Below are 172,314 nucleotides of genomic sequence, written 5' to 3'. Positions count from 1 at the left end.
GTCCCATGATCCTTCGCCGCCCGCGCGATCTCCCGCACCTGATCGTCGAACTTCTTGATGTTCCCCGGATTCACCCGCACCGCCGCACACCCCGCCTCGATCGCGGCGAACACATACTTCGGCTGGAAATGAATGTCCGCGATCACCGGAATCTGCGACTTCCGCGCGATCACCGCCAACGCATCCGCATCATCCTGCGTCGGACACGCCACCCGCACGATCTGACACCCCGACGCCGTCAACTCCGCGATCTGCTGCAACGTCGCACCGATGTCCGACGTACGCGTCGTCGTCATCGACTGCACCGACACCGGCGCGTCTCCGCCGACCGCCACGGACCCGACCTGGATCTGCCGGCTCCGGCGGCGCTCGGCGAGCTTGGTCGGAACGGACGGCATGCCGAGAGAAATCGCAGTCATCTGCTGTGCAACCCCAAGTCGTGGATCAAGGTCCGGCCCCGTTCAGCGGCGGGCTCCAGGCTTCGAGATTACGGCACCGCCCCGATCATCGGCACATCCCACCCGGCAAACCCACTCGATGGAAGGCGGCCGGACAGGGTGCCCGTCCGGCCGCCTCGAACAATCGGTGGCTAGGTGATTTTGACGGGGTTAACGACGTCGGCGATCAGCACCAGGATCGTGAAGCAGATGAAGACGCTGGCCACCACGTAGGCGACCGGCATCAGCTTCGCCACGTCGAACGGGCCCGGGTCCGGGCGGCGCAGCACCCTGGCGAGGTTGCGGCGCAGCGACTCCCACAGGGCACCGGCGATATGGCCGCCGTCCAGCGGGAGCAGCGGGAGCATGTTGAAGAGGAACAGGGAGAGGTTGAACCCGGCGACCAGCATCATGGCCATGGCCAGCTGCTGGGTGGGCGGGATGTCCAGGGTGAAGATGTCGCCGCCGACGCGGGCGGCGCCGACCACGCCCATGGGCGAGTCGGGCTGGCGGGGCGCGCCGTCGAAGGCGGCGTCCCACAGGGCGGGGATCTTGCCGGGCAGGCTCGCGATGGAGTCGACGGCCTCGCCGAGCCGGTCGCCCATCCAGCTCACGGACTCGCCGAAGTCCTGGCGGACGATGCCGGTGGCGGCGCTGAAGCCGAGGAAGCCCGCGGTGACGTACTTGCCCTGGACGATCTGGCCGTGCGCGTCCTTCTCGGCGACCTGGTTGCTGGCGATCTTCGCGTGCAGGGTGAGGTCCCGGCCGTCGCGGTGGACGACGATCGGCACGTCCTTGCCGGGGGTGGCGCGGATCAGGTCGGAGAGCCGGTCCCAGTCGTCGGTCTTCACGCCGTCGAAGGAGACGATCCGGTCACCGGCCCGCAGGCCCGCCGCCGCGGCCGGGGAGGGGGCGTCGGCCTTGGTGCAGGTGTCGCGGTTCTCGCTCTGCGCGATGACGCACTGCGAGACCGAGCTGACGGCGGTGGTCTGCTGCGAGATGCCGAAGCCCATCAGCACGACGAGGAACAGCGCGACCGCCAGGACGAGGTTCATGAAGGGGCCGGCGAACATGACGATGACCCGCTTCCACGGGGCGCGCGTGTAGAACATGCGCTTCTCGTCGCCGGGCTCCAGTTCCTCGAAGGCGGCCGAGCGGGCGTCCTCGATCATGCCGCGCCAGGGCGAGGTCGAGCGGGCGGTGACCCGGCCGTCGTCGCCCGGCGGGAACATGCCGATCATGCGGATGTAGCCGCCGAACGGGATGGCCTTGATGCCGTACTCCGTCTCGCCCTTCTTGCGCGAGAAGATCGTCGGTCCGAAGCCGACCATGTACTGCGGCACCCGGATGCCGAAGAGCTTGGCCGTGGACAGATGCCCCAGCTCGTGCCATGCGATGGAGACCAGCAGGCCGATCACGAAGACGACTATGCCGAGGATCATCATCAGGGACGTCATGCACGCGCCTCCGCGGTCGCCGATTGCGCTGTCAGTTCCCGGGCGCGGGAGCGGGCCCAGGTCTCCGCTTCGAGGACGTCCGGCACGGTCAGAGTAGTTCCCGTGGCGGGTGTGCCGTGTTCCTCGACCACCTGTGTCACGGTCTCCATGATCCCGTTGAACGGCAGCGCGCCGCGCAGGAACGCGTCGACGCACTCCTCGTTGGCCGCATTGAACACGGCCGGGGCGGTGCCCGCGAGCCGGCCGACGTGCCGGGCGAGGCCGACCGAGGGGAAGGCTTCGGTGTCGAGCGGGAAGAACTCCCAGGTGGAAGCCTTGCTCCAGTCGAAGGCGGGCGCCGCGTCGGGCACCCGTTCGGGCCAGCCGAGGCCGATGGCGATGGGCCCGCGCATGTCGGGGGGCGTCGCCTGGGCGAGCGTGGAGCCGTCGGTGAACTCGACCATCGAGTGGACGTACGACTGCGGGTGCACGACGACCTCGATGTGTTCGAAGGGGATGTCGTACAGCAGATGGGCCTCGATGACCTCCAGGCCCTTGTTGACGAGGGTGGCGGAGTTCACCGTGATCACCGGGCCCATCGCCCAGGTGGGGTGGGCGAGGGCGTCCTCGACGGTGACGTGGGCCAGATCCTCCTTGGTGCGGCCGCGGAAGGGGCCGCCGGACGCGGTGACCACGAGCTTGCGCACCTCGGCCCTGGTACCGGCCGCGAGGGCCTGGAAGAGGGCGGCGTGCTCGGAGTCCACCGGGATGATCTGCCCCGGCGCGGCGAGCGCCTTGACCAGCGGGCCGCCGACGATGAGCGACTCCTTGTTGGCGAGCGCGAGGGTGCGGCCCGCCGTCAGAGCGGCGAGGGTCGGAGCGAGGCCGATGGAGCCGGTGATGCCGTTGAGGACGGTGTGGCAGTCGGAGGCGGCGAGCTGGGTGGCCGCGTCGGGCCCGGCGAGGATCTCGGGAAGCGGTTCGCCGCCGCCGTACTGCGCGGCCAGCGCCTCGCGCAGGGCCGGTACGACGTCCTCGCGGGCCACGGCCACGGTCCGCGCCCGCAGCCGGAACGCCTGCTCGGCGAGGAGACCGACCCGGCCGCCGTTGGCGGACAGGGCGGTGACCCGGAAGCGGTCCGGGTGGCGCAGCACGAGGTCGATGGCCTGGGTACCGATGGATCCGGTGGACCCGAGGACGACCACGTCCCTGGGTCCGTCGCCGCCTGCGGGGTCGAAGACGAGATGCGGATCGGCGAGAGGGGCTGGACTGTCGCTCATCCCCCCATTGTGGCCGCAACGGCTCCGGCTCAGGACAGCGCGGTCCCGGACACGGCCGGGAGCGGCCGGGGATGGCCGGGAGTGGCCCAGGACGGCCGGGGAGGGATGGGGACGGCCGGGGACGGTCGGGAGAGTGCGGACCGGTGGGGCGGGCCGAGCCGGGTCGGGGCGGGGCCGCCCCGGCGGTACGGCCGGTGGTGCTAGCGGATCGGCCGGTGGACGTTCTCCCGTCCGCCGGGGCCGGGTTCCGGCTCCGCGATCCAGGGGCCGTCGTCCGAGGGGTCGACGATGCCCTGCTCCAGCCACGTGTAGACGCCGCCGAGGACGCCCCTGACGACCGTGCGGTCGATGTCGTCGGTGTTGGTCCACAGCCGGTCGAAGAGTTCGCCGACGCGGACACGGGACTGGCGGCAGAAGGCGTCGGCGAGCTGGTACGCCTCGCGGCCGTGCTCGCCGCGGGTGCGCAGGAGTTCGGCGCGTACGCAGGCGGCGCTCATCGCGAACAGTTCGGCGCCGATGTCGACGACCCGGCCGAGGAAGCCCTGCTTGCTCTCCATCCGGCCCTGCCAGCGGGTCATGGCGTAGAAGGTGGCGCGGGCGAGCTTGCGGGCGTGGCGCTCGACGTAGCGCAGATGGCCGGAGAGGTCGGCGTGCCCGCGCGGATGGAACTCCGCGTACGAGAGCGGCAGTTGGCCGGGGCCCGCGACGAGCTTCGGCAGCCACCTGGCGTAGAAGACACCGGCGCGCCCGCCCGCGCGCGCCTTGTCCGGCAGGGACTTGGCGGGGTCGATGAGGTCCCCGGCGACCGCGAGGTGCGCGTCGACGGCCTCGCGTGCGATCAGCAGGTGCATGATCTCGGTGGAGCCCTCGAAGATGCGGTTGATGCGCAGGTCGCGCAGCATCTGCTCGGCAGGGACGGCGCGTTCGCCGCGGGCGGCGAGGGAGTCGGCCGTCTCGAAGCCGCGGCCGCCGCGGATCTGCACCAGTTCGTCGGCCATCCGCCAGGCCATCTCGGAGCCGTAGAGCTTGGCGAGGGCGGCCTCGATGCGGATGTCGTTGCGGTCCTCGTCGGCCATCTGGGACGACAGTTCGAGGACCGCCTCCAGGGCGAAGGTGGTGGCGGCGATGAAGGAGATCTTGGAGCCGACCGCCTCGTGCAGCGCGACCGGCTTGCCCCACTGCTCACGGACCCCCGACCACTCGCGGGCGATCTTCAGGCACCACTTGCCCGCGCCCGCGCACATCGCGGGCAGGGAGAGCCGCCCGGTGTTGAGGGTGGTCAGGGCGATCTTCAGGCCCTGGCCCTCCTCGCCGATGCGGTGGGCGGCCGGGACGCGGACCCGGTGGAAGCGGGTGACGCCGTTCTCGATGCCGCGCAGGCCCATGAACGCGTTGCGGTGCTCGACCGTGACGCCCTCGGCGGCGGCCTCGACGACGAAGGCGGTGATGCCGCCGCGGTGGCCCTCGGACCTCGGCACGCGCGCCATGACGACGAGGAGGTCGGCGACGACCCCGTTGGTCGTCCACAGCTTCACGCCGTCCAGCACGTACGCGTCCCCGTCCGGCACGGCCGTGGTCGCCAGCCGGGCCGGGTCGGAGCCGACGTCCGGCTCGGTGAGCAGGAAGGCGGAGATGTCGGTGCGGGCGCAGCGCGGCAGGAAGGTGTCCTTCTGCTCCTGGGTGCCGAAGAGTTTCAGCGGCTGCGGTACGCCGATCGACTGGTGCGCGGACAGCAGCGCGCCGAGTGCGGGGCTGGCGGAACCGGCCAGGGCGAGCGCCCGGTTGTAGTACACCTGGGTGAGGCCGAGGCCGCCGTACCTGGTGTCGATCTTCATGCCGAGGGCGCCCAGTTCCTTGAGCCCGGTGACGACCTCGTCGGGGATGCGTGCCTCGCGCTCGATGCGGGCGGAGTCGACCCGGGTCTCGCAGAAGTCGCGGAGCCGGGCCAGGAACGCCTCGCCGCGCCGGACGTCGTCGGCGGCCGGGAGCGGGTGCGGGTGGACGAGGTCGAGCCGCAGGCGGCCGAGGAAGAGTTCCTTGGCGAAGCTGGGCTTGCGCCAGTGCTGCTCCCGGGCGGCCTCCGCCACCTGCCGGGCCTCGCGCTCGCTCACGGTGGGGCTGCTGGTCGCTGGTGCGGTCATGGGGCTCACCTCACCGCGAGGACGGGCCTCGCGAACAGGGATCTCGGGGGCGTTCGCCACCGACCGGTACTCCTGGTTCGTATGTACCCGATGGCGGGCGGGGCCACCACCTCGTGCGGCTGTTCGCGGGGGTCGGCGGGCGGGCGGCTGTTCGCGGGGGCGGGCGGGGTGCCGGGCGTCCCGGTACAGGACGACGACGGCCGGAGCCCCCGCACAGTGGGCTCCGGCCGTCGTCGCCGGTGACCGGCCCGGACGGTGTGACCGGTCCGGCCGGTTCGATCTGTTCGACCGCTCCTGACAGGTCCTAGAGGGCCAGGCCGGTCAGGACGAGGACGCGCTCGTAGGTGTAGTCGTCCATGGCGTAGCGCACGCCCTCGCGGCCGACGCCGGACTGCTTGGCGCCGCCGTAGGGCATCTGGTCGGCGCGGTAGGACGGCACGTCGCCGACGACCACGCCGCCCACCTCCAGGGCGCGGTGGGCGCGGAAGGCGGTCTGCACGTCGTGCGTGAACACACCTGCCTGGAGGCCGTACTTGGAGTCGTTGACCGCGGCGAACGCCTCCGCCTCGCCGTTCACCTTCTGCACGGTCAGGACCGGGCCGAAGACCTCCTCACGGGCGAGGGTGGTGTCGGCGGGCACGTCGGTGAGCACGGTCGGCGCGTAGGAGGCGCCGTCGCGCTTGCCGCCGGTGAGCACGGTGGCGCCGGCGTCGGCGGCCTCCCGCACCCAGGACTCGACGCGGCGCGCGGCGTCCTCGCTGACCAGCGGGCCGACGTCCGTCTTCGGGTCGGACGGGTCGCCGGTGACCTGGGCCTCGACGGCGGCGACGACGCGCGGCAGCAGCCGGTCGTAGACGGCGGCGTCGGCGATCACGCGCTGCACCGAGATGCAGGACTGGCCGCCCTGGTAGTTGGAGAAGGTGGCGATGCGGGTCGCCGCCCAGTCCAGGTCCTCGTCGCTCGCCCAGTCGGCGAGGACGACGGCCGCGCCGTTGCCGCCCAGCTCCAGGGTGCAGTGCTTGCGCGGCACCGAGTCCATGATCGCGTAGCCGACCTTCTCGGAACCCGTGAAGGAGATGACCGGCAGCCGCTCGTCCTGGACCAGGGCGGGCATCCGGTCGTTGGAGACCGGCAGGATGGACCAGGAACCGGCGGGCAGCTCGGTCTCGGCCAGCAGCTCACCGAGGATCAGACCGGACAGCGGGGTGGCCGGGGCCGGCTTGAGGATGATCGGGACACCGGCGGCGATCGCGGGGGCGACCTTGTGGGCGCACAGGTTCAGCGGGAAGTTGAACGGCGCGATGCCGAGGACGACGCCCTTGGGGAAGCGGCGGGTGAGCGCGAGGCGGCCCTGACCGCCGCCGTCGGTGTCCAGGCGCTGGGCCTCCCCGCCGTTGAACCGGCGGGCCTCCTCCGCGGCGAACCGGAACACCGACACCGCACGCCCGACCTCGCCGCGCGCCCACTTGACCGGCTTGCCGTTCTCGGCGGAGATCAGCTGCGCGATCTCCTCGGTGCGCTCGGTCAGCCGCTTGCCGACGTGGTCGAGCGCGGCGGCGCGTACGTGGGCCGGGGTGCCGGCGAACTCCTCCAGCACGGCGTGCGCGGCGGCCACGGCCTCCTCGACCTGGGCGTCGGTCGGCACGCTGACCTGCCCGACGGTCCGGCCGTCCCACGGGGAGGTGACGTCGAAGGTGTCCTCGCCGGTGGCCTGGCGGCCGGCGAGCCAGAAGGCGGTGGTGGATGTCATTGAACGAATCCCGGCCCTTCCGCGTAGGAGGTGAGTGGTGATGACTGCTTGCGACGACAACGGTAGGGCGGCACCGGCCCGGCGGCGCTTGTCCGGGGTGGAGCAGTATGCGGGGGGTCTACGCCGGTTTGGCGCAGGTGGGGGCGGGGTGTGGGTGGGTGGGGGCGGGGTGGCGGTGAGGCACGGTGGGTGCGGGGTCAGGAGCGGGCGCCGGGCGCCGGGCGCCGGGAGCGGCAGGGCGGGTGCCGGGCCCCGGGAGCGGCAGGGCGGGTGCCGGGCCAAGGGCCGGGACCCGGCGTCGGGCACCGGGCCCGGGACGGGGTGCAGGGCGGAGACCGCGTCGCGGACAAGCGCTGCGGGCGGGCAGGCGCACCGCACCGCACCGCACCGCACCGACGAGGCGGCCGGGATGCGGGCTCGGGGGTCGCGCCGAGGCCAGTACGGAGCCTCGGGGCGGACATCGCGCCACGGGCAGGCGCCGTGCCCAGGCACATACGGCCGGGTCGCCCGGGAGGCGGACCGGGCTCGGCGCCGGCCCCGGGGCGGGGTTCGAGGACCGGCACCCAGCCGTGGGCGAGCGACGGGCTCAGGGGCCTGCGTCCGGCTCAGGGGCCGTCGAGGTTCCGGAACAGTGGCCTCCGGGCAGGTGACGGGCTCGGGGCGGGGCTATTCCGGGGCTGTGGCCTTGAGGGCGAGCCAGAGTTCCATGCGGACGTCCGGGTCGTCCAGGGAGCGGCCGAGGATCTCCTCGACGCGGCGCATGCGATAGCGCAGGGTGTGCCGGTGGACGCCGAGGTCGGCGGCGGCCGCGTCCCACTGGCCGTGCCGGGAGAGCCAGGCGCGCAGGCTGGCCACCAGGTCGCCGCGGCCGGTCGCGTCGTGCTCGTACAGCGCGCGCAGCAGCCCGTCCGCGAACGCCCGTACGGCGTCGTCGGCGAGCAGCGGCAGCACCGAACCCGAGGCCAGTTGCTCGTGCTCGACCAGGACCCGGCCGCGCCGCCGCGCGACGGACAGGGCCTGCTCGGCCTGTTTGAAGGCGGCGGCCGCGGCGATCGGTCCGGCGGGGGCGGACAGGCCCACGACCAGTTCGGCCGCCTCGCCGGCCGGCTGCTCGGGGACGGCGGCGGCCCGAGCCGCCTCCAGCACGCCCGCGTACTCCCCGCAGGCGGTGACGGCCGCGCCGCCGTCACCGGCCAGCACCACCAGCCGCTCCCCGTCGGGCACCACGAGCACCGCCTCGCCGGAGCGCGCGGCGGCGGCCTCCACCACCTCGGCGAGGCCCGCGAGCGGGTCGCCGCCGGTACCCACGGCGGCGGGCACGGCGGCCGGGGCGGGCTTGGCGGCCTGCACGCGCGCGTGCGCGTCGGCGTGTGCCCGCGCGGCGGACGCCGACGCCACCTCGGCGACGATCGCCCGGAACGGCGCGTCCAGCAGGTCGCCGTACAGGTCACCGGCGACGGCCCGCGCGTGGTCGGGCTGCCCGGCGAGCAGCATCCGCAGCACGGCCCCGCCGACGCGCTGCTCGGCCGCGTGCAGGGAGCGGGAGCGTTCCGTGGTGAGGGTCAGCAGGGCGATGGCGGAGTGCACGGCGTAGCGCTCGGCGGTGCCCAGGGTGGCGGCGGTGCCCACGGCGAGGGCGGCGCGCGGGCGTCGGCCGGTGCCCAGGGAGTGCAGTTCCACGCGGTCCTCGGTCTCGGGCACACCGGCCACGGCGGAGGCGGGCGCGGGTCTGTCGCGCAGCCGTTCGACGTCGGCGGTGAGCCGGGCGGCGCGGCGGACCGCCCACTCGGGTGCGGCGGCGACGACGGCGCCCGAGGCGTCGTAGAGCGCCGCCCAGCCGTCGACCTGGGCGGCCAGCGCGGTGAGCAGCCCCTCGGGCCCGGAGCCGAGCGCCTGCCGCGTCAGTTCGCGCTGGGCGGCGAAGCCCGCCGTGACCGCGCGGTACTGGTCGGCGGCGATGGCCGCGGAGACCGCCTTGCTGATCGCGAGGAAGGGCGTGCGCCGGGGCACCTCCAGCAGGGGCAGCCCCTCCTCCTCGGCGGCGGTCACGAGCGCCTCGGGCACCTCCTCGTAGTTCACCCCGACGGCGAAGCCGAGCCCGACCACCCCCGCCTGCACGAGCCGCTTCACGTAGCGGCGCATGGCCTCCGGGTTCTCCGCGTCCAGCTTGAGCGCGGTGATCAGCAGCAGCTCGCCGCCCTCCATGTACGGCACGGGGTCGGCCAGCTCGCTGACGTGCGCCCAGCGGACCGGCACGTCCAGACCGTCCCCGCCCGCGCGCACGGTCAGCTTGAGCGCGGAGTGGTGGACGAGCGAGGCGAGCGTGGGAGGCATGGGACCGACCTTCAGGTCTGCGGGGATCCGGTGAGCGGGAGCGGGACGGCCCAGGGACCGTCGCCCATGACCTTTTGGCCGCCGCGTATGAACGGCCACTGTCGATTCTGCCTCACCGTACGAGCCGCGTCAGCCGCGCAGGTCCACCAGGAGCGGCGGCGCGTGCTCGCCGGACACCCCGGTCAGCGACAGCACCGCGTGGCCCGGCGGCACCTCGTGGGCCAGCTGCGAGGCGGACCAGCGTTCCCGCTCGACCTGCTTGGTGGTGACGGCGTCGGTGGTCACCGCCCGCCCGGTGACCAGTTTGCGCAGGGCGTGGATGGCCCGGGTCATCGGCTGGTCGGCGAAGACGGTGTGCTTGGCGACCTCCTTCGTCTCCACCCACTCGGTGCCCCAGGCGTGCGCGAACCGGGTGCCGTCCCAGGTGGTGACCCCGGACAGCGCCATCCGGCAGCCGACCGCGCCCAGCAGCGGCCCGTGCAGGGCCTCGGGCACGTCCGCGACCGAGCGCAGCGCGAGGACGACCCCGGCGTTCTGCGAGCGCAGCCTGCCGACGCGGCGCACCGACTCGGGGGTCACGGCGCCGGTGGCGTCGTCGAGGACCAGGCAGGCGAAGTGGGGGCGCCGGGTGTCCCGTACGAGCGTGTGGAACTGGGCCAGGACCAGTCGGGTGATGATCCGGGACGCCTCCTCGTGCCCGCGTTCGGGCAGGTCGATGCGGACCCGCAGCGGATGGTGGGCGACGGCGCGCAGCGAGAACGGCCGGGCTCCGGCGCCCGCTCCGCCGTGGCCGCCGCCGAAGAAGTCGGCGAAGACCGGCCGGTCGAGCAGGGCCAGCCGGTCGGCGAGGGCCGGGCCCGCGTCCGCAGCGCCGCCCGACTGCCGCATCCGGGCGTCCAGCTCGCGGCGCATCACCGCGTGCCGGTCGTCGGCGGCGAGTCCCGCCCGCAGGGCGGCCAGCGCCCCCGGGTCGCCCTCCAGCAGTTCGCGCAGCACCGGCAGGGAGGGGAAACGGCCGTGCACCGCGCGGTAGGGGCCGAGGAGCTGGGCGAGCGCGGTGGCGGCGCTCTGGGTGCCCACGGCGGCCACGTCGCCGACCAGGGCCTCGGCGAGGAGGGCGGCGGCCTCGTCGGGGTCGTCGGACTCGGCGTACGGGTCGAGGTCGTGCGCGGAGGCGGGGTCGCCGATCCGGACCACCACGTCGTACGCGCCGTCCCGGCCGAGCGGCGTACCGGCCGCGCAGACGGCGACGACCGCGCACCGGCCGGTCAGTGCCCGCAGCGCCAGCCCCTCGGTGAGCGGCTCGACGACATGCCGGGTCTTGCCGGAGCCGGACGGTCCCACGAGCAGCAGCGAGGTGGCGAGCTGCTCGGCTCCGACGGCGGCACCGGCCCCGTGGTAGGCGCGCGGGGTCCGCTCCCCGGGCACCCACCGGCCGAGCCGCACCTGTCCCGTGAGCAGGTCGTGGGCGGCGGCGCGGCCCGGCAGGTCGCGCGCGCCGGACGGGTGGGTCCAGGCGGCGGCGCCCTGCCGCAGCACGGTGTCGGTGAAGGCCGCGAGCCCCGCCGCGCGCCGCGCCTCGCCCCAGGCACTCTCCACCCGGACGCAGTCGACGTCGTTCATCCGGTCAGCGGCCACCTCGGCGGTGAGCAGTTCGGCGGCCTGGTGCTGGCCCGCGTGGCGCAGTTCGGGCCACTGCGAGCGGGGCAGGTCGGCGGGCGGCGGCGCGGTGGGGTCGGCCGCGGCCCGTCGGCGCGCGAGCAGCTCCCGGCCGTACGGCAGCCAGCCGCCGAGGCGGGCGAAGGGCCAGAGGACGAACAGGGTGATCAGTGTGTAGAGGGCATCGGTGAAGAGCCGCGAGCCGAACAGGTCGTAGCTGCCCGAGATCAACGCCACCAGGGAGAACAGCGGATCGACGATCGGCACCGGGTCCCAACCGGCCAGTGGGACCGCCTCCGGAAAGACCAGGCTGAGGGCGCCGAGCGCGCCGACGGCGGCGAACAGGGCGCGGGCGGGCTGCGGGCGACGGCCCACGAAGTGCCGCGCGACCTCCGGCCAGCTGCCCAGGTGTCCCACGGCGTAGACGAGGACGGCGAAGAAGATTCCGTCGTAGACGACCCTGGCCTCCTGCCCCTGCCACCCCTTCGGGGAGACCGTGCCCCCCCACCACCAGTCTTCGGGGGTGAAGAGCTTCAGCGGCGCCGACTCGTAGGGCACCGCGCCCTGCCGCCACAGCGACCACACGAGCAGGGCCACGACCAGGGGGATCAGCAGTCCCACGGCGGTGATCGCGGGAAGCCGGCCCGCGGCGGGCTCGCTGCCCTTGGGCGGCCGGTGGCCGAACCGCCAGATGCCGGGCGCGGCGGCGGGCCGGGGGGTGTCGAGCCAGGCGGCGACCGCGGAGCGGGGACCGGTACCGGAGGCCGCCGCCGCACTCACCGCGCCCGCCGCACCCTCCGTACCCGGCGCGTACGCCCCCTGCGCGCCCTGCCCCGTCCGCGCGCCCGGCGCCGCCGGTGGCCGGGACGGCATCGGCGGGGCCTGCCGGGGCATGGCCGGGCGCGGTACCGCGCCGGGGTGCCGCTGGGGTGCCGGGGCGCCCGGCCCGGGTACCGGGTCCGACCGCTTCGGATGCGTGCCCCGCGCGTCCTGCGTCCCGCCGTCGTCCATCGCCGTCGCTCCCCGGCCAGCCGTTCCGTGCACCGTCACATCAGCGAGTCAATCTAACCCCCGGACAAGGGAGTTCACCGTCCGCACGGCGCGACGCGCGCATCCGGCGCCGACGCCCGCTCCGACACCCCCGTCGGCCCCTTCCCTCCCCGCTCCCCTCTTCTATGTCCACTTCTATGTCCACGACGGACAACCGCGACCGCCGACAACGCCCACATGGAGCATGCCCGCCCCTCTTCTGCCGTCTTAACCTGCGAGAAAAGAGGGAAAGGCGTCCACGGAACGCCACCCTCGGCCAAGCCCCGAAGCACAGCACCGAGCAGAGCTTCGAGCACAGCCCAAGCCCCCAACGCATGATCTCTTCAGGGAGCCCTCTATGACCGCACTTGAGCAGGAGCGCCGCGTCGTCACCGCCATCCCCGGCCCGAAGTCGCAGGAGTTGCAGGCCCGCCGTACCGCCGCGGTCGCGCAGGGCGTGGGCTCCACGCTGCCGGTCTTCGTCACGCGCGCCGGCGGCGGCATCATCGAGGACGTCGACGGCAACCGCATCATCGACTTCGGCTCCGGTATCGCCGTGACCAGCGTCGGCGCCTCCGCCGAGGCCGTCGTACGCCGGGCCTCCGCGCAGCTCGCCGACTTCACCCACACCTGTTTCATGGTCACGCCGTACGAGAGCTACGTGGCCGTGGCCGAGGCGCTGGCCGAGCTGACGCCGGGCGACCACGCGAAGAAGTCGGCCCTGTTCAACAGCGGCGCCGAGGCCGTCGAGAACGCGGTGAAGATCGCCCGCGCGTACACCAAGCGCCAGGCGGTCGTCGTGTTCGACCACGGCTACCACGGCCGGACCAACCTGACCATGGCGCTGACCGCGAAGAACATGCCGTACAAGCACGGCTTCGGTCCCTTCGCGCCCGAGGTCTACCGCGTCCCGGTCGCCTACGGCTACCGCTGGCCGACCGGCCCGGAGAACGCGGGCCCGGAGGCCGCCGCGCAGGCCATCGACCAGATCAGCAAGCAGGTCGGCGCGGACAACGTGGCCGCGATCATCATCGAGCCGGTGCTCGGTGAGGGCGGCTTCATCGAACCGGCCAAGGGCTTCCTCCCGGCGATCCGCGAGTTCGCCGCCGCCAACGGCATCGTGTTCGTCGCGGACGAGATCCAGTCCGGCTTCTGCCGCACCGGCCAGTGGTTCGCGTGCGAGGACGAGGGCATCGTGCCGGACCTGATCACGACCGCGAAGGGCATCGCGGGCGGCCTTCCGCTGGCCGCCGTCACCGGCCGCGCCGAGATCATGGACGCCGCGCACGCGGGCGGCCTGGGCGGCACCTACGGCGGCAACCCGGTGGCCTGCGCCGGTGCGCTCGGCGCGATCGAGACGATGAAGGAGCTGGACCTCAACGCGCGCGCGAAGCGCATCGAGGAGGTCATGAAGGCCCGTCTCGGCGCCATGCAGGAGAAGTTCGACGTGATCGGCGACGTCCGCGGCCGCGGCGCCATGATCGCCGTCGAGCTGGTCAAGGACCGCGCCACCAAGGAGCCCGCGGCGGAGGTGGCCGCGGCCGTCGCCAAGGCCTGCCACGCCGAGGGCCTGCTGGTCCTGACCTGTGGCACCTACGGCAACGTGCTGCGCTTCCTGCCCCCGCTGGTGATCGGCGAGGACCTGCTGAACGAGGGCCTCGACATCATCGAGCAGGCGTTCGCGCGCATCTGAGCGGCGCATCCGCACCGGTGGGACGACGGGCGGCAGACCGTGTGAAGAAGGTGTGCGAGGTGGATGGCAGCTCATCGATCCGGCTGTCCCCGGTCCCCGCGCTGCCGTAGGTTCTCTTCCAGATGAGAGATACACCCCGCCCACAGGGGACTGTGGGCGACATCAGGCCGTAGCCTCCCCAGCTTCGACCTGGTTCGTGCCTCGCGCACACCACCGGGGCCCTCGGGCTCCGGGTCTCCTCACCGGTCGGACGGTCGCTCGCCCCAAACCCCCCGGGGCGCGCGACGTTCCGGCCGGACGGCCGCACTCGCATGGACGGCCGTCTTCGAAGGGCCGACGCGGAACCCCCCCTCCGCGCCGGCCCTTCGGCATGTCGCGGGTCTGGGAGGCTGTCCCCGTGAGTACGGGTCGAAGAGGTCGGGTGAGTCGGGCGGTCGGAGTGCCGGTCGCCTGGCGCACGGTGCTCGCAGTGTTCGCGGTGCCGGCGATGTTCGTGGTGATCACCTGGCAGGTCGTGGCGCACGGGCCGCTGCTGCGGGCGGACCGGTGGGCCAGCCGGGGCCTGGTGCACCCGGACCGGGCCTCGGAGCTGCTCTCGGACCTCGGGAACGTGCAGGTGGCGGTGCCGGTGCTGCTGGTGGTCGCCGGGTACGCGGCGTGGCGGGGACGCGCCGCCGGGCTGGGGCGCTGGTGGTGGGCGCCGCTGCTGGCGCTGCTGGCGATGGCCGCGGTCCCGGCGCTGCTGGTGCCGCTCAAGGAGTGGACCGCGCGGCCGGGCACCCCCGCCGTGCCGCCGGGGACGGGGTACTTCCCCTCGGGGCACACGGCGACGGCGGTCGTCGCCTACGGGGGTGCGGTGGTGGTGCTGCGGCCGTGGCTGCGAAGCGCGCGGGCCCGGCGACTGGCGGTCGCCGGGGGCGTCGTGCTGGTGCTCGCCGTCTCCTACGGACTGGTCAGGCGCGGCTACCACTGGCCGCTGGACGTGGTGGCCGCCTGGTGCCTGGGGACGGTGCTGCTGGCGGTGCTCAGCCGAAGTACGCGTCGAAGTTCTTCTGGAACTGATAGCCGTTGAAGCGGTCCCAGTTGATCGACCAGGTCATCAGGCCGCGCAGGGCGGGCCAGGTGCCGTGGGTGGCGTAGGAGCCGCAGTTGGTCTTCTTGGTCAGGCAGTCGAGGGTCTTGGTGACCTCGGCGGGGGCGACGTAGCCGTTGCCCGCCTGGGTGGAGGCCGGCATGCCGATGCCGATCTGGTCGGGGCGCAGCGCCGGGAACATGTTGCCGGTGTCGCCGGCGACCGGGAAGCCGGTGAGCAGCATGTCGGTCATGGCGATGTGGAAGTCGGCGCCGCCCATGGAGTGGTACTGGTTGTCCAGGCCCATGATGGAGCCGGAGTTGTAGTCCTGGACGTGCAGCAGGGTCAGGTCGTTGCGCAGGGCGTAGATCACCGGGAGGTAGGCGCCGCAGCGCGGGTCCTGGCCGCCCCACTTGCCGGTGCCGTAGTACTGGTAGCCCATCTGCACGAAGAAGGTCTCCGGGGCCATGGTGAGGACGAACTTGGCGCCGTACTTGGCCTTCAGGGTCTTCACCGCGGAGATCAGGTTGACGATGACCGGCGTCGTCGGGTTCTTGAAGTCGGTGTCACCCGTGTTCAGGGACAGGGAGTGGCCCTCGAAGTCGATGTCGAGGCCGTCGAGGCCGTACTCGTCGATGATCTTCGAGACGGAGGAGACGAAGGTGTCCCGGGCGGCGGCGGTGGTCAGCTGGACCTGGCCGTTCTGGCCGCCGATGGAGATGAGGACCTTCTTGCCGGCGGCCTGCTTGGCCTTGATGGCGGCCTTGAAGTCGGCGTCGCTCTCGACGCCGGGGCACTCGGTGACCGGGCAGCGGTTGAAGCGGATGTCGCCGGAGGTGACCGAGGTGGGTTCGCCGAAGGCCAGGTCGATGATGTCCCAGCTGTCGGGGACGTCGGCCATGCGGGTGTAGCCGGAGCCGTTGGCGAAGCTGGCGTGCAGATAGCCGACGAGGGCGTGGGTGGGCAGGCCGGGGTCGCCGTTGCCGGGGCCGCCCGGGTCGGCGGCGGTGGTCGCGGCGACCGCGGCCGACTTCGCGGACTCGCCCGCGTCGTTCACGGCCGCGACCTGGAAGCTGTACGCGGTGGACGGGTTCAGGCCGGTGACGGTCGCCGTGGTGCCGGTGGCCGTCTGGACCTTGGTGCCGTCGCGGTAGACGGCGTAGCCCGTCGCGCCCGTGGCGGGTGACCAGGACAGGGCCACGCTGGTGGCGGTGACGGCGGTGGCCTTCAGGCCCGCGGGGGTGGCGGGCGGCTGCTGGCCGGGGGTGCCGCCGGGCCCGGTGAGGGAGATGTCGTCGGCGTTGTAGGCGCCGGTGCCGTACCAGCCGTGGGTGTAGATGGTGACCTTGGTGGTGTCGGCGCCGGTGCGGAAGCTCGTGGTGAGCTGCTGCCAGTCGGCGGCGGACTGGGTCCAGGCGTAGGTGTCGGTGGTGCCGGTGCCGCTCGCGCCGAGGTAGACGTAGGAGCCCCGGACGTAACCGGACAGCGTGTACTGGGAGTTCGGCTGGACGGACACCGTCTGGGCGCACTGGGCGTTGTCGCTGCCGGCCGGGGTCGCCTGCAACGCGGCCGTGCCGCTGTGGACGGGGGTGGCCACCGTCTTGCCGGTGGCCGTACAGGTCCAGCCGTCGAGGCCGGACTCGAAGCCGCCGTTGCGCGCGAGGTCCGCGTCGGCCGCACGGGCGGCCGACGAGAGCGCGGTGACGCCGGGCACGGCCAGGAGTGTGGCCGTGAGTCCGGCGAGCAGCCGGCGCGTCGCTGGTCGGTGTCGTCTGTCGCGTTCCACAAGTGCCTCCGGGCAGGGGGAGTTTGGAGGGTGGAGGAGCGCGCCCAATTTGGTCCAGACCAATTGGGTTGTCAAGACCTCTGACGGCCCGCGGCACTCCGGCGCGCGTCCGCGGGCCCGCCGCGCACCGCTCGCGGCACCGCGCCGGACCCGGCCGCGCCCGCGCCGCGGCGCCTCACCGGGTGTCGTCCCCCGTCGCCAGATACGCGGCGGCCTCGTGCATCGCCAGCTCCAGCAGCGCCGGGTCGGTGAGGGTGCCCGAGCCGTCCGGCGGGACCAGCCAGCGCAGCGTCCCGGCGGTCCGGCCGGGGTACGGCACGACGATCCAGGTGCCGGCCCCGGCGCTGCGGACGCCGGTGCCGAGCCAGCGCGCCGCGGTGCCGGGCGGCACGAGGAAGCCCAGGCGCTGGTCGCCGAAGTCGGCCAGCACCGGGCCGAGCTGGTCGAGCACCCGGCTCAGCACGTCGAGCGTCGGATAGCCGAGTTCGCCGGGCAGGAACAGCACGTCCCACGCCTTGCCCGCGGGCAGCAGCGCGACGCCGCGCGGGTTGCGCTCCCACTCCCTGCGGCAGGCCCGGGGGTCCGGTGCGACCGATGCCAGCCACTCGACCGCCGTCTTCGTCCCGGTCATGGAAAGACCTCCCTCTTCGCCGTGGACGCGGGAAGTCGCGTCCACAAGGGAGAGGGAGGTCCCCATCAGGCATTACGCGGGTTCGGGTCCCTCGTTGGAGTGAACCGGGTCACATTCCCGGAAGGGGGTCCCGCGGCCGGTGCGTCAGCTGTCGAAGCCGAGGCCCAGCCGGTCCATCGTGCGCAGCCACAGATTGCGGCGGCCGTCGTGGGCGTCCGCGCGCGCCAGCGACCACTTGGTGAGCGCGATACCGGTCCAGGCCAGCGGTTCGGGCGGGAACGGCAGCGGCTTCCTGCGGACCATCTCCAGCGCGGTGCGCTCGGTGCGCTCGCCGGAGAGCAGGTCGAGCATCACCTCGGCGCCGAACCGGGTCGCGCCCACGCCCAGGCCGGTGTACCCGGCCGCGTACGCCACCTTGCCCTGGTGGGCGGTGCCGAAGAACGCCGAGAAGCGCGAGCAGGTGTCGATGGCCCCGCCCCAGGCGTGGGTGAAGCGGACGCCCTCCAGCTGCGGGAAGCAGGTGAAGAAATGCCCGGCGAGGCGCGCGTAGGTCTCCGGCCGGTCGTCGTACTCGGCGCGCACCCGGCCGCCGTAGGGGTAGACGGCGTCGTAGCCGCCCCACAGGATCCGGTTGTCGGCGGAGAGCCGGAAGTAGTGGAACTGGTTGGCGGAGTCGCCGAGGCCCTGGCGGTTCTTCCAGCCGAGGGAGTCGAGCCGCTCGGCGCTCAGCGGCTCGGTCATCAGGGCGTAGTCGTAGACCGGGACGGTGTAGGGGCGCACCCGCCGGACCAGGCTGGGGAAGACGTTGGTGCCGAGGGCCACCCGGCGGGCCCGGATCCGGCCGTAGGGGGTGGTGACGCTCATGCCGGTGCCGTACGGCCTGAGGGTGAGCGCCGGGGTGTGCTCGTGGACGCGGACGCCGAGCCGCAGGCACGCCTGCTTCAGGCCCCAGGCCAGCTTGGCGGGGTGCAGCATGGCGACGCCCCGGCGGTCCCACAGGCCCGCCTCGAAGGTGGGCGAGGCGACCTCGGCGCGCACCGCGTCCCGGTCGAGCAGTTCGATGCCCTCGGCGAGGCCCTTGTCGGTCAGCTCCGCGTGCCAGTCGCGCAGTTCGCGGGCCTGGTACGGCTCGGTGGCCACGTCGATCTCGCCGGTGCGCTCGAACTCGCAGTCGATGCCGTGGCGGGCGATCGTCTCCTCGATGGCGTCGAGGTTGCGGGCGCCCAGCCGCTCCAGCTCGTGGATCTCGTCCGGCCAGCGGGCGAGGCCGTTGGACAGGCCGTGGGTGAGGGAGGCGGCGCAGAAGCCGCCGTTGCGGCCGGAGGCGGCCCAGCCCACCTCGCGGCCTTCCACGAGCACCACGTCGGCGCCGGGGTCGCGCTCCTTGGCGATCAGCGCGGTCCACAGTCCGCTGTAGCCGCCGCCGACGACCAGCAGGTCGCAGGTGGCCGTGCCGGTCAGGGCGGGCTCGGGGCGGGGGCGGCCGGGGTCGTCCAGCCAGTACGGCGCGGGCTGCGCCTCACGGAGCGAATCGGTCCAGCGGGTCATGGCGCTCGGGGCCATGATTTCAACTCCCTACAGAGTCGTTCGGTGGTGCGGGAAAAGCGGGTGGTGCGGTTCTCCCGGGGAATTCAGGAGAGACGGAGAAGCAGAGAACTCCGGGCGGATGTCATGCCTTGCTCCGGGCGCGGCGGTTTCCGATGACCATGGAGACCAGCACGAACAGTACGGCGAGGACGAACATGGCCGTGCCGATGACATTGATCTGAACGGGTGTGCCGCGCTGTGCCGAGCCCCAGACGAACATGGGGAAGGTGACGGTGGAGCCCGCGTTGAAATTGGTGATGATGAAATCGTCGAAGGAGAGCGCGAAGGCGAGCAGCGCGCCCGCGGCGATTCCGGGTGCCGCGATGGGCAGGGTGACCCGCCAGAACGTCTGGAACGGGCCGGCGTAGAGGTCCTGCGCGGCCTGCTCCAGTCTCGGGTCCATCGACATCACACGGGCCTTGACGGCGGTGACGACGAAGCTGAGGCAGAACATGATGTGGGCGATCAGAATGGTCCAGAAGCCCAGCTGGGCGCCCATGTTGAGGAAGAGGGTGAGCAGCGAGGCGGCCATGACGACCTCGGGCATCGCCATCGGCAGGAAGATCAGCGAGTTGACGGCGCCGCGGGCGCGGAAGCGGTAGCGGACCAGGGCGAAGGCGATCATCGTGCCGAGCGCGGTGGCGCCCAGGGTGGCCCAGACGGCGATCTGGAGGCTGAGCGAGAGCGAGCCGCACATTCCGGCGACGCCGCACGGGTCCTTCCAGGCGTCGGTGGAGAAATGCTGCCATTCGTAGTTGAAGCGGCCCTTGGGTTTGTTGAAGGAGAAGACCGTGACGACGACGTTCGGCAGCAGCAGATAGCCGAGGGTCAGCAGTCCGGCGATGACGACGAGATGGCGCTTGAGCCAGGTGACGAAGGGCATTTAGACGAGATCCTCCGTCCCGGACCTGCGGATGTAGACGGTGACCATGACGAGAATCGCGGCCATGAGGATGAAGGAGAGCGCGGCGGCCGTCGGATAGTCCAGGATCCGCAGGAACTGCGACTGGATGACATTGCCGACCATCCGGGTGTCGGTCGAGCCGAGCAGGTCGGCGTTGACGTAGTCGCCCGCCGCCGGGATGAAGGTCAGCAGGGTGCCGGAGACCACGCCGGGCATGGACAGCGGGAAGGTGACCTTGCGGAAGGTGGTGAAGGGCCGCGCGTACAGGTCGCCGGCCGCCTCGTGCAGCCGTCCGTCGATCCGCTCCAGCGAGGTGTACAGCGGCAGGATCATGAACGGCAGGAAGTTGTACGTCAGTCCGCACACCACCGCGAGCGGGGTGGCGAGCACCCGGTCGCCCGAGGTCCAGCCGAGCCAGTTGGTGACGTCCAGGACGTGCAGCGCGTTGAGGGCGCCGACCACCGGGCCGCCGTCGGCGAGGATGGTCTTCCAGGCCAGGGTGCGGATCAGGAAGCTGGTGAAGAACGGCGCGATCACCAGGATCATGATCAGATTGCGCCAGCGGCCCGCGCGGAACGCGATCAGATAGGCCAGCGGATAGCCGAGCAGCAGGCACAGGACGGTCGCGGCGGCCGCGTAGAGGACCGAGCGCAGGAACTGCGGCCAGTACTCGGACAGGGCGTCCCAGTAGGTCACGAAGTGCCAGGTGACCTTGTAGCCGTGCTCCAGGGAGCCGGTCTGCACCGAGGTGGACGCCTGGTAGATCATCGGCAGGGCGAAGAAGACGACCAGCCACAGGATGCCGGGCAGCAGCAGCCAGTACGGGGTGAGGCGGCCCCTTCTGCGCGGCGGCTTCGCCTCGGGGGCAGTGGGCGCGAGCGGGGGCGGCGCCTCGGTGACGGCGGTCATCAGGCGGCCTCCTCCTCGACCGGTCCGGCGCCCGCGTCGATGTCCTGGGCGGCGTCGAGACCGAAGGTGTGCGCCGGGTTCCAGTGCAGGACGACCTCGGCGCCGGGAGTCAGGCGCGGGTCGCGGTCGATGTTCTGGGCGTAGACCTCGAAGCCGGAGCAGACCGGGCTGTCGATCACGTACTGGGTGGAGACGCCGATGAAGCTGGAGTCGGCTATGCGGCCGGTGATGCGGTTGCGGCCCGCGGGCACGGCGTCCGCGTCGTCGGCGTGGGTGAGGGAGATCTTCTCGGGGCGGACGCCGGCCAGCACCTTGCCGCCGGGGGCGGTCTGGGCCGGACAGCGCGCGCCGGGCAGGGTGAGCCGCCCGCCGCCCGCCCGGAGGACGATCTCGTCGCCGCTCCTGGAGTCGATCTCGGCCTCGATGAAGTTGGAGGTGCCCAGGAAGTTGGCGACGAACGTGGTGCGCGGGTTCTCGTAGAGGTCGGCGGGCGAGCCGAGCTGTTCGACGCGTCCGGCGTTCATCACGGCGACCGTGTCGGCCATGGTCATGGCCTCCTCCTGGTCGTGGGTGACGTGCACGAACGTGATGCCGACCTCGGTCTGGATGCGCTTGAGCTCCAGCTGCATCTGGCGGCGCAGCTTCAGGTCGAGGGCGCCGAGCGGTTCGTCGAGCAGCAGCACCTTGGGGTGGTTGATCAGCGCGCGGGCCACGGCGACGCGCTGCTGCTGGCCGCCGGAGAGCTGGTGCGGCTTCTTGCGGGCCTGCTCGCCGAGCTGGACCAGGTCGAGCATCTCCTCGACCTGCTTCTTGACGCTCTTGATGCCGCGCCGGCGCAGTCCGAAGGCGACGTTCTCGAAGATGTCCAGGTGCGGGAAGAGGGCGTAGGACTGGAAGACCGTGTTCACCGGGCGTTTGTAGGGCGGCAGATGCGTGACGTCCTGGTCGCCGAGGTGGACGGTGCCCCCGGTGGGCTCCTCCAGGCCGGCGATCATGCGCAGGGTGGTGGTCTTGCCGCAGCCCGAGGCGCCGAGCAGGGCGAAGAAGGAGCCCTGCGGGACGGTCAGGTCGAGCGGGTGCACGGCGGTGAAGGAGCCGTAGCGCTTGCTGATCCGGGTCAGCCGGACGTCCCCGCTGGGGTCCGTCGTCTCTGGTGTCGTCTTCATGGTGGTCACGCCCCTGTGAGCTTCGCGAACTTCTCTTCGTAGGCCGCCTCTTCCTTCTCGCCGAGCGCGCGGAAGGCGTGGGACCGGGCCGCCGTGGCCTTGTCGGGAATGATCAGCGGGTTGTCCGCCGCCGCCTCGTCGATCTTGGCGAGGTAGGGCTTCACGCCGTCGACCGGAGTGACGTAGTTGGCGTAGGCGGCGAGCGCGGCGGCCTGTTCGGGCTCGTAGAAGAAGTCGATCAGGCGCTCGGCGTTGGTCTTGTGGCGGGCCTTGTTGGGAATCAGCATGCAGTCGGTGGAGACCATGTAGCCGGCCTCGGGGATGAGGTAGCCGACGTCGGGGTTGTCCGCCTTGAGCTGGACGACGTCGCCGCCCCAGGCGAGGCAGGCGGCGAGGTCGCCCTTGGTGAGGTCGGAGGTGTAGTCGTTGCCGGTGAAGCGGCGGATCTGGCCCTTGTCTACGGCCTTCTGGAGGCGGGCGACGGCCGCGTCGTAGTCGTCGGCGGTGACCTTGGCCGGGTCCTTGCCCATGTCCAGCAGCGTCATGCCCATGCTGTCGCGCATCTCGGACAGGAGGCCGACCCGCCCCTTGAGCCTGGCGTTGTCGAGCAGGTCGGAGACCGAGCGGACCTCGATGCCGTCCAGGGCCTTCTTGTTGTAGGCGATGACGGTGGACACGCCCTGCCAGGGGTAGGAGTAGGCGTGCCCCGGGTCCCACTCCGGGCTGCGGAACTGCTCGGCGAGGCGGGCGAAGGCGTGCGGCAGGTTGGCCGGGTCCAGCTTCTGCACCCAGCCGAGCCGGATCACCCGGGCGGCCAGCCAGTCGGTGAGCACGATGATGTCCCGGCCGGTGTCCTGGCCCGCGGCGAGCTGCGGTTTGATCTTGCCGAAGAACTCGTTGTTGTCGTTGATGTCCTCGGTGTACTTGACCTGGATGCCGGTCCGCCGGGTGAACGCCTCCAGCGTCGGGTGGTGCTTGCCGCTGTCGTCGACGTCGATGTACTCGGGCCAGTTGGAGAAGTTCACGGTCTTCTCCTGCGCCGAGTGGTCCTCGGTCGCGGTGCCGCCCTGGGTCTTGCCGGCCGCGGGGATCCCGCAGGCGCTCAGCGCCCCGAGTGCGCCGGCCGCGAACACACCGCCCGCACCGGCGCGCAGCAGCGAACGGCGGCCGAGGACGGCCCCGCCGCCCCGCCGGCCGCGCCCCGCGGGCTCCGGCCGGGCCGGTGTCGGGCGGTCGGGCTCGTACTGCTCCATGCGCGTGTGCCCTTTCCGGAGGATCCGGCCCGCTGGCGGGCCGGGATTTCGGCTATCGGTCCCCGAACACGGTGCGGTGCCAGTCCTTGCGGACCACCGCGGTGTTGTCGAACATGACGTGCTTGAGCTGGGTGTACTCCTCGAAGGAGTAGGCGGACATGTCCTTGCCGAAGCCGGAGGACTTGTAGCCGCCGTGCGGCATCTCGCTGATGATCGGGATGTGGTCGTTGACCCACACACAGCCCGCCTTGATCTCGCGGGTGGCGCGGTTGGCGCGGTAGACGTCCCGGCTCCAGGCGGAGGCCGCCAGGCCGTACGGGGTGTCGTTGGCCAGCGCGATGCCCTCGTCGTCGGTGTCGAAGGGCAGTACGGCCAGGACCGGGCCGAAGATCTCCGACTGGACGATCTCGCTGTCCTGCGGGGCGTCCGCGATCAGCGTGGGCCGGTAGTAGGCGCCGTCCTTCAGCTCGCCCTGCGGTGCCTCGCCGCCGGTGACCACGCGCGCGTAGGCACGTGCCCGGTCGACGAAACCGGCGACGCGGTCGCGCTGGGCGTGCGAGATCAGCGGGCCCAGGTCGGTCCCGGCGGCGAACGGGTCGCCGAGCCGTACGGTCTCCATGAGGGCGGCCGTGCGCGCCACGAACTCCTCGTAGTGGGCGCGCTGCACGTACGCGCGCGTGGCGGCCGTGCAGTCCTGGCCGGTGTTGATGAGCGCACCGGCGACGGCGCCGTTGACCGCGGCGTCCAGGTCGGCGTCGTCGAAGACGACGAAGGGGGCCTTGCCGCCCAGTTCCAGGTGGAGGCGCTTGACGGTGGCGGTGGCGATCTCGGCGACCCGCCTGCCGACGCCCGTGGAGCCGGTGAAGGAGGTCATGACCACGTCGGGGTGGCCGACCAGGTGCTCGCCGGCCTCCCTGCCGGTGCCGGTGACGATGTTGATCACCCCGTCCGGGATGCCCGCGTCGGTGGCGGCCCGCGCGAACATCAGTGAGGTCAGCGGGGTCAGCTCGGCGGGCTTCAGGACGATGGTGTTGCCCGCGGCGATCGCCGGGAGGATCTTCCAGGCGGCCATCTGGAGGGGGTAGTTCCAGGGCGCGATGGAGCCGACGACGCCGATGGGCTCGCGGCGCACGTAGGAGGTGTGGTCGCCGGAGTACTCGCCCGCCGACCGGCCCTCCAGGTGCCGGGCGGCGCCCGCGAAGAACGCGGTGTTGTCGATGGTGCCCGGCACGTCGAACTCGCGGGTCAGCTTCAGCGGCTTGCCGCACTGGAGGGACTCGGCGCGGGCGAAGTCCTCGGCGCGCTCGGCGAGCACGGCCGCGAAGCGGTGCAGCGCGTCCGCGCGCTCGCCGGGTGCGGCGCCCGCCCAGCCGGGGAAGGCGTCGCGGGCGGCGGCGACCGCGGCGTCGACGTCCTCGGTCCCGGCCAGCGCGTAGGTGAGGACCGCGCCGCCGGTGGCCGGATCCAGCACGGTGTGGGTGTGGCCGGACGTGCCGTGCGCCGGCCGTCCGGCGATGTACTGGGCGCCGTCGGCGAAACGGTCCTGAGCAGGGAATCTGTCCTGCGTGGCGGTGTCCGGGTGGTGCATGTCGCTCTCCTCCGCCGGCGCCGCTGTTCAGCGACGGACGGCGTAGCTCCGGCTCGATTTGAGTGCCGATCCTGACAGAGCACCGGGTCGCCAACAAGTGATTCCGTAGTTGCCTTTTGGTTACGCGACGGAATCTGTCGACCAGGTGTCGAGTCGGCACGGAAAAGGCGGGACGGAGTGTCAGTGGTGCGTGCCACACTCGCGTGCATGGTGGAGATCGGTTCGCGGGAAGCCCTGGTCAGCGCGGTCCGGACGGGGGCGGGAATCAAGTACCTGCACTTCTGGGGACACAGCCCGCGCCCGGACGGCCGGGTCGGTGCGAGCTGCCTCAGCCAGTGGTGGCCGTCGCCGTTCACCGTGGACGGCGTGGCGTACGCGACCGCCGAGCACTGGATGATGGCGGGCAAGGCCCGGCTCTTCGGTGACGCGGAGGGCGAGCGGCGGGTGCTGGCCGCCGGGCATCCCGCGCAGGCGAAGAAGGCCGGGCGGCTGGTGCGCGGCTTCGACGACGCGATATGGGCGCGGGAGCGCTTCGGGATCGTGGTGGAGGGCAGCGTCCACAAGTTCGCCGCCCATCCCGCGCTGCGGGACTTCCTGCTCGCGACGGGCGACCGGGTGCTGGTGGAGGCGTCCCCGGTGGACCGGGTGTGGGGCATCGGTCTCGCCGCGGCCGACGAGGCGGCGTCCGACCCGGAGCGCTGGCGGGGGCCGAACCTGCTGGGCTTCGCACTGATGGAGGCGCGGGAGAGGCTGCGGGCGGGGGCCGGAGCTTAGGTGCCGGGGGGGCTGGACCGGGGCGCCTGGCCGGGCCGGGGCGGAGGCCGGTATCCGGAGCGGGGCGGGCGCGGGTGCGGCCAGCCGGGGCGAGCGTGCGGCGGGCGAGCGCGGGCCCGGTGAGGCGCGGGTGCCGGGCGGGGACGCGGGTGCCGGGGCGGGACCCGGGTGCCGGGGCGGGGCCGGCCGGTCGTGGTGGCCGGCCCGCGCCGTGCGGCGGATGCCGTCAGAAGGTGCTGGCGCCGCCCATGATGCTGGCGAAGATCAGCAGACCCAGCAGCGGCAGGACCACCGTGGCGATGATGCCGCAGACCAGGCCGCCCGTGGCGGCGCCCTTGTTGGTGGCCTCCCCGCGGTTGGCCTTGCCCCGCCCGATGGCGCCGAAGATGATCCCGAGGATGCCCAGGACGATCCCGAAGAACCACAGGAAGAACGTCAGGCTGCACACCACGCCGATGATGCCCAGGACCAGGCCCGTGGTGCCCATGCCGTTGCTCGGCTGCATGGGCATGCCATAACCGGGGGCCTGCGGATAGGCCTGCGGGTAGCCCACCGGCGGCGCGGCCGGGTAGCCCGGGGCCGACTGCGGGTAGCCGTAGTCCGGGTTCGACTGCGGGTAGCCGTATCCCGGCGCGGGCTGCTGCGGGGGCTGGGGCGGCACCACCGGCTGCTGCGGGGGCTGCGGGGGCTGCTGCGGCGGCCCGAAACCATCTGGTGCGGGCTGGGTGTTGGACATGGCTGGATTCCCCTCCGTTGACAGTCAAGGCATCGTAATGCCCTTGATCCACGCGGTGGGCGGGGTCGGCGAAGACCGTCCCGCGACCGAGCCGGACCGGGCCGGGCGCCCCGCCGCGCACCCGGGACCGGATCGCGTCGGGGCCGGGGATCAGCGGTCGGCGAGGACCGTGGCGGTCGGCCGGAGGGCGCCGTCGTAGTAGTACGGGTCCGAGTCGTCGGAGTCGTGGACGGCGACCGAGATGCCGATGATCAGCAGGACGATCACCGCGACGCCGAGGACGATGCCGATGACGCCGGTGACGAACCCGGCCTGGGCCTGGCCGCGGTTGTTCGCCTCGCCCCGGTCGGCCCGGCGGCGCCCCTTGACACCGAAGACCACGGCGAGGATGCCGAGCACCAGCGAGACCACGCCGTAGAGGCAGAACAGGCAGCAGGACAGGATGCCGAGCACCAGCGCGGCGACCCCCAGGCCGTTCTGCGGGGCCGGGTGCACACCGGGCCAGCCGTAGCCCGGGTAGCCGGGGTAGGCGGGCTGGGCCGGGTAGCCGGGGTAGCCGTAGCCGCCGGGGCCGGCGGCGGGCGCGGGACCGGTGGGCGCGACGGGCGGCGGCGGCACGGGGAAGTCACCGGCGGGCGCGGGCGGCACGTCCGCCGGGCCGCCCTGGCCGGGCGGCGGGAAGGCGGGCGGCACGGCGTCCGCCGGAGCGGGCGGCGCGGGCGGCGGGAATCCGGGCGGCGGCATCGCCGCCACGGTGGCCTGGTCGTGCACGGGCGGCGCGGGCGCCGGGGGCTGCTCGGCCTCGGGCGGCCGCTTCTCCAGGGAAGGGCCGCTCTCGGGCGGCGCCCACGGGTTGTCGCCGGATCCGGCGTCGCCGCCCGCCCGTGTCGCGTCCGTCATGCTGTCGAGTCCCCCTCGGTCGATCGTCCCGCCATGCTACGGCCTGCCACCGACAGCCGGTCCGGCGGATCATGCCCGCCCCCGCGCGGCACGCACCACGCGGCTCCGCACGGTCCGGTCCCCGCGCCGCGCCCCGGACCCCACGCCCCGCGCCCCGCGCTCGCCCCGCTCCCCGTCCGGGTCCGCAGGGCACGCCGTCCGCGCGTCCGCCTACGATGGCCGTGCTCATCGATCAGCCGATCACCCGCACCGCGCCCCGCACCGGAGGCCGCCGGTGCCGTTCCCGGGGAGGGACACCTTGACCGACCAGCGCGCACCCCGCGATCCGCACGCGTTCATCGCCGGACTGCCCAAGGCCGAACTGCATGTGCACCACGTCGGCTCCGCCTCCCCGCGGATCGTCTCGGAACTGGCCGCCCGCCACCCCGACTCCGAGGTGCCCACCGACCCCGAGGCGCTGGCCGACTACTTCACGTTCACGGACTTCGCCCACTTCATCCAGGTCTATCTGTCGGTCGTCGACCTGATCCGCACTCCGGAGGACGTCCGGCTGCTCACCTACGAGGTGGCCCGGGACATGGCCCGCCAGCAGGTGCGGTACGCGGAACTGACCATCACGCCGTTCTCGTCCACCCGGCGCGGCATCGACGAGCGGGCCTTCATGGACGCGATCGAGGACGCCCGCAAGGCGGCCGAGGCCGACTTCGGGACCGTGCTGCGCTGGTGCTTCGACATTCCCGGCGAGGCCGGCCTGGTCTCGGCCGACGAGACGCTGCGCCTGGCCACCGACGACCGGCTGCGGCCCGAGGGACTGGTGTCGTTCGGACTCGGCGGGCCCGAGATCGGGGTGCCGCGGCCGCAGTTCAAGCCGTACTTCGACCGGGCCGTCGCCGCCGGGCTGCACTCGGTGCCGCACGCCGGGGAGACCACCGGGCCCGGGACGGTGTGGGACGCCCTGACCGAGCTGCAAGCCGAGCGGATCGGCCACGGCACCAGCGCGGCCCAGGACCCGAAGCTGCTCGCGCACCTGGCCGAGCACCGGATCCCGCTGGAGGTGTGCCCGACCTCCAACATCGCCACCCGGGCGGTGCGCACCCTGGACGAGCACCCGATCAAGGAGTTCGTGCGGGCCGGTGTCCTGGTCACGGTCAACTCCGACGACCCGCCGATGTTCGGCACCGACCTCAACTCCGAGTACGCGGTGGCGGCCCGGCTCCTCGGCCTGGACGAGCGCGGCATCGCGGAGCTGGCCAAGAACGCGGTGCACGCCTCCTTCCTCGACGAGGCGGGCAAGACGCGGATCGCCGAGGAGATCGACGCCTACACCGCGCGGTGGCTCGCGCCCTGACCGGGGACAATGGGGCCATGCAGACCGTGACCGCCGTGGCGCACCGCGGCGACCCCTATCGCTTCCGTGAGAACACCCTCGACTCGCTCCGCTCCGCGCTCGCCCGGGGCGCGGACGCGGTCGAGATCGACGTGCGGCTGACCCGGGACGGCGTGCCCGTGCTGCTGCACGACGAGACGCTGGGTCGGCTGTGGGGGCACGACCGGCCGCTGCGGTCGCTGACCGCGGACGAGGTGCGCGAGCTGACCGGCGGCGGGGTGCCGCCGCTCGCCGACGCGCTCGCGGCGACGGAGGGCGGCCGGGTGATGATCGACCTGCCGGGCGGCCCGAGCGCGCGGGCGGTGGCGCGGATCGTCGGTGCGGTCCGCGACTGCGGGGCCGAGGACCGGGTGTACTACTGCGCGGGCGCCGAGGCGATGCTCGCGGTGCGCGCGGCGGACCCGTCCGCCGAGATCGCCCTGACCTGGACGTCGCTCGCCCCGCCGCGGGCCGGGGTGCTGGAGGCGGTGCGGCCCAGGTGGCTGAACTACCGCTTCGGTCTGGTGGACCGCGAGCTGGTGGAGCGGGTGCACCGCGACGGCCGCCTGGTGTCCGTGTGGACCCCCGACACCCGCCGCAGCCAGCGCAGGCTGCTCGGCATCGGCGTCGACTCGATCACGACCAACCGCGTCGACCTGCTGCGCGGGCCGCGCCGCCGGTGACGGGCGCGGCCCCTGCCGCGGGGGTCAGGACGGCTTGACCAGGCGTACGTCCGCCACGCCCAGCAGTCCCAGCAGCGGTACGTGGCCGGTGTGCTGGGCGGGGTCGACGACGAGGCCGGCGCCGCGCACGAGGTCCAGGAGGAGTTCGGCGAGCGGCATGACCATGTGCCGCCCCCAGCAGCGTTCGGAGGAGTGGCCGAAGGGCAGGTAGCCCGGTGCGGTGTCCGGGTCGAGGGTGTCCCAGCGCTCCGGGCGGAAGGCGTCGGGCTCGTCCCACAGGGCGGGGTCGCGGTGGGAGAGCAGCGGCAGCAGCAGGACGTCGTCGCCCGCGCCGATCCGGTCGTCCAGGGCGGGGTACTCCGGTGAGGCGTTGCGCAGGATGTTCCACGAGGGCGGCAGCAGGCGCAGGGACTCGTGGATGATGTTGCGGTTGGACATGCCCTCGGCGAAGGGGTGGCCGAGCCAGAGGGCGTTGGCCACCAGCGTGGAGATGGTGAAGCACACCGGGGCGGCGGCCCTGCGGTACATGCCCATCGCGTACCGGCGTTCCTGGTAGCCGGTGGCACTCGCGGCCCGCTCCCCCAGCGCGGTGAGCCGGCCGGTGCCGGGGCGCGGCCAGCCGGGGAGCGCGGCGCCGAGCGCGATGACGGACCAGGTGAGCTTGGTGGTCAGTTCGAGGTTGCGGCTCATCAACAGGCGCAGCCGGTAGGGGTCCTGACCGAGGATCAGGTCGCGCAGGAAGAGATGGCCGGTCAGGGGCCAGGGGCCGGTCAGGTCGACGTGTTCGGGCAGCGGCCGCTTCAGGGCCTCGCGGACGTCGCTGCCGATGGTGCGGGTCACCGAGGACGCCTCGGTGCGGGAGATCGACCGGCCGTGCAGCGGCTTGAACGTGGGGCGTTCGGTCTCCGTGGCGCGCCGGGCCGCGAGGATCCGGTCCGCGACCTCGGGTCCGGCGACCCCGACCGTGTCGGGTTCGAGCCGGAAGACGTCCTGGCCCAGGTGGTCGTCGAGGAGGGCGGCCAGCCGGGGGGCGAAGACGGTGGTGCGGGTGCGCGGCACGGACGACAGGGGCATGGGGTTTCTCCGGCGGGAGGGGCGCGGCGGCGGTGCGGACGAAGCCGAAGCGAAGGGGCAGCGAAAGGGCAGCGGAAGGGATGCGGGGGGGCGAAGGGAGGCGAAGAGAGGCGAAGGGGAAACGAAGGAGGCCGGCCGGAGGCCGGGGTCGCCCCCGCCGGGCGGTGGGGCAGCGCGGTCCGGGCGCGCGGGCACAGGCCGCGCGCAGGACAACGATGTCCCGGTTCCGCCCGGCGGGGGCGGGCGGGGCCGGTCAGTACCAGATGTACCAGGCGCTCGCCTTGAGGCTCTTGCGGGCCGAGACCTTGTTGCGGACGGCGAAGAGCAGCTTCATGGCTGACTCCTTCCTGTTGGGCGTGGCACGTGATGCTCCGTGGCCGGGATCCGGAGAGCCCGTGAAGATCACACGCGATGGCTTGGAGAGCATTGCCCAGGATCAGTTACGGATAATCGCTCCTCTGGCCACAGGTTCTTCCGCCGTCCCGCCGACGGGCCGTCAGATGGCCGCTGTTACCGGTGGGTTCACGCTCAGCGACTCCAGGCGCCGGATGCGCCGGCGCACGTCGTACAGCGGGAGGATCCCGAACACGCCGAAGGACATGTCGATCACCGACCACCACAGCGGGATGCCGCGCAGCGGCCCGCAGACCAGGGCCAGCGGGACGATGCCCACGCACGCGATCATCCCGAACTCCACGACCCAGATGTTGCGCACCGGGTCGCGGTAGGGGCCGTAGAAGGCGACCGCGATGACCAGGTGCGCGAAGGCCAGCCAGTCCGTGCCGTACAGCAGGAACGGGTAGTCGGCGTCGGCGGTGTCGAGCCCGCGCCGCACCCGCTCGATCCACTCCATGAGGGCGGGCAGGTGCTCGGGCACGGACAGCGCGCGCAACAGGCTCTCCAGCCCGTGCAGTTCGTGGACGAGCGGGAAGGCCGTGGCCCCGCTGAGGACCAGGCAGACGACGAAGAGAACCAGCCGGACGCGGATGCCCTTGAGCAGGGCGGCTCTGTCGCTCATGGCAGGAGCGTACGCCGCTGTTGAACGCGTTCAAAAAGAGGGTCGCGCACAGCCCGGACGCGGCTTGCGGGACGTCCGTCCCCGGGCCGCGGCGCGGGACCGCGGCCCGGGGGTCACTCCCCCGCCATCGCCTCCCGCAGCTGGCCGCGCCGCCTGATGCCCAGCTTCTTGTAGGTGCTGGTCAGATGGGTCTCCACGGTGCGCCGGGCCAGATGCAGCAGGGCCGCGATCTCCGTGTTCGTCCGTCCGTCGGCGGCCAGTTGGGCGATGCGGCGCTCGCTGCCGGTGAGCGAACCGGAGCCGGTGCGGGCCCCGGCGGTGCGGCGCGCGCCGCCCGCGCGCAGCGCCTGCTCGGTGAGCGTCCACAGCCGGGGCGCGCCCAGGCGTTCGGCGCGTTCGGCGGCCTCGCGCAGACAGGCGCGGGCGCGGACGAGTTCCCCGGCGGCGGTGAGCTGCCGCCCCTGGGCGAGGAGCGCGGAGACCAGTTCCGGCGCGGCCCCGGGCGGCGCCTGCCGCAGCAGATGTACGGCCTCCTCGGCCAGCTCCAGGCCCCGGCGCCCGCCGGTGACCGCGCCCAGCACCCGCAGCGACCGGCCGATCGTGCGCGGGGTGCCCCAGACGCGGGCCAACCGCAGTTCCTCCTCAGCCAGTTCGAGCGCCTCCAGCGGGCTGCCGAGGGCCAGCCTGCACTCGGCGGCGGCCGAGCGCCACGGGGTGACGACGGGGCTGATCACCTCGCGGGCCGACTGGCGGCGGCCGCACTCCAGGAAGTCGTGCAGCGCCCCGGCGGTGTCCCCGGCGGCGGCGCGCTGCACGCCCCGGGCGTACAGGAACCGGTTCAGCTCCCAGGAGCCGGGCACGGTCCGCAGGTCGAAGCCGTCCGCCAGGCGGCGTGCCTCGGCCGTGCGGCCCTGCTCGACCAGGGCGAGCAGGATGTGCGCGTGGATGTTGCCGGGCCCGGTGACATGCACGCCGGGCGGCTCGGCCGGGAGCCGCCCGTGGGTGCCGCGCGCCGCCGCGACGTCGGCGCGGGTGTTGAGCAGCGCCTCGTGCATGGGATGCAGCAGTCCGGGCCGCTGCCCGGCCAGGCCGCGGTCCACCAGCCGGTCCGCCTCGTCGAGTTCGTCGGCCCACTGGGCGACCGCGGCGGTCGTGCCCAGCAGGAACGGCTCGGTCAGCGGATCGGCGGGCTCGGCCAGCAGTTCGCGCACCCGCCGCATGGCGTCGGCGGCCGAGGTGCGTCCGGCGGTGGCCGCGTGCCGCACGAACAGCGCCCGTACGACGGTGCCGACCGGCTCGGACGAGCGCTCGGCGGTGTCGCGCAGCAGCCGGTACACCTCGCGGCGGACCGTCTGGTCCCGGTCGGACAGCAGCGCGGAGGCGCTGTGCAGGGCGGCCACCAGCTCCGGCCGGTCCGGGAGCTGCCCGACCGCCGTGCACAGCACCTCCACGGCGGCCCGGGGACGGCCGCTCCCGGCGAGCGCGGTGCCCAGGGCGACGGCGGCGCGCACCCGGTCCTGCGGGCCGCCCGGCAGGCCGAACGCCTCGGTGAGCCGGGGGATCCCGGCGGCCGACTCGTGCGCGGCGCACTCCAGGGAGCCCAGCTCGGTCAGCAGCCGCTGCCGGCGCGCGCCGGGCAGCGGCTCGTCCAGGGCCCGGCGCAGGTACGCCATGGCGTCCTGCGGCCGGCCCTCGCGCAGCGCCAGCGACGCCGCGTCCTGGAGCACGCCCGCCGTCCAGGAGGCGCCGACCGGCCCGGCCAGGAGCAGATGCCGGGCCACCGTCTCGGCGGACGCGCCGCGGTGCAGCATCGCCTGGGCCGCCGCCAGGTGCGTGGCCCGCCGCCGGGACTCGGGCACGCCGGTGAGCACCGCGTCCCGCAGCAGGGGGTGGGCGTAGCGGGGCCGCCCGCCGGGGCCGGTGCGCAGCAGTCCGAGGCCGGTCATGGCGGTGAGCCAGCCCGTCACCCGGACCGGGTCGGCGCCGGACAGTTCGGCGAGCAGCACGGCCGGGCCGTCGGCGGCCCGCGGTCCGGGCACCGCGGCGGGCCGGACGCCGGGTGCGTCGGCGGCCCCCGGGCCCCGCCGGTCCGCGCCGCCCGCCGCCCCCGGGCGACTCCAGCCGTCGTCGAGGACGGCGAGGATGCGCGCCACCTCGGCGGTGCCGGACCCGGCGCTGTCCAGCCACCACGAGACGGCCGCCTGGTAGGCGCCCGGGTAGAGCGCCGCCGCCGTCTCGGGCACGATCGGGTGCCGTGCCGGGTCGCCGAGGTCGTCCAGGAGGGCGCGCAGCAGCAGCGGGCTGCCCGCGCCCGCCCGTACGCAGTTCTCGGCCCAGGTGCGGGTGGCCGCCGGGAACCTGGCACGCACCAGCGCACCCGCCGCCCCCGGGGTGAGCGGGGCGAGGGTGTGGGTGCGGGTCAGCGCGGGCGAGAGGGTGTGCGTGAAGCCCGGCCGGGGTGTGTCGACGTCGTACTGGCTGCGTTCGGTGACGGCCAGCAGGACCGGCAGGGCTAACCGGTCCAGGTGCCGGGCGGTCTCCACCAGCCAGCGGTGGGAGTGGCCGTCCGCGAGGTGGACGTCGTCCACGGCGATCAGCACCGGCGACCGGGCGGCGTACGCGTGCAGGGCGCGGCGCAGCAGTTCGGCCGGCTCGCGCTCGTCCCCGGCCGCGCCGGAGCCGCCGGGCGCCCCCGGTTCGCCGGGACCGCCGAGTCCGGGTACGGGGCCCAGGAGCTGGAGCGCGGTGGCGTACGGAACGGTGCCGTCCCCGGGGGCGCAGCGGGCGCGCAGCACCCGCATGCCGTGCGCGGCCGCGTCCCGGGCGGCGGCCTCCAGGACGGTGGTGCGGCCGGTGCCGGTGGCGCCGCGCAGCAGCACCAGGCCGCCCACGCCGGACCGGGCCCGCTCGGCGCCGTCGGCCAGCAGCGCGGCGGCCTCCCGGTGCTCCGGCGGCAGTTCGCACCCCGGCCGGACGGGCTGATCGGGGAAGACGTGCCCCGAGGGCCGGACGGCCGGGCCGCCGACGGGCCGGTCGGCCGGGTGCCCGGAGGGCGCGGCGCACGGGTGCTCCCCGCCCCGGTCGCCGCCCCGGTCCCCGGTGCGGGCGGCGGGAGACCGCTCGGCCCCGCGGCCGGAGGAGACCCGGCCGGGCACCCGCGCCGAGAGCAGCGCGAACAGGTGCTCCGCCGACTGCGCCGCCACCCGGTCGGCGGGCCGTCCCGGCGCGGGACCGGAGGCCGGATCGGACGCGGGCCCGGCAGGGCGGCCCGAGGCACGGCCAAAGACGGGACCCGACGCATCGTCAGCCGCCCGGTACCGCACGTCGTCACCGGACGTCTGCTCGGGTACGCGGTCGACGGCGCGGCCGGGCGACGGGGCCGGGGACCGGCCGGGCAGCTCCGTGAGGGGACGGCCGGGCAGCTCGGCCGGGGGGTGGCCGGGCAGATTTCCCAGGGGCTGTTCGGGCAGATGCGCGGGGGGCTGTTCGGGCAGCCGGGCGGCCGGACGGTCAGCGGCCCGCGCGGCCGTCCGGTCGGCCGGAGCCGCGCCGCCGCCACCGGTCGCGGGGTCCGCCGGAAGGCCGGCGGGGCGGTCGCGCTCCACGAGGTGATCGGTCGGGCGTGCGCGCAGCCGGCCGCACGGACGGTCCCGCCCCGGTCCCGGCACCCCTGCCATCCCTGTCATTCCTGCCTCCTCGCTCGGACATGACGACCTCCGCACACGAGGACGGTCCCCAGGGGCCCTCGGTGACGTGACAAGTCCCACCAAGGCCGTCCGGCGGGCCGACGGAACCGGACGGACGGTCACCCTCGTGGTGTACATAAGGCTGTTCTCGTGGTCCGGCTCGTGGTGCTCCACGATTGCGCGGGGCACTCCCCCGGCAGGAGTGTGAACAGCACACGCCCGCCACCGCCCCCACAGAGGTGACGGGCCCGTGCACATAGGGGAAACCGTTGCTCAGCTCATCGCGGACCACGCGCCCCGGCTCGGCCGGTACCGCAGACCGCATCCCGGTCGCCGTGCACGCCACGGACCCGATCCTGCGCGAGGGGGTGCTGAGCCAGCTGCGCCGGTTCCCCGAGGTCGAGTTGCGGGACGAGGCCGGTTCGGGTCCCGGCACGGTGGCGCTGCTCGTGGACGACATGCTCGACGAGGCCGCGCTGACCCGGCTGCGCCGGGTGGTGCGCAGCGAGGGCGCGCGGGCGGTGCTCGTCGTCAGCACGCTGCGCGAGGCCGAACTGCTCGATGTGATCGAGTGCGGGGTGGGCGCCATCGTCTGGCGCCACGAGGCCGGTGCGCACCGCCTGGTGCAGGCCGTGCTGGCCGCCGCCCGCGGCGAGGGCGACCTGCCCGCCGATCTGCTCGGCCGGCTCATCGACCAGGTGGGCACCTTGCACCGCAACGCGGCCGGCCGGCCGGGTGCGCCCGGCTCCGGGCTCACACCGCGCGAGGTCGACGTACTGCGTCTGGTCGCCGAGGGGCTCGACACCGGGGAGATCGCCGGCAAGTTGTCCTACTCCGAACGGACCGTCAAGAACGTCATCCACGGGCTGACCACCCGGTTGCATCTGCGCAATCGCGCGCATGCCGTGGCCCATGCCCTGCGGGAAGGCTACATCTGACCGAACAGGCATCCCGGACCGGCCCCCGGGGCAGCGCGCTCTGCCCCGGCCCCGGCCCCGGCACGCCTGCGCCGCGGCCCGGGGCGCAGGGCAGGATCGGACCCCGGCGGCCGCCGGGCGGGCCGGACCGGACAACGGCCTCCCGGGCGGGACCCGGGCACGGGTCACGCGCGACCGAGCACGAGCGAGCACGGCAGGGCAGGAGCACGACGGTGATCCACGAGGTGGACGAGGTCCTCAAATCCCTGCTCGGAGGCGGCGCGCTGGCCGGTTCCGGCATCGACGTGGTGCTCGACGCGCCCACCCGGGACTGGGCCGCCCGGCGCAACGCGCCCACGATCAACGCGTATCTGTACGACATCCGGGAGGACGTGAACCGCCGTCAGCGCGGCCATGTCCCCGTGTACGACGAGAGGGACGTGGTCGTCAAACGGCGTCAGCCGCCGCGCTGGTTCCGGCTGTCGTACCTGGTGACCGCGTGGACCCGGCAGCCGCAGGACGAACACCGGCTGCTGTCCGCGGCGCTGGCCACCCTGATCCCGCGCGAGGTGCTCGCGCCCGGCGAACTCCCCGGCGCGCTGGGCGCCCTGGGCATGTCCGTCCCCGTGTCGGTGGCCGGCACCCAGACCGAGTCCCGCTCGCTGGCCGAGATCTGGTCCGCGCTCGGCGGTGAGCTCAAGCCGTCCCTGGACGTGGTGATCACCGCGCCGTTCCCCGCGTACCCCGAGTACGACGCCGGGCCGCCGGTCACCGAGGGCGCCGCGGTCCGTGTCCGCACCCTGGACGACACCCCGACCGGGCCCGAGGAACGCGCCCACCGGCCGCGCCAGGTCGCCGCCGTCCGTGACGCGCGCCGGGCCGCCCGGCGCGGCCGCGGGACGGGCGGCGCGCTGTGACCGTGACGGACCCGGCGGACACGCTCACGGCGGTGGCTCCCGCCGACGCGCTCCTCACCCGGCTGGCCGCGCTGCGCGACCGGGTCGCCCTGCTGGTGGGCCGGCGCTCCGCCGACGACCCCACGGCCGACGACCCGCTGCGCGGCCTGTACCTGTCGCAGGACGCGGTACGGCACCTGCTGCACCCGGCCCCTCCGGCGCCGGAGCCCGCGGACACCCACGGCGACGGCTCCGCCCCGGCGCTCACGGACGGCGGCCCGGACAGCCCCCACAGCCCGGAGGTCCCCGGCGGCCCCGGCGGCTGGGACGGCCCCCGGGACCGGAACGACCGGCTGGCCCGGCTGGCCGCGCGGCTCGGGCTCGGCGAGCTGGACACCGCGCTGCTCCTCGTCGCCCTCGCCCCCGACCTGGACCGCTCCTTCGAACCGCTCTACGGCTACCTCAACGACGACGTCAGCCGCCGCCGCGCCACCGTCGCGCTCGCCCTCGACCTGTGCGGTGTCCCCGTCCACTCGGCGTCCGCGCGGGCCCGGCTGCACCCCGGGGCCCCGCTGTCCGCGCTCGGCCTGCTCACCGTGGAGGAGCCCGAACGCCCCTTCCTCAGCCGGTCGTTGCGCGTCCCGGACCGGCTGGTGTCCCATCTCCTGGGCGACGACACCCCGGACGCCGCGCTCGCCGGCCAGTTGCGCGCGCTGCCCCCGGCGGCACCGGCCGCCGCCGACGGGGACGACCGGGACGGCAACTCCGAAGAGGGCAGCGAGGGCCGTGAGGGCACGGAGTTCACCGGCTTCGCCCGGCGGCTGGCCGCCCGGCTGAGCGCCGGAGCGCCGCCCACCGTGTATCTGCGCGAGGGCCGCGAGGGCGAGGCGCTCACCTGCGCCGCCACCGCCCTGCACACGGCGGGCCTGGCCGCCCTGCACTTCGCCGGGCCCGAGGACCTGGTGCCCGCCCTGCTGCGCGAGGCCCGGCTCAGCGGCTCCGCGGTCGTGGTCTCCGCGCTGCCCGAGCACCCCGCCCACCTGGTACGGGAACTGACCTCGGCCGCCGACGTACCCGTACTGATCACCGGCGCCCAGCCCTACGACCCACACTGGTCGGAGCACGGCGCCGCCGACCCGCTCGTCCTGGACGTGCCCGGACACCGGGCCGGGGCGGTGCGCGCCTGGGCGGCGGCGCTGGGCGAGGAGCCGGGCTTCGACCTGGCCGCGACCGTGGCGCCGTACCACCTGGCGGCCGACCGGATCGCCCGCGCGGCCCGCGCGGCGAAGGCCCTCGCCGTCTTCGACGGTACGCCGCTGACCGCAGCGCATCTGCGGGTCGCCGCGCGCCGCCAGTCGGCGTCCGGTCTGGAGCGGCACGCCCGCCGGATCCGGCCCGCCGTCGACTGGACCGACCTGGTGCTGCCCGAGCGCCCGCTGACCCAGCTGCACGAACTGGCCCTGCGCGCCCGGCACCGCGACCGGGTCCTCGGGGACTGGCGGCTCAGCGCGGGCGGCGGGCGCGGGCGGGGCGTGCTCGGTCTGTTCGCGGGCGAGTCCGGCACCGGCAAGACGCTCTCGGCCGAGGTGGTCGCCGCCGAACTGGGCCTGGACCTCTATGTCGTGCAGTTGTCCTCGGTGGTCGACAAGTTCGTCGGCGAGACGGAGAAGAACCTGGAGCGGATCTTCGCCGAGGCCGACCGCACCGACGCGGTGCTGCTCTTCGACGAGGCCGACGCGGTGTTCGGCAAGCGGTCCGAGGTGAAGGACTCGCACGACCGGTACGCCAACATGGAGAGCGCCTATCTGCTCCAGCGGCTGGAGTCCTTCGACGGGATCGCCCTGCTCACCACGAACCTGCGCGCCAACATCGACGAGGCGTTCACCCGCCGCCTGGACCTGGTCGTCGACTTCCCGTTCCCCGACCCGCGCCAGCGTCTGGCCCTGTGGCGGCACAGCCTGTCCCACGTGCCGTGCGCCGAGGGCGTCGAACTCGACCGGGTGGCGGGCGACTTCGAGCTGGCGGGCGGCTCGATCCGCAGCGCGGTGGTGACCGCCGCCTATCTCGCCGCCGGCCGGGACGGCCAGGTCACCTCGGCCGACGTGCTGGAGGGCGCCCGCCGCGAGTACCGCAAGGCGGGCCGGCTGCTGCCGGACGAGGGCTCCTGGTAGCTCCGCACACGGGGAAGGGGGGTGGACCCGCGGGTCCACCCCCCTTCCCCGTGTGCGGCTGCCTCTTCGTCACTCGCCGTCCGGCTTCTGCGGCTTGATCAGCCACAGGTGGTCGTCGGTCAGGGAGCAGCGGAAGATCGAGAGCGGGGTGTCGTCGCCGCCGTCACCGCTGCCGAACACGTCGAGACACATGTTCTCGCTGGCGAAGTTGCGGATCCAGTAGGCCCCGTTGTCCTGCTTGTCCAGCCAGAACAGCTGGTTGTCGGACGTGGTGCCGTCGCAGGTGTACTCCATCATCGGGGACCGCTCCTCGGCGGGCCCGTAACCGGTCAGGTCCATGCAGAACCTGTCCTTGACGTTGCGGATCTGGTAGAGGGGCACACCGCCGGGACCGCCCTTGGGGTACCGCATCTCGAAGTCCCACAGCTGGTTGTCGTTCGAGGTCCCGTCGCAGCTGTACTCGCGCACCGGGCCGGCCGACTCGCCCTTGTCGTAGCCGGGGATGTCCGCGCACTTCTTCGTCGTGATGTTGTACAGCAGGACGTTCTTGAGGACCGGGCCCTTCGGCTTCTTCTTCTGCGGCGCGCCGCCGCCACCGCCGCTGTCGCCGCCCTTGGCGCCACCGGTCTCCTGGGGCTGCGTCGGCTGCTGCGGCACCGAGGGCTGCGGGGGCGGCGGCGCGGGCGACAGGGCCGGGGCCGTCGACGGGCTGGGCGCCAGGGTGGTGCCCGCCTCGGCGACCTTCTCCGTGGCCCCGCTGCGCACCGCCGGCTTGTAGGCGATCCAGAGCATCACGAAGGTGACGCTCAGCGCGAGCAGCACCCCGAAGAAGGTGGCGAGCCAGCGGGGCAGGAAGCCGCGCTGGAGGTAGGTGCCCTCCACGGGCACCGGCGTCGCCCCGGACCGCTGCACGGCCAGGGTGTAGGGCCGCCGCTCCTTGGGCCCGAACCAGATGATCTTCCGCGGCTTGAGGGTGGCCTTGACGAACGCGGCCCGGCCCGGCTCGATCTGCACATTGCTCGGGTGCAGGTCGTAGGAGAGCTGGTCGCCGGTGTCGCTGCCGCTGACGGAGGCGGTGACCTTGGTGTTGCCGAGGTTGTCGACGGCGAGGCGGGGGCGGCCGCGGAAGCGGCCCTTGACGGTGGCCGGGACCAGTTCGGCCCGCACCTCCGTGAAGGGCGTGATGGTCAGATTGCCCTCGGGGACGGTGACCGCCTCGGGGTGCTCGGTGGGCGTGATGCGCACCGCGTACGGGTTCGGTCCCGCGGTGGCGTCGGGGGTGCGGGGCGGCGAGAAGGTCAGCTCCACCGTGCCCGTCGTGCCCGGGTAGAGCCGGAGCGTCTGCGGCTCCACGACCGTCCAGGGCGAGAGGTCGCCGACGGGCTCGAAGCGGTACTCGTCGACGACGTCACCGGTGTTGCGCAGCCGCAGCCGCACGCGTGTGCTGCCACCCGGGTCGACGGTCGCGGAGGCGGGTTCCAGAGAGGTCCAAAGGCTCATCTGTCAGGTCACTGCTCCGGGATCTCGGTGGCGTGGTACTCGACGAGGGCGCCGTCGGCGGACGGCACGGCTGCCGGTCTGCGGAAGGCCCGGTGGTCCGGTGGTCCGGTGACCCGGTGGGTTCCGGATTCCGTGTTCCGGGAGAGGCGGTCCCGGCGGTCCGCCCCGCCGTCGTGTCCTGCCGTACGTCCCGCGCCCGTACGGCACATGCCGTACTCGCGCGTCCCGTACGTCACGCACGCGCACCGCGCGCTCCCCTCCGCCGTCGGCGGACACCAGCGTCGCCCGCGCGCGCGGGAGGCCGGAAGGGACATGGGGGCAGTCGCGCGGGCAGCGGGCCGGGCCGTGCGGGCACGCGGGGAAGCCGGGCTGCCCGTCGGGGCAACCGGGGTGCCCGCGAAGAGGTACCCCAGGACGTTTCGGCCGCCGCGCTTCGCGCGTGAGGCTGGATCCCGTTCCTGTCTCGTACCCCGAGGAGAGCAGAGCATGCCGTCCTACCTGTCGCCCGGCGTCTACGTCGAGGAGGTGGCCAGCGGTTCCCGTCCGATCGAAGGGGTGGGCACCTCGGTGGCGGCCTTCGTGGGCCTCGCGCCGGCCGGGCCGCTGAACGAGCCGACCCTGGTGACCAACTGGAGTCAGTACGTCGCGTCCTTCGGCGAGTTCACCGACGGGTACTACCTCGCCCACTCGGTCTACGGGTTCTTCCAGAACGGCGGCACCGCCGCCTATGTCGTGCGGGTCGGCGGTTCCGCCGAGGACGCCTCCGGCGGTGCCGTGGCCCGCAACGGCGCGGTGCCCGCCGCGGTGAGCGGTTCCGCCGCTCCGGCCGCGCTGACCGCCGGTGAGCCGCGCCAGCTCGGCACGTTCACCGTGACCGCTCTCGCCTCCGGCGGCAAGGGCGGCCTGAGCGTCGAGGTCGCCGACCCCGAGGGCGAGGGCCCCGCCGAGCGCTTCCGGCTCGTCGTCAAGGACGGCGACAAGGCCGTGGAGACCTTCGACGTGACCGCCAAGAAGGGCGGCCGCAACTACGTGGTCACCCAGGTGAAGGAGCGCTCCAAGCTCATCACCGTGGCCGAGGCCGCGCCGGCCGCGCAGCTGGTCCGCCCGGAGAACCAGACGGTGGCCCTCCCGGCCCCGCCGGCCGCTCCGGCTCCCGTCGTGCCCGAGGCCCAGGAGGCCGTCGCGCCCCACCCGGGCCCGGCCCAGTACCTCGGCGACTCGGCCGACCGCACCGGCTTCGGCGGCCTGGAGGCGGTCGACGAGATCTCCATGGTCGCGGTGCCCGACCTGATGGCCGCCTACCAGCGCGGCGCGATCGACCTGGAGGCCGTCAAGGCGGTCCAGCTCGGTCTGATCGCGCACTGCGAGCTGATGGGCGACCGCGTCGCCGTCATCGACCCGCCGCCCGGCCTGAATGCCCGTCAGATCCGGGTGTGGCGCCAGGAGACGGCCGGTTACGACTCCAAGTACGCGGCCCTGTACTACCCGTGGATCAAGACGTTCGACCCGGCCAGCGGCCAGACCCGGCTGATCCCGCCGAGCGGCCACGTCTCCGGTGTCTGGGCCCGCAACGACTCCGAGCGCGGTGTGCACAAGGCGCCCGCCAACGAGGTCGTGCGCGGTGCGGTGGACCTGGAGACCCAGATCACCCGCGGTGAGCAGGACCTGCTCAACCCGATCGGCGTCAACTGCATCCGCGCGTTCCCCGGCCGGGGCATCCGCGTCTGGGGTGCCCGCACCCTCTCCTCCGACCCGGCGTGGCGCTACCTCAACATCCGCAGGTACTTCAACTACCTGGAGGAGTCCATCCTCATCGGCACCCAGTGGGTGGTGTTCGAACCGAACGACCACGCCCTGTGGGCCCGGATCCGGCGGAACATCTCGGCGTTCCTGGTCAACGAGTGGCGCAACGGCGCCCTGTTCGGCCAGCGCCCCGAGGAGGCCTACTACGTCAAGTGTGACGAGGAGACCAACCCTCCGGAGTCGGTGGACATCGGCCGCGTCATCTGCGAGATCGGCATCGCGCCGGTCAAGCCCGCCGAGTTCGTGATCTTCCGGCTGGCCCAGTTCTCCAGCGGCAGCGGGGAGCTGGAGGAGTAGGACGCGGCACCGCCCGCGCCCCGCCGCCAGCCCGTCTTCCACACCCTTCCAAGGACAGCGAACACATGAGTCTCCAGCCGGGTGACGCCCTCACCTCACATAATTTCGGCCTCCAGATCGACGGCGTCATGGTCGAGTACCTGGCCGAGGTCAGCGGCCTGAGCATCGAGCAGGACGTCATCACCTACCAGCAGAACACCCCCAACGGCCAGAACGTGGTCAAGAACCTGCCGGGTGTGAAGAAGAACGGCACCTGCACGGTCATCCGCGGTATGACCCAGTCGGCCTCGTTCACCCAGTGGATCAACGAGTCCATCAACGGCCAGATGACCACGGCACGCAAGAACGCCTCGATCATCATGATGGACTTCCAGAACAACCCGGTGAAGCGCTACCACCTGCGCAACGCCTGGTGCAGCAAGATCGACGCGAGCACGGTCAAGGCGGGCGAGGCCGCCGCGCTGACCGAGACCGTGACGATCGCGTTCGAAGAACTGGTCATCGAATAATGCGGCGTACGGCCGGCCGGACCGGCGGTGCCGTCGCGTGGGCCGGCCAGGACGCGGCGGAGCCCGCGCCGGAACCGGCGGACCGGCAGCCGCCGGACCAGCAGCCCGCCCCGCAGCAGTCCGCGCCCCAGCAGCCCCTGCTCCAGGAGCCGCTGCGCACCGAGTTCCCCTTCCAGCTGCCCCGCGGGTACGTCGACGAGTCGGGCACCGTCCACCGCGACGGTGTGATGCGGCTGTCGACGGCCCGGGACGAACTCGTCCCGCTGCGGGACGTGCGCGTGCAGGAGAACCCGGCGTATCTGTCGGTGGTGCTGCTGGGCCGGGTCATCACCCGGCTCGGCACGCTGCCGCTGGTGCACGACGGGATCGTGGAGAACATGTTCGCCTCGGACCTGGCGTTCCTCCAGGACTTCTACCGGCAGATCAACGCCGAGGGCCACACCAGGGCGGGCGTGCGGTGCCCGCACTGCTCGGAGCCCTTCGAGGTGGAACTCGGCGGGAGCCGCCTGGGGGAATCGTGACGTACGCGACCGACCGGCTTCAGGAGGAGATCGCGTACGTGGCCTACCACTTCCACTGGAGCCTGGAGGAGATCCTGGATCTGGAACACCACGACCGCCGCCGGTACACGGAGGCCATCGCGTCCCTGGTGACGCGGGCCGGAGCGGAGGGCTGACACGTGGGATTCCTGGACCGCCTCGACCGGCGGGACCGGCTGCGCGGCCGGCGTTCCGCCGCGGACGGCGACGGCGCGGGCAAGGGCGTGCCGAGCGTCACCGCCGCGGCGGACACGGCGGCGCAGGCGGCACCGTCCGCGCCACCGCCGGACGACAAGGCCCCGGCCGCGCCGGACGCGCGGCCGGCGGTGGCGCCCTCCTGGATCGGACTGCCTGCGATCCAGCGAGCCCTTGGCCCGAACCCGGGCGGCGTGGCCGACTCCGGGTTCGGCGGGCGGCTGCCCACCTGGCAGAACCCGTCGTTCACGGCGACGGTGTCCCACGCCGTCCTGGACGGCCGCACCAGCGCCGTCCTCGGCGGCGGCCCGGCGGCGCACCCGGTCCCGGCCTCTCCGGTGACCGGCCTGGAACGCCCCGCGCCCGCCCTGCCGTCCGCCTCCGCCCCGGGTTCGTCACCCGTGGCGCAGCGGGCGCCCGCGGTACCGCTGCGGTTCCTTCCGCCGCGTACGCCGGGCGGGCTGCGCGGGCCGGGCAGACCGGGTGGGCCCGGTACGACCGGTACGACCGGTGCGTCCGTCGCTTCGCCGGTCGTGGCCGGTGGTGCGGTGCGTACGGCGGCCGGTTCGCCCGCGCGCGCCACGCCGGGGGGCGTGGCGCGCGGCGGGTCCATGACGGGCGGTGCGGGGCGGTCGGCGGGGGTGCCCGTCGCTGCCTCGCCTTCTCCTTCTTCGTCTGCGTCTGCGTCTTCTCCGTCGTCCGCGGCCGGTGCTTCGGTCGTCTCGCCGGTCGTGCCGCCGGTGAGTGCTCCGGGCGCTGCTCCGGGCGGCAACTCGGCCGGTACACCGGCCGGTTCCCCGCCGGGGGCGCCCGGCACGTCTCCCCGTACGGCTTCGGCCGTCCGGGGCGCTCCTGTGCCGGGGCGACCCGGCAGCTCCGCTTCCCCCTCGGCCGGGGCCTCCGCGCCGGGGGGCTCCGCTGCGTCCGCCTCCGGCCCGGCTTCTTCCGCCGCCGTGCCCGCGCCCGCGACTCCCGCCGCCCCGGCGCCCGCTGTGCAGCGGGCTGGTCCTGGCCGACGGCGGCGGCGCGGCGCGGGGTCCGGTCCGGCCGCCGCGAAGACACCGACGGCTTCCGCCGCTTCTGCTGCTGCCTCCGGCTCCGCTTCCGCTTCCGCGTCCTCCGGTACGTCCCGGGTGCCGTCGGCCGACGGTGCTACGGCGGTGCGGCGGGCGGGCGACGAGGGACGACCGGCGGCCACCGACCCGGCCGAGGCCGCAGCCTCGGTTCCGGCATCCGCACCCGCCGCCGCCCCCGTGCCCGTGGTGTCCCCGCAGCCCCCGTCCTCCGGACCCGCCACGGCGCCGCCTCCCCTGCCCGTCTCCGGTCCCCGGCTGCGTCCCGTCTCCTCGAACGCACCGGCCGGGCCGGGATCGCTGACCCGGGCGCAGCGGAGCGGCCCTGCGGTCCAGCGGCGCTCGCTCCCCGTCGCCCGGCAGGACACCGCCCCTTCGGGCAGCGGCGCCCCCGAGGCCCGGAGGGCGCCCGCCGGGAACGGTTCGCCGGTGTCCGCCCCGAACCCGACCGCACCCGCCGCAGCGCCGAGCCAGCACGGCGACACGGCACCGGCTGCCGTGCGGCGTTCCGTGTCCTCGTCCTCCCCCGGCGGTACGTCCTCCAGCGCCACCGCCCGTGACACGGCCGGGGCTCCCGCACCGGCGGCCGGACACGCCCCCGTGGTGCAGAAGTCGGCCGCCTCCCCCGCGCTCCCGCCCGTCACCAGCAGCACAGCGGCCTCCGCAGCGGCCCCGGACGGGCCGAGCCGGACAGCGGCGAACGCGGCGCCGAGCAGCGCGAACACCCCGGCCCCGGCCCCGGCCCCGGCCTCGTCGACGGGGGCGGTCCGGACACCGGGCCCGGCTCCGTCCTCGGGCCCCGGTCCGGTCTCGGTCGCGCGCTCGGCCACGGCTCCGGGCCGGACCTCGACGCCTACGCCTACGCCTACACCGACTCCGAGCCCGACTCCGAGCCCGGCACCGGCTCCCGGCCCGGCATCCGCGCCGACTCCGGGTCCGGCAGCGGCTTCTGGTCCCCCTTCCTCTTCCGCTTCACCCTCCGTCACGGGTTCCGCTTCACCCTCCGCCACGGGCCCGCGAGCGGCGTCCGGCCCGGCATCGGGCTCGTCCTCACCCGCACCCCCTGCCCCTGCCCCTGCCCCTGCCCCTGCCCAGCAGTCGGCCACCTCCTCGGCGCCGGCCACCCGCGCGGCCACTCCCCCGCGCCAGGGCGGAACTCAGGGCGTTCAGGGCGCCGTACAGCGCCGGACGTCGCCGTCCCAGAGCGGCCGTACGCCACTGCCGGGCGCCCCCGCGACGACACCCACCGCCCCGCAGCGCCCCGCCACCTCGTCCGCCACCTCGCCCGCCACCTCGCCCGCGACCGCGTCCGCACCGGCGCCCACCCGGGCCGCCGACACCCCTGTGCCGCCCCGGGCGAACGAGACCCGCGCCGCCACCGCACCCACCCGGGACAGCACCCCGCACGCCCCGGCCGCCGACGCCCCCGTACAGCGGACCGCGGCGAGTGCGACGCCACCCGCCGCCACCGGCTCCACGGCCGCCGCACAGCCCACCGCGTCCGTGACCGCCCCGCGCCCTGCGGACGCCTCGGGCGGGAGTGCCCCGGCGCCCGCGCCGGTCGTCCAGCGGCGCGGTGACAACCGTCGTGCGGCCCGCCCGGGTCTGGGCGCGCCCGTGTCCTCACGGTCCGCCGCTCCGCCGAGCCCGCGGCCCCGGACGGACGCTCCGGGAGGTCCCGAGGCAACGGCCCCGGCTCCCCAGGCCCCGGCCGCACCGGCACGGCGTTCGCCCCTCGGCGCGCCCATGAGCGCGCTCCCCACGGACTCCGCGCCCGTCAGCAGCGCCCCGAGCACCCCGCGCGCCCCGCGCACTCCCGCACCGCCCGCGGCCGCCCTTCCCTTCCCGCCCGTACCGCTGCCGACGACGGAATCGCCCCTCCCCGGCTCCGTGCCGCCCTCCGTCCAGCGCAGCGTCCGGCCCCCGGCCCCGGCACCGGCCGCGCCGCCGACACCACCGGCCGCCCTCATGCCCGTAGCCACGCCCGCGCCCGCGGCCCCCGCGAGTGTCCCCACCGACCGCCCCCTCCCGGTGGCACGCCTCGCCTCCCGTCCCTTCCCGCCTCCGGTACCGGCGCCCGGCGCCACACCTCCCGCCCCGGCGTTCGGTCCCGTACCCGCACCGGCACCCGCACCGGCACCGACCCCCGGGCCGATGTCCGCACCGATGCCCACCACCGCGTCCGACCCCGCCCTCGCCCCGCTGCCCGTCGTCCAGCGCTTCTGGAAGAAGCCTTCGAAGGCGTCGAAGCCGTCGAAGCCGTCGGCCCCCGCCAGCTCGGTCACGAGCGGGCATTCCGCCCCGGCGGCGGCCGCCGCCGTCGCGAACACGCTGCCGCACAGGCCGCCGCCGCACCGCGTCGAAGGCCCGCCGCCCCCGTACACGCCCCCGGCCACCACCGCGGCCGCCGCCTCCGCACCGGAACCGGTGTCGCAGTCGGCGCCCCCGGAGTACAGCGGGGTCCCGGCGGGCGCGTTCGACCCGAGGGAGCTGACGGACTTCCAGCTGGACGAGCTGGTGCACCGGATCATCGGCCGGATCACCCGGCTGATCCGCACCGAACTCCGCATGGACCGCGAGCGGATCGGCAGACTCCGCGACCCCCGCCACTGACCGGCGACCGGCGCGTCTCGCGCGGCCACCGGCCGGGACCGTCCGGCACGACAGCAACGAAAGAAAGGCCCACCCTCGATGTCCCGCCAGGACCCGGGCTCCACCATCTGGTTCACCCTCAGCATCGACGGCGAGAGCCTCGGCTACTTCAACGGCTGCGAGGGGCTGTCGTCCCAGGTGGAGGTCGAGCACCGCCAGGAGGGCGGCAACAACGGCTTCGTCTGGCAGCTGCCGACCCGTGTCACGTTCTCCACGATCCGGCTGACCCGTCCGCTCACCTCCGACACCACCAAGGTCGCCAAGTGGATCTCGTCCGTGCAGACGGGGATCAAGCGGCCCACCGCGCACATCGCGGCGCTGCGCGCGGACGGTTCGGTGGTGGCGCGCTGGGGGCTGCTGGAGGTGCTGCCGGTGAGCTGGACCGGTCCGACGCTCGACCCGGCGAGCCCGTCCGTGGCGACGGAGGTCCTGGAGATCGCCCACCACGGATTCACGGACTGAACGGACTGAAGGGCACAGGACGACATGGCCAAAGGCAAGAGCGGCGCGGGCAAGAGCCTGGTGCGGGCCACGCTCGCGATCCACGAGCCCCCCGTGGGTGACAGCACGTCACCCGGTGGCATCATCAAGACGTTCGACTTCGACTTCAACCCCGCGCAACTGTCGCTGACCCGGCGCGCCGAGTGGAAGGCCACCCCCGCGCAGATCGAACGGGACGGCCCGCTCCCGGAGTTCATGGGCGCGCTGCCGCGGGAGATGCATGTGGAGATCTTCCTGGACTCCTCCGACGAGCCGACGAGCAACACGGTGCTGAAGAAGGTGGAGTCACTGCTGGACTGCTGCGAGGTGACCAGCGCCAGCCGGGCCGCGAAGAAGCCGTCGCCGCCGTGGGTGGTGTTCGGCTGGGGGTCGTTCTCGACGGCCCGGTTCGCGGCGTACGTCAGCTCGGTGGAGGCCAACTACACGCTGTTCGGGACGACCGGTGTGCCCATCCGGGCCACCTGCCGGCTGCATCTGCACGAGATCCCGAACGCGACGATGGGGCAGAACCCGACCTCCGGCGCGCTCACCGCGCAGCGCGTGCACCGGGTCGTGGCGGGCGACTCGCTCCAGTCGCTGGCCTGGCGCGAGTACGGCAACGCGTCCGCCTGGCGGGCCATCGCCGAGGCCAACGGCATCGACGACCCGGGCACGCTGCCCAACGGCGTGGAACTCGTGCTGCCCGCCGCCGAGGAGGTGCGTTCCTGATGGTGCGTCCCGCGCTCTCCAGCGTCGTCGACGTCAAGATCGGCGGCGCCAAACTGCCCATCGAGTTCTCCCGTGCCCTGGTGGACTGCTCGGTCGACCAGGGCGTCGGGGTGCCGGCCGCGTTCCGGCTGACCTTCCGCGACCCGTACCGCAAGCTGCTCGGCAAGCTGGGCATCACCTTCGGCACCACGGTGGTGCTGGCGCCGGTCTCCGACGGCAAGGGCGCCGGGGATCCGCTGCTGACCGGCGAGGTCACCGGCCTGGAGGCCGACTACGACGGCACCGGCACCTTCACCGTGATCCGCGGCTACGACCTCGGGCACCGTCTGCTGCGCCAGCGCCGGGTGGCCGCGTACCGCAACCAGAGCGCCTCCGACATCGCCCGCAAACTGGCCGCCCAGGACGGCGTGCCCGTCGGGCGGATCGAGTCGACGCGGACGGTGTACGAGTTCATCAGCCAGTCCAACGTCACCGACTGGGACTTCCTCGCCCGGCTGGCCGACGAGAACGAGATGGTGATGTCGGTCGACGCGGACGGGAAGTTCCAGTTCGCCAAGCCGAAGCCGTCCTCGGGGGCGCCCTCGCCGCACACGGAGGGCGACAAGAGCCCGTTCGTGCTCCAGGCGGGCCACGACATCCTGCGGCTGCGGGCCGCGGTGACCGCCGCCGACCAGGTCGGCAAGGTCGAGTCGCGCGGCTGGGACGTGACGACGAAGAAGAAGCTCACCTCGACCGCGCCCGCGGTCGACAACCCGGGCGTCAGCATCGGCACCACCCCGGGCGCGGCCGCCGGGAAGTTCAAGACGGCCAAGCTGGTCGAGACGGGCACGCCCTACGACAAGCAGAACGAGGTGAAGTTCGCGGCCGACGCGCTGGCCGACGACGTGACCGGGGCGTTCGCCGAGCTGGAGGTCGTCGCGCGCGGAAATCCCAAGCTGCGGCCGGGAGTTCCGGTGGCGCTCTCCGACGTCGGGGTGCCCTTCGAGGGCAAGTACACGGTGACGTCGGTGCGGCACGTCTTCGGCGACGGCAAGCACTACGAGGTGTGGGTGACGGTCAGCGGGCGGCAGTGGCGGTCGCTGTACGGGCTCGCCTCGGGCGGCACGGAGACCGCGCCCCGGCTGCCCGGTGTGGCCAACGCGCTGGTCACCGACGTCAACGACCCGCTGAAGCAGGGCCGGGTGCGGTTGCAGTTCCCGTGGCTCGACGACAGCTATGTCAGCGACTGGACGCGTACGGTGCAGATGGGCGGCCTCGGCGGCGGCGGGGTGTTCCCGATGGACGTCAACGACGAGGTGCTGGTCGCCTTCGACCGGGGCGCGCTGGACCATCCGTTCGTCATCGGCGGGCTCTACAACGGGCGGGACAAGCCGACGACGGTCGGTGACGTGCCGCTGCACGACACCGTGCGCAAGAAGGCCAGCCGGCACACCGTCTCCGACCGGGACGGCAACCGCATGGACCTGCTCAGCCAGAAGACGAGCGGGCGCAAGCAGGGCGTGCGGCTGGTGACCGGCGACAAGCAGCTCACCGTGAACCTGGACCGGACGAACACCGAGATCATCGTGGACAGCAAGGGCTCGGTCAGCATCAAGGGCAGCCGCTCGGTGAGCGTGGAGGCGGGCACCGATCTGAAGCTGAGCGCCCGGCGCAATCTGTCCATCCACAGCGGCGGCACCCTCGACATCCGCGGCGGCGCCGTGGTCGGCATCAAGGCGGCGGGCGTGCTGTCGGTGGACGCGGGCGCCGCCCTGAACATGAAGGCCGCGGCCGCCGTGAACCTGAGCGCGCTCGCCAGTGTGCAGATCAACGCCGTGGCCAACGTGGGCATCCGGGCCGTCACCGTGCCCATCATGGGTGTCCTGACCTCCAACGGCATGCCGGTGATGGTGATTCCGGCGTGAGCGGTGTGAGCGGTGCGGACGGCATGAGCGATACGGACGGCGCGGGCCGTGCGCGGGGAACGCGGGGGTGGTGGTGATGGCGGAGCAGTTCGTCGGGTCCGGCTGGTCGTTCCCGTTGCGCATCGGGCCCACCGGCGGGATCGCGCTGGTCAGCGGGGAACGCGAGATCGAGGAGGCGATCCGCCTGGTGCTGTCCACGTCACCGGGCGAGCGGCCGATGCGCCCCGACTTCGGCTGCGCCATCCACGACCTGGTGTTCGCTCCGGTCAACGAGCAGACCGCGGGCCGCATCCAGCACGAGGTGTACATCAGCCTGGACCGCTGGGAGCCGCGGATCGAGGTCACCGACGTCGAGGTGACCGCGGGCGGCGACCAGGGCGTCCTCTACATCGACGTGCGCTACGCGATCCGCGGCACCAACAACCCGCGCAGCCTCGTCTTCCCGTTCTACGTCATTCCGTCCCACGACGAGCCGGGGGACACCGCCCCGGCTCCGGAAAGCGATCGCTGATGGCCCTGCCCTCCCCCAACCTCGACGACCGCCGCTTCCAGCAGTTCGTCGACGACGCCAAGCGCTACATCCAGCAGCGCGCCCCGGAGTGGACCGACCACAACGTCTCCGACCCGGGCGTCACCCTGGTCGAGACGGTCGCCCACATGGCCGACCAGATCGTCTACCGGCTCAACCGGGTGCCGGAGAAGAACCACCTGGCCTTCCTCGACCTGGTCGGGATCACGCTGTTCCCGCCGTCGGCGGCCCGTACGGACGTCACGTTCTGGCTGTCCGCGCCGCAGGAGGAGCCGGTGGCGGTGCCCATCGGCACCGAGGTGGCGACCGTGCGCACCGAGAGCGAGGAGGCGGTGGTCTTCGCCACCGAGCGCGAACTGTCCGTGGTGCCCTGCTCGTTGCGGCACATCCTGGTGCAGCACCAGGGCGAGGCGGCGGTCGACCGCACCCATGACCTCGCCGCCGAGGACAAGGACCTGCTCTGCTTCGCGGAGTCCCCGGACCCGGGCGACTGCATGCTGCTCGGCCTGTCGGCCGCGGTGCCGCACAACGCGCTCGCCCTGGACCTGGACAGCCGGGTCGACGGTGTCGGCGTGGACCCGCGGCAGCCGCCGCTGGTGTGGGAGGCGTGGACGGCGGACGGCTGGCAGCTGTGCGAGGTCGACCGGGACGGCACCGGTGGTCTGAACCGGCCCGGTGAGGTGGTGCTGCACATCCCCGGCGGGCACGTGCTGTCCCGCAACGCCGGTCAGGAGGCGGGCTGGCTGCGCTGCCGGGTCACCGAGCCGCAGCCCGGCCAGCCCTTCTACACCACGTCCCCCACGGTGCGCGCCGCCGAGGCGTTCACCATCGGCGGGACCACCGCAACCGTGCACGCCGAGACGGTCTACGACGAGGCGCTCGGCGAGTCCACCGGGCTGCCCGGACAGCGGCTGCGGCTCGCGCACGCGCCGGTCGTCGGGGACGATCCGCCGGTGCTGCTCCAGACCGCCGAGCACGACGGCTGGACGGACTGGCGGGTGGTGCCGAACTTCGCTGCCTCCGGCCCCGGCGACCGGCACATCACCCTGGACGCCGCGACCGGCGAGATCTCCTTCGGCCCGGCGGTGCGCGAGCCGGACGGCTCGCTGCGCCAGTACGGGACGGTCGCGCCCAAGGGCTCCCCGATCCGGGCCCGCCGCTACCGCACCGGCGGCGGCCGGGCGGGCAATGTGGCGCGCGGCGCCGTGCAGATCCTGCGCACCTCCATCCCGTACGTCTCCGAGGTCGTCAACCGCGAGGCGGCGCGCGGCGGTGTGGACGGGGAGACCGTGGAGGAGGCGAAGGTCAGGGCGCCGATCACGCTGCGCGCCCAGGAGCGCGCGGTGACGCTGCGGGACTACGAGGAGCTGGCCCGCCGCGCCGCTCCGGAGACGGCGCGGATCACCTGTCTGGAGGGCGAGGAGGGCGAGCACGGGGCGTACGCGGTACGGGTGCTGGTGGTGCCGCAGGCGGTGCCCGACCCGGGCGGCCGGCTGCGCTTCGAGCAGCTCGTGCCCGGCGACGCGCTGCTGGACCGCATCACCCGGCACCTGGACGAACGGCGCCTGATCGGGACCCGGCTGGCGGTCGGTCCGCCGTACTACCAGGGGGTGACCGTGGTGGCGACGGTGCACGCGTTCCGTGGGGTGGACACCGACCGGGTGCGGCGCGAGACGCACGACGCCCTGTACCGGCACCTGGATCCGCTGACCGGCGGGGCGAACGGCACGGGCTGGCCGTTCGGGCGTCCCGTGCAGTCCGGCGAGGTGTTCGCCGTGCTCCAGCGGGTGCCGGGCGTGGAGCTGGTCGACCAGGTGGTCCTGCACGCGGCCGACCCGCTGACCGGCAAGCGCGGCGAGGCCACCGACCGCATCGACCTGTCCGCGCCGTCCCTCGTCTTCTCCTTCGACCACCGGGTGCGTGTGATCGGGGACGGTGCCTGATGCGCGGTTCCATCGACGGTCTGGGGTCGTCGGCGCCGATCGGCATGATGCTGCCCGCGGTGTTCGCCGACGACGATCTCGCGCAGCGGTTCGTCGGCGGTCTCGACGAGGTGATCGCGCCGATCCTGAGCGTCCTCGACTGCCTGGACTCCTACTTCCGGCCGTCGCTCGCCCCGCAGGACTTCACCCAGTGGCTGGGCGGCTGGGTGGGCGCGGAGACGGACGGCACCGAAGCCGAGCCGCTGCTGCGGGCCGCGGTGGCCGCCGCCGCGCATCTGCACCGCATCCGCGGCACCCGGCGCGGTCTCGCCCAGGCGGTGCGGCTCGCCTTCGGCGTGGAACCGGAGATCACCGAGAGCGGGGCCGCCGACTGGAGCGCCCGCCCGCTGGGCCCGGTCCCCGGCGAGCCGCGCCCCCGGCTGCACGTGCACGTGCGGCTGCCCGACCCGACCCCCGCGGACCGGCACCGCCTGGACTCCCTGGTCGCCGCCGCCCGCCCCGCCCACATGCCGTACACGGTCCAGGTGTCCGCGGCCGAGTCCGCCGTACCCGCCGAACCCGCCGAAAGGATCCCCGAGAGATGACGACCCCCCAGAACTGCGCCGAATGCGGCACCCGCGCGGAGCCGGGCCAGTCGTTCTGCGACGCCTGCGGGGCGGTCCTGAGCTGGACGGGTCCCGGGGCGTCCCGCGTGCCCGCGCCCGCCGGGTCGGCGGAGACGCGGCGGGGCCGCGCCGAGGACGCGCCCGACGCGGCACCGGCGGCACCGGCGGCGTCCTCCGGCGGCTCCGGGCACGCTCCGGCGGACACCTCCGTCCGCGACCCCGCTCCGTCCGGACCGTCCGCGGCCCCTGCCGCAGCCGCCCCTGCCACCGCGGCCCCCACCCCGGAGGGTGCCGTGGGCACCGCGCCGGAGCCGCGGCCGCTGCCCGCCCAGGGCGCCGCTCCCGGTCCCGACCGGTCCGAGGAGGACGACACGCTCCCGGGCCTGCGCATCATCCCGGACCCGGCGGCCGCGCCGCCCCCGCACGACCCGTACCGCCAGGCCGCCGCGCCCTACGCACCCCAGGGCGCCCCCTTCGCGGGCGATCCGGAGGCGACCGTCCCGCAGCCGCCCGCCGCGCAGTTCCCCGACGGCGCCCCCGAGGACCCGGCGGAGCGGGCCCGCCGCCTGCTCATCCCGGTCTCCGACCCGCAGGCCCCGGCCGCCCCGGAGCCCGCCGTGGCGCCGGTGCTGCCCGGCCGCCCCGCCCCGCAGCGCCCGCAGGCCGTCCGCGCCCCGGGCGAGGACCTCGGCCTGGGCGGCGGTCTCCCCTGCCCCTGGTGCGGCACCCGGAACCGGCCCGAACGGCACTACTGCACGCGCTGCGCGATGCCCATGGCCGGTGACCGGCAGGCCCCGGGGCGGCTGCCCTGGTGGCGGCGGCTGGCGCGGGCCGGCGACCGCGAGGCGCCGTGGGCGGGCGACCGTCCCCGGCTGCGCCGCGCCTTCGACCGCGTACTGGCCTGGGTGGGCGCGGCGATCGTGGTGACCCTGCTGATCGTGGCGGCCGTGAACATCCCCAGCGGTGTCCAGGCGACCCGCGACCACTTCGCCAAGCGCGCCCCGGTCGCCCCCGACAGCTACCGTGCCTCCCGCTCGTACCCGGGCCACAAGCCCGAGCTGGTCTTCGACAAGATCAACAACACCTGGTGGGGTCCGGGCGTCGCCGACTCGGGCCAGGGCCAGTGGGTCGAGGCCCGCTTCAACGAGCCGACGCGGCTGCTGAACATCATCATCACGCCGGGCCAGTCCACCCGCGCCGACCAGCTCTCCCAGTCGGCGCTCCCGCACCGCGTCCAGGCCCTGATCACCACGGCCGACGGCAAGACCACCACCCGCGACCTCGTCCTCGACCAGGGTCCGGGCCCCCAGCCCCGCGCCTTCCGCTTCGGCAAGGTCATCGCCGTCCGCTTCACCATCGAGTCCGCCTACCAGCCCGGCCCCAAGAAGCAGGTCTCCATCGCCGAGATCGAGTTCCTGGGCCCGTCCCACTCGAACGGAACCTGACCCGCGCCTCGGCTGCGCCCACACGGCAGAACACCACAGACACCGGACCGCCGCCTCCTCCGGGGGCGGCGGTCCTTCCGTGTCCGGTCGCCGTCCGGACGTCAGATCGCCGTGCAGCCGGTCCGCCGGTGCTCCTTGCGGTGCCGCATCCACAGGACCACGTCACAGACCCGCAGCACACTGATGTGTTCCGGCAGTCCGGCGCGCTGCCGCAGCTCCACCAATGCGTGGTGCAGCGCCCGTTCGTCGGCCTGGAGCGCGGCGCACAGCCCGAGCCAGACGGACTCGGGCCCGCCCAGGACGCACCGCACGACCTGGTCGTACACGGGCAGGAGCCGGGGGCGCTTGCGGGCGAGGAGCTTGCCCGCGGTCACCCAGCCGATCCGGGGCTGCTCGCGGAGCAGCTTCCAGGCCGCGTCCGCCGGTGAGCCCTCGGCCAGGTGGGTGGTCCCGGCGTCGGCCATGTCGAGGCCGGCGGGGATCGCACGCAGCAGTTCGGACATCCGCACGCCCAGCTCGCCCTCCAGCAGATCGAGGGCGACCGGTGCCGGGACCCGGACCGACAGGGTCTGCACCGCGATCAGATCCTCGGCGGTCACGGTGTCCGCCGTCTCCGGACGGTCACCCCCGCCGCCGAGGCTCTCGAAACGGCTCCCGGTGTACCGGACGGCTCCGGGTGCTCCGCCGACACCGAAGTAGTCGCGCAGGTCCCGTACCGCTCGGTCCGGGTCCATCAGGCCGCGCAGCCGAAGGTGCAGATCGTCCGAGGCCATAGGTGTGCTCCGAGGGTGTCCGGCGGGCATCGGTCAGGTGGTGGGGCGCGCGGGCCGGTCATGCCCGCCGCGCCGGTTCACGGGCGGAGCCAGGCGGCGAAGGCGTCGACGAGTCCGGAGTAGAAGTGCTCGTCGGGCAGCGATCCCGGGTTCTTGCCCGCGTCGAAGAAGGCGACGTTGGGGAATGCGGCCGAGGCGGAGGTGTCGAGGTTCTTGTAGAAGGCGAGTTTCCCGCGGCCGAATCCGACGAACAGCCAGAACACCCCCAGTGCCGCGCTGTTGCGGAGCAGGGCGCGGACCTCGGCCTTGTCCCAGGGCTCGTCGCCCACCTGGGTCACCACGAAGGCCGGGTCGGTGGCCCCGGACTCCTGGTAGTGCCGCACCGCGCGCCGCATGGCGTCGGCGACATTGCCCCAGCCCCAGTCCACCCGGGTGTGCAGCTGACCGATACGGCCCCGGTAGTTGTCCAGGCCGATCTCCTGGAGGAACGGCCGGTCCCCGCCGGTGAAGATCACGGGCACCGTGCCGTCGTCGTCCAGGTTCGCCGACAGCGCCAGCACCCGTTCGGCGAAGGCCTGCACGGCGAACGACTCGTACAGCTCCTCCATGTACCAGTCGTGGTCGAGGATCAGGTACACGGCGGCGGACCGGTGCGCGAGCCCCCGTTCCGCGAGGGCCTCGGCCGCCCGGCGTGCCGTGGACATCAGACCCGGTGCCACTCGCTCGACGGTCGACAGGCCGCCTGCGGCCCCCGTGTGCCGGTGTCCTCGCGCGGGCACCGGGGCCATGGGCGCCTCCGGCTCGGGATCGACGTCGACCCCGTAGTCGGTGGCGAGCCCGGCCAGGCCCGAGGCGTAGCCCTGGCCGACGGCGCGCACCTTCCATCCGCCGTCCCGCCGGTACAGCTCGGCCAGCACCACGACCGTCTCCCCGGACGTGAAGTCCGGTGCGGTGAAGGACAGGACAGGTGTCCTGGGCTGTGTGATCACCAGGCGCGGGGCCCGGGTGAAGACCGCCCCGGGCTGCAACGGGTCGGCGCTGGCCACGACCAGCACACGGTCGACGTCCGCGGGTGTCCGCCCCAGGTCGGCGGTGACCACGGGCCCGTCGACCGACACACCGTCCTGCACGGGATGGTTGTAGAAGACCAGGTCGTCGTCGGACCGTACGGTGCCGCCCGCGCCGAGCAGCAGCGCCGAGACGTCCGCGGCGAGCCCCGCCACCGCCACCGTCAGCACCACCGGCTCCGCCGACAGCACCGTGTTCTCACCCTTGCGCAACGCCATCGTCCGCATTCCGGCGCCCCCTCTGATCACTGAGGGAGAACGCTAGACCCCGCGCGCCCGGCCGTCCCGGATTCGGACGGAATCCGTCTCGCGCGCTACAACCCCACCAGCGTGTTCCACCGCTTGGCGAACTCGACGCGTTCCGTGGAGGTGATGTCGCGGGCGATGGCGAGGCGGCGGCGCATGGTGGCGTCGGGGAAGATGAGGGGGTTCTCGGCGAGGGCGGCGGTGTCCTCGTCGTCGGAGGCGGCGAGGATCTCCTGGGCGGCGGGGACCGGGCAGACGTAGTTCACCCAGGCGGCCAGCTCGGCGGCGACCTCGGGCTGGTAGTAGTAGTCGATCAGGCGCTCGGCGTTGGCCTTGTGGTCGGCCAGGTTGGGGATCATCAGGGAGTCCGACCAGAGTTCGGCGCCCTCCTCGGGGACGACGAAGCGGATGTCGGGGTTGTCGGCCTGGAGCTGGATCACGTCGCCGGAGTACGCCTGGCAGGCCAGGACGTCGCCGCTGACCAGGTCCTTGGTGTAGTCGTTGCCGGTGAAGCGGCGTATCTGGCCGCGGGCGAGCTGCCGCTCCACCTGGTCGCAGACCCGGTGGAAGTCGCCCGCCGTCCACGTGCGGATGTCGACGCCGTCGGCCTGCATCAGCAGGGCGAACGCCTCGTCGAGGCCGGAGAGCAGGGTCACCCGGCCCTTGAGGTCGCTCGCCCACAGGTCGGCGACGCGGTGGATGTCCCGGCCGAGCTTGCGGCGGTTGTAGGCGATGCCGGTGATGCCCGACTGGTAGGGCACGGTGAACTTGCGCCCGGGGTCGAAGGCGGGTGAGCGCAGCAGCGGGTCGAGGTGGCGGGCGACGTTCGGCTGCCGGGCGCGGTCCATCTCCTGCACCCAGCCCAGGCGCACGAAGCGCGCGCACATCCAGTCGCTGATGACGACGAGGTCGCGGCCGGGCTTCTGGTGGTTCATCAGGGACGGGCTGATCTTGCCGAAGAACTCGTCGTTGTCGTTGATGTCCTCGGCGTAGTGGACGGAGATCCCGGTGCGCTTCTGGAAGGCGTCGAGGGTGGGCCGCCGGTTGGGGTGCTTGTCGTCGGTGTCGATGTAGAGCGGCCAGTTCGACCAGCTCAGCCGCTTGTCGGTGGCGGAGGTGTCGGTGGCGGCGCGGTCGCCGGGGCTGACGTAGGCGGCGGGGACCCCGCATCCGGCGAGCGCCCCGAGCACGGCGGTGCCGCCGAGGGCGCGCAGCAGCGAGCGGCGGGAGGGCGGGGCCGGTGTGCGCGGCGGGGTGCGGAACGGGGGCGTCAGCGGTGTCCGGGGCATCCCCGCAGCATGCCGCCCGCTTCCCCGCCGGACAATCGACGCTCCGTCGAGCCCGGCGGGGGCTTCCCGACACCTTGTCGATCCCGGCGGCCTGCGGGAGCGCGGCGACGCCAGGAACGTACGGCCGCATCCCCCTCCCGCACGACAGCGCACCGCGGCCCCGGACGGTCCGTCCTCCGTCCGGGGCCGCGGTGCGGGCCAGGGGTGCCGCTGTACGGGTGTACGGCTGTACGGGCTTGTGCAGGCTGTACGGGCTTGTACGCGGGCTACAGCCGTACGGGCTCAGCCGTCCAGCGACGTCATCACGTGCTTGATGCGCGTGTAGTCCTCGAAGCCGTACGCGGACAGGTCCTTGCCGTAGCCGGACTTCTTGAAGCCGCCGTGCGGCATCTCGGCGACCAGCGGGATGTGGGTGTTGATCCACACGCAGCCGAAGTCGAGCCTCTTGGACATCCGCATGGCGCGGCCGTGGTCCTTGGTCCACACGGAGGAGGCGAGCGCGTACTCGACGCCGTTGGCCCACTCGACGGCCTGGTCCTCGTCGGTGAAGGACTGGACGGTGATGACCGGGCCGAAGACCTCCTTCTGGATGATCTCGTCGTCCTGCTTGAGGCCGGAGACGACGGTCGGGGCGTAGAAGTAGCCCTTGTCGCCGACCTGGTGGCCGCCGGCCTCGACCTTGGCGTGGGCGGGCAGCCGCTCGATGAAGCCGGCCACCTGCTGGAGCTGGTTGGGGTTGTTCAGCGGGCCGTACGCCACGTCCTCGTCGTCGGGCTGCCCCGTCTTCGTGTCCTCGGCGGCCTTGGCGAGCGCGGCGACGAACGCGTCGTGGACCGACTCCTGGACCAGCACGCGGGTGGCGGCCGTGCAGTCCTGGCCGGCGTTGAAGTAGCCGGCCTCCGAGATCCCCGCGACGGCCTTGTCGATGTCGACGTCCTCGAAGACCACGACGGGGGCCTTGCCGCCCAGCTCCAGGTGGACGCGCTTGAGGTCCTTGGAGGCGGACTCGGCGACCGACATCCCGGCCCGCACGGAGCCGGTGATGGAGGCCATCGCCGGGGTGTCGTGCTCGACCATGAGGCGGCCGGTGTCGCGGTCGCCGCAGACGACGTTGAAGACGCCCTCGGGCAGGACCGAGCCGATGATGTCGGCCATCAGGACCGTGGAGGCGGGGGTGGTGTCCGAGGGCTTGAGCACGACGGTGTTGCCGGCCGCGAGGGCGGGGGCGAACTTCCAGACGGCCATCATCATCGGGTAGTTCCACGGCGCGACCTGCGCGCAGACGCCGATCGGCTCGCGCCGGACGATGGAGGTCAGCCCCTCCATGTACTCACCGGCCGAGCGGCCCTCCAGCATCCGCGCCGCGCCCGCGAAGAAGCGGATCTGGTCGACCATCGGCGGGATCTCCTCGGAGCGGGTCAGCCCGATGGGCTTGCCCGTGTTCTCCACCTCGGCCGCGATCAGTTCCTCGGCGCGCTCCTCGAAGGCGTCCGCGATCTTCAGCAGCGCCCGCTGCCGCTCGGCCGGGGTGGTGTCGCGCCAGGCCGGGAAGGCCGCGGCGGCGGCCGCCATGGCGGCGTCGACGTCCGCCCGACCGGAGAGCGGCGCGGTCGCGTACGCCTCTCCGGTCGCGGGGTTGACCACCTCGGTGGTCCGTCCGTCGGCGGCGTCCCGGAACTCACCGTCGATGTAGTTGCGCAGACGACGCAGCTCGGTGCTCACTGCCGGCCCTCCTGGTGGGGTCAAGGTGTCCATTGGCTGAGACACCCACCCTAGTCCGCCTGCCGACGTTTTCAACACCCCCAGCCGGAGGACTTCTGCGAAATCCGCATGTCTCGACGTCTCAAACAACGAATTTCATCGCTTTGGGCTTGCGGAACGGTCGAGACGTCGTGCACAGTGAGGACGTGGCCAGTCGAAGCGCAGAGCAGAGGGACTCGTCCCGCGAGTCCCGCACCGGGAACGGCACCCCCCAGCTGGACGCCGTCTCCCTCGCCATCATCCAGCAGCTCCAGGAGGACGGCCGCCGTCCCTACGCGGCGATCGGCAAGGCCGTCGGCCTCTCCGAGGCGGCCGTGCGCCAGCGCGTGCAGAAGCTGCTGGACCAGGGCGTCATGCAGATCGTCGCCGTCACGGACCCGCTCACCGTGGGCTTCCGCCGGCAGGCGATGGTCGGTGTCAACGTCGAGGGTGATGTCGAGGCCATCGCGGACGCGCTGACTGACATGTCGGAAGTCGAGTACGTGGTGATGACCGCGGGCTCGTTCGACATCCTCGCCGAGATCGTCTGCGAGGACGACGACCACCTGCTGGACGTCATCAACAAACGCATCCGGGCGCTGCCCGGGGTGCGCTCCACCGAGAGCTTCGTTTACCTGAAGCTCAAGAAGCAGACCTACATGTGGGGAACCCGATAACCGTGAGCAAGGACCTCAGCCGAACCGCGTACGACCACCTGTGGATGCACTTCACCCGCATGTCCTCGTACGAGAACGCCCCCGTGCCGACCATCGTGCGCGGTGAGGGCACCTACATCTACGACGACCAGGGCAAGCGCTACCTGGACGGCCTCGCGGGCCTGTTCGTGGTCCAGGCCGGACACGGCCGCACCGAGCTGGCCGAGACCGCGTTCAAGCAGGCGCAGGAGCTGGCCTTCTTCCCCGTGTGGTCGTACGCCCACCCCAAGGCCGTGGAGCTGGCCGAGCGGCTGGCCGACTACGCGCCGGGCGACCTGAACAAGGTCTTCTTCACCACCGGCGGCGGTGAGGCCGTGGAGACCGCCTGGAAGCTCGCCAAGCAGTACTTCAAGCTGACCGGCAAGCCCACCAAGTACAAGGTCATCTCCCGCGCGGTCGCCTACCACGGCACCCCGCAGGGCGCCCTGTCCATCACCGGCCTGCCGGGCCTGAAGGCCCCCTTCGAGCCGCTGGTGCCGGGCGCGCACAAGGTCCCCAACACCAACATCTACCGCGCCCCGATCTTCGGTGACGACCCGGAGGCCTTCGGCCGCTGGGCCGCCGACCAGATCGAGCAGCAGATCCTCTTCGAGGGCCCGGAGACGGTCGCCGCCGTCTTCCTGGAGCCGGTGCAGAACGCGGGCGGCTGCTTCCCGCCGCCGCCCGGGTACTTCCAGCGGGTGCGCGAGATCTGCGACCAGTACGACGTGCTGCTCGTCTCCGACGAGGTCATCTGCGCCTTCGGCCGCCTCGGCACGATGTTCGCCTGCGACAAGTTCGGCTACGTCCCGGACATCATCACCTGCGCCAAGGGCATGACCTCGGGCTACTCGCCGATCGGCGCCTGCATCATCTCCGACCGCCTGGCCGAGCCGTTCTACAAGGGCGACAACACCTTCCTGCACGGCTACACCTTCGGCGGCCACCCGGTCTCCGCCGCGGTCGGCCTCGCCAACCTCGACCTGTTCGAGCGCGAGGGCCTCAACCAGCACGTGCTGGACAACGAGGGCGCGTTCCTGTCCACCCTCCAGAAGCTGCACGACCTGCCGATCGTCGGCGACGTCCGCGGCAACGGCTTCTTCTACGGCATCGAGCTGGTGAAGGACAAGAACACCAAGGAGTCCTTCAACGACGAGGAGACCGAGCGCGTCCTGTACGGCTTCCTCTCCAAGGCGCTGTACGACAACGGCCTGTACTGCCGGGCCGACGACCGCGGCGACCCGGTCGTCCAGCTCGCCCCGCCGCTGATCTCCGACCAGGGGACCTTCGACGAGATCGAGCAGATCCTGCGCGCGGTGCTGACGGAGGCATGGACCAAGCTGTGACCCACGGGTCACGGTCACGGTGAGCGCCCGCTGAGGCGCGTACCTCCGATCAGATGATCATCACAGGCCCCGGTGCCGTCCGTTCGAGTGGGAAACGGCGGCCCGGGGCCGTGTGCTGTCCGGCCTCCCGGCCTCGGCTGCCTAGCGTGACGTGACCGATCGGCTCCGCCTTCGTTCCCCCGTACGAGGGATTCGTACGGAGAACGGGCACGAGGGATCCCCGGACCCGCACGGCACCCCGCGCGGCATTCCTGATCCGAACCGAGGTGTACGCCATGGTGGCCCCGCCGGACAACGACGTGCTCTGGGCACGCGCCCTGCACTACACCCACAAGGACGGCTCCCCCGCCCTCTGCGGCGTCTCGCTCGGCGTGCGCCAGGGCGAGATCCTCGCGGTCGCCGGACCGAGCGGCAGCGGCAAGACCACCCTGCTGCGCTGTCTGTCCGGCACGGTGCGGGTCCGCGAGGGCGAGGTCTGGTTCAACAGCGCCCCCGTGCACACCCTCGGGCCGCTCGCCCGCGAACGGCTGCGCCGCGACCGGTTCGGCTGGGTCGACCCCGCCCCGGCCCTCGTCCCCGAGCTGAACGTCTGGGAGAACACCGCGCTGCCGCTGATGCTGCGCGGCGGCGGGCGGCGCCGCGCCAAGGTGGCCGCCCTGGAGTGGCTGGAACGCCTGGACGTCGGCGAGCTGGCCCGGCGGCGCCCGCACCAGCTCCGCCAGGCCGAACGCCAGCGCGTCTGCATCGCCCGCGCCCTCGCCACCGCGCCCACCGTGCTCTTCGCCGACGAGCCGACCGCCCCGCTGCACCGCGCCGACCGCGCCCATGTGCTGCGCACCCTCACCACGGCGGCCCGCTCGCACGGCATCACCGTGGTGCTGGCCACCCACGACGCGGAGACCGCCGCCCTCGCCGACCGCACGGTGGCCCTGCTCGACGGGCGGTGCGTGAAGAGCGTGCACCTGCCTCCCGCGGGCGACGCGACGGAAGGCCGGGCGGCGTGCTCGCTCTCCGTCTGACCCGAGTCGCCCGGCCCGCCGTCCAGCTGCGCCGCCTGGCGGTGGTGGCCGCGTCGGCGGGCACCGGCTTCCTGCTGCTGTCGAGCCTGGCCTACGCGCTGGCCCACCCGGAGCACTCCGGCGCCGCGCTGCTGCGGCTCTCCTGGTGCGCGGCGCCGCTGGCCGCCACCGTCTACCTGACCGTCGCCGTGGCCCGCACCGACCCGGGCACGCGGCCGCGCACCGCGCTGTCCGCGCTGGGTCTGGGGCCGGGCCGCCTGATGGCCGTCTCGGCGGTCACCAGCGCCGTGTGCTGCACGGCCGGCTGCCTGCTCGCGCTGCTGGCCTTCCTGCATCTGCGCGGCGACCTGACCGGCCTGCCCCTGGACGGCGCCGCCTCCCACTTCCTGGCCGCGCGCAAGCGGCTGCCGGTGCCGGGGACGCTGACGCTGCTGGCGACCGTCCCGGCCCTGGCGTCGGCGGCGGTGGCCTGGTCCCTGCGCCCGCGCGAACCCCGGCCCGCGCCGCGCCCGGAGCGGCCCTCGGCCGGTGACACCACGGCCGGCGGTCCCACGGCCGACAGCGCCACGGACACCGGTTCCACGGCCACGGGTTCCACGGTCACCGGTTCCACGGCCGACGGTTCCGCGGCCGGGGGCGCCGCGCCCGCCGGGGCGGCGGCTGACGGTTCCGCGTCCGGCGGGCCGGCGGCCGCTGGTCACGCGTCCGGTACGGAGCCCGGAGCGGCCCCCGCCCCGGACGCGCCCGAGGACGACAACGACCCGCACCGGCCGCTCCCGCCGCACCGGCCCCCCACCGGCCTGCCCTGGGGCATCGCCGTCCTGGCCGTGGGCCTGACGGTCGAGGCCTACGCCGGCCGGACCCCCGCCTCCCGCACGGCGCTGCCCGGCGGGCTGAGCGCCGACTCCGCGCCCGTCCTCGTCGGCTGGCTGCTGACCGCGCTCGGCCTCGCCCTGGCCGGACCCGCCCTCACCCATCTGTGCGGGCTGCTCCTCCAGGCGGTGCGCCCCGGCGCCGTACGCCTGCTCGCCGGGCGGGTGCTGATGGAGGAGGCGGGGCGCATCGGGCGCCCGCTGGGCGTCGTGTGCGCGGTGGCCTCCGGCGCGTACGCCGTGAGCGCGCTGTCCGGCGGCGCCGCGCCCTCCCCCGGGCCGCTGACCGCCCTCGGCGGTGCCCTCGTGGCCGGCTGCGCGGTGGCCGTGCTGCTCACCGCCGCCGTGGAGGCCCGGCAGTCCCGGGCCGCCACCATCGCGGCCCTGCGCAGGCTCGGCGCCCCCGGCGCCACGCTCCGCTCCGCCGCCGCGCTGCGCGCCGGGGCGCTGCTGGCCCTGTTCGTGCCCCTGACCCTGCTGATCGCCGTGCTCGCCGCCCTGCCGCTGACCCGCTGACCGGCGGGCGGCAGCGGGCGGGCGGCGGGTCCGGACGGTTCCACCGATGAGTTCTGCGGCGCGCCCCGGTCCACCCTTCCGAACGGCTCACGCACAGCGCACACACCCGAGCGGGGAGAGACCCACCATGTCGCACGCCTACCAGCAGATGATCTTCGTGAACCTGGCGACCGAGGACGTGGCCGCGTCGCGGACGTTCTTCACCGAGCTGGGCTACACCATCAACCCGCAGTTCTCCGGCGACGACTGCGCCTGCGTCGTCATCAGCGACACCATCATCGCCATGCTGCTCGGCAAGAAGCGGTACGCGGACTTCACCGGGAAGGAGATCGCGGACTCCACCCGGACCAGCGAGGTGCTGCTCTGTCTGAGCGCCGAGAGCCGCGAGAAGGTCGACGAGATGATCGACAGGGCGGTCGCCGCCGGCGGCACGGTGAGCGGCGAGACGCAGGACCACGGGTACATGTACGGCCGTTCCTTCGACGACCTCGACGGCCACTCCTGGGAGATCGTGTGGATGGACCCGGCGGCGGTGGAGAGCTGAACCCGCCCGAGGGACAACGGAGTTAAGGAACAAGCAAAGTAAACATCCTTCCTCCGCTTATCCGTTGACACCCCCAGCGGGGCACTTGTAGACCTGTGCCCCCTGGGGGTGCCGGGGCGCTCCTCGCCTCTCTCGGCCGCCCCAACCCCCCTTCCGCTTCCCGCACTTGTGCAACCGTGAAGGGCACCGTGGCTATTTTGTCCCCCTCTTCTCCCTCGTTCCCCTCTTCTCCCTCCCGTCCCCGCCGTACCGCGCGTTCCGTGCGCTCCGGGCGTGCCCTCGGGGTCGCCGCCGCGTCCGCCGCGCTCGCTCTCGGCGCCGCCGGGCACGCGTTCGCCTGCGACATCAGCGAGTTCTCCGCCGAGGCCCGCTGCACCGGCGGCCAGGGCGTCATCGTCGTCACCGACAAGGACCGGTCCGGCACCCCCGCCGTCGTCACCGTGTACCGGCAGGACAGCGGCGCCGGTGCGCAGAAGATCGGCGAGCAGTCGGTCAAGGGCTCGGCGCGGGGCACCGAGATCACGTTCACCGAGGACTGGCGGCCCGGCGCCGTCTACCGCGTCCACGTCAAGGCCGGCGGCACCCTGGTCGACCAGGACATCCGGCCGGACCTGACCGCGCCCTCCACCGCCTGCTCCCCGGCCTCCCCGAGCGCCACGGCGTCCCCGAGCACCCCCGCCACTCCGTCGCAGCCGGGCACCACCGCCCCGGCGCCCACGCCGAGCGCGACGACGACGGCGCCGACGCCCCCGCAGACGCAGTCCACCGCACCGGCCCCGGCACCGACCGCCTCGCTGAGCGCCGCCGCTCCCGCGGGCGCCGGGAGCAGTGCCCCCTCGCCCGCGGCCGGGGACTCCGACCTCGCCGAGACCGGGGCGAACTCGAACACCGGCCTGATCGTCGGCATCGCGGCCGCCCTGGTCGCCGTCGGTGGCGGCGCGGTGTTCTACGGGCTGCGCCGACGGGGCGCGCACAGCGAGCGCTGAGCGCCGCACGCTCCCGTACGCCGACGCACCGGAGGGGGAAGGCGTCGGCGTACGGTCGTCAGCCCAGCACCACCACGTCGTCCGGGTCGAACGCCACGCCCGTCTCCTCCCCGGTCCCGGGGGCCGCGCGCAGCGGGCAGGCGGCTTCCAGCGGCGGCGCGTCGCGCGGCTGGAGGCGCAGGGCGACATGGGTGCCCTTGAAGGTGCGGGCGGCCACCGTGCAGCGCAGGCCCTCCTCCGCCGGGACGAGGCGGACACCGGCGGGGCGTACGAGGAGGGTCCGGGTGCCCTGGGGCGCGTCCTCGGGGACCGGGACCTTGCCCCAGGGGGTGAGGGCAGCCGTGCCGTCGACCTTCGCCTCGATCACGTTCTCGAAGCCGAGGAAGCGGGCGACGAAGGCGTCCGCGGGACGCTGCCACACCTCGAGCGGCGTACCGGACTGGGCGATCCGGCCGTCCCGCATCACCACCACCCGGTCGGCGAGCGCGAACGCCTCGCCCTGGTCATGGGTGACGGCGAGCACGGTGGTGCCCAACCGCCCGAACAGTTCCCGCAGTTCGACGACGAGCCGTTCGCGCAGCGAGCGGTCGAGCTGGCCGAGGGGTTCGTCGAGCATGAGCAGCCGGGGCCGGGGCGCAAGGGCGCGGGCGAGGGCCACGCGCTGCTGCTCGCCGCCGGACAGGGCGGCCACCGGACGCGCGCCCGCGCCCGGCAGGCCGACGAGTTCGAGGAGTTCGGCCACCCGCGCGGCCTGCTCCGGCCGGGTCGCGCCGTGCATCCGCGGCCCGAAGGCGACGTTCTGGGCCACGTCCCGCTGCGGGAAGAGCTGGTGGTCCTGGAACATCAGGCCGACCTCGCGCCGGTGCACCGGCACCCGCGCCTGGTCGCGGCCGTCGAGCAGCACCTGCCCCGAGTCCAGCGCCTGGAGTCCGGCCACCGCCCGCAGCAGTGTCGACTTGCCGCTGCCGCTGGGGCCGAGCACGCACACGGTCTCGTGCTCGGCGACCGCCAGGTCGACGGCGTCCAGGGCGGCCCGGCCGCCGAAGCGCACGGTGGCACCGCGCAGGTCGAGCAGCATCAGAACTCCCCCGTCCGCTCGCCGCCGCGCAGTCTCTCCAGTACCAGCAACGCCACCGCGCACACCACCATGAGGATCGTCGACAGGGCCATGGCCTGGCCGTAGTTGAGGTCGCCGGGCCGGGAGAGCAGCCGGGCCACGGCCACCGGCAGGGTCGGGTTGTCGGGACGGGCGATGAACACGGTCGCCCCGAACTCCCCGAGGGAGACCGCGAAGGCGAACCCGGCGGCGATCAGCAGTGCCCGCCGCACCAGCGGGAGGTCCACCTCGCGCCACACCCGCCACGGCGACGCCCCGAGCACGGCCGCCGCCTCACGCAGCCGTACGTCGACCGCGCGCAGCACCGGCAGCATGGTCCGTACGACGAAGGGCACGCCGACCAGGGCCTGTGCGAGCGGGACCAGGATCCAGGACTGCCTGAGGTCCAGCGGGGGCTTGTCCAGGGCGATCAGGAAACCGAAGCCCACGGTCACCGCCGACACGCCGAGCGGCACCATCAGCAGTGCGTCGAAGCCGCGGACGAGGCGTCCGGCGTCCCGCCGGGTGAGCGCGGCGGCGGCGAGGGAGCCGACGGCGACGGCGATGGCGGTCGCGGCGGCGGCGTAGGACAGGGAGGCGCCGACCGCGTGGAGCGGCGCGACCAGGAAGGTGCCGCCGTCCGGGTCGGTCAGCGCGCGGTAGTAGCCGAAGCCGGGTGCGGTGAGCGAGCGCTGCACCAGCACGGCGAGCGGCAGCAGCACGAGCAGCGCGATGCTCGCGAGGACGGCGGCCAGCAGCGTCCACTGTCCGGCGCCGCGCGGGCGGCGGGCGGTGCGGGCGGCGTCCACCAGCCGCAGCGCGCTCTCCCGGCGCCGTACGGTCCAGGCGTGCACGGCGAGGATCGCGCCCACGGCGGCGAACTGCACGAGGGTGAGGACGGCGGCCGTGGACAGGTCGAACATCTGCGAGGTCTGCCGGTAGATCTCCACTTCGAGGGTGGAGAAGCCGGGGCCGCCGAGGATCTGCACCACGCCGAAGGAGGTGAAGGTGAACAGGAAGACCATCAGCGCGGCGGCGGCGACGGCGGGTGCCAGGGCGGGCAGGGTGACCTTGCGCCAGGCCGTCAGCGGCGAGGCGCCGAGCATCCGCGCGGCCTCCTCCTGCCGCGGGTCGAGCTGGGCCCACAGGCCGCCCACGGTCCGTACGACGACGGCGTAGTTGAAGAAGACATGGGCGAGGAGGATCGCCCACACGGTGGTGTCCAGGCGCACCCCCCACAGGTCGTCGAGGAGGCCGCCGCGTCCGACGAGGGCGAGGAAGGCGGTGCCGACGACGACCGTGGGCAGCACGAACGGCACGGTGACCACGGCCCGCAGTACATTCCGTCCCGGGAAGTCGTAGCGGGCGAACACATAGGCGCCGGGCAGGGCGATCAGCAGGGTGAGCGCGGTGGAGGCCAGCGCCTGCCAGGTGGTGAACCACAGCACGTGCCGGATGTCGGCCCGGCCCAGCACCTCGCCGAACGGGCCCCACTGCCAGGCGCCGCCGGAGTACAGGCCGCGCCGGACGATCGCGGCCACCGGGTAGGCGAAGAACAGCGCGAAGAACGCGACGGGCGCGGCCATCAGGCCGAGCCGCGCCGCGTTCGCCCGGCGGCGCCGCGCCCGGTCCCCCGCGGCGGGGCCTGCCGCGGGGGCTACTTCACTACGAGGGAGGACCACGTCTTGACCCACTGGTCGCGGTTGGCGGCGATGCGGTCGGGGGCCATGGTCCGGGGGTCCTTGGCCTGCGGGCCGTACGCCGTGAAGTCGGCGGGCACGGCGGCGCCCGCGCGCACCGGGTAGACGAACATGTTCAGCGGCATGTCCTGCTGGAACTCCTTGCTGAGCAGGAAGTCGAGGAACGCCTTGCCGCCCTTGGTGTTCCCGGCGTTGCTGAGCAGCCCGGCGTACTCGACCTGCCGGAAGCAGGTGGCGTCCACGACGCCGGTCGGCGCGGTCTTCGGCCTGGGGTCGGCATAGATGACCTCGGCGGGCGGCGAGGAGGCGTAGGAGACGGCGAGCGGCCGGTCGCCCTTGGCCTTCCGGCCGCCCGCGGAGCCGGAGAACTCCTGGTTGTACGCCTGCTCCCAGCCGTCGACGACCTTGACGCCGTTGTCCTTCAGCTTCTTCCAGTAGTCCTGCCAGCCCTTCTCGCCGTACTGGGCGGCGGTGCCGAGCAGGAAGCCGAGGCCGGGCGAGGAGGTCGCCGCGTTCTCGGTGACCAGGAGGTTCCTGTACTGCGGCTTCAGGAGGTCGTCGAAGGAGGCGGGCGGGGCCAGCTTGTGGTCGGCGAAGTACTTCTTGTCGTAGTTGACGCAGATGTCGCCGGTGTCGACGGGCGTGACGCGGTGCTTGGCCTGGTCGACGCGGTAGCGCCGGTCGACCGTGCCGGAGTCCTTCGCCTCGTACGGCTGGAAGAGGCCGTTGTCGAGGGCGCGGGAGAGCAGCGTGTTGTCGACGCCGAAGAAGACGTCGCCCTGCGGGTTGTCCTTGGTGAGGATGGCCTTGTTGACGGCCTGTCCGGCGTCGCCGTCCTTGAGGATGCGGACCTTGTATCCGGAGCGCTTCTCGAAGTCCGCGACGACACTCTTGGACGCGGCCCACGAGTCGTGGCTGACCACGGTCACGGTCGTGGAGTTGTCCGCCTCGCCCCCGGAGGACCCGCACGCGGAGAGGGCGACGAGGCCGAGGCCGGCCGCCGCGGCGGCGAACGTCTTGTGGTGCACTGGATTTTCCTCCTGGATGGTGGCCAGGAAGAGACGCGGCCCTGCCCGGTGACCGCGCGGGACGCGGGACGCCGGGCAGGGCGCAACAGCTCGAGTGATGACCGAACTTCCTACCCAGAATGACCTGGGCGAGGTTCAGAGGGTCTGCGGCCGGTGCCGCACTCTCAGCGCTGTGGCGCTCCCCTGTCGGAATATGAAGATGTGTTGTACGGCCCTCAGACTACCGCCCGGCTGTCGCTGGGCCACCGCTCGGCTACCGCTCCGTGGCGGCCAGCTGTCCGCACGCCCCGTCGATCTCCTGGCCGCGGGTGTCCCGGACCGTCACCGGCACTCCGTGCGCGGCGATCGCCTCGACGAACGCCTTCTCGTCCTCGGGCCGCGAGGCGGTCCACTGGGAGCCCGGCGTCGGGTTGAGCGGGATGAGGTTGACGTGCACCGGCTTGCCCCGGAGGAGGCGGCCGAGCCGGTCGCCGCGCCACGCCTGGTCGTTGATGTCCCGGATCAGCGCGTACTCGATGGACAACCGCCGCCCGGACCGGGCGGTGTACTCGAACCCGGCGTCCAGCACCTCCCGCACCTTCCACCGCGTGTTGACCGGCACGAGGGTGTCGCGCAGCTCGTCGTCGGGGGCGTGCAGGGAGATCGCGAGCCGGCACTTGAGGCCCTCGTCGGTGAACCGGTTGATCGCCGGGACCAGGCCGACCGTGGACACGGTGATGCCGCGCTGCGACAGCCCGACCCCGTCCGGCTCCGGGTCGGTCAGGGCACGGATGGCGCCGATCACCCGCTTGTAGTTGGCCAGCGGCTCGCCCATGCCCATGAACACGATGTTGGACAGCCGCGCCGGTCCGCCCGGCACCTCGCCGTCGCGCAGCGCGCGCATGCCGTCCACGATCTGGTGCACGATCTCGGCGGTCGACAGATTGCGGTCGAGTCCGGCCTGCCCGGTCGCGCAGAACGGGCAGTTCATCCCGCACCCGGCCTGCGAGCTGATGCACATGGTCACCCGGTCCGGGTAGCGCATCAGCACCGACTCGACGAGCGTCCCGTCGAACATCCGCCACAGCGTCTTGCGCGTCGTCCCCTCGTCGGTCGACAGATGCCGTACGACCGTCATCAGCTCCGGCAGCAGCGCCTCGCGCAGCTTCTCCCGCGAGCCGGCCGGGATGTCCGTCCACTGCTCGGGGTCGTGCGCGTACCGCGCGAAGTAGTGCTGCGAGAGCTGCTTGGCACGGAACGGCTTCTCACCGATCGCGGCCACAGCCTCCTTGCGCTCGGCGGGCGAGAGATCGGCAAGATGCCGCGGCGGCTTCTGGGCTCCGCGCGGCGCGACGAAAGTGAGTTCTCCGGGCTTGGGCATGGTGGTACCAGTGTCGCAGATCGACTTGGGTGACCTGCGGGTCACGGCCTGGACGCCTGTCACTGGCGGTCGCCATCTGTCGTCGCCGATCCACCTCGGACGGCCCACAGACGGCCCCGGCGATCGTCCGTCCCTCGTGCGCGGCTCGCACAGTACGGCGTCACACCAAGCAACCGTCTTACACCAATGATCAACAGCAATTCGAACGCTTAGCTACAGCTTTCAACGAACTTCGAGCTTCACGTTGACTCATGGGGCGTTTGTTCGATGCGGCTAGTCCAAAAGATTTGCCCGGATTGCTACGCTATGCGGCTTTGATTGGCTACATTCCAAGGTCAAGAGGTGCCCAAGTTAGGCAATCCTTGGCTGAGCCCCACGTTGCGCGTTCAGAAATTGCCACGCGTTCGTCGCGTTCAGATGTGCTAACCTTCGGGATCATGGCAGAGGACCAAGCACTTCGGGACGCATTGGGGGTGGCGCAGCGGCAACTCCTGGAGGCGGAGGCTGAACTCCGTGAGGTACAGGAGCGCGTGCGCAACCTGCGGTCCGTCGTGTACGGACTCAAGCAGATCTTTGAGCCAGGAGACGCGGGACGTGTAATCGACTCCGTCGGCGCCGGTTCAAGCGAACCCCGCGCCAAGCGCAGCCGGGGCCACGTAGCGGAGGGGGCGGTAACCGCCTCGGTGCGACGGGCCGTACAACTCCTGACAGACGCCGGCCGTCCGATGCGGATGTCCGAGATCACCGAAGAGTGGCAGAACCGGGGATGGGTCAACCCGGACTGGAAGGCGCCAAAATCCGCCATCAACATGATCTTCCAGCGGGCCCTGAAGGTAGGGCTTGTGGGCCGTATGCCCGACCGCTCGTGGGTCCTACGAGCGGACGTGACACCGACTGACGGCCCCACCGATGATCAGGCCCCACTTCGCCAAGGGGGCGAGGACCATTAAGTGGCTCCGTCCGGTCCCGCTACCGGGGCACCCACACAGCTCCGCACTCCATGCAGTGAGGTCGGCCCGCATATCCGGAAATGGTGCCGTCCTGGCGAAGGCACACGGCTCCCTGCTGCGAGCTGTTCGGCACTCGCAATTCGAACCAGCCACTGCCGCACGGACAGGTAGCGGAGCCGTTGTCGGCTTGGGACGCGGCCCTCCGTGCACTCAGGTCAACGACGCTCATAAGTCAACTCACAGAGAGGAGACCTTCGCATGACGCGAAGGCACGGGCCGATCGGCCCGAACGGAGAGTGGAAGACCGGTCAGCGAGTCCCGGCGAACGGCGACTACACGGACCAGTACGGAGTGACAACGACGCACGACGCGGGGGCCACATTTCCGCCGTGCATCGGCCGTAAGGGCGAGTGCGCCTACCGGACGCTCAGCCGGGCGCGTACTGCCTAGCCGAGACGCTTGATGGTTGCCGCCATCTAGCGTCAGTTTTTCCCTTGAGGGGTGTAGGGCCACTGGCCTTGCACCCCTCTCCCTTTGCTCTTACGGCCGTGCACCAAGCCGTCCGGAGGAAGTGCTATTGGAACCGATCGCGGCGCCTCTGTCCAGAGGGCCAGCCCCGCCTCATCCGAACGAACAGCGGTAGACACACGGTCAGCGTACGACGTGACCTCAAGCGATTGCGACTCGGCCCCCCTTTCTTCACAGGCGAAGAGCATTCCTTGTCACCCGACCCAGTGACGGCCGGAACAGAAGCCCACGTACCTCAACCGCCCCCAGCTCCCATCCCGTCTGCCGTCGGCCCACACACCGTGGAGCGGGCGTGGTTCATGGCGTCCAGGTGGAGCGCGCCACTGTACGAACGACCTGGACGCCATGGGCCGCGTCTGCTCGGCTCCGCCTGGGTCGATGGCAGGCGGGATGGGAGCACCCCGCGCACGCCACTGACTCGCTGGCACCCGCGAACGGCGCCCCCGCCATCTCGGAGCCTGAGCGCCCCCGCCGGAGGCTGGCTGTGGCCGGTGGCCGCTCTCCACGGTGATCGACTCCCAACCCGGCTTGCCCCTGTGGGCGCGCGTCGGCGCAGCGCGGGCGGAGCGGGCCGAAGGCAGGAGCGGCGCCTGCGGCGGAGCCGGGAGCGCGCCCGGCGGAGCGGAGCGCAGCCGGCTTGATGAGGTAGAGAAATCTGTAACAGCGCTGCTCAGTTGGTTGGGGCAACGTAGCAGACGGCCGGACTGGTCTTGCCGTTGCCGAAGGGGTGCAGGGTCTCGCCGATCTTCCGCCAGCCGAGTCGCTCGTAGAGGTGGATGGCGGCTGCATCCTTCGTCATGACATCGAGTACGAGGCGAAGTCCATGAGCGCGAGCGTAGGCGACTGCGGAATCCATGAGGCGTCGGCCGGCGGCTTGCTTCCTGGCGGGCTGAACCACAAACAGCCGGGCCAGCACCCCCACGCGGTCCTCACTGTCGCCGCTCTGCTTGATCCACAGGTTCACGGCGGCTTCCCCCTGGGGTTTCATCACCGCCACGTGCCCCACGATTCTGCCGTTACTCTCTGCAACCCACGAGGCGAGAACAACGTCTGACTTGATCCAAGCCCCCGGATCCTCAACTCCCTCCACCGGGTAGCCGTCCGTATGGTGGACCTCAACAAGCGCCGCTGCGGTGCCGACCAGGTCATCATCAGCAAATGGGCGAATGATCACGGGCTCCAAGGTCACATCTCCTGCTCGACGGGGAGTTCATAGAGCAATCCGGTCTGGTCGGCACGGTGGACGTACCGGGACACCTCGAAGGGAATGCCATGCTGGTCGAGGCTGGTGTGTAGCACTTCCAGAACTGGCACTCCAGGCAGCAGGCCCAAGACTGCGGCCTCCTTCGGGGTTGGCATTCGAGCGCTGATCTCGTCACGGATGCTCGTCATGACGTGTCCGAGGTCTTCGAGCCGTCCGTAGATGCCGTCCTTACCGGTCTTACGTTGCATGAGAAGGGTCCCCTGGGCTTCGTCCCATCGCAGGTACGTCGACACGATTTGTACCGGCTCGTCATCGGCGAAGTAGTGGTTCTCGCGGTGTACGACGCTCTCCTCGTCCGCCGGTACGCGCAGGCGCTCGGCGACGTCGGCCGGCGGCTTCTCTCGCATGATCGACGGCACCGCGATCCTTGCGACCTTGCCCTGGCGCTTCGCCTCCAGACGGAAGGGGGTCAGCCCCGTTTCCCGGTTCTTCAGCGAGTAGCGATCACTGCCGAAGCGAAACAGCCGCTGGGGCGTTCGGACGAACACGCCGCTGCCGTGTTTGGCGGTGACGAGACCTTGTTCCGCGAGTAGTCGGACTGCCTCGCGTGCCGTGTTGCGCGCTGCTCCGTACTTCTCGGCGAGCGCTCGTTCAGAGGGCAGTTTGGCGCCGCTGCGGAGTTCTCCAGTCTCGATCTGGCGGCGTAGATCTTCTGCAATGCGCCTGCTGGGCGGCTGTTGAGCCGGGGCGCCGGACGGGGTCATGCGACCACCTTAGCAACTGGCTCAAGCCAGACGCTTGACCCAGGTTGGTCGCCCATGCTCAACTGGCTTAAGCCAGTATGTGGCTCAAGCCAGTTGGGTGCGCGGTGCGCGTGCCCTCGACTGAGGAGTGACGCATGCCGTCCTTCAAGATCGACCTTTCGACCGCTGTGGTGTTCGTGGCGACCGCGCCCGAGCCGAAGATGGCGAACAAGAAGACCGGTGAGCGGGCCATGGACCGGGACAACCCGAACCTGGCGCTGTCGACGGTGGGCCTGCTGGTCTCGGACGAGGGTGAGGGCAACCTCTACCAGGTGACCGTGCCGGAGACCGGCTACCCCGAGGACCTCGTGCCGGGTACGCCCGTCAAGGTCGTGGGCCTGAAGGCGCGGGACTGGGAGAACGAGTTCAACGGGCAGAAGCGGCACGGGATCTCGTTCCGTGCGGTCGCGATCACCCCGGCGGCCTGACATGAGCGACCTGTCCGTGATGCTGGAGACGACGGGTGTCCTGGCGGGCGCCGGCGGTCTCGGCTACGCGAAGGTCCGGGCGCCGGGGGTGTACTGGTCGCTGGTGGGTCTGCCGGTCACGTGGGGCCGGTTCACGGTCACCTACCGGTCCACGATGGACGTGTGCGGGCTGACGGTCCAGCCGTCCCGGCTGCGGGCCTTCCTCGCCCGGAACGTGGCACGCCGTGAGGTGCTGCCGGTCCCGCCGCAGGTCCGCCGGGTGCGGGGGACGTCGACGGGGCTGCGGGTGACGCTGCGGCTTCCCGCCGGTCTGGAGCCCGCCGACCTGATGGCCGCCTCGGAACGGCTGCGGCACGCCTGGGGCGTCCACTCGGTCACCGTCGCCGAGACCAAGCCCGGCTACGTCGAGCTGCGCATGACCGGCTATGACGTGCTGCGCCGGGTGCGGATGCCCCGCCGCGCTCGGCCTGCTGGTCTGGCGGTGCCGGTGGCGCTTCGGGAGGACGGGACCGCGTTCGTCCGCGACTACCGCAAGGTCCCCATGGCCCTCACCCTGGGCGCGAACAACTCGGGCAAGTCCGTGTACCAGCGCAACCTGATCAAGGGCCTGGCCGGGCTGCCGGTGGCCCTGGTCGGCATCGACTGCAAACGCGGCGTCGAGCAGTCCGCCTACGCCCCCCGCCTGTCCGCCCTGGTCACCACCCCCGACGAAGCCGCCGCGCTGCTGCACGCGCTGGTGACGGAGATGGGTGAGCGCTTCGACCTGCTGAGCAGGCACGGGGTGTCGGACATGTGGGAGCTGCCCGAACGCTTACGGCCGGTGCCGGTCGTGGTCCTGGTGGACGAGGTGGCGGAACTGTTCCTGATCTCCTCCAAGAAGGACGAGGAACGCCGCGAGCGGATCGTCACCGCCCTGATCCGGCTCGCGCAGATGGCACGCGCGGTCGGCATATACCTGGAAGTCTGCGGCCAGCGCTTCGGCTCCGAGCTGGGCAGGGGCGCGACCATGCTGCGCGCCCAGCTCACCGGCCGAGTCGTACACCGGGTCAACGACAAGCAGACCGCCGAGATGGGCCTCGCGGACGTCGCCCCGGACGCGGTCATGGCCGCCGGTCTGATCCCGGCCGAACGCCCCGGCACGGCGGTCGCCGCCGACTCCTCAGGGGGCTGGGCGAAGATCCGCACCCCGCACACCTCCCGCGAGGAAGTGACGGCAGTCTGCCGCCGGTTCGCCCACCTGGTCCCCGCCCTTCCCGCCCTTGCCCCGTTCCGGCCGCACGTCCCGGCCGTCGCCCCGGTCGCCGGTCCGCCGCTGGTCAAGCCGTTCCCGGCCACGGACTGAGAGGGGAAACGGCCATGGCCACTCGCAAGAAGGCTGCGCCCGAGCCGGTGCCCTGCTCCGACTGCGGGGGCAGCGGCGAGGTTCCCACCACGGTCCTGGTCGGGCGCAGACGCCGCCCGGTCGGCAAACAGACCGGCTTCTGCCTGACCTGCCTGGGCACCGGCACCGCCATCGACGCCTGACAACCCACACCAACCACTTCTCCACCCCACAACACAGGAGCGTCAATGATCCGCACCGGATTCGCCACCCGTGAGGGGACTGCGGCCGACAACGCCGATGCCGCCAAGGTCTACGTCCTGTCGGACGGCACGGTCGGCGCCGCCGTCATCGACGGCATCGGCCACGGCCCCCACACCTCGCGCACCGCGCCCCTCCTGGCCGAGACCGCCTCCCGTATTTCCGCACGCCGGGGCCCTCTTGCCGGGCTCCTCACCGCCTCCGAGCTGATCGCGGACGAGGGCGTCGACGGCAAGGAGGCCGACGCGGTCGCGGTCACCGCCCGCGTGCGCCCCCACGACGAGGTTGCCGTCGTCAACTGGACCGGCGACGCCCGCGCCTACGGCTGGAACGGCACCCGTCTGGAGCTCTACACCGACGACCACACTGTCGGAGCCCAGCTCCGCGCGAACGGCGTCTCGTTGGAGATCGCGCGGGAGCACGACAACTGGCTCCGTACGAGCCTTGCGCGAGCCAGCATCGGGACCGTCTACACCGCCGGCATCCTCGACCAGCTCCTGATCCTCACCAGTGACGGCGTCCACGACCAGATGCCTGTGGACGACATGGTGGCCTTGATCCGCGAGCACGCGCAGGACCCGCAGTCACTTGCGGACGCCCTGGTCGCCGCCGCCCGGTCCGACGAGGACGGCTACCGGGACGACGCCACGGTCGTCGTCATCTCCCGCACCGCTTAGCCCGGCGCGCTCTGCCGGAAAGGAGGTGCCACGATGACTCGGATCCGCATCGACGCCGTCCTGATCCAAGCGGTGATCGCCGGGGCCCTGTCCTTTGCGCATCTGCATGACCTGGCGGCGGCGGCCGGGCAGTCCGGATGGAAGGCGTGGGCCTACCCGGTCTCGGTCGACCTGCTGCTGGTCGCCGCCTGGCGTCGCCTCCGGGCCGGTCGGGACCGCTCGTCCTGGACCTGGTTCGCCATCGCGTTGGCGGCCTCGCTCGGCGCGAACGTCGCCACCGCCGGACTCCTCGACCTGCACCAGGTGCCTGCCTGGCTGCGCATCCTCGTCGCCGGGTGGCCCGCCCTCGCTTTCCTCGGCGGCACCCTCCTCGTCCACTCGCCCGCTCCCGCCCCGGTCGCCCCGGAGCCTGAACCGGGCGAAGAACCGGCGCCGGAAGTCGAGATGGACCGCACCGACGCCCCCGCCCCTGCGGCCCCGGCCCCGGCCCCGGCGGAACTGGCCCCGGCACCGCTCAAGCCGCCCGCCGCCCCGCCGGTTCCGCCTGCGCTGCTCGACCACGCCCGTTCGATCGCTGACGCACACCGCAGCAGCACCGGGGAGCAGATCACCGCCGCCACGCTGACCGCCCGGCTCGGCCTGCCCGCCCCGACCTGCGAAGCGATCGCCGCACAACTCCAACTCGCCTGAATAGAAGGGACGTTCGTCCCGTGCGCCCGAACCGCTTCTACGACGTGATCAAGATCGGCCCGGTCAAGGTCGGCACCTACAACAACGGACGCGGCCAGAGGCGGCACACCGCCGCCTGCACCGCCCCCGGCTGCGGCTTCTCCACCGACCACCGCGACCGCTCCGCCGCCGAACTCGCCGCCCGCACCCACCGCTGCACCGCCTGACAGAAGGGAACAGCCCGTGTTCACGCCGAAGTACCCGCCCCCGGACACCGCCACCACACCCCCGGCACCGGCACACGCGCCGACGCCCGGCCACACCCCGGCCGTCACCCCGCCGTCCCTGGCCAAGCTTCCGGCTCCGGCCGCCCTGGCGCCGGTCTCGAACCGGCCCACGGTCCAGCTCACCCCCGGCACCGCGCTCGCCCTCGTCGGCGGCGGCACCGCCGTGGTCCTGGTCGTCGGCGCAGTCCTGGTCTCCATGCTCCTGGCCGTCGCCATCACCGCCACGTCCGTGGCCGTGTGCACGGTCGTCCTCCGCTCCCTGCTCCACCAGGAAAGGAAGCACTGACATGGGCATCTTCAGCCGCAAGAACAACGACACCACCCCGGCCAACCCGCAGATGGCCGAACTGGGCCGCGAGTTCGCCATCGCCCGCCGCCACGGCGACCGCAAGACCATGCGCCGCATCGGCCGCGAGTTCACCGACACCGCCCGCAGCGACGCCGACACCGCCTCGTTCCAGCACGGCCAGCAGACCTACGACGCCCTGCCCCCGGTCAACCCCCCGCGCCGCAACCGCCGACGCTGACGGCCCCGGGGCGGCTCTCTCGCCAAAGAACCGCCGCCCCGGCGCCTGGACCCTCATCAGATCCAACGGACCCGAAAGGGAACCCTCATCATGCCCCAGCACGCCCCCGCCATGCGCGTCTGCCGCGACTGCGACGGCTACGCCTCGGCCATGGTCACCACCGGCACCCGCCACCCGGACGGCACCCGCGCCACCCTCACCGTCACCTGCCCCACCTGCAAGGGCACCGGCCACCGCACCCCCACCCCCGGCCTCGCCCGCATCGGACGGTGACCGCCGTGGCCTTCCTGAACTGGCGCTCGTCCGAGCACTTCGACCACAGCGGCGACAAGCCGTGCGTCCTGTGCGACAAGCCCACCCCGCTGCGCTCCGACACCGGCAAGCCCGTCCACAAGGTGTGCGCCGAAGCCTGGCTTGACGCCCACCCGTCGAAGGAGGGCGACCGGTGAGCAACCCTGTCGCCTCGCTGGTCCTCGACCTCTTCGCCGGCCCCGGCGGCTGGTCGCAGGGCCTGCGGGCCCTCTGCCTGACCGATACCGGCATCGAGACCGACCCCGCCGTCTGCGCCACCCGCACGGCCGCCGGCCACACCACCATCCGCGCCGACGTAGCCGACCACCCCACCGCACTCCTGCGGCGCAAAGTGTCCGGGCTGATCGGCTCCCCGCCCTGCCAGACGTTCAGCGCCGCCGGCCTGCGCGCCGGGAACACCGACCTGCCCCTGTGCCACCAAGCATTGGACGACCTCGCCCACGGACGCGACACCCGTACCGCCCTCCGCACGGCCTGCGTCGACTCCCGCTCCCTCCTCGTCGTCGAGCCCCTGCGCTACGCCCTGGACCTGCGACCCGACTGGATCGCACTGGAAGAAGTCCCCGCGGTCCTGCCTCTGTTCGAGCACACCGCCCGCCTCCTGACCGGCGTCGGCTACTCGACCTGGACCGGCGTCCTCAACGCGGCCGACTTCGGCCTGGCCCAGACCCGCCGCCGCGCCTTCCTGATCGCCTCCCGCACCCGCCCCGCCCTACCGCCCGAACCCACACACGCCGACGGCGGCACCCCCGTCGACCTCTTCGGTGACGGGCTCCCGCCGTGGCGGACCATGCTCGACGTCCTGGGCTGCCCACCCGGCGTCATCGTCACCCGCGGGAACCACACCACCGGCGGCAGCACCTTCCCCACCACCGGCCCATCCTGGGCGGTCACCGGTCGTGCCCGCTCGTGGATGCTCAAGGTCGGCAACCGGCCCTCCGCGACCCGGCGCCGCCTCGACCAACCCGCTCCGACCCTGCTGTTCGGCAAGGCCCTCAACGACGTCTCCTGGATCGACAACGACGGCACCCCCGTCCGCCGCCTAGCCGTCGAGGAAGCCGCCGTCCTCCAGGGCTTCCCCCCTCATTACCCGTGGGCCGGCTCCCGCACCAAGCAGTTCCAGCAGATCGGCAACGCCGTCCCCCCGCCCCTGGCCACCGCCGTCCTGCGCACCGTCCTCCCGGCCGCTCTGGAGGTGGCCGCGTGACCGACACCGCCCTCGCGGCGGGCCTGGACCCGGCCACCCTCAACGATGTGCTGAGGCTGGCCGGGTCCCCCGGCTTCGACCGCATCCAGGACCAGATCCGCCGCACCGGCGGCTGCGCCGCCCCCATCCGCCTCCAGGGCGCCACCGTCACCCGCGACCGCGCCACCGGGCACGTCCTGCACTCCTACTCGACCGACACCGAACCCGGCGGCGTCCTGCGTCTCGCGTGCGGCAACCGGCGGGCCTCCCGCTGCCCCACCTGCGCCTGGACCTACGCGGGCGACACCTACCACCTCATCCGAGCCGGCCTCGTCGGCGACCCCGCCAAAGGCACCCCCGACACCATCCGGGACCACCCGCGGGCCTTCGCCACCCTCACCGCCCCCTCGTTCGGCCCGGTCCACAACCGGCCCGGCAACCGACCCTGCCGCTGCGGCACCCGCCACCCCGAGGACGCGGCCGAGCTGGGGACTCCGCTCGATCCGGAGAAGTACGACTACGCGGGGGCGGTGCTGTGGAACAACCACGCCTCCGACCTGTGGCGCTACTTCACGATCTACCTCCGCCGAGAGATCGCCAAGCGCGCCGGCCTCACCCAGAAAGCCGCCCGGGAAGCCTCCCGCGTCTCCTTCGGCAAGGTCGCCGAGTACCAGAAACGCGGAGCCGTCCACTTCCACGCCGTCATCCGCTTCGACGGCCCCGAAGGACCCGACAGCCCCCCACCGGCCTGGGCCACCCTCGGCCTGCTCACCGACTCCATCCACGCCGCTGCCGCCCGCGTCGCAGTCGACTTACCCCCGTCCGGCGACCAGCCCGCACGCACCCTGCGCTGGGGCACCCAGCTCGACGTACGCCCGATCCGCGCCTTCGGCGACGGCACGGAGATCACCGAACAGGCCGTCGCCTCCTACGTCGCCAAGTACGCCACCAAAGCCGCCGAGACCACCGGCACCGTCGACCGCCGCATCGGCAACAAAGAAGCCCTGGCCATACTCGGCGTGCCCGACCACCCGGCCCGGCTCATCGCCGCGTGCCTCGACCTCCACGCCCTCTACCCGGACCGCAAGCTACGGGACTGGGCGCACATGCTCGGCTTCCGCGGCCACTTCTCCACCAAGTCCCGCGCCTACTCCACCACCCTCGGCGCCCTGCGCCAGACCCGCGCCGACTACCGCGCCGCACAACAACGCCAAGCCCTCGGCCTGCCCGACCCCGACGACGAGGAAGCCACCACCCTCACCCTCGCCCACTGGGCCTACGCCGGCCACGGCCACACCCCCGGCGAATCCTGGCTCGCCGCCAACACCCGCCGCGACATCCAGCACAACCGCGAAACCGCCCGCGAAGAACTGCCGTACCTGCTCGCCGACGAAAGGGAGTGCTGACCATGGCCTCAGAGCTGCCGACTCGGTTCCTGACCGCTGAGGACCTGGTCGAGATGTTCGAGCTTCCCAGCGTTGAGACGGTCTACCAGTGGCGCCGGAAGCAAACCGGTCCCCGCGGCTTCCGAGTCGGGCGGCATCTGCGCTTCGACCCGCGCGACGTTCGGGCTTGGGTCGACTCGCAGATCGGGCAGGCTGCCTGATGGCCGGCCACATCCAAGACCGCTGGTACAAGACCGAGACCGGGCCGGACGGAAAGCCCGTCAAGGTCAAGACGGAGCGGTACGGCGCCGGCATGCGCTACCGGGCTCGGTACATCGGACCCGACGGCACCGAGAAATCCAAGAGCTTCCCGGACCGACAGAAGCGCCTCGCCGAGAAGTGGCTCACCGACATCGCGTCGGACATGTCGCGCGGTCAGTACATCGACCCCCGCGCGGCTCGCATCACCTTCAAGGGCTACGCCGAAAAGTGGCTTGAGACTCATCACATCGACCCGGCCAGTCAGGTGGTGGTCGAGCAACGGTTACGCCTGCATGCGTTCCGACTGATCGGCTCTCGGCCCCTGGATTCGTTCCGCCCCGAGCACATACGCGGCCTGGTGAGCGCGCTGGAGAACGACCCAGCCGTGAGCGGTGGCTACGCGCGGAACATCTACGGCGACGTGCGGGCCGTGCTCAGTGCGGCGGTTGACGATGGGCTGTTGCCCCGCAACCCCTGCTCCGCAAAGTCCGTCCGCCCGCCGGCCGCTGAACAGCGTCGTGTTGTGCCGTGGCTACCTGACCAGGTTCAGGCGGTCCGCGCCGGACTCCCCCAGCGCTATCGCTCCATGGTGGATCTGGGTGCCGGGTGCGGGCTCCGTCAGGGCGAGGTCGTGGGACTGGCTGAGGAAGCGCTCGACTTCGACGGCGGCATCATTCGTGTGGTCCGGCAGGTGAAGCTCATCCGCGGAAAGGCCGTGTTCGCTCCTCCGAAGTGCAACAAGGAGCGGGACGTACCGTTGCCGCCGTCGGTGGCTGAGGCTCTGCGGGCCCACATGGACGCCTTCAAGCCGGTCGAGATCACGTTGCCCTGGCGCAAGCCGGATGGCCCCAAGGTGTCAGCCCGTCTGCTCTTCACGAACACCGCGAGTGGCCTTGTCTGGCGCAGCAACTTCAACATCCAGGAGTGGAAGCCCGCCCTCGCGGCTGCTGGCCTGATCGCGGAGCCCGGAGCAAACGGCAAGTACCAGTCCGCGCGCGAGCACGGGATGCACGCCCTGAGGCACTTCTACGCCTCGGTGCTCCTGGACGCCGGCGAGAGCATCAAGGCCGTGAGCGAGTACCTGGGCCACTCCGACCCTGGGTTGACGCTGCGGGTGTACGCGCACCTGATGCCGTCGAGCCAGGAGCGGACGAGGAAGGCCGTGGATCGGGTGCTTCTCCCAGCCCCGCGCGAGCCTCACGGCCCAGAGACGGCCCCGTGAGCAAAACCCGGCCCCCTATCCGCGCCAAACGCGCTGGTAGGAAGCCTATTGCTGCCCGACAACTGCAAGTTCTCCGGGCTTGGGCATGGTGGTACCAGTGTCGCAGATCGACTTGGGTGGGCCGGTCGGTGAGGTGAGCGGGGGGCGGGAACGGGCGAGGCCCCTCCCCCGGTGGGGAGGGGCCTCGTATCGGGCTGTGAGGCGGCGCGGGGGCCGGGCCGGGGACCTGGGTCAGGTGGAGCCGACGAAGAGGACCATCAGGAGCCAGACCACCGGGGCGGTGGGGAGGAGGGAGTCGAGGCGGTCCATGATGCCGCCGTGGCCCGGCAGGAGGGTGCCCATGTCCTTGATGCCGAGGTCGCGCTTGATCATGGACTCGCCGAGGTCGCCGAGGGTGGCGCTGGCGGCGACCGCGAGGCCCAGGAGCAGGCCCTGCCACCAGGCTCCGTCGTCGATCAGGAACTGCATGCACAGCGCGCCCGCCACCATGGCGAAGGCGACCGCGCCGAGCAGGCCCTCGCGGGTCTTGCCGGGGCTGATGCGCGGGGCGAGCTTGTGCCTGCCGAAGCGCCAGCCGACGGCGTAGGCGCCGGTGTCGCTGACCACGGTGAGGATCAGGAAGGTCAGGACGCGGTACGGCCCGTCGTGCGCGGTGAGCAGCATCGCCACGAAGGTGGCCAGGAACGGGACGTAGAACGCGGCGAAGACGCCCGCCGTGACGTCCTTGAGGTAGCCCTCCGGCGGCTGGGTCATCCGCCACACCAGGACGGCGAGCGCGGTGAGCGCCATCGCCACCCAGGCGCCCTCGGCGTCCCGGACGTACCCGGCGACCACCATCGCGGCGCCGCCGACCGCCAGCGGCACGAGCGGCGCCTTGATGTCCTTGCGCTCCTGGAGCCGCGAGGTCAGCTCCCACAGGCCGACCACGACGGCGACCGCGATGACGCCCACGAAGACGGCCTTGACGACGAACAGCGACGCGACGATCACCACGCCGAGTCCGAGACCGACGCCTATGGCCGCGCCGAGGTCCCGTCCCGCGCTCTTCTTCTGCGGTGCCTGCGGGGCGGGCGCCGGCTGCGGGGCGTCGGGCATGGGCTCCGGATTCTGCGGCGCCGACCCGTGGGCGGGCGGCGTCCGCGGCATGTCGTAGGGCCGCGGCTGCGGCGCCTCGTACGGCTGCGGATGCGGATGCGGCTGCGGGTGGGACTGCGGCCTGTCGTACGACTGAGGGTGCGGCTGCGGGTGTGCCTGCGGCGGCCTGACCGCGTCGTACGGCTGCTGCGGCTGCGGCTGCGACGGGTCGTACGGCTGCTGCCGCGGCGCCTCGTCGCGGAACAAGGGGCCGCCCGGCATGCGCGCGGCCCCCCGGTCGTCATCCTGGTTTCCGCCGTGTGCGGGCACCTCGGGCACGATGGGCATGGGGCGGGTGTGCTGAGCGCCCGGCGCATCGTACGCGGGGCCCGCGGGGGTGGCCCCCGGGACGGGGACCTGGCCGGGTGCCCCGTCGGCGGGCCCCCAGTACCCGGCTTGCCGCGGCGCTCCCCAGGAAGAGTCGTTCATCAGACCTCGAGCAGCTCCGCTTCCTTGTGCTTGAGCAGCTCGTCCACCTGTGCGACGTACTTCGCGGTGGTGTCGTCGAGCTCCTTCTCCGCACGGCGGCCCTCGTCCTCGCCGACCTCGCCGTCCTTGATCAGCTTGTCGATGGCGTCCTTGGCCTTGCGGCGCACGGAGCGGATGGACACCTTGGCGTCCTCGCCCTTGCCCTTGGCGACCTTGATGTACTCGCGGCGGCGCTCCTCGGTCAGGTCCGGGAACACCACTCGGATGATGTTGCCGTCGTTGCTCGGGTTGACGCCCAGGTCGGAGTCGCGGATCGCCTGCTCGATGTTGCGCAGGGCGGTCTTGTCGAACGGGGTCACGACGGCCATGCGCGGCTCCGGCACGGAGAACGAGGCCAGCTGGTTGATCGGCGTCGGCGCGCCGTAGTAGTCGGCCACGATCTTGTTGAACATCGCCGGGTGCGCACGGCCGGTGCGGATCGCGGCGAAGTCCTCCTTGGCGACCACGACGGCCTTCTCCATCTTCTCCTCGGCCTCGAGGAGGGTCTCTTCGATCACCACTTGCTCCTGCGTGTCTTGAGTAGGCCCGGCTGCGGTTCCTGGTCGGGGCCGCCGTCCGGCTGCGTCGCGTCTTCTTCCTGCACGGTTCCCGACCGGCAGGACATTGTCCATCCCCCGGTCCGGCTCCGTCCCGTCCGTCCCCCGGACAGGTGCCGCACCCCGGACCGTCGCCGGGTGGGGAAGGGCGCCGGGGCGGGACGGGCCGCCGGTCCGGGACGGGTGGGCCCGGTCACTCCCGGCCGGGCTGGTCACCCACAAGCGTGCCGATCTTCTCACCCTTGACGGCGCGGGCGATATTGCCCTCCTTCAGGAGCTCGAAGACGACGATCGGGAGCCGGTTGTCGCGGCACAGCGTGATCGCGGTGGCGTCGGCGACCTTCAGGTCCCGGGTGATGACCTCGCCGTAGCCGAGGGCGTCGAACTTCACGGCGTCCGGGTTGGTCTTCGGGTCGGAGTCGTACACCCCGTCCACGCCGTTCTTGCCCATGAGCAGCGCCTCGGCGTCGATCTCCAGGGCGCGCTGGGCGGCGGTGGTGTCGGTGGAGAAGTACGGCATGCCCATACCGGCGCCGAAGATGACCACACGGCCCTTCTCCAGGTGGCGCACGGCGCGCAGCGGGATGTAGGGCTCGGCGACCTGGCCCATGGTGATGGCGGTCTGGACCCGGGTGTCGATGCCCTCCTTCTCGATGAAGTCCTGGAGGGCGAGGCAGTTCATCACGGTGCCGAGCATGCCCATGTAGTCGGAGCGGGCGCGGTCCATGCCGCGCTGCTGCAACTCGGCGCCGCGGAAGAAGTTGCCGCCGCCGATGACGACCGCGACCTGCGCGCCGTCCCGGACGACGGCGGCGATCTCACGGGCGATGGCGTGCACCACGTCCGGGTCGACGCCCAGGCCCCCGCCACCGGAGAAGGCCTCTCCGGACAGCTTCAGCAGAAACCGGCCGGTCACTTTGCCGTCGTCGCTCTTCTGGGCCTTGGTGGTCATGAGATCCCGCCTCTGTTACGTGGTACACATGCGAAGAAGGCCATTGCCGGTGGGGTGGTTCGCATCCCATGCGGCGGCAATGGCCTCCTCGTCAGTTCTGCTGTCGTCCGCCGTGCGCGCGTGCGCGGTGGCAGGCGCGCGTGGCGTGGACGACTGCTGTCGACCCTATCCGGGTCCGGCGTCCGGCGCGGTGCGGACTCAGATGCCGACCTTGATGCGCGTGAAGCGCTTCAGGGTGACACCGGCCTCGTCCAGCACCTTCTGGACGGACTTCTTGTTGTCCAGCGCGTAGGGCTGGCCGAGCAGGGTGGCGTCCTTGAAGAAGCCGTTCACCCGACCCTCGACGATCTTGGCGATCGCGGCCTCGGGCTTGCCCTCGGCGCGGGTGGTCTCCTCGGCGATGCGGCGCTCCGACTCGACGACCTCGGCCGGCACGTCCTCCTTGGAGAGGTACTTCGGCGCGAAGGCGGCGATGTGCTGGGCGATGCCCTTGGCGACCTCGGCACTCGGCTTGTCCAGCTCGACGAGAACACCGATCTGCGGGGGCAGGTCGGGCATCGTGCGGTGCATGTACGCGGTCACGAAGCCGTCGGAGAACTGCGCGAAGCGGTCCAGGACGATCTTCTCGCCGAGGTTGGCGTTGGCCTCGTCGACGTACGCCTGGACGGTCTTGCCGGCCTCGATCTCGGAGGCGAGCAGGGCCTCCAGGTCGGCCGGGGAGGTCTTGGCGACGTGCTCGGCGATGGTCGTGGCCACGGCCTGGAACTTGTCGCCCTTGGCGACGAAGTCCGTCTCGCACTTCAGCTCGACGAGGACACCGGAGGAGTTGTCGTCGGCGAGGATCGAGACCACGGCGCCGTTCTCGGCGGAGCGGCCCTCGCGCTTGGCGACGCCCTTCTGGCCCTTGATGCGCAGTGCCTCGACGGCCTTCTCGACGTTGCCCTCGGCCTCGTCCAGCGCCTTCTTGCAGTCCATCATGCCGGCGCCCGTGAGCTCACGGAGCTTCTTGACGTCGGCGGCGGTGTAGTTCGCCATGAGTCTGTGAATCTTTCTCGAAGTCTGGAAGATCGAAGATCAGGGGGTCGCGGCCCTTGTACCAGAGTCCACCGACACGCCACCGATCCACGGGTGAACGGCGGGGGCTGCGGGCGCCCCTCCCGTGCCTGCGCGGCACGGGAGGGGTGTGCCGTCGGCCCCCGCCGTCAACTCTGACGTCGGCAGGTCAGGCCTGCTCGCCCTCGGCCTTGACCTCGGTCTCGGTCTCGGCCTTGACCTCGGCGGCGGCCTCCTCGACGGCCTCGGAGACCGGGGCGTCGGGGGCCGGAGCCTCGGCGGCGACCTCGACGGCCTCGGCGGACTCGTCCGCCTTCTTCTCGCCCTCGAGCAGGTCGCGCTCCCACTCGGCGAGCGGCTCGCCCGCGGCCTTCTCACCCTTGTCACCGGCGTTGACGCCGGAACGGGAGATGAGGCCCTCGGCGACGGCGTCGGCGATCACACGGGTGAGCAGGGTGACGGAGCGGATCGCGTCGTCGTTGCCCGGGATCTTGTAGTCGACCTCGTCGGGGTCGCAGTTGGTGTCGAGGATGGCGACGACCGGGATGTTGAGCTTGCGGGCCTCGCCGACCGCGATGTGCTCCTTCTTGGTGTCCACGATCCAGACGGCGCTGGGCACCTTCTGCATCTCGCGGATACCGCCGAGGGTCTTCTCCAGCTTGGCCTTCTCGCGGGAGAGGACCAGCAGCTCCTTCTTGGTGAGGCCGGAGGCGGCCACGTCCTCGAAGTCGATCTGCTCGAGCTCCTTCAGGCGCTGAAGGCGCTTGTAGACGGTCGAGAAGTTGGTGAGCATGCCGCCCAGCCAGCGCTGGTTGACGTAGGGCATGCCGACGCGGGTGGCCTGCTCGGCGATGGCCTCCTGCGCCTGCTTCTTCGTGCCGACGAACATGACCGTGCCGCCGTGGGCCACGGTCTCCTTGACGAACTCGTAGGCGCGGTCGATGTACGACAGCGACTGGAGCAGGTCGATGATGTAGATGCCGTTGCGCTCGGTGAAGATGAAGCGCTTCATCTTCGGGTTCCAGCGACGGGTCTGGTGACCGAAGTGGACGCCGCTCTCCAGCAGCTCCCGCATCGTGACGACGGCCATGGCCGTATCTCCTTGAATTTCTCGGTTGTGCCGCGGGTGCCGGACGGCTCCCGCGCCTGACGCCCGCGGCGCGCCGTGCCACGAAGGACCGAGGGGCGCTGACACCGACCGTTGCCGGCCGGAGTGTCGGGGCGTGCGAAGTCGACCCGGTGACCCGGATCGCCACCAGAAGTGTACGGGACCCGGAAGGTGCCGGGTGACGCCGCTGTCCACAACCGGTGCGTCGTCCACAGACTCCGGCCGATTCCGGCCGTTCGCGGGAGTGTGGAGACATGTCCCGGATGCGGGTGTGCATGCGGGTGCGGGTGCAGCTGCGGCTGCGGATACGGAGGGCGGTGCGGGTGTGGAGCGGTGGGTGGGCCGGTGGCTCGCGGGGCTGTGTCTGGGGGCGACGGCGGTGCTGTCGGTGCCGGTGGCCTGGGGTGCGGGGAGCGCGCGGGACGCCGGGAGCGCGAGGGACGCGGGGGGCGTGAGCGGCACTGCGGGCGCGGGCTCGGGCGCGGGAGCTTCGGCCGATGCGCCGGTGCCCGCGGTGGGCCGGGCCTGGCCGGTGGGGTCACACCCGCCGGTCCTGCGCGGCTGGGAGCCTCCGGCCACGCCCTACGGCCCCGGCCACCGGGGCGTGGACCTGGGCGCGCCACCGGGTACCGCGGTACGCGCGGTGGCGGCCGGTCGTGTCTCCTTCGCCGGAGCCGTGGCCGGGCGGGGCGTGGTCTCCGTGGAACTGGCGGGGACGGGCTCCCCTGCCCTGCGCACGACGTACGAGCCGGTACGGGCGTCCGTGCCCCAGGGCGCCGAGGTGGCGGCCGGTGAGGTCATCGGGACGGTGGAGGCGGCGGAGACGGCTTCCCACTGCGGCCCCGGCTGTCTGCACTGGGGCCTGCTCCGGGGCGAGACCTACCTCGACCCCCTGCTGCTCCTGCCACCCCGGCTGCTGAACAGCGGTCCCGCACGCCTGCTGCCGGTCCTCGGGGTGCCGCTGCCTCCGTGACGGGAGTGGGAGGGGTGGGGGGAGGGAGTGAGGGAGTGGGGCGGGGATGGGGGGCGGGGGGGAGGGAGGGGGTGGGGACCCCGGGGGAGCCGGGGCAGCGAGGCGGTGTGCGGGTCAGCCGCGGACGCCCCGGAGGGCCATCGCCACAGCAGCCTCCGCGACGGCCGAGGGCTCCTCGACTCCCAGCTCGATCCGGCGCACGGCCGCGTCGACCACGCCCTGGAGCAGCATCGCGGCCAGCCGGGGCTGCTCGTGGCCCAGCTCGGCCAGCGCCTCGACGATCATGGCGACCAGTCCGCCGTGCGCGGCCCGGATCTTCTCCCGGGCGCCGGCGTCCAGCTCGCTCGCGGAGATCGCCACGACGGCCCGGTGCCGCCGGTCGCCGACGAGGTCCAGCTGGGCGCGGACGTACGCCTCGACCTTGGGCCCGGGGCCGTCCGCGGCGTCCATGGCCGCCGACACCTCCGCGGCCCAGACCGGGAAGTCGGCCTCGCACAGCTCCTCGACCACGGCGGCCCGCGACCGGAAGTACTCGTACACCGACGAGCGCGCGAGCCCTGTCCGCTCGGCCAGCGCGGGGAAGGTCAGCGCCTCCGTACCGCCCTGGGACAGCAGGGTGCGCGCCGCGTCCAGCAGGGCGGCACGCTGCATCGACCGGTGCTCGGCCACGGAGGCCGCTCGAATCCTTGGCACGTCGTCCACTCTACGGACGCGGCGCCCGCGGCGGGAGTCGCACCGGGCGCACACCGCGTCCCGGGCGGTGTGCGCCCGCACGCTCAGCGGCCGAAACCCGCCAGTTTCGCGCGCAGCTGGAGGACGGACTTGGTGTGGATCTGGCTGACCCTGCTCTCGGTGACGCCGAGCACATTGCCGATCTCGGCGAGCGTGAGGCCCTCGTAGTAGTACAGGGTGACGACGGTCTTCTCCCGCTCGGGCAGTGTGTTGATCGCGCGGGCCAGGAACCGGCGCAGTTCCCGGTCCTCGGCGACCTCCACCGGATTGTCGGCGGCGGTGTCCTCCAGCGTGTCCATCAGGCTCAGCCGGTCCCCGCCGTCGCCGCCCACGTGCAGCAGCTCTTCCAGCGCCACCACGTTGGCCAGCGACAACTGACTGAAGACCGCGTGGAGTTCGTCGACCGCGATGCCCATCTCGGTGGCCACCTCGCCCTCCGAGGGGGTGCGCCGCAGCCGGGCCTCCAGCGTCGCGTACGCCCGCTCGACGTTGCGCGCCTTCTGCCGGACCGACCGGGGGATCCAGTCCAGCGCCCGCAGTTCGTCGATCATGGCGCCGCGGATCCGGGTGATCGCGTACGTCTCGAACTTGATCTCCCGGTCGATGTCGAACTTCTCGATCGCGTCGATGAGCCCGAAGACGCCCGAGGACACGAAGTCGGCCTGTTCCACATTGGGCGGCAGGCCGACGCTCACCCGTCCCGCGACGTACTTCACCAGCGGCGAGTAGTGCAGGATCAGTTGCTCCCGCAGCCTGTCGTCCCCCGTCGCCTTGTACGACCGCCACAGCTCGTCGAGCGTCGAGGGAGCGGGCGGCCGCACGCTGCCACCGTCGCGGGCGGCTGGGGGGATCGCCGCCCGGTCGGACCCGGAGGTGTGCTGGGGCATTCGTCGCCTTGTGCCGTTCTGCCGTGGGATGCGGCTTTCTGGGTGAGCTGTCGGTCTGGGTTCGGTATCGGGTTGTCCGCGTCGGAACCACGTGAGCGTAGCGTGACTGAAGTGTCGCGGTGCGCGAACGACGGGGCACAGCGCGTGCGCAGATACGTTCCGCTAGGCGCTCCACCGGGTCACGCGCGTCACCCTGGGTGATGTGGGGAACGCCCAACTGCGGGAATTTGCGCAGGCGTAGGCGTTCCCCCGGACGGCCGAACACGCTCGGTCAACAAGGCTCCGGATCTCGTCGTCCGGAGATCACCGCCTGGCGTGTCAACTTCCATCCGTCGCCATGTCGTTCGACGTAACCGAGCGAGCGGAGTTCGTAGAGTCCGGCGACCGCGTCGTCCGGTGTGGTGCGGGCGCCGCGGGCGATCTCGGCCGCGGTCGGCGCACCGCGCGCGGGCAGTGCGGCCAGGATCTGCCGTGTCTCGGGTGGCAGCAGGTCGGGCGGGAGGACGGGGCCGCGCCGCTCGGGGGCCAGCTCGCCGATGTCGCCGATCAGCTCGGCGACCTCCGCCGCGTCGGTGACCAGCGTCGCGCCGCCGCGCAGCAGTTCGTGGACGCCTGCCGACAGGGCGCTGGTGGCCGGTCCGGGCACCCCCATGGTGTGCCGGCCCAGGCGCTGTGCGGCCCGTGCGGTGACCAGGGAGCCGCTGCGGTGGGCCGCCTCGACGACCACCGTGCCGCGGGTGAGGGCCGCGATGACCCGGTTGCGGACGATGAATCTGCTGGGTGTGGGGTGCTCGCCCGGCGGCAGTTCGCCGATCACCAGCCCCTGCTGGGCGATCCTGGTGATGAGACCGGTGTGGCCGCGCGGGTAGGGGCGGTCGACGCCGCAGGCCAGCACGGCGACGGTGGCGCCCGCACCGGCGAGCGTGCCGCGGTGGGCCGCGCCGTCGATTCCGTAGGCTCCGCCGGACACCACCACCCAGCCGCGTTCGGTCAGTCCCGCGGCGAGCGTGGCCGCCATGTGCGCGCCGTAGTCGGTGCAGGCGCGGGCGCCGACCAGTGCCACCGACCGCAGCGCCCACATGCGCAGACTGGGCCGGCCGCGCACCCACAGGCCGGTGGGCCGGGCGTCCTCCAGGTCGTCGAGCTGGGCCGGCCACTCGGTGCCGCCGGGGTGCACGAAGCGCACCCCGGTCTCCCGGGCGACGGCGAGGTCCCGCTCGGGGTCGGCCCGGACGGCGCGGGCGCACAGGCCGGCCCACCGTTTGCCCGACACCCCGGGCAGCGGTGGCGTGCCGTCCCGCAGTCGCCGTGCCACGGTCGGTGCGCCCAGTTCCCGCACCCACCGCCCTCCGGTCACGTCCCCGGGCTCCAGCACTCGGCTGAGGAAGACCCGTGCGAGGAGTTCCGTGTCGGGCCCTTCCGGTCGGCCCCCTTCCGGTCGGCCGGGGCCGCCGGGCGGAGCCGCCCCGTCCGGCGGCCCCGGCCGATTCGGTGGGTGAGAGTCCTCCCCTGGGGGCGAGCCCTCGGGCGGGCGCGAGCGGCCGGGCGGGGGTGCCTGAGCGGAAGGTCGCGGGTGTGCGGAGGGCAGCGGATCAGCGGACGCGGAGGCCCCGGCCGGGGCCGATCCGCCGGGCGAGGCCGGCCCACCGCCCGGGGCCGAGCTGCCGGACGAGTCCCGGCCACCGCCTGGGGCCGGATCGCCGGACGAGTCCCGGCCACCGGCCGACGCCCCTCCCCCGGCCCGAAGCCGGTCCCCCGCCGGAAGCCGGTCCCCCACCGGGGTCTGGCCGTCAGCGGGAGTCGAGCGCTCCGGCGAAAGCCGGGCGCCCGCCGGTCCACCGCGCACCGAGACGGTCACGTGGTGGCCCGGAGCGGCCGCGCGGTGGCAGCCCGGGGCGGTCATGTCGTCGCTCCGAGGGCCATGGGGACGCCGCGGGGTACTCCGGTGCGCAGTTGGAGGGCGAGGGCGACGTCCGTGGCGTCGGGGCGGGCGTGGCCGACGAGGTCGGCGACCGTCCAGGCGACGCGGAGCACGCGGTCGAGTCCGCGTGCGGTGAGGAAGCCGCGCTCCAGGCCGCGTTCGGCGTCGTCCATCGCTCCGGGGGCGGCCTGCCAGCGGCTGCGCAGCTCGCGCCCCGGGATTTCGCTGTTGGTGTGCCAGGGGGTGCCGGTGAGCCGGGCGGCCGTGCGCTCGCGGGCGGCCCGTACCCGGTCGGCCACGGTCGCCGTGGACTCGCCGCGGGCGTCCGGGCGGGCCAGTTCTGCGCGGGTGACCGGGTCCACCTCGACGCGCAGGTCGACGCGGTCCAGCAGGGGTCCGGAGAGTCTGGCCTGGTAGCGGCGGATCGCCGCCGGTGAGCACTCGCACAGGGTGTCGCGCTGGGAGAAGCGTCCGCAGGGGCACGGGTTGGCGGCGAGGACCATGAGGAACTTCGCCGGGAACCGTACGACACCGGCGCTGCGGGCGATCACCACATGGCCCGCTTCCAGGGGCTGGCGCAGGGCGTCGAGGGCGTGGCCGCTGAACTCGGGGGTCTCGTCCAGAAAGAGCACGCCCCGGTGGGCGAGGGAGACGGCCCCGGGGCGGGCGATGCCCGGACCGCCGCCGACGAGGGCCTGCATGGTGGCGGAGTGGTGCGGGGCGCAGTAGGGGGCGAGGTCGACCAGTGGTTTGCCCGGTGGCAGCAGTCCGGCCACCGAGTGGACCGCGGTGACCTCCAGGGACTCATGGCGCCGCAGCGGGGGCAGGACGGCGGGCAGGCGCTCGGCGAGCATGGTCTTCCCGGCGCCCGGCGGTCCTTCCAGGAAGAGGTGGTGTCCGCCGGCCGCGGCGACCTCCACGGCCGTGCGGGCGGAGCGCTGGCCGACGACGTCGGCGAGGTCGTGTCCCTGGTCGTTCTGGGCGGCTCCCATGCTGTGCATGCCGGTGGCCGCTCCGGTGCCGGGCATGCGCAGTCCGGCCAGCAGCGGGTCCGGGCGGCCCTGCTCGTCGGGTTCCTCCTGCGGTACGGGTTCGTCGGTGAGGACGGCGATCAGCTGGCGCAGGCTGCGGATGCCGAGCACGGAGATCCCGGGCACGAGGGTGGCCTCGGCGGCGGCGCACTCGGGTACGACCACCTGTTCGTATCCGGCGTCGGCGGCGGCCAGGACGGCGGGGAGGATGCCGCGCACGGGGCGTACCCGGCCGTCCAGGCCCAGTTCGCCGATCATGACGATGTCGGCGAGCACCCGGGGGTCGATCCGCTCGGCGGCGCCGAGCACCGCGCAGGCCACGGCGAGGTCGAAGCCGCTGCCGGCCTTGGGCACCGAGGCGGGGCTGAGTCCCACGGTGAGTTTCTTCTGTGGCCATTCGGCGCCGGAGTTGACGACCGCGGCCCGGACCCGGTCGCGGCTCTCGGTGAGGCTCTTGTCGGGCAGTCCCACCAGGGTGAAGGCGGCGACGCCGGGTTCGAGGTCGGCCTGGACCTCGACGACGACGCCCTCGACCCCGACGAGGGCCACGGAGCACGTACGGGCGAATCCCATCAGGCGGCCCCCCGTACGTGCTCGACGACGGGTGCGCCGCGCGGGGGCAGCCGGACGCCGACCAGGTCGATGCGGACGCCGCCGGGCGGGGCTCCGCCGTGGGACTGGATCCAGCGTTCGGCGAGGCCGCGCAGTCGTTCGGCCTTCTCGGGGGTGACCGCGGCCATCGGGTGCTGGAAGGCTCCGGACCTGCGGGTCTTCACCTCGCAGACGACCAGGATGTCGCCGTCGAGGGCCACGATGTCGATCTCGCCCGTCCTGCCGCAGCGCCAGTTGCGCTCCAGGACCGTCATGCCCGCCTGGGCCAGCCTGCGGGCGGCCAGCCCTTCTCCGTACCTGCCGAGTGCGCTGCGCGCCTGTTGCGTGGTCATGTCGGCACCACCTCCGGCGCCAACGTTCACGGATCAGGAGCCGCCGAGTGGATCTTGGTGTGCTACTCGTGGGTTGTGGACAACTCCGTCACTCCCGCGAGTGAAATCCCGGGCGCGTGTCTCCCGGGCCGCGGCGCCCGCCCCCTCGCGGCGCCCGCCCCCTCGTGGCACCGCCCGCCGCGTCCTCTCTCACGACCGTGCCGCGCCTCTCACGACCGCGACCGCGTCCGGCTCAGCCGCCCGGCAGTTCCAGGTCGCTCTTGTTCAGCTCCTCGATGTTCACGTCCTTGAACGTGAGGACGCGCACCTGCTTGACGAACCGGGCCGGCCTGTACATGTCCCACACCCAGGCGTCGGCCATCGACACCTCGAAGAACACCTCGCCCTGGACCGAGTGCACCTGCATCTCGTAGTCGTTCGTGAGGTAGAAGCGCCGCTCGGTCTCGATCACGTATTTGAACAGACCGACGACATCGCGGTACTCCCGGTAGAGCTTCAGCTCCATCTCGGTCTCGTACTTCTCGAGGTCCTCGGCGCTCATGGCATGTTCCCCTTCAGCCGTGCGGTCCCCCCATTGTGCGCCAGTCCCGGGGGCCCCTAGACGATTTCGGTGTCCAGGGTCACGGGCGCGGGCGGGGGACCTTCGTCGAGCAGTGCGCGCAGCAGCCCGGCGAGTCTGGTCGGGTACACGGTCTCATGCGTCCGCTCCAGTTCCCGATACGTCCACCAGCGCGCTCCGGCGACGCTCAGCCGCTCCAGTTCGGTCAGGGCCGTGGCCGCGGTCTCCGTCTGTGTCGTACGGGCCAGGAAGTACCACTCGTCCTGGTCCCAGCGGCGGCCGGCGAACGGGAAGGAGCAGCGGCGGCGCCAGAGCACCGGGCCGAGCCGCACGTCGGTGATGCCGGTCTCCTCGGCGAGTTCGCGCAGGGCGGCCTGCTCGCGGGTCTCGTCGCCCTCCAGGCCGCCGCCGGGCGTGAACCACCAGTCGTCGGTCTCGTCGTCCGGCTCGTGGCCGTGCAGGAGCAGGACGCGGTCCTCGGGGTCCAGCAGGACCACCCGCGCCACCTTGCGCAGCCCGCCGTCGTACCCGTCCGCGCCGTGCCCGGCGTCCGCGCCGTGCCCCTCCGCGCCGTGCCCGGCGTCCGTGCTGTCAGCGGGCACGGGCCGGCTCCGTCCGGGTCCGGCCGCGGCCGCCGCCCAGCAGCCTGGCGACCGGGCCGTACGCGCCGCCCGCCAGGACCAGCACGGCACCCGCGACGATCAGGGCGATGATCGTGCGCAGCGGGCCGGGCTGCGAGAGCGCGCCCAGCTCGGCGAACCCGGTGGGGCGCTCCAGCATGCCCTTCATGGGCCAGATCACGGAGTCGACGCGGGCGGTGACGTCGGTGCGGGCGACGGTGCCCCGGGCGGCGTCGGTGAGGTGGGCGGTGGAGTCCAGCGAGCCCTGGCGTTCGTCGCCGAGCAGGAACAGCCGTCCCTCGGGCACCTTCACGGTGGTGAAGCCCGTCAGTTCGGCGGGGCCGCCCTTCAGATAGGGCTCGTCGATCTGCTTGCCGTTGACGGTGAGCCTGCCCCGGGTGCAGCAGGAGACCGTGTCGCCGCCGACGGCGACCACGCGCTTGACCACGGGGGCGTCCGCCACCCAGGTCCTGTCGTGGAAGACGACGACGTCGCCGCGGCGCACCTCCTCGCCGTCGACGCGCTGGGCGAGCACGCGGTCGCCGATGCCGATGGTCGGGGACATCGAGCTGGTGGGCACGGTGTAGGGCCGGTAGACGACGGCCGCCCACGCGAAGCCGCCGAGGAACAGCACCATGCCGAGCGCCACGGCCAGTCCGGACAGCCGCTGTCCGGTCCTGCCGCCCGCCGGTGCCTTGCCGGTGCCGCCGCCGCGCGGGGCCGTACGTGTCGTGCTCTCGCCACCCATGGATCCGCACCCTACCCGGCGGTACCGGCCCCGGGCAGCCCCCTTCGGGGCCCCGGGCAGCGGCTCCACGGGGCTTCCCGCACGGGGGCTTCGCGGAAGCGGACGGCGCGGACGGACCATGTCCGTCCGCGCCGTCTCGGGTCTCACGGGTTCAGCGGCCGCCGGTGGCCGTGGTGGGCGTGCCGGTGCCGTTCTCCGCCTTCAGGACGCGCCTGCGGCGCCACACCACCAGCGGCACGGCCGCGGTGAGGGCCACGCCACCGGGTGCCACGGTCAGCGCGCCGGCCGCCGAGGGCTGCTCGCCGATGCCCTTCTGGTCGAAGGTGTCGGGGACGGGCAGGGTGCCCCAGCGGTTGATCGGCCAGGCCCGCACGATGGCGCGGCCCACGACCTCCTTGACCGGGACCATGCCGTGGTTCTTGTCGGCCTGGTTGTAGCGCGAGTCGCGGGAATTCTGCCGGTGGTCGCCCATGACCCAGATGAAGCCCTCGGGGACCTTGACCTTGAACTGGCCGCCCTGGTCGTCCTGGCTGCACGGTGTGTTGCCGGGGTAGACGTACGACGACTCGTTCAGCGCCTTGCCGTTGACGAGCAGGGGGCCGGTGCCGTGGCACTCGACGGTGTCGCCGCCGACGCCGATGACCCGCTTGATCAGGTCCTTCTCCTCGGCGGACGGCATCAGGCCGATCCAGCTGAGCACTGTCTGGAGGGCGTTGGGGCTGGCGGTGGGCTCACCGGCCAGCCAGTCGTCCGGGTCGTGGAAGACGACGACCTCGCCCCGCTCGGGCTCGGAGCCGAACCACGGGGTGAGCTTGTCGACCAGGACCCGGTCGCCGCGCTGGAGGGTGTCCTGCATCGAGTCCGACGGGATGGAGAACGCCTGGACGAGGAACGTCTTGATCAGGAGCGCCAGCACCAGGGCGATGACGATCAGGATCGGCAGCTCCTTCCAGAAGGAGCGGGGTTTCTTCGCCTCCCCGGTGCCGCCGTCCGCTGCCTGCTCATCGCTCTGGCTGTGCTCCGTCACCGTGCCGTCCTCGGCTGTCGTGCTCTTGTTCCCGGAGGTCACGGTGCCGTCCGCGGCAGGACCCGCCGCGTCCACGGGGTGTCCGCGGTGCTCCTCGCCGTCGCTGCCGGACCGTGCGCCAACCGCCACATCCCCCACGCCAACTCCTCACTCCTCGCCGCAGCCCGCCCCGTGCACGGTGCAGGCCCACCACTCCCATAACGAGCGGGAGTTCCGCAGGGCTCGGGAGTTGAACCGATCTGTTGGGATCGTAGCGGGCAACCCTATGCGACGGCGGCCCGGCGGCGTCCGACCCGGCCGCCGCGTCGGAGCCCGCGCCGGTCACCTCCGAGAACGTCTCCGGCTCTCTGAGCGTGCGCCAGTGGCCGAACGGCCAGCCGATGACGAGGGCCCTGCCCACCACGGACTTCTCGGAGACCGTACCGCCGTACGCGGTGTCCCGGTGGGCACGCGAGTCGGCCGAGTTGCCCCGGTGGTCGCCCATCACCCACAGGCGTCCCTCAGGGACCGTGATGTCGAACGGGGTGTCGGAGGGAGCGTTGCCCGGATAGAGGTAGTCGCCCTCGTCCAGGGGAACGCCGTTGACGGTCACCCGGCCCTGCTTGTCACAGCACTTGACGTGGTCTCCGCCGACCCCGACGACCCGCTTGATCAGGTCCTTCTCGTTGTCGGAGGGCAGCAGGCCGATGAAGGCGAGGCCCTCCTTGACCTGTTTGACGACCACGGGGTCGTGCTTCTTCGCCGTCTCCTCCCCGTCCAGCCAGCCGCCCGGGTCGCGGAAGACGACGACGTCCCCGCGCGCGGGCTTCGCGCCGAACCACGGGGTGAACTTGTCGACCAGGACGCGGTCGCCGATGCGGATCGTCTGCTCCATGGAGCCCGACGGGATCACGAACGCCTGCACCAGGAAGGTCTTCAGCACCAGCGCGATGAGCACGGCCACGCCGACCAGCAGCGGTATCTCCTGGACCGCGGAACGCCGCCGCCTGCGCTTGACCTTGCGCTGGAGCTTGCGGCGCTCCGCGCGGGTGCGTCCGCCGGCCGGGCCGGAGGGCCGCCGGGTCCCGGCGGGCGGCGGCTCCTCCTCGGCGGCGGTCTGGGCGCCGCGCGGCCTGCCGCGGCTACCCATGGGTGCCGCCCGCGGAGCCGGCGGCACCCACGCGCGCGTACGCGTCCGGACGGGTGATGCGGGTCCAGTGGCCGAAGGGCCACACGATCCAGTCGGCCCGGCCGATCACGTCCCCGACCGGCACCATGCCGCCGCCCGGGGAACCCAGGTGGTCGCGTGAGTCGCTGGAGTCGTCGCGGTGGTCGCCGAGCAGGAACAGCCTGCCGCCGGGGACCACGACGTCGAAGGGGACCGTGGAGGGACTGTCACCCGGACGAAGGAAGGCCGACTCGTCGACCGGTGTGCCGTTCACCTCGATCCTGCCCTCCTTGTCACAGCAGACCACATGGTCTCCCCCCACACCCACAACGCGCTTGATGTAGTCGGCGTCACCGAAATAGCCGGAGCCGTCGAACACGACGACATCACCGCGCCGCGGTCCGGCACCGAACCGGTACGCCGTCTTGTTCACGAGGACCCGGTCCCCGACGCCCAGTCCCGGCTCCATCGAGCGGCTGGGGATCTGGAAGGGCTGCGCCACGAACACGTTGAGGAGCAGCAGGAGGGCCAGGCCGAGCAGCGCGGCCAGGGTGAGCCGCCCGCCGGGGACGGCGCCGGTGAGGCGCGCCGCCAACGACGAACGCGACCGCTCCTCCGGTCCCTGTGCGTCCGGGGTCCCTTCGGATCCGGCGGCAGCGGGGCGGGAGGAGCGGTCGCGCTCGCTCGGCTGTGCTTCGGTGTCCATCGGGGCGGAATGCTATCCCGCCCGGCCGTGAACCCCGGAAGGCACTCAGCTCTCGCGCTTCTCCTTGATCTTCGCGGCCTTGCCGCGCAGCTCACGGAGGTAGTACAGCTTGGCGCGGCGCACGTCGCCACGGGTGACCAGCTCGATCTTCTCGACGATCGGGGTGTGCACCGGGAAGGTGCGCTCGACGCCGACGGAGAACGAGACCTTGCGGACCGTGAAGGTCTCGCGCACGCCGGAACCCTGGCGGCGGATCACCACGCCCTTGAACTGCTGCACACGGGAGCGGTTGCCCTCGATGACACGGACGTGGACGTTGACGGTGTCACCCGGCCGGAAGGCGGGGACGTCGTCGCGGATCGACGCGGCGTCGACGGTGTCGAGCAGGTGAGACATGTCTCTGCTTTCTTCGCTGATGCCACAGGTCATCAACGGCAACTAGGATTTTCCGGAAGGTCTGCCGGGCGGTCGGGGCGGTCGTCGTGTCCCCCCGTGGCAGGGGCGGCCGCCGGACGGCGCACAGCAGCGGCCTATTCTTCCACGTCGTCGGCCCTGCGCCAAAATCGGCCGTACCGCTCGCCCGCCGGGTCCGGGGCCCAGCCCAGGATGGAGAGCATCTCGCGGTCCTTCTTGTCGAACGCGGCGGGCGCGCAGCGTTCGATGAGGTCGGGCCGGTTGGCGGTGGTGCGCCGCAGCGCCTCGTCGCGGCGCCAGCGGGCGATCTTCCCGTGGTGCCCGCTGAGCAGCACGTCGGGGATGTCCCGCCCGCGCCACAGCGGGGGCTTGGTGTAGACGGGCCCCTCCAGGAGGCTCGCCATGGCGCCGGGCGCGAAGGAGTCGTCGCGGTGGGACTCGGCGTTGCCGAGGACGCCCGGCAGCAGACGGGCCACGGCCTCGGTGACGACCAGGACGGCGGCCTCCCCGCCGGCCAGGACGTAGTCGCCGATGGAGACCTCGTGGACGGGTATCCGGGTGGCGTACTCGTCCATGACGCGGCGGTCGATGCCCTCGTAGCGGGCCGGGGTGAAGATCAGCCAGGGGCGCTCGGACAGTTCGACGGCGAGTTCCTGGGTGAACGGCCGTCCGCTGGGGGTCGGCACGATCAGCGCGGGGGTGTGCGCCCCCGACTCGTAGCCGTCGGCGAGGACGGTGTCCAGGGCGTCGCCCCAGGGGTCGGTCTTCATGACCATGCCGGGGCCGCCGCCGTAGGGCGTGTCGTCGACGGTGTTGTGCCGGTCGTACGTCCAGGCGCGCAGGTCGTGCACGTGCACGTTCAGCTGTCCACGCGCGCGTGCCTTGCCGACGAGGGAGACGTTCAGCGGTTCGAGGTACTCGGGGAAGATCGTGACGACGTCGAGGCGCATCACGAGGCGTCCCCCGGCTTCGCCGGGTCGCCGGATCCGTCCGGGCCCTCGCCGGATTCGCCGGACTCGGCGGGCTCGTCGGGCGCGGCGGAGTCGCCGGACTCGGCAGGCCCGGCGGCGTCCCGGGCGGAGGCGATCTCGGCGCGGTCGTCGATCAGGCCGGGCGGCGGGGTGATGACGGCCCGCTGCTCCTCCAGGTCGATCTCGGCGACGATCTCCGCCACGAAGGGGATCATGACCTCGGTGCCGTCCGGGCGCTCCACGATGAACAGGTCCTGCGAGGGCAGGTGCGAGATCTCGGTGATCCGGCCGACCTCGGTGCCGTCCTCGGTGACCACGTCCAGGTCCATGAGCTGATGGTCGTAGAACTCGTCCTCGTCCTCGGGCAGCTCGTCCGGGTCGACGTCGGCGATCAGCAGGGTGTTGCGCAGGGCCTCGGCGCCGTCGCGGCCGGTGACGCCGTCGAAGCGCAGGAGCAGCCGTCCGCTGTGGACACGGCCGGTGGCGATGGTCAGCGGTCCGGCGGAGGCGGGGTCGGTGGCGAGTACGGCACCGGGGGCGAGTCTCAGTTCCGGCTCGTCCGTGCGTACCTCCACGGTCACCTCGCCCTTGATGCCGTGGGCACGGCCGATCCGTGCGACTACCAGCTGCACTGTGCTCGATCTCCTGTCATACGACTGCGGGCCGGGGACGGCCCAGTGGCCCTCCCCGGCCCGAGCCGGTTGCGATGCGGTGAAGCGTCAGCGGACGTGGTCCACGTCGACGAGGTCGACCCGGACGCCCCGGCCGCCGATGGCGCCCACGACGGTACGCAGGGCGCGTGCGGTGCGGCCGTTGCGGCCGATCACCTTGCCGAGGTCGTCGGGGTGGACCCGGACCTCGAGCACACGTCCGCGGCGCAGGTTGCGCGAGGCCACCTGCACATCGTCAGGGTTGTCGACGATGCCCTTCACGAGGTGCTCAAGCGCCTCTTCGAGCATGCTGCTCAGGCCTCGGAGGACTCGGACTCGGCAGCCGCCTCGTCCTTCTTCTCAGCCTTCTTCTTCTGGGTGATGGCCTCACCCTTGCCCTCGTCCTCGCCGCCGAGCGACTCGAACGACGGACGGGCGGCCTTCTCCTGCGGCTGGAGCAGCGGAGCCGGGGCGGGCTCGCCCTTGAACTTCTGCCAGTCGCCGGTCTTCTTCAGGATGGCGAGCACGGGCTCGGTCGGCTGGGCGCCGACGGAGAGCCAGTACGCCACGCGGTCCGCGTCGACCTCGATGCGCGAGGGGTTCTGCACCGGGTGGTACAGACCGATCTCCTCGATGGCCCGGCCGTCACGGCGGGTACGGGAGTCGGCGACGACGATGCGGTAGTGAGGCGAACGGATCTTGCCCAGACGCTTCAGCTTGATCTTGACTGCCACGGGAGTGGGTTCTCCTGATTTTTGACGTGGTGGGGCACGGCGGGACGCCGCGTGGGGTTGCGGTACCCGAGTGCCCGACGGACGCGTCAGCCGGAGGAGAGAGGGTTCCTGTGCGGCTGTCGAGTACAGCTAGCCATTGTGCCACACCTCAAGGTGCCCTTCCGGCGCGGGGTGGGCCGCACCGGGGCACGCCTCAGGGGCACCCGGCGGACGGGTGCCGTGGCACCGGGGACGCCGGACGGCGGCCGGAGCGCGGCTGCCACGAGCAGCCGCGGTCTCAGCCCGCCGCGCCGACGACCTCCGGGATCCGGAACGGCTTGCCGCAGCCGCCGCACACGATCGGGGCCTGGGCCAGCACCGAGGGGACGACGCGCACATTGCGCCCGCAGTCGCAGACGGCCTTGACGCGGACCCCTCCCCCGGAGGAACCGTGCCGGGCGGCCGGACCGCGGAAGCTGCGGCCGGTGTCGGCGGAGGTGGCCGCCGTGTGCGCCTTCAGGGCGCGCTGGAGGCGCTCGATCGTCGGGCGGTAGCGGCGCTTGGCCTCGGGGCTGAGCGTGACCAGGGAGAAGCCGCTGCTCGGGTGCGGCTCGTCGGGGTGGTCGAGGCCCAGCTCCTCGGCGATCGCCAGGAACCGGCGGTTGTGGTATCGGCCGGCGCGGGAGGTGTCGCGCACCCCGCGCGCCGCGGCGATGCCGTGGACTGCCTCGTGCAGCAGTCGCTCGAAGGAGAGTTCGTGCCCGCACGCGGACGACGACTCCCCGATCAGGGACTCGGGTGCGGCGAGATCGGGCAGCTCGGGGTGGTACCGCTGAATGTCGGCCCACGCCTGTGCCAGCTCCGCGGCGAGAACAGGTGGTGTCTGTGTCGTGCTCACGTAATGACAACGAGCGGGAGGGCCACTGTGTTCCTATTCCGGGGCATCCCAAATAATTTGCACGTACCCGTCAGTTGGCACCGATGCGTCCTGACGAGGGCGGGTGCGCTGATCTGCGGAGAAGCCTCACAGCTCATACCAAGGTGGTGCGTAGCCCCGCGTACGCACCGGGCGCGCGGATCTCCACGCGCGCCGGTGTACAGGTGTTCCCGCGGTGTACAAGAGACGTTTCGGCCGCTTCCCGGACGGGTGCCGTATCTCCCTCAGCGTCTGTGACATCGGTGACGTTACCGGGCACGCCCCCACCGCCCCGCACCGGCCCACCCCGTGCGTCCGTCACGCCCGGGTGAGCCCCCGGTTTCCGGGATGTGAAATCTCCGGACCCGGCCCCCGGAACGGACGAACAGTCCCACCCGACCCCTGGACGCCGTGCGGAGCGGGGAGTTACCTGGCATACGGGAAGTGCGGCGGCACCGCACGGGGGCCACGGAACCGGCACAGCGGCAAAAGCTCGGCGGATTGGGGCGCTCATCCATGACACCTACGCTCGTGCGTCGGCACCCGTCCCATGCGGGGCCCGCGCCCCGGGTGGACCAGTGTGCACGCGCGCGTGACTGGTCCGAGATCCAGGAGCGGATGCTCGTCCCGCTCTACGAAGCCGTCCACGAACGGCTCGGCGTGGGCCCCGGCACCCGTCTGCTGGCCCTCGGCTGCGGCACCGGGCTCGCCCTGCTCCTGGCGGCGGCCCGGGGCGCGGAGGTCACCGGCACCGACACCCGCCCCGAACACCTGGCCCTCGCCCGCGAACGGCTGCTGCCCGCGGCGCCCGGCGCACCCGGGACGGCGGGCACGCGCGCGTGCCCGGACGCCGCCTCCCCCGCGCGGACGACGCCCCGGCTCGTCGAGGGACCGCCCGCCGCCCGCGACCACCGGGCCCCGTACACCCTCGTGACCGCCTTCGAGCCCCTGGGCTGCCCCGCCGGTGATCCGCCGGAACCCGCCGCGCCGCTCGCCGCGGCCGTCCCGCTCGCCGGGCGCGGCGCACCGGTGGTGCTGGCCGGCTGGGGCCCGCCCGAGCGCTGCGCGGCCGCCGACGTCCTGCGCGTGGCCACCCGGCCCGCCGACCCGCTCCCCGTCGTCCGCGACCGCCTGGAGGACGTCGCCCGCGACGCCGGACTGCGCCCGGACGGCTCCGGACGCGTCGCCTGCCCCTTCGGCTACGCCGACCTGGACAGCGCGGTGCGCGGCATGCTCTCCACCGGATGGTTCGACCCGGCGATCGCCACCGCCGGGCACGACCAGGTCGTCAAGGAACTCGCCGAGGCGCTCCACGCGCACCGGCGGCGGGACGGGACGGTGTGGATGCCCAACGTGTTCCGCTATCTGATCGCCCGGACCCCCTGAGCGACCCCCGCACCTCCGGGCGCCGCCCTCACTCCACCTCCGCCTCCAGGTCCTTCTTCAGGCGGGTGACACCGGCCACCCGGTAGGCGTCGGCCTCCTCCAGCGTCTCGTTCTCCAGCAGCGCCGCGGCCAGCGCGTCCAGTTGCGGACGGTGCTCGCGCAGCTTGCGGCACGCCTCCTCGTAGCACTCGTCGACGATCCGCCGCATCTCCGTGTCGATGGCGTCCAGGGTCTGCGGGGCGGCCGAGAGCCCGTACGCCTGCTGGGCGTCGTTCGGCAGCGCGGACAGGCGGCCCAGGTGCTCGCTCATGCCCCAGCGGGCCACCATCCCGCGCGCGATGTTCGTGACCTGCTCCAGATCGCTCTCCGAGCCGGTCGTGATGACGCCGTACACCACCTGCTCGGCGGCCATGCCCCCGAGCGCACCGATGATCCGGCCGCGCAGATACTCCTCCGTGTACGCGTACTTGTCCGACTCCGGCGTGGACAGGGTCACGCCCAGCGCCCGCCCGCGCGGCACGATGGTGATCTTGCGGACCGGGTCGGCGCCCGGCTGGAGCATGCCCAGCAGGGCGTGCCCGCTCTCGTGGTACGCGGTGCGCCGCCGCTCCTCCTCCGGCATCACCAGGGCGCGTTCCGCGCCGAGCTGCACCTTCTCCAGCGCCTCCGAGAAGTCGGCCTGCGTCACCTCGCTCTGCCGCCGCTTCACGGCCAGCAGGGCGGCCTCGTTGGCGAGGTTGGCCAGTTCCGCGCCCGTCATGCCCGGCGTCGTACGCGCCACCCGCGCCAGATCCACACCGGCGGCCAGCGGGATCTCCCGGGTGTGGATGCGCAGGATGGCCTCCCGGCCGCCGCGGTCCGGCGGCGCGACGCTCACCACCCGGTCGAACCGGCCCGGCCGGGTCAGCGCCGGGTCCAGGACGTCCGCGCGGTTGGTCGCGGCCAGCACGATCACGCCCTCGGAGCCGGAGAAGCCGTCCATCTCGGTCAGGATCTGGTTCAGCGTCTGCTCGCGCTCGTCGTGCCCGCCCATCGACGCGCCGCCGCCGCGGGCCCGGCCGATGGTGTCGATCTCGTCGATGAACACGATCGACGGGGCCACCTTGCGCGCCTCCGCGAACAGCTCCCGCACCCGGGAGGCGCCCACGCCGACGATCATCTCGATGAACTCCGACGCGGACGCGGAGAAGAACGGCACCCCCGCCTCACCGGCCACCGCCCGCGCCAGCAGTGTCTTGCCCGTGCCCGGCGGCCCGGTCAGCAGCACACCGCGCGGCATCTTCGCACCCATCCGCCGGTAGTCGTCGGGATGCTTGAGGAAGTCGACGACGTCGTCCAGCTCGCCCTTGACCTCGTCGATGCCCGCCACATCGGCGAACGTCGTGCGCTGGGTGCCCGGCTGGAGCTCCACCGGGCGCGGCGGCGCCTTGCGGCCCAGCAGCCCGCCCGGCCCGCCGAGCCCCGAGCCGATCCGGCGCGCGAAGAACACCCACAGCGCGACGATGATCACGATGGGGGCCAGCGACAGCAGCAGATTGGACAGCAGGCCGCGTTCCTGCACGACCGGCTGCGCGGTCACCGTCACCTGGTGGCTGCTCAGGCTCTGCCACAGCTTGTCGTCCGCGAAGGCCGGCCGCTGCGTCTTGAACTTCGTGTACGTGCCGCTGCCGCTCGGCTTCGCACGGGCGCTCTTCAACTGCCCCTGGATGGCGTCGCCCTTGGAGTAGATCTTGCTGACATTGCCGGCGTCCACCTGCCGGCTGAACTCCGTGTACGAGATCGTCGGCTCGTTGCCGGTGCTGTAGTAGCTCAGCGCGCCGTAGGCCACCAGGAAGACGACCACCGCGGTGACCAGCAGCCCCCACCAGCGGCCGCGCATCCGCCGGCCGCCGGGCCGCCGGGGCGGCTCGTCCGGCGTGCCCTCGGTGCGCCACGGCTGGTCTGGGGCCTTGCGTGGTGGCGCGGCATTGCTCATATCTGGACGTTACGGCACATGGCGGGGCCCGGCACGCGCTGAGGGCGCCCCCGCCGAACGGGAGCGCCCTCGAACGTCGTACGGACCGACCGTCATACGGAAGTACAGCGATACAGCACTACCGGACGACCGTCGTACGGAATCTCAGCCCATGAACCGCTCAGCCCATGAACTTCTTGAACTCGTCCGGCAGCTCGAAGTCCTGGCCGCCCTGCTGCGGCAGCCCGAGGGCACCGCCCTGGGCCCCGGCGGCACGCCGCGCGGCCTCCTCCTGCTCCTGCTGCTTGCGCTTCATCGGGTTGCCCGAACGCTGCTTGCCCTTGGCCTTCTTCGGCTGCTTCTTGCTGCGGCCGGGGCCGCCGCCCATGCCGGGGATCCCCGGCATGCCCGGCATGCCGCCGCCCTGCGCCATGCGCGACATCATCTTGCGGGCCTCGAAGAACCGCTCCACCAGGTTCTTCACCGCGCTGACCTCGACACCGGAGCCCTTGGCGATACGGGCCCGGCGGGAGCCGTTGATGATCGTCGGGTCCTGGCGCTCGCCCGGGGTCATCGACTTGATGATGGCGCCGACGCGGTCGACCTCGCGGTCGTCCAGGTTGTTGATCTGGTCCTTGATCTGCCCCATGCCGGGCAGCATCCCGAGCAGCTTGCTGATGCTGCCCATCTTCCTGACCTGCTCCATCTGGGACAGGAAGTCGTCCAGGGTGAAGTCCTGGCCCTTCTTCGACGCCAGCTTGGAGGCCATCTTCTCGGCCTCTTCCTGACTGAACGTCTTCTCCGCCTGCTCGATCAGGGTGAGCAGGTCACCCATGTCGAGGATGCGGGAGGCCATCCGGTCCGGGTGGAAGGCGTCGAATTCGTCGAGCTTCTCCCCGTTGGACGCGAACATGATCGGCTTGCCGGTGATCTGCCGGATCGACAGGGCCGCGCCGCCGCGGGCGTCGCCGTCGAGCTTGGAGAGCACCACACCGTCGAAGCCGACGCCGTCGCGGAACGCCTCCGCGGTGTTCACCGCGTCCTGGCCGATCATCGCGTCGACGACGAAGAGGATCTCGTCGGGCCGGACCGCGTCCCGGATGTCCGCGGCCTGCTGCATCATCTCCTGGTCGATGCCGAGGCGGCCCGCGGTGTCCACGATCACGATGTCGTGGACCTTGGCCTTCGCGAACTCGATCGAGTCCTCGGCGACCTTGACCGGGTCACCGACGCCGTTGCCCGGCTCGGGCGCGTAGACCGCGACACCGGCGCGCTCGGCGACGACGCTCAGCTGGTTGACCGCGTTGGGCCGCTGGAGGTCGCAGGCGACCAGCAGCGGGGAGTGCCCCTGCTCCTTGAGCCACCGGCCGAGCTTGCCCGCCAGGGTGGTCTTGCCCGCACCCTGGAGACCGGCCAGCATGATCACGGTCGGCGGCTGCTTGGCGAAGCGGAGGCGGCGGGTCTCGCCGCCCAGCACGGTCACCAGCTCGTCGTTGACGATCTTGAGAACCTGCTGGGCCGGGTTGAGCGCCTTGGAGACGTCGGCGCCGAGGGCCCGTTCCTTGACGTTCTTGATGAACGTCCGGACGACGGGCAGGGCCACGTCGGCCTCGAGGAGCGCGATACGGATCTCGCGCGCGGTGGCGTCGATGTCCGCCTCGGAGAGCCGTCCCTTGCCGCGCAGGTTCTTGAAAGTCGCTGACAGGCGATCGGAGAGAGTGTCGAACACGGCGCTCGCGGTCCTCGGGGTCGGGGATGGCTGAAGGAATCGCCCTCCAGGGTATCCCGGCCGGGCAGAACCGGGTCACGGTCGTGCCCGCAACGCCTCCTCCACCGTCCGTACCGCCGCTGCCGCCTCCTCGTCCGGCAGCGGGGTGCCGGTCGGGCCGGTGACGTAGAAGGCGTCCACGGCGTTGGCGCCCAGGGTGCCGGCGTGGGCGCTGCGGACGTGGACCTTCGCGTCCTCCAGGGCGCGGCCGATGCGGAAGAGCAGGCCGGGGGCGTCCTGGGCGCGGACCTCGATCACCGTGGCGTGCCGGGAGGCGGCCGGGGCGAGGGTCACCCGGGGCGGGGGTGCCAGCAGGCCCTTGCGGCGCGACTGGGCGGCGTCCCGTTCGGCGAGGCGCGCCGCGATGTCGAGCGAGCCGTCCAGCGCCCGGACCAGGTCGGCGCGGAGCCGGGCGGCCTGGGGCAGGGAGCCGTACTCGGCGGCGACCCGCCACTCCAGCAGCAGCACGGCGCGGTCGCCGACGGCGCCGGGCAGGTCGACGGTGCGCAGTTCGGCGGTGCGGACGGTGAGGCGGTGCACGGCGAGCACCCCGGCGGCGGCGGGCAGGACGCCGGGCCGGTCGGGGACGGCGATGAGCAGTTCCACGCCCAGCGGTTCGGCCCCGGCCGGGTCGCCGCCGGTCCCCTCCGAGAGAGGTTCGGTCCGGGCGCGCAGGGCGAGGACGGGGCCGCCGGTGCGCAGGGCCTCGACGGCGAGCCGTTCCTGCTCGGCGGTGGGTTCGGCGGCGACGGGTCCGGGGGCCTCGGGGGTGTGTCCGGCGAGGTGCGCCGCGACCCGGCGGACCAGGTCGGCGACGAGGGAGCCGCGCCAGGAGGACCAGGCGGCCGGACCGGTGGCCAGGGCGTCCGCCTCGGTCAGGGCGTGCAGCAGTTCGAGGGTGCCCGGGGTGCCGACGGCGGCGGCGACCGCGCGGACGGTGGCCGGGTCGTCGAGGTCGCGCCGGGTGGCGGTCTCGGCGAGGAGCAGGTGGTGGCGTACGAGGGTGGTGAGGACGACGGCGTCGGCGGCGTCGAACCCGATGCGGGCGGCGACGTCGGCGGCGATGGTGGCGCCCGCGGTCGCGTGGTCGCCGGGCCAGCCCTTGCCGATGTCGTGCAGCAGCGCGGCGACGAGGAGAAGGTCGGGGCGGCCGACGCGGCGGGTGAGCGCGGAGGCGCGGACGGCCGTCTCGATCAGATGGCGGTCGACGGTCCAGAGGTGGACGGCGTTGCGCTGCGGGCGGCAGCGCACGCGTTCCCAGTCGGGCAGGAGCCGGGTGACGAGCCCTTCCGCCTCCAGTGCCTCCCAGACCCGCACCAGGGGGCGGCCGGAGCCGAGCAGGGTGACGAGCTGCTCGCGGGCCTCGGCGGGCCAGGGCGTGGGCAGGGGGCGCGTGGTGGTGGCGAGGTGGCGTACGGCGTGCGGGGAGAGCGGGAGTCCGGCCTGTGCGGCGGCGGCCGCGGCGCGCAGCGGGAGGACGGGGTCGCGTTCGGGGCGCGCGGTGCGGGCGAGTACCACCTCGCCCTCCTGTTCCACCACCCCTTCGGCGAGCGGGGACCGTTCCGCGGCCGGTCTGCCGCCGCCCAGCAGAGCGCGCAGCCTCGGCCGTACGGCGCGCGCCCTGAGCACGCGCCCCACTTCGCGCCAGGTGACCTCGCTCGCGTACGCGACGACCCCCGCGGCCTCGTACACCTGGCGGAGCAGGGCGTCCGCGTCGAGCAGGCCCAGTTCCGCCGCGACCTGGTCCTGTTCCTGGAGGTCGAGCCGGTCGGTGGCGCGGCCGGTGGTGAGGTGGAGCGCGTCCCGTACGTCGAGGAGGCGGCGACGGGCGTCGGCGAGGCCCTCGCGCGGGGCGTCGGCGAGCCAGGAGGCGGCGACGGCGCGCAGCGCGGTGGTGTCGCGCAGACCGCCGTGCGCCTCCTTCAGGTCGGGTTCGAGCAGGTAGCGCAGTTCGCCGTGGCGTTCGGCGCGTGCGGCGCACAGGTCCCGGAGTTCGGGCAGGCGGGCGGGGGCCTGGTTGCGCCAGTCGGCGAGGACGGTGGTGCGCAGCGCGGTGGTGAGGCCGCGGTCGCCTGCGAGGTGGCGGGCGTCCAGGAGGCCGAGGTGGGCCTTGAGGTCGGCGTTCGCGGTGCGGCGGGCCTCGGCGGGGGTGCGTACGGAGTGGTCGAGGGCCAGCCCGAGGTCCCACACCGGGTACCAGAGGCGGTCGGCGAGGGCGGCGACGGTGGCGGGGTCGCGGCCGTCGTGCAGCAGGAGCAGATCGAGGTCGCTGCGCGGGGACAGTTCACCGCGGCCGTAGCCGCCGACGGCGACGAGGGCCGCGCCCGTGCGGGGCCCGGCGGCGGTGAACAGGGAGGTGAGCCAGTCGTCGGTGAGCCGGGCGAGGGCCGTACGGCGCGGCGGCCCGGACCGCGTCTCCTGCTGGAGGAGGCGCAGCCGGGCCGCCGCGTAGCCGCCGGGGTGCGGGCGCGGCGGCTCGCCCGATCCGGCAGGCGTGCCGTCTCCCCCGGATCTCCCGCTTCCGCCGGTCGCGGTCGTCCGGCCGGTCGCGCCGCTGGGGGCGCTGGGGTCGCTGCTGCTGCTCGTCACCGGTGACTCCTGTCTCGATCGCCCGCCGGTGCGGCCGGTCCGGAGTGTTCTGCGGAGCGGTCGCACCGGCGGGTCTGCCGAAGCCGTCAGAGCGCGTCGGGGCCGCGTTCGCCGGTGCGGACCCGGACGACGGTGTCGACGGGCAGGGACCAGACCTTCCCGTCGCCGATCTTGCCGGTACGGGCCGCCTTGACGACGGCTTCGATCAGCTGGTCGGCCTCGTCGTCCTCGGCGAGCACCTCGATCCGGATCTTGGGGACCAGGTCGACGGTGTACTCGGCGCCGCGGTAGACCTCGGTGTGCCCGCGCTGGCGGCCGTAGCCGCTGGCCTCGGTGACGGTGAGCCCGTGGACGCCGAAGGACTGGAGGGCTTCCTTGATCTCGTCGAGGCGGTGCGGTTTGACGACGGCGGTGATGAGCTTCATGCGTCCACCTTCTTGTTCGGGGTGCCCGGCCTGCCCTGCGCGGCGGCGGCCAGGGCGGTGACGGCGCCTGCCACACCGCCGCCCGCGCCGCTGAAGTCGTAGGCGGTCTCGGCGTGCTGGGCCTGGTCGATGCCGGAGATCTCCTCGTCCTCGGTGACCCGCATCCCGATCGTCCGGTCGATGAGGAGGGCGAGGACCGCGGAGGCGACCAGAGAATAGGCGAGGACGGCGAAGACTCCGGCGCACTGCTTCCAGAACTGGTCCAGGCCGCCGCCGTAGAAGAGGCCCTTGACGTCGGACTGGCCGGTGCCGCTGGCGAAGAGGCCGACCAGGAGGGAGCCGATGATGCCGCCGACCATGTGGACGCCGACGACGTCGAGGGAGTCGTCGTAGCCGAAGCGGTACTTCAGTCCGACCGCCATGGCGCACAGGACACCGGCGATCGCGCCGACGGCGATGGCGCCGAGCGGGGAGACCGCGCCGCCGGAGGGGGTGATGGCGACGAGTCCGGCGACCGCGCCGGAGGCGGCGCCCAGGGTGGTGCAGGCGCCGTGGCGGATCTTCTCGTAGGCCAGCCAGGCGAGCAGGGCGGCGGCGGTCGCGATCTGGGTGTTGACGAACATCAGCGGGCCGACGCCGTCGTCGTTGCCGAGCCAGGAGCCCGCGTTGAAGCCGAACCAGCCGAACCACAGCAGTCCCGCGCCGAGCATGACCAGGGGCAGGCTGTGCGGGCGCATCGGGTCCTTCTTGAAGCCGGTCCGCCTGCCGATGACGAGGATCACGCCGAGGGCGGCGGCGCCCGCGTTGATGTGGACGGCGGTGCCGCCGGCGAAGTCGATGACGCCGAGGTCGAAGGCCCAGCCGCCGCTGCCCCAGACCCAGTGGGCGACGGGGAAGTAGACGATCGTCGCCCACAGCACCACGAACAGCGACCAGGCGGTGAACTTCACCCGGTCGGCCAGGGCGCCGCTGATCAGGGCCGGGGTGATGACGGCGAACATCAGCTGGAAGACGGCGAAGACGAAGACCGGGACGGTGTATCCGGGCCACAGGTCCGTCTTGCCGATGCCGCTGAAGCCGACGAAGCCGGAGCTCCAGCCGATGAGGGAGCCCTTGTCGGTGCCGAAGGCGAGGGAGAAGCCGTAGAGCACCCACAGGAGGGTGACGATGCCGAGGCTGACGAAGCTCATCATCAGCATGTTCAGGGTGCTCTTGACGCGGACCATGCCTCCGTAGAAGAAGGCGAGGCCCGGGGTCATCAGCATGACCAGGGCGGAGCAGATCAGCATGAAGCCGGTGTTCGCGGACGACAGCCGGGGTGCGTCCGCCGCAAGCATGATGGCTGGTGCCATCGGCGTCTCCTCGTCGGTTGTACGGCCCCGTGCGGGCGAAGCCTGGAGCGGTCCCGGCAGCGAGTCCGGGGGGGGGAGGGGTGGGCCGGTTCTGCGCCATGAGACTCGCGCAGCGCGGTTTCGGCGGGTGCCCCTCGTTGTTTCGCCGGGGTGACGAAGGCGCCTGGAGTGTTACGCGTCGGTGAACGGCGGGCGGACGCCGGACCGGCCGCGGACGGCCTTCCGATGACCTGGCTTGGGGGAGCCGAGTCGGGCGGTTCGGGAGGGCCGGCCGCGGCCGGGGTTCCGGGGTCGTCCGGCGCGGTGCCGGGGCCGTCCGGGGGTGCGAGGGTGGTCGTCGGGGGTGCGGTGCGGGGGCCGCCGGGGGTGGTGCCGGAGCGGCGCGGGGGCCTTGCGGGGGCCGGGCTCAGACCGCCTCGGCGGTCTCGGGCAGTTCGGCGGCGAGCTGCTCGGTCAGGTCGATGACCTCGCCGAGCTCGCCGAAGTCGCGTACGGCGTTGCCGACGGTCTTGCGGATACGGGTGTTGACGCGCTCGGAGCGGACCTTCTTGGCCACGTCCATCGCGTGCGCGGCGTAGCGGGTGCTCTGCTCCGGTTCGCGCTGGAGGAGGTGGACGGTGGCCATGCCGATCAGGTTGAGCGCGTAGGAGCGCTGGTGCTCGTCGTCCGCGGCGAACAGCTGGACGGCCTTGTCCATGAGCGGTTCGGCCAGGGAGGCGTAGGTGGGGCTGCGGCCGGCGACATAGGCGAGGTCGCGGAAGGAGTGGGAGTTCTCGCCGTACAGCTCGGCCTCGGAGAAGAAGCGGATCCAGTCGGGGTCGGGCTCGTCCCAGTCCTCGACGTCGGCGAAGGTGTCCTCGGCCATCCGCACCGCCCGCTTGCACTTGCCGGGCTGGCCCATGTTGGCGTAGGCGCGGGCCTCCATCGCATACAGCATGGACTGGGTGCGCGGCCCGGCGCAGTCCCGGCTGCCGTACTGGGCGAGGTGGATCAGCTCCAGGGCGTCGTCGGGGCGGCCGAGGTGGATCATCTGGCGGCTCATGCTGGAGAGCACGTAGGAGCCGAGCGGTTTGTCACCGGCCTCCTTGGCGGCGTGCAGGGCCAGCACGAAGTACTTCTGGGCGGTGGGCTGGAGTCCGACGTCGTAGCTCATCCAGCCGGCCAGCTCCGCTAATTCGGCGGCGACCCGGAACAGCCGCCGGGTGGTGTCCTCCTGCTGGGGCTCCTGGAGGAGGTCCGTCACCTCGTGGAGCTGGCCGACGACGGCCTTGCGGCGCAGGCCGCCGCCGCACTGGGCGTCCCACTTGCGGAACATCACGGTGGTGCTCTCCAGCAGCTCAAGCTCGGGGCGGGAGAGGCGGCCGGGGCGGCGGGCGGCGGCCTGCTCGGGCGGCGCGAGCGGGGCCGGGGGCGCGGGGACCAGCCAGCGCTGGAGCGGCTCGATGAGGGAGGGGCCCGCGCAGAGCGCCAGCGCGCTGCCGAGGAAGCCGCGCCGGGCCAGCATCAGGTCGCTGCGGGAGAACTCGCTGAGCAGGGCGACGGTCTGCGGGCCCGTCCAGGGCAGGTCGACGCCGGTGGCGGAGGGGGTCTGGCGGGCCGTGCGCAGGCCGAGGTCCTCGACGGGGACGACGCAGCCGAAGCGCTCGGAGAACAGCTCGGACAGGATGCGCGGGATCGGTTCGCGCGGGTTCTCCCCGTCGAGCCAGCGGCGCACCCGCGAGGTGTCGGTGGAGATGTGGTTCGCCCCGAGCTGGCGGGCGCGGCGGTTGACCTGGCGGGCCAGTTCGCCCTTGGACCAGCCGCTGCGCACGAACCACGAGGCGAGCAGCTCGTTGGGGCGCTTGTCCGCGCCCGCCGAGTTCGTCCCGCCACCGCCGTTGCCGCTCACTGGAACGCCCCCAATCCTGAGACCACTTGCCGCCGAGTGCGCCAAGCCCTATCAGAATGCCGGTCGGCGTCGGCCGCCGTCCGGCGCTTGCCACCCTTCGAACGGAATACCGACTTGCCTCCGGCATACCCACGAGCGTGTGTACCCCCAGGACTCGCACACTCACAGTAATCCTACGATCACGGGCCCGGCCATGGGGATTCCGGAAACGCCACCATTCGCCACCCCTTCGAATGAACTCCCGGTGGCCACGTCGCGATTCACTTGACACGGGACCACCGCGAGCGGGTGGAGCGATGCACCGCGAGGCGCATGCCGCCCCGCGCACCACCCCCGTCACATCCGGGCGCCGTCCCGTCCGGGCGCGGCCGGGGAGCCGGTGGGAACAGAACGTCACGTTCCGCATCCGCCTCGTAACCATCGAGGGGACGGGCCCGTTGGAGGGGGTATGGGGTTCACGATCGGTGGCATTCGCGAGATCCGCTCCGGCGCGCGGCGGCGCGGCCGGTCGTTCCGCTCGTCCGAGTGCACCGCGGTGGCCGAATACACCGGGCTGTGGGGCTGGGACGTGGTGCGGGGCGCGCGGGCCGCGGGCGGCGCCTGCTCGTGCGGCCGGCTCGACTGCCCGGCACCGGGCGCACATCCCCTGGAGTTCGCGCCGCCGGTCCCGGCCGGGGCGACCCTGGACGAGGTGAGCGGGGCGTGGGCCGAGCTGCCGGGCGCCGCGGTGATGCTGGCGGTCGGGCGCGCGTTCGACGCGATCGAGGTCGCCGAGCCCGTCGGGCGGCGGGCGCTGGCCCGGATGGAGCGCATGGGGCTGCCCCTCGGCCCGGTGACGGCGGCCCCGGACGGCCGGGTCCACTTCTTCGTGGCCCCCGGCGCCGCCGCCGAGCTGCCCGGTCTGCTCTACCGCATGGGCTGGGACGATCCCTCCGGCCTCGATCTGCGCGGCCTGGGCCCGGGTACGTATCTCACGGCGCCGCCGTCCGACCGCGCGGGCCTCGGCCCGGCCCGCTGGCTGCGCTCCCCGGCCCTGGACACGGCCGACCCGCCGGAGGCCCGGCTGCTGCTCGGCACGCTGGCGTACGTGGCGCACCGGTTCCGGGGGTAGACCCGGGGAGGGTCCGCGCTCGCCCGGAGGAGCGGGCGGGCGCGCTCGTACGATCGCGGCATGACGATCACGGACGAGACGATCACGTACGAGTGGCGCGGCGAGTTCGAGGACGCCGCGCTCGAAGCGCTGCACGCGGAGGGGTTCGGGCATCCCGTCGGGCGGACCGGGTGGCGGGCGCGGCTGCTGCGGCACAGTCTCGGCTGGGTGTGCGCCCGGTCGGAGGGCCGGCTGATCGGGTTCGTCAATGTCGCCTGGGACGGCGGCGAGCACGCGTTCGTGCTGGACACGGTGGTGGCCCGGGAGCACCGGTCGCACGGGATCGGGGCGGAGCTGGTGGCGACGGCGGCCCGGCGGGCGCGTGCCGCCGGGTGCGCGTGGCTGCATGTCGACCACGAGGCGCGGCTGCGCCCCTTCTACCTCGACGCCTGCGGCTTCCGGGAGACGGCGGCCGGTCTGCTGGCGCTGTGATCCGCGCCGGGCGGGCCGTGCGGTACGGCAGCGGCGCCCGTCCCCACCGGGATCCGGGGGCGGGCGCCGCTGCGGGGCGCGGGGCGGGCATCTGACCGCGGTCGCCTCGGCCGTCAGTCGCCGATCAGGGCGTCGACGAACGCCTCCGGCTCGAAGGGCGCCAGGTCGTCCGCGCCCTCACCGAGGCCGATCAGCTTGACCGGGACGCCCAGCTCGCGCTGGACCGCGACCACGATGCCGCCCTTGGCGGTGCCGTCGAGCTTGGTGAGCACGATGCCGCTGATGTCGACGACCTCGGCGAAGACCCGGGCCTGGACCAGGCCGTTCTGGCCGGTCGTGGCGTCGAGCACGAGCAGCACCTCGTCCAGCGGGGCGTGCTTCTCCACGACCCGCTTGACCTTGCCCAGCTCGTCCATGAGGCCGGTCTTGGTGTGCAGGCGGCCGGCGGTGTCGATGAGCACCACGTCGGCGCCCAGCTCCTTGCCCTCCTTGACCGCGTCGAAGGCCACGGAGGCGGGGTCGCCGGCCTCCGGGCCGCGCACGGTGTGCGCGCCGACCCGCTCGCCCCAGGTCTGGAGCTGGTCCGCGGCGGCGGCGCGGAAGGTGTCGGCGGCGCCGAGCACGACGCTGCGGCCGTCGGCGACCAGGACGCGGGCGAGCTTGCCGGTGGTGGTGGTCTTGCCGGTGCCGTTGACGCCGACGACCATCACGATGCCGGGGCCGCCGCCGGGCGGCTCGGTCCGCACGGCGCGGTCCAGGTCGCGGCCGACCAGGGTGAGCAGCTCCTCGCGCAGCAGGGCGCGCAGCTCCTCGGGGGTGCGGGTGCCGAGCACGCGGACGCGCTCGCGCAGCCGCTCGACCAGTTCCTGGGTGGGCCGGACGCCGACGTCGGCGGTCAGCAGGGTGTCCTCGATCTCCTCCCAGGTGTCCTCGTCCAGGTGCTCGCGGGACAGCAGGGTGAGCAGGCCCTTGCCCAGGGCGTTCTGCGACCTGGAGAGGCGGGCGCGCAGCCGGACCAGGCGGCCGGCGGTGGGCTCCGGGACCTCGATCTCGGGAGCCGGCAGCTCCTCGACGACGGGCGGCTCCTCCACGGCGGTGGGGGCCGAGCCGCCCGGAAGGTCCACCTCCTCGATGGTCCGCCGCGGCTCCTCGCGCGGCGTCTCGGCCTCCTCGCCGACGTGCGGTTCGGCCGGCGGGGCGGCGGTGATGTCGGGCGGGCCGGGCGGTGGCGGGGGCAGCGGTTTGCGGCGCCGGCTTCCGACGACGAGCCCGCCGAGCGCGCCGAGCACCACCACGGCGATGACTACAGCAAGGATGATGGTTTCCATAACGCGTCCAGTATCGGCCATGGGTCCCGGCCACAGGCCGTTTGTGGGTTCCCCCGAGAGACAAACGCCACCTAAAGACGCGAGTAGTATCAAAGTACGATGGTGGAGCGCGGGTCAACACGCGTAGAGTCCCCGACGTCGCCGCCCGCGGACGGCGTCCGCCACTCCTTCCCGAGCACGGAGTGCGCTTCTTCACCCCCCACAGAGACTCCCCCACGGACACTCCCCCGCGACCACTCCCCCCCCCACGAACAAGGCACGGACCTTCCCCATGAGCAAGACCGCCGAGGTCGAAGGCGCCCTGGAAACCCGCGGCATCGAACAGGTGCCCGACCATGAGCGCACCGGCAGGACCCGCGAGCTGTTCCCCACCTGGGTCGGCGCCAACATCAGCGTGCTGCTGCTCACGATGGGCGCGAGCCTCGTCGTGGCGTACCACCTCAATCTGTGGCAGGCGCTCGTCGTGGCCGTCGCCGCGCCCGTCGTCTCCTACGGTCTGGTGGGGCTGATCGGCATCTCCGGCAAACGCGGCGGAGCGCCCGGCATGGCGCTGTCCCGCGCGGTCTTCGGGCAGCGCGGCAACCTGCTGCCCGGTTCGCTGATCTGGGTCGCCCGCTGGGGCTGGGAGACGATCAACGCGGTGACCGGCGCCTACGCGATGCTCAGCATCCTGGACATCGTGTTCGGCCTGACGGCGAACAGCGTGCTGGACCTGGTGACGCTGCTGGCCTTCGTCGTCGCCACCTTCGCGATCTCCGGGCTCGGCATCGGCGCCGTGCAGAAGTGCAACAAGTACGCGACCTACCTCTTCGGCCTCTTCTCCGTGCTGGTGCTGGTCTATCTGATCGTGGACACCGACTGGTCGAAGGTGTTCGCGCACTCCGCGGGCTCCACGGCCGCCGTGATCACCGGCATCGGCATGATCGCGGCGGGCGGCGTCAGCTGGATCCCGACCGCGCCGGACTTCACGCGCTATCTGCCGCGCACCGCCTCCTCCAGGGCGATCGTCGGCACCTCGGTGGGCGGCGCCGGGATCGTCGTCCTGCCGATGGTGCTGATGGGCGCGGTGATGGCGGTCTCCACCCCCGATCTGGCCTCGGCCTCCGACCCGGTGTCCTTCCTCGGCGAGATCCTGCCGACCTGGATCGCGGTGCCGTACCTGCTGATCGCGCTGATCGGCATGCTGCTGATCAACTCGATGTCGATGTACTCGGCGGGCTTCACCGCGCAGACCCTCGGCTTCAAGGTGCCGCGGCACTGGGCGGTCTCGGTCAACGCCGTGATCTCGCTGGCCTTCGGCGGGGTGTTGATGCTGGTGGCGACGAGCTTCATGGGCTCCTTCATCGCCTTCCTGTCGCTGCTCGCGGTGGCCTTCTCCGCCTGGGTGGGCGTCTTCGGCGCGGACATGCTGCGGCGCACCGAGTACGACGGCGCCGCCATGGCCGACACCACGCGCACCAGCGCGTACTGGTACAAGGGCGGCTTCTCCCCCGCCGCCGTCGCCTCCTGGGCGATCGGCCTGGCCGCCGGTCTGCTGTTCACCACCTCCGACTGGTTCACCGGCCCGCTGGCCCACAACAACGTCGTCGGCGAGTACGGCCTCGGCTGGGTCGCCACCATCGTGATCTCCGGTCTGCTGTACCTGGCCCTGCCCAAACCGGCGGTGGTCCCGGCGGCCCCGGCCCCGGCGGGCGCGGAGTCCGCGGGCCGGCGGGAGCGGCAGTCCGCCTAGGGCCTTCGGCCGTCAGCCGGGCCATGCCTCGCACCGGCTCGTTCCGTCCCCTGCACCGTCCGGAATCGGTGGAGGGGACGTTGCCTTTCCGTCGGCCCGGGGGGGGGCGTCCCGTGAGGGCGGCGTGCGCGCGGTGGCGGGGTGACGGTCACGGGAGCGTCGCGCGCGCTGCGCCCGGGGCCGGGCGCCACACCCTCCGTACGTCCCGACGCGTACGTCCCGACCTGTACGTCCCGACGCGTACGTCCCGAGCCGTACGCCCCGACGCCCCGCCACCGGCGAACGCAGCAAGCCCCCGGCCCACGAAGCGACACCGCCGCCCCGGTCCGGCGGGATGCGGACCGGGGCGGCGGACGGTGCGAGGAGACGGCAGCGGGGACTCGGCCCGTCTCCCCGGGATCGGGGGGCCTGCCGGGCGGCTCAGCCCATCTCCTCCAGGGACTTGCCCTTCGTCTCCTTGACGAACTTCAGGACGAACGGGATGGAGAGCGCCGCGAAGACCGCGTAGATCACGTACGTACCGGAGAGGTTCCAGTCGGCCAGCGACGGGAAGCTCGCGGTGATGGCCCAGTTGGCGATCCACTGGGCGGAGGCGGCCACGCCCAGGGCGGCGGCGCGGATCCGGTTCGGGAACATCTCGCCGAGGAAGACCCACACCACCACGCCCCAGGACAGGGCGAAGAAGAGGACGAAGACGTGGGCGGCGACCAGGGCCACCCAGCCCTGGGTGGCGGGGAGCTTGCCGTCCACCAGCGGGGACGAGAAGGCCCATGCCTCCAGGGCGAGTCCGACGACCATGCCGGCCGAGCCGATGAGCGCGAGCGGCTTGCGGCCGATGCGGTCGACGAAGATCATCGCGATCACGGTGCCGATGATGTTGATGATCGACGTGGTGAAGGAGTAGAAGAACGACTGCGTCGGGTCGACACCGACCGACTGCCACAGCGTCGAGGAGTAGTAGAACGCGACGTTGATGCCGACGAACTGCTGGAAGACCGACAGGCCGATGCCGATCCAGACGATCGGCTTGAAGAAGAAGCTGCCGCCGAGCAGGTCCTTGAAGGACGACTTCTCCTCGCGGTGCATGGCGTGCTCGATCTCGGCGATGCGCGCGTCGAAGTCCACGTCCTTGCCCTCGACCTCTTCGAGGATCTCCTTGGCGCGCTCGCGCTTGCCCACGGAGACCAGGAAGCGCGGGGACTCGGGGATGGCGAAGGAGAGCAGACCGTACAGGACGGCCGGGACCACCATCACGCCGAGCATGACCTGCCATGCCTCCAGGCCCATCAGCTTGCCGCGCTGGTCGCCGCCGGCGGCGTTCAGCAGGCCCCAGTTGACCAGCTGCGAGATGGCGATGCCGACGACGATCGCGGCCTGCTGGAAGGAGCCGAGCCGGCCGCGGTAGGCGGGCGGGGCGACCTCGGCGATGTAGGCGGGGCCGATGACGGAGGCCATGCCGATGGCGAAGCCGCCGATGATGCGCCACAGGGCCAGGTCCCACAGGGCGAAGGGCAGCGCCGAACCGACGGCGCTGACGGTGAAGAGGCCCGCGGCGATCTGCATGCAGCGGATACGGCCGATGCGGTCGGCGATCCGGCCCGCGGTGGCGGCGCCGATGGCGCAGCCGATCAGCGCGATGGCGATGACCTGGGCCAGCGCGGCGGAGCCGATGTCGTAGCGGTCCCGGATGGCCTCGACGGCGCCGTTGATCACGGAGCTGTCGTAGCCGAACAGGAACCCGCCCATGGCGGCCGCCGCCGCGATGAAGATGACATGCCCGAGATGATCGGGATGGGCCGTAGGGACTCCTGGCGTCGGCGCCTGCGCTGTGCTGGTCACGTGTACTCCTCGGGCACACCGGCAACGCTGCCGGGGTGGGGTCAGCCCCTCCAGGTCTTGAGACCTGAAGGTGAAAGCAACGTTGCAGAGACTATGCCTTCAACTCTCGAAGTCATAGTCAGTCCATTGTGAAATCGACCGACCCGCCGAGGTGAGTTGTGTTCAAGTGTTGAAGTCAACTGGCGGGACATGCTCCGAATACCCCGAAGTCGCGGCGGCACGCGGCGCCCGTTCGGGGCCGAACCGTGCCCCTATCGCAGCCGCTGGCTGATCACCTTGGAGACGCCGTCGCCCTGCATGGAGACGCCGTACAGGGCGTCGGCCACCTCCATCGTGCGCTTCTGGTGCGTGATCACGATGAGCTGGGACGCCTCCTGGAGCTCCTGCATGATGCGGATGAGCCGCTGGAGGTTGGTGTCGTCGAGGGCCGCCTCGACCTCGTCCATCACATAGAAGGGGCTGGGCCGGGACTTGAAGATGGACACCAGCAGCGCCACCGCCGTCAGCGACCGCTCGCCGCCGGAGAGCAGGGAGAGCCGCTTGACCTTCTTGCCCGGCGGGCGCGCCTCGACGTCCACCCCCGTGGTGAGCATGTTGTCCGGGTCGGTCAGCACGAGCCGGCCCTCGCCGCCCGGGAAGAGCCGCCCGAAGACGCCCTCGAACTCGCGTGCGGTGTCCCGGTACGCCTCGGTGAAGACCTGCTCGACCCGCTCGTCGACCTCCTTGACCACCTGGAGCAGGTCGGCGCGGGTCTTCTTCAGGTCCTCCAGCTGCTCGCTGAGGAACTTGTGCCGCTCCTCCAGCGCCGCGAACTCCTCCAGGGCCAGCGGATTGACCTTGCCAAGCTGCTGATAGGCGCGCTCCGCCGCGCGCAGCCGCTTCTCCTGCTCGGCGCGGACGAAGGGGCGGGGCCGGTTGCGCGGGTGGGCGGGGTCCTCGGGCAGCTCCTCCCCCTCGGCGGGCGGCGAGGGCGGCACCGGCTGGTGCGGTCCGTACTCCGCCGCCAGGCCCGCCGGTTCCACGCCCAGTTCCTCCAGCGCCCTGGCCTCCAGCTGCTCGATGCGCAGCCGCTTCTCGGCGCCGAGCACCTCGCCGCGGTGGACCGAGTCGGTCAGCTTGTCGAGTTCGGCCTTCAGATCGCGCCCGGCGGCGCGGGCCGCGGTCAGCTCCTGCTCCCGGAGCGCCTTGGCGGCCTCGGCCGCGCTCCGCTCCCGCTCCGCGCGGGTCAGCGAGACCTCGACGTGCGCCAGCAACTGGCGGGCACCGGCGGCGACGGCGGCGGCGACGGCCGCCTCGTGGCGCAGCCGGGCCTGCCGCCGCTCGGCACGCGCGCGTGCCTCGCGTTCGGCGCGGGCGGCCCGGTCCAGGGAGTCGGCCCGGCCGGACAGGGACTTGACGCGTTCCTCGTGCGTACGGACCTGGAGGCGGGCCTCCATCTCGGTCTGCCGGGCGTTGGCGCCGTCCGCGGCGAGGCGGTCACGGGTGGAGGTGTCGGGTTCCTCCTCGACCGGGCTCTCCTCGGCGACGGCCAGCCGTTCGGCGAGTTCCTCCGCCTCCTGGCGGGCCCGGTCCAGGGCCTCCTGGGCGCGGGCGGCGGCGGCCGTGGACCGCTCGGCCTCCCCGGCGGCCCCGCGTGCCTGGCCGGCGAGCCGGCCGAGCTGCTGGGCCACGGCGGACTTCTCGCGGTCGGCGGCGCGGCGGCGTTCGCCCAGTTCCTCGACGAGCGCGGCGCACTCCTCGCGCCGCTCACCGGCCAGCCGCTCGGCCTCGGCCGACCCGGCGCAGCGCAGGTCGAGGTCGGCGAGGTCGGCCGCGGCCTCGTCCACGGACGCCTGGACCTCGAGCAGGCTGGGCGCCCCGGCCGAGCCGCCCTGCGCGAAGTGCGCCCCGAGCAGATCGCCCTCGGCGGTGACGGCGGTCAGGTGGGGGCGGGCGTGGACGAGGTCCTCGGCGTCCTCCAGGGTGCCGACCACGACGACGCCGCGCAGCAGCCTGCGGACGGCGGGCATGAGGTCGGCGGGGCCGCGCACGAGGTCGGCGGCGCGGCGCTGCCCGGCGGGCAGGCCCTCCGTGCCGGGGTCGGGGGCGGTGCCGGGCTCCTCGGGGGCGCCGGTGAGCAGGAGGGCGGCGCGGCCCGCGTCCTGTTTGCGCAGCAGGCGCAGGGCTTCCGCCGCGGCGGCGGGATGCGTGACCGCCAGGGCGTCGGCGGCGGCGCCGAGGGCCGCCGCGAGCGGGATCTCGTGGCCGGGGGTGATGGTGAGGAGTTCCGCGGCCGGGCCGAGCAGTCCGGTGAGCCGGTCGCTCGCGTCGAGCAGGGCACCGGTGCCGTCCTTGCGGCGCAGGCCGAGGGCGAGGGCGTCGTGCCGGGCCCGGGTCGCGGCCCGTTCGCGTTCGGCGGCGGTGGCGGCCCGGCGGGCGGCGGTGAGCGCGGCGTCGGCGTCGGCCAGCGCGGCCTTCGCGCTCTCGTGGCGGTCGGCGAGTTCGTGGTCCTCGGCGTCGAGGCCGTCCACCTCGGCCTTGAGCGCCTCGTACTCCTCCTGGGCGTGTACGGCGCGTTCCCGGGCCTCGTCGCGGGCGGTGGCCAGGCGGTCGATCTCGGCCTGGGCGGAGGCGGCGCGGGAGCGGGCGGCGTTCACCTGGCCGCTGAGCCGGGCCAGGCCCTCGCGGCGGTCGGCGATGGCGCGGGCGGCGTCCTTCAGGCGGCGTTCCTCCGCGGCGAGTTCGCGTTCCAGCTCGGAGCGGTGGGCGACGGTGTCGTCGAGGGCCCGTTCGGCGGCCTCCAGGGCCGCTTCCAGTTCGGCTTCCTGCTCGCGGACGCGGGCGGCCTCGCGCTCCAGGTCCTCGGGGTCGCGTCCGCGCCGTTCCTCGACGGGCGCGGAGGTCGCGCTCTTGACCCGGGCGTCGGCGAGGGAGACGGTGCCGCGGACGCGTTCGGCGAGCTGGGACAGCTCGTACCAGGTCTGCTGGGCGCGGGTCAGCCGCGGGGTGAGGCGGCGGACCTCGTCCTCCAGGTGCGCTTCGCGCTGGAGGGCCCGGCGGAGTTCGGCCTCGGCGTGCTCCTTGCGCTGCTTGAGCGCGGCCTCGTCGGCGACCTCGGCCTTCAGCGCCTCCTGGAGGCGTACGAGGTCGTCGGCGAGCAGGCGCAGGCGGGCGTCGCGCAGGTCGGCCTGGATGACGGCGGCGCGGCGGGCGACGGCCGCCTGGCGGCCCAGCGGTTTGAGCTGGCGGCGCAGTTCGTCGGTGAGGTCCTGGACACGGGCGAGGTTGGCCTGCATCGCGTCCAGTTTCCGCAGCGCCTTCTCCTTGCGCTTGCGGTGCTTGAGGACGCCCGCCGCCTCCTCGATGAAGGCCCGGCGGCCCATCGGGTCGGCGTGCAGGACGGAGTCGAGCTGGCCCTGGCCGACGATGACGTGCATCTCGCGGCCGATGCCGGAGTCGGACAGCAGTTCCTGGATGTCCAGCAGGCGGCAGGTGTCGCCGTTGATCTGGTACTCGCTGCCGCCGTTGCGGAACATGATCCGCGTGATGGTGACCTCGGCGTACTCGATGGGCAGGGCGCCGTCGGAGTTGTCGATGGTCAGGGACACCTCGGCGCGGCCCAGCGGCGGGCGGCCGGTGGTGCCGGCGAAGATGACGTCCTCCATCTTGCCGCCACGCAGCGACTTGGCGCCCTGCTCGCCCATGACCCAGCTGAGCGCGTCCACGACATTGGACTTGCCCGAGCCGTTCGGACCGACGACGCAGGTGATGCCCGGTTCGAACCGGAGCGTGGTCGCCGAGGCGAACGACTTGAAGCCTCGCAGGGTCAGGGCTTTGAGGTGCACGCCGTCGCACTCTACCCGCCGCCGCTATCTCACTTCGTGAACCCTCGCAACCGCGCGGTTTCGCCTCTGTACATCAAGGGCACACCAGACGTTGAAGAGCCTGAAAGGGTGTGTGGGGGCAACGAAAGCGGGGGCTCGGAGCGGGGGCTCGGGGGGAAGGGCGGGGCCGGAAAGAAAGAAGGGACGCCGAAGCGTCCCTTGCAACTTCTGACAACTGAGCGGTTGACACGGGCAGCCCAACCACTGTGTCGCGGTGTCGATGCAGTGATCAGGTGAGCGCAGGCTCCGCCTGGTGTGCGTCGACGCGCTCCATGATCCTGTCGTGAGAAGCGGCAGCCGCCAGCGCGTCGTTCTCCGCCTGGATCCTTACGAGCTCGGATTCCAGGTCCTGGACGCGCTGCTGGAGCCGTCGCATCTCGGCGAGGAGTCGAGGGTCGGAGCCGCCGACGTAACCGAGAAGCGCCTTTGCCATGATGGATGGTCCTCCACACTGAGTGACCGACCGAATCGGTGTGGGTCGTGAGGGATTCGCACCCGTGGTGCTTGGCACTGTTGAGTTTTCACTGCCGTTGTTCCATGCCAAACAGCTGAGGTGCGCGGGCTTTCAGCGTCTCACCAAAAAGTTTGACGGTCAACACGATCACACCCCGTATCGGCGGGTGGCCCGGGGGCGCGCGACCGGGGACCGGTGGCGCTGCGGCTCCTGCGGGCCCCGGGGGGCATGGCGGTCATCCTGCCCTGCGCGGCAGGTCACGGCAAGCCTCTCTCGGCAGTCACCTGCCCTTTTCCGCGCGGGCAGATGCCGGTGGCAGGTGCGGGCCGGGCCGCGGTGCGGGACCGGGCGGACCGGCTCAGCGGATCGCGAAGCCGTCGTAGCCGCCGCGTGGTGTGTCCCAGATCTCGGTGACACCGTCGACGCGGCCGGGCGTGTCGCTGCCCTCCAGCCAGTCGAGGAGCTTCTGGCAGGCGGTACGGGACCCCTCGGCGACCACCTGCACCCGCCCGTCGGCGAGATTGAGAGCAAAACCACTCAGTCCGCCGATCTCCAGGGCCGCGGCCCGGGTGAACCAGCGGAACCCGACACCCTGGACATGGCCGCGCACCCAGGCGACCAGCCGTGCTTCCTCACTCATGCCTGCAACCTAGCCGGGTGCCGTCCCCCCGGGCATGCCGGGCCCCCGGACCCATGAGGTACCGTCCCGACCCGATGCATTTCATATGAAACTCACTCGATCGAGTGACATGGGTTGACCGCGACGGCTCAGCACGCGCGGCGGCCGCAGGGACGAGGAAGGCCAGCACCATGGGACGGCACCGACACCCGGACGCCGGCCGCTCCGCCACGCGCCGCGCCGCGCGGGCCGGGGGCGCGGCGGGGACCGGCGGCACGTCCGGCCGCCCCGAGCGGCCTCCGGTCCCGGACCCGTACGCCGCCGTCGACGCCAGGGCCGAGCGGTACCTCTACGCGACGGACGACGACTACGCACGAGCCACGGGCACCGTGCCGCTGACGCCCGGCCTCGAAGGCACGGCCCCCGCCCCGGCGCCGGACCCGCGGCGCGGCCGCCGCCGTCGCGGGCGGGCCGGGGTCCCGGTGCGGGCCGGGCTGCTCGGGGTCACGGCGGCCCTCGCCCTGGGCACGGTCGCGGTCGCCGCGGGTGTGGTGCCCGGACTGCACGCGTACCGGCTCGGCGGCGACAGCACCTCCGGCGCGGACAGGGCGCCCGCGGCGGGAGCCCCGTCCAACGGCGCGAGTGAGCAGGGCGGCACCTGGGGCGGCGCCCTCCCCGGCACCCGCCCGGCGGCCCCCGGACCGGGTCCGGTTCCGGGTCCGGCCCCGAGCCGCGGCACCGACGGCACGCCCCCGCCGTCCCCGTCCGCTGCCGCGCCTTCCTCCCCCGCCACGCCTGCCGCGCCTTCTACAGCTCCCGCTACCGCCCCCGCCTCCCCCTCCGTCTCGGCCCCGGACACGGCGGCCGCTCCTTCGCGGGAGACCCCGCCGCAGAGGGCCGCCGCACCGCCCGCCACCGCCCCGCCGAGCACCCCCACGCCCGCCGGGACCGCCACCGCCCCCGTCCCGCGCCCGAGCGCCCCGCCGCGCGCGGCGGCCCCGGCACCGCGCCCCACTGCGGCTCCGGTGACGGTGTCCGCCGAGGCGGCGGCCGAGGCCGAGGTGGTGCGCCTGGTCAACCTGGAGCGGGCGAAGGCGGGATGCGGCGCGGTGGCCGCGAACAGCGCGCTGACCTCGCTGGCCGAGACGTACAGCAGAGCCATGGCCGACCAGGGCTTCTTCGCCCACACCGACCCCGGCGGCGCGACCCCGTGGGACCGCGCGGCGAAGGCCGGGATCACCGGGCTCGGCGCCGAGAACATAGCCCGCGGCCAGTCCGGCCCGGCGGCCGTCATGTCCGCCTGGATGAACAGTCCCCAGCACCGCGCCAACATCCTGAACTGCCGCTTCACCACCCTGGGCGTCGGGGCGCACTTCGGCGCGGGCGGCCCTTGGTGGACGCAGGACTTCGGGTACTGACGGGCCGGGGCCGCCCCCGCACGGCCCCTGGACGTCCCGGCCGGTCGCGTACGCTCGTGTCATGGGCATCACGCAGGAGCGCACCGCGGAGCAGGACCTGCCGTACGACGTGTTCGCCAAGGCGTGCCCCTCGCGCGGCACGCTGGAGCATGTGACGGGGCGGTGGGGGGCGCTCACCGTGGGGGCGCTGTACGAGGGGTCGCTGCGGTTCAACGAGTTGCGCCGCCGGGTGGACGGTGTGAGCGAGAAGATGCTGTCGCAGACGCTGCACGCGCTGGAGCGGGACGGGCTGGTGCACCGGGAGGCGCAGCCGACGAGCCCCCCGCGCGTGGACTACGAGCTGACCCCGCTCGGCCGGGAGGTCGCGGGGCGGCTGCTCGCCCTCATCCACTGTGTGGAGGACCGGATGGACGAGGTGCTCGCGGCGCGCGCCGCCTACGACTCCCGCGGCGCCTGACCGGCCGGGATCAGGTGCGGCTCAGGCCCGGCTCCGGGGCGCGGGCTGGCACGTGGGGCAGTAGTAGCTGGAGCGGTTCATCCAGGGACGCCGGCGCATCGGGGTGGCGCAGCGGCGGCAGGGCAGGCCCTCGCGCCCGTAGGCGTCCAGGGAGCGGTCGAAGTAGCCGGACTCGCCGTTGACGTTGACGTACAGGCTGTCGAAGCTGGTGCCGCCGACGGAGAGGGCCGCGTTCATCACGTCCCGGATGTGGGTGAGGAGTTCCGCTGTGCGGGGGCGGGTGAAGGCGGCGGTGGGGCGCTCGTAGTGGACGCGCGCCCGCCAGAGCGCCTCGTCGGCGTAGATGTTGCCGACTCCGCTGATCAGCGACTGGTCGAGCAGGGCGCGCTTGATGGTGGTGCGCTTGCGGCGCAGCGCCTGGTGGAACGCCTCGTCGTCGAACAGCGGGTCGAGGGGGTCGCGGGCGATGTGCGCGATGACGTCGGGCAGTCCGTCGCTCGTGTTGTCGTGCAGCGAGAGGCCGCCGAAGGTGCGCTGGTCCACGAAGCGCAGTTCGGTGCCGAGGGAGTCGGCGAACCGGACCCGGACGCGCAGGTGCTTCTCGTCGGGAGCCTCCTGCGGCTGTACAAGCAGTTGGCCGCTCATGCCGAGGTGGGCCAGGACGGACTGGTTGGTCTCCTCCAGCGGCAGCCACAGGTACTTGCCGCGCCGGCGGGGCACGGCGAAGTGGTGGCCCTTGAGCCGGTGCGCGAAGTCGTCGGCGCCCGCGAGATGGCGGCGTACGGCGCGCGGGTGCAGCACCTCGACGTCGGCCGCGGTGCGGTGGGCGACCCAGCGCTCCAGTCCGCGGCGGACGACCTCGACCTCGGGCAACTCGGGCATCGGGACCCCCGTGAAGGACCGTGGGGACCCTGCGGTCCGCTCCGGTGGACGGTCCGAGCGCCCACCTCCGCCGGGGAACCGGTGGGGGCGGGCGCTCGGGTGCTGTGCTCTGTCAGGCGGAGGCGGAGGACGCGTCAGCGTCCTGTGCGGCGGCGGCCTCCTCGGCCGCCTTGGCGCGCTCGTCCGCCGCGGCCCGGATGGACCGCCAGGCGGACTCGGCGGCCTGCTGCTCCGCCTCCTTCTTGCTGCGGCCGGTGCCGGTGCCGTACGAGACGCCTCCGACGCGGGCGGCAGCAGTGAAGGTCTTCTCGTGGTCGGGGCCGGTCTCCGTGACCAGGTACTCGGGGACACCGAGCCCTTCGGTCGCGGTCAGCTCCTGGAGCGACGTCTTCCAGTCCAGGCCGGCGCCCAGATTGGAGGACTTCTCGATCAGCGGGTCGAACAGGCGGTGCACCAGTTCGGAGGCCGCTTCGAGGCCCTGGTCGAGATAGACCGCGCCGATCACCGCTTCGAGGGTGTCGGCGAGGATCGACGCCTTGTCCCGGCCGCCCGTGCCCTCTTCACCGCGGCCGAGCCGGATGAAGGAACCCAGGTCGAGCCCGCGGCCCACTTCCGCCAGCGCACGCGAGTTGACCACCGCGGCCCGCAACTTGGCCAGCTGGCCTTCGGGCAGGTCGGGGTGGGTGCGGTACAGCGTGTCCGTGACGACGAGACCGAGGACGGAGTCACCGAGGAACTCCAGCCGCTCGTTCGTCGGCAGGCCGCCGTTCTCGTACGCGTAGGAACGGTGGGTCAGCGCGCGCACCAGAAGGGCGGACTCGAGCCGGTAGCCGAGCCGCCCTTCCAGAAGCGTGTGGGACGAGGCGGTGTTGTCCGATGGGCCACTCCCGCCTGCGCGGGAAGTGTTCTTCTTAGCCGTGGACACGGTGCCTCTCACCAGCCGCTCAGACCTCGAGGACCTGGCGCTTGTTGTAGGTGCCGCAAGACGGGCACGCGATGTGCTGCTGCTTGGGCTCGTGGCAGCGCTCGCACGCAACCAGGGTGGGGACCGCAGCCTTCCACTGCGACCGGCGGTGGCGCGTGTTGCTGCGCGACATCTTCCGCTTCGGAACAGCCACGGCTACTTCTCCTGCTTCTCGTCGGCGCGTGCTGACTGAGGCGCGCCGCCGCTCATCTCGTCCTTCTCGCCGTCCGACGTGGTGCCGGCGAGTCCCTGCAAAGCCGCCCAACGGATGTCGACGGCGTCGTGGTGGTGGTCCGGGTCGTCCGCGAGCCGCGCTCCGCACTGGGAGCACAGACCCGGGCAGTCTTCCTGGCACACCGGCTGCATCGGCAGTGCGAGCACCACCGCATCGCGCAGCAGAGGTTCGAGGTCGAAGAGTCCGTCCTCGAGAAAGAGCCTGTCCTCGTCGTCCTCGGCGTCGTCGCCCGGTTCCGCGATCACGCGGCCCCGGTCGTCGGCGTCAGGGTACGAGAACATCTCCTGGAAGTCCGCTTCGAGCTCCAGCCCGACCGGCTCCAGACACCTTACGCACTCCCCCTCGGCCTGTGCACGGGCGGTGCCTGTGACGAGCACACCGTCCATGACCGACTCGAGGCGGAGTTCGAGGGCGACCGGGGCGCCTTCCGGCACTCCGATCACTCCGTGGATACCGAGATCCCGGGGGGCCGGGATCTCGCGGGCCTGGCGTTGCAGCGCGCCAGGACGCCGCCCCAGCTCATGTGTGTCGAACACGAGAGGGTTGCGGTGGTCGAGGCGGGCGTTGTGAGCCATTCCTGCTTTCGGTTTCCGAACTCGGAGGGTCGCCGCCCCGGTGGTGCTCCCGGGCAGCGCTGACCGCGCACTTACGCGCGACCGAAGAGCCAGGATACTGGACCTTTCGCTCACGGCCCAATCCGGCCTCCTGACCGGTCGCGGACCGGCCGCTCCCTCAGAGGCCGCGGCCCTGCTCGTACGCCCGCAACTGCTCGGCGCTGATCATGCCGGTGTCGAAGAGGCTGGTCTCGTCGAGCGCGTAGCCCTGCTGAGCGTGGCCCTGCTGCGGCTGCTGGGTCTGGTGGGGCTCGTGCGGCTGCTGGGGCTGGTTCGGGTCGTAGCCGCCTGCCTGGTGCGCGTCGTAGCCCTGGTAGCCGTAGGGGTCGGCCTGCTGCTGGTAGCCGTACGGGTCCTGCTGGGCGGCGTAGGCCGGCTGGTAGCCGCCGTACGGGTCGGGCTGCGCGGTCTGCGGGTAGCCGTAGTCCGGCTGCGGCTCGTAGACCGGCTGCTGCGGCGCGGCCGGGGTCTCGGCGGGCGCGGCGGCCGGGGCGGCGGCGGGGGCGGGGCTGATCTCCGCGAGACCGGCCAGGTAGTCGGCGTCGCTGGAGTGCTGCACGGTGCCGGTGTCGTCGGCGAGGGCGCCGAGGTCGTCGGTGGCGATCCGGCCGTGCAGCTTCTGCCGGCCGCGGCCGACGGCCTCCAGCGTCTTGGCGAGCACGGCCTCGAAGGCGCCCAGCTTGAGATCGACGTAGGCGTCGGCGTCCCGGCGCAGGGTCTCCGGGTCGTGGCTGCGCTCGGGGGCGTCCTCGTCCTCGTAGCCGTCCTCGGTCAGTCCGGGACCGGTGCCGAGCAGCTTCTCCCGGCCGCGGCCGACCGAGCCGAGGGTCTTGGTGAGGACCACCTCGAAGTTGGCGAGCTTGGAGTCGACGTAGTCGTCGGCCTCGGCGCGCACCTCCTCGGCCTCCTGGCGGGCCTCGGTGAGGATCCGGTCGGCCTCGGCCTGGGAGCGGCGGGCCACCTCGGTGTCGGAGATCAGCGAGCCGCGCTCGGCGTGCGCGGTCTCGATGATCCGCTCGGCCTCGCGCCGCGCCTCCTCGACCATCTGGTCCCGGTCGCCGATCAGCTCCTGGGCCTGCGCGAGCGAGCCGGGCAGGGCCTGGCGCACCTCTTCGAGCAGGGCGAGCAGGGCGGCGCGGTTGACCACGCAGGACGCCGACATGGGCATGGACCGGGCGCCGGAGACCGTGCTCACGATCTCGTCGAGCTTCTTCTGCACGTCCACGGTGTGCTCGCCACTCTCTACCGATGTGCGGGTAACGGACGGGACGACTGTACGACCATGCGGCAGCCGCCGGACACCGGGTGACGGGACGTCAGACGCTCAGTCGCGCCGCAGCCGTGCGGTGAGCTGCTCCAGGACCACGTCGGGCACCAGGTGGGCGACGTCGCCGCCCCAGGCCGCGACCTCCTTCACCAGGGAGGACGACAGGAAGCTGTACGTCGGGTTGGTGGGCACGAAGAGGGTCTCGACACCGGAGAGGCCGTTGTTCATCTGGGCCATCTGGAGTTCGTAGTCGAAGTCGCTGACCGCGCGCAGGCCCTTGACGATGGCCGGGATGTCGCGCTGCTTGCAGAAGTCGACGAGGAGGCCGTGGAAGGACTCGACGCGGACGTTGCCGTAGTCGGCGGTGACCTGGCGGATGAGGTCGATGCGCTCCTCGATCTCGAACAGGCCCTTCTTGGACTGGTTGATCATCACCGCCACGTAGACCTCGTCGTACAGGCGGGAGGCGCGGGCAATGATGTCGAGATGTCCGTTGGTGATCGGGTCGAACGACCCGGGACAGACGGCGCGGCGCACTTGAGATCCCTCGCTCTCCGGTCCGGTCATCGTGCGTCTTCGCACGTAGCGGCGGCGCGACCGTACCAAAACGTTCCCTCGCCGTAACGGCGGGCCCGGATCGCGTCGAAGCCGGGCGGCCAGCCGAACTCACCGCCCCTGGTGCTGCGCTCCACGGTGACGAGGGCCCGCTCGGCGAGCCACCCCTGCGAACGGAGTGTGAGCAGGATCTCGCGAAGATCGTCGTCGGAGACGGCGTACGGCGGGTCGAGGAAGACCAGGTCGTAGGGTCCGGCGGCGGGCGGTGCCTGGACGATCTGCTCCGCCCGGCCCGCGCGTACCTCGGCGCCGGGCAGGCCCAGCGACTTGGCGTTCTCCCGGACGGTGCGCACGGCGCGGGCGTCGGCCTCGACGAGGAGGGTGTGCCCGGCGCCCCGGGACAGCGCCTCCAGGCCGACGGCGCCCGAGCCGGCGTACAGGTCGAGGACCCGCTCGCCGTCGAGCGGGCCGCCCAGGAGGGACTGCCAGGTCGAGAAGAGGCCCTCGCGCGCCCGGTCCGAGGTGGGCCGGGTGCCCTGGCCCGGGGGTACGGCGAGACGGCGTCCACCGGCCCGGCCGGCGATCACGCGGGTCATGTCCTTGGGTCCTTGTCGGTGCTCGGCGGTGCGGGAGGGGCCCGGCGGTGCCGTGCCGGGTGCTGCTTGCTGCTTGCTGCTTGCTGCCCGGGGGTACGGCTCGGACGCGGGCCCTACCCAGTCTGTCAGCCCTTCTCCAGGTACTGCTCCCGCTCGTCGTCCAGCAGGGCGTCCAGGGCCGTGCGCAGTCCGGGCAGCGACTCCAGGGCGGGGTCGGCGGCGACCAGGGCGGCGGCCTCCTCGCGGGCCTCGGCGATGATCTCCTCGTCCTCGATGACGGCGAGCACCCGCAGGCTGGTGCGGGCCCCGGACTGGGCCTGGCCGAGGACGTCGCCCTCACGGCGCTGTTCGAGGTCGATGCGGGAGAGCTCGAAGCCGTCCAGGGTGGCGGCGACCGCGTTCAGCCGCTGGCGGGCGGGGCTCGCCTCGGGCATCTCGGTGACCAGCAGGCACAGGCCCGGGGCCGTGCCGCGGCCGACCCGGCCGCGTAGCTGGTGCAGCTGGGAGACGCCGAAGCGGTCGGCGTCGGTGATCACCATCACGGTGGCGTTGGGGACGTTGACCCCGACCTCGATGACGGTGGTGGCGACCAGGACGTCGGTGTCGCCCGCGGCGAAGCGGCGCATCACCGCGTCCTTGTCGTCGGGCTGCATCCTGCCGTGCAGCACCTCCACCCGCAGCCCCTTCAGGGGGCCCTCGGCGAGCGTGGCGGCCACGTCCAGGACGGCGAGCGGCGGGCGCTTGTCGGCGCCCTCCGGGCCCTCCGGGGGTTCCGCACCCTCCCCGCCCTCCGCCGTCTTCCCGGCCTTCGCGGACTTCTTCCCGGGCGCCTTCTTCGGATCGTCCTCCTCGTCGCCGATGCGCGGGCAGACGACGTACGCCTGGTGGCCCGCGGCCGCTTCCTCGCGCACCCGCTCCCAGGCGCGCGCGAGGAAGTGCGGTTTGTCGGCGGCCGGGACGACATGGCTGGCGATGGGCGAGCGGCCGGCCGGGAGCTGGTCCAGGACGGAGGTCTCCAGGTCGCCGAAGACCGTCATCGCGACCGTGCGCGGAATGGGGGTGGCGGTCATCACCAGCAGGTGCGGCGGCTGCTTGCCCTTGCCGCGCAGGGCGTCGCGCTGCTCGACGCCGAAGCGGTGCTGCTCGTCGACGACCACGAGTCCGAGGTCGTGGAAACGCACCTTGTCCTCGATCAGCGCATGGGTGCCGATGACCACGCCGGCCTCGCCGGTGGCCAGGTCCAGCAGGGCCCGGCGGCGGGCGGCGGCGCCCATGGAGCCGGTGAGCAGCACCACCTTGGTGGCGTGCTCGGGTCCGCCCAGGGTGCCGCCCTCGGCCAGCTCGCCCATCATCTCGGTGATCGACCGGTGGTGCTGCTGGGCCAGCACCTCGGTGGGGGCGAGCATGGCGGCCTGCCCGCCCGCGTCGACCACGGCGAGCATGGCGCGCAGCGCCACCATGGTCTTGCCGGAGCCCACCTCGCCCTGGAGCAGGCGGTGCATCGGGTGCTCGGTGGCCAGGTCGGCGAAGATCTCCCCGGAGACCTTGCGCTGGCCCTCGGTGAGGGTGAAGGGCAGCCGGTCGTCGAAGGCGTCGAGGATGCCGCCGGGGCGCGGGCGGCGGGCGACGGCGGGCAACTGCGCGTCGGCGTGGCGGCGGCGGGCCAGGGCGACCTGGAGGACGAACGCCTCGTCCCACTTCAGGCGGGCGCGGGCGTCGGCGATGTCCGCCTTGGTGTGCGGGCGGTGGATCTTGAGCAGGGCCTCGGGGAGGGTGACCAGGCCGCGGCCCGCGCGCAGGGTGTCGGGCAGCGGGTCGACGGCCTCCCGGGCGGTGGGCAGGACGGTCTGGACGGCCTTGCCGATCTTCCAGGACTCCAGCTTGGCGGTGGCCGGGTAGATCGGGATGAGGGCGCCCGCCCAGGACTCGACGGTCTCCTCGGAGTCGTCGGTGTCGCCGGTGAGCAGTTCGTAGGCGGGGTGGGCGAGCTGGAGCCGCCGGTTGAAGACGGAGACCTTGCCCGCGAACAGCGCGCGCGTGCCCGGCAGCAGCTCCTTGTGCGGCTTGTGCACGCCGTTGCCGAAGAAGACGAGCTGGAGGCGGCCGCTGCCGTCGGTGATCGTCACCTCCAGGCGCTGGCCCTTGCCGCGCGGCGCCCGGGAGGAGGCGAAGGAGTGCAGGCGGGCGTCGGCGACCTGAGCGACCACCGTGACGTGCTCGTCCATGGGGAGGTCGGCGAGGTGGGTGAGCTGGCCGCGCTCCTCGTATCTGCGGGGGTAGTGGTGGAGGAGGTCACCGACGGTGCGCAGGCCGAGGTGCTCGGCCATCACCTTCGCGGTGGCGGGGCCGAGCACCGACTTGAGCGGTTGGCGCAGTGGTTCTGGCAGTGCGGGCACGGGATCCATTGCACACCACGGCACTGACAATCCGCGGACGCGGTGCGGACCGGCGGGTGGCCGGGCGGGCTGCTCCGGCCGGTGAGGCGGCCTGCTCCACGCCGGTGGGGCGGGCTACTCCACGCCGATGAGCAGCAGCGCGCCCTGCCTGCCGCCCCGCAGGACGACCGTGTCGACGGCGAGGTAGGACTCGCGGACGCGGGTCTCCAGGCCGTCGGCGACGGAGTCGGGCAGTTCCTCGCCGAGGACGAGGGTGACCAGTTCGCCGCCGCCCGCGAGCATCCGGTCCAGGACCGCGCGCGCGGTGTCCGCGACGTCCGGGCCGATCACGGCCACGTCGCCGTCGATGAGGCCGAGGACGTCGCCGGCCTGGCAGATCCCGGCGCTGGTCCAGGAGCGGTGCTCGGCGACGGTGACCTCGCCGTGGCGGGTGGCACCGGCCGCCGACGTCATGGCGACGACGTCCTCGTCGAAGCGGCGCCCGGGTTCGTGCACCGCGAGGGCGGCGATGCCCTGGACCGCCGAGCGGGTGGGGATGAGGGCGACCCGCACGCCCTCGCCGCGGGCCTGCTCGGCCGCCGCGGCGGCGGTGTCGCGCAGTTCGGCGTCGTTGGGCAGCAGGACCACCTCGCGCGCGTGCGCCCGCCGTACGGCCTCCACCAGTTCGCCGCTGGCGGGCGGCTCCCCCGGCCGGGCGAGGACCGTGGTGGCCCCGGCCTCGGTGCACAGCGCGGCCAGTCCCTCGCCGGGCACGACGGCCACCACGGCCCGCTGGGCGCGCTCGCGCGGCGGGCGCGCGGCGGCCCCGGTGTGCGCGTCTCCGGCGCCGAAGTGGGTGATGCGGATCCGGTGCGGGCGGCCGGCCTCGACGCCCGCCTCCACGGCGGCACCGGCGTCGTCCACGTGCACATGGACGTTCCACAGTCCGTCGCCGCCGACCACCACCAGGGAGTCCCCGAGCGCGTCGAGCCGCCGCCGCAGCCGGGCGACGGACGGGTCGTCCGCCTCCAGGAGGTAGATCACCTCGAAGGCGGGGCCGTGGCCCGGCGGGGCCGTGGCGGACTCGGCGGGCGGGCCGGGCGCGGCGTGGGCGCAGGCCGGGGGCGGGGCGGCGGGCGGGGGTTCGGGCGCCTCGGCGGGCGTGGGGACCGCGCGGGGCGCGGGCGTGGCGGGAGCCTCGCGGTCCGCCGCGCCCGCCGTGCCCACCGTGTCCGCCGCGCCTGCTGTGTCCGGATCGCCCGCGTCCGGCTCACCGTGGCCGCACGCGCGCGCGTGCGGCACGGCCGGGCGGTCCCCGGCCTCCGGTGCCCGCCGGGCACCCGCCGGACCCGTGCCCGCCTCCGTCCCCGTCCCCGTCCCCCGGCTCCGCGCGGCGGCGGGCGCCTGCCCGGTGAACGTCTCGACCAGGGCCGCCAGCACGGCCACCAGGCCGCTTCCGCCCGCGTCGACCACCCCGGCGCGCTCCAGCGCGGCGAGCTGGCCCGGGGTCGCCGCCAGGGCCGTACGCGCGCCCTCGTGGGCGGCCCGCGCGACCGCGCCGCAGTCGCCCTCGGTGCCGCAGGCCGTGTCGGCCGCGTCGGCGGCGGCCGAGGCGACCGTCAGGACGGTGCCCTCGACGGGGTGTGCCACGGCCTGGCGGGCCGAGTCGGCGGCGCGGCGCAGGGCGCGGCGCAGCCCGTGGCCGTCGGCGCGGGCCTCCGCCCCCTCGGCGGCCAGCACCTCGGCCATGCCGCGCAGCAGCTGGGCGAGGATCGTCCCGGAGTTGCCGCGCGCGCCGATGAGCGCGCCGTGCGCCATCGCCCGCGCGGCCTCGGCCAGGGAGGGGCCGCCGGGGCCGGTGCCGCCCGCCTCGTGGCCCGCGAACACGGCTTCGACGGCGGCGGCGGCGGACTCCACGGTCAGGTAGAGGTTGGTGCCGGTGTCGCCGTCCGCCACGGGATAGACGTTGATCGCGTCGATCTCCTCGCGCGCCCTCCCCAGGGCGCGCAGCGCCAGTCCGCACCAGGTGCGCACCGCCGGCGCGTCGAACGTCTGCGCCACCTGTGCCACCTGCGCCTCCTCTGAGCTGCCGGACCGGACGGCAGCGTAGACCCAGGGGCGGTGTGCACCGGAAGAGGGCCGGGCCGGGCCCCTGGGCAGCCATGGTAGTTTCGTTGTACGGGAGCAGGCGTTGTATGCTGCTCCGGTTGCCCGACCTGGTCGGGCTCTTCCCCCTGGCACCGCCACTCAGATTCAGCGCGCTCGTCGAGCCTCCGGACCTGATCCCGGCATGCCGGGATCAACCGTAAGTGCATCTGAAGTCTTTGGAGTGACCCGTGGCTGCCAACTGCGACGTCTGCGGCAAGGGGCCGGGCTTCGGCAACAACATCTCGCACTCGCACCGCCGTACGTCCCGTCGCTGGAACCCGAACATCCAGCGTGTGCGTACCGTGGTCGGCGGGACGCCGAAGCGCGTGAACGCTTGCACCTCGTGCATCAAGGCCGGCAAGGTCTCGCGCTGACGCTCAGCTGAGCGCGCGGCCACTGCCGGTTCGCTGCACTGAGCCGGTCCACCTCTGGTGGGCCGGCTTTTTGCCGTACCCGTTCACCGGTGCCGGTCCCCCGCGCGCCCGCCCCCTGCCAGAATCCGGGGAATGCGCTTCGGCATCCTGGGTCCGCTGGACATCCGCACCGACGACGGCGCCCCGGTCGACCCCGGCGGCCCGCGCCCCCGGGCCCTGCTCACCCTGCTGCTCCTGGCAGCCGGGCACACGGTCGGCACGGACCGGCTGACCGACGGCCTCTACGGCGCCGAGCCGCCCGCCGGGGCGGCCAACGCCCTCCAGTCGCAGATCTCGCGGCTGCGCAGGCGCCTGGGCCCGCACACGCCCGTGGAGGCGACGGCGGCCGGTTACCGGATCGCCGCCGACCCCGACTCCGTCGACGCGCACCGCTTCGCGCGGCTGGCCGAGGAGGGCCGGGCGGCCCTCGCCGCAGGTGATCCCGCTCACGCCGCCGCCGTGCTGCGGGCGGCGCTGGACCTGTGGCGCGGCCCGGCCCTGCCCGATCTGCCGGACGCGCACGCCGAGACGGCCCGCCTCGAAGAGCTGCGGGCGGCCGCCGCCCAGGACCGGATCGAGGCGGAACTCGCGCTCGGCGGCGGCTCCGCGCTCGTGCCCGAGCTGCGCGCGCTGCTGGCCCGGCATCCGCTGAGCGAGCGGCTGCACGCCCTGTTGATGCGGGCCCTGCACGCGGCCGGGCGGCCCGCCGAGGCCCTCACCGTGTACGAGGAGGCCCGGCGCGCCCTCGCCGACGAGCTGGGCGCCGACCCGTCGCCGGAGCTGGCCGCGCTCCACCTGGAGCTGCTGCGGGGCCGGGAGCCGGGCTCCCGCCCGCCCGCGCTGCCCGCGCAGCTGACCCGGTTCGTCGGCCGGGACGCCGAACTCGCCGCCATCGCCGCGCACCTCGCCGACCCCGGATCCCGCCTGGTCACGCTCACCGGGCCCGGCGGGGCGGGCAAGACCCGGCTCGCCGTCGAGGCGGCCCGGACCCACGGCGGGGCCTGTCTGGTCGAGCTGGCGCCGCTGGCCGACGGCGCCCGGATCCCGTACGCCGTGCTGACGGCCCTCGGGATACGCGAGGGATTCCGCGCCCCGGCCGCCGATGTCACCGACCGGCTGCTGGCCGCCCTGGAGGACCGGGAACTGCTGCTGGTCCTGGACAACTGCGAGCACCTGGTGGAGGACGCGGCCCGGATCGCCGGGCTGCTGCTGGGCCACTGCCCCAGGGTGCGGGTCCTCGCCACCGGCCGGGAGGCGCTCGGCATCACCGGTGAGGTGCTGGTCACGGTGGCGGCGCTGCCGCCGGGACCGGCCGAGCGCCTGTTCCTGGACCGGGCGCGCGCCGTACGGCCGGGCTTCGCCGGGCACGCGCGCGTGCCGGACGTCTGCCGCGCCCTGGACGGGCTGCCGCTGGCCATCGAGCTGGCGGCGGCGCGGCTGCGGACGCTGGAACCACAGGAGCTGGCCGACCGCCTGGACGACCGGTTCGGGCTGCTCTCCCGCGGCGACCGCACCAAGGCACCGCGCCACCGCACGCTGCGGGCCGTCGTGGAGTGGAGCTGGGACCTGCTGGACGCCGGGGAACGGGAGCTGGCCGCGCGGCTCAGCGTGTTCTGCGGCGGCGCCACGGAGGAGGCCGTACGGGCGGTGTGCGCGGTGCCGCACCCGCAGGACCTGCTGGCCTCGCTGGTGGAGAAGTCGTTCCTCGAGGTGTCCGGCGGGCGCTACCGGATGCTGGAGACGATCCGCGCGTTCGCCGCCGAGCACGCCGCGGCGGACGGGGAGCATCCCGGGCCGACCGGGCTGCGGGACGCGCACGCCGCGTACTTCCTGGAGCTGGCCGAGCGGGCGGAGCCCGGTCTGCGCGGCGCCGGGCAGTTGCCCTGGCTGGAGCGGCTGGCGGCCGAGCACGCCGACCTGGACGCGGCGCTGCGGCATCTGACCGGCCGGGACCCGGCGGGCGCGCTGCGTCTGATGGCGCTGCTGTCGTGGTTCTGGCGGCTGCGCGGGCTGCACGGCGAGCAGGTGCCTGCGGCCCGCGCGCTGCTGGCCGCGGTGGGCTCGGCGCCGCCGCCGGGCCTGACGGAGGAGTACGTCCTCTGCGCGCTGAACGCGCTCTCCGGTGACGGCGGCGACCCTGCGGCCGACGAACGGCTGCACGCGCGCGTGGACGGTCTCCTGGACGGCTGCGCCGGTCCGCTCAGGCTGCCGTACGTGCTGGTCCTGTGGTCGTTGGTGGCCGGGCCCCGGCCCGCCGCCGACGAGCGGGCCCTGGGACACGCGGGCGGCGATCCGTGGGCGCGCGCCCTGCTGGACATGGGGCTCGCCTACCAGAAGCAGTTCGCGGGAGAGGCCGACGAGTCGCGGGAGCTGGTCTCCCGGGCGCTGAAGGGGTTCCGGGCGGCGGGCGACCGCTGGGGCATGGCCAACTGCCTGGACCTGCTGGGCCTGCACGCCCATCTGCGCGGGCAGGGCGCACACGCGCTGGAGCTGCTGGACGAGGGTCTCGTGCACGTACGGGAGCTGGCCGCGCCGGAGGAGACCTCCGATCTGCTGCGCAGCCGGGCCACCGTGCTGCTCGGTCTGGATCCGGGCCGTGCGGACGAGGCGGCGGCCGGGTTCGGACAGGCGCTGGAGCTGGCGCGCGGCGCCGGGGCCGCCGACAAGGTGGCGGGCGCGCGGCGCGGCCTGGGCGACGCGGCCCGGCTGTCCGGGGACACCGCACGCGCGCGCGTGCACTACGAACAGGCCCTCCAGGAGTGCGCCGCGACCTGGTTCAGCGTCGGTGAGGCCGTGCGGATCCTCATCGGGCTGGGGCGCACGGCCGCCGCCGAGGGACGGGAGGAGGAGGCCCGCGACTGGTTCCGGCAGGCCGCCTCCGCCGCTGCGGACAGTCCCGGCGTCCTCGAACTCGCCGAGGCCGCCGAGGCGCTGGCCCAGGTCGCGCCCTGCCCGGAGCGGGCCGCCGAACTGCTCGGCGCCGGGGCGGGGCTGCGGGGCGCCCGCCCCGAGGGGGACCCCGATGTCGCAGGGACCGCGCGGGCGGTGCGGGAGCGGCTGACGCCCGAGGCGTACGCGGCGGCCTTCGAGCGGGGCGTGCGGCTGCGGGCGGCGGCGGTCAGCGGACGGTAGGCGGACGGTCAGCGCCGCCGCCGAGGCTGTGGCCATGACGAACCCGAAGAACGCTCCCGCCCTCGCCCACCTGCACGTGCTCGTCTCCGGTGCCGGTGTCGCCGGTCCGGCCCTCGCCCTGAACCTGCTGCGCCACGGCGCCCGGGTCACCGTCGTGGAGAAGGCGCCCGCCCTGCGCGGCGGCGGCTTCGCCGTGGACTTCCGCGGCCATGTGCACCGCCGGGTGCTCACCGAGATGGGCATCTGGGAGGAGATCCACGCCCGCCGGACGCACATGGGCCGGCAGACCGTGGTCGACGCCGACGGCACCGCGCGCGTGGACCTGCCCGCCGAGATGATGAGCGGCGACGTGGAGATCTTCCGCGGCGAGCTGGCGCAGATCATGTACGAGCGCACCCGGGACCGCGCCGAGTACGTCTTCGGCGACTCGATCGCCGCGCTCACCGAGACCGCGGACGGTGTCGAGGCCGCCTTCGAGCAGGGCCCGCCGCGCCGCTTCGACCTGGTCGTGGGCGCGGACGGACTGCACTCGCGCACCCGCCGGCTGGTGTTCGGCGACGAGTCGCGCCATCTGCGCTTCCACGACCACTACGTGGCCGGTTTCCCGGTCCCCAACGACCTGGGGCTGTGCCGCCGCGGCCTTCTCTACAGCGAGCCGGGCCGCGCGGTCGCCGTCGGCAACTACGACGGGGACCCGGAGCGTGCCGGTGCCCTGCTGGTCTTCCGGTCCGAGGAGCTGGCGTACGACCGGCGGGACGTGGCCGCGCAGAAGCGGATCCTGGCCGAGCGGTTCGCGGGCATGGGCTGGCGGACTCCGCAGGTGCTGGCGGCGCTTCAGGACACCGACGAGCTGTACTTCGACGCCATCGCGCAGATCCACGTGGACCGGCTGACCCGGGGGCGGGTGGCGCTGCTCGGGGACGCCGGGTACGGCGCCACCATGGGCGGCATGGGGACGGGTGTGGCGGTGGTCGGCGCGTATGTGCTGGCCGGTGAACTGGCCCTGGCGGGCGGTGACCACCGGGTGGCGTTTCCCGCGTACGAGCGCCGGATCGAGGGCTTCGCCAAGGGCTGCCAGAAGACCTCCGCCAACGCGGGCCCGTTCTTCGCCCCGCCGACCGAGCGGCGCATCCGCAGCCGGGACCGGATGTACCGGCTGCTCGGCTCGCGGCTGCTGGCCGGTTTCTTCAAGCGGCTCTCGGAGAAGGCGGCCACCGCGATCGACCTGCCCGACTACCCGGCGGCGTGAGGCTCCCGGAAGGTCCAGGCGTGGTCCACCGGGCCGATCCCGGCGCCGAGCGCGAACCCGGCGGCGATCGCCCCGGTGACATAGGTCTTGGCGGCCGTCACCGCCTCGGGCACGGACCGGCCGAGCGCCAGGTACGAGGCGATGGCGGAGGCGAGGGTGCAGCCGGTGCCGTGGGTGTGCCGGTTGTCGAGGCGCGGGGCGCGCAGCCAGTGCTCGGCGGAGCCGTCGGTGAGCAGGTCCACGGCGTCCCCGGCCAGGTGGCCGCCCTTGATCAGCACCCAGGCGGGGCCGTACTCCAGGACGGCGTGCGCGGCCTCGCGCAGACCGTCCTCGGACGTGACCTCGACGCCGGTCAGTTGGGCCACCTCGTCGAGGTTGGGGGTGGCGACGGTGGCGGTGGGCAGCAGCCTGGTGCGCACCGACTCCAGGGCGGAGGCGGCGAGCAGCGGGTCGCCGTGCTTGGAGACGCCCACCGGGTCGACGACCACCGGGGCCCCGGTCCCGGCGAGCAACGCGGCGACCGTCTCCACCAGTTCCGCCGAGGCCAGCATGCCGGTCTTGACGGCCTGGACGCCGATGTCGTCGACGACGCTGCGGTACTGGGCGCGGACCGCCTCCACGGGCAGTTCCCAGGCGCCCTGCACACCGAGCGAGTTCTGCGCGGTCACCGCGGTGAGCACGCTCATGCCGTGCACGCCGAGGGCGAGCATCGTCTTCAGGTCGGCCTGGATGCCGGCGCCGCCGCCGGAGTCGGACCCGGCGACGGTGAGGACGCGGGGCGGGGCGGGGCGCGGGCCGGGCGCGGGTACGGGTACGGAGCCGGGTGCGGGTGCGGTGCTCATGACTCGATGTCCCCGAAGTGGTCCCAGCCGCCCTTCCTGGTCCACGGGGCGCCGTCGACCGTGACCTGGGGCAGGGCCGAGGGGTTGAGCACTTCGCCGATCACCTTCCAGCGGGCCGGCAGCTTCACGTCCGGGGGGAAGGTCGCCACGATCGCGTGGTCCTCTCCCCCGGTCAGCACCCACTGGAGCGGGTCGACACCGACGGCCTGCCCGATGTCGTTCATCTGCGAGGGGATGTCGATGGCGCCGGACCGGACGTCGATGCGGACCTTGCTGGCCTCCGCGATGTGCCCGAGGTCGGCGATGAGTCCGTCGCTGACGTCGCACATCGCGGTGGCGCCGAGACCGGCGGCGGCGGGGCCCGCGTGGTAGGGCGGTTCGGGCCTGCGGTGGGCCTCGACGAAGGCGCGCGGGGAGCGGAAGCCGCGGGAGAGCACGGCGAATCCGGCGGCGGACCAGCCCAGCCAGCCGGTGACGGCGACGCGGTCGCCGGGCTGGGCGCCCGCCCGGGTCACCGGTTCGTGGTTGCGCAGATCGCCGAGGGCCGTGATGGACACCATGATCGTGTCGCCGCGGACCACATCGCCGCCGACCACGGAGGCGCCCGCGACCTGGCACTCGTCGCGCAGCCCGTCCATCATCTCGGTGGGCCAGGTGACCGGCAGTTCGGCGGGGACGACCAGGCCGAGCAGCAGGGCGGTCGGCACGGCGCCCATGGCGGCGATGTCGGCGAGGTTCTGGGCGGCCGCCTTGCGGCCCACGTCGTAGGCCGTGGACCAGTCCCGGCGGAAGTGCCGCCCCTCCAGGAGTATGTCGGTGCTCGCCACGACCCTGCGGTCGGGGGCGGCGACCACCGCGGCGTCGTCGCCGGGTCCGACCCGGACCGCCGGGGTGGTGGTGAGACGGGAGGTGAGCTCCCTGATGAGCCCGAACTCCCCGAGCTCACCAACAGTGCCCTTCATGGCCCTTACGCCCCTTCTGTCCCTGTGCGTTCCTGGTCGCGTCCCCGCTCGCGCGTCCGCGCGGGTCTCGCTACGGTCGAGGTGACCGTCAACCTCAGTCCTACCTGCACCCCGGCGCGCGGGCCACGTCGGTCCCGGGTCTCCCCGCGGCGTTCGGCGACGCGATACCGTGGCGTTCCTTTTCCCCACATGATCCTCGTGGTCGCCCTGGAGGTTCCGTGGTACAGGCGTACATCCTGATCCAGACCGAGGTCGGCAAGGCGTCGACCGTGGCCGAGACGATCGGCCGGCTGCCCGGAGTGATCCAGGCCGAGGACGTGACCGGCCCGTACGACGTCATCGTGCGCGCACAGGCCGACACCGTCGACGCCCTGGGCCGCATGGTGGTCGCCAAGGTGCAGCAAGTGGAGGGCATCACGCGCACCCTGACCTGCCCGGTCGTGCATCTGTAGCCCCCGTCTACCCTGGGCCGGTGAGTTCCTTCCGCCACCGGCGCGCCGGTCTGCCCGTCGTCCTCGCCGCGTTGATCACCGCGGCGGGCTGTTCTTCAAGCGACGACAGTGCCACCGCTGCGGTTCCCAGCCCGGACCCGGCGGTCGCGAAGCTGTGCGGGGACCTGGACAGAGCACTGCCGCAGAAGGTGGACGGGCTGAGCCGCACGGACCCCCGGCCCGCGTCGGCGCTCACCGCGGGCTGGGGAAGCCCGGCGATCATACTGCGCTGCGGGGTGCCCCGGCCCGCCGCGATGAACGACCCCGACGCCGACGGCGCCGAGGTCGACGGGGTCGGCTGGCTCCTGGAGAAGCAGGCCGACGGCTCCTTCCGCTTCACCACCACGCTGCGCAGGGCGTACGTGGAGGTCAGCCTGCCCGCGAGCCGCACCGGCCACGGGGCGGCGCCCCTGGTGCACCTCGCCCCGGCCGTGAAGAAGGCGATCCCCGAGGGGATCGCCGACTAGGACAGTTCCTAGGACCTGAACTGGGTGCCGCCGCTGCTTCCGGACGCTCCCGCCGCGCTCAGCGCAGGCCGGTGGAGCGGTCCAGGGCCGCCCGGATCAGGCGGTCCACCAGCTCCTCGTAGGAGACGCCGGTGGCCTGCCACATCTTCGGGTACATCGAGATGGGCGTGAAGCCGGGCATGGTGTTGATCTCGTTGATCACGAACTCGCCGTCCTCGCCGAGGAAGAAGTCCGCGCGGACCAGTCCCTCGCAGGAGGCCGCCTCGAACGCCTCGACCGCGAGCCGCCGCACCTCGGCGGTCTGCTCCTCGGTGAGCGGGGCCGGTACGACGCCGGGCGTGGAGTCGATGTACTTCGCCTCGAAGTCGTAGTACGCGTGCTCCTGCGGCGGCGGGATCTCGGCGGGCACGGAGGCGCGCGGGCCGTCCTCGAACTCCAGCACCCCGCACTCGATCTCCCGGCCGCGCACCGCGGCCTCCACGAGCACCTTCGGGTCGTGGCGCCGGGCCTCCTCGACGGCCTCGTCCAGGCCGGAGAGGTCGTCGACCTTGGTGATGCCGATGGAGGAACCGGCGCGGGCGGGCTTCACGAACAGCGGCCAGCCGTGCTCGCCCGCGAAGTCCACGATCTTCTTCCGGGCCGCCGGGGCGTCCCGCTCCCACTCGCGCGGCCGGATCACCACGTACGGGCCGACCTTGAGCCCGAACGAGGTGAACACCCGCTTCATGTACTCCTTGTCCTGGCCGACGGCCGAGGCGAGCACGCCCGAGCCGACATAGGGCACACCGGACAGCTCCAGCAGGCCCTGGAGGGTGCCGTCCTCGCCGTAGGGGCCGTGCAGCACCGGGAAGACGACGTCGACCTCGCCGAGCGCCTTGGGCACCGAACCGGGCTCGCTGTAGACGACTTCGCGGTTGCCGGGGTCGACCGGGAGCACCACACCGCCCTCGCCGGACTCGGCCAGGTCGTCGACGCTGGGCGTACGCCGCTCGGTGATCGCCATGCGGTCCGGGTCGTCCGCGGTCAGGGCCCAGCGGCCGTCGCGGGTGATGCCGATCGGCAGGACCTCGTACTTGCTCCGGTCGATGGCGCGCAGCACCGCACCGGCGGTGACCACGGAGATCCCGTGTTCGGAGCTGCGACCACCGCAGACGACGGCCACCCGCGGCTTGCGCGGCGGCTGCTCAGGGCTCTGGGGGAGGTTCTCGGTGCTCATATCGCGATGAGCGTACCCGCTGGCAGAGCCCCGGGGCAGCGTGGGAAACGCGGGTCGCTCAGCGTCGTTCCGGCTTCGCGCTGCGCGACATCAGCTCCTTGAGGGCGGTCAGCGGGGATTTGCCTTCGTGCACGATGCCGACGACGGTCTCGGTAAGCGGCATGTCGACGCCGTGCCGCCGGGCCAGATCGAGCACCGACCGGCACGACTTGACGCCCTCGGCGGTCTGCTTGGTGACCGCGACGGTCTCCTGGAGCGTCATGCCCTTGCCGAGGTTGGTGCCGAAGGTGTGGTTGCGCGACAGCGGCGAGGAGCAGGTGGCGACCAGGTCGCCGAGCCCGGCCAGACCGGAGAAGGTCAGCGGGTCGGCGCCCAGGGCCATGCCCAGGCGGGTGGTCTCGGCGAGGCCGCGCGTGATGAGCGAGCCCTTGGCGTTGTCGCCGAGCCCCATGCCGTCCGCGATGCCCACGGCCAGGCCGATCACGTTCTTGACGGCGCCGCCCAGTTCGCAGCCGATCACATCGGTGTTGGTGTACGGCCGGAAGTAGGGCGTGTGGCAGGCGGCCTGGAGCCGCCGGGCGACGGCGTCGTCGGTGCAGGCCACCACGGCGGCGGCGGGCCTGCGGGCGGCGATCTCCCGGGCGAGGTTGGGGCCGGTGACCACGGCGATCCGGTCCGGGCCGACCTTGGTGACGTCCTCGACGACCTCGCTCATGCGCATCGCCGAGCCCAGTTCGATCCCCTTCATCAGGGAGACCAGGACGGTGTCCGGGGCGAGCAGCGGCAGCCATTCGGCGAGATTGGCGCGCAGGGTCTGGGAGGGGATGGCGAGCACGGTGAAGTCGGCGTCGCGGACGGCCTCGGCGGGGTCCGTGGTGGCCCGTACGGCGGCCGGGAGTTCGATGCCGGGCAGGTAGTCCGGATTGGTCCGGGTGGAGTTGACCGCCTCGGCCACCTCGGCGCGGCGGGCCCACAGGGTGACCTCGCAGCCGGCGTCGGCGAGGACCACGGCGAAGGCGGTCCCCCACGATCCGGTGCCGAGGACGGCCGCCCTGACCCGCTGGTCCGGCTTGCTCACGTGCCCTGCCCCTCTTCCTGTACCTGCCGGTGCGCCTCGCCGGACCGGCCGCTGCGCTCGTTCCGGTCGTCCCGGTCGCTGTGTTCGCCACGGCCGCTGTGTTCACCGCGGTCGCCGCGGGAGCGGGTCCGGTCCTGCGTCTGCTGCTGGGTCCTGCGGCGCTGCTCGATCCGCTCGCGGCGCGGGTCGTAGGGCACGGCGGGGGCCTTCTCGCCGCGGACCAGCTCCAGCTGGCGGGTGACGGCGGCCATGATGACCGCGGTCGCCTCCTTCAGCACCTCCGGGGTCATCTCCCGGTCGTAGAACTCCGAGAGGTCCACCGGCGGTCCGGCCAGCACGCGGTGCGTCTTGCGCGGCAGGATGTCCGGCTTCTTGGCGTAGGGCGGCAGGAGTTCGTTCACGCCCCACTGGGCCACGGGGATCACCGGGCACCTGGTCTGGAGGGCGACCCGGGCGGCGCCGGTCTTGCCGGTCATCGGCCAGCCGTCGGGGTCGCGGGTGAGGGTGCCCTCGGGGTAGAAGGCGACGCACTCGCCGCGCTCCACGGCGCCGATCGCGGCGCGGAAGGCGCTCAGCGCGTCCGTGCTCTCCCGGTACACGGGGATCTGCCCGGTGCCGCGCATGGCGGCGCCGATGAATCCCTTCTTGAAAAGCCCGCTCTTGGCGAGGAATCGCGGGACGCGCCCGGTGTTGTACTGGAAGTGGGCGTAGGCGAAGGGATCGACATACGAATTGTGGTTCACCGCCGTGATGAATCCACCCTCGGCCGGCATGTTCTCCATTCCGCGCCAGTCCCGCTTGATCAGAACCATCAGCGGCGGTTTGCAGATCACCGCAGCGAAGCGGTACCAGAAGCCGATTCTGCGGCGGGGCACACGAACACCTTCCTCTTGGTTCCTCTTGGGCTGACATGTGGGCCGGGGGGCCGCACAAGTGTCGCCCCAGGCCGCCGGTCTGTCGAGGGACACCGTACGCCCCGGCCTGCGCGGCACCCGAGGGGCCGGAGAGAATGTCCGCGACGAGAGAGGGACGAACGCCCGTGCAGTGGACCTTGGTGATCCCCCTGAAACCCCTGGCGCGGGCCAAGAGCAGGCTCTCGGACACCGCCCACGACGGGGTGCGTCCGCAGCTGGCCCTCGCCTTCGCCCAGGACACCGTGGCGGCGGCGCTGGCCTGCGCCGAGGTCGCGGGTGTGGCGGTCGTCACGGACGACGCGCTGGCCGCGCGGGAGCTGGCCGCGCTGGGCGCGCGGATCGTCCCCGACACCCCCCGGGCCGGTCTGAACGCCGCGCTGGCGCACGGTGCGGCGGCCGTACGGGCGGCGGGCGGCGGGCCGGTGGCGGCCCTGAACGCGGATCTCCCGGCGCTGCGGCCGGCGGAACTCGCCCGGGTGCTGAGTGCGGCGGCCCGATTCCCGCGCGCATTCCTCGCGGACGCGGCCGGTATCGGGACCACGCTGCTCGCCGTCGGGGCCGGCCGGGAATTGCGTCCGGCTTTCGGTACCGGTTCGCGGCTGCGCCACCGGGAATCGGGCGCGGTGGAACTCGGGCCGGACGCGGTGGATTCCGTACGCCAGGACGTGGACACCGGCGACGACCTGCGCGCGGCCCTGGCGCTCGGCGTGGGCCCCCGGACGGCTCTCGCGGCGGCCCGGCTGCTGATCCCCGGGCCGTGAGACCGCCGGGCGGGCGGCGGGACCGGGCAGTAGGCTGCTCCCCATGCAGGCCACCGCATACACGTACGACCCCGCGAGCCGCAGCGGGCAGGTACTCCTGGACGACGGCACACCGGTGCCGTTCGGCGCCCCGGCCTTCGACGCGGGCGGGCTGCGGCTGCTGCGCCCGGGGCAGCGGGTGCGGATCGAGACCGAGGGCGAGGGCGCCGCGCGCCGGATCACCCTCGTGACGCTGCAAACGTTCTGACCTCGCCGTACGTGCGGACGTTCTGACCTCGCCGTACGGCGGACAACACGCCGCGGGCCGGGCTCCCGAGGGAGTCCGGCCCGGCGCGTGAATACCCGTGGTGCCCGTGATGCCTGCGGTACCGGTGATGCCTGTGGTGCCTACTTGCTGCGGGCGGTCTTCTTCGCGGCGGTCTTGCGGGCGGCCGACTTCTTGGCCGGGGCCTTCTTCGCGGTCGCCTTCTTGGCCGGGGCCTTCTTCGCGGCGGTCTTCTTGGCGGCGCTCGCGGCCGTGGCCTTCTTGGCCGCCGCCGTGGTCTTCTTCGTCGCGGCGGTCGTCGTCTTCTTCGCCGTGGTCTTCTTCGCCGTCGTGGCCTTCTTCGCGGCGGCCTTCTTCGCCGCCGTGGTGGTCTTCTTCGCCGCGGCCTTCTTGCCGACCGCCTTGGCGATGGTGGCGGGCGGGCCGGACAGGCTGCCCTTGGGGGCCTTCTTCACCGCGATGTCGTTCTTCGGCAGCTTCTTGGAGCCGCTCACCAGGTCCTTGAAGCCCTGACCGGCCCGGAAGCGGGGCACGGAGGTCTTCTTGACCCGCACCCGCTCACCCGTCTGCGGGTTGCGGGCGTAGCGGGCCGGGCGGTCCACCTTCTCGAAGGACCCGAAGCCGGTGACCGAGACCCGGTCTCCCGCGACGACCGCGCGGACGATGGCGTCCAGTACCGCGTCGACGGCGTCGGCGGCCTGCTGCCGGCCACCCATCTTGTCGGCAATCGCTTCTACGAGCTGCGCCTTGTTCACGTCTTCCCCTTCGGAGACCTGGCCGGAACGAAAGTGTTCAAGCTTTTTCGCACGTTAGGCAGATATATACCGCAAATCAAACACGAAACGGGCTAATCACCCTTGTGCCGCAACGGACTCGGCGGTCTCGGGCTGTTCAGCCTTCCTCACCAGGGATTCGGCCCGCGTCGAGATCGGCGGTGAACCGCTCCAGACGCCTTGCCGCACCGGCGAGATCGTGCTTGGCCGCGGCCGTAATGACCAGCAGCTTCCGGGTCAGCGCCATCCGTACGCCCTCCGGGACTTGCAGTGCGCGCACTCTTGCGTGCGCTTCCTTGAGCCGGACCGCGACCGCCGTATAGAGCTCGAGTTGGCCGTCGTTGTCCATGCACAGATTGTGCCATCTGGGGCGAGTTGTCGCCTGCGCAGGGGGCAACTGCCGCCTCCGGAGGGCCTTCTGGCGTGCCGGCCGGTCGGCTTTGTGACTGACGAGTACCCCGGCAACAACCGTCCTAACCTGGGAAGTTGGCCTCGCGCACGGCGGCGCGCCGGGCGGGAAGGATCCGGAAACAGCTGTACCCCCGATCGTGGCGATCGGGGGTACAGCGGCGTTTCGTGGTGGCCGAAACTCGACTTGTCAGGTCACACCTGGAGGGTCCGCGGCTTGAACGACGGACGCTTCGCCTCGTACGCGGCGATGTCGTCCTCGTTCTGGAGGGTGATCGAGATGTCGTCCAGGCCGTTCAGCAGCCGCCAGCGGGAGTTCTCGTCCAGCTCGAAGGAGGCGGTGATCCCCGCGGCGCGCACCTCGCGGGCCTGGAGGTCGACGGTGACCTCGGCGGTGGGGTCCTGCTCCGTGAGCTCCCACAGCGCGTCCACGGTCTGCTGCTCCAGGACCACGGTGAGCAGCCCGTTCTTCAGCGAGTTGCCCCGGAAGATGTCGGCGAAACGGGAGGAGATCACGGTCTTGAAGCCGTAGTTCTGGAGCGCCCAGACGGCGTGCTCGCGGGAGGAGCCGGTGCCGAAGTCCGGACCGGCGACCAGGACCGTGGCGCCCTGCCGCTCGGGGCGGTTGAGCACGAACTCGGGGTCCTTGCGCCAGGCCTCGAAGAGCCCGTCCTCGAAGCCGTCCCGGGTGACCTTCTTGAGCCAGTGGGCGGGGATGATCTGGTCGGTGTCGACGTTGCCGCGGCGCAGCGGGACGGCCCGGCCGGTGTGCGTGGTGAATGCTTCCATGGCTGATCAGACTCCAGCGGGCGTGCGGACGTCGGCGTCGGACAGGTCGGCCGGGGAGGCCAGGTGGCCCAGGACCGCGGTGGCGGCGGCGACCTGCGGCGACACCAGATGGGTGCGGCCGCCCTTGCCCTGCCTGCCCTCGAAGTTGCGGTTGGAGGTGGAGGCGGAGCGCTCGCCGGGGGCCAGCTGGTCCGGGTTCATGCCCAGGCACATGGAGCAGCCCGCGTGCCGCCATTCGGCGCCGGCCTCCTTGAAGACCACGTCCAGACCCTCGGAGACGGCCTGGAGGCCCACCCGGGCCGAGCCCGGTACGACCAGCATCCGTACGCCCTCGGCGACTTTGCGGCCCTGGACGATACCGGCGGCGGCGCGCAGGTCCTCGATGCGGCCGTTGGTGCAGGAACCTACGAAGACGGTGTCCACGGCGATCGAGCGCAGCGGCTGCCCGGCGTCCAACCCCATGTACTCCAGGGCCTTTTCGGCGGCCAGGCGCTCCGAGGCGTCTTCGTACGAGGCCGGGTCGGGGACGGCCGCCGAAAGCGGGGCGCCCTGGCCCGGGTTGGTGCCCCAGGTGACGAACGGCGACAGCTCGGCGGCGTCGATGACGACCTCGGCGTCGAACTCGGCGTCGTCGTCCGTGCGCAGCGTCCTCCAGTAGGCGACCGCCGCGTCCCAGTCCGCGCCCTCGGGGGCGTGCGGGCGGCCCTCCAGGTAGGCGAAGGTGGTCTCGTCGGGGGCGATCATGCCCGCGCGGGCACCGGCCTCGATCGACATGTTGCAGATGGTCATGCGGGCCTCCATCGAGAGCTTCTCGATGGCCGAGCCGCGGTACTCCAGGATGTAGCCCTGGCCGCCGCCGGTGCCGATGCGGGCGATGATCGCCAGGATCAGGTCCTTGGCGGTGACGCCCTCGGGCAGTTCGCCGTCGACGGTGATCGCCATGGTCCTGGGGCGGGCCAGCGGCAGCGTCTGGGTGGCCAGCACGTGCTCCACCTGGGAGGTGCCGATGCCGAACGCGAGGGCGCCGAAGGCACCGTGCGTGGAGGTGTGCGAGTCGCCGCAGACCACGGTGGTGCCGGGCTGGGTCAGGCCGAGCTGGGGGCCGACCACGTGCACGACGCCCTGCTCGACGTCGCCCAGCGGGTGCAGGCGGACGCCGAAGTCGGCGCAGTTCTTGCGCAGGGTCTCCAGCTGGGCGCGGGAGACCGGGTCCGCGATGGGCTTGTCGATGTCGAGGGTCGGGGTGTTGTGGTCCTCGGTGGCGATGGTCAGGTCGAGCCGGCGCACACCGCGGCCGCTCTTGCGGAGGCCGTCGAAGGCCTGCGGGCTGGTCACCTCGTGCAGCAGGTGCAGATCGATGAAGAGGAGGTCGGGCTCGCCCTCGGCGCGCCGGACGACGTGGTCGTCCCAGACCTTCTCCGCGAGTGTCCTACCCATCGCTTTCCCTTCGGCCTGGCGCACGGCGCCGGCCCAACTAGAGATCCGAGGTGGCGGCCCCCGCTTTCCCCCTCAGGGCAGCCGCCGCCCGGCCCGCCGGTCCACGGGCCGCTGTGTCTTCCAGGGTGGCGTGTTCCACGGAAAATTGAACTTGCGTTTCACAGAGTGAGACGGGAGTATCGTTTCATGGACAACAGTAGCGGCGTCGGCGTCCTGGACAAGGCAGCCCTTGTCCTTGGCGCCCTGGAGTCCGGTCCGGCCACCCTCGCGGGTCTGGTCGCGGCGACCGGACTGGCACGACCCACGGCCCACCGGCTGGCCGTGGCCCTGGAGCACCACCGCATGGTGGCCCGTGACATGCAGGGCCGTTTCATTCTCGGCCCCCGCCTCGCGGAGCTGGCGGCGGCGGCCGGCGAGGACCGCCTCCTCGCCACCGCGGGCCCGGTCCTCACGCATCTGCGCGACGTCACGGGCGAGAGCGCGCAGCTCTACCGCCGCCAGGGCGACATGCGGATCTGCGTGGCGGCCGCCGAGCGGCTGTCCGGACTGCGGGACACGGTCCCGGTCGGTTCCACGCTCACCATGAAGGCGGGCTCGTCGGCCCAGGTCCTGATGGCCTGGGAGGAGCCGGAGCGGCTGCACCGCGGGCTCCAGGGCGCCCGCTTCACCGCGACCGCCCTCTCGGGCGTACGGCGCCGGGGCTGGGCCCAGTCCATCGGCGAGCGCGAGCCGGGCGTCGCCTCCGTCTCCGCGCCGGTGCGCGGCCCGTCCAACCGCGTGGTCGCCGCGGTCTCCGTCTCCGGTCCCATCGAGCGCCTGACGCGCCACCCGGGCCGGATGCACGCCCAGGCCGTCATCGACGCCGCCGGCCGCCTCTCCGAGGCGCTGCGCCGCACCGGCTGACACCTCCCGCTCCCCGGGTCCCCCGGGCAGGGCCGGCCTCAACGCCGCGGCAGGCCCTCCCCCGGACCCCGGACGACCCGCTCCCGGGCCCGCCCCCGCAGACCCGGACGCCCCACCAGCCCCACCAGCCCACGGGCCGGTCGGCCCCTCGCCGACCGGCCCTCTCGCTGTCCGCACCCGGCGGCGCCCCCGTCCGCGCCCGCGCCCGGCCGCCCTGCCCGGCCACCCCCGTCCCACCGGTCACGGCAGCCTCACCGGCCCCTCCCGCACGAGCCCCCCTCGGGTCCGGCTCCAACGCCCCGCGACCCGTCCGCGAGCACCCCGCGAGCACCCTCCGGGCGTCCCGCGAGCGCCCCTCGGGCCCGGCTCAGACGGTCCGCAGGCGGTCGCCCGCGCGCTCGCCCCGGCGGCCGACCGGGATGACCCCGGTGGCCCGGCCCAGGCCGTACGCGGGCATGTTGATGTAGATCGCCTCGTGGGCGCCCGCCGGGACGACGAAGGTCTCGTGCCAGAAGCCGACCTTGCCGTTCCCCTCGCGCAGCCGCCGGTTGAAGGCGGCCCAGGCCGGGTGGTGGTTGCGGTCCGGCGCCGCGGCGTAGGCGAGGAGCTTCTCCTTGGACTCCCAGTACTGCACGAGGTAGATCTCGCGCAGTCCGCCCATCATGGTCTTGCTGCCGAGGAGCCCGCGCGCCTTGTCCGCCCGCAGCTCCTGGAGCATCGGCCGCATGGCACGGGCCACCGGCCACCAACTGCGCACCGCGGAGAAGTCGTTGATCCTCATCCCGATGAGGAAGACCACCACCTCGTTCTCGCTCTCGGCGGTCATGCGCCCTTCGATCGGCTTGTCGCTCATGAGCGGTTCCCCACTTCCTTCCACCGACCCACTGGATAGCAATGCTATCTATGATTGGATCGTGGCACTCTCCAATACGCAAGACAAGCAGGGAAGGTCACGGCACGCATGCGACTGGCGGAGCTGAGCGCACGTAGCGGGGTCTCCCGGGCGACGATCAAGTATTACCTGCGCGAAGGACTGCTGCCGCCCGGCCGCCGGGTCACGGCCACCGAGGCGGAGTACGACGAGGAGCACCTGCGCAAGCTGCGGCTGGTCCGCGCCCTGCTCCAGGTGGGGCGGATCCCGGTGAAGTCGGCCCGCGACGTCCTCGCCGTCCTGGCCGACGAGGACCTGGACCGCAACCAGCGCCTGGGCACCGCCGTGTGGGCGCTGCCGCACGGCCCGGCGCCCGACGAGGACGACCCGGCCACCGAGACGGCCCGGCGGACCGCCGGCGCGCTCATGGAGCGGATGGGCTGGGGCTACGCGGACGCGTCCGGCCAGACGCCCGCCGAGGCACCGGCCGCCCCGGCGTACGCGATGCTGGTCACCGCCATCGCCACGCTCTCCCGCCTCGGCTACCCCTGCGCCACCGACGACTTGGAGCCCTACGCCCGCTCGATGGAGCGGATCGCGGTGGCGGACCTGGATCTGGTGGAGCGGTACGGGACGCCGGACGAGCAGGTGGAGGCCGCGGTGGCGCTGACCGTGCTGTACGAGCCGGTGGTGCTGAGCCTGCGGCGGCTGGCGGAGTCCGAGGAGTCGCGCCGCCGCTTCGACGGCAAGTGAGCCGGGGCGGGGCGGCGCGGACACGACGAAGGGCCCTCCCGGAGGAGGACCCTTGCCGATCTTGTACCCCCGACCGGATTCGAACCGGCGCTACCGCCTTGAGAGGGCGGCGTGCTAGGCCGCTACACAACGGGGGCCTGGACACTGCAAGCGTTTCATACTGATCCGCCGCAGGTCCGAGCTGGTCTACCTGGACTCGAACCAAGACTAACTGAACCAGAATCAGTCGTGCTGCCAATTACACCATAGACCAATGATGGTTTAGACCAGTCAGTACCCCCGACCGGATTCGAACCGGCGCTACCGCCTTGAGAGGGCGGCGTGCTAGGCCGCTACACAACGGGGGCCCTAGCGATCCTGCATCGAGGTCGGTGGGAGCTACCCTGGCCGTCCTCGCGGGAAGGATCTGTACCCCCGACCGGATTCGAACCGGCGCTACTGCCTTGAGAGGGCAGCGTGCTAGGCCGCTACACAACGGGGGCTCGCGGATGAGATCCGCGGGTGCAGATTGAAGCATCTGCGAGCTGGCCTACCTGGACTCGAACCAAGACTAACTGAACCAGAATCAGTCGTGCTGCCAATTACACCATAGGCCACTGGAACGCAAGCCCCGATGGGGTTCTTGTTCTAGTAGTGCGCCTCGGGCTTCCGGCCTTCCGGCCCGCTCCCGCGGCGCAGGAAGAACATTACCTGAAGGTGGACGGGGCTCCAAAACGGGTATCCGCGCCGAGCACCGCGGGGAGTTCGGACAGGGAGGCGATCCGGTGCGCGTCCGGCCGCACCGGGGCGCCGCCGGGGGCGCCGACCCGGTCGATCCACACGGCCAGCAGCCCGGCGTCGGCGGCGCCCCGCGCGTCGATCTCCGGGTGGTCGCCGACGTAGGCGACCTGGTGCGGCGGCAGGTCCAGCGCCTCGCAGCCCGCGTGGAAGGCACCGGCGGCCGGTTTGGACAGCCCCAGCTCGGCCGCGCACAGCACCGCCTCGAAGCGGTCGCGCACCCCGAGGACCCGTAGCTTGCGCTCCTGCACGTGCAGGCTGGAATTGGAGAGCACCGCGTGCCGGTGGCCGGCGGCGAGGGCGTCCAGGGCGGGCAGCACGTCCGGGAAGAGGGCCCAGGCGCCCTCGTAGTGCCCCAGGTAGCGCGCGAACCACGCCTCGGCCTCGGAGTCGGTCAGCTCGGGGCGGCCGAGGAAGACCCGCACCCGGTCCCGGCGCTGCCCCTCGAAGGTCGTCTCCCCCGCCGCGAAGCGCGCCCACTGCGCGTCGGTGATCCGCCGCCAGTGCGCCAGCGCCGCGTCCACGGTGCCGTACCCGTCCAGCAGCCGTTCGGCGACCAGGTGCGCCCGCATCCCGGCCCGGTCGGCCGAGGTGTAGTCGAAGAGGGTGTCGTCGACGTCCCACAGGACCGCTCTGATCGCCATGGGACCGACGGTACCGCCGCCGGGCAGCACGCGGGAGGGCAGCACGAAGGGGCGGCACCCGGTCGCTGCGGGTGCCGCCCCTGTCGCTGTCCGGGCCTACGCCGCGAGCTTCGCCAGCGCCGCGTCGACGCGGGCCAGCGTCTTCTCCTTGCCGAGGACCTGGAGGGACTCGAAGAGGGGCAGGCCGACCGTGCGGCCGGTGACGGCGACGCGGACGGGGGCCTGGGCCTTGCCGAGCTTGAGGCCGTGCGCCTCGCCGGCGGCCAGGACGGCCTCCTTGAGGGACTCGGCGGAGGACCAGTCGGCCGCGTCCAGCTTCTCGCGGGCCGTGCGCAGCAGGGCGTCCGAGCCCTCCTTCATGGCCTTGGCCCAGCTCGCCTCGTCGAGGACCGGCTCGGGCAGGAAGAGGAAGTCGACGTTGTCGGTGATCTCGGAGAGGACCTTCAGCCGGGTCTGCGCGTGCGGCGCGATCGCCTGCCACTTGTCCTCGTCGAAGTCCTCGGGCGCCCAGGGGGCGACGGGGGCCTTCAGCCAGGGGGCGCAGCGCTCGGTGAAGTCCTTCACGTCGAGCAGGCGGATGTGGTCGGCGTTGATCGCCTCGCACTTCTTGAGGTCGAAGCGCGCCGGGTTGGGGTTGACGTCCTTGACGTCGAAGGCGGCGACCATCTCGTCGATGCCGAAGATGTCCTGGTCGGCGGAGAGCGACCAGCCCAGCAGGGAGAGGTAGTTGAGCAGGCCCTCGGGCAGGAAGCCGCGCTCGCGGTAGAGGTTCAGCGAGGACTGCGGGTCGCGCTTGGAGAGCTTCTTGTTGCCCTCGCCCATGACGTAGGGCAGGTGGCCGAACTCGGGGGTGGTCTTCGCGATGCCCAGCTCGGTGAGCGCCTTGTACAGGGCGATCTGGCGCGGGGTGGAGGAGAGCAGGTCCTCGCCGCGCAGGACGTGGGTGATCTCCATCAGGGCGTCGTCGACCGGGTTGACGAGCGTGTAGAGCGGGGCGCCGTTGGCGCGGACGATGCCGTAGTCCGGGACGTTCTCCGGCAGGTAGGTGATCTCGCCGCGGACCAGGTCGTCGAAGGTGATCGGCTCGTCGGGCATGCGGAAGCGGACGATCGGGGCGCGGCCCTCGGCCTCGTACGCCTGGACCTGCCCGGCGCTCAGGTCGCGGCAGTGGCCGTCGTAGCCGGAGGGCTTGCCAGCGGCGCGGGCGGCCTCGCGGCGGCTGTCCAGCTCCTCCTGGGAGCAGTAGCAGCGGTAGGCGTGGCCGGTGTCCAGGAGCCGGGCGGCGACGTCGGCGTAGATGTCCATGCGCTGCGACTGGCGGTAGGGCGCGTGCGGGCCGCCGACCTCGGGGCCCTCGTCCCAGTCGAAGCCCAGCCAGCGCATCGCGTCGAGGAGCTGCTCGTAGGACTCCTCGGAGTCGCGGGCCGCGTCGGTGTCCTCGATGCGGAAGACCAGGGTGCCCTGGTGGTGCCGGGCGAACGCCCAGTTGAACAGGGCGGTGCGGACCAGGCCCACGTGGGGGTTACCGGTGGGCGAGGGGCAGAAACGGACGCGGACGGGGGAGCCTGATGCGCTAGCCACGCTGGACAACCTTGTTGGTGAGAGTGCCGATGCCTTCGATGGTGACGGCGACGTCGTCGCCGACGCTGAGGGGGCCGACCCCCGCGGGGGTGCCCGTGAGGATCACGTCGCCGGGGAGCAGCGTCATGGCCTCGGAGATGTTGACGATCAGATCCGCGATGGGGTGGATCATCTCGCTGGTGCGGCCGAGCTGGCGCTGTTCGCCGTTGACCGTGAGCTGGACGGTCAGGTCACCCGCCCGTTCCAGGTCGATGCCGGTCTCCACCCAGGGGCCCAGCGGGCAGGAGCCGTCGAAGCCCTTGGCGCGCGCCCACTGCTTCTCGCGGCGCTGGACGTCGCGGGCGGTGATGTCGTTGGCGCAGGTGTAGCCGAAGATCACGTCCTTGACGCGCTCGCGCGGCACCTCGCGGCACATGCGGCCGATGACGACGGCGAGCTCCGCCTCGTGGTGCAGTTCCTGAGTGAAGGAGGGGTACGGGACCGGGTCGCCGGGGCCGGTCACGGAGGTGGACGGCTTGAAGAAGGCGAACGGCGCCTCGGGCACCTCGTTGCCGAGTTCGCGGGCGTGCTCGGCGTAGTTGCGGCCGAAGGCGACGACCTTGCTGGGCAGCACCGGGGGCAGCAGCCGCACCTTGCTCAGCGGCACCTTGGTGCCGGAGAGCTCGAAGTCCGCGAACGGGATGCCCTTGATGATGTCGAGGACGAGCTGGTCCGGCTGGTCGCCCTCGACCGCGCCGAAGGCGACGTTCCCGTCGATGGAGAACCTGGCGATGCGCACGGGTTGCTTGGCCCCTTGACTGAGCTGGCGGGAGTCTGACGCTCCAGGCTAACGCGGCCACCGGCCCGCGCCTCGCGCACCGGTGGCGCGGGTACGCCGAAGGGGCACCCCCCTCGGTGTGGGGTGCCCCTTCGGCGTACGGCTGTGCGAGCGGGTGCGGGCGGTGCCCGCCGGGGTCTACTCCGCGACCGCGGCCGCCACCGGGATCTCCATGAGGACGGTGCGGCGCGGGTTGGCGGTCTGCGCGGGGAGGGTCACGGGGTGCTCCGGCGCCTCCGGCGTCTCCAGCGCTTCGGCGTCCTCCAGGTGCGCCAGCGTGGTGCGTCGGGGGTTGGCTATGTTGCGGAACATCATCGTCGTCTTCACGGTGGTAGCAGACCTTGTCGTGGACAGGCGCCTGGAGGGCCTCGGGACCCCCGCGCGGGCGCGGGTGGGCAGTTGCACGCCTTGTGTAAAGCGTCAGGCTAAACGCGCGATTCCCGGCCGAAGACGGGAAGAGACCGTGATCTCCATGTGAGTTTGCTCACGGCGTGATCCACAATCCGGACAATTACCGACCGGATTGCGCTCCGCCGAATCGGACATAAGACCACTGAAGCCACCATTCCGCTCCCGATCATGGCGACTGGGACACCTGTGGCGACCCAGCGGCTCGTAGAGATATGCCCGGTATGCGGGGTACCGCTTTCCACATCTCGTAACTCGGTCCTCACGCGCTGTCACAGAGGTCACAGGCTGGCCCACATGCCTTGTTGGAGATCCTGCACTGTGCTGGAATGCCACGGACCGCCGCGGGATCGAGCCGGCGCGCAGGGGGCGCAACGCAGCGCCGAGTGGGCGGCGAGAAGGGGGAACCAGCGCCGGTCACTCACGACCACCGGGGAGCGTTTTCAGGGCGCTTCCCACGACGCCGACACCGCCTTCCCGCTCGCGCGGGAGGGCGCCTGGTCCAGAGGTTGCGACGCTAGTGCAGGGACGTTTCAAGAGGGATGGCAGCGCTTCGGCGGAGCCGGAGCCGCAGGGCGGGACTGGCCCCAAGGCCGTCGGTTCCACGCCCCCGCACGCCCAGAACCAGGGCCCGGCCCCGTCCGGTGACAGCTCCGCGCGCCCCGGCGCGGGTGCCTCCCCGACCGCGCCCAACCCCGGCGGCCCCGCCCCGGCCGGCAAGTCGGCGAAGTCCGTGAAGAGCGAGAAGTCCGCCAAGACCCCGGCCCCCGTCGGGCCCGGCTCGCGCGTGGCCCTGCGCAACTGGCGCATCTCCACCCGCCTGGTGTCGCTGCTGGCCCTCCCCGTGATCGCGGCGACCACCCTCGGCGCCCTGCGCATCGACCAGAACCTGGACGACATCCAGCAGCTCGACAACATGAAGCTGCTGACGGACATGACCAAGCAGGCCACCGAGCTGGCCGCCGCGCTCCAGGAGGAGCGCGACCAGTCCGCCGGTCCGCTCTCGCACCCCTCCAGCGCCAGCGCCATCACCGTCAAGGGCTTCCGGGACAAGACCGACCGGGCCACCGAGGTCTTCCTGGCCGCCTCCGAGGAGATCGACAGCGCCAGCAAGGGCGGCAACCTCCAGGGCGTGCGCGAGACCCTGGTCGGCCTCGCCAGCGAGCTGAACCACCTCGGTTCCATCCGCAAGACGGCCTACGCGCACGACCGGAACTCGACCCAGACCGTCGAGGCGTACCACCGGCTCATCACCGAACTGCTCAGCCTCTCCCAGGACATGGCCGAGGCGACCAGCAACCCGGAGATGATCCAGCGCACCCGCGCGCTGTCCGCGTTCTCCTCCGCCAAGGAGTACGCCTCCGTCCAGCGTGCCGTCATCGCCGCCGCGCTGCCCGCGAACAACACCTCCGCAGGCAACCTCGCCGAGAACGACCGGCTCTACGCCCAGTCGGCGCTGGACAGCCAGACCTCCGAGATCAACAGCTTCCGCAACATCTACGGCGACGGCGCGGAAGAGCTGATCAAGCCCATGGAGGAGGGCAACCCGACGATCCAGTCGGCGGACACCTACGCCAAGCGCGCCCTGGACAGCTCCACCGGTCTGGCCCAGCAGAGCAAGCGCTCCTACCGCGACTGGGTGGACGACAGCTCGACGAAGATCGAGCAGATGAAGAAGATCGAGCACACGCTGCTGGAGGAGATGGAGCAGAAGGCCCGCTCGCTGCGCAGTGCCACCGAGCGCGACGCCATCATCTCCGGTGCGCTGATCCTGCTCGTCCTCGGTGTGTCGCTGGTCGGCGCCTTCGTCGTGGCCCGCTCCATGATCCGCTCGCTGCGCCGGCTCCAGGAGACCGCGACCAAGGTCGCCCAGGACCGCCTGCCCGAGCTGGTCAAGCAGCTCTCCGAGTCCGACCCGCAGGACGTCGACACGTCCGTGGAGTCGGTCGGTGTGCACTCCCGGGACGAGATCGGCCAGGTGGCCGCGGCCTTCGACGAGGTGCACCGCGAGGCGGTCCGGCTCGCCGCCGAGCAGGCCCTGCTGCGGGGCAACGTCAACGCGATGTTCACCAACCTCTCGCGCCGCTCCCAGGGCCTGATCCAGCGCCAGCTGTCGCTGATCTCCGAACTGGAGTCCCGCGAGGCCGACCCGGACCAGCTCTCCTCGCTGTTCAAGCTCGACCACCTCGCCACCCGTATGCGCCGTAACGGCGAGAACCTCCTCGTCCTCGCCGGTGAGGAGCCGGGCCGCCGCTGGACCCGCCCGGTCCCGCTGGTCGACGTGCTGCGCGCCGCCGCCTCCGAGGTGGAGCAGTACGAGCGCATCGAGCTGGCCTCGGTGCCGACCACCGAGGTCGCCGGACGCGTCGTCAACGACCTCGTGCACCTGCTCGCCGAGCTGCTGGAGAACGCCACCTCGTTCTCCTCCCCGCAGACCAAGGTCAAGGTCACCGGTCACGCGCTGCCGGACGGCCGGGTCCTCATCGAGATCCACGACACCGGCATCGGCCTCTCCCCCGAGGACCTGGCCGCGATCAACGAGCGGCTGGCCTCGCCGCCCACCGTGGACGTCTCCGTCTCCCGCCGCATGGGCCTCTTCGTGGTCGGCCGGCTGTCGCAGCGGCACGGCATCCGCATCCAGCTGCGCCCGTCCGACTCGGGCGGTACGACGGCCCTCGTCATGCTGCCGGTGGACGTCGCCCAGGGCGGCAAGAAGCCGGCCCCCGGCAAGGCCGGCGGTCCGTCCGTGGGCGGTCCGGCGGCTGCCGCCGCTGCCGCGGGCGCGGCGGCGGCGCGGCGCCAGAGCGGTCAGGCGGGCGGCGGTCCGCTCGGCGCGGGCGCGCCGGGCGGTGCGAACCGGCTCGGCCCCGGCGCCCAGCGCGGCCAGGTCGGCGCGGGCCAGGGTCCGCGGGCGGCGCTGCCCGGCACGGGTGGCCGCCAGGGCGGCCCCGGCGCTCCGGGCGGAGCACGCGGACCGCAGGGCCAGCCAGGTCAGCAGGGCCAGGGCCAGGGCCAGCAGGGTCCCGGTCTGCCCCAGCAGGGCCGTCCGGAACCGGCGGGCGCCGGGTCCGGCTTCGGCGGCCGGGCCCCGGGCGCTCCGCAGGGATTCGGCGACGGACAGCAGGGCGGCGCCCGGCAGGACGTCTTCGGCGGCGGCCGCCAGGGCTTCGGCGACGGACAGCAGCCGGGGAACCGGCAGGGCGGCTTCGGCGACGACACCCGCACCGGCGCTCCGCAGGGCTTCGACGACGGCCGTCAGGGCGGCAACCGCCAGGGCTTCGGCGAGGGACAGCAGAGCGGCAACCGGCAGGACGCCTTCGGCGGTGAGCGGCCGGACGCCTTCGGCGGCGGACGCGGCGCGCTGCCGCCGCGCCGGCCGAACGGCGGCGAGCAGGGCAGGCAGCCGCAGCTGCCGTCGCGCGGTGGTCCGCGCGCGGAGCTGCCGGGCGGCAACCCGCAGCCGCGCACCCCGAGCTGGGGCAGCGAGAACGCCGGTCCCGGCGCGCCCGACACCCCGCGCGGCCACGACGAGGCGGAGCAGGCGCAGACCTCCCGCATGCCGCGGATCGAGGACCACCGGGGTCCGGCCGCCACGGCCGAGATGCCGGTGCTGCCCGGACCCGACAGCCGCCAGGGCCCCGGCCCGGCGGACACCGGGGCCTACGGCCGCCCCGGCTTCGAGGCGCCGCGCCAGGACGCCGACGGCGGCCGGTCCGCGGGTCAGTTCCCGGACCAGGGTGCCCAGGGCGGGCAGAACCCGGGCGCGTTCGTCCGCTCGGACATCTTCGGCCCGGCACAGACCCCGCAGAACCCCGTACAGCAGGGCGGCCCCGGCTTCGGCCAGGGCAACCCGGCGGACACCGGCCAGTTCGCGGCCCCGCAGGGCTACGACAACGGCTCCACCGGCCAGTTCGCCGCTCCGCAGCACTACGACGACGGCTCCACGGGGCAGTTCGCCGCCCCGCAGGGCTACGACAACGGCTCCACGGGCCAGTTCCACGCCCCGCAGGGCTACGACAACGGCTCCACGGGGCAGTTCGCGCAGCCCGGTCACGACGGTTCCGCCACGGGCGGGCACGCGCTGCCGGTCCGTCAGGACCCGTCGTCCACCGGCCAGTTCGAGCGGCCCCAGCCGTCCGGTCCCGCCGACTTCGGCGCCCCGCGTCCGCCGGCCCCGCAGCAGCCCGAGGCGGGCCGCGCGCCCGGCGACGAGTGGGCGCTGCCTCCGGCCTCGGGTCCCGGCGACGGCAGGACGCCGCTGTTCGACACCCTGGAGACCAACTGGTTCCGCGGTGAGCGGCAGCAGCAGGCGGGCCAGCAGGCCGCGCCGCAGCAGCCCCAGCAGCCGCAGGCCCCGGAAGCGCCCCCCACCGCCCCGGCTCCCGCCAACCCCCAGCGTCCCGCCACCTCCGCCTGGCGCACCTCGCCGAACGACGAACTCGTCCGGCAGGCCGAGCGCGTCCGGCAGCCGGCGGCGGGCGGCGTCACCACCTCCGGCCTGCCGCGCCGGGTGCCCAGGGCGAACCTCGTCCCGGGCACGGCTCAGCAGCAACAGCACCAGAGCGGTCCGCAGGTCTCGCGTGCGCCCGACGACGTACGCGGCCGGCTGACCAATCTCCGTCGGGGCATCGCACAGGGTCGTCAGGCCGGCACCGGCCAGACGGGCAGCTTCCCGAGCCCCACTCACCAGCAGGAGCGTTAGTTGAGCCCGATGAGCCAGGCGGCACAGAACCTCAACTGGTTGATCACCAACTTCGTGGACAACACCCCGGGGGTGTCCCACACCGTCGTGGTGTCCGCGGACGGACTCCTTCTGGCCATGTCCGAAGGCTTTCCGCGGGACCGCGCGGACCAGCTCGCGGCCGTCGCCTCCGGTCTGACCTCGCTGACCGCCGGTGCCTCGCGCATCTTCGAGGGCGGCAGCGTGGCGCAGACGGTCGTGGAGATGGAGCGCGGCTTCCTGTTCCTCATGTCCGTCTCGGACGGGTCGTCCCTCGCGGTACTGGCCCACCCGGAGTGCGACATCGGCCTCGTCGGCTACGAGATGGCGCTGCTCGTCGACCGCGCGGGGGCCGTCCTCACGCCCGACCTGCGCGCTGAACTACAGGGCAGTCTGCTCCACTGACCGGCCCCGGCACCACCCGCGTCACCACATCACCGTCCGGCCGACACAATCCCCCCACCGGCCTCGTCCGACGGCTCGCCCGACCGACTTGCTGTCCCGCCCGGAGGATTCATGACCCCGCCCACCGCCCATCATGATCCGTACGCCGAGCCGTACGGGGACGAGGGCGACCAGCCGCTGGTTCGTCCGTACGCGATGACCGGCGGCCGGACCCGGCCGCGCTACCAGCTCGCCATCGAGGCGCTGATCAGCACCACGGCCGACCCGGCAGCGCTGATGGGACTGCTCCCGGAGCACCAGCGGATCTGCCATCTGTGCCGCGAGGTGAAATCCGTGGCCGAGGTGTCGGCGCTCCTGGCGATGCCGCTGGGCGTGGCGCGGATCCTCGTCGCGGACCTGGCCGAAGCCGGGCTGGTGGCCATCCACCAGCCGGGCGGCGACGAGAACAACGGTGGCGCACCGGATGTGACGCTGCTCGAAAGGGTGCTCAGTGGACTTCGCAAGCTCTGACGGCGGCCGGGCGACCACCTCCGCGAAGATCGTGGTGGCGGGCGGCTTCGGCGTCGGCAAGACGACCTTCGTCGGTGCCGTCTCGGAGATCAACCCGCTGCGTACCGAGGCCGTGATGACGTCCGCGTCGGCGGGCATCGACGACCTCACGCACACCGGGGACAAGACCACCACGACGGTGGCCATGGACTTCGGCCGCATCACGCTCGACCAGGACCTGATCCTGTACCTGTTCGGCACCCCCGGGCAGGACCGTTTCTGGTTCATGTGGGACGACCTGGTCAGGGGTGCCATCGGCGCGGTGGTGCTGGTGGACACCCGGCGTCTGGCCGACTGCTTCCCGGCGGTCGACTACTTCGAGAACAGCGGACTGCCGTTCGTCATCGCCCTCAACGGCTTCGACGGCCAGCAGCCGTACACGCCGGACGAGGTCCGCGAGGCGCTCCAGATCGGCCCGGACGCGCCGATCATCACCACCGACGCCCGGCACCGCACCGACGCCAAGTCGACGCTGATCACGCTGGTCGAGCACGCGCTGATGGCCCGGTTGCGGTGACACCGGGGACACCTTTCGCCTAGCATCCAAGTAGGCAAGGCCATACGGCAGTTGCCGTAGACGTACCGGAGCCGGCTGTGTCGTGGGACACGGCCGGCCTCGGCGTTCATAACGTTTCGGCAGAAGAATCGGGTGGTGACGCAACGCGTCGCGCACATTCGGTGTCGCTGTGCGCACGAGATCCCCGCTTTTTGGCGCGGCTCGTTCTTTATGACCGTTTTATCTGGGACTTACATCACTCTCAATCGGTGCTTTCCACTGTTTGGAAGAGCGCATGTCGGCGTGCTGGAATGCCTGAACTGCCCCATGACCGACGACGTACCGCTCAGCGAGGACGCGCTGAGCGGTACCGAGTGGTCGTGATGTCCGTCCACGGCGGACAGGGCTCTGAGACACTGCGGCACAACGTAGGTGCCGACCGCCGAGAGGTTGTTGGTCGAGTGAGGCGAAGCAAGAACGGTCCTGAGCCGTCGGCCCGGGGCAACTTCACCCCGCCGCCGCGCGGCGCGGCGCCCACGCATGTGCCCGCGGCCGAGCAGGCCGCCGCACCCGCGCCGGCCGGGGGCCGCCTCTCCCCCCGCAACTGGCGGGTGCCCGCCCGGCTGAACGCGATCCTGCTCATCCCCGTACTGGTCGGCCTGGTCATGGGCGGTTTCCAGGTCAAGAGCTCGATCGACACCTGGCAGGACGCCCAGGACGCCGAGCACACCGCGCGCCTGGTGCGCGCCTCCCTCACCTACGCCAACGCCCTGTACAACGAGCGGGACACCACCGCCGCTCCGCTGCTCCAGGGCAAGGGCCAGAAGGACACGGCCGTCGTCCGGGCCCGCGGCCTCACCGACCGGGCGGCGGACGCCTTCGACCAGGCCGCGAAGAGCATGCCGCACAAGGCCGGTCTGGAGCGCCGTCTGAAGCTGTTCCGGGAGGCCGAGCCGCAGCTGGAGTCGCTGCGCGCCGCCGCCTACACCTCCAAGCTCAACGGCGTGCAGACCGAGGAGGGCTACGTCCAGGTCGCGCACCCGCTGATGGAGTTCGCCAACGAGCTGGGCCTGGGCACCGGCAACATCACCTCCTACGGCCGCACGGTCTACGCGATGTCGCTGACGCAGGCCGCGCTGTCGCTGGAACGTTCCATCGGGATGCACCTGCTGATCGCGCCCGGCCCGGACGGCGGCAACCTGGCCAGCCAGCGCATCGCCCTGTCCTCCTACGCCTACCTGGAGAACATCGCCCTCAAGGAGTACCTCGGCGGCGGCACCCAGGCGGACGCGGACAAGCTCGACGCGCAGAACCAGGAGGTCCGGTCCAAGGCCGCGGCGCTGACCGAGGAGTCCAAGGCCAAGGACCCCGACTACGTGGCCCCGCCGTCCGACCCGCAGAAGATGGTCACGGCCCTCGCCACACTGAAGGGCACCGAGGCGTCCGAGCGCCAGGCGCTGGCGGGCAAGGGCATCACCGCGCAGAACTGGTGGGCCGTGAACACCCTCAAGTTCGACGCGTACCGCAAGATCGAGTCGGACATGGCCGACAACGCGGTGGACGAGGCGTCCGGCATCGCCGCCGACGCCAAGCGGTCGGCGTTCGTCACCGGCGCCGTCGTCGTGGTCGCGCTGCTCGCCGCCTTCCTCCTGGCCGGTCTGGTGGCCCGCCAGATGAGCCGGTCGATGCGACGGCTGCGCAACGCGGCCTTCGGCATCGCCGAGCAGCGCCTGCCGATGCTGGTCGACCAGCTCTCGCGCACCGACCCGGGCCGGGTCGACACCCGGGTCGCGCCCATCCCGATCACGTCCACCGACGAGATCGGCGAGGTCGCCCGCGCCTTCGACCAGGTGCACCGCGAGGCGGTCCGGCTCGCCGCCGAGCAGGCCCTGCTGCGGGGCAACATCAACGCGATCTTCACCAACCTCTCGCGCCGCAACCAGTCGCTGATCGAGGGCCAGCTGACCCTGATCACCGACCTGGAGAACAACGAGGCCGACCCGGACCAGCTGGAGAACCTCTTCCGGCTGGACCACCTGGCGACCCGGATGCGCCGCAACGGCGAGAACCTGCTGGTCCTCGCGGGCGAGGAGCCCGGCCGCCGCTGGGACCAGCCGGTCCCGCTGGTCGACGTGCTGCGGGCCGCCTCCTCCGAGGTGGAGCAGTACGAGCGCATCGAGATGTCCGGCGTCCCCGAGGCCGAGATCCACGGCCGCGCGGTCACCGACCTGGTGCACCTGCTGGCCGAGCTGCTGGAGAACGCCACTACCTTCTCCTCGCCGCAGACCAAGGTCCGGGTCACCGCGACCCGGCTGCCCGACGGCCGGATCATGGTGGAGATCCACGACAAGGGCATCGGCCTGACCGCCGAGGACTTCGCGGACATCAACCACAAGCTCGCCAACCCGCCCACCGTGGACGTGGCGATCTCCCAGCGCATGGGCCTGTTCGTGGTCGGCCGGCTCGCGGACCGGCACGGTGTCCGCGTCCAGCTGCGCCCCTCGGGCGAGCAGGCGGGCACCACCTCGCTGGTCATGCTCCCGGACGCCATCACCCACGGCGGCAGCGCCGAACAGGGCGTGGGCGGCGACGAGTTCACCGTTCCGCAGATCATCCCCGAGCAGCAGTTCCAGGAGCAGCGGGGCCAGGGCGCGGACGGCCGGCCGTCGCTGCGCACGGCCGCCGAACTCGGCTTCGACGACAGCCGCTACGCCGAGGTCCCCGACGACATCCGGGAACTGGACCCGGTCGGCCGCTCGCTCAAGCGCGAGGGGCGCCGCGCCACCCTGGAGTCCCCGCCGCAGGAGGGTCCGCCGGCCGCCGCCCACCCGGAGGAGTCCACCGGGCAGCAGCAGCCGTACGGCACCGGCCCGGCGCCGTACCCGCAGCAGCAGCCCGGCTACGACCAGCCCGCCGCGTACGCCCCGGACCAGCAGACGTACGACCAGCAGACGTACGAGCAGCAGGGGTACGACCAGCAGCAGCCGTACGAGCAGCAGGCGTACTACGCGCCCGACGGCGCCCCGGCGCAGAACGGCGGCTACCCGGCCGACGCGTACGCCGGGTACCAGGAGCAGCAGGCGTACCCGCAGCAGCCCTACCAGGACGACTGGCCGCAGCCGGACGGCTACCCGAACGGCTATCCGGAGCAGTACGCTCCACAGGCGGAGGCGGACGCCGCGCAGACCGCCGAGGCGCCCGGGGCCGAGTCCACGGGCTTCGGCCTGCCGGAGCCGGACGCGGGGGCGGGACACGCACTGACGGACGCCGGACTGCCGCGCCGCGGTTCCACCGCGGGCACCGTGAACGGCTCGGGGCCCGTGTCCCAGGCACCGGCCCCGGACGCGGAGAGCAACGGCAACGGCGGTGGCAGCGGCTGGCGTTCGGCGAACGACGAGCGGTGGCAGCAGGCCTCGCAGCTCAAGAAGCCCAAGGCGGGCGGGGTCACCTCCTCCGGTCTGCCGCGGCGGGTGCCCAAGGCCAACCTGGTCGAGGGCACCGCGGAATCGACCCCGCAGGGCGGCCCACAGGTCTCCCGCGCCCCCGAGGACGTCCGGGGCAGGTTGAGCAACCTGCGCCAGGGCGTGCAGCGGGGACGCAGCGCGGGCAGTGAAAAGAACGGCCAGGCCACAAGGAATGAACACAGTGGTCCTGACAGCACCTACAACCAGGAGCGTTAGTGTGAGCCCGATGAGCCAGGCGGCACAGAACCTGAACTGGTTGATCACCAACTTCGTGGACAACACCCCCGGGGTGTCCCACACCGTGGTGGTCTCCGCCGACGGACTCCTTCTGGCGATGTCCGAAGGCTTTCCCCGCGACCGTGCCGACCAGCTCGCGGCCGTCGCCTCCGGTCTGACCTCGCTGACCGCCGGTGCCTCGCGCATCTTCGAGGGCGGCAGCGTGAACCAGACGGTTGTGGAGATGGAGCGGGGATTCCTCTTCATCATGTCCATCTCCGACGGATCGTCCCTTGCCGTCCTCGCCCACCCGGAAGCGGACATCGGTCTCGTCGGGTACGAAATGGCCCTTCTCGTGGACCGCGCGGGAACGGTCCTCACCCCGGATCTCCGTGCGGAGCTCCAGGGAAGCCTTCTCAACTGAAGGACGTACGGTGCGTATCGGTGTCCCGGGGCCGTAAGGTTTCGGGACGCGGCTTCCCCTCTGTGGGGTGCCCGGCGCAGTCGGAGGAGGAGTAAGAGTGGCAACACACCCAGGTGGTTCGGCTTCGGGCAACTGGTCGTACGGTCCCGCCCAGGGACACGGCAACGGCCCGGTCGACCCGTACGCCTACCCCTCCGCTCCGCAGCACCGGCAGCCCTACGCCCCGCAGGGCCCCGGCCCTTCGCCGTACGACCAGCCGCCGGCGCCGCGCATCCAGCCGGTGCAGCCGCAGCGGTACTCCCCCGAGCCGATGCCCGCACCGGCGTCGCAGAACAACCCTCTGGTCCGCCCGTACGCCATGACGGGCGGCCGCACCAGGCCGCGTTACCAGCTCGCCATCGAGGCCCTGGTGCACACCACCGCGCAACCGCACCAGATGCAGGGCCAGTTGCCCGAGCATCAGCGGATCTGCCATCTGTGCCGCGAGATCAAGTCGGTGGCCGAGATCTCGGCCCTCCTGACGATCCCTCTCGGCGTGGCCAGGATTCTCGTCGCCGACTTGGCGGAGGCGGGCCTGGTCGCCATCCATCAGCCCGGCGGCGACGAGAACGCCGGCGGCCAGCCAGACGTGACACTGCTCGAAAGGGTGCTCAGTGGACTTCGCAAGCTCTAGCGGAGGGCCGGTTTCTCCAAGTCGCTCCACCACTTCCGCGAAGATCGTGGTGGCGGGCGGCTTCGGCGTGGGCAAGACCACGTTCGTCGGCGCCGTTTCGGAGATCAACCCGCTGCGCACAGAGGCCGTCATGACATCCGCGTCGGCGGGCATCGACGACCTCACCCACACCGGGGACAAGACCACCACGACGGTGGCCATGGACTTCGGCCGCATCACCCTGGACCAGGACCTGATCCTCTACCTGTTCGGCACGCCCGGCCAGGACCGGTTCTGGTTCATGTGGGACGACCTGGTGCGCGGCGCCATCGGCGCGGTCGTCCTGGTCGACACCCGCAGGCTCGCCGACTGCTTCCCGGCGGTCGACTACTTCGAGAACAGCGGACTGCCGTTCGTCATCGCCCTCAACGGCTTCGACGGCCAGCAGCCCTACAACCCGGACGAGGTCCGCGAGGCCCTTCAGATCGGTCCCGACACCCCGATCATCACCACCGACGCCCGCCACCGCGCGGACGCCAAGTCGGCGCTGATCACGCTGGTCGAGCACGCGCTGATGGCCCGCCTGCGGTAACCCGCCCCGGACATGCCGAAGGGCCCCTCTCCGCAAAGGAGAGGGGCCCTTCGGCGATCTTCGGCAGGTCTCCGGGCGGCCGGCGGCCGGTCCTAGCCGCGCCAGCTGTGCGGGGCGTGGAAGCCGTTCTCGCGCTCCAGGCGCCGCCAGCGGGCCTTGTGCCGGTCGTGCCGGGTCAGGGAGGTGTCCGCGGGGCGGGCCGCCGCGCGGGCCAGGAGTATGGCCGTCAGGGCGGCGACTTCCTCGGGCTCGGCGTGGCCCTTCTCGACGCGGATGTCAGGCATGTCCATGGGTGTCAGTCTCCGTGGCTGAGGGGTCCGCGGGGTGACCGCGGTAAGTCCGCCGGGTTACGGGGGTCGCCGCGCTACTGCGGCGGGTTGCCGTGCTTGCGGGAGGGCAGGTCGGCGTGCTTGGTGTGCAGCATCGCGAGGGACTTGGCCAGCACTTCCCGGGTCTCGGCCGGGTCGATCACGTCGTCGACGAGACCGCGCTCGGCGGCGTAGTACGGGTGCATCAGCTCGGCCTTGTACTCCTTGACCATGCGCGCGCGCATGGCCTCGGGGTCGGGCGCGTCGGCGATCTGGCGGCGGAAGATGACGTTGGCCGCGCCCTCGGCTCCCATCACCGCGATCTCGTTGGTCGGCCAGGCGTACGTCAGGTCGGCGCCGATCGACTGGGAGTCCATCACGATGTACGCACCTCCGTACGCCTTGCGCAGGATCAGCGAGATCCGCGGCACCGTGGCGTTGCAGTAGGCGTACAGCAGCTTCGCGCCGTGCCGGATGATCCCGCCGTGCTCCTGGTCGACACCCGGCAGGAAGCCCGGAACGTCCAGCAGGGTGACGATCGGAATGTTAAAAGCGTCACACATCTGGACGAAGCGCGCAGCTTTTTCACTGGCCTCGATGTCCAGCACACCGGCCAGCACCTGGGGCTGGTTGGCGACG

At 72.8% G+C, this 172,314-nt stretch carries 156 protein-coding genes, 5 tRNA genes and 1 riboswitch; of the genes, 64 read left to right on the top strand and 97 right to left on the bottom strand.

Annotation, left to right across the window (positions count from 1 at the left end; translation table 11 throughout):
- From B086_RS0119125 to B086_RS0119095, 7 genes are all read right to left on the bottom strand, one after another.
- The coding region (locus B086_RS0119125; protein WP_018568039.1) for a flavodoxin-dependent (E)-4-hydroxy-3-methylbut-2-enyl-diphosphate synthase at nt 1–419 on the bottom strand (419 nt) is incomplete at its 3' end.
- Nucleotides 420–589: 170 nt separating this feature from the next.
- Complete coding sequence (locus B086_RS0119120; protein WP_199785564.1) at nt 590–1,882, bottom strand: M50 family metallopeptidase; 1,293 nt, start codon at nt 1,880–1,882, stop codon at nt 590–592.
- Nucleotides 1,883–1,890: 8 nt separating this feature from the next.
- Nucleotides 1,891–3,153 (bottom strand): 1-deoxy-D-xylulose-5-phosphate reductoisomerase, encoded by a 1,263-nt coding sequence (gene dxr / locus B086_RS0119115; RefSeq protein ID WP_026252567.1) that lies wholly within the window; start codon nt 3,151–3,153, stop codon nt 1,891–1,893.
- A gap of 200 nt (nt 3,154–3,353) precedes the next feature.
- Nucleotides 3,354–5,294, bottom strand: coding sequence for an acyl-CoA dehydrogenase family protein (locus B086_RS0119110; RefSeq protein ID WP_018568036.1), 1,941 nt, complete (start codon nt 5,292–5,294; stop codon nt 3,354–3,356).
- Between the two features lie 304 nt (nt 5,295–5,598).
- Complete coding sequence (locus tag B086_RS0119105) at nt 5,599–7,044, bottom strand: aldehyde dehydrogenase family protein (protein WP_018568035.1); 1,446 nt, start codon at nt 7,042–7,044, stop codon at nt 5,599–5,601.
- A gap of 666 nt (nt 7,045–7,710) precedes the next feature.
- Nucleotides 7,711–9,378, bottom strand: a complete 1,668-nt coding sequence (locus B086_RS0119100; protein ID WP_018568034.1) for a PucR family transcriptional regulator — start codon at nt 9,376–9,378, stop codon at nt 7,711–7,713.
- A gap of 129 nt (nt 9,379–9,507) precedes the next feature.
- Nucleotides 9,508–12,048, bottom strand: a complete 2,541-nt coding sequence (locus tag B086_RS0119095; RefSeq protein ID WP_018568033.1) for a hypothetical protein — start codon at nt 12,046–12,048, stop codon at nt 9,508–9,510.
- Nucleotides 12,049–12,424: 376 nt separating this feature from the next.
- Between B086_RS0119095 and gabT the strand changes: the two genes are divergently transcribed.
- Nucleotides 12,425–13,759, top strand: coding sequence for a 4-aminobutyrate--2-oxoglutarate transaminase (gene gabT, locus B086_RS0119090; protein WP_018568032.1), 1,335 nt, complete (start codon nt 12,425–12,427; stop codon nt 13,757–13,759).
- 439 nt (nt 13,760–14,198) lie between these two features.
- Complete coding sequence (locus B086_RS0119085; protein ID WP_018568031.1) at nt 14,199–14,831, top strand: phosphatase PAP2 family protein; 633 nt, start codon at nt 14,199–14,201, stop codon at nt 14,829–14,831.
- Here the strand turns inward: B086_RS0119085 and B086_RS0119080 are convergent.
- From B086_RS0119080 to B086_RS0119045, 8 genes are all read right to left on the bottom strand, one after another.
- Nucleotides 14,785–16,617, bottom strand: coding sequence for a chitinase (locus B086_RS0119080; RefSeq protein WP_018568030.1), 1,833 nt, complete (start codon nt 16,615–16,617; stop codon nt 14,785–14,787). The genes B086_RS0119085 and B086_RS0119080 overlap by 47 nt on opposite strands.
- 175 nt (nt 16,618–16,792) lie before the next feature.
- The gene (locus tag B086_RS0119075) at nt 16,793–17,248 is read right to left on the bottom strand and encodes a hypothetical protein (RefSeq protein ID WP_018568029.1); all 456 of its coding nucleotides are present in this window, start codon (nt 17,246–17,248) and stop codon (nt 16,793–16,795) included.
- A 144-nt stretch (nt 17,249–17,392) separates the two neighbouring features.
- Entirely contained in the window at nt 17,393–18,811 is a 1,419-nt protein-coding gene (locus B086_RS0119070; RefSeq protein WP_018568028.1) for an NAD(P)/FAD-dependent oxidoreductase, read from the bottom strand.
- Nucleotides 18,812–18,917: 106 nt separating this feature from the next.
- Nucleotides 18,918–19,718, bottom strand: coding sequence for an ABC transporter permease (locus B086_RS0119065; protein WP_018568027.1), 801 nt, complete (start codon nt 19,716–19,718; stop codon nt 18,918–18,920).
- The gene (locus B086_RS0119060) at nt 19,719–20,648 is read right to left on the bottom strand and encodes an ABC transporter permease (protein ID WP_018568026.1); all 930 of its coding nucleotides are present in this window, start codon (nt 20,646–20,648) and stop codon (nt 19,719–19,721) included.
- The gene (locus tag B086_RS0119055) at nt 20,648–21,814 is read right to left on the bottom strand and encodes an ABC transporter ATP-binding protein (RefSeq protein WP_199790766.1); all 1,167 of its coding nucleotides are present in this window, start codon (nt 21,812–21,814) and stop codon (nt 20,648–20,650) included. Before B086_RS0119055 ends, B086_RS0119060 begins: the two co-directional genes overlap by 1 nt.
- A 5-nt stretch (nt 21,815–21,819) precedes the next feature.
- Nucleotides 21,820–23,067, bottom strand: a complete 1,248-nt coding sequence (locus tag B086_RS0119050) for a polyamine ABC transporter substrate-binding protein (protein ID WP_018568024.1) — start codon at nt 23,065–23,067, stop codon at nt 21,820–21,822.
- A gap of 52 nt (nt 23,068–23,119) precedes the next feature.
- Nucleotides 23,120–24,655: a gamma-aminobutyraldehyde dehydrogenase gene (locus B086_RS0119045; RefSeq protein ID WP_018568023.1), complete on the bottom strand. Its 1,536-nt coding sequence runs from the start codon at nt 24,653–24,655 to the stop codon at nt 23,120–23,122.
- 207 nt (nt 24,656–24,862) lie between these two features.
- Here B086_RS0119045 and B086_RS0119040 point away from each other — a divergent pair, with 207 nt between their 5' ends.
- Nucleotides 24,863–25,429, top strand: a complete 567-nt coding sequence (locus B086_RS0119040; RefSeq protein WP_018568022.1) for an NADAR family protein — start codon at nt 24,863–24,865, stop codon at nt 25,427–25,429.
- Nucleotides 25,430–25,655: 226 nt separating this feature from the next.
- On the opposite strand, the gene B086_RS0119035 is transcribed toward B086_RS0119040, so the two are convergent.
- Together B086_RS0119035 and B086_RS0119030 are read right to left on the bottom strand one after the other, a co-directional pair.
- Nucleotides 25,656–26,165: a DUF4190 domain-containing protein gene (locus B086_RS0119035; protein WP_018568021.1), complete on the bottom strand. Its 510-nt coding sequence runs from the start codon at nt 26,163–26,165 to the stop codon at nt 25,656–25,658.
- A gap of 150 nt (nt 26,166–26,315) precedes the next feature.
- On the bottom strand, nt 26,316–27,065 hold the full coding sequence (locus B086_RS0119030) for a DUF4190 domain-containing protein (RefSeq protein WP_018568020.1): 750 nt from the start codon (nt 27,063–27,065) through the stop codon (nt 26,316–26,318).
- Between the two features lie 298 nt (nt 27,066–27,363).
- On the opposite strand from B086_RS0119030, the gene B086_RS0119025 reads away from it, so the two are divergent.
- Together B086_RS0119025 and B086_RS0119020 are read left to right on the top strand one after the other, a co-directional pair.
- Nucleotides 27,364–28,413: an adenosine deaminase gene (locus B086_RS0119025; RefSeq protein WP_018568019.1), complete on the top strand. Its 1,050-nt coding sequence runs from the start codon at nt 27,364–27,366 to the stop codon at nt 28,411–28,413.
- Between the two features lie 17 nt (nt 28,414–28,430).
- A complete protein-coding gene (locus B086_RS0119020) occupies nt 28,431–29,114 on the top strand; it encodes a glycerophosphodiester phosphodiesterase (protein WP_018568018.1) in 684 nt (227 codons plus the stop codon).
- 24 nt (nt 29,115–29,138) lie between these two features.
- Here B086_RS0119020 and B086_RS0119015 read toward each other — a convergent pair whose 3' ends face one another.
- The 4 genes from B086_RS0119015 to B086_RS0119000 all read right to left on the bottom strand — a co-directional run bounded on the left by B086_RS0119015 (nt 29,139) and on the right by B086_RS0119000 (nt 34,883).
- Nucleotides 29,139–30,188 (bottom strand): cytochrome P450, encoded by a 1,050-nt coding sequence (locus tag B086_RS0119015; protein WP_018568017.1) that lies wholly within the window; start codon nt 30,186–30,188, stop codon nt 29,139–29,141.
- A 253-nt stretch (nt 30,189–30,441) separates the two neighbouring features.
- A complete protein-coding gene (locus B086_RS44625) occupies nt 30,442–30,615 on the bottom strand; it encodes a tryptorubin family RiPP precursor (RefSeq protein ID WP_158690402.1) in 174 nt (57 codons plus the stop codon).
- A 69-nt stretch (nt 30,616–30,684) separates the two neighbouring features.
- Nucleotides 30,685–31,206 (bottom strand): hypothetical protein, encoded by a 522-nt coding sequence (locus B086_RS0119005; protein WP_018568016.1) that lies wholly within the window; start codon nt 31,204–31,206, stop codon nt 30,685–30,687.
- Between the two features lie 113 nt (nt 31,207–31,319).
- A complete protein-coding gene (locus tag B086_RS0119000) occupies nt 31,320–34,883 on the bottom strand; it encodes an AAA family ATPase (RefSeq protein ID WP_018568015.1) in 3,564 nt (1,187 codons plus the stop codon).
- Between the two features lie 278 nt (nt 34,884–35,161).
- Here B086_RS0119000 and B086_RS0118995 point away from each other — a divergent pair, with 278 nt between their 5' ends.
- From B086_RS0118995 to B086_RS0118985, 3 genes are all read left to right on the top strand, one after another.
- Entirely contained in the window at nt 35,162–35,830 is a 669-nt protein-coding gene (locus B086_RS0118995; protein ID WP_018568014.1) for a response regulator transcription factor, read from the top strand.
- A gap of 212 nt (nt 35,831–36,042) precedes the next feature.
- Nucleotides 36,043–36,726: a DUF4255 domain-containing protein gene (locus B086_RS0118990; protein ID WP_018568013.1), complete on the top strand. Its 684-nt coding sequence runs from the start codon at nt 36,043–36,045 to the stop codon at nt 36,724–36,726.
- The gene (locus B086_RS0118985) at nt 36,723–38,876 is read left to right on the top strand and encodes an ATP-binding protein (protein ID WP_018568012.1); all 2,154 of its coding nucleotides are present in this window, start codon (nt 36,723–36,725) and stop codon (nt 38,874–38,876) included. Before B086_RS0118990 ends, B086_RS0118985 begins: the two co-directional genes overlap by 4 nt.
- Nucleotides 38,877–38,945: 69 nt before the next feature.
- Here B086_RS0118985 and B086_RS0118980 read toward each other — a convergent pair whose 3' ends face one another.
- A complete protein-coding gene (locus B086_RS0118980; protein ID WP_018568011.1) occupies nt 38,946–40,376 on the bottom strand; it encodes an RICIN domain-containing protein in 1,431 nt (476 codons plus the stop codon).
- A gap of 8 nt (nt 40,377–40,384) precedes the next feature.
- Entirely contained in the window at nt 40,385–40,612 is a 228-nt protein-coding gene (locus tag B086_RS43675) for a hypothetical protein (RefSeq protein ID WP_018568010.1), read from the bottom strand.
- Between the two features lie 250 nt (nt 40,613–40,862).
- Between B086_RS43675 and B086_RS0118970 the strand changes: the two genes are divergently transcribed.
- From B086_RS0118970 to B086_RS45025, 4 genes are all read left to right on the top strand, one after another.
- Nucleotides 40,863–42,476: a phage tail sheath family protein gene (locus B086_RS0118970; protein WP_018568009.1), complete on the top strand. Its 1,614-nt coding sequence runs from the start codon at nt 40,863–40,865 to the stop codon at nt 42,474–42,476.
- A gap of 65 nt (nt 42,477–42,541) precedes the next feature.
- Nucleotides 42,542–42,985 carry a phage tail protein gene (locus B086_RS0118965; protein WP_018568008.1) on the top strand — a complete coding sequence of 148 codons (444 nt, stop codon included), beginning with the start codon at nt 42,542–42,544 and terminating at the stop codon, nt 42,983–42,985.
- Nucleotides 42,985–43,506 carry a hypothetical protein gene (locus B086_RS0118960; protein WP_018568007.1) on the top strand — a complete coding sequence of 174 codons (522 nt, stop codon included), beginning with the start codon at nt 42,985–42,987 and terminating at the stop codon, nt 43,504–43,506. Before B086_RS0118965 ends, B086_RS0118960 begins: the two co-directional genes overlap by 1 nt.
- Nucleotides 43,503–43,661 (top strand): DUF6760 family protein, encoded by a 159-nt coding sequence (locus tag B086_RS45025; RefSeq protein WP_018568006.1) that lies wholly within the window; start codon nt 43,503–43,505, stop codon nt 43,659–43,661. The genes B086_RS0118960 and B086_RS45025 overlap by 4 nt, the downstream gene beginning before the upstream one ends.
- Nucleotides 43,662–45,958: 2,297 nt before the next feature.
- Here the strand turns inward: B086_RS45025 and B086_RS44135 are convergent.
- The gene (locus B086_RS44135) at nt 45,959–46,261 is read right to left on the bottom strand and encodes a hypothetical protein (protein WP_158690401.1); all 303 of its coding nucleotides are present in this window, start codon (nt 46,259–46,261) and stop codon (nt 45,959–45,961) included.
- A gap of 685 nt (nt 46,262–46,946) precedes the next feature.
- On the opposite strand from B086_RS44135, the gene B086_RS45505 reads away from it, so the two are divergent.
- The 8 genes from B086_RS45505 to B086_RS0118905 all read left to right on the top strand — a co-directional run bounded on the left by B086_RS45505 (nt 46,947) and on the right by B086_RS0118905 (nt 55,079).
- Nucleotides 46,947–47,405, top strand: coding sequence for a hypothetical protein (locus tag B086_RS45505; protein ID WP_018568004.1), 459 nt, complete (start codon nt 46,947–46,949; stop codon nt 47,403–47,405).
- 78 nt (nt 47,406–47,483) lie between these two features.
- Nucleotides 47,484–47,906, top strand: coding sequence for a phage tail protein (locus B086_RS0118935; protein WP_018568003.1), 423 nt, complete (start codon nt 47,484–47,486; stop codon nt 47,904–47,906).
- Nucleotides 47,907–47,930: 24 nt separating this feature from the next.
- A complete protein-coding gene (locus tag B086_RS0118930; RefSeq protein ID WP_018568002.1) occupies nt 47,931–48,653 on the top strand; it encodes a tail protein X in 723 nt (240 codons plus the stop codon).
- Nucleotides 48,653–50,557: a VgrG-related protein gene (locus B086_RS0118925; protein WP_018568001.1), complete on the top strand. Its 1,905-nt coding sequence runs from the start codon at nt 48,653–48,655 to the stop codon at nt 50,555–50,557. The genes B086_RS0118930 and B086_RS0118925 overlap by 1 nt, the downstream gene beginning before the upstream one ends.
- Nucleotides 50,558–50,633: 76 nt before the next feature.
- Nucleotides 50,634–51,068, top strand: coding sequence for a GPW/gp25 family protein (locus tag B086_RS0118920; RefSeq protein WP_026252564.1), 435 nt, complete (start codon nt 50,634–50,636; stop codon nt 51,066–51,068).
- Nucleotides 51,068–53,029: a putative baseplate assembly protein gene (locus B086_RS0118915; RefSeq protein WP_018567999.1), complete on the top strand. Its 1,962-nt coding sequence runs from the start codon at nt 51,068–51,070 to the stop codon at nt 53,027–53,029. The genes B086_RS0118920 and B086_RS0118915 overlap by 1 nt, the downstream gene beginning before the upstream one ends.
- A complete protein-coding gene (locus B086_RS0118910) occupies nt 53,029–53,613 on the top strand; it encodes a phage tail protein (RefSeq protein ID WP_018567998.1) in 585 nt (194 codons plus the stop codon). Before B086_RS0118915 ends, B086_RS0118910 begins: the two co-directional genes overlap by 1 nt.
- The gene (locus B086_RS0118905; protein WP_018567997.1) at nt 53,610–55,079 is read left to right on the top strand and encodes an NADase-type glycan-binding domain-containing protein; all 1,470 of its coding nucleotides are present in this window, start codon (nt 53,610–53,612) and stop codon (nt 55,077–55,079) included. The genes B086_RS0118910 and B086_RS0118905 overlap by 4 nt, the downstream gene beginning before the upstream one ends.
- A 101-nt stretch (nt 55,080–55,180) precedes the next feature.
- Here B086_RS0118905 and B086_RS0118900 read toward each other — a convergent pair whose 3' ends face one another.
- The 4 genes from B086_RS0118900 to B086_RS0118885 all read right to left on the bottom strand — a co-directional run bounded on the left by B086_RS0118900 (nt 55,181) and on the right by B086_RS0118885 (nt 60,176).
- Nucleotides 55,181–55,852, bottom strand: a complete 672-nt coding sequence (locus B086_RS0118900) for a DUF6308 family protein (RefSeq protein WP_018567996.1) — start codon at nt 55,850–55,852, stop codon at nt 55,181–55,183.
- 77 nt (nt 55,853–55,929) lie between these two features.
- The gene (locus B086_RS0118895; protein ID WP_018567995.1) at nt 55,930–57,138 is read right to left on the bottom strand and encodes a VWA domain-containing protein; all 1,209 of its coding nucleotides are present in this window, start codon (nt 57,136–57,138) and stop codon (nt 55,930–55,932) included.
- Nucleotides 57,139–57,233: 95 nt separating this feature from the next.
- A complete protein-coding gene (locus tag B086_RS0118890; RefSeq protein ID WP_018567994.1) occupies nt 57,234–58,454 on the bottom strand; it encodes a polyamine ABC transporter substrate-binding protein in 1,221 nt (406 codons plus the stop codon).
- A 282-nt stretch (nt 58,455–58,736) separates the two neighbouring features.
- Nucleotides 58,737–60,176: a gamma-aminobutyraldehyde dehydrogenase gene (locus B086_RS0118885; protein WP_018567993.1), complete on the bottom strand. Its 1,440-nt coding sequence runs from the start codon at nt 60,174–60,176 to the stop codon at nt 58,737–58,739.
- A gap of 170 nt (nt 60,177–60,346) precedes the next feature.
- Here B086_RS0118885 and B086_RS0118880 point away from each other — a divergent pair, with 170 nt between their 5' ends.
- The 6 genes from B086_RS0118880 to B086_RS0118855 all read left to right on the top strand — a co-directional run bounded on the left by B086_RS0118880 (nt 60,347) and on the right by B086_RS0118855 (nt 66,172).
- The gene (locus tag B086_RS0118880; protein WP_018567992.1) at nt 60,347–60,871 is read left to right on the top strand and encodes an Lrp/AsnC family transcriptional regulator; all 525 of its coding nucleotides are present in this window, start codon (nt 60,347–60,349) and stop codon (nt 60,869–60,871) included.
- Complete coding sequence (locus B086_RS0118875) at nt 60,856–62,235, top strand: aspartate aminotransferase family protein (RefSeq protein WP_026252561.1); 1,380 nt, start codon at nt 60,856–60,858, stop codon at nt 62,233–62,235. The genes B086_RS0118880 and B086_RS0118875 overlap by 16 nt, the downstream gene beginning before the upstream one ends.
- A gap of 275 nt (nt 62,236–62,510) precedes the next feature.
- The gene (locus B086_RS0118870) at nt 62,511–63,254 is read left to right on the top strand and encodes an ABC transporter ATP-binding protein (RefSeq protein WP_018567990.1); all 744 of its coding nucleotides are present in this window, start codon (nt 62,511–62,513) and stop codon (nt 63,252–63,254) included.
- Nucleotides 63,236–64,642 carry a hypothetical protein gene (locus tag B086_RS0118865; protein WP_018567989.1) on the top strand — a complete coding sequence of 469 codons (1,407 nt, stop codon included), beginning with the start codon at nt 63,236–63,238 and terminating at the stop codon, nt 64,640–64,642. The genes B086_RS0118870 and B086_RS0118865 overlap by 19 nt, the downstream gene beginning before the upstream one ends.
- A gap of 127 nt (nt 64,643–64,769) precedes the next feature.
- On the top strand, nt 64,770–65,186 hold the full coding sequence (locus B086_RS0118860) for a VOC family protein (RefSeq protein WP_018567988.1): 417 nt from the start codon (nt 64,770–64,772) through the stop codon (nt 65,184–65,186).
- Between the two features lie 260 nt (nt 65,187–65,446).
- Nucleotides 65,447–66,172, top strand: coding sequence for an LAETG motif-containing sortase-dependent surface protein (locus B086_RS0118855; protein WP_018567987.1), 726 nt, complete (start codon nt 65,447–65,449; stop codon nt 66,170–66,172).
- Between the two features lie 58 nt (nt 66,173–66,230).
- Here B086_RS0118855 and B086_RS0118850 read toward each other — a convergent pair whose 3' ends face one another.
- The 6 genes from B086_RS0118850 to B086_RS0118820 all read right to left on the bottom strand — a co-directional run bounded on the left by B086_RS0118850 (nt 66,231) and on the right by B086_RS0118820 (nt 74,802).
- Entirely contained in the window at nt 66,231–67,250 is a 1,020-nt protein-coding gene (locus B086_RS0118850; protein WP_018567986.1) for an ABC transporter ATP-binding protein, read from the bottom strand.
- Nucleotides 67,250–68,854 carry an ABC transporter permease gene (locus tag B086_RS0118845; RefSeq protein ID WP_018567985.1) on the bottom strand — a complete coding sequence of 535 codons (1,605 nt, stop codon included), beginning with the start codon at nt 68,852–68,854 and terminating at the stop codon, nt 67,250–67,252. The genes B086_RS0118850 and B086_RS0118845 overlap by 1 nt, the downstream gene beginning before the upstream one ends.
- Nucleotides 68,855–68,925: 71 nt before the next feature.
- Nucleotides 68,926–69,996: a thiamine ABC transporter substrate-binding protein gene (locus B086_RS0118840; RefSeq protein WP_018567984.1), complete on the bottom strand. Its 1,071-nt coding sequence runs from the start codon at nt 69,994–69,996 to the stop codon at nt 68,926–68,928.
- Nucleotides 69,997–70,085: 89 nt separating this feature from the next.
- A riboswitch (TPP riboswitch) is annotated at nt 70,086–70,191 on the bottom strand.
- Nucleotides 70,192–70,249: 58 nt separating this feature from the next.
- Nucleotides 70,250–71,356, bottom strand: a complete 1,107-nt coding sequence (gene rlmN / locus B086_RS0118835) for a 23S rRNA (adenine(2503)-C(2))-methyltransferase RlmN (RefSeq protein ID WP_026252560.1) — start codon at nt 71,354–71,356, stop codon at nt 70,250–70,252.
- A gap of 2,148 nt (nt 71,357–73,504) precedes the next feature.
- A complete protein-coding gene (locus tag B086_RS0118825; RefSeq protein WP_018567981.1) occupies nt 73,505–74,023 on the bottom strand; it encodes a GNAT family N-acetyltransferase in 519 nt (172 codons plus the stop codon).
- The gene (locus B086_RS0118820; protein ID WP_026252559.1) at nt 74,020–74,802 is read right to left on the bottom strand and encodes a GntR family transcriptional regulator; all 783 of its coding nucleotides are present in this window, start codon (nt 74,800–74,802) and stop codon (nt 74,020–74,022) included. Before B086_RS0118820 ends, B086_RS0118825 begins: the two co-directional genes overlap by 4 nt.
- A gap of 134 nt (nt 74,803–74,936) precedes the next feature.
- Between B086_RS0118820 and B086_RS0118815 the strand changes: the two genes are divergently transcribed.
- The 14 genes from B086_RS0118815 (at nt 74,937) to B086_RS0118750 (ending at nt 83,377) form a co-directional block, all read left to right on the top strand.
- A complete protein-coding gene (locus tag B086_RS0118815; RefSeq protein ID WP_018567979.1) occupies nt 74,937–75,269 on the top strand; it encodes a hypothetical protein in 333 nt (110 codons plus the stop codon).
- 1 nt (nt 75,270) lies between these two features.
- Nucleotides 75,271–76,611, top strand: a complete 1,341-nt coding sequence (locus B086_RS0118810; protein ID WP_018567978.1) for an FtsK/SpoIIIE domain-containing protein — start codon at nt 75,271–75,273, stop codon at nt 76,609–76,611.
- Between the two features lie 14 nt (nt 76,612–76,625).
- On the top strand, nt 76,626–76,793 hold the full coding sequence (locus B086_RS45020; RefSeq protein WP_018567977.1) for a hypothetical protein: 168 nt from the start codon (nt 76,626–76,628) through the stop codon (nt 76,791–76,793).
- A 45-nt stretch (nt 76,794–76,838) separates the two neighbouring features.
- Nucleotides 76,839–77,528, top strand: a complete 690-nt coding sequence (locus B086_RS0118800; RefSeq protein ID WP_018567976.1) for a SpoIIE family protein phosphatase — start codon at nt 76,839–76,841, stop codon at nt 77,526–77,528.
- Between the two features lie 33 nt (nt 77,529–77,561).
- Nucleotides 77,562–78,218 (top strand): DUF2637 domain-containing protein, encoded by a 657-nt coding sequence (locus B086_RS0118795; RefSeq protein WP_018567975.1) that lies wholly within the window; start codon nt 77,562–77,564, stop codon nt 78,216–78,218.
- A gap of 20 nt (nt 78,219–78,238) precedes the next feature.
- On the top strand, nt 78,239–78,424 hold the full coding sequence (locus B086_RS0118790) for a mobile element transfer protein (RefSeq protein WP_018567974.1): 186 nt from the start codon (nt 78,239–78,241) through the stop codon (nt 78,422–78,424).
- A 16-nt stretch (nt 78,425–78,440) separates the two neighbouring features.
- Nucleotides 78,441–78,770 (top strand): hypothetical protein, encoded by a 330-nt coding sequence (locus B086_RS0118785; protein ID WP_018567973.1) that lies wholly within the window; start codon nt 78,441–78,443, stop codon nt 78,768–78,770.
- A gap of 1 nt (nt 78,771) precedes the next feature.
- Nucleotides 78,772–79,011 carry a hypothetical protein gene (locus B086_RS0118780; protein WP_018567972.1) on the top strand — a complete coding sequence of 80 codons (240 nt, stop codon included), beginning with the start codon at nt 78,772–78,774 and terminating at the stop codon, nt 79,009–79,011.
- A gap of 90 nt (nt 79,012–79,101) precedes the next feature.
- Nucleotides 79,102–79,284, top strand: coding sequence for a hypothetical protein (locus B086_RS0118775; RefSeq protein ID WP_018567971.1), 183 nt, complete (start codon nt 79,102–79,104; stop codon nt 79,282–79,284).
- A gap of 5 nt (nt 79,285–79,289) precedes the next feature.
- Nucleotides 79,290–79,460, top strand: coding sequence for a hypothetical protein (locus tag B086_RS45015; protein ID WP_018567970.1), 171 nt, complete (start codon nt 79,290–79,292; stop codon nt 79,458–79,460).
- Nucleotides 79,457–80,530, top strand: a complete 1,074-nt coding sequence (locus B086_RS0118765) for a DNA cytosine methyltransferase (protein ID WP_018567969.1) — start codon at nt 79,457–79,459, stop codon at nt 80,528–80,530. The genes B086_RS45015 and B086_RS0118765 overlap by 4 nt, the downstream gene beginning before the upstream one ends.
- Nucleotides 80,527–81,915 carry a replication initiator protein RepSA gene (gene repSA / locus B086_RS0118760; RefSeq protein WP_018567968.1) on the top strand — a complete coding sequence of 463 codons (1,389 nt, stop codon included), beginning with the start codon at nt 80,527–80,529 and terminating at the stop codon, nt 81,913–81,915. The genes B086_RS0118765 and repSA overlap by 4 nt, the downstream gene beginning before the upstream one ends.
- A gap of 2 nt (nt 81,916–81,917) precedes the next feature.
- A complete protein-coding gene (locus B086_RS0118755; RefSeq protein ID WP_037873691.1) occupies nt 81,918–82,115 on the top strand; it encodes a helix-turn-helix transcriptional regulator in 198 nt (65 codons plus the stop codon).
- Complete coding sequence (locus B086_RS0118750; RefSeq protein ID WP_018567966.1) at nt 82,115–83,377, top strand: tyrosine-type recombinase/integrase; 1,263 nt, start codon at nt 82,115–82,117, stop codon at nt 83,375–83,377. Before B086_RS0118755 ends, B086_RS0118750 begins: the two co-directional genes overlap by 1 nt.
- A 231-nt stretch (nt 83,378–83,608) precedes the next feature.
- On the opposite strand, the gene B086_RS0118745 is transcribed toward B086_RS0118750, so the two are convergent.
- The 5 genes from B086_RS0118745 to rpsB form a co-directional block, all read right to left on the bottom strand.
- Nucleotides 83,609–84,940, bottom strand: coding sequence for a phosphatidate cytidylyltransferase (locus B086_RS0118745; RefSeq protein WP_037873690.1), 1,332 nt, complete (start codon nt 84,938–84,940; stop codon nt 83,609–83,611).
- The gene (frr, locus tag B086_RS0118740) at nt 84,940–85,497 is read right to left on the bottom strand and encodes a ribosome recycling factor (RefSeq protein WP_018567964.1); all 558 of its coding nucleotides are present in this window, start codon (nt 85,495–85,497) and stop codon (nt 84,940–84,942) included. Before frr ends, B086_RS0118745 begins: the two co-directional genes overlap by 1 nt.
- A gap of 232 nt (nt 85,498–85,729) precedes the next feature.
- Complete coding sequence (gene pyrH / locus B086_RS0118735) at nt 85,730–86,488, bottom strand: UMP kinase (RefSeq protein ID WP_018567963.1); 759 nt, start codon at nt 86,486–86,488, stop codon at nt 85,730–85,732.
- A 198-nt stretch (nt 86,489–86,686) separates the two neighbouring features.
- Nucleotides 86,687–87,523 (bottom strand): translation elongation factor Ts, encoded by an 837-nt coding sequence (tsf, locus tag B086_RS0118730; protein WP_018567962.1) that lies wholly within the window; start codon nt 87,521–87,523, stop codon nt 86,687–86,689.
- Between the two features lie 187 nt (nt 87,524–87,710).
- Complete coding sequence (gene rpsB, locus B086_RS0118725; protein WP_018567961.1) at nt 87,711–88,631, bottom strand: 30S ribosomal protein S2; 921 nt, start codon at nt 88,629–88,631, stop codon at nt 87,711–87,713.
- Between the two features lie 469 nt (nt 88,632–89,100).
- Between rpsB and B086_RS0118720 the strand changes: the two genes are divergently transcribed.
- A complete protein-coding gene (locus B086_RS0118720; RefSeq protein ID WP_051115865.1) occupies nt 89,101–89,622 on the top strand; it encodes a M23 family metallopeptidase in 522 nt (173 codons plus the stop codon).
- A gap of 114 nt (nt 89,623–89,736) precedes the next feature.
- Here B086_RS0118720 and B086_RS0118715 read toward each other — a convergent pair whose 3' ends face one another.
- The 17 genes from B086_RS0118715 to B086_RS0118635 all read right to left on the bottom strand — a co-directional run bounded on the left by B086_RS0118715 (nt 89,737) and on the right by B086_RS0118635 (nt 103,590).
- Entirely contained in the window at nt 89,737–90,291 is a 555-nt protein-coding gene (locus B086_RS0118715) for a TetR/AcrR family transcriptional regulator (protein ID WP_018567959.1), read from the bottom strand.
- A gap of 107 nt (nt 90,292–90,398) precedes the next feature.
- Nucleotides 90,399–91,241 (bottom strand): RNA polymerase sigma factor WhiG, encoded by an 843-nt coding sequence (whiG, locus tag B086_RS0118710; protein ID WP_018567958.1) that lies wholly within the window; start codon nt 91,239–91,241, stop codon nt 90,399–90,401.
- 271 nt (nt 91,242–91,512) lie between these two features.
- A complete protein-coding gene (dprA, locus tag B086_RS40260) occupies nt 91,513–92,616 on the bottom strand; it encodes a DNA-processing protein DprA (RefSeq protein WP_018567957.1) in 1,104 nt (367 codons plus the stop codon).
- Nucleotides 92,617–93,140: 524 nt separating this feature from the next.
- Nucleotides 93,141–94,766: a YifB family Mg chelatase-like AAA ATPase gene (locus B086_RS0118700; RefSeq protein ID WP_018567956.1), complete on the bottom strand. Its 1,626-nt coding sequence runs from the start codon at nt 94,764–94,766 to the stop codon at nt 93,141–93,143.
- Nucleotides 94,766–95,167: a YraN family protein gene (locus tag B086_RS0118695; protein ID WP_078531133.1), complete on the bottom strand. Its 402-nt coding sequence runs from the start codon at nt 95,165–95,167 to the stop codon at nt 94,766–94,768. Before B086_RS0118695 ends, B086_RS0118700 begins: the two co-directional genes overlap by 1 nt.
- A gap of 202 nt (nt 95,168–95,369) precedes the next feature.
- The gene (locus B086_RS0118690; RefSeq protein ID WP_003965949.1) at nt 95,370–95,678 is read right to left on the bottom strand and encodes a DUF2469 domain-containing protein; all 309 of its coding nucleotides are present in this window, start codon (nt 95,676–95,678) and stop codon (nt 95,370–95,372) included.
- 56 nt (nt 95,679–95,734) lie between these two features.
- Nucleotides 95,735–96,211 (bottom strand): NUDIX hydrolase, encoded by a 477-nt coding sequence (locus B086_RS0118685; RefSeq protein ID WP_051115864.1) that lies wholly within the window; start codon nt 96,209–96,211, stop codon nt 95,735–95,737.
- Nucleotides 96,212–96,287: 76 nt separating this feature from the next.
- Complete coding sequence (gene lepB / locus B086_RS0118680; RefSeq protein ID WP_018567953.1) at nt 96,288–97,064, bottom strand: signal peptidase I; 777 nt, start codon at nt 97,062–97,064, stop codon at nt 96,288–96,290.
- Between the two features lie 151 nt (nt 97,065–97,215).
- Entirely contained in the window at nt 97,216–98,091 is an 876-nt protein-coding gene (gene lepB / locus B086_RS0118675; RefSeq protein WP_018567952.1) for a signal peptidase I, read from the bottom strand.
- Nucleotides 98,066–99,220, bottom strand: a complete 1,155-nt coding sequence (gene lepB / locus B086_RS40255; protein WP_037873696.1) for a signal peptidase I — start codon at nt 99,218–99,220, stop codon at nt 98,066–98,068. Before lepB (B086_RS40255) ends, lepB (B086_RS0118675) begins: the two co-directional genes overlap by 26 nt.
- The gene (gene lepB, locus B086_RS0118665; protein WP_026252556.1) at nt 99,213–99,944 is read right to left on the bottom strand and encodes a signal peptidase I; all 732 of its coding nucleotides are present in this window, start codon (nt 99,942–99,944) and stop codon (nt 99,213–99,215) included. Before lepB (B086_RS0118665) ends, lepB (B086_RS40255) begins: the two co-directional genes overlap by 8 nt.
- Before the next feature lie 45 nt (nt 99,945–99,989).
- Nucleotides 99,990–100,340, bottom strand: coding sequence for a 50S ribosomal protein L19 (gene rplS / locus B086_RS0118660; protein ID WP_018567949.1), 351 nt, complete (start codon nt 100,338–100,340; stop codon nt 99,990–99,992).
- A 134-nt stretch (nt 100,341–100,474) separates the two neighbouring features.
- Nucleotides 100,475–101,308, bottom strand: a complete 834-nt coding sequence (gene trmD, locus B086_RS0118655) for a tRNA (guanosine(37)-N1)-methyltransferase TrmD (RefSeq protein ID WP_018567948.1) — start codon at nt 101,306–101,308, stop codon at nt 100,475–100,477.
- Complete coding sequence (gene rimM / locus B086_RS0118650; RefSeq protein WP_018567947.1) at nt 101,308–101,961, bottom strand: ribosome maturation factor RimM; 654 nt, start codon at nt 101,959–101,961, stop codon at nt 101,308–101,310. Before rimM ends, trmD begins: the two co-directional genes overlap by 1 nt.
- Nucleotides 101,962–102,048: 87 nt before the next feature.
- Nucleotides 102,049–102,288, bottom strand: coding sequence for an RNA-binding protein (locus tag B086_RS0118645; RefSeq protein WP_003973401.1), 240 nt, complete (start codon nt 102,286–102,288; stop codon nt 102,049–102,051).
- A 5-nt stretch (nt 102,289–102,293) separates the two neighbouring features.
- Nucleotides 102,294–102,713, bottom strand: a complete 420-nt coding sequence (gene rpsP, locus B086_RS0118640) for a 30S ribosomal protein S16 (RefSeq protein WP_018567946.1) — start codon at nt 102,711–102,713, stop codon at nt 102,294–102,296.
- 277 nt (nt 102,714–102,990) lie between these two features.
- The gene (locus tag B086_RS0118635; RefSeq protein WP_018567945.1) at nt 102,991–103,590 is read right to left on the bottom strand and encodes a hypothetical protein; all 600 of its coding nucleotides are present in this window, start codon (nt 103,588–103,590) and stop codon (nt 102,991–102,993) included.
- A 534-nt stretch (nt 103,591–104,124) separates the two neighbouring features.
- On the opposite strand from B086_RS0118635, the gene B086_RS0118630 reads away from it, so the two are divergent.
- Nucleotides 104,125–104,994 (top strand): class I SAM-dependent methyltransferase, encoded by an 870-nt coding sequence (locus B086_RS0118630; RefSeq protein WP_078531132.1) that lies wholly within the window; start codon nt 104,125–104,127, stop codon nt 104,992–104,994.
- 28 nt (nt 104,995–105,022) lie between these two features.
- On the opposite strand, the gene ftsH is transcribed toward B086_RS0118630, so the two are convergent.
- The 6 genes from ftsH to B086_RS0118600 form a co-directional block, all read right to left on the bottom strand.
- On the bottom strand, nt 105,023–106,969 hold the full coding sequence (gene ftsH / locus B086_RS0118625) for an ATP-dependent zinc metalloprotease FtsH (protein WP_026252554.1): 1,947 nt from the start codon (nt 106,967–106,969) through the stop codon (nt 105,023–105,025).
- 160 nt (nt 106,970–107,129) lie between these two features.
- On the bottom strand, nt 107,130–108,677 hold the full coding sequence (ffh, locus tag B086_RS0118620; RefSeq protein ID WP_018567942.1) for a signal recognition particle protein: 1,548 nt from the start codon (nt 108,675–108,677) through the stop codon (nt 107,130–107,132).
- A 75-nt stretch (nt 108,678–108,752) separates the two neighbouring features.
- A complete protein-coding gene (locus B086_RS0118615; protein ID WP_234029334.1) occupies nt 108,753–111,152 on the bottom strand; it encodes a [protein-PII] uridylyltransferase in 2,400 nt (799 codons plus the stop codon).
- A gap of 239 nt (nt 111,153–111,391) precedes the next feature.
- The gene (locus tag B086_RS0118610; RefSeq protein WP_018567940.1) at nt 111,392–111,730 is read right to left on the bottom strand and encodes a P-II family nitrogen regulator; all 339 of its coding nucleotides are present in this window, start codon (nt 111,728–111,730) and stop codon (nt 111,392–111,394) included.
- Nucleotides 111,727–113,082, bottom strand: coding sequence for an ammonium transporter (locus tag B086_RS0118605; protein ID WP_018567939.1), 1,356 nt, complete (start codon nt 113,080–113,082; stop codon nt 111,727–111,729). The genes B086_RS0118610 and B086_RS0118605 overlap by 4 nt, the downstream gene beginning before the upstream one ends.
- A 406-nt stretch (nt 113,083–113,488) precedes the next feature.
- Nucleotides 113,489–114,970, bottom strand: a complete 1,482-nt coding sequence (locus tag B086_RS0118600; RefSeq protein WP_018567938.1) for a hypothetical protein — start codon at nt 114,968–114,970, stop codon at nt 113,489–113,491.
- A 448-nt stretch (nt 114,971–115,418) separates the two neighbouring features.
- On the opposite strand from B086_RS0118600, the gene B086_RS0118595 reads away from it, so the two are divergent.
- Complete coding sequence (locus tag B086_RS0118595; RefSeq protein WP_018567937.1) at nt 115,419–116,081, top strand: bifunctional DNA primase/polymerase; 663 nt, start codon at nt 115,419–115,421, stop codon at nt 116,079–116,081.
- Between the two features lie 60 nt (nt 116,082–116,141).
- A complete protein-coding gene (locus tag B086_RS0118590; RefSeq protein ID WP_018567936.1) occupies nt 116,142–116,552 on the top strand; it encodes a GNAT family N-acetyltransferase in 411 nt (136 codons plus the stop codon).
- Between the two features lie 113 nt (nt 116,553–116,665).
- On the opposite strand, the gene ftsY is transcribed toward B086_RS0118590, so the two are convergent.
- A complete protein-coding gene (gene ftsY, locus B086_RS0118585) occupies nt 116,666–117,880 on the bottom strand; it encodes a signal recognition particle-docking protein FtsY (protein WP_026252553.1) in 1,215 nt (404 codons plus the stop codon).
- A 271-nt stretch (nt 117,881–118,151) separates the two neighbouring features.
- Between ftsY and B086_RS0118580 the strand changes: the two genes are divergently transcribed.
- A complete protein-coding gene (locus tag B086_RS0118580) occupies nt 118,152–119,612 on the top strand; it encodes a cytosine permease (protein WP_018567934.1) in 1,461 nt (486 codons plus the stop codon).
- Nucleotides 119,613–120,032: 420 nt separating this feature from the next.
- Here B086_RS0118580 and B086_RS0118575 read toward each other — a convergent pair whose 3' ends face one another.
- The 4 genes from B086_RS0118575 to B086_RS0118560 form a co-directional block, all read right to left on the bottom strand.
- A complete protein-coding gene (locus B086_RS0118575; protein WP_026252552.1) occupies nt 120,033–121,451 on the bottom strand; it encodes a sugar porter family MFS transporter in 1,419 nt (472 codons plus the stop codon).
- Between the two features lie 251 nt (nt 121,452–121,702).
- Nucleotides 121,703–125,275 carry a chromosome segregation protein SMC gene (smc, locus tag B086_RS0118570; protein ID WP_018567932.1) on the bottom strand — a complete coding sequence of 1,191 codons (3,573 nt, stop codon included), beginning with the start codon at nt 125,273–125,275 and terminating at the stop codon, nt 121,703–121,705.
- 268 nt (nt 125,276–125,543) lie between these two features.
- Entirely contained in the window at nt 125,544–125,747 is a 204-nt protein-coding gene (locus tag B086_RS0118565; RefSeq protein WP_018567931.1) for a hypothetical protein, read from the bottom strand.
- A gap of 379 nt (nt 125,748–126,126) precedes the next feature.
- The gene (locus B086_RS0118560) at nt 126,127–126,408 is read right to left on the bottom strand and encodes an acylphosphatase (protein ID WP_018567930.1); all 282 of its coding nucleotides are present in this window, start codon (nt 126,406–126,408) and stop codon (nt 126,127–126,129) included.
- A 170-nt stretch (nt 126,409–126,578) separates the two neighbouring features.
- On the opposite strand from B086_RS0118560, the gene B086_RS0118555 reads away from it, so the two are divergent.
- A complete protein-coding gene (locus B086_RS0118555) occupies nt 126,579–127,805 on the top strand; it encodes a CAP domain-containing protein (protein WP_018567929.1) in 1,227 nt (408 codons plus the stop codon).
- 61 nt (nt 127,806–127,866) lie between these two features.
- On the top strand, nt 127,867–128,262 hold the full coding sequence (locus tag B086_RS0118550; RefSeq protein WP_018567928.1) for a winged helix-turn-helix transcriptional regulator: 396 nt from the start codon (nt 127,867–127,869) through the stop codon (nt 128,260–128,262).
- A 21-nt stretch (nt 128,263–128,283) separates the two neighbouring features.
- On the opposite strand, the gene mutM is transcribed toward B086_RS0118550, so the two are convergent.
- From mutM to B086_RS0118505, 9 genes are all read right to left on the bottom strand, one after another.
- Entirely contained in the window at nt 128,284–129,144 is an 861-nt protein-coding gene (mutM, locus tag B086_RS0118545; RefSeq protein WP_018567927.1) for a bifunctional DNA-formamidopyrimidine glycosylase/DNA-(apurinic or apyrimidinic site) lyase, read from the bottom strand.
- A 112-nt stretch (nt 129,145–129,256) separates the two neighbouring features.
- The gene (rnc, locus tag B086_RS0118540; protein WP_086024237.1) at nt 129,257–130,081 is read right to left on the bottom strand and encodes a ribonuclease III; all 825 of its coding nucleotides are present in this window, start codon (nt 130,079–130,081) and stop codon (nt 129,257–129,259) included.
- A 7-nt stretch (nt 130,082–130,088) separates the two neighbouring features.
- A complete protein-coding gene (gene rpmF, locus B086_RS0118535; RefSeq protein WP_003951102.1) occupies nt 130,089–130,262 on the bottom strand; it encodes a 50S ribosomal protein L32 in 174 nt (57 codons plus the stop codon).
- A gap of 2 nt (nt 130,263–130,264) precedes the next feature.
- Nucleotides 130,265–130,918, bottom strand: a complete 654-nt coding sequence (locus tag B086_RS0118530) for a YceD family protein (RefSeq protein WP_018567925.1) — start codon at nt 130,916–130,918, stop codon at nt 130,265–130,267.
- Nucleotides 130,919–131,075: 157 nt separating this feature from the next.
- Nucleotides 131,076–132,182, bottom strand: a complete 1,107-nt coding sequence (locus B086_RS0118525; RefSeq protein WP_018567924.1) for an ATP synthase F0 subunit B — start codon at nt 132,180–132,182, stop codon at nt 131,076–131,078.
- A gap of 99 nt (nt 132,183–132,281) precedes the next feature.
- Nucleotides 132,282–132,761, bottom strand: a complete 480-nt coding sequence (gene coaD, locus B086_RS0118520; protein ID WP_018567923.1) for a pantetheine-phosphate adenylyltransferase — start codon at nt 132,759–132,761, stop codon at nt 132,282–132,284.
- 26 nt (nt 132,762–132,787) lie between these two features.
- Nucleotides 132,788–133,375 (bottom strand): 16S rRNA (guanine(966)-N(2))-methyltransferase RsmD, encoded by a 588-nt coding sequence (rsmD, locus tag B086_RS0118515; RefSeq protein WP_018567922.1) that lies wholly within the window; start codon nt 133,373–133,375, stop codon nt 132,788–132,790.
- A 125-nt stretch (nt 133,376–133,500) separates the two neighbouring features.
- Nucleotides 133,501–135,780 carry an ATP-dependent DNA helicase RecG gene (recG, locus tag B086_RS0118510; RefSeq protein WP_018567921.1) on the bottom strand — a complete coding sequence of 760 codons (2,280 nt, stop codon included), beginning with the start codon at nt 135,778–135,780 and terminating at the stop codon, nt 133,501–133,503.
- A 105-nt stretch (nt 135,781–135,885) separates the two neighbouring features.
- Nucleotides 135,886–137,820 carry a DAK2 domain-containing protein gene (locus B086_RS0118505; protein ID WP_018567920.1) on the bottom strand — a complete coding sequence of 645 codons (1,935 nt, stop codon included), beginning with the start codon at nt 137,818–137,820 and terminating at the stop codon, nt 135,886–135,888.
- A gap of 266 nt (nt 137,821–138,086) precedes the next feature.
- Here B086_RS0118505 and rpmB point away from each other — a divergent pair, with 266 nt between their 5' ends.
- From rpmB to B086_RS0118490, 3 genes are all read left to right on the top strand, one after another.
- Complete coding sequence (gene rpmB, locus B086_RS42935) at nt 138,087–138,272, top strand: 50S ribosomal protein L28 (RefSeq protein ID WP_003993230.1); 186 nt, start codon at nt 138,087–138,089, stop codon at nt 138,270–138,272.
- Between the two features lie 132 nt (nt 138,273–138,404).
- On the top strand, nt 138,405–141,443 hold the full coding sequence (locus tag B086_RS0118495) for an ATP-binding protein (protein WP_018567918.1): 3,039 nt from the start codon (nt 138,405–138,407) through the stop codon (nt 141,441–141,443).
- 34 nt (nt 141,444–141,477) lie between these two features.
- Nucleotides 141,478–142,692, top strand: a complete 1,215-nt coding sequence (locus tag B086_RS0118490) for an FAD-dependent monooxygenase (RefSeq protein WP_018567917.1) — start codon at nt 141,478–141,480, stop codon at nt 142,690–142,692.
- On the opposite strand, the gene thiD is transcribed toward B086_RS0118490, so the two are convergent.
- Nucleotides 142,677–143,534 (bottom strand): bifunctional hydroxymethylpyrimidine kinase/phosphomethylpyrimidine kinase, encoded by an 858-nt coding sequence (gene thiD, locus B086_RS0118485; protein ID WP_018567916.1) that lies wholly within the window; start codon nt 143,532–143,534, stop codon nt 142,677–142,679. The genes B086_RS0118490 and thiD overlap by 16 nt on opposite strands.
- The gene (locus B086_RS0118480; RefSeq protein WP_018567915.1) at nt 143,531–144,496 is read right to left on the bottom strand and encodes a thiamine-phosphate kinase; all 966 of its coding nucleotides are present in this window, start codon (nt 144,494–144,496) and stop codon (nt 143,531–143,533) included. Before B086_RS0118480 ends, thiD begins: the two co-directional genes overlap by 4 nt.
- 218 nt (nt 144,497–144,714) lie before the next feature.
- On the opposite strand from B086_RS0118480, the gene B086_RS0118475 reads away from it, so the two are divergent.
- The gene (locus B086_RS0118475) at nt 144,715–144,948 is read left to right on the top strand and encodes an Lrp/AsnC family transcriptional regulator (protein WP_018567914.1); all 234 of its coding nucleotides are present in this window, start codon (nt 144,715–144,717) and stop codon (nt 144,946–144,948) included.
- 20 nt (nt 144,949–144,968) lie between these two features.
- Nucleotides 144,969–145,454, top strand: coding sequence for a DUF3515 domain-containing protein (locus B086_RS0118470; protein WP_018567913.1), 486 nt, complete (start codon nt 144,969–144,971; stop codon nt 145,452–145,454).
- A 58-nt stretch (nt 145,455–145,512) separates the two neighbouring features.
- Here B086_RS0118470 and B086_RS0118465 read toward each other — a convergent pair whose 3' ends face one another.
- Genes B086_RS0118465 through B086_RS0118455 form a run of 3 tightly spaced genes read right to left on the bottom strand, consistent with a single transcriptional unit; the run spans nt 145,513 to nt 148,623 of the window.
- A complete protein-coding gene (locus tag B086_RS0118465) occupies nt 145,513–146,670 on the bottom strand; it encodes a D-alanine--D-alanine ligase family protein (RefSeq protein WP_018567912.1) in 1,158 nt (385 codons plus the stop codon).
- A gap of 58 nt (nt 146,671–146,728) precedes the next feature.
- A complete protein-coding gene (locus B086_RS0118460; RefSeq protein WP_018567911.1) occupies nt 146,729–147,748 on the bottom strand; it encodes an NAD(P)H-dependent glycerol-3-phosphate dehydrogenase in 1,020 nt (339 codons plus the stop codon).
- Nucleotides 147,745–148,623 carry a lysophospholipid acyltransferase family protein gene (locus B086_RS0118455; RefSeq protein WP_018567910.1) on the bottom strand — a complete coding sequence of 293 codons (879 nt, stop codon included), beginning with the start codon at nt 148,621–148,623 and terminating at the stop codon, nt 147,745–147,747. The genes B086_RS0118460 and B086_RS0118455 overlap by 4 nt, the downstream gene beginning before the upstream one ends.
- 164 nt (nt 148,624–148,787) lie before the next feature.
- On the opposite strand from B086_RS0118455, the gene cofC reads away from it, so the two are divergent.
- Both cofC and B086_RS0118445 read left to right on the top strand, forming a co-directional pair.
- The gene (gene cofC / locus B086_RS0118450) at nt 148,788–149,423 is read left to right on the top strand and encodes a 2-phospho-L-lactate guanylyltransferase (RefSeq protein ID WP_018567909.1); all 636 of its coding nucleotides are present in this window, start codon (nt 148,788–148,790) and stop codon (nt 149,421–149,423) included.
- A gap of 43 nt (nt 149,424–149,466) precedes the next feature.
- On the top strand, nt 149,467–149,670 hold the full coding sequence (locus B086_RS0118445) for a hypothetical protein (protein ID WP_018567908.1): 204 nt from the start codon (nt 149,467–149,469) through the stop codon (nt 149,668–149,670).
- A 140-nt stretch (nt 149,671–149,810) separates the two neighbouring features.
- Here B086_RS0118445 and B086_RS0118440 read toward each other — a convergent pair whose 3' ends face one another.
- The 4 genes from B086_RS0118440 to leuC all read right to left on the bottom strand — a co-directional run bounded on the left by B086_RS0118440 (nt 149,811) and on the right by leuC (nt 153,095).
- Entirely contained in the window at nt 149,811–150,443 is a 633-nt protein-coding gene (locus B086_RS0118440) for an HU family DNA-binding protein (protein ID WP_018567907.1), read from the bottom strand.
- Between the two features lie 136 nt (nt 150,444–150,579).
- The gene (locus tag B086_RS0118435) at nt 150,580–150,810 is read right to left on the bottom strand and encodes a hypothetical protein (RefSeq protein ID WP_018567906.1); all 231 of its coding nucleotides are present in this window, start codon (nt 150,808–150,810) and stop codon (nt 150,580–150,582) included.
- Nucleotides 150,811–151,064: 254 nt separating this feature from the next.
- The gene (gene leuD, locus B086_RS0118430; RefSeq protein ID WP_018567905.1) at nt 151,065–151,658 is read right to left on the bottom strand and encodes a 3-isopropylmalate dehydratase small subunit; all 594 of its coding nucleotides are present in this window, start codon (nt 151,656–151,658) and stop codon (nt 151,065–151,067) included.
- Between the two features lie 6 nt (nt 151,659–151,664).
- Nucleotides 151,665–153,095, bottom strand: coding sequence for a 3-isopropylmalate dehydratase large subunit (gene leuC, locus B086_RS0118425; protein ID WP_018567904.1), 1,431 nt, complete (start codon nt 153,093–153,095; stop codon nt 151,665–151,667).
- Between the two features lie 186 nt (nt 153,096–153,281).
- Here leuC and ndgR point away from each other — a divergent pair, with 186 nt between their 5' ends.
- Nucleotides 153,282–153,998 carry an IclR family transcriptional regulator NdgR gene (ndgR, locus tag B086_RS0118420; protein WP_018567903.1) on the top strand — a complete coding sequence of 239 codons (717 nt, stop codon included), beginning with the start codon at nt 153,282–153,284 and terminating at the stop codon, nt 153,996–153,998.
- 367 nt (nt 153,999–154,365) lie between these two features.
- On the opposite strand, the gene B086_RS0118415 is transcribed toward ndgR, so the two are convergent.
- Complete coding sequence (locus B086_RS0118415) at nt 154,366–154,851, bottom strand: DUF4188 domain-containing protein (protein ID WP_018567902.1); 486 nt, start codon at nt 154,849–154,851, stop codon at nt 154,366–154,368.
- Between the two features lie 108 nt (nt 154,852–154,959).
- On the opposite strand from B086_RS0118415, the gene B086_RS0118410 reads away from it, so the two are divergent.
- Nucleotides 154,960–155,622, top strand: coding sequence for a MerR family transcriptional regulator (locus B086_RS0118410; protein ID WP_018567901.1), 663 nt, complete (start codon nt 154,960–154,962; stop codon nt 155,620–155,622).
- A gap of 64 nt (nt 155,623–155,686) precedes the next feature.
- On the opposite strand, the gene B086_RS0118405 is transcribed toward B086_RS0118410, so the two are convergent.
- The 9 genes from B086_RS0118405 to B086_RS0118365 all read right to left on the bottom strand — a co-directional run bounded on the left by B086_RS0118405 (nt 155,687) and on the right by B086_RS0118365 (nt 159,768).
- Nucleotides 155,687–155,759 (bottom strand) — tRNA-Glu (locus B086_RS0118405).
- A 44-nt stretch (nt 155,760–155,803) separates the two neighbouring features.
- Nucleotides 155,804–155,875: transfer RNA gene (locus B086_RS0118400), tRNA-Gln, on the bottom strand.
- Between the two features lie 21 nt (nt 155,876–155,896).
- Nucleotides 155,897–155,969, bottom strand: a tRNA-Glu gene (locus B086_RS0118395).
- 62 nt (nt 155,970–156,031) lie between these two features.
- A tRNA-Glu gene (locus B086_RS0118390) sits at nt 156,032–156,104 on the bottom strand.
- Between the two features lie 42 nt (nt 156,105–156,146).
- Nucleotides 156,147–156,218, bottom strand: a tRNA-Gln gene (locus B086_RS0118385).
- Between the two features lie 90 nt (nt 156,219–156,308).
- Nucleotides 156,309–157,043 carry an HAD family hydrolase gene (locus B086_RS0118380; RefSeq protein WP_026252550.1) on the bottom strand — a complete coding sequence of 245 codons (735 nt, stop codon included), beginning with the start codon at nt 157,041–157,043 and terminating at the stop codon, nt 156,309–156,311.
- A gap of 96 nt (nt 157,044–157,139) precedes the next feature.
- Entirely contained in the window at nt 157,140–158,624 is a 1,485-nt protein-coding gene (gene gltX, locus B086_RS0118375; RefSeq protein ID WP_078531131.1) for a glutamate--tRNA ligase, read from the bottom strand.
- Nucleotides 158,617–159,402 (bottom strand): fumarylacetoacetate hydrolase family protein, encoded by a 786-nt coding sequence (locus B086_RS0118370; protein WP_018567898.1) that lies wholly within the window; start codon nt 159,400–159,402, stop codon nt 158,617–158,619. The genes gltX and B086_RS0118370 overlap by 8 nt, the downstream gene beginning before the upstream one ends.
- A gap of 177 nt (nt 159,403–159,579) precedes the next feature.
- Nucleotides 159,580–159,768 carry a hypothetical protein gene (locus tag B086_RS0118365; RefSeq protein WP_018567897.1) on the bottom strand — a complete coding sequence of 63 codons (189 nt, stop codon included), beginning with the start codon at nt 159,766–159,768 and terminating at the stop codon, nt 159,580–159,582.
- A gap of 601 nt (nt 159,769–160,369) precedes the next feature.
- Between B086_RS0118365 and B086_RS0118360 the strand changes: the two genes are divergently transcribed.
- The 8 genes from B086_RS0118360 (at nt 160,370) to B086_RS0118325 (ending at nt 171,367) form a co-directional block, all read left to right on the top strand.
- Complete coding sequence (locus B086_RS0118360; RefSeq protein ID WP_018567896.1) at nt 160,370–164,551, top strand: nitrate- and nitrite sensing domain-containing protein; 4,182 nt, start codon at nt 160,370–160,372, stop codon at nt 164,549–164,551.
- A 9-nt stretch (nt 164,552–164,560) separates the two neighbouring features.
- The gene (locus tag B086_RS0118355) at nt 164,561–164,974 is read left to right on the top strand and encodes a roadblock/LC7 domain-containing protein (RefSeq protein ID WP_003993189.1); all 414 of its coding nucleotides are present in this window, start codon (nt 164,561–164,563) and stop codon (nt 164,972–164,974) included.
- Nucleotides 164,975–165,085: 111 nt separating this feature from the next.
- Nucleotides 165,086–165,484, top strand: coding sequence for a DUF742 domain-containing protein (locus B086_RS0118350; RefSeq protein WP_009190816.1), 399 nt, complete (start codon nt 165,086–165,088; stop codon nt 165,482–165,484).
- Nucleotides 165,465–166,040 (top strand): GTP-binding protein, encoded by a 576-nt coding sequence (locus B086_RS0118345; protein ID WP_018567895.1) that lies wholly within the window; start codon nt 165,465–165,467, stop codon nt 166,038–166,040. Before B086_RS0118350 ends, B086_RS0118345 begins: the two co-directional genes overlap by 20 nt.
- A 440-nt stretch (nt 166,041–166,480) precedes the next feature.
- Nucleotides 166,481–169,699, top strand: coding sequence for a nitrate- and nitrite sensing domain-containing protein (locus tag B086_RS0118340; protein ID WP_018567894.1), 3,219 nt, complete (start codon nt 166,481–166,483; stop codon nt 169,697–169,699).
- A gap of 10 nt (nt 169,700–169,709) precedes the next feature.
- Nucleotides 169,710–170,123, top strand: coding sequence for a roadblock/LC7 domain-containing protein (locus B086_RS0118335; protein WP_033321188.1), 414 nt, complete (start codon nt 169,710–169,712; stop codon nt 170,121–170,123).
- Nucleotides 170,124–170,220: 97 nt separating this feature from the next.
- Nucleotides 170,221–170,796, top strand: coding sequence for a DUF742 domain-containing protein (locus B086_RS0118330; RefSeq protein WP_018567892.1), 576 nt, complete (start codon nt 170,221–170,223; stop codon nt 170,794–170,796).
- Nucleotides 170,777–171,367 carry a GTP-binding protein gene (locus B086_RS0118325; protein ID WP_026252548.1) on the top strand — a complete coding sequence of 197 codons (591 nt, stop codon included), beginning with the start codon at nt 170,777–170,779 and terminating at the stop codon, nt 171,365–171,367. Before B086_RS0118330 ends, B086_RS0118325 begins: the two co-directional genes overlap by 20 nt.
- 92 nt (nt 171,368–171,459) lie before the next feature.
- Here B086_RS0118325 and B086_RS0118320 read toward each other — a convergent pair whose 3' ends face one another.
- The gene (locus tag B086_RS0118320; protein WP_018567890.1) at nt 171,460–171,657 is read right to left on the bottom strand and encodes an acyl-CoA carboxylase epsilon subunit; all 198 of its coding nucleotides are present in this window, start codon (nt 171,655–171,657) and stop codon (nt 171,460–171,462) included.
- A gap of 74 nt (nt 171,658–171,731) precedes the next feature.
- A partial coding sequence (locus B086_RS0118315) for a carboxyl transferase domain-containing protein (protein WP_018567889.1) occupies nt 171,732–172,314 on the bottom strand: 583 nt, incomplete at its 5' end.

This window comes from Streptomyces sp. PsTaAH-124, from assembly GCF_000373685.1.
GTDB classification, from domain to species: domain Bacteria; phylum Actinomycetota; class Actinomycetes; order Streptomycetales; family Streptomycetaceae; genus Streptomyces; species Streptomyces andamanensis.
The sequence above is the reverse complement of the archived record's forward strand: the minus strand, read 5'-3'. Positions and strand labels throughout refer to the sequence as shown.

Bases quoted from the DNA above. Each gene is read 5' to 3' on its own strand.
- B086_RS0119120 (WP_199785564.1), bottom strand. From the start codon at position 1,882: ATGATGATCCTCGGCATAGTCGTCTTCGTGATCGGCCTGCTGGTCTCC.
- dxr (WP_026252567.1), bottom strand. From the start codon at position 3,153: ATGAGCGACAGTCCAGCCCCTCTCGCCGATCCGCATCTCGTCTTCGAC.
- B086_RS0119110 (WP_018568036.1), bottom strand. From the start codon at position 5,294: ATGACCGCACCAGCGACCAGCAGCCCCACCGTGAGCGAGCGCGAGGCC.
- B086_RS0119105 (WP_018568035.1), bottom strand. From the start codon at position 7,044: ATGACATCCACCACCGCCTTCTGGCTCGCCGGCCGCCAGGCCACCGGC.
- B086_RS0119100 (WP_018568034.1), bottom strand. From the start codon at position 9,378: ATGCCTCCCACGCTCGCCTCGCTCGTCCACCACTCCGCGCTCAAGCTG.
- B086_RS0119095 (WP_018568033.1), bottom strand. From the start codon at position 12,048: ATGGACGACGGCGGGACGCAGGACGCGCGGGGCACGCATCCGAAGCGG.
- gabT (WP_018568032.1), top strand. From the start codon at position 12,425: ATGACCGCACTTGAGCAGGAGCGCCGCGTCGTCACCGCCATCCCCGGC.
- B086_RS0119075 (WP_018568029.1), bottom strand. From the start codon at position 17,248: ATGACCGGGACGAAGACGGCGGTCGAGTGGCTGGCATCGGTCGCACCG.
- B086_RS0119070 (WP_018568028.1), bottom strand. From the start codon at position 18,811: ATGGCCCCGAGCGCCATGACCCGCTGGACCGATTCGCTCCGTGAGGCG.
- B086_RS0119065 (WP_018568027.1), bottom strand. From the start codon at position 19,718: ATGCCCTTCGTCACCTGGCTCAAGCGCCATCTCGTCGTCATCGCCGGA.
- B086_RS0119060 (WP_018568026.1), bottom strand. From the start codon at position 20,648: ATGACCGCCGTCACCGAGGCGCCGCCCCCGCTCGCGCCCACTGCCCCC.
- B086_RS0119055 (WP_199790766.1), bottom strand. From the start codon at position 21,814: ATGAAGACGACACCAGAGACGACGGACCCCAGCGGGGACGTCCGGCTG.
- B086_RS0119050 (WP_018568024.1), bottom strand. From the start codon at position 23,067: ATGGAGCAGTACGAGCCCGACCGCCCGACACCGGCCCGGCCGGAGCCC.
- B086_RS0119045 (WP_018568023.1), bottom strand. From the start codon at position 24,655: ATGCACCACCCGGACACCGCCACGCAGGACAGATTCCCTGCTCAGGAC.
- B086_RS0119040 (WP_018568022.1), top strand. From the start codon at position 24,863: ATGGTGGAGATCGGTTCGCGGGAAGCCCTGGTCAGCGCGGTCCGGACG.
- B086_RS0119035 (WP_018568021.1), bottom strand. From the start codon at position 26,165: ATGTCCAACACCCAGCCCGCACCAGATGGTTTCGGGCCGCCGCAGCAG.
- B086_RS0119030 (WP_018568020.1), bottom strand. From the start codon at position 27,065: ATGACGGACGCGACACGGGCGGGCGGCGACGCCGGATCCGGCGACAAC.
- B086_RS0119020 (WP_018568018.1), top strand. From the start codon at position 28,431: ATGCAGACCGTGACCGCCGTGGCGCACCGCGGCGACCCCTATCGCTTC.
- B086_RS0119015 (WP_018568017.1), bottom strand. From the start codon at position 30,188: ATGCCCCTGTCGTCCGTGCCGCGCACCCGCACCACCGTCTTCGCCCCC.
- B086_RS44625 (WP_158690402.1), bottom strand. From the start codon at position 30,615: ATGCTCTCCAAGCCATCGCGTGTGATCTTCACGGGCTCTCCGGATCCC.
- B086_RS0119005 (WP_018568016.1), bottom strand. From the start codon at position 31,206: ATGAGCGACAGAGCCGCCCTGCTCAAGGGCATCCGCGTCCGGCTGGTT.
- B086_RS0119000 (WP_018568015.1), bottom strand. From the start codon at position 34,883: ATGGCAGGGGTGCCGGGACCGGGGCGGGACCGTCCGTGCGGCCGGCTG.
- B086_RS0118980 (WP_018568011.1), bottom strand. From the start codon at position 40,376: ATGAGCCTTTGGACCTCTCTGGAACCCGCCTCCGCGACCGTCGACCCG.
- B086_RS0118970 (WP_018568009.1), top strand. From the start codon at position 40,863: ATGCCGTCCTACCTGTCGCCCGGCGTCTACGTCGAGGAGGTGGCCAGC.
- B086_RS0118965 (WP_018568008.1), top strand. From the start codon at position 42,542: ATGAGTCTCCAGCCGGGTGACGCCCTCACCTCACATAATTTCGGCCTC.
- B086_RS0118960 (WP_018568007.1), top strand. From the start codon at position 42,985: ATGCGGCGTACGGCCGGCCGGACCGGCGGTGCCGTCGCGTGGGCCGGC.
- B086_RS45505 (WP_018568004.1), top strand. From the start codon at position 46,947: ATGTCCGCACCGATGCCCACCACCGCGTCCGACCCCGCCCTCGCCCCG.
- B086_RS0118935 (WP_018568003.1), top strand. From the start codon at position 47,484: ATGTCCCGCCAGGACCCGGGCTCCACCATCTGGTTCACCCTCAGCATC.
- B086_RS0118930 (WP_018568002.1), top strand. From the start codon at position 47,931: ATGGCCAAAGGCAAGAGCGGCGCGGGCAAGAGCCTGGTGCGGGCCACG.
- B086_RS0118925 (WP_018568001.1), top strand. From the start codon at position 48,653: ATGGTGCGTCCCGCGCTCTCCAGCGTCGTCGACGTCAAGATCGGCGGC.
- B086_RS0118920 (WP_026252564.1), top strand. From the start codon at position 50,634: ATGGCGGAGCAGTTCGTCGGGTCCGGCTGGTCGTTCCCGTTGCGCATC.
- B086_RS0118915 (WP_018567999.1), top strand. From the start codon at position 51,068: ATGGCCCTGCCCTCCCCCAACCTCGACGACCGCCGCTTCCAGCAGTTC.
- B086_RS0118910 (WP_018567998.1), top strand. From the start codon at position 53,029: ATGCGCGGTTCCATCGACGGTCTGGGGTCGTCGGCGCCGATCGGCATG.
- B086_RS0118905 (WP_018567997.1), top strand. From the start codon at position 53,610: ATGACGACCCCCCAGAACTGCGCCGAATGCGGCACCCGCGCGGAGCCG.
- B086_RS0118900 (WP_018567996.1), bottom strand. From the start codon at position 55,852: ATGGCCTCGGACGATCTGCACCTTCGGCTGCGCGGCCTGATGGACCCG.
- B086_RS0118895 (WP_018567995.1), bottom strand. From the start codon at position 57,138: ATGGCGTTGCGCAAGGGTGAGAACACGGTGCTGTCGGCGGAGCCGGTG.
- B086_RS0118890 (WP_018567994.1), bottom strand. From the start codon at position 58,454: ATGCCCCGGACACCGCTGACGCCCCCGTTCCGCACCCCGCCGCGCACA.
- B086_RS0118870 (WP_018567990.1), top strand. From the start codon at position 62,511: ATGGTGGCCCCGCCGGACAACGACGTGCTCTGGGCACGCGCCCTGCAC.
- B086_RS0118860 (WP_018567988.1), top strand. From the start codon at position 64,770: ATGTCGCACGCCTACCAGCAGATGATCTTCGTGAACCTGGCGACCGAG.
- B086_RS0118850 (WP_018567986.1), bottom strand. From the start codon at position 67,250: ATGCTGCTCGACCTGCGCGGTGCCACCGTGCGCTTCGGCGGCCGGGCC.
- B086_RS0118845 (WP_018567985.1), bottom strand. From the start codon at position 68,854: ATGGCCGCGCCCGTCGCGTTCTTCGCGCTGTTCTTCGCCTACCCGGTG.
- rlmN (WP_026252560.1), bottom strand. From the start codon at position 71,356: ATGCCCAAGCCCGGAGAACTCACTTTCGTCGCGCCGCGCGGAGCCCAG.
- B086_RS0118820 (WP_026252559.1), bottom strand. From the start codon at position 74,802: ATGACCCCGTCCGGCGCCCCGGCTCAACAGCCGCCCAGCAGGCGCATT.
- B086_RS0118815 (WP_018567979.1), top strand. From the start codon at position 74,937: ATGCCGTCCTTCAAGATCGACCTTTCGACCGCTGTGGTGTTCGTGGCG.
- B086_RS0118810 (WP_018567978.1), top strand. From the start codon at position 75,271: ATGAGCGACCTGTCCGTGATGCTGGAGACGACGGGTGTCCTGGCGGGC.
- B086_RS45020 (WP_018567977.1), top strand. From the start codon at position 76,626: ATGGCCACTCGCAAGAAGGCTGCGCCCGAGCCGGTGCCCTGCTCCGAC.
- B086_RS0118800 (WP_018567976.1), top strand. From the start codon at position 76,839: ATGATCCGCACCGGATTCGCCACCCGTGAGGGGACTGCGGCCGACAAC.
- B086_RS0118795 (WP_018567975.1), top strand. From the start codon at position 77,562: ATGACTCGGATCCGCATCGACGCCGTCCTGATCCAAGCGGTGATCGCC.
- B086_RS0118780 (WP_018567972.1), top strand. From the start codon at position 78,772: ATGGGCATCTTCAGCCGCAAGAACAACGACACCACCCCGGCCAACCCG.
- B086_RS0118775 (WP_018567971.1), top strand. From the start codon at position 79,102: ATGCCCCAGCACGCCCCCGCCATGCGCGTCTGCCGCGACTGCGACGGC.
- B086_RS0118755 (WP_037873691.1), top strand. From the start codon at position 81,918: ATGGCCTCAGAGCTGCCGACTCGGTTCCTGACCGCTGAGGACCTGGTC.
- B086_RS0118750 (WP_018567966.1), top strand. From the start codon at position 82,115: ATGGCCGGCCACATCCAAGACCGCTGGTACAAGACCGAGACCGGGCCG.
- B086_RS0118745 (WP_037873690.1), bottom strand. From the start codon at position 84,940: ATGAACGACTCTTCCTGGGGAGCGCCGCGGCAAGCCGGGTACTGGGGG.
- pyrH (WP_018567963.1), bottom strand. From the start codon at position 86,488: ATGACCACCAAGGCCCAGAAGAGCGACGACGGCAAAGTGACCGGCCGG.
- tsf (WP_018567962.1), bottom strand. From the start codon at position 87,523: ATGGCGAACTACACCGCCGCCGACGTCAAGAAGCTCCGTGAGCTCACG.
- rpsB (WP_018567961.1), bottom strand. From the start codon at position 88,631: ATGGCCGTCGTCACGATGCGGGAGCTGCTGGAGAGCGGCGTCCACTTC.
- whiG (WP_018567958.1), bottom strand. From the start codon at position 91,241: ATGCCCCAGCACACCTCCGGGTCCGACCGGGCGGCGATCCCCCCAGCC.
- B086_RS0118700 (WP_018567956.1), bottom strand. From the start codon at position 94,766: ATGGGATTCGCCCGTACGTGCTCCGTGGCCCTCGTCGGGGTCGAGGGC.
- B086_RS0118690 (WP_003965949.1), bottom strand. From the start codon at position 95,678: ATGAGCGCCGAGGACCTCGAGAAGTACGAGACCGAGATGGAGCTGAAG.
- lepB (WP_018567953.1), bottom strand. From the start codon at position 97,064: ATGGGTGGCGAGAGCACGACACGTACGGCCCCGCGCGGCGGCGGCACC.
- lepB (WP_037873696.1), bottom strand. From the start codon at position 99,220: ATGGGTAGCCGCGGCAGGCCGCGCGGCGCCCAGACCGCCGCCGAGGAG.
- lepB (WP_026252556.1), bottom strand. From the start codon at position 99,944: ATGGACACCGAAGCACAGCCGAGCGAGCGCGACCGCTCCTCCCGCCCC.
- rplS (WP_018567949.1), bottom strand. From the start codon at position 100,340: ATGTCTCACCTGCTCGACACCGTCGACGCCGCGTCGATCCGCGACGAC.
- trmD (WP_018567948.1), bottom strand. From the start codon at position 101,308: ATGCGCCTCGACGTCGTCACGATCTTCCCCGAGTACCTCGAACCGCTG.
- B086_RS0118645 (WP_003973401.1), bottom strand. From the start codon at position 102,288: ATGCTCGAAGAGGCGCTTGAGCACCTCGTGAAGGGCATCGTCGACAAC.
- B086_RS0118630 (WP_078531132.1), top strand. From the start codon at position 104,125: ATGACACCTACGCTCGTGCGTCGGCACCCGTCCCATGCGGGGCCCGCG.
- ftsH (WP_026252554.1), bottom strand. From the start codon at position 106,969: ATGAGCAATGCCGCGCCACCACGCAAGGCCCCAGACCAGCCGTGGCGC.
- B086_RS0118610 (WP_018567940.1), bottom strand. From the start codon at position 111,730: ATGAAGCTCATCACCGCCGTCGTCAAACCGCACCGCCTCGACGAGATC.
- B086_RS0118605 (WP_018567939.1), bottom strand. From the start codon at position 113,082: ATGGCACCAGCCATCATGCTTGCGGCGGACGCACCCCGGCTGTCGTCC.
- B086_RS0118595 (WP_018567937.1), top strand. From the start codon at position 115,419: ATGGGGTTCACGATCGGTGGCATTCGCGAGATCCGCTCCGGCGCGCGG.
- B086_RS0118590 (WP_018567936.1), top strand. From the start codon at position 116,142: ATGACGATCACGGACGAGACGATCACGTACGAGTGGCGCGGCGAGTTC.
- ftsY (WP_026252553.1), bottom strand. From the start codon at position 117,880: ATGGAAACCATCATCCTTGCTGTAGTCATCGCCGTGGTGGTGCTCGGC.
- B086_RS0118580 (WP_018567934.1), top strand. From the start codon at position 118,152: ATGAGCAAGACCGCCGAGGTCGAAGGCGCCCTGGAAACCCGCGGCATC.
- B086_RS0118565 (WP_018567931.1), bottom strand. From the start codon at position 125,747: ATGGCAAAGGCGCTTCTCGGTTACGTCGGCGGCTCCGACCCTCGACTC.
- B086_RS0118560 (WP_018567930.1), bottom strand. From the start codon at position 126,408: ATGAGTGAGGAAGCACGGCTGGTCGCCTGGGTGCGCGGCCATGTCCAG.
- B086_RS0118555 (WP_018567929.1), top strand. From the start codon at position 126,579: ATGGGACGGCACCGACACCCGGACGCCGGCCGCTCCGCCACGCGCCGC.
- B086_RS0118550 (WP_018567928.1), top strand. From the start codon at position 127,867: ATGGGCATCACGCAGGAGCGCACCGCGGAGCAGGACCTGCCGTACGAC.
- mutM (WP_018567927.1), bottom strand. From the start codon at position 129,144: ATGCCCGAGTTGCCCGAGGTCGAGGTCGTCCGCCGCGGACTGGAGCGC.
- B086_RS0118530 (WP_018567925.1), bottom strand. From the start codon at position 130,918: ATGGCTCACAACGCCCGCCTCGACCACCGCAACCCTCTCGTGTTCGAC.
- rsmD (WP_018567922.1), bottom strand. From the start codon at position 133,375: ATGACCCGCGTGATCGCCGGCCGGGCCGGTGGACGCCGTCTCGCCGTA.
- recG (WP_018567921.1), bottom strand. From the start codon at position 135,780: ATGGATCCCGTGCCCGCACTGCCAGAACCACTGCGCCAACCGCTCAAG.
- B086_RS0118495 (WP_018567918.1), top strand. From the start codon at position 138,405: ATGCGCTTCGGCATCCTGGGTCCGCTGGACATCCGCACCGACGACGGC.
- B086_RS0118490 (WP_018567917.1), top strand. From the start codon at position 141,478: ATGACGAACCCGAAGAACGCTCCCGCCCTCGCCCACCTGCACGTGCTC.
- thiD (WP_018567916.1), bottom strand. From the start codon at position 143,534: ATGAGCACCGCACCCGCACCCGGCTCCGTACCCGTACCCGCGCCCGGC.
- B086_RS0118480 (WP_018567915.1), bottom strand. From the start codon at position 144,496: ATGAAGGGCACTGTTGGTGAGCTCGGGGAGTTCGGGCTCATCAGGGAG.
- B086_RS0118465 (WP_018567912.1), bottom strand. From the start codon at position 146,670: ATGAGCACCGAGAACCTCCCCCAGAGCCCTGAGCAGCCGCCGCGCAAG.
- B086_RS0118445 (WP_018567908.1), top strand. From the start codon at position 149,467: ATGCAGGCCACCGCATACACGTACGACCCCGCGAGCCGCAGCGGGCAG.
- B086_RS0118435 (WP_018567906.1), bottom strand. From the start codon at position 150,810: ATGGACAACGACGGCCAACTCGAGCTCTATACGGCGGTCGCGGTCCGG.
- leuD (WP_018567905.1), bottom strand. From the start codon at position 151,658: ATGGAAGCATTCACCACGCACACCGGCCGGGCCGTCCCGCTGCGCCGC.
- leuC (WP_018567904.1), bottom strand. From the start codon at position 153,095: ATGGGTAGGACACTCGCGGAGAAGGTCTGGGACGACCACGTCGTCCGG.
- ndgR (WP_018567903.1), top strand. From the start codon at position 153,282: ATGGACAACAGTAGCGGCGTCGGCGTCCTGGACAAGGCAGCCCTTGTC.
- B086_RS0118415 (WP_018567902.1), bottom strand. From the start codon at position 154,851: ATGAGCGACAAGCCGATCGAAGGGCGCATGACCGCCGAGAGCGAGAAC.
- B086_RS0118410 (WP_018567901.1), top strand. From the start codon at position 154,960: ATGCGACTGGCGGAGCTGAGCGCACGTAGCGGGGTCTCCCGGGCGACG.
- B086_RS0118380 (WP_026252550.1), bottom strand. From the start codon at position 157,043: ATGGCGATCAGAGCGGTCCTGTGGGACGTCGACGACACCCTCTTCGAC.
- B086_RS0118355 (WP_003993189.1), top strand. From the start codon at position 164,561: ATGAGCCAGGCGGCACAGAACCTCAACTGGTTGATCACCAACTTCGTG.
- B086_RS0118350 (WP_009190816.1), top strand. From the start codon at position 165,086: ATGACCCCGCCCACCGCCCATCATGATCCGTACGCCGAGCCGTACGGG.
- B086_RS0118335 (WP_033321188.1), top strand. From the start codon at position 169,710: ATGAGCCAGGCGGCACAGAACCTGAACTGGTTGATCACCAACTTCGTG.
- B086_RS0118320 (WP_018567890.1), bottom strand. From the start codon at position 171,657: ATGGACATGCCTGACATCCGCGTCGAGAAGGGCCACGCCGAGCCCGAG.